Origin of the sequence: Janthinobacterium breve, from assembly GCF_051380895.1 — a bacterium.
In the GTDB taxonomy this organism is placed as follows: domain Bacteria; phylum Pseudomonadota; class Gammaproteobacteria; order Burkholderiales; family Burkholderiaceae_D; genus Janthinobacterium.
In genome coordinates this window covers 1-230,686 of the sequence record NZ_JBNYXY010000012.1, presented here as the reverse complement: position 1 = coordinate 230,686, position 230,686 = coordinate 1, and the positions used below count along the sequence as shown (strand labels likewise).

Genomic DNA, 230,686 nt, shown 5'->3' with positions numbered 1-230,686 from the left:
CCGAACGGACAGTGCCAGGAGGGCAGGGGCGTGACGCGCAGGCGCAGTTGCTCTCCCGTCAAGCCGTTCAGATTGAGCACGCCGCCGGGACCGCCTACTGCGGTCGTGCCCGTTTGGGCTGCCTCGTGCAGCATGCGCCGCAGTGCGCCATTGTCCGCTTCGCGCGGGCAATACAGGGGCGCGCCTTCGCGTAGCTGCAGCAGCCGCGTCGAAGCCGTCATGGCCAGCGCCCGCTCGTTGGCGTACAGCAATTGCGACGTGGCGTCGAGCAACAGCACCCCAAACGGCAGCAATTCCAGCACCTGGGTGGAACTCTGGGACAGCATTTCCAGCCGGCGCAGCTTGCGTTGCAGGGCAAAGGCCGTTTGCAGGTGGGGCATCAGGCTGCGGATCAGCGCCAGCTCGCCCGCCTCGTAGGCACCCGCCCGTTCGCGCCGCACCACGGTGACGTTGGTGGAGCGCTCGGCGCGCAATTCGACGATGGCCGCCGCCGTATAAAAGATGTTTTGCGGGCGCAGCCAGTCCGTCCAGTATTCGGTTTTCTTCAGGCAATGGTCGGGAAACAGCATGGAGCCGGTGACGACGGCGCCTTCACGGTGCAAGGTGGCGTCTTCCAGCCAGACATTGCGCGCGCCGTAATAGCTGGCAAAGCTGGCCATGGCATCCGATTCGAAGCCATAGGTGGCGGACAGGCCGCTGCCCGGCAGCTGGACGTCGACCGTGCGGTTGCTGAAATCATTGGCCCAGATCAAGCCCGCGTGCGACTTCAGCTGTTGTGCAAAGGCGGCGAGGAATTGCGACCAGGCGCCATGCCGCGTGGCCGCTTCGTAGATCAGGGTAATCAGCGCCTGGCTGGCGACGGCGAGCGATGGCGTCATTGGCGATCCTCATGGCGGCAAGCGGTGGACAAGACCCATCTTGGGGCGGCCTTCGCTGCGGCCGCCCGACTTCCTTAGTGCGATTCCAGCCAGCTTTTGCCGCCGGAGGTGCACGTGCCGAGGCTGGCGTACTGGCTCACATAGTTATAACCGCTGCCGCAGCCGCCTTCACCGGATTTGACGGGGCCGTAGCAAGCGCCTTCATAGCTGAGCTTACCATTGACCGATGTGCTTTTGATACAGAAATTGTAGTTGCTTGCCGTGCTGTTGTTGGGCAAGGTGGGGCCATTGTTTTGTCCGCAACCGAGCTCCTTGCTCACGGCGCGCGCGTAGTCGACCATTTTCTGGTACGTGCCGCTGTAGTAGGTATCCGCCTTGGCCTTGTCGCCCTGCTTGCAGGCGGCAACGAGGCTATCGTATCCCGAGTCCGCCTGGTTGTAGTTGCCCGATACCTGGATGCCGCAGGCGCTGGCCTGCTTGCGTTCCGCATCGCTGATCAGATTGCTGTACTGGCAGTTTGCCGAGGTGCCGCCGCTGGCGCTGTTGGAGCCGCTGCCCGAGCCACTGTCGTCGCTGCCTCCGCCACCGCAGGCGGACAGCATGAGGCAGCCGAGCAAAGTGACGGCAAAGGTGGTTGGATGTGCTTGCATGATTTCCCCTGTGGACTGTGACTTGCCACCATGTGTCTGGTGGTATCTTTTTTATTGCTACAAGGAATTGTATCGGGCATGTTTTTTGGAAACATCACCCATTTGGGGTATGCGCAGGCGGAGCGGAGTGGGGTAGGGAGGGGCGGCCGGCTGGCCGCCCCGGCAGGGATCAGGCGAAGTGGAACAGCAGCAGGGCGATGACGGCGGGCACTGTTTGCAGGTAGAGAATGCGCGTCATGACGGTCGCTGCGCCCCACACGCCGGCCACGGCGATGCACGCCAGGCCGAACACGGTAAACGCATGGGCGATGGCCGCGTCCGGGTGAAAAAAGCCCAGCGCCAGCGCGGCGACGAGAAAGCCGTTGTAGCAACCCTGGTTCGACATGGCGGGACGCACGATCTCCGCTTTTTCCTTGGACAGGCCAAACACCTTGCGTCCGCGTGTATCGAACAGCACGGTTTCCAGCAGCACGATGTAGACGTGCAGCAGCAGTATGAGGGCGGTAAGGATTTGGGCCAGAAGTAGCATCATTGTTCCCGAGAATGAGTAGATGCGGCAATTATGCTGCCAAGTGCCTGTTTTTTGGCAACTTTCGATTAGAGCGGCGGCACTAGCGATAGTGTGCTTGGGGCAAAACTTTTCACCCAATGGTATACTTTTCCTTTTGCTCCTGTGGGGACGACCCCGCTCGATGACGGGGCTGCATGGCGGGGACGACCCTGCCGCCTCGGGAGAAGTTATGGCGTGGATCATTCTGGTATTGGCGGGTTTGCTGGAAATTGGCTGGGCCATCGGCCTTAAATATAGCGCCGGTTTTACCCGCATGGTGCCGTCCGTACTGACGGCCATTTCCATGCTGGGCAGCGTGGTGATGCTGGGCTTGGCCCTGCGCACCTTGCCGCTGGGCACGGCGTACGCCATCTGGACCGGCATCGGCACCGTGGGGACGGCCATCTTCGGCATCATGGTGCTGGGTGAGCCGGCCAGCGCCGCGCGCATCGCCTGCATCGCATTGATCGTGTCCGGTATCCTGGGCTTGAAACTGCTCAGTCCACAATAAAGGATGCAAGCATGAGCCTCAGCATGACGTATTTCTACCTGGCCATCGCCATCATCGCCGAAGTCATCGCCACCAGCGCCTTGAAGGCGTCCGACGGCTTCAGCCGCTTGTGGCCCAGCGTCATTACCGTGGTGGGCTACAGCATCGCCTTCTGGTGCTTGTCCCTCACCTTGAAGGTCATTCCTACTGGTATCGTCTACGCGATCTGGTCGGGCGTGGGCATCGTGCTCATTTCCGCCGTCGGCTGGTTCTGGTTCAAGCAAAGCCTCGATACGCCGGCGCTGATCGGTCTGGGACTGATCATTGCAGGCGTGTTAGTGATCAATTTGTTTTCGAAGTCCGTCGGACATTGATCAAAAACTGCTGGCAACCCGTGCCAGGTAATACCACTCGGCATTCGCCGCCGCATTGACGTCCGGGAACAGGATGTAGGCGTCGAATTCGGCCGTCACGGGCGTGCCATCGGCGCGTACGCCAATCTGTTCACCTTGTTTGACCTTGTCAAAGCTGGACCAGGTCTTGATGAAGCGGTCGTCCGCGTGCAGCTTGTCGTGCACGACGACCATGTTCAGCGCTTCCATGTCGGCGTCCGCGATCGGCTCCGGTTGCGGTGCATCGATGAAGCCGAGGAATGCCAGCGTGTTCATAATGGCGCGGTAGGCGACATCCGGCGCGGCCGGGTCCGCATGCTGGCCGCATTCCAGGGTCAAGGCGTAGCCGCCCGTCGAGCGCATGTATTCGGTGGTGCCCACGCCATAGCGCAAGACCAGGCCTACCTGGTCGCTATTGCCCAGGCGGCGCTGCACGCCCTGGCCATAAGCATGCAGCCAGCCATCGACGAAGCGGCGCACGCCCAGGCGGCGCGCCAGTGCGCGTTCCTTGTCTTCATGTTGAAACGGTTGTAGCGGACCATCGTTGTTGCGCGGCCCCACCATGACGAAGGGCTGGCTGTCGGCATTGAACGAGTGCAAGTCCAGCAGCACGTCGTGCTGGCCCAACAGCGGGCACAGCCAGTTGGCGATGCGGTCTTCGAAATCCTGTGGATTGTCGTTCGGAAACAGATTGCGGTTCAGGTTGCGGTCGCCGCTGCGCACGCCCTTGGCGTAAGCCAGCGGATTGGTGATGGGCACGAAAGTGACGCTGCCGGCCACGATGGAGAGGGCGCCGCTGTCGAGTTCAGCCATCACGCGGTGGATGCCCTTGGTGCCGCAAGTTTCATTGCCGTGCACGGCGCCCGTGACGATCAGGCGTGGGCCGCTGCCCTGGCCCGTGTAGTTGATGGACTTGAAGTGGAGTGCGCTGCTCATGCTGGACATATCCTATGCTGTTGCGGGAAGGGAAAGCCGGGTCGGCATATTTTAGCGGGATTCGCCGTGGCCGCCTGTAAAAAGTTGGCCATGGCAGTGTGCGGCATGGCATGATCGGCGCCACCGTTGTTTTCCCTTGCCGATTCCATGTCTAGTACGCTCCTTCCTTCCCGCCTGTATGGCCTCGATACATTGCGCGCGCTGGCCATCGTGCTGGTGTTCATGAACCATTATTTGCTGTTCGTCAGCGATGGCGGGGCGTTTGGTTTCTGGGGGGAAATCGGCTGGACGGGCGTGGACCTGTTCTTTGCCCTCAGCGGTTACCTGATCGGCAACCAGATCTTTGCCTCCTTGCGCAGCGAGCACGGATTTTCCTTGCCCCGCTTCTATGCGCGGCGCTTCCTGCGCACCTTGCCCAGTTACTATGCCGTGCTGGCCCTGTATTATTTGTGGCCCACGTTTCGCGGCGATAGCGCGTTGCTGCCCCTGTGGAAATTCCTCACCTTTACGCAAAACATTAACTTGACACCGGGCACGGCGTTTTCCCATGCGTGGTCGCTATGCGTGGAAGAGCAGTTCTATGTGCTGCTGCCGGCCGTGGCCTTGCTTGTCGCCGCCTGCCGCAAGTCGCTGCTGTGGGCGTGGGTCGCCGTGGCCGCCAGCTTTCTCGTCGGCATGCTGGTGCGGGCCACTCTATGGGATGAATATGTGCAAGTGCCGCGCGGCGGCCTCGGCTATTACAAATACATTTATTACGCGTCCTGGTGCCGTTTCGACGAGCTGGTGGCGGGCGTGGCGCTCGCGCTGCTGAAAAACTACCATCCGGGCGCCTGGGTACGCCTCACCTCATACGGTAATCGCATCTTGCTGGCGGGAATCTTTGGCACGGCGCTGATGTTTTATGTGTTTCTCACCGATCACTATGGCTATAGCGTGACGGTGTTCGGCTATCCAGCCCTGGCGGCCAGTTTTACTTTATTGCTGATTGCCGCACTCAGTCCCGGCAGTGCGCTCTCTCAACTGCGCGTGCCGGGCGCGGCCAGCTTGGCGTTGTGGTCGTATGCGATTTACCTGTTGCACAAGCAGTTGTGCATTCTGCTGCGCCCCTTTTTGCAAGACTTTGGTTACGGGCCGGACGGTGCGCCGGCGATACTGCTCAGTATCGCTGTCAGCATCGCCACGGGCTGGCTCTTGTATAAAGTGGTGGAAACGCCGTTCATGCACTTGCGGGCGCGCTATGTGCCCGCCAATCATGCGTAACGGCTACATATCGATCATTGCATATCGATCACATCGAGCCCCCGTGGTGTGCCCACCAGCAATTCCAGAATGGCATGCACGCGCAGATTCGTGTCTTCATGTTCCGTGTTGAAGATCAAGGTGCGCAGGCCGGGCACGGCTTCCGTGATGTGGGGGCTGGCGTAGGCATGGATCAATAACAAGACCAGGTCCGTGGCGCCCGCGCCGGGCTGGCGCCGCAGCCGGTCGTGGATCACGTTCAGCAGCGCGCGCTGCATGCGCGGCGTGGGGTTGGTGATGTAGGCGAAGACGCTTGGCGTGTTGGCGATGGCCGCGCACAGGCGCCGCTCCATCTCGTCCGGCTTCACGTCGGAAGCGATATCGAAGTACGCGGCATTCCAGCGCGTGCGCGCATACGGGTGGCCGGGCGGGAAGGAATCTGCCGTTTCGAAACCGCAAACCCGGCTCAGGGTTTTCAGCCAGCTTATGATGGTGGAGTTCATGCCGCGATTCTAGCGGCATTCCGCGCGTGCCGGGCCTACTCTGTATAAAGGGGGCTGACGCCCGGAGAGTGATTAAAGTTTCCTGTAAAACAGCCCTTGTCATTCTGGGAAAGCCTCTCTATAATGCTGGTCTTCGGGGCGGTTAGTTCAGCTGGTTAGAATACTTGGTCGACATCCAAGGGGTCGGGGATTCGAATTCCTCACCGCCCACCAGAATTTGGCAGTAGATAGTTTTTTAGGCTGGCGCAAGCCGCAAGCGGTCATTTGAAATAAAATGATCAACAAAAGTTTTACGGGCGGTTAGTTCAGCTGGTTAGAATACTTGGTCGACATCCAAGGGGTCGGGGATTCGAATTCCTCACCGCCCACCAGAATGCAGTGATAGAGAAAGGTAAAACCGGTTATGACACCGCGAACTACTACCAAGCTTTGGGAGTGACGCTAGTCGAACGGGTTTCCTTTGTCTCAAGAAAGTGAAAAACGCGGCTAGTCCGCGTTTTTTTGCGTCTGCGTTTTCCTTTCAGTTATTTTACCCATCACATCGCAGTTTTACCTGGCGCCAGCGCCGATATGGAGATCAATATGCTTACAATCCGACTTCCCGATGGTTCCGCCCGTCAATTTGACGGCCCGGTCACCGTGGCCCAGGTTGCGGCCAATATTGGTACCGGCCTGGCCAAGGCGGCCCTGGCTGGCAAGGTCGATGGCAAGCTGGTCGACACCTCCTATCTGATCGAGCAAGACGCGGAACTGGCGATTGTCACGGACAAGGATGCCGATGGCCTGGAAGTGATCCGCCACTCGACGGCCCACTTGCTGGCGTATGCCGTCAAGGAACTGTTCCCGGACGCGCAAGTGACCATCGGTCCCGTGATCGACAACGGCTTTTACTATGACTTCGCCTACAAGCGCCCGTTCACGCCCGAAGATTTGACGGCGATCGAAAAGAAAATGGCGGAACTGGCCAAGAAGGATGAGCAAGTCACGCGCAAGGTTGTCGCGCGCGACGAAGCCATCGACTACTTCAAGGGCATCGGCGAAGCCTACAAGGCAGAGCTGATCGGCTCGATTCCGGCCGACCAGGAAGTGTCGTTGTATACCGAAGGCAAGTTCACGGACTTGTGCCGCGGCCCCCACGTGCCATCGACGGGCAAGCTGAAAGTCTTCAAGCTGATGAAGCTGGCCGGCGCCTACTGGCGCGGCGACTCGAAAAACGAGATGCTGCAGCGTATCTATGGCACGGCCTGGGCCAAGAAGGAAGACCAGGAACTGTACCTGCACAACCTGGAAGAGGCGGAAAAGCGCGATCACCGCAAACTGGGCAAGCAGCTCGATTTCTTCCATTTCCAGGAAGAAGCGCCAGGCCTGATCTTCTGGCATCCGAAAGGCTGGTCGATCTGGCAGCAGGTCGAGCAATACATGCGCAATGTGTACCAGGTCAACGGCTACCAGGAAGTCAAAGCGCCGCAAATTCTCGACCGTGGCCTGTGGGAAAAAACCGGTCACTGGGACAATTACCGTGAAAACATGTTCATCACGGAATCGGAAAACCGCGCCTATGCGCTGAAGCCGATGAATTGCCCTGGCCATATCCAGATTTTCAACAATGGCATGCGCAGCTACCGCGACTTGCCATTGCGCTACGGCGAATTTGGCCAATGCCACCGCAACGAGCCGTCGGGCGCCTTGCACGGCATGATGCGCGTGCGCGGCTTTACGCAGGATGATGGCCACATCTTCTGCCTGGAAGAACAGATCGCCGGCGAAGTGACGGCGTTCCACCAGCAGGCCATGGATGTCTACACGGCTTTTGGCTTTACGAATATCGACGTGAAGCTGGCCTTGCGCCCCGATAACCGCATCGGCACGGAAGAGTCGTGGGATTTCGCCGAGGAATCGCTGCGTTCGGCCCTGCGTGCCTGTGGCGTGGAATGGACGGAATTGCCGGGCGAGGGCGCGTTCTACGGTCCGAAGATCGAATATCACCTGAAAGACAGCCTGGGTCGAGCATGGCAAGTGGGCACCGTGCAGATCGACCCGTCGATGCCGGGCCGTTTGGGCGCCGAATATGTGGCCGTGGACAACACGCGCCAGGTGCCGATCATGCTGCACCGCGCGATCGTGGGTTCGCTGGAACGTTTCATCGGCATCCTGATCGAACACTATGCGGGCGCCATGCCGCTGTGGTTGGCACCAGTGCAAGTGTCGGTGTTGAATATTTCCGACGCTCAAGCCGACTATGTACAGGAAGTTACAACAAAACTGCGCAAAGCGGGGCTGCGCGTACAGGCTGATTTGCGTAACGAGAAGATTACCTATAAAATACGTGAACATTCCGTACAAAAATTGCCTTATATCTTGGTGATTGGCGACAAAGAGCGGGATGCGAATACAGTGGCCGTGCGGGCGCGGGGCAATATCGATCTGGGCGTCATGTCCGTCGATGCCCTGATTGAGCGACTCAAACATGAAGTCGACACCAAGGCCTGACGAGGAAACTCGCTGCACGACCGTCTTACAAGATTTTTAAAGGAAATTACAATAGCTACTGACAAGTCACATCGCATCAATGGCGAAATCACTGCCCCTGAAATGCGTTTAAGCGGGGTCGATAACGAGCCACTCGGTATCGTAAGTTTGGCTGAAGCCTTCCGCCTGGCGGAAGAGGCAAACGTCGACCTGGTGGAAATTGCGCCTACCGCGCAGCCACCGGTTTGCCGTTTGATGGACTACGGCAAATTTAAGTATTCGGAGCAAAAGAAAGCTCACGAAGCCAAATTGAAGCAAAAGATCATCCTCGTGAAGGAAGTCAAATTCCGTCCGGGGACTGATGATGGTGACTACAATATCAAGTTGCGTAATCTCATCAAGTTCCTCGATGATGGCGATAAAACCAAAATCACGCTGCGTTTCCGCGGTCGTGAGATGGCGCATCAGGATATTGGCTTCCGCATGCTGGAACGTCTGAAAGCCGATCTGGAGCCGTATGGCCAGGTCGAGCAGTTCCCGAAGATGGAAGGCCGCCAAATGATCATGGTTCTTTCGCCTAAGAAGAAGAAGTAAGCTACAATAGCGTTTTACTGTGGATCGACGTGGTTTGTGCCTGCATTGGTGCGACACACGATTCCAGGCAGAATTTGCGCGGCCCGCTCAGCAATGTCCGGGCCGCGCGAACTGTAGCGGACTCGCATCCGCTGCACAGCATGTGAAAGCAGGCATCTAAGCGCAGCGTCGTGTTGCCACCTGCAATCCTGTTATAAATGGAGCTGTCCGTAAAAGGACAGATTGCTATGCCTAAAATGAAGACCAAAAGCTCTGCGAAAAAACGTTTTCGCGTGCGTCCGGGTGGTACTGTTAAATGTGGTCATGCGTTCAAACGCCACATCTTGACCAAGAAAACCACCAAGCTGAAACGCGCTCTGCGCGGTACCACCAATGTCGCTGCGTCTGACGTGAAATCCGTCTACCGCATGATGCCGACTGCTTAATCTCACACTCAATTTAAGGAGTTACTATGCCTAGAGTAAAACGTGGGGTTACAGCTCGTGCCCGTCATAAAAAGATTCTTGTTCAAGCTAAAGGCTACCGTGGTCGCCGCAGCCGTGTATACCGTGTTGCCAAGCAAGCAGTTATGCGCGCTGGCCAATACGCTTACCGCGATCGCCGCAACAAGAAACGCGTTTTCCGCCGCCTGTGGATCGCCCGTATCAACGCCGCTTCCCGTGAGCATGGCGTAACGTACAGCGTATTCATGAACGGCTTGAAAAAAGCAAATATCGAACTGGACCGTAAAGTCCTGGCCGATATGGCTGTGATGGACAAGCCAGCATTCGCTGCGATTGTCAACGCAGTTAAAGCAAAAATCGCTGCGTAAGCATCGGTCATTGCACAACGTCATCCGTAGGGTGACGTCATAAAGAGCGGGGCAGGGGTTAACACCTTATGCCCCGTTTCCGTTTTTGATTGTTGGACTTTTGATAACTGAGTCCAGAATTGATGTCCAAAACAGGAAATGCCGCATGAACTCCCTAGAAGAACTCGTCGTCTCGGCCCAGGCTGACTTTATCGCCGCCGCAGACGCTGCCGCACTTGAAAACGCCAAAGCCCGCTACCTGGGCAAGACTGGCCAGATTACCGAAATGATGAAGGGCCTGGGCAAGCTGGACCCGGACGCGCGCAAGGCGCAAGGCGCCCTGATCAATGCCGTCAAAGTGCAGATCGAAGACGCGCTGACGGCGCGCCGTGATGCACTGGCCGATGCCCAGATGCAAGGTCGTCTGAACGCCGAAGCGATCGACGTGACCCTGCCAGGCCGTGGTCGCATGCCCGGCGGCATCCATCCCGTGATGCGCACGTGGGAGCGGGTCGAGGAAATCTTCCGCTCGATCGGCTTCGACGTGGCCGACGGTCCCGAAATCGAGAATGACTGGACCAATTTCACGGCGCTGAACAGCCCGGAAAATCATCCAGCCCGTTCCATGCAAGATACGTTCTACATTGATGGCAACGACACCGATGGCAAGCCCTTGCTGCTGCGCACGCATACGAGCCCCATGCAGGTGCGCTATGCGCGCACGCATACGCCGCCGATCAAAGTCATCGCGCCGGGCCGCACCTACCGCGTCGACAGCGACGCCACCCATTCGCCGATGTTCCACCAGGTCGAAGGCCTGTGGATCGCCGAAGACATCAGCTTTGCCGACTTGAAGGGCGTGTACCTGAACTTCGTCAAGGCCTTCTTCGAGACGGATGACTTGCAGGTGCGCTTCCGTCCTTCGTACTTCCCGTTCACGGAACCGTCGGCCGAGATCGACATCGCCTTTGGCTCGGGTCCTTTGAAGGGCCGCTGGCTGGAAGTGTCGGGCGCCGGCCAGGTGCATCCGACCGTGGTGAAGAACTTCGGCCTCGACCCCGAGAAATTCATCGGTTTTGCTTTCGGCTCCGGCTTGGAACGCTTGACGATGCTGCGCTATGGCATCAACGACCTGCGGCTGTTTTATGAAGGCGACTTGCGTTTCTTGAAGCAATTCAACTAAAGCGTTGTTCCGTTTGATTCATGGCGCTTGAGCGCCTGTGCGCTCGCGCTGTGAGCTTTTACCCTTTGAAGGCTTGATTATGCAATTTTCCGAAAAATGGCTCCGTACCATGGTCGATCCGAAGATGACTTCGGACGAACTGGCTCATCTGCTGACCATGTCCGGTCTCGAAGTCGAGGACGTCGATCCTGTCGCCCCTCCGTTCTCGAACGTGGTGGTAGGCCTGGTCCTGGAGATGGAAAAACATCCGAACGCGGACCGTCTGAATGTGTGCCAGGTCGACGTCGGCACGGGCACCATGCTCAACATCGTCTGCGGCGCGCCCAACGTGCGCCCGGGCTTGAAAGTCGTTTGCGCGATGGCGGGTGCCATGCTGCCTCCCGGCGCCGATGGCAAGCCGTTTGAAATCAAGGTGGGCCAGCTGCGCGGCGTCGAGTCGCAAGGCATGCTGTGCTCCGCGCGCGAATTGAAATTGTCGGAAGAAAACGCTGGCTTGATGGAATTGCCGGACGACGCACCGATCGGCCAGAATTTCCGCGACTACTATGCGCTGAACGACTTGAAATTCACCATCAAGTTGACGCCGAACAAGGCGGACTGTCTGTCCGTGCTGGGCGTGGCGCGTGAAGTGTCCGCTCTCACGGGCGTGCCCCTGAATGTGCCGCAGTTCCGCACCGTGCCTGTTTCCAGCGACGAAGTCCTGCCCGTGAAAATCAGCGCGCCGGACCTGTGCGGCCGTTTCACGGGCCGCGTCATCCGCGGCTTGAACGCCCGTGCCGCCACGCCGGACTGGATGAAGCAGCGCCTCGAGCGCAGCGGCCAGCGTCCGCTGTCGGCCCTGGTCGACATTTCCAACTATGTCATGCTGGAGCTGGGCCGTCCTAGCCACGTGTTTGACCTGGCGAAGATCCACGGCAGCCTCGACGTGCGTTGGGGCAAGGCGGGCGAATCCGTCAAGCTGCTCAATGGCAACACCGTTGCCGTCGACGAGTGGCTCGGCGTCATTGCCGATGACCAAGAAATTGAATCGCTGGCCGGCATCATGGGCGGCGACGCCAGTTCCGTGTCGGACGATACGGACAGCATCTACCTGGAAGCGGCATTCTGGTGGCCGAACGCGATTCAAGGGCGCGCGCGCCGTTTGAATTTCTCCACCGATGCGGCGCACCGCTTCGAGCGCGGCGTCGATTTTGCCACCACCGTCGAGCATATCGAGCGCATCACGGCCCTGATCGTGGAAATCTGCGGCACCCCGGACACCACCGTCGGCCCCGTCGACGACCACGTGGTGAACTTGCCGCAACGCCAGCCCGTGACGATGCGCACGGCGCGCGCGCAGAAAGTCATCGGCGTGCCGCTCAACGATGAGCTGATCGCCGATATCTTCACGCGCCTGGCCCTGCCATTCACCCTGGCGGACGGCGTGTTTTCCGTGACCTCGCCCAGCTACCGTTTCGACATCGAGATCGAGGAAGATCTGATCGAGGAAGTGGCGCGCGTGTACGGTTTTGAAAACATCCCGACCTTGCCGCCCGTGGCCGCGAACGTGATGCAGATTGCGCCAGAAAATACCCGCTCCCTGTTTGCGGTACGTCATGAATTGGCCGACCTGGGCTTCCAGGAAGTGGTTAACATGAGCTTTGTCGATACGGCATGGGAGCGCGATTTCTCGGGCAACACGCATCCGATCAAATTGCAGAATCCGATCGCCAGCCAGATGAGCGTGATGCGCTCCTCGCTGATCGGCAGCCTGATCGCCAATGTGCGCTACAACCTGAACCGCAAGACGAACCGCGTGCGCATCTTCGAAGTGGGCGCCATCTACCAGCGCGACGACGGCGTGGAAAACGGTCCCTTGTCGGTGGCCGGCTACGCGCAGCCAAAACGCGTGGCGGCCATGGCTTACGGCGCGGTGGCGGACGAGCAGTGGGGCCAGGCTACACGCACGGTCGACTTCTTTGACGTGAAGGCGGACCTGGAAGCGCTGTTTGCACCGCTGGTCTTGCGTTTCAGCAAGGCGGAGCACCCGGCCCTGCATCCGGGCCGCTCGGCAAACGTGGAACTCGATGGCAAGGTCATCGGTTTCATCGGCGAATTGCACCCGCGCTGGATGCAAAAGTATGACTTGCCGCTGGCACCCGTGCTGTTCGAAGTCGACGCCGCTGCCCTGACGCAAAGAGTCGTGCCCGTGTACCAGGAAATCTCGAAATTCCCTGGCGCCAGCCGCGATCTGGCCGTGGTCGTCAAGCAATCGGTGGCGGTGCAGGATCTGCTCGACAGTTTCCATGCTGCCGCCAAGGCAAGCCCTGCAGCGCACGTCGTGCAAGCCATTGTTTTATTTGATGAATATCGTGGAAAAGGGCTGGAAACGGATGAAAAAAGCCTTGCTTTCCGGATTAGCTTGCAAGATACTCAAAACACTCTGCAAGACGATGTCGTCGATGGTCTGATGGCTGTCCTGATCGATGCGGCCAAGCAGGGCCACGACGCGAAACTGCGTTCGTAATTACTGGACTGGCCGTCGCCTAGCGTGACGGCCTTTCCGTCGTCAACCGTAGACGAGCTTGCCATGTGGCAGGCTCGGGCGCACAGAAAAGGCAGGGCAGGAAAATTAATAACAGCGACGTTGATTCCGCCGTACTGCAATCCGCACTGGCCGCCGATCTGCATCGGGCCATGCTGGTTGCCAAAGTGCGCCAGGAAGCGGAAAAAGATTTACCCACCTTGACCAAGGCTGAGCTGGCTGAGCTGTTGTTCGAGCAAGTGGGCCTGAACAAGCGCGAAGCGAAAGATATGGTCGAGACCTTTTTCGACGAGATCCGCAATGCGCTCGAGCGGGGCGAGGCCGTCAAGTTGTCCGGTTTCGGCAATTTCCAGTTGCGCGACAAGCCACAACGGCCGGGCCGCAATCCGAAGACGGGCGAAGAGATCCCCATCACGGCGCGCCGTGTCGTGACCTTTCATGCGAGCCAGAAGCTGAAAAGCATGGTCGAAGAGACCAGTCCGCTGGCACGTGCTGCCTGAGTGAGTGGCGATGAACGAGCGCATCAGTAAAACCGAGTTGATCGTCTTGCCGCCCATTCCGGCGAAACGCTATTTCACGATCGGCGAGGTGAGCGAATTGTGCGGCGTCAAACCGCACGTACTGCGCTACTGGGAGCAGGAGTTTTCCCAGCTCAAGCCGGTCAAACGACGTGGCAACCGCCGTTATTATCAGCACCATGAAGTGCTGTTGATACGCCGCATCCGCGAATTGCTGTATGAACAAGGCTTTACCATCAGCGGCGCGCGCAATAAGCTCGATAGCCGTGGCGCATCGCATGCCATCGTGGATGAGTTGCCTGTGCTGCCGGCCGTGCCCGTCGTGCCGCAGGAAGCACCGCTGGATCGCGTGTGGATACGCAATGAATTAATTGCGATTTTAAACTTGCTAAAATAAGATTTGTACCAATATAGCTGGGGTTGTCCGATACCGCTTGACTATACTGCATGGCACAAGCCTTGGCGCTGCCGGTATCGTACGACACGCCATATTTTGAATATACTGTTAATGTTGCGTTTTTGTTAGTGACGCTAAGCCGGAGCAGCGTTCAGGTTCCGGTAGTCTTTCCCAGGCCAGGAAAATTTAAGGGGAAACAATGATACGCGTTGCCATTTGTGATGATCACCAAATAGTACGAGCTGGATTCAAACAGATTTTTTCGTCGTCAAGCGATTTCAGTGTGGTGGCGGAAGCCGGTACCGGGCGTGAAGCGCTCGATATCGCCCGCCGCGAAATTTGCGATGTGCTGTTGCTCGATATCGCCATGCCCGATCAGAGCGGCATCGATACCTTGCGCACGATCCGCCAGGGCCAGCCGGAATTGCCCGTGCTGATACTCAGCGGCTATCCCGCGCAGCAATACGCGCTGAACCTGTTCAAGATGGGCGCGAATGGCTATCTGAACAAGGAATGCGAAGCAGATGAGCTGATGACGGCCGTGCGCACAGTGTTCCAGGGGCGTCGTTACGTCAGTTCCACCGTGGGTGAATTACTGGCGCAGTCGTTCGACCGCGATACGAATGCCGCCCTGCATACGGAATTGTCGGACCGCGAATTCCAGGTCTTTCTGCGCCTGGCGCGTGGCGCCACTGTGTCCGATATCGGTGTGGCCTTGTCGCTGAGCATCAAGACTGTGAGTACTTACCGTACGCGCATCATGGAAAAAATGGGCTTGCAATCGAACAGCGACTTGACCTATTACGCAATGAAAAACAATTTGCTTGACTAGCCCAGCGGTGCGATCATGGAAACATGATCGCTCAGCCAGCTAGCCAGCACGACTTGTGCAGTGCAGCAGTCTGTAGCGAGGATTATAATTGGCCGGCGCCGGCGCTTTCTCCCGCGCCGAACCTTGCTAAGGATGCACATCAGGATGTATTTCACCGTTGAACCGGCCCCGAATCACCGCCTGCCCCTCTACAAGACGATACTGTGCGTGGCTTGCGCCTTGTTGCTTGTACTCAATGGGTTCAGTCTGTTTCATAATCTGCAATCGCTGAAGGGCACGAACGCCTTGCTCAGCCAGAGCGCCCGCGTGGCGGACCGCCTGCAGTATTTGAACGTGCTGGTGCTGGACGCGGAAAGCAGCTTGCGCGGCTATTTCATTTCCGGCTCGGAAACGTATCTGGGGCCGTCGAAGACCGCTTCCACCGAAATCGAAAACGAATTCAACGAGTTGCAGACCTTGCTCGCGGGCAGTCCTACGCAGCTGAAAAACCTGGGTCAATTAAAAAGCTTGATCCGTCGCAAGATGTTGATGCTGCAAGAGTCGATCGAGGTCTACAAGCAGGGCGGGCTGGCCGAAATCGTCAATATCTCGCGCGTGACCGATGACCGCGCCACCATGGATGAAATCCGCCTGCAGGTGGTGATCATGACGCGTGAACAGAATGAAGCGCTGTCGTCCGGCAGCGCCGCCTTTTATCATGAGTACCAGAAAGCCGTGCTGCTCGGCATTGGCATCAACGCCCTGGCCATCCTCGTGCTGATCATGTTTTACCAATTGGTGCGGCGCAGCTTCCAGAACCGCGCGGCCGTCGAGTATGCATTGCAAAATGCCAATGACACGCTGGAATCGACGGTCAGCAAGCGCACGGAGCAGTTATCCGTGCTGTCGCGCCATTTGATCAGCGTCAATGAAGTGGAGAAGGCGCGCCTGGCGCGTGAGCTGCACGATGAGCTGGGCGCCAATTTGACCTCGATCAGCATGGACTTGGGCGCCGTCACGCAGCAACTGGCGCACACGCAGCCGGAACTGGCGGCACAATTGCGCCGCGCCAAGGCCACCCTGTTGGAAACGGTGGAACTGAAGCGCCGCATCGTCGAGGATTTGCGCCCCAGCCTGCTGGACAACCTGGGTCTGTGCGCCGCCATCGAAAGCTATTGCGAGGATTTTGCTCGCATGAGCTCGGTGCGCTGCGAAACGGACGTGGCCATCAATATTGATAACCGCGAAGCCACCCTGACGATCGCCCTGTTCCGCATCGTGCAGGAATCGCTGACGAATATCCTCAAATATGCGCGCGCCGGCATGGTCAGCGTGACATTGAAACGCAATGAACACGGCCTGGTGCTGCGCGTGACCGATGACGGCATCGGCATCACGGAAGATGCCCTGCAAAAACCCATGTCGCACGGTTTGCTGGGCATGCGCGAACGGGCCCTGCTGCTGGGCGGCACCCTCACCGTGCGCCAGGGTCCGGAAGGCAAGGGCACGTGCGTGGAAGCCGTAATTCCGTTGCCGCTGACGCCTGAGCCGGAAGAGATCGACGAAGACGCCAGCGTTTGACTGTGCAGAGGTGAAAAAATGGCCGGGCATGCAGCCCGGCCATTTTTTTTGATCATGCTGCATGATCATGCAGCACCGTCGATCAGCAGCGTGATACGTCGCGCAGCAAACGGTCGTATTCCGTCTTGGCGACCTTGTAGCACTCGCCCGCATAGCATTCCAGGCCGGCGCGGTCCAGTACCGTGATGTTGCCGCGGCGATAGTGGATCAAGCCTTCATCCTGCAGCTTGCCGGCGGCGGCCGTGATGCTTTCGCGGCGCACGCCCAGCATGATGGAAATGAGCTCTTGCGTCACTTTGAGTTCGTTCGATGGCGAACGGTCCAGGCGGTCCAGCAGCCACCGGCACAGCTTTTGCTCGATCGAGCTGTGGCGACCGCCGACGGCGTTCTGCGCCATTTGCGCAAACAGGGCGTTGGTGTAGCGCATCAGCAACTGGGGCAGGGCGCCGCCCTGGTTGAATGCGTCGCGCAAGCTTTGCGTTTTGAGGCGGTAGCCGTAGCCGGCGCTTTGCACGACGGCCGTGCACATGGCGCGCTCGCCTGCCAGCAGCGAAGCACCGGCCACACCTTCATGGCCGACAACAGCGATTTCCGTGGTGGCGCCGTCTTCCATCACATACAGCAGGGAAATGATGGCGGTGGTAGGGAAATAGCTGTATTCCAGGTTATTGCCATAGGCATACAGTTCCTTGCCGAACGGCAGTTCCACCAATTCCAGGTCTTCGAACAGCGATTCGAGCGCGGCGCGCGGCAGGGCGGCCAGCAATTCATTCTGTTGGGCACTGCTGAGGCTAACCCGCGACGCAAGCTTGATTTCCCGTCCGGCCGCCGGCATGGCGCGCGGCAGCAACTGATTCTTCTGGACCGGGGTGATAAGTTGAGTATGGTTCATAGTATTCCTCACAGGCTTTTTACATCGGAGTGCGACTGCCGCGTTGCTGGTCAAAAAAAGTTGCCGTAGCCAAGGTGGTAAGGGCATTTTTGTCGACCGCGCGGTGCAGATCGCGATGTAGCTACTTTAAAAGCTTATGTAAGTGGCGAACATAAGATTAGCAGTCGCCACTTTGTAGTCTCTTTTGAGGCGGAATTGTAGTCCTTGTCCTACGTGCGCACTTTTGACTAGCTAGCCTTGCGCCGTTCTGCGCGATTTTGTGATATGACGCGCGGTTTATTGGCGCTCCACAGGCCGGCCGGCCGCACGCTGGGCAAGCCATCGCGCACGCTCGCGGCGCTCGCCTGGCGCGTGCCAGGCGTATCGTGTTCGCCCAGGCGGAAGCGGCTGACGGCTTGCGTCAGCGCCTCGCCTTCCTGGTGCAAGCGCTGCGAACCGGCGCGCGCTTCGTCGACCAGGCCCGCATTCTGGCGCGTCATGTCATCGATTTGCGCCAGCGCCTGGTTGATGCGGGCGATCTCGCCATTCTGCTCGGCGCCGGCGCTGCTGATGCGTCCGATCACCACGGCCACTTGCTGCACCGCATCGACGACTTGCCGCATGGTGCTGCCGGCGGCATTGACCAAGTCGCCACCGGCATCCACGGTGGCGACGGAATCGCCGATCAGGCGCTTGATTTCCAGCGCCGCCTCGTTCGAGCGCTGCGCCAGGCTGCGCACTTCGGACGCGACGACGGCAAAGCCCCGTCCTTGCTCGCCCGCGCGTGCCGCTTCCACGGCCGCGTTCAAGGCCAGGATATTCGTCTGGAAGGCGATGCCGTTGATGACGCCGATGATGTCGACGATCTTGTGCGAGCTGGCCTTGATCGAGGCCATGGTCTCGACCACAGCGCCCACCGTCTGGCCGCCGCGCAGGGCGACGTCGGCCGCCGTGGCCACCAGGGTGCGTCCCTGCCCTACATGGGCTTCATTGCGCCCCACGGTGGCCGTCAGCTCGCGCATCGAGTCGACGGTGGCGCCCAGCGCGTCCGCTTGCGTGGCCGTGTGGCCGGACAGGGCGGCGTTGCCATGGGCGATATCGGCGCCGGCGGCGGCGATGACGGCCGCGCCGCTGCGGATTTCCTGCACCAGGGTGGCCAGGCCGTGCGTCATGGCGCCGAAGTCGCGTACCAGGTCGCCGATTTCGTCGTGCGCCTGCGAGGTGATGCGCTGCGACAGGTCGCCCGCCGCTGCCGCGCCGACGGCCACGCGCAATTGCGTCACGTCGCGCGCAAACGCGGCATAGAAGCCCGCGCACAGGTAGGCGGCGGCCAGCAGCACCAGCAGCATGGCCGCCAGGATCAGGGCGCGGCGCGCCTCGTCGCGGGCGATGCGCTGCGCCAGCAGGCTGTCCAGGGCGGTGGCGGAGGCGATCGAGAGCGCGTGCAGGGCGTCGATGGCCTGCATGCCGGCCGCGTGGAATTGCGCGCCCGAGGTCTGGTCGTAGGAATTCGTCACTTCATTTTTGCTGCGTTCGAGGAAGGTCAGCGCGGCCGGCACGGCTTTCAGAGCAGGCTGCAGGCTGGCGCGCAAGGCCGGCTTGGCGGCGATGATTTCGTCGAAGCGGGCCGGCAGGCGTTCCAGTTCGTGGCGCGCGATCAGGGCGTTGGCGTTGACGAGCTGGTCTTCGTTCGCTTCGAACAGGCCCGTGTCGATGTAGGCGGCGCCGCGCCCGGCGATGTCGGACAGGCTCTCGGCCAGGTCGGGCAGGGTGGCCGTGAAGACGGCGCTCAGGTGGTTGGCGCCCGCGTCCGGGTCCAGGCTCAGGTGCGAACGGTCGGCCACCAGCTGGCCCAGTTTGGCCGCCTGGCGCAGCAGCGCCGTGTGCGCCGCGTAGCTGTCGCGCGCCGCGAGGCCCGCCTGGCGGCCCAGCAAGGCTTGCCACTGCTGCGTCAGCTCGGTCGCCTGGGGCAGGCCTGCGCCTGCCGGCAAGCGCCCCAGGGCCGCCAGCGCGGACGTGATGCGCGCATTCAGGGCCGTGTTGTCCATGCCCGCCTTGCCGCTCAGGCGCAAGTGCTCCAGGCCGCGCCGCTGCTGCAGCAGCCGCGTGCCTTCCTGCAGCTGGCGCACATAGGCCACGCCCCGCTGCGCATCCTGCGCCTGGGCCAGCGACTTGCCCAGCTCCGAGATCAGCAGGGTGGTCGCCAGCGCCAGCGGCAGTAGGAAGACCAGGCAGACAAGCATGAATTTGGGCAGCAGGCGCAAGCGCTGCATGAGTCGGATGGCGGGAGTGAGGAGGATTTTCATCGGGTTTCCAGGGTAGGGTGACAACATTTCTGCAGTGCAATGTTGCCTGCGGATTGTGACCCCTTGATGAAGTGGGCGATTTTGCTTTCCGCCAGAGTGAAGCAGTTCACACGGAAGGCCGATCCTTCTGTAAAATCGAGGGTTTTTTGCGAGGGCCATATTATGGTCACCAATATGGCCAACGAGAACGACATCACTACCCCCGATTCCACTGACAACGCGGACATCGCCGCAGCGTCAGCCAGCAGCAAGGCGCCTGCCGTGATCGCGCGCGAAGTGCAGCGCCGCCGCACCTTCGGCATCATTTCCCACCCGGATGCGGGTAAAACCACGCTGACGGAAAAACTGCTGCTGTTCTCGGGCGCGATCCAGATGGCCGGTACCGTCAAGGCCCGTAAATCGGGCCGCCACGCGACGTCGGACTGGATGGAGATCGAGAAGCAGCGCGGCATTTCCGTCGCGTCCTCGGTGATGCAGTTCGAGTTCCGCGACCACGTCGTCAACCTGCTCGACACCCCGGGCCACCAGGACTTCTCGGAAGATACCTATCGCGTGCTCACGGCCGTCGACTCGGCGCTGATGGTGATCGATGCGGCCAAGGGCGTGGAAGCGCAGACCATCAAGCTGCTGGCCGTGTGCCGCATGCGCAATACGCCCATCGTCACGTTCATGAACAAGATGGACCGCGAGACGCGCGATCCGCTGGACCTGCTCGACGAACTCGAATCGGTGCTGAAGATCCAGTGCGCGCCCGTCACCTGGCCTATCGGCATGGGCAAGAACTTCCGCGGCGTGTATCACCTGCTGAACGACGAGATCATGCTGTTCAAGGCCGGCGAAGAAAAAGCTGACGGCGCCTTCGAAATCATCAGGGGCATCGACAACCCGCGCCTGCAGGAGATGTTCCCGCTGGAGATGGACCAGTTGCGCATGGAAGTGGAACTGGTGCACGGCGCATCGAACCCGTTCAACCTGGAGGAATTCCTCTCCGGCGTGCAGACGCCCGTGTTCTTCGGTTCGGCCATCAACAACTTCGGCGTGCGCGAGATTCTCTCCGCGCTGGTCGACTGGGCGCCGGCCCCGCGCGAGCGCGACGCGACCGTGCGGTCGGTGGCGCCGTCCGAGCAGCCGTTCACCGGCTTCGTCTTCAAGATCCAGGCGAATATGGACCCGGCGCACCGCGACCGCATCGCCTTCTTGCGCGTGTGCTCGGGACGTTTCGAGCGCGGCATGAAGGTCAAGCACTTGCGCCTGGGGCGCGAGATCAAGGTGTCGAACGTGGTGACCTTCATGGCATCGTCGCGCGAACAGGTGGAAGAGGCGTACGCGGGCGACATCATCGGCTTGCCGAACCACGGCAACATGCAGATCGGCGACAGTTTTTCCGAAGGCGAGATGCTCACCTTTACGGGCATCCCGTACTTTGCGCCAGACTTCTTCCGCTCCGTGCGCATCCGTAATCCCTTGAAAATCAAGCAGTTGCACAAGGGCTTGCAACAGCTGGGCGAAGAGGGCGCGGTCCAGGTCTTCAAGCCGGTGCAGGGTGGCGAACTGGTACTGGGCGCCGTCGGCGTGCTGCAGTTCGAAGTGGTGGCCAGCCGTTTGCTTAACGAGTATGGCGTCGACGCCGTGTTCGAAGGCACCAGCATCAGCAGCGCGCGCTGGGTCAGCTGCGACGACAAGCGCGTCCTGCAGGATTTCGAGAACGCGCTGGGTCACAACGTGGCCTACGATGCGGCCGGCAACATGGCTTACCTGGCTACGTCGGGCGTGAACCTGCGTTTGACGGAAGAGCGCTGGCCGAAGCTGACGTTCCACGCGACGCGCGAACATTCGGCCAAGCTGGCTTGATGCATCTGCAGTAAGTTCGAGGGGCAGAACCAGCGGTTCTGCCTTTTTTATGCCGGCATGACGGTGCGCGTACTCCAGTCGCGCCGCTCCAGCAGCAATGCCGTCAGCTGCGCCGCCGTCATCGGGCGCGCAAAGAAGTAGCCCTGCACGTTGTCGCAGCCGGCCTTTCTTAAAAACTCCACCTGCTGCACCGTTTCCACGCCTTCGGCCACCACTTTCAGATGCAGGCTGTGCGCCATGGCGATGATGGCCGTGACGATGGCTTCGCCTTCGCCGGGCAGGTCGTGCACGAAGCTGCGGTCGATTTTCAATTGGTCGATGGGCAGGCGCTTCAGGTAGGACATCGAGGAATAGCCGGTGCCGAAATCGTCGATCGACAGGTGGATGCCCGTGTCCTGCAGGCGCCGCATCAGTTCCACGTTGGCGTGGATATTGTCCATCAATACCCCTTCCGTGATTTCCAGCTCCAGCAAGCCATGCGGCAGCTGCGTCTCGTGCAGGATGGCGCGGATATCGTCCATCAATCCCGGGTCGCGCGCCTGGCAGGCCGACAGGTTGACGGCCACGTGTTCGAGCGAATCGAGCAGGCCGGCCTTGCACCAGACGGCCGCCTGGCGGCAGGCGCTTTGCAGCACCCAGCGCCCCAGGTCGACGATGATGCCGCTTTCCTCGGCCACGGGAATGAATTCGCTGGGGTTGAGCTGCCCCATCTCGCGGCAATGCCAGCGTATCAGCGCTTCCACGCCGACGATGCGCCCGCTGCGCAAGTCGATCTGCGGCTGGTAGTGCAGATACAGTTCCTCGTTTTGCAGGGCGCGGCGCAGGTTCGCTTCCATGCGCAGGCGGCGCTGGGCGCGCAATTCCATTTCTGACTGGAATACGGCGTAGCGGTTCTTGCCCTGGTGCTTGGCGTGGTACATGGCAGTGTCGGCATTGCGCGTCAGGGTCGCCACGTCCTGCGCATCGAACGGATACAGGCTCACGCCGATGCTGGCGCTGACATACAGCTGGTGGCCTTCCAGCGCGAATGGCGTGGCCAGCACGGCAAGGATCTTGCGCGCCACGCTGGCCATTTCCGAGGCGTCGTCGGCCGGTTCGACGATGACGACGAATTCGTCGCCGCCGATGCGGCAGATGACGTCGGTGCCGCGCAGGATCGCCACCAGGCGCTCGGCAACAAGTTTCAGCAGCTGGTCGCCGCAGTGGTGGCCCAGCGTATCGTTGACCACCTTGAAGTTGTCCAGGTCCAGCAGCAGCAGTCCCACGCTGCTGTCCTGGCGGTCGGCGCGCGCCAGCGCGTAGGCCAGGGCGCCGTTGAATTCATGGCGGTTCGGCAGTTGCGTGACAGGGTCGACGTGAGCCAGGTAGTGCAAATGGCTTTCCGCATGCTGGGCGGCGGTGCGCGTGCGGCGCACCATCAGGACCGTCAGGCCGAATGCACACAGGCAGACCAGCAGGGTGAAGGCGGCAAATTGCGCCAGGCTGCCCAACAGCGGCGCCAGGCTGGCGCGCAGATACAGTGCACCGCCGCCGGGCAGGTTTTGGAGGAGGGCGGCGCTGCCGTCCAGGTAATCGATTTGCTGGCCGCTGCGCGGCGCCGTGGGCACGGCATCGCTGCCGCTGCGCGCGTAGCGGGCGAATGGCGTGCCATACGGACTGTAGAGCAGCGCTTGCCGGATATGCGGCGCGGCGGCGAGAGGAGCGAGGACCTGTTGCGCCGCAAGACGATCGTCCCGCCGCATGGCCTGGGCAGCGGCTGGCGCCAGCATGTCGGCCTGGATGCGCAAGTTGCGCTGGAAAGATGCCTGGAGGGAAAATAACTGGAAAAGGACCAGCAGCAGGCCGGCCGTGGCCAGCATGGCTGCTGCGGCCAGCAGGTTCAGCCTGGCTATCCGGTCACCGCGCAACTGCACCGAGGGCAGCATCAATGGCACCATCATGACGCATTCTCCTGCCGGCCCCGCTTGCCGCCGCCCCGTGTGATCCCGCCTCGCCCTGCCATACTTTACGTTCCAGTCTGATGAAAACCGAAGTGAGCCGGAACTCTCAACGTGTTGTTAAGGCCGACATCTTGTCATTTTGCAGCGTGAAAGTACAGCGCGCGCGGCAATTTAGTGGCCATGCCGCAGGCCGGTAGCTGCATGCAAGGCGACAAGTCAGACGGAAAAGGCGGGGCGTGTCTTTCTAATAATAATATAATCTGAATTTTAATCCTTTTTTTACCGGCGGGTTTTTTTCCCTAAAAACATGCTGACGGTAAACAAAATGTGATGAAGAATAACTAGATTGCCTCCAGCCGTCCCGGCGCGGATTAACTTCTTGTCCGTATGTGTCATTGCAAGTCATTGATTTTAATAAATTTTAATGAAGAATGCGAGAACGCTATGGCCTTGCTCCGCGAGTTCGTCCATAATCCCCAGATGATGGACGTTCTGATGCTGTTTGTTTTGTCTGCCGCGGCCAAGTAAACTGCCGCCAGCCAAACCGGACGTCGCCCTAATGATCAATAGTGAGGATATCTTGGAAAAAAAACCAAAAATTATTTTGTCGTCACAAGACCTGGAACGACTGGAAGCGTTGTTGTATGCCTTGGGAAATAACTTATCGCCGGACAAGGCCGCCTTGCTCGATGAACTGGGCCGTGCCGAAGTGCTCGAGCCGCAAGAAATACCGCCTACCGTCGTGACGATGAATTCCACCGTGCGCTTCACGGTGGAAAACAAGGAGGAATTCTGCCTGACGCTCGTGTATCCAAAGGATGTGGAAGGCCAGGCCGACCGCATTTCCGTGCTGGCGCCCGTCGGCAGCGCGCTGCTGGGCTTGTCTGTCTGTGACAGCATTGCCTGGCCCATGCCCGGCGGCGTGGTGAAGGTGAAGATCGAGGAAATCGTTTATCAGCCTGAACGGGCCGGCGAGTACCACCGTTAAGCTGTAATGGCGGACGGCGCCTGCCGTCCGCCTGCCTGGCCGTGTTTCCAATAATCAACTATTGCGTTGCACGCGCACCACCAGCCAGCCCGCCACGACGGTAAACGTGACGATGATGGCAACGATGATCCAGAAGCCCTGCGGGTGCTGGGCCAGCGGAATCCCCCCCACATTCATGCCCAGCATGCCGGCGATGATATTGATCGGCAAGGCCAGCACGGTGACGATGGTCAGCACGAACAGGCTGCGGCTGTTTTCCTCGTTGACCCTGGCGGCAATTTCTTCCTGCAGCAGCTTGATGCGTTCCTGCAAGGACGACATATCGCTGAGCACCACGGAAAATTCCTCCGTCGACTGGCGCAATTCCAGGCTGTCCAGCTCCGACACCCATGAAGGCGGCCGTTGCAGCAGGCGGAACAGGGCTGCCGGTTCCGGCGCCAGCAGGCGCTGCAGCCGCACCAGCACGCGCCGCATGGCGCCCAGGTCTTCACGCTTGGGCACCAGGCGCCCGGCCAGCAAGTGGTCTTCGATATCGTCGACCCGCGCCACGGCATCGCGCACGATGTTGACCAGCACGTCGGCCTGGTCGCGCAGCAGATGGATCAGCAGTTCCACCGACGAGCGGATCGGCTCGTGGTTCTTGATGACGGCCTGGCGCAAGCGCTCGATCGACTGCAGCGGCGCGCGGCGCGCCGTGATGACGAGGTCTTGCGCCACGCTGGCCCACATGGTGGAAATGTCGGACGCTTCGAACGAGGAATTGTGCACCACATCGTTGACCACGGCGATCAGGGTGTTTTCCGCCTGTTCGATGCGCGTCGAACGGGAACCCTGGTGCAGGGTTTCATAGAATTCGTCGGCCAGCTGCGTATGCGTCTTCAGCCATTTCTCGCTGGCCGCATGTGATAAATTGAAATGCAGCCAGACAAATTCCTGCGCCGGCCTGGCCGCGTCATCGGCCATCCATGCCAGTGCAGCCGTCGAGTCGAGCGCCAGCGGCTGCGCCTCGCGGCCAAACAGGAAGCCCCAGACCAGGCCCGAGGTATCCGAGCCGTAGGTAAAACCGGCAGTTTCCATCGCCATCGTGAATCTTTCTCGCGCAGTGTAATTGATCGTCGCGCGATTTTAATACACAGATATGTCCGGCAAATGACAAGGCCACCGCGATGGGTGGCCTTGTTGCGGATTACAGCCGCGTATTAGCTGCGGTTCGGGTTGTCCGGACGCCGGTCGTCGCGGTTCGGTACGCCATCGCCGTCGCGGTCGTGGCGGTTGCCATTGTCGCGGTCATAGCGGTTGGGGATGCCGTCGCGGTCGCGGTCGCCGTTCGGGCCACGCGGCGACCAGCGGCCTTGCTCCATCTGCCAGCGGCCATCGCGCTGGTTCCAGGCGGGTGGCGCATACACATAGCCGGGGCGTTCGGCGATCCATACGCCAGGGGTCCAGGCGTAGCGCTGGCTGCGCCATTCCCAATGACCGGGCGCCCACAGGTAGCCGTGGCGGGCGCGCGGGATGGCTTCGCGGTGCGGCGGTGGCGGGGCGATGCGGACTTCGTCATAGCGCACGGGCTGCACTTGCGCGGCAACCCAGCCGCCACGGTCCAGGCGCCAGCGGTTGTTCTCTTGTATCCAGGCGGCGCGGCGGTACTGGTTGCCACCGCGTTCGCGCAGCCATTCGCCGTTGTTCCAGACATGGCGCTGGCCGTCCCAGTTCCAGTAGCCCGGGGCCCAGACATAGCCGGCGCGCGGCGCCGGCGCGCTTTCAAAGCGTGGCGGAGGCGGGGCGTTGCCGACGACAATACTGACGCCGAGCTGATTCTGTGCCATCGCCTGCGCCGGCAAAAAGGCTGCGGTGCTGATGGCAAGCATGGCTGCTGCGTAGAGTGCGATGGGTTTCATGGTGTGCTCCATTTCGGTGATTGCGTGAAATGGACTATAGGCGCTTGCCGGCGGTTTTTCGCCTTTGATTCAACTTATTACAATTGACACAATGCTGTGTGTCCGTGTATCCGTGGCGGATACAAATGGCGGCCTGGCGCGGCAGTTAGCCGTGGTGCGCCAGGCGGCGTGGCGTCAGCATGGATGGCTCACAGGGTGCTGGCGGTGGCGTTGCCTAGCAAGGCTTGCCGTTCCTCGATCAGCGAGATTTTCTTTTGCTGTTCCGTCAGGCGCTTGGCGCTGACCATCACCACGGGGATGGCGCTCGCTTGCGCCACATCAGCTGCTTTGGCGGCTGATGGCTGCATGAAGCTGACATAGCTGGCGCCGCAGGCGATGGCGACGGCGACGGTGAAGATGGCTTCCATGTTTTTCAAGGCGTTTTTTGGCGTGTTCATGATGGTTCCTTTCGGGTGGCGGGTGGGTATGTCTGCACTGTAGCCAGGCGCGCGCCGCTGCGCCATGCAGATGCGACCAGCCGTGGTTTTGGCGGGATGGCCTGCAAAAAAACGGCGCTGAAATGCCCGCGCACTGTGCTGGCAGGCGACCGCTTGAATTGAGGCCTAATTAGCCCTGTATCCCTGCATATGAATGCAATTGCTCTATGGCATTATTTGACACTGCACAGTGTTGTGCGCCTGTTGTGAGCCGTGTGTGCACGCCCGGCGCGCGGCAGGTGCTGCGCCAGCCGTCCTGCTAGAATCGGCATGGCAGCCGTGTTGTGCACACTTGCGCACACAATCATTCTCATCAGGAGTCACACATGTTCCAATTGTTTGGTTTTGGCGGCGCCCGCTGCCCGCGCTGCGAGCACAAGAACGGCGCTGCCGCCGGCTATTGCGCGCAATGCGGCTTATCGCTGGGCGCCCCCGACAGCGATGCCGTGCTGCATGCCAATCAATGGCATCTTGCCGATGGGCAACTAGCCCTGTTCTTTGGCGTGCGCGAACTGTCCTCGCTGTTCGGCAGCGCGGCACGCCGCCTGCAGGTGCCCGCCGAGTCACGCGCCTGGATCGTGCAATCGGACGCTTTCACCCTGATACCGACCGGCGACTACGACAGCACCGCCTTCTTTGCGCGCCTGCCGGCGCTGTTGCCGGCGCGCCCGGCCGAAGTGCTGATCGCGCGCGCCGATGCCGTCAGCCTGGAATTCGACTTGCCCGGCCTGGCCAGCACGGAGCTGCTGAGCATTGCCGCATCCCTGCGCGTGGATATCGCGCTGGGCCAGCCCGATGCATTTGCGCGCCAGTTCATGCGCGCGCCGGGCGCCGTCACGCGCGCCCACCTGCACGCCTTGCTGCTGCCGTCCGTGCGCCAGATTGCGCTTGAATTCATCGGCAGCCGCGCGCTGCGCGAGATGGACGCGAATGCCGACTTGCGGCCAGAATTGAATGAACGCCTGCAATCGGCCCTGACGCAGCGCCTGGCGCCCAGCGGCTTGGCCGTGGCGCGCGTGGAAACCCTCAGCCTGCGGCACGACAAGCGCGAGGGCAACGGCGACGCAGCCATCGGCACCCTGTGGCTGGGCGGCTTGCCGGCGCAGGCATTGGAACAGCACAGTCTGGAACGCATGAAGCAGCTCGACCAGCTGTATGACGAGGAAGAATGGCAGCGCATCCGCCGCGACGAACTGGCGGCGCGCCATGCGCACCGGCGCGCCGAACTGCAGCAGGATGCAACGGTGGAAAAAGCGGAGCTGGGCCACCAGGAAGCGGAGCGCCTGCAAGCGCTGCGCGGGCGCCAGATCGACTTGTATGGCCGCATTCTGGAAGCGAAATCGCGGCGCCAGGCGCTCGACCATGGCGCCGCGCTGGCGCTGGGCGAGCTGGAACAGGAACTGGCGCAGAAGGGCGCGCAGCGCGCCGATGAAGCGGCCAACTGGGAACATGTACGCGCGCTGGCCGCCATCAAGATGCGCAGCGAGCTGGAATTGTCGCAGCTGCATGGGCGCGAGCAGATCCAGCTGGCGCAGCAGCGTTTTACCCATCAAGTCCACTTGCAGTCGATCGCGCAGCAGATTGAAAGCGCGCTGCTGATCGACGACGAGACGGGCCGGCGCACCCAGCTGGCGCGCCTGCGCCAGGCGGAAGCGGATGCCGCCCGGCGCGAGGCGCAGCTGGAGGCGGAGCAGCACCAGGCCGCCTGGCAGGGCCTGATGCTGGCGAATGCGGCGCGCAAGCGCGAGGCCGAGCGCGTGCAGGAGTGGGAAGACCAGATGCAGCTGGCGCGCCAGCGCGAATTGCTGCGCGCCGAGGCGCACAAGGATGACGCGGCACAGGTGCAGGCGGCGGAGATCGCGGAAAAAGTGGCGGCGCTGCGGCGCGGCGGCGCGCGCGAGGACGCCATCGCGCAGCAGGAAAAGCTGCTGCGCACCATCGAGGCCGACGGTGTGCACGCGCGCCAGCTGCAGCTGCAGTCGCAGCTGGCGCAGCTCGACGCGCTGGCCATCGAGGAACAGCGCCAGCAACTGCGCCAGCTGGAACAGGAAGCGCAATGGCAGCGCGACTTGCTGGCCATGGCGCAGCAGCGCGAAAGCGATTACGCGCGCTGGAAGGGCGAATACGAAGCCCTGCTGGCGCAGCAGGCGCATGCGGCCGAGCTGGCGCGCATCGACATCGACCGCATCGAGAAAATCGGCTCCCTGAGCGATACGGGCAAGGTGGCCATGGCCGCCGGACAGAATGCGGCCGCGCTGGCGCAAGTGCTGAAGGTGCAGCTGCAGGCGGGCATGAGTGCCGAGCAGATCCACGCGCTGGCGGCGTTGGCGGCGGCCGAAAACAGCGTCGCGCCGCTGGAGGCCATGCGCATGGCGCAGGACAGCGTGGCGCAGGAGCGCAGCTACCTGGAAGGCCAGGCGGAACGCGAACGTCGCCAGCAGCTGGACCTGATCAACCTGCAGAATGCGGCGCACAGCCATGGCCTGTCGGCGCAGGCGCAGCTGGGCGTAGCCGTGGCGCAGGCGCTGCAGCCAGGCGCGGTTTCTGCCGCTGGCGCGCCGGCCCGCTGCAAGAACGGCCATGCGCAGCGCGCGGGCCATCCGGAAGATAAATTCTGCGCCGCCTGCGGCGTCGCCTTGCAGCCTTGATGGAAGCGTTTCACCCCAGATGATGCAAAAAGCACGAGACAAACTGCGGGAACTGCGCGCGCTCCACGACGACGGGTTGCTCAGCGAGCAGGACTTTGAACGCCGCAAGAACGCCATCCTCGACGCCGAATACGCGCCGCCGGGCGTCGCCCCTGTGGCCGCGCCGCTGCCCGTGCGCCAGGGCACGGAACTGGGCTTCATGACGGGCCAGGAAATCGGCCCGCAAAACCGTCGCTACCGGCTCGAACGGCTGATCGGCACGGGCGGCATGGGGCAGGTGTGGCAAGCGACGGACCTGGCCACGCACGCGGAGCTGGGCAGTAGCGAAATGGTGGCGCTGAAGATTTTGCCGCCGCAGCTGACGCAGAGCGCCACGCACGCCAAGCTGCTGATCGAGGAAGCCACGCAAGCGAGGAAGCTCGCGCATGAAAACATCGTGCGCGTCTACGAATGGGCGCAGGACCCGGCCACGGCCAGCTATTTCATCATCATGGAATGCCTCGATGGCGAAGACCTCGAGCACTACCTGGGCCGCCAGGGCGCGCTGTCCCTGTCGACCGTGCAGGAATTGCTGCAGCCGGTGGCCGACGCCCTGTCGTATGCGTGGGAAAAGCACAAGCTAGTACACCGCGACATCAAGCCGGGCAATGTCTTCCTGACGGCGAAAGGCGACATCAAGCTGCTCGATTACGGTATCGCCTCGCGCGTGCGCAATGCGGACAGCAGCCTGGCGCTGGACATGCCGAACGCGGGCACCCACGGTTATCGGGCGCCCGAGGCAGGCGCCAACCAGCGCCAGCCCAGCCCGCGCCTGGACGTGTATGCGGTGGCGGTGATGATTTACCAGATGCTCGAAGGGCGCATGCCGTTTGACGATGCGCGCAGCGCCAGCCATCTGCCCTCGCCACCGCAGGCGCTCAATGCAGCGCAGTGGCAGGTGCTGCAGAACGGCTTTTCCTTGACGGCGGAACTGCGGCCGCAAGCGGTGCAAGCCTTGCTGGAAGGGCTGGAGCGCGCCGCCGGGCCGTCGCCCGAAGAATTGGCGGAACAGGCGCGCCAGCAGCAGGCGCGCGCGGCGCAGCAGGCGCAGCAACAACGGCAGGCGGCACTGGCCGCCGAACAGGCCCGCGAGGAAGAGATCAGGCGGGCCCGGATACGCCAGGAAGAACTGGACCAGCGGCGCAAGGCGGAAATCCAGGCGGCCGCGCTGGAAAAGCAGCGGCAGGACAAACTACGCCGCGAACAGGAGGCGCAGCGCCATTTCGAAGCGGAAGAGGCGCGCAAACTGCGCAAGGAGGCGCTGCGCGGCCAGTTGCGCGCGCGCCGCGAAGCCGATGCCGCCACGGCCTTGCAGGAGCATCAGGAATTGCAGCGCAAGGCCATCGTCGCCAAGGCGGAGGCGGCCTACCGCGCCGAGCAGGAACGGGCGCGCAGGGACGCGGCCAGCCGCGCCGCCGCCGCGTCGGTTCCTGCGCAGGCATCCGCGCCGGCGCCAGAAACGGAATCGGAACCCGAACATGTGCAACCGGTAGCCAATGCCGAAGGCATCTTGCGCGATGATTTTCTCGATGGCTCGGGGCAGGGGCCGGAACTGGTGCTCATTCCCAGTGGCCGCTTCCAGATGGGCGCGCACGAGACGGAACACAAGGCCGCCATCCAGGCCGGCTCGCAACAGGCCTGGCTGGAGCGCGAGACGCCGCAGCACTGGGTCGGCATCGAACGTCCGTTCGCGCTGGCTCGGCATCCCGTCAGCGTGGGTGAGTGGCGCGCTTTCGTGAGCGCGACGCAGTGGGCGGGCGGTTCCGAAACGGACTGGGACAATCCCGGTTTCGTGCAGAACGACCAGCACCCGGTGGTCGGCGTGAGCTGGAATGACGCGCAGCTGTACCTGGCGTGGCTGAGCGAGCGCACCGGCCGGCAGTACCGCCTGCCCAGCGAAGCGGAGTGGGAATACGCCTGCCGCGCCGGCACGCGTACTGCCTTCAACGTGGGCGACACGATCAGCACCGAACAAGCCAACTACGACGGCCTGTATGTCTACAACGGCGGCCCGCGCGGCGTGTACAGGGGCGGCACCAGCCCGCTGGGCAGCTTCGCGCCGAATCCCTGGGGCTTGTTCGACATGCATGGTAATGTGTGGGAATGGGTGCAGGACGTGGTGCACGACAACTACGAAGGCGCGCCCGTCGATGGCAGCGCATGGGAAGAGGGCAGCGACAGCAGCCGGCGCATCCTGCGCGGCGGCTCCTGGCTGTACCACCCGCGCTACCTGCGCTCGGCTCTGCGCAACGGTTTCTCCACCGTGCTGTCGAACGATATCGTCGGTTTCAGGGTGGCGCGCACGCTCGACTAATTCATTGTTGCATTAATCATATTGACGGATGCCTCATGAGGCGAGCGTGCATATCAACGTGGCCGATTTGTCGAAGTGGCCCGCCGTCATGCGCCCGCTGCTGGCCATGCCCAACCTCGATGCGTTTGCCGTCACCTATGGGGCATCCGGTCGATGCCGTGTTCCGTATCAAATAGCGTAGCGCCCGGGGAGCGGGCTGCGCAAAGCGGGCAAACGGTGTAAATTGTGGCTTTCCAAACGCACCAAGGAACGCCATGACCATCAAAGCCATCCGTGACCAGTCGCAAGCCATGCGCCACATCGTGCACGTGCGCGATCACATCATTTCCGCCGACGCCTCTGTGGAAGAGGGCGGCGGCGATGCCGGCCCGTCGCCGCACGACCTGTATGACGCGGCCCTGTCGGCCTGCAAGGCACTCACGGTGGTCTGGTACGCCAAACACAAGGGCATCCCCCTGGAACATGTGGAAGTGTCGACCGAGCGCGATGCCAGCGAAGAGCGCAAGGGCGTGTACCGCCTGGCCACCACCCTGCACCTGACCGGTGAACTGACGGATGCGCAGCGCCAGGAATTGCTGGCCGCGGCCGGAAAATGCCCGCTGCACAAGCTTATGACGGCCGTTACCACCGAAGTGACGACGGTGCTGGCATGAGCGCGGCCATCCTGAAAAGCCACGAAAAGGACCTCGGTGGCGGTTTTGTCGTGCGGCGTTTGCTGCCCTCGGCCGTCAAGCAGGCCGTCGGCCCTTTCATTTTCTTTGACCATTTCGGCCCCATCGACGTGGCGCCGGACGCCAACCACGACGTGCGCCCCCATCCGCATATCGGCCTGGCCACCGTCACTTACCTGTTCGAGGGCGCGATCGACCACCGCGACAGCATTGGCTCGTACCAGCGCATCGAACCGGGCGCCATCAACTGGATGACGGCCGGGCGCGGCATCGTGCATTCCGAGCGCACGCCGCACGACCTGGCCGGCCAGCCGCACCGCACGCACGGCTTGCAGCTGTGGGCCGCGCTGCCGAAGGCGCACGAAGAGGATGAGCCGAGTTTCACGCACACGCCGCAGGCCGACATTCCCGTCGTGTCGCTCGATGGCGCCGTGGTGAAAGTGTTGATCGGCACGGCCTTTGGGCAGACTTCGCCCGTGCGCAGCTATATGCAGACTTTGTACCTGGACGTGGCGCTGGAGGCGGAGCGCGAGTTGCGCCTGGAGGGCTTGCCGGCGGAAGCGGCGATCTATCCGATCAGCGGGGGCGTGCTGGTCGATGGCGTGGCGCTGGCGACGCACACCATGGCCTTGCTGGAGGAGGGTAAGGTGCCTATCGTCACGGCAGGCAGCAGCCCGGTGCAATTCGTCGTCATCGGCGGCGAGCCGCTGGACGGTCACCGTTTCCTGTTCTGGAATTTCGTCTCGTCGAGCAAGGAGCGCTTGTCGCAGGCGGCCGACGACTGGAGCGCCCAGCGCATGGGGCAGGTGCCGGGCGAGACGGAATTCATCCCGCTGCCGAAGGCACCTCTGCGCCCGGCAAGCTAGCCCCCTTGGAAGCGCGCCTGACCTGATCACATGCCACGCCGCCGGCGTCAATTGGCGTCAGGTACCCAGGCGCCAGCGCTCCTGCCACTGTTGCAGATTCGTCCAGGTCGTCTGGAGTGCGCCAGCGGACCAGTGCAGCAGGCCCTCAAACGCCAGCAGGGTGCGCCGCAGGTGGATGCCATCGAAAAACACGTGGTCGGCCACGACGGTGGCGGCCAGCCAGGCGGCGATGATGACGATGATGTCGTGGCGGCCGCTTTTCCACCAGCGCAGCGAGTGGCGGCGGAAAATCCACGGCACGCCCAGCGGATTGGGCCAGTCGGCCAGCAAATGCATAATGCCGCCCGCCGCAAAGCCGAACAGGGGCGGCGCCCACAGGTGGTGCGGCAATTGCAGGTAGGTGTAGACGAGCAGGGCGATCCAGGCCAGGCCCCAGTGGGTCCAGGTGCGGTGCGTGATCCACAGCCGGTGCGTGCGCGCCCACCAGGCCACTTCCAGCCAGTCCGGCGCCGTGCCACCCAGCGCCCCCATGACAAAGGCGAGCATGCTCAGCACTTGATAGGGGCCACCGGCGCCAGCGTGTGCGACCAGGGCTGCGGCGATCATGCCGGCAGCCCAACCGGTCGCATGATGCGCTTTGTTGGAAGCCATAGAAAATGTAAAACGCCATGCGGGCGCTGTGTGAAATGCAAGGGGTATTAACTGGATGAATATACAGTATGCAGGGGCGTGGAGGGGGGGCAATTTGCAGAATATTTGCCGATAATTTGTTAAATTTTGTGTCGCGATAGCCTTGCCAGCGAGCTCGGCAACTCATGCCGGGCGGTCAAGTGTATTGTGCAGCTGATAATGCAATTCGCGCAGGGCGCGCTATGCTGAAAGCAGTAGCTTGATTTGAGGAGGTGTCGCCATGAAAATCCCGCGCGAATTGCAGATTCCCGCCATCGTGTTTACGCTGGAAGCGGTGTTTATTTTTGGACTATCGATGATTTTTCTCGTACTGGTACCCCGCTAGTGCCTTGCGGATAACTGCAGACTTACAACAGTGTTACTACGCAGTTTGCATGGTGCTATCACACAGCGCTGCGCCTTCGGTGCGGATGATCCAGCATTCCGGATACGGTTCGCTGGCGAAGCGGTTGTGCCGCGCGAAGCCGCTGAGCTTGTCGAGCACGGTGAAGGGTGCCAGCGCTGTTTCCTTGCCGCTGGCGGTATCGAGGTGCCAGAAGCCGCCATTGCGGTGGAATAGTACGGGCAGGCAGCTGGCCTGCGGCGTGGCGAGGTGGCTTGCCGGCGTGGGCTGGGTCTCGGGCAGCAGCAGGTAAAAGCATTCGGCGCGGGCACCGTGGTCGATGCGGTGCAGGATCACGCCGTGCGCGAGCAGGGCCGTGACGCTGAGCACGACGATGCCCTTGATGCTGGCAGACAATTCGATGCGCATGCCCAGGCGCAGGGCCACGGGCTTGTGCTTGCCGGGCCACACGCCGTCGAGCAGCACGCCATAGCGCGACACGTCCTCGATTTCAAAGCCTTGCTGGCTGCGCCGGATGATGGCATGGCGGCCCGACAGGCGGCGCGTCAAGCCGTTGTTGTCCTGGCCATCGGGGCTGAAATGGCTGAGCAGCACGTCGGCTTCCGGGTCCACCAGTTCGAAGCGGCCCAGCATGCATTCTTCCAGCGCGAACAGGCGAATCTGGCGTTGTTCGCCCGCTTCCGGCGCCGCATTGACGAGGCAGGCCGCCTGGCTGGGGTGCGGATGGCAATGGCTGGTGGCGGGCAAGTCGACTTCGATCAACTCCTCGTCCCAGGCAATGGTGGTAAAACCCATGTCGATCTTGCCTTGCGGTGCAGATAAATCCACGTGGGCAATGCCGGCATTGCGCGCCGTCACGTCGAGGTTGCAGCCGTCGCCACCCGTCACGCGGGCGATCGACGCGTCGTCGGCCATCACGCGCACGTTTTTGTGCGTGCTGAGGAAGATCTGGTGGATTTCCGTCAGGGTGGCGTCGCGGCGCGGCACCAGGATGACGAAGGTGCATACCCATTTCTGCGCCACGGCGCCATCGAGATGGCTGTGCACTTCCACGTCGATCTGGTATTGCCCGTGTTCCTTGTTGCGCGAGGAAAACTCGACAAACACGGGCCGCCAGTCGCCGCGCGTGGTGCGCACGAAATCATGCTGCACATGGCCGCGGGGGATCAGGTCCGAGCGCAGGCGCAAGGTCAGCTGCGGCGCGCAGGCGGCGCTCATGCCGCGCAATTCCATTTTCAATGTCTGGCGCCCGCCTGCCGCGCGGGGATCGAAGCCGCTGATGTGCAGATGGGCTTGCACGGGCTGGTAGACAGCGAGAGCCGCTGGTGGCGCAACGGGGGCTGGCGTGAACGTCGGAGGTGCGGCGGAGAGTGGCACAGGGCTGCTCACGGCTTGAAAGACAGCGTCATGGGCCGGGGCGTGCGAAAGCGCCGTTGCCGATGGCTCGGAACGGGCGCTGCGCAGTGCGGTCAACAGGTCGTAGCTGCTGGGAGCAGTCATCGCTTGCGGGTGGTTGCCCGCGCAGACTGTATCCCCAGGCAAGACCCAGAACGTACAGTGCGGGTGCTCCGGGTTGCTGCATTTTTTCATGACATTCTGACTCGAATCGAGCGGGGACATTTTGCCCTCTGTTCTACATGAGAGCTTACGCGCTTTTGCGCTTGCTTGGCAACTTTCGCAGCGCCGGAATGCGCTCTTTTTGCCCAAATTCATGTCTCTGGTCACACCCCGCCCTACATGTCATGGAAACTATTGCTCAAAAACACATTTTATATCTTTCTGGATATGTTATTTTGATATTGCATGGAATTTCTTCCCATCGATGCGCGTGCGTGCCGGCTGGGCATTTTTAAGACCGCGATGTGAGCCTGGCGGCGTTTTGCATTATGCTGGCACAGCCGTTCCCTCCAACGCCGCCTGACTCAGAGAGATGATCATGCCTGTCCAACGCCCGCTTCAGCTTGCCATAGCTTATGGCGCCACCTTGTGTGTGTTTCTGGCCCTCGATGCCCTGTGGCTGGCGGTGCTGATGCAGGCCGTGTACGCCGCAGCGCTGGGGCCGCTGCTGGCGGAGTCGCCCCGCTGGGCGCCGGCCACGCTGTTTTATCTGTTATACGTGGCGGGGCTGCTGGTCTTTGCCATCCTGCCCGGACTGCGCGCGCGCCGCGGGCGCACGGCGGCAGCACTGGGGGCGCTGCTGGGGCTGCTTGCCTATGGCACCTATGATTTGAGTAACTATGCGACCTTGCGTGACTGGCCGCTGGGCTTGACGGTGATCGACATGGCCTGGGGCAGCGTGCTGTCAGCCGTGTCGGCGACGGCCGGTTATTTGGCAGCTAGCCGGCTGGGGCGCTGAACGCCGCGCCAAAGCGTAGCGCCAGCAAGGTAATGTTGTCGCTGTGCAAGCCCTTTGGCGGGTGGGAGAGAAAGTCGTCAAACAGGGCGCCGACAGCCTGTGCCGCGGTCTTGCCGGCACACAAGGCGGGCCAGCGGCCCGTGAGGGCCAGCGGATCCTCGCAGGCCCAGAAACCGTCGCTGGCCAGCACATAGTGGGCGCCGGGCCGCACGCGCAGCACGCGGCGGTCGCCCAGGTGCGCCAGAAAGGGCGGCAAGGTGGATGCATCGAGGCCGCGCAGGGGCTTGTCGAGTTGCAAGTTGTCACTGATGGCGTTGCCTAAAATAAATGCCTGCGAAATTTGCGGATGGTGCTCGCCATGCACGGCGGCGCGCCAGCGCGTTTCATCGAGCGCGCCGCGCATGGCGTACACGGTGGCTGGCACGTGGTCGACGGTCAGGATGCTGGCCGCGCCGTCGACCAGTTCATACAGGCGCGAATCGCCCACGTGATACAGCAGCGGCGCTTCGCCGGGTGGCACTTCCAGCAAGGTCAGGGTGGTGCCGGGCGGACGCGCTTGGGCTGGCGCATCCCTCGCGAAACTGTCCTGCAAGCGCGTGTGCAAGGCGTCGAGCCTGGCTGACAGGCTGGCCGTGTCGAGGCAGGCGGGCACGGCCAGCAAACCTTGCACGGCCGCTTCCGCCGCCTCGCGACCTTGGCCGTGGCCACCCATGCCATCGAGCACGGCGGCGCGCACGTGGCCGGGCGGCCAGCCCGGTACCTGGCAGTGGAACGGCGCCTGCCCCGACAGGCAGACAGCGTGGCCGCTGGCATCGATCAGCAGGAAGTTATCCTGGTTCTCGCGCCGCGTCACGGGGCCGGCGCCCACGCTGCTGCCGGCGGCGGCGTCGAGCCAGGGGCCGAAGTCTAGCGCGTCTTTAAGTAAATGCATCGGTTGGAGCGGTCCAGGCGGCCAGCAATGTTAATCATAGGACACAGCTTAGCCGAAATTGTGCGTCGGTGATACCTTGCTTTTCTTATAAAAAAACCTGCGGCAGCAGGCTGACGCAGGTTTTTCATGGTGCAAGGTGGTACTCAACGGCGATGGCCCCAGCCGTGGCCGCGGTCATGGTCACGGTAGTCTCGGTCATAGTAGTCGCGGCGGCCATGGTCGCGGTAGTAGCCGCGGCCCGGTTGCACGTAGACGACAGCCGGCGGACCGTAGTAGCGCGGTGGTGGCGCGTAATACACAGGCTGCGGCGCAGGCTGGTAGTAGACGGGCTGTGGCGCGGGCTGGTAATACGTTTCACGGTAGCCGCCGCGATAGCCGCCACGGTCATAATAGCGGTCATTCGTGCTGATGCTGTTGCCGACGGCCGCGCCAAGCACGCCACCGACGATCGCGCCGTTACGGCCGCCGGTGCTGTTGCCAATGGCCGCTCCGACAACGGCGCCTGCAACGGTATTGAAGTCGCGGTCACCGGCAACTGCGGCCGAAGACACAGCCACTGCCGCTACCATTACCGCACCCAGGAGTTTCTTGTTCAACATGGCATTTCCTTCCATTCCGGCGAGATCACGATGATCTGCATGAACTGGACTATATCTGCTGCTCCCTGCTTGTTCCACGTCTAATACAACTTATTACATTCCTGCCCCGATGGTAACAAGTCAGCGCAGGCGTGCCTGCCATTCGGGGCGTAGCAGGCTGTACATTTTGGCATCGCGCATCACGCCGTTGATAAAGAAGGCCTGGCGCATCAAGCCTTCCTGGGTAAAGCCGTTCTTTTGCGCGATGCGCTCGGAGCCTATGTTCAGCGGGTCCATCAGCAGTTCCAGCCGGTGATATGGATAGGCGCTGAACAGGTAGTCGATCACTAGGCGCGTCGCTTCGCTGATGTAGCCTTGTCCGTCCCGCCGCCGGTCGAACAGGCGGTAACCGATCTCGCGCGAGGCTGGCGTGCGGCTCTTGAAATGCGTGATCGTGCCGATGACGTGCTGGGCATGATCTTCGATGAGGAACAATTCGCTGTCCTCGGTGACAAAGCCCGATTGCAGGAAATCGCGCCGCATGGCCTCGGGTGACTTGAATTGCATCGAAAAAAACTCGCCGCGCGAGGGCAAGTCGTTGACGAAGGAAATATAGGCATTCAGGTCGGCGGCCTGCAAATGCCGGACGGTACAGAGTGTTCCCTTGAGCATGGCGGTTTCCGGTAGCGATCACGATCTTGATGGTAATCGACTCTTGGGGAAAGAGGCAATCGATGCCGTAAAAGTTGCTGCAATGACAGAATAAATACGCTATCGTAGAAAGCCGCGCCTTGCCCATGGCCACGGCGTACCCGCTTCGACCTTGTTGACTGGAACTGACATCACATGCATACCATCCTGACTGGCGCGCCAATGCGCCGTTCTTCTTTGCCCATCGCCATTGCCATCGCCCTTGGCTGCGCCGCCAGCGCCGGCGCCTTTGCTGCTGCGCCAGGCAATACGCCGCAAGCGCTGGCGCAGGTGCGCGACACGGCGCTGCAAAGCGACTGGGCGTATGCCCGCCTGGCCGACATGACGGATTTGATCGGCCCGCGCCTGTCCGGCTCCGCTGGCGCGGCGGCCGCCGTGCAGCAGGTGGCCGAGGCCATGCGCCAGCTGGGGGCCACCGTCACCTTGCAGCCCGTGAAAGTGCCGCACTGGGTGCGCGGCGTGGAAACCGCGGAAATCGTCGACTACGCGGGCCGTCCGCAGGGCGTGTCGCAGCGCGTGGTGCTCACCGCCCTGGGCGGCTCGGGCGCCACCCCGGCCGCCGGCCTGACGGCGCCCCTCATCATCGTCAAAAGCATGGAAGAACTCAAGGCGCGCGCGGCGCAAGTGAAGGGTGCCATCGTGCTGATCGACACGCCGTTCGACCAGGAGATGGCCGAGCGGGGATTGGCCGGCGTCACCTATGGCCAGGGTTCGCGCGCGCGCTTCCTGGGCCCCAAGGCGGCGGCCGACCTGGGCGCGGCTGCCGCGCTGGTGCGCTCGATCGGCGGCGCGAACTTCCGCATTCCGCACACGGGCGCCACGGGCCTCGATGACAACAAGCGCATTCCCGCCGCCGCCGTTACGGTGGAAGACGCCTTGCTGATCGGACGCCTGGCCGCGCGCGGCCCGATGAACATGCACCTGACGTTGACGCCGCAAAACCTGCCCGACGCGGACAGCTACAACGTGGTCGCCGACTGGCCGGGTACGGACAAGGCCGATGAAGTGGTGGTGGTCTCGGGCCACCTCGACTCCTGGGATCTGGCCACGGGTGCGCACGACGACGGCGCCGGCGTGGTGGCGGCCATGGGCGTGGTGGAAACCCTGCAAAAGCTCGACTACCGCCCGCGTCGCACCATCCGCGTGATCGCCTGGATGAACGAGGAAAACGGCGGGCGCGGCGGCCAGGCGTATTTCGACGCCCACAAGCAGGCGCTGGGCAAGCAATATGCGGCCATCGAAATGGACAGCGGCGCCGGGCGCCCGTTCGGCATCCTCGCCAGCGTGGGACCGAAGTCGGAAAAACTGTTCGCCCCGCTGCGCGCCGCCCTGCAGCCGATGGGCGCGCACGCGTTCACGCGTCGCGACGCGCTGGGTACGGGCGACTTGCACCGCCTGGAAACGGGCGGCGTGCCCAGTTTCGAGCCGTTGGTCGACAGCCATAGCTACTTCCACTACCACCACACGCCGGCCGACACCTTGGACAAGGTCGACCCGGAGAACCTGAAGCGCAACGTGGCGCTGATGTCGTCGCTGGCCTGGTTCCTGGCCAATATCGATGGCGAGATCGGGCGCGCGCCGGAGCAGGTGGAATAAGGAGGGCATGCCTTCTCACTGCGAGTAACCCTGCATAGTATCCGCCGCATCGTGGCGGATGCCCCACCACGGCAAGTAGGCATTGTTTTCGCCGCGCGCGCGGAACCACGGCTTGTCGTGGGCGATCGGGCGCACCGTGGCAGGCGGCGTGACCAGCACGCCCGTGACGCTGTCCGGATCGCTGGTGCCCGCCACCAGCACGCTCTTGCCGACGTGGTTTGCATGGGCGATGCCCAGGGCCACGTTGGTCAGCGCCGTGCCGGCACCCATTTCGCCCAGCAGCGCTGGCGTATTGAAGGTTTGTGGCAGGAAGTCGAAGTCCGGCACTTCCAGGGTCAGCGCCTGCGCCAGCTGGCCCAGTCGGTCGGAGGAGGTGGCCAGGGCCTTGCTGGCGTCGTGGATGACATAGCCAATATCGGTTTCCGTCTTGCCGCCATGGTGCGCCGCCTCGGCGAACGCCGCCTGCCAGGCTTGCACGGCGCGCGGCGGCTTGTCCTTGGCCAGTTCAAAGTCAGCCACATTTTTCGTGGCCGGATAGCCTATCCACGCCAGCGCCGCGCGCTCCGTCTTGTAATCGGGGCCGGCCAGCACCAGCAGCACCAGGTTTTCATTGATCTGCATGGTTTTCGGCCGGCTTGGCGCATCCCAGTTCATGACCCACACGGTTTGCTTCGGATGCGCTTCCAGGTAGGCCAGCGCGGCGTGCAGGGACGTGAAGCCCGCATTGTTGCCGCCCATGGTGATGCGCACGTCGGGCGGCGTGGCGCGGGTCCAGAGGGTGGGGAAGTGGGTGTTGCCGATGTTGAAGGTGTCGGTGATGGTTTGCTGCGTGAATTGGTGTACTTCTGCCAGATCGAATTTTCCTTCAGGCAGGGCATATTCAACGCGTATGCCTGCCAGTTCGCGCCAGTTCTGTTTTTTATCTTTGGGGTAGACGTGATAGAAGTAGGTAGGGCTGGAATAATAAATATCATGGAAATTGGTCATCAGTTCGCGCAGATATTTATGGTGATAGCCCTTGAACGTTTCCGTGCCATCGAGATCGTGAGCAATGGGGGCGACGGCCTGCAAGGTACTGAAGCCCCTGGGATCCGTCCTGACCATATCGTCATTCTTGTTGGGTTTGGCCAATCCCAACGTCCATAGCAGTTGCCACTCGGTCGGATAGTCGAGGCGCTGCAGTGGATTGAGCCACTGCAGGCCCACGACTTGTGCCCGGAAAGGAGCATGGGCCGTGATTTTCGGGAGATCGTCTTCTTTCTGGGCTGGCTTCACGGCGCAGGCCGTCAATAGCGCGTACAGGGTGACAGCGGCGAGCATGGGCAGCGCAAGGAACTGTTTCATGAGGTCTCCAGGTGAATGGACGTGCTGGTGGCCGGCATAGCCCGGCCAGATGGACCAAAGTGCCAGGAAAATGACGAAGAGAAATGTGGTGAGCGCCCAGGCCAATCGCTGGCGCGGCGTGGCGATGAACTTACGCACCGCCAGTCCTCAGCGCAAAGTTGGTGGAAGTGTCGGCAGGCATGGAATTCTGGCGTTCGTCGATGATGCCTTTTGGCTTTCTGACAGGGCTGTCTTTGTCATTTGCCCACGTAAATAAAGGGACATTTTTAAATGTTCCATTGTCGTAGTACTCAAAGAACTCCCCACACTCGAAAGATGCGCCTTTCAACAGTCTCCAATCCGCCGCAACCCTTAATTCGCGCAGCGCCTCCTGCTTGATCGTGCACACGCCCACCGCCACGTCATACGCCAGCGCCTTTTGCGCATGCTCGGGATTGGTCATGATGGTCGAGTGATCGGTGGCATGAGTGTCGATATTGGCGGCCAGGTAGGTCTGGATTTCGTTCTTGCGCCAGGCATTGAATTCCTTGGAAGCCTCCTCCGGCTTGTCCACCGCCGTCACAGGCTTGCCCTTTTCGACCCAGCCGTCACGCCTGGCCTGCATGCGCAGCATGCCGTTTTGTTCGTAGCGCAGCGCCGCCTCGGCTTGCGCATCGCCCTTGCCCTGAGGACGGTAAGGCGCGTACGCGTCATCGGCTTCGGCGGTGCGGTCCTTGTGCAGGGAGTCGGCCGGGGCATCGCAGTCTTCGTCAAATTGTTCGCTGGTGTCTGCAAAGCGTGTCGAGCGTGGCAGGAATGCCTCGGGCAGCTTGGGTGCCTTCATCGGCAGCCGCCAGGACTTGGGCGGCAGGGCGTTGATGCGCGTGCCGGCAGTCTTGGCGAGAATAATGACGATGGGCGCGAACAAAAAGGTCAGTATCTTGCGCCCGATGCCTTTGCTGGCCCGCATGCCCTTTGCGATCGAGTATTCGGCGACCAGCGAATGCGGGTGCCAGAAATCGATGCTGTCCGGTGTCAAGGGCTGGCCATTACGCTGCCAGATATCGTAGTCCTTTTCATTTTCTTGGCCGAAAAGGTGATTTTGCGCAAACACGCGCTGGGTGAAGACGCCTTCGCCGCCCGTATCGGCAATTTCCTGCGCCGACATGCCGCGCCAGCCTATGCCCTGCACGGGCGTGGCGGAAATCACCTGGTCGTGCGGATTGAAATACAGGGTGACCCTGCCATAGGTGGAACCATGCAAGCCGTAGTCTGCGCGGTCGAACGCGGCCGTATAGCTGTCCTTGCGTTCAGGCTTGTGATTGGCGCTGCACTCGTCGACAAAGGCCGCATCCTGCTGCATTGCCGAACGGTTGCGCAGGATGTTGAAAAACGCTTTCAAGGTTTGCGTGCGGGCTTCATACTTTTGCCGGCCCGTATTGCCATGCTCATCCTTCAAGTGGCCGCTGACCCAGTTTTCCGTGAAATTGCTATCGAGCAGGCTGTAGGGGGGATTGCACAGCACATAACAGTCGGCCACGGCGGAAGCGCCCAGCGTTTCGCCGAGAAAGGCGGCCGCCATGGCCACCATATTGCCCTGGCTATGGCAGACGATGGTGACGGGTGCGTCGTGCTGGCACGCCCTGATCGATTGCACGAGACGCGCCAGGCGCCACGCGGCAAACACGAAATACGGGCGCGGCGGGCAGGCATACACTTGCCGGTCATTCGTCGGGTTCATGTGCTGGATATGCATCCACAGGAACAGCTCCTCTGACAAGCCCTGGCCCCACAGGTCAGGCAGGGCGCTGCAGCCGTTGGCGAACGGTCCGCCGCCCCAGTAATTCTTTTCGTTGAGATAGATGCCGTCGCCAAATGCCTGCAATTCCTCGCCGTTGGCCTTGTAGCCCCAGCGAAAGCGGATCACGGGCGAATTGGCGTCGTCCGCTTGCAGGAAGGTGGTGGCATTGCGCTTGGGATTGAGGAAGCCGTCGTCCGTCAATTCGCGTGCGTAAGTGGCGGCCTTCATCTGCCCTGCGGCCGGGCCGGGGATGACCAGGTCCTCATCGCGGCGTTTCAGGCGGGCATTCAGGCCTTTGCACAGGCCTTGTTCGGCCTGCTCATACCATTCGCCGTCGGAATTGACGCCGTGCACAAAGATGATGATGCCGGGACGCGGCAATCGCGTGACGGCCTTGAGCAGCGCATGGCTGAACAAGGTCGTGCCTTCGGCTTCTGCCAGCAGCATGCAGTCGGCGCCTGGCGTGTAGTGGGGAACCATGTGGGCGCTCCGGCAACGTTAAACAGGAAAATCGGCGCCCAAGCGAACCCAGGCAATCTGCACTGTATGCGGATTGCCTGGGGCGGGACTTGCGTGGTGTCAAGAAAGGAGCTGCGATGGGCGGGGAGTGCCCGGGGGAATCAAATCGCGTTCAGCGGAATCTTCAGGTAGCGCACGCCGTTTTCTTCCGGTTCGGGCAGCTTGCCCGCGTTGATGTTGACCTGGATGGCGGGCAAGATCAATGTCGGCATGTCCAGGGTGGCGTCGCGGCCCGTGCGCATGGCCACGAATTGTTCTTCCGTGATGCCGTCGCGCAAATGGATGTTGCTGGCGCGCTGTTCGGCCACTGTCACTTCCCAGCGCGGCGCGCGCCCGTTGGGCGGGTAGTCGTGGCACATGAACAGCCGCGTTTGCGGCGGCAGCGCCAGCAGGCGTTGCACGGAGCGGTATAGCAGGGACGCGGAGCCGCCTGGAAAGTCGCAGCGGGCCGAGCCGACGTCCGGCATGAACAGGGTGTCGCCGACGAAGACGGCGTCGCCGATCTGGTAGGCCAGGTCGGCCGGCGTGTGGCCGGGCACGTGCAGGGCGCGCACCTCCAACTGGCCAATATGAAATACCTGGTCGGGCGCGAACAGCTGGTCGAACTGCGAGCCGTCGGCCTTGGCGTCATCCTGGTGGTAGACGGCGGCGAACGCTTGCTGCACCGTCTGGATGGCGGCGCCGATGGCCACGTCGCCGCCCAGCTGCTGCTGCAGGTAGGGCGCGGCGGACAGGTGGTCGGCATGCGCATGGGTTTCCAGCAGCCAGCGGCATTGCAAGCCATGTTCGCGCACGAAGGCGATCACCTTGTCGGCCGACGTGGTCGAGGTACGGCCCGCTTTGGGATCGTAGTCGAGCACGGAATCGATGATGGCGCAGTCCTGTCCATCCGCTGCGTAGACGACATAGGTGACGGTGGCGGTGGCAGGGTCGAAGAAAGCTTGGATTTGTGGAGTCATCGCGGTGGCAAAGTACGGACAGGGAAGGGCATTATATCGCCAGAGTGCGCTAAAAAAATGGTGAGAATTGACATTGAGCATGCGAAAAACAGATAAGCGGGCATGCGTGTACCCGTTGCAGTCGTGCGCACCTTGGCGCTTGCTGCGTGGTAACCTCATTCCTCCAAGGAGGAATTCATGAACGATATCATTGCACGCAGCGAACAGTACCGCGGTTATACGATTTCGGTGACCCCGCAGAAGGACAACGACGATTTATGGGATTTTACCTACCGCCTGCAGCGCGAGGGCGAGAGCGCGGCGCAAGCGATCACGCGCAGCCGCACCCTGGGCGGCTACGCGGCGCCCGAGACGGCTTGCACGGCCGGCCTGGAAGTGGCCAGGACGGAAGTGGATAATCTGCTGCGTCCTTGAGTCAGCGTAAATCGTTTAGCCCGAAAGTCAGCCTGACCGCACGCTGGCGCGTGAAACACGTCGCTAGCGGTCGCGCTTCATGCTACGATTTCTACTATTGAGTCAGTCACAAGGAGGCACCCCATGGAAAACAGTTCTAAAATTCACTATAAAGGCTGGGAAATCGTTCCTCTGGTCGTGCCCACCACCGATGGCAAATGGTCGGCCAGCTGCGACATCGAACGCGCCACCGCGGAAGGACTGGAAGTGTTCGAAGGCTCGACCATGCAGTTCGTGCGCGACGACGAGGATGGCGCCATTGCCGCTGCCTGCGAAGAAGCCGTGCGTCAGATCGACAACATCATCGCCAACCCGCTGGTACGGCTGGCCTGATTTTTGTTTTTGCAGTCTCATGGTGTTCCTGCAGCCGGCGCCCGCCGGCTGTTTTGCATTTGGCGCGCCGCAACGTCTGCGCCCAGCCTGCTAAATCCACAGCCTGTTGCAGGTTTCAATATGATGTTTCATATGAAATAATTGAAACATAATTGAAACATCGCTGACCTCAATCGTGACATCGCTGTTCCCTTGCGTGACACTGCGCGCCACGCCGATACCTGGCGGTTTCCCCCGTATTTCACTGTGTATTGGCGTACTTTCCGGGTATTCGCGCGGCCCTGGCACGGCACTTGCAATACTGAAGCTCATAGCAAGTCCATGAAACATTCGGGACGACCCGAATCCCATAAGGTGAACACATGACTCAATACTCCGCAGGTGCCGCATTCCGCAAGGCCGTCCAGGAAGAATCCCCGTTGCAAGTCGTCGGCGCCATCAACGCCAATCACGCCTTGCTGGCCAAGCGCGCCGGTTATAAAGCCATCTATTTGTCCGGCGGCGGTGTCGCGGCCGGCTCGCTGGGCTTGCCCGACCTGGGCATTTCCAGCCTGGATGACGTGCTGACCGATATCCGTCGCATCACCGACGTGTGCGACCTGCCGCTGCTGGTCGATGCCGACACGGGCTTCGGTTCGTCCGCTTTCAACGTGGCGCGCACCGTGAAATCGATGATCAAGTTCGGCGCTGCCGGCCTGCACATCGAAGACCAGGTAGGCGCCAAGCGCTGCGGCCACCGTCCGGGCAAGGAAATCGTGAGCAAGGAAGAAATGGTCGACCGCATCAAGGCGGCCGTCGATGCGCGCACGGACCCCAACTTTGTCATTATGGCGCGCACCGATGCGCTGGCCGTCGATGGCCTGGAAGCGGCACTGGAGCGCGCCGTGGCCTGCGTCGAGGCGGGCGCCGACATGATCTTCCCGGAAGCGATCACGGACCTGGACATGTACGCCACGTTCGCCAAGGCCGTCAATGTGCCTATCCTGGCCAACATCACGGAATTTGGTTCCACGCCGCTGTTCACGCTGGACGAACTGCGCAGCGCCCACGTGGGCCTGGCCCTGTATCCGCTGTCGGCCTTCCGCGCCATGAACAAGGCTGCCGACAACGTCTACCGCGCCCTGCGCCGCGACGGCACGCAAAAGAATGTCGTCGACACCATGCAGACGCGCATGGAGCTGTATGAATCGATCAATTACCACGACTTCGAGCAAAAGCTCGATGCGCTGTTCGCCGCGCAAAAGAAATAAGTAAAGAAGCAGGGGCCGCATGCCGGTCCCGCAGTAACGCACCCGAGACTATTCAATCTGGAGAACACAATGACCGCACCGCAAGTCGCTACTTTCAAGCCTAAAAAATCCGTCGCCCTGTCCGGCGTTACCGCCGGCAACACGGCGCTGTGCTCGGTCGGCAAGACCGGCAACGATTTGCACTACCGCGGCTACGACATCCTGGACGTGGCCGACAGCTGCGAATTCGAGGAAATCGCCTACCTGCTGGTGCACGGCAAGCTGCCCACAGCGGCCGAACTGAAAGGCTACAAGGCAAAGTTGAAGTCCCTGCGCGGCCTGCCGTCGGCTGTCAAGTCGGCCCTGGAAGCGCTGCCGGCCGCCGCCCACCCGATGGACGTGATGCGCACGGGCGTGTCCGTCCTGGGCTGCACCTTGCCGGAAAAAGACGACCATAACGCGCCTGGCGCGCGCGACATCGCCGACCGTCTGATGGCGTCGTTCGGCTCCATGCTGCTGTACTGGTACCACTACAGCCATAACGGCAAGCGCATCGAAGTGGAAACGGACGACGACTCGATCGGCGGCCACTTCCTGCACCTGCTGCACGGCGAAAAGCCGTCGGCGTCGTGGGAAAAAGCCATGCACACCTCGCTGATCCTGTACGCGGAACACGAATTCAACGCCTCGACTTTCACCAGCCGCGTCATCGCCGGCACGGGTTCCGACATCCATTCGGCCATCACGGGCGCCATCGGCGCGCTGCGTGGCCCGAAACACGGCGGCGCGAACGAAGTGGCGCTGGACATCCAGAAGCGTTACGACAATGCCGACGAAGCGGAAGCGGACATCCGCGAGCGCGTCGCCAACAAGGAAGTGGTGATCGGCTTCGGCCACCCCGTCTATACGATTTCCGACCCGCGCAATAAAGTCATCAAGGAAGTGGCCCGTTCGCTGTCGCAGGAAGCGGGTTCCACGAAAATGTTCGACATCGCTGAGCGCCTGGAATCGGTCATGTGGGAAATCAAGAACATGTTCCCTAACCTGGACTGGTTCTCGGCCGTGTCGTACCACATGATGGGCGTGCCGACGGCGATGTTTACGCCGCTGTTCGTCATTTCGCGCACCTCGGGCTGGGCCGCCCACATTATCGAGCAGCGCATCGACAACAAGATCATCCGTCCGAGCGCCAACTACGTCGGCCCGGAAGATCTGGAATTTGTGCCGATCAAGGACCGCAAATAATGAGCGCCGCAATGAGTACTCCCATGAATACCCTGCACCGCAAGCCCTTGCCGGGCACCCAGCTAGACTATTTCGACACGCGTGCCGCCGTCGATGCGATCCAGCCAGGCGCCTACGCCACCTTGCCCTACACCTCGCGCGTGCTGGCCGAAAACCTCGTGCGCCGCTGCGACCCTGCCACCTTGAATGCTTCCCTGAGCCAGTTCATCGAACGTCGCCGCGACCTCGATTTTCCATGGTTTCCCGCCCGCGTCGTCTGCCATGACATCCTGGGCCAGACGGCCCTGGTCGACCTGGCTGGCCTGCGCGACGCCATCGCTGCCCAGGGCGGCGACCCGGCCCTGGTCAACCCGGTGGTGCCGACGCAGCTGGTGGTCGACCACTCGCTGGCCGTTGAATGCGGCGGCTTCGACCCCGATGCTTTTGCCAAGAACCGCGCCATCGAAGACCGCCGTAACGAAGACCGTTTCGACTTCATCGACTGGACGAAAAAGGCGTTCAAGAACGTCGACGTGATCCCGCCAGGTAATGGCATCTTGCACCAGATTAATCTGGAGCGCATGTCGCCCGTGATTCAGGTACAAAATGGCGTGGCCTATCCTGATACCCTGGTGGGCACGGATTCGCACACGCCGATGGTCGACGCGCTGGGCGTGATCGCCATCGGCGTGGGCGGCCTGGAAGCGGAAAGCGTGATGCTGGGGCGCGCTTCATGGATGCGTTTGCCCGACATCATCGGCGTCAAGCTTACGGGCAAACCGCAGCCGGGCATCACGGCCACCGACACGGTGCTGGCGTTGACGGAATTTTTGCGCAAGCAGAAGGTCGTCTCGTCCTACCTTGAATTCTTTGGCGAGGGAGCATCGCACCTGACTCTGGGCGACCGCGCTACGATCTCGAATATGGCGCCGGAATTCGGCGCCACGGCCGCCATGTTCTACATCGATGCGCAAACCATCAAGTATCTGAAACTGACGGGCCGCGACGACGAACTGGTGAAGCTGGTGGAGCTGTATGCGAAGGAAACGGGCCTGTGGGCCGACAGCCTAGTCGACGCGCAATACGAGCGCGTGCTGACGTTTGACCTGTCGTCCGTGGTGCGCAATATCGCCGGGCCATCGAATCCGCACAACCGTGTGCCGACGTCGGAACTGGCCGCGCGGGGGATTTCCGGCGTGGTGGAAAACGAGCCGGGCAAGATGCCGGACGGCGCCGTCATCATCGCGGCCATCACCAGCTGCACGAATACGAACAACCCGCGCAACATGATCGCCGCAGGTTTGATCGCGCGCAATGCGAACCGCCTGGGCCTGACGCGCAAGCCGTGGGTCAAATCCTCGCTGGCGCCCGGCTCGAAAACCGTGGAACTGTATCTGCAGGAAGCGGGCTTGCTGCCGGAGCTCGAAACATTGGGCTTCGGCGTCGTGGCATTTGCCTGCACTTCGTGCAACGGCATGTCGGGCGCGCTCGATCCCGTCATCCAGGATGAAGTGGTGTCGCGCGACCTGTACGCCACGGCTGTCTTGTCGGGCAACCGCAACTTCGACGGCCGCATCCACCCCTACGCGAAACAGGCTTTCCTCGCCTCGCCGCCGCTGGTGGTGGCCTACGCGATTGCCGGCACCATCCGCTTCGACATCGAAAAGGACGTGCTGGGCATCGCCCCGGATGGCAAGCCTGTCCTGTTGAAGGATATTTGGCCATCCGACGAGGAAATCGACGCCATCGTCGCATCCAGTGTCAAGCCGGAGCAGTTCCGCAAGGTGTACATCCCCATGTTTGCCGCGCAGGCGGATGACGGCATCAAGGTCAGCCCCCTGTACGACTGGCGTCCGAATACCACATACATACGCCGTCCGCCGTACTGGGAAGGCGCGCTGGCCGGCGCACGCCCATTGAAAGGCATGCGTCCGCTGGCCGTCCTGGGCGATAACATCACCACCGACCATTTGTCGCCATCGAACGCCATCATGCTCGATAGCGCGGCCGGCGAATACCTGGCGAAAATGGGTTTACCCGAGGAAGACTTCAATTCCTACGCCACGCACCGGGGCGACCATTTGACGGCGCAGCGCGCCACGTTTGCCAATCCGACGCTGAAAAACGAGATGGTGATCGAAGATGGCAAGGTGAAGGCCGGTTCGCTGACGCGCATCGAGCCGGAAGGCACCATCTCGCGCATGTGGGAAGCCATCGAGGTGTACATGGAGCGCAAGCAGCCCTTGATCATCATCGCCGGCGCCGACTATGGCCAGGGTTCCTCGCGCGACTGGGCCGCCAAGGGCGTGCGCCTGGCCGGCGTGGAAGCCATTGTGGCCGAAGGCTTCGAGCGCATCCACCGCACCAACCTGGTGGGCATGGGCGTGCTGCCGCTGGAATTTTTGTCTGGCGTGAACCGCAAGACCCTGGGCCTCGATGGCAGCGAAACCTATGACGTCGTGGGCGAGCGCACGCCGCGCTCCACCCTGACCTTGCTGATCCACCGCAAGAACGGCGAAACGCTCGAAGTGCCCGTCATCTGCCGCCTCGACACGGCGGAAGAAGTGTCGATTTACGAGGCGGGCGGCGTTCTTCAACGCTTTGCGCAAGATTTCCTCGAGTCTTCCAAAGTCGCGTAATTCACGATTGATGCAACGTAAATCTGGGGTCAGACCCGCCGGGTCTGACCCTAGCTCTTTGCCTCCGGGTTTAATGACACAATCAACGCAGGAATTTCAATGACCCACATCCCCCAAATCAAAATCCCCGCCACCTACATGCGTGGCGGCACCAGCAAGGGCGTGTTCTTCCGCCTGCAGGATTTGCCCGCCAGAGCGCAAGTGCCGGGCGCGGCGCGCGACGCGCTGTTGCTGCGCGTGATCGGCAGCCCCGACCCGTACGGCAAGCAGATTGACGGCATGGGCGGCGCCACTTCGAGCACCAGCAAAACGGTGATCCTGGCAAAAAGCGCCAAGCCGGAGCATGACGTCGACTATCTGTTCGGCCAGGTTTCCATCGACAAGCCGTTTGTCGACTGGAGCGGCAACTGCGGCAACCTGTCCGCTGCCGTCGGCTCGTTCGCCATTGCCAGCGGCCTGGTGGACGCTGCGCGCGTGCCGCGCGACGGCGTGGCCACGGTGCGCATCTGGCAAGCCAATATCGGCAAGACCATCATCGCCCACGTCCCCGTGACGAACGGCGAAGTGCAGGAAACGGGCGACTTCGAGCTCGACGGCGTGACCTTCCCGGCCGCCGAAGTGAAACTGGAATTCCTCGATCCGGCCGCTGAGGAAGAGGGCGGCGGCGGAGCTATGTTTCCTACTGGAAACCTGGTCGATGACCTCGACGTACCCGGCATCGGCACATTGAAAGTCACGATGATCAATGCCGGCATCCCGACGATTTTTGTCGATGCGCACGCCATCGGCTACACGGGCACGGAACTGCAGGACGCCATCAATGGCGACCCGGCCGCGCTGGCCCGCTTCGAGACCATTCGCGCGCACGGCGCCCTGCGCATGGGCCTCATCACCCACCTGGACGAAGCGGCGAAGCGCCAGCATACGCCGAAAGTGGCCTTTGTCGCCAAGCCGGCCAGCTATGTCTCGTCCAGCGGCAAACAGGTGGAAGCGGGTGAGATCGACCTGCTGGTGCGCGCCATGTCCATGGGCAAGCTGCACCACGCCATGATGGGCACGGCGGCTGTTGCCATCGGCACGGCGGCAGCCATTCCCGGTACCCTGGTGAACCTGGCGTCGGGCGGCGGGCCACGCAATAACGTGCGCTTCGGCCATCCGTCCGGCACCCTGATGGTGGGCGCGGAAGCGGCGCTGCTCGATGGCCAATGGAGCGTCACCAAGGCCATCATGAGCCGCAGCGCGCGTGTACTGATGGAAGGGCTTGTGCGCATTCCCGGCGACGCGTTTTAGGACGCAATACGCAGGCAGATGGCAGGCAGATGACACGCAGACGGCACGCATAAAGCTGCGCCCAAGCCCGACACAGATTGCACGCATACCGGAGGAGACATGAATTTCGCAGCATTTTATCAACGCTCGATCGACACGCCAGACGTTTTTTGGCGCGAGGAAGCGGAAAAGATCGATTGGCATACGCCGTTTTCGCAAGTGCTTGATTATTCCCGTCCGCCGTTCGCCAAATGGTTCGTCGGCGGCACCACCAATTTGTGCCACAACGCCGTTGACCGCTGGGTGGACAGCCAGGGCGATGCGGCCGCGCTGATCGCCATTTCCACCGAAACCAATACCGAGCGCACCTACAGTTTTCGCGAGCTGCAGCGCGAAGTGGAGCGCTGCGCCGCCATCCTGCAGTCGCTGGGCGTGGTCAAGGGCGACTGCGTCCTGATCTACATGCCGATGATCGCCGAGGCGGCCTTTGCCATGCTCGCTTGTGCCCGCATCGGCGCCGTGCATTCCGTGGTGTTCGGCGGTTTTGCCGCCAACAGCCTGGCCAGCCGCATCGACGATGCGCAGCCCAAACTGGTGTTCTCCGCCGATGCCGGTTCGCGCAATGGCAAGGCGATCGCCTACAAGCCGCTGCTCGACGAAGCCATCCGCATCGCCGCGCACAAGCCGCAGCAGGTGCTGCTGGTCGATCGCCAGTTGGTGTCGATGGAACTGACGCCGGGCCGCGACGTCGATTACGCCACCCTGCGTGCGCAGCACCTGGACGCGCAGGTGCCCGTCACCTGGCTCGAATCGAACGAGCCGTCGTATGTGCTGTACACCTCGGGCACGACGGGCAAGCCGAAGGGCGTGCAGCGCGACGTGGGCGGCTATGCGGTGGCGCTGGCGTCGTCGATGCAGTACAACTTCTGCGGCAAGGCCGGTGAAACCTTCTTTGCCACCTCGGATATCGGCTGGGTGGTGGGCCATTCCTACATCGTGTATGGCCCGCTGATCGCCGGCATGGCCACCATCTTGTACGAGGGTTTGCCGATCTGTCCCGATGCGGGCATCTGGTGGAGCATCGTTGAAAAATACAAGGTCACGCGCATGTTTTCGGCGCCAACGGCGATCCGCGTGCTGCGCAAGCACCCGGTGGAACTGATGCGCAAGCACGACTTGTCTTCCCTGAAGGCGCTGTATCTGGCGGGTGAGCCGCTCGATGAAACCACCTCGCAATGGATCGCCGATGAACTCAAAGTGGACATCATCGACAACTACTGGCAGACGGAGACGGGCTGGCCGATCCTGTCGGTGGCGAAAGGCGTGTCAGACACGCCGACGCGCCTGGGCAGTCCGGGCCTGGCCATGTACGGCTACCAGGTCAAGCTGCTCAACGAAGCGACGGGAGAGGAGTGTGGCGCCAATGAGAAGGGCGTGCTGGTGCTGGAAGGTCCGCTGCCGCCGGGTTGCATGCAGACGGTGTATGGCGATGACGAGCGTTTCGTCGACACCTACTGGTCCACCTTCAGCGGCCGGCAAGTGTATTCCACCTTCGACTGGGGCGTGCGCGATGCGGACGGCTATTACTTCATCCTGGGCCGCACCGATGACGTGATCAACGTTGCCGGCCACCGCCTGGGCACGCGCGAAATCGAGGAAAGCATCTGCAGCCATCCGAACGTGTCGGAAGTGGCGGTGGTGGGCGTGGAAGACAAGCTCAAAGGCCAGGTGGCGATGGCTTTCGTGATCCTGAAGGACCCGCAAGGCTTCGACAGCGTCGAAGCGAAAGCGGCACTGGAACGCGAAGTGATGGCTGTGGTAGACCGCCAGCTGGGCGCCGTGGCGCGGCCCGCGCGCGTGCTGTTCGTGCCACAGCTGCCGAAGACGCGTTCGGGCAAGCTGCTGCGCCGCTCGATCCAGGCTATCTGCGAAGGCCGCAGCCCGGGCGACCTGACGTCGATGGACGATCCGGCATCGCTGCAGCAGATCCAGGCAGTATTGGCTTAAGTACCATGATGCAAGCGAAGTTTATCATTCGATAAATTTCGCTCTCAAATACGGTCGCTTTCCTTGCGTACGACCCTGCCCACGATCAGGCATTCATTGCCGCGGCACAGCTTGCGGTGGTATTTGCGCTGGTCCGGGTTGTCCGAGGTCAGCCACCATTCGCCGATGTCGCGCGCCATGCGCTTGACCACCGGCTCGCCTTCGTAATTGATGGCAAAGACAATGCCGTCGGCCGGCCGGTTGTCGGCCGTATTGATGATCACCACGTCGTCCTCGTACAGGGCCGGCTCCATGCTCTCGCCCTTGACCTTGATCGCCACCAGTTTTTCAGGGTGGTAGCCATTGCGCTCGACCCAGCTGCGCGGCACGCTGATGGTGCTGCCGTCGTGCGTTTCCGGTTCGATCGCAAAGCCCGTGATGCCGGCCGACAGGCGCAACTTGACCTTGCGGATCGGGTAGAAGCGCTCATCTTCGCCATCGACCACCACCACCGGCCGCACGTCACCCAGCGCGCGTGCCGCCAGCGCCGCCTGGTCGGGCGCCGCACCCTGGTCGAAGTACATGCTGTCCAGCTGCAGGTCCGCTTCCAGCTTGCGCGCGATTTTTTCACTGAAGGCGCGTCCCTCGCGGTACGTGGGCGAGAGGATTTGCGAGATGCGCGCCTCGCTCCAGCCGCTGACGTCGGAAATTTTCTTGCGCGTGTTGTCGTAGTGCTCGCGGATCAGGGCCAGCAGGCGGTCGCGTCTGTATTGATACATATTCATCTCCACATTAAACCTGAAATTTACCGTTTGATAAATTACCAAATGCTTGACTTTAACATTAGCGATTGATAAAGTCCACTCGTTGCCTGTCGCAAACGCACTACAGCGTCTGCCGGCGGGCAGCACCACGGGAGGTCAGGCAGATGTTGAACAGCAGTCAGTTGGTGGAAAGCAGGGCGGTGCCAGGGCAGGGGCGCCAGCTACAGGGGCGCAGCAAGAAGTCGCAGCTGCATATCGCCCGCATCGTGCAGTACATACACGAGCAGGGCCAGGCCAGCGCGGCACAATTGTCCGCCTTGCTGGGACTCGATGCGGGCACCATGAGCCGCTATTTGCGCCACATGTGCGGCATGGGACAGATCCACCTGGCGCAGCGCCACTGTACGGAACCGGGGCGCCAGCGGCCCGCCCTGTACGCGCTGGGCGAACAGGACGAGGAGGCCGACGGCTGGGCCGAACTGCCGCCGCAAGTGCGCCGCACGGCCAACTGGCCACGCGGTGCGGCGCGCCGCGATCCGCTGGTGGCGGCCCTGTTCGGACCGGCGCAAGAAAACTAAGACAAGAATCAACGAGGAGAAATTCATGGGGTTTGCAGAAAAATACATCGCATCGCTGTCGTCGCAGAACCTGCGCGACAATGCCGTCCACCACGACCTGGATGTCATCGCGGCGGCCGCGCTGGCCGGCGACATGGGCGCCTTGCTGTGCCGCGTCAAATACGCGGACGGTACCGTCAGCCGTCTGTTCGAGGGCAATGCGGGCAACCTGGCGCAGCTGCTGCGCGCCTGGACGGCGTCCGTGACGCAGAAGGGCCGCGCGCGGCGCTGGGTCAAGGCGCATACGGCCTGGGATGCGCAGGCAGCCAATACTTTGTACCGCCGCGTGGCCGAAGCCTCGCTCGCTCATTGGCTCGACAGCAAATGCAAGGTCTGCCACGGTACGGGCGTGGTCGCTGCCACGCAGGCTGGCGTGCCTGTCGCTTGCCAGGCTTGCCACGGCGGTGGAGAAGCGGCCATCAGCTGCTCCGGCGGCTTCGAGCTGGAACGCATCAAGGACATGGTCAGCGAGCTCGAAGGCATTTTCCAGTCGCACGGCGCCCGCGCCATGCGCCGCCTCGGTCACTAAAAAGTTTTTGCAATATGCCTGGCACGGAAAAAAACGCCCCTACAATAGAGTATCGATCACGCAGTAACAGAAACACCGGCAACACCGCAGTACAGCAGGATCACATGCTTCTCCACTCGTAATAGACGCGCTCAAGGCGCGACACCGATAGGGGAAATCAGCGCAGCGAACCGCCTTCATGGCCGCATTCGCCCATCGTCCGCCCGGTATGGCCCCGTGCCATCCGGACGCCAGCCCGCCGCCTCACCGTGCGCGGGCTTTTTATTTTCCTGATACTTGGCAGTTCCCCCTCAAGACCGCATATGCGGTCTTTTTTTTCATCCCACGAAAGGTATTACTTATGGCATCGACAGCAAACGGCATCGACAGCTTGATCGTTATCAGCAAACAAAGCGCGGAAGGCAGCAAGGCCGCCGCCGGCGGCGGCCAGATTTATCCCCGCGTCACGGCCACTTTCGACACGGAAGCGGACAAGTACGCCAGTGCCGAAATCGACGCCAGCCAGCAGCAGGGCGATACCCGCCTGGGCAACTTCCGTACCACGGGCGCCATCAAGGCCGAAGCGGCATGCGGCACGTATGCGCCGCTGATGGCGGCGCTGCTGCGCCGCGATTTCACGGCCGGCGGCGTCGCTGCCGCGCAAACCACCATCGCGGCGGCCGCCACGGGCCTGACGCGTAGCGCTGGTTCCTGGCTGGCCGACGGCTTCCGTGCCGGCAGCGTGGTGCGCATCACTGGCATGACGGCGCCGGCCGCCGCCAACAATGCGAAGAACTTCTTCGTTACCTCCGTCACGGCCATCAACCTGAATGGCCAGTTCATGGACGGCTCGGCGATGATCGTCAAGGCGGCCGGCGACTCGGTCGGCGTGGCGGCAGTGGGCAAGCGCAGTTTCACGCCGTTGACGGGTCATACCACCGACTGGTTCACGGCCGAAGTGCAGGACCCGAAGATCGGCGTGCACCGCAGCTTCGTCGACCAGCTGGTTAGCAAGATGGACATCGCCGTGCAGCCGAACGGCATCACCAGCCTGGACTTCACCCTGATGGGCAAGGCGGAAGGCCCTACCACCGCCGTGCCGTACTTCCCCGCGCCGCTGGCCGCGCCTGGTTCCGGCAAATTCTCGGGCGCCACGGCGATGCTGTCCGTGAACGGCATCCCGTCGCAGATCTGCACCGGCATGTCGGTCTCGCTCGACGGCCAGGTCAAGGTTGACCCGGTGATCGGCTCGAAGTACGCCACGGCCGCCTCGCGCGGCAAGGTGATGGGCTCGGGCCAGTTCACGGTGCTGCTGCAGGACGCCACCTACCTCGACTACTTCAAGTCCGAGACGGAAATCCCGCTGGCTTACGCCATGGCGTCGGGCACGGCGCCGGCAGCCGACGTGTTGGCGCTGGCCATGGGCCGCATCAAGATCACCTCGGCCAAGATCGACGACGGCGAGAAAAACAAGATCGTCACCTGCGCCTTCGACGTCCTGCGCTACAAGGGCACCGATGCGCAGCACGAAGCGACCACCTTGACCATCCAAGACAGCGCGCTGTAAGCGGCTGACATTTGCATTGGGGCCGGCCTTGATGGCGGCCTTTTTACCTTTTACCCCATTTGAATTCCTTCAGAAAGCAGCACACATGAACAACGCACAAAAAATCCAGGCAGGTTTCGACATCGGCAATATCCACGCGGCTGCCACTCCCGTCACCTTCGACGTGCCCGTCATTTTCGACGCGGACGGCGAAGCGGTGGCTGGTTTGACCATCGTCGGCAAGAACAGCGAGCAGTATCGCGTGGCCAACAACGCCGTGCGCGCAGAAGGCTACAAGAAATCGGCGCGCCGCAAGACGGCCATCGACGCCTCCACCGACGAAGGCGCGGAACTGCTGGTGCAAGCCATCGACGGCAACCAGAAGCGCCTGGCGCTGGCCGTAGTCACGGGCTGGTACGGCTTCACCAGCAACGGCGCACCCGTGCCGCTCAATCCGGCGCTGCTGGAAGCCGCCTTTGAAAAATACCCGACCTGGCAGGAAAAGGTCACCACGGCGCTGGAAAACGAGTCGAATTTTTTGAAGCTCTGACGGCCAGCCTGCTGCGCTACGCCGGGCACCAGTTCGAGCGCGGCGCGCGGGCGGCCGATGGTCATGCCAAGGGCGAGCATATCGATGCTGCCCGGCGCCATCCGCTGTACCGTGCGCCGCCCGAAGAGGCGACGCCGCCCATGCCGTTCGAGCTGGCCCACGTGTGGGAATGGTTTGCGCAATTGAACCGCAAGCGGCAGAACGGCATGGCCGTCAACCCCATCGCCAGCACGGAAATTCTCGCCTGGCAGGCGCGTCACGCCATCGCCATCGAGCCGTTCGAGCACCAGTTGCTGGACCAGCTCGACGCGCTGTTTTTGTCGCACCAGCATGCGGCGGGCTGACCCGCATTTTCCAACCCGGCCGCCATGCGCGGCTTTTTTTATGGGCCAACCATGCCAGAGATAACAGAGTTAAAAATTGCCGTGAATGCGGCAGAGATCAAGGCGGGAACGCAGGCAGTGAATGACCTGGCAGCCGCCAGTAAACAGACAGGCGAACAGGCCGAGGAAGCCAGTAGCAAGTTTCGCAATTTTGAACCACGGGTGCGCGCGCAGGCCGAAGCGGCACGCATGGCGACCGAGGTGAACATCGCCATGGGAAAAGGCGGTAGCGATGCCGCGGACGGCCTGCTCAAGGCGTTGGAAGCTGTCGATGGCTTTGCCAAGGCCTCGGCCAAGATCGGCGAAGGCGGCTTGAATGCCGACATCGGGAAGATCAAGGACGGCTTGGGAGAGATGGCCAATGCCACCGGCTTGACGGAACTGGCCATGAAGCGCCTGGGCGCGGGGCCGCTGTTGGCGCTGCAGATGGCGGCCGACGTGGCGGCGTTCGTGGCCGAGGCCTTCGTGCAGGGTCAGCTGGAATCGGACAAGTTTTCGCGTGCCCTGGAGCTGACCGGCAATGCCGCCGGCATCACGGAAGGCCAGTTCAACACCATGGTAGCGTCGGTTTCCGATGCCAGTCAAGGCGGCCTGGGCGATACCCGCGTGGTCTTGCAGACTTTGGTGGAAACGGGCCAGTTCACCAGTGAAGCGCTCAATTCCGTGGGCGCGGCTGCTGTCACCATGGCGCAAATGAATGGCCAATCGGCCGGTGCCGTGGCGGCCGACTTCGCGACGATGGCCGACGGCGTCACCAACTGGGTCGACACGCACGATAAAAACTACAACATCTTGACAGGCGCCCAGTACGCGCATATCGCCGCGCTGGAAAAGGAAGGCAAGACGCAGGAAGCCATGGTCGTGGCGAGCGACTTGATCAATGCAGGCCTGCAAAAACGCGCTGAAAAGCTCAGCATGATCGGTACCTTGCTGCAAGGTAGCAAAAATCTCTGGTCCAGCTTCATGGATGGCATGCGTTCCATCGGACGCGAAGAGACGCCGGAAGACGAAATTGAAAAAATAAAGAAACGCACGGCTGACGTGCGCCGCACGGGCCAGCTGGTTCCCGGTACGCATCCGGGGGCACGCCTGACGGGCGACCAGATGCAGCAGTTCGAGCAGGAGCAGGCCAAGGCCCTGGCTGTGGCAATGAACAAGCAGACGCAGCTCGAGGCAAAGGCGAAGGCCGATCAGGCGGAATCGAAACGCAATGCCGAGGGCAAGCAGGCGGTCAAGGAGCTGGACGAGTTGCAGAAGCGCTATGTCACCAGGGCGCAGCGCGAAACAGCGGAAATCAAACAGCTTGAGGAGACCCTGGCCAATGCCAGGGCCGCAGGTGTTCCCTTCTCTCCCGAAAAGGAGAAAGAGCTGCGGCAGAATATGCGAGCCTCGTTTGCGGCACCTTCCCGGACTGCCGCAGCTGCCAGGACTGCAGCACCTCCAGAGGCAGGTTCCGATCCCCGTGATGCCGTGCTGGCAGGTGAGTTGCAATCGATCCAAACCGCGTTGCGCATCAAGACCGAGGGTTATGACCAGCAGGCCAAGCTTGACGAAGCGCGCCGCAAGGGCGGTGCCTTGAGCGAGGATGAGTTTTTTGCGAGCCGCCGCGTGGCGATCCGCGCGCGCGGAGATGCAGAGGTGGCAGCCTACCAGCAACAGGCCGAGGTCTTGACAGGTTTTCAGGCGAAGACGGCGCAGGGCCGCCAGGAAAACGTCAACAAGATCGCCGAGGCGGGCGCGGCGCAGTTGCGCGTGCAGCAGCAGGTCAACGCCGATCTGGCGCAACTGGAGGAAACGGCGCGCCAGGAGAAGGAAGCGGCAGCGAAGAAACGCGAAGAGGAGGCCGCGGCAAAGGAGACCAAGAAGCGTGCCGACAACAAGGCGGCGGATGAAAAAACGTGGAAAGACACGGTCGATGGTGCCAAGGCCATGGGCGATGCGCTGGAAAAAGCGTTTGGCAAGGCAGGGGCGGCGGTAGGCAAGATGGGCGCGGCTTTTGCAGATTATCAGAAGGCCCAGCGTGACATTCAACGCACCCTGAGCGAAGGGCTCACGGACGCCAAGGACGACAAGCCCAAACAAGAAGCTGCGCATGCCAAAGCCCGCGAGGATGGCGCGCAGGCACAGATCAAGGGTTACCGGGACATGGCCGGCGCAGCCAAGGGCTTCTTCAAGGAAAACAGCACTGGTTATAAATTGATGGAAGGGGCCGAAAAAGCTTTCCGCGCGGTGGAAATAGCCGGCCAATTGCAAAAACTGGCCACCAGCCTGTTTGTATCGGGCTCGTCTGCCGCGGGCGTGGTCGTCGGGCAGGCGACAGAGACGGGTGCAGTGATGGCCGGCCAGACCGCGCAGAATGCGGCCAAGGTACCTGGCGTGTTCATGTCTTTCATGAGCTCCATGGGACCGTGGGGCTATGCGGCAGCGGCAGCGGCGATTGCCGCCGTGCTGGGCGGGGCCTTCAGCGGCGGCGGTGGCGGCGTCGACACGACGGCCAAGGATCGCCAGGCCGCTAACGGCACTGGCACTGTGCTCGGTGATTCATCCGCGAAATCGGAGTCGATCACCAAGAGCCTGGAAATCATGGAGAAAAACTCCGGCCTGGGCCTGGCGTATTCCTCGTCGATGGTGGTCTCGCTCAAGCAGATCGTCTCGGGCATCGGCGGCCTGGGCAGCTTGCTGGTGCGCTCGGACATCCTGACGTCCGCATTGGGAACCAAAGGCAGCTCCAGCGGCGGCTTCATCGGTAATGTCGTCAGCAGCATCTTTGGCGGCAAGACCACGGTGCAGGATGTGGGGATAGTCACTAACTCGTCGCGCCTGGGCGACCTTGATACTAAGCGCTTCGACGTGAATTCCTATGTCGATATCAAGAAGTCCGGCGGTTGGTTTTCCAGCGACAAGAAGTCCACGAATCTCACGGCCCTGGGACTGGAAACGAATGACCAGTTTACGAAAATCGTTCTCGGCCTGCGCACGAGCATCGTCTCTGCCGCCGACTTGCTGGGCATGGGCGGCGATGCCTTCACGGTGCGCTTGAATTCTTTCGTCGTCAGCCTGGGCAAGATCAGCCTGAAGGACCTGAAGGGCGAGGAAGTGCAAAAGGCCCTGGAAGCGGCTTTTTCCAAGCTGGGCGATGACATGGCGAAGTTCGGCGTGGGCGGCCTGGAAAAATATCAGGCCGTGGGCGAGGGCTACCTGGAAACCTTGGCGCGTGTGGCCAACAACTACATGCAGGTGTCGGATGTGCTGGCCGTGTTGGGCAAGTCGTTCAACACCTCCGGCCTTTCCGCGGTGGCGCTGAGCGAAAGCCTGATTAACGCGGCGGGCGACCTCGATACCCTGACCAGCGGCACCAGTTTCTTCGTGCAGAACTTCCTGAACGAAGCCGAGCAGATGGACCCTATCACCAAGTCGGTGCGCGGCGCCATGGCTGCGATGGGACAGTCCGGCGTGACGACGAGCGAGCAATTCAAGGCGCTGGTGCTGGCGCAGGACTTGAACACGGTCGCCGGCCAGAATATGTATGTCCAGCTGCTTGCCATCGCCGAGCCGTTCAAGAAGGCCGCCGACTATGCGGCCGACCTGGCTGCCGCCACGGGTGAACTGGCCGAAGTGAGCAAGACGGCCAGCGATATCGCCAGCGAACGCAGGGACCTGCAACAGCAGTTGAACGAACTGACGAAGACTGAAGCGCAGCTGCTGGCCGCCCAACGCGCCGGCATCGCCGACGGCAACCGGGGATTGTTCGACCAGATCCAGGCCGTCAAGGCGGTGACCAGCGCGAAGGATGCGCTGTCCAAGGCCTACGAGACGGAATCCGCAGCGGCCAAGTCGGCGCTGGAGAAGTCGAAATCGTGGGTGACGACCCTGAACGGACTCAATTCCAGCATGGCGCTCGGGGGCCAGTCGACGCTGACGCCGGAGCAGAAGTATGCGGAGGCACGCGCCCAGTTCGAGAAGACCCTGGCGGCCGCGAATGCGGGTGACACGACGGCGCAATCAGGGCTGTCTGCCGCCGAACAGGCGTTTTTGACGGCATCGCAAGTGGTCAACGCCTCCGATGCACGTTATGCGGCGGATTATGCCCGCGTGGTGGAAGCGAACAAGGAAGCGTTGAAATGGGCGGCCGCGCAAGTCGACGTGCAGCAGGCCAGCCTGAACGCGCTCAATGCCCAGGTATCGGGCTTGATCACGATTAATGACAGCGTGCTGACGGTGGCGCAGGCTATTGCCGGCCTGCGGGCCGCGATGGGCGGTGCTGTGGACCTGGGCGTGCAATTCAGCAATCCTCCCGTGGTCGCTGCACTGGCAGCGATGACAACCCCGGTCGCGGCGGCCGTGTTCGACCCCGTGCGCTACTCGTCGGCGGCGAACGTCGGTTCCGACGTACTGGTGGCCGAAATCCGCGGCCTGCGCGAAGACAACCAGGCCTTACGCGTGGAGCTGGAAGGCTTGCGCGCCGATCAGCGGGCGCAGACGGGCGCCACCATCCAGGCCACCTTTGAATCGAATGCCAACGCCGCCAGGACGGTGGTCGATGGCGTGGACAAATCGTCCCGGGCATCCGCCTGGGCCAATGCAGTGAAAGGAGAGTACGCATGACCGCTGCACAATTTCAGGAGTGGCTGCAAAGCCCGTCGGCCATCCGCATGGTGCTGATCGAGGCGCAAGTGAATGTGGCCGGCAGCGAAGTGACGCGATATATCGCTTCGCGGACCTACGTTACCGGGCCGGCTGAGGTGCCGGCCAATACCGCGTACCAGCCGCTGGCCAAGGGCGGTCTGGCCTTCACGGAACAGGTCAGCCTGTCCGGCGAGGCTGGGCTGTCGGGCGGCGATATCGAACTCGATAACGCCGATGGCGCGCTCGATGGCTGGCTGAATGATGTCTGGATGAACCGGCCGATCAAGGCCTGGGCCGGCGATCCTTCCTGGCCGCGTGCCGACTTCCAGCTGGTCTTCGACGGCATCATCGCCGACGTGGCCAGTGCGGGGCGCGAGTCGGTCAACCTGGTACTGCGAGACAAGCTGCAGCGCCTGAATACGCCGATCTCCGAGGCCAAGCTGGGGGGCAAGACGCCGAACAAGGACGCCATCCTGCCGATTCCCTTCGGCGAGTGCCACAACGTGGCGCCCTTGCTGACCAATCCGGCCACCCTGGAGTACGGTTTTTTCGGTGCGGTCGAATCGACGTTCGAGGTGCGCACCAACGGCAAGCCGATTGCCGTGGCCTTGAATGACCAGGCGGGACGCTTCAACCTGACCACCGATCCGTTTTCCACCACGATCACGGCCAGCGTGCAGGGCGACAAGGGCGGCGGCTATGCGCCGCGCATCGCGCCGCTGGTGCAGCGCATCGCCACTGCCTACGGCAAGGCGGCCGACCGTTTTACGCTGGCGGACCTGGACCTGGACAACCTGGCCGCCTTCGATGCAGCCCACCCGCAGCCGGTGGGTCTGTATGTTGCGGACCGCACGAACCAGGCGCAAGCCATCCAGCAACTGGCGGCCAGCGTGGGCGCCCAGGCGATCATGTCGCGCACCGGCCAGCTGCGCCTGGTACAGATCGCGCTGCCGGCCGCCGGCGTGCCGGTGGCGGTCGGTCCGGAACAGATGCGCGAACGCTCGCTGCGTCCCGCGCAGCGTCTGCCCGTGACTGCTGCCGTGAAGATCGGCTTCGACCGGAACTGGACGCTGCAGGCGGCCTTGACGACCAGCATTCCGCCCGCGCATGCCGACCTGTATGCCACCGAATGGCTGACGGAGACGGTCGTCGACGCGGCGGTGCGCACGCGTTATCGCCTGAGCGACGACCCGGTGCAGATCGATACGTGCCTGAAGACGCGCGCCGACGCCCGTGCGGAAGCGCAGCGGCGTCTGGCCCTGAACAAGGTGCCGCGCACCATTTATGAATTCGATGGAGAACCCGAGATGATGATGCTGGAACTGGGACAGCCCGTGCAACTGCGCGCTGAACGATTTGGCTTGCAGGATGGCGTGCCGGGCGTGGTGGTACTGCTGTCGCGCTTCTGGCTGACGGGCAGAGTGACGGTGGGGGTGCTCGTATGAGCGCGATTATGGGGGAACGCGACAAGTTGTTGCAGGCGACGGCGGAGCGCTTCAGCACCACGGCCGATGGCAAGGCGATCCTGATGTCTGCCAGTACGCCCGTCTTTCGCGTCAATAGTGCCGGCGACGGCGCGCCCGGCTCGATCGCCATTACCGCCAAGCCCATAAACGTGGTGGGCGATATCGTCTTTTCGGTATCCGCCGGTACGGAGCTGCGGATAACCGGTAACGTGGCCACGGTTGATTTTGCCAGCATGAGCACTGACACGGCGCTGGTGCAGGCCCGCATCCGGGAATTCGGCGTCGATTACCTCGCCAATTACATGGTCAGCAAGGTCTTCGACGGCGCCGCCGGCGAGACGGGGCTGGCGGGATTGAACACGGGCCAGGCCTTCGCCTACAAGCGCGCCGCCGCTGCGCCAGCTGATACGCCCGGCGACGTGATCTATGCTTTTTCCACGGCGACCATCACGACACCGGCTGGCAACGACCTGGCCAATGGCTGGTCGAAGAATATCCCGGCCGGCACGGCGCCGCTGTACGTGCGTGTGGCCGCCGCCAGCTCTCGCAATGCCACGGACAGTATCGCCGCCAATGAGTGGGCTGGGGCGGTGCAACTGGCCAAGGACGGTGCCGATGGTTTGAACGTGATTCCCGTACCCATCTATCAGCGTGGCGCGACCAATATTGCGCCGCCGCTGCCCACCGCCATCTGCACGTTTACGTTTGCCACGGGCACATTGGCGGGGCTGAACAACGGCTGGAAGACCCAGGTGCCGTCTGCGGGCGGCGCCTATCTTTTCATGTCCGGCGCGACGGCCGCTTCACGCGCAGCGACCGATGACATCGCCCCAGGCGAATGGGCGGCCGCTGCGCGCTTGGCCGCCGATGGTGCCACCGGCCAGCGCGGCACGGTGACGGTAACGGCGCCTGGTTACTCGGCCTGGTCGGATGCTTCGGCCGTATATGAGCTGGGCCGTGCCGGCTATGGTGCGCCGCTCAACCGCGACGTGGTGACCTTGTATGACGCCACGCATGCGGTGACGAAATATTTTGACAACGGGGGATGGCTGGTACTTGGCACGGTGTTGAATGGCAATCTGCTGGTCAACGGGTCGGTGGCCACCCAGGCGCTGGCGGCAGACTCTGTTACTGCTGAAAAGATTGATGCGCGCGGCTTGAGCATCAAGGATGCAGCTGGCAAGATTATCCTCAGCGCTGGCACGCCCCTGACGGCGGAGTATATGAATGCGGGGATAGGGGCGGGCAATCTGATCAGCAATTCCGGCCCCTATCCCGACACGATAGGCGGGTTTGGCCTGGAGTATTCCTACGCGCCGGAATTGTCCGTTGTTATTGCAAGCCCTCTGCTTTACAGGCCGACCGGCGCCGGTGGCGTATACATGCGGTGCCCCGGGACCGTTCCAGTGGGCGCCGTGGCTATTATGACCCCGAGGCAGGCTAGCGCATTCCGAAAATTTCCGGTGATTTCTGGCGTGCGCTATGAGTTCAGCATCTACATGACTACCCATCGCTGCAAGGGCGTGGCAAACATCGCCTTTTTCGACGGCTTGGGCGCTTATATAACTGAGATGCCTGGGAATGTTGTGGATAGCGTGTCGTCCACAGGCCCTCTGAGCGCATGGCCAAGATCTGTGGTATTTGCTGCGGCGCCGGCAGGGGCAGCTTACGCATCTGTGCGTGGTGTGCTTGTTGGCAAGGGAGAAGTCGATGCCTACCTTTTTACCTCATCATGGTATTTCGGCGTGGCGCTGGCCGCGCAGACGGTGCCATCGGCTTGGGCGGATGGCCCAGGGGCTGGTTTTGGCGACAATCTTTACGGCCAAATCACGCCGATCAATTCGCCGACTTACATCGCTAACGCCGCCATTTTAAACGCGCAGATTGGCGGCGACATTTATAGCAGTAATTGGAATGGCAGTACGACAGGATGGAATCTGGACCGGAATGGGAATTTCTATGCGAACAGTGGCACTTTTCGTGGCGAACTACTTGGTGCGTCTGGCACTTTTTCCGGGAAATTGACGGCAACGACAGTTATTGCCGGACGGGGGCAAAACGAAAATAATACAACGTTCATCGATTTTAACGCTACCGGTAGTATGCCGTTTATCTATGCTGGCTCGGGAGCCGTGCGGATTACGGCCGATGGAGAGGGTACTTTTGCCCGCAGACTCCTGTCACCACCGAATCTGGTGCGCCGTGGAAAGACGCCCATTTCTCCAGGGCTAGTTGGATGGATTGGTGAAGAATATCGCCCCTTTACCGTTTACATCGATACCGGGGAAGCATTCGAGGTTGCATGGCATGAGGCTCCGTCGGACACTTTTTTGGCCACCGCGACGATTTCAGACGGTAAATCGAGCCGGGACGGTGGCTGCAATGGTTATTGCGAAGCGTCTGTTGTTGTTGGTGATGGCCTCAGAAGTACTAGTGCCTCCCTCCTGCCTATCGATAATCGGATATACATTCGATTTACCTGGACCCCTGTCAGTGGCAATGGCTACATTATCCCAACTGAGATCACCTGGAAACTGGTGAAAATTTAATGAAAAATCTACGTATTCTCTACGACAACGCTGCCGACCGCGCAGTGTTGACGGCATCGAGCCAGGCCGGTGCGCTGGGACCGGCCAATCTGCAGCGAGAAGTAAAGTCCATGGTGCTGCGTTCAATTAGAACGTTGCAGACCATCACGGCGACGTGGCCGTCTCCGGAAATTGTCGGTGGCGTAACCCTGCCGTTTTGCAACCTGACCCCGGGGGCAACCATTCGCGTGCGTGGCTACGTCGAGCCTGGCGATACTGTGCCAGCCATCGATAGTGGCGTCATGCCGGCGTGCGAGTATGCGCGGCTGGGCATGTGGGACTGGGGCGCATTGCCGCTGGGCTTGAATGCCTACAGTTACGGCGGCGGTACGTATGCGCGGTGCTGGTTCCAGATGCGCAGCATCAGGAAGCTGGTGATCGACCTGGCCGACCCGGACAATCCTGCCGGCTATATCGAGGCCGCGCGGCTGGTCGCAGGGGCTTACTGGAGTCCCGAACAAAATGCTGCGTATGGCGCTGGTATCGCGACAGTTGATACCAGCAGCCAGTACCGCAACGGTGCTGGCGAACAAAAGGTGGAGCGCGGCGTGATGTACCGCAAGCTGTCGCTGGCGCTCGATCATATGACGCCGCTGGACCGGGCCGAGTTGTGGCGCATCGTGCGCGGCAACGGCCTGTCGCGCCCGCTTTTCGTCAGCCTGTATCCGGACAGCGATGATGTCGAGCTGGAACAGGCGCACCAGGTGTATGGGCGCCTGGCCAATCTGGCCGCCATCACCACACCATCTTTCCAGGCTTATGCCACCAACATTGAAATTGAGGAGCTGTAATGGGTGATTTTTTTTACTATGGTCAGAAGGATACGATTCAGCGCTTGAACGAGCTGGCTGGACGGGGCGCCGTGGTGGCGTCGTATGCGCCAGCTGTGGGGCTGTCGCCACTTGGCGGGTCGAATGGTTATATGAATCCGGCATGGATTGATCCGGCTATTCCGATCCGGTCAGATAAGCCGCTCGGTGCTGGAGGTACGGCCAAGTATGGGTATGATTACCTGCAGAACGGCGGAGGAGCGCGGTGCCTTCTTGTAGCGCAGATTCCTGTAGGTACCTACGCATCTTTGCGAATTAGTGGGGTACAGACATTCTTTTCCGGAGGCGTATGGCAGAGTACCGAAGTAAACATTGTTATTCATGGGCAGGACGGCCTGAAAGTTGAATGGCATGCCAACGGCCGGCGCTCCGAGCAAACTAGCTTTTTAGTTACTCTTCTGGGCGATGGCGCATACAACGTATATGCATATTTAGGGCCAGGGGCATACTGCCGCTGCTCGTTTGACCTGCTAGGAAGTGGTGCTACAACGTTCTCATCCCCTGCGGAAACTTCTGCTGTGACGGGAACCCTGGTATTTAACACTGCGGAAACGGTGGGAGCAGCCGGGTATGTGGCCCCACGTTGGTATGATTTTCCAAGTCCTGGCGCTGGTACACTATTTAACAAAGCCGTCGGGGCTGGTGACGGGGGTATTACGACATCATTCCTGTCCGCAGGAGCTTTAGTAAGTGAGCTATCCCCAGGGGTAGGTAAGGAGGTGCTAAGGCTTGGTGTTGGCGGTATAGGCGGTTTTGCTTATACTGGGTGCTTTGGGTTATTGGCCTCATCTGGTACTGGCTCGATGCAAAAAGAAGGGTATCGATTATCCGTAAAAGCGTACGACACAGGGTCTAATACATGGTCCGTTGATTTGCTTGGTATTAAAGGCAATGGCCAAGTCTACATGCCTCTGTTAAAAGCAGGCAGCAATGATGCTTCCCTATTACACCATAATATTTCCGGCCCTTCTGGTTCTGTTGAGAATGCGGAGATTGTTTACATAGGACGTGATGGTGCTGCACAGCCCAGTGTTGGAATCCGGGCGTCTAACGGTGCTGGCGGGTGGGGAACAATAGCCTCTGTGCTGTATGTTGGCTCGGCATCTACAGGGCGTAGCGTAAACTGTGTCGGGACAGTAAACACAAGCGGCAACGACTATGCCGAGTACATTTTCAAAAGCCCCGCATGTGGCGTCGTCGCCCCAGGGCAACTTGTAGGCATCACCGCTGACAATAAAGTCACTGACCAGTGGGCCGATGCCGTCATGTTTTCGATCAAATCGACCGCTCCCTCATTTGTCGGTGGCGATTCCTGGGCCAGCGATGTGGGATCGCGCCCATCGCCCCAGGCTGGAGCAGTGCCGACCCAGCCCGAGCACCGCGTAGATGTGGTCACACAGCGGCCAGTGCCCGGCGCTAATCCACCGGAATACGAGAACGTGGTCACCGAACCCGGCGACACCGATGACGAATGGGCGGAAAAGCAGGCCACCTACACCGCCGCGCTGGCCGCCCACAACATCGTCGTGCAGCAGGACGCCGAGGCCATGGCCACCTTCGACGCGGCGCTGGAAGTCGAGCGCCAGAAGGTTGACCGCATCGCCATCGCCGGCCGCGTGCCGGTCAACGTGCAGGGCGCACAGCCAGGCGATTACATCGTGCCGATGCAGGATGGTACTGGTATTCAGGGCATCTCCGTGCACGAGGACGACCTCACCATGAAGCAGTACATGCACGCTGTCGGCCGCGTGATCTCGATTGAGCCGGACGGCCGGGCTTATGTGATGGTCAAGGCCGTGTAGCAAAACAGTTGTCCAGCTTAAACCCGCTTCGGCGGGTTTTTTCATTTCCACCACCTGAAAGGCAATCATGGCCCTCGAAACCACCGCCGCCGGCGGCGCATTGATCAAACTGTTTGGCGTGCCCGTGCTGGCTGGCGCGGCCGCCACGTCGCTGGGCTTCATGTTCATGTGGCCCCAATCGACCAAGGAGGCATTTATCCGTTTTTGTTCCAGTATCATCATTTCCACCTTTCTCGGTCCCGTGCTGGTGGCCGCCGTGTTGTCCTGGTGGCCCAGCCTGTTTGACAGCGCGAAGACCGTGGCGGGCCTGTATGGCGGCGACCCGGCCACGGGTTTTTTATTCATCGCCGCGCCGCTGATGGTGGCGGCTGGTTTGCCCGCCTGGTGGGTACTGGGGGCTTGCGTGCGTTGGTTCGACAAGCGGCGCGGCAAGGATATCGGTGAACTGGCGGTTGACGCGGCGGCGACCGTCAAGGATGTGCGGGGCATGCTGTGACAGGCGCGCAATTGATGCAGATCATGCCCTTGGCCGGCCGTCGCGCTACGCTGTTCCTGACCCCCTTGAATGCGGCGATGGCCGAGTTCGGCATTGACACACCGCTGCGCCAGGCGTCGTTCCTGGCGCAGGTGGGCCACGAATCGGGACAGTTGCGCCATGTGCGCGAGCTGGCCAGCGGCGCTGCCTATGAAGGGCGCGCCGACCTGGGCAATGTGGTCGCGGGTGACGGCGTGCGCTTCAAGGGGCGTGGCTTGTTGCAGGTGACAGGGCGCGCGAATTATGCTGCGTGCGGCGTGGCGCTGGGCCTGGATTTGCTGGCAGCGCCGCAGTTGCTGGAACAGGCGGCTGCCGCTTGTCGCTCGGCGGGCTGGTTCTGGCAATCGCGCGGCTTGAACCGCCTGGCCGATGCGGGCGACCAGGAAAGGGTGACGCGCCGCATCAACGGCGGCGTGAACGGCCTAGCCGAGCGCCTGGCCCTGTACCAGGCGGCGCGCAAGGTGCTGGCATGAAGCCGCCGTTGAGCATCCTGGCCATGCTGCTGTTGCTGGGGGCTGCCGTGTTTTGTGCCCAGCGCTGGGGACGCGAGGCGGGCCGGGCCAGCTGCGCGGCACAAGTGCTGGAGGTGCAAGGCGTATTGCGGCGCCAGGACCAGGCGCTGAATGCGCTGGGCGAGGAGGGCGTACGACGGTCGGCGCGGGTCCTGCAGGCTCTGGCCACAGCGCAGGCTGGTCAGGCCGACGCACAAGCGGCAGCGGCGCGCATCCTGGCGTTGCAGCCCGAAGGCGATGCGTGCCGCGCGGCCGAGGCGCTGATCGCCCGTGAAACGGCCGGAAGCGCCGCTGGCGGTACGCCATGAGCGCGGCATTGACGAGTGCGTCCGCGTCGCTGCCGGTCTGGGTCTGCTTGCGGGCTTGGGCTTGCTTACTGAACTGTTCACTGGCCTGCCTGCTGGTTTGTCTGCTGGGGGGGTGCGCGGCAGGCGGACCAAGGCGGGAAGCCGCAGCGGAAAGGCTGCCCATTGCCGTGCCCTGTATCGCCGTTCTCCCTGCTGCGCCCCTCTTGCCAGCCGTGCCGCAGCACGGCATTTTTGCGCAAGTGCAAGCCTTGCTGGTGCGCGAGCAGTTGCGTACGGCCTATGTGCGGCAGCTGGAAGCGCTGATGGATGGCTGTGCCGGCAGCTAGCGCAGACCGGTGCTTAACAACGTTGGCGCCTGCTTGGCGGCCAGTGTGCAGTTGGCTTGCGGCTGGCGTGCGCCGCGCATGATCGCTGGACGCGAGCGCCTGGTGGCGTTTCGTCCTGCCCGGTCCTGATGCTGCCTGCCTTGCTGCCTTGCTGCCTTGCTGCCTTCTGGTGCGGCCGCGTGCTGGCGCGCCAGAAAACAGTGCAGCGCAGCGTGGCGGGCGCCCGATTTTTGACGAACGCGATGGTATTTCGACACAATTCCTGTATACAATCGTCGCTGGCACGAAGCGTGCATGGCTTGTGGGAGTCGTCCCATCCAAGGAGCTTCGCATGCTTGATCCGTCGCCGTTGTGTTCCTGTCGTCCCGTTTCTCTCTTGCTTTTCCCTTTCACCTGCGCCCATCCGGGCTGCGGTAACCCAGGAAATGGAGCGTAAATGGCCACTCCCCATCTGAAATCCATCCACCGCAGCGTTCCCGGCACGACGCCTGCAGCGCCATCGCCCGTCGATGAAATCCTGCCTGCCGGCAAGCTGTTCACCCTGGGCTTGCAGCATGTGCTAGTCATGTATGCGGGCGCCATCGCCGTGCCGCTGATCGTCGGGCGTGCCCTCAAGCTGCCGCCCGAGCAGGTGGCGGCACTGATCAGTGCCGACCTGTTCTGCTGCGGCCTGGTGACGCTGATCCAATCGCTGGGGATAGGCAAATACTTCGGCATCCGCTTGCCCGTGATGATGGGCGTGACCTTTGCCGCCGTCAGTCCCATGCTGGCCATGGCGAACAACCCGGCCCTGGGCATCACCGGCATCTTTGGCGCGGTGATCGGCGCCGGCGTCGTTTCCATGCTGATCGCGCCTTTCATCAGCCGCCTGCTGGGCCTGTTTCCGCCCGTGGTCACCGGCAGCATCATCGTAGTGATCGGCGTGTCGCTGATGCGCGTGGGCGTGAACTGGGCCATGGGCGGGCCGCCTGCCATGGCGCAAATTGCCGATCCCGCCTTCCTCAAGATGGCCGCTGCCGCCACGGCGGCCGGCTTGCCGGCGCCGTCCGGTCCTGTGCCCCTGATCGCCAACCCCGGCTATGGCGCGCTGGATAGCATGGGCATAGCCTTCTTCGTGCTGGCCGTCATCTTGCTGGTGGCCAAGTATGGCCGGGGTTTCCTGGCGAATATTGCGGTATTGACCGGCATTATCGCCGGCACGGCCCTGTCGTTTGCACTGGGCAAGGCCGATTTCGCCAAGGTGGCCAGCGCCAAGGCCTTTGCCATCGTCACACCGTTCCAGTTCGGCATGCCGACCTTCGACGTGGTTGCCATCGTGACCATGAGCCTGGTGATGATTGTCGTCATGATCGAATCGCTGGGCATGTTTTTGGCGCTGGGCGAAATGACGGACAAGCGCATCACGCAGGACGACATCAGTCGCGGCTTGCGCGTCGATGGCCTGGGCACGCTGATCGGCGGCATCTTCAATACCTTCCCGTACACCTCGTTCTCGCAAAACGTGGGCCTGGTGGGCGTGACGGGCGTGCGCAGCCGCTGGGTATGCGTAGCGGCCGGCCTCATCCTGCTGGTCATGGGGGTGATTCCAAAGATCGCGCAGACGGCCGAAGCCGTGCCGGCGTTCGTGCTGGGCGGAGCAGGGCTGGTGATGTTCGGCATGGTCGCCGCCACCGGCATCCGCATCCTGGCCGGCGTCGACTACAAGAGCAACCGCAACAACCTGTTCATCGTGGCCCTGTCAATCGGCTTCGGCATGCTGCCGCTGGTGGCCGAGCAATACGCGCAGCACATGCCCAAGGCCCTGTCGCCCCTGCTGCACAGCGGCATCCTGCTGGCCGCCATCGTCGCCGTGCTGCTCAACCTGTTCTTCAACGGATTGGCGTCGCACGAAAAGGCACAGGAGCAGGCGCGCGATAATAGTCATGGTAGCGAGTGAGGCGCCGCCCCGCGCCGTGAAAAATGGCGCGTGCTCATGTTGGGCAGTCAGGCGGTAGAATCCTCAGCACTACGTAATTGCGCCCCGCATCCTTGGCCTGGTATAGCGCGGCATCGGCCAGGCGCAGCAGGGCGTCGGGATCGGCGGCGCCCGGCGCCGACTGGACCGCGATGCCGACGCTGATCGTCACCTGTGCTGCATCCGTACTCGCATGGGGGATGTTCAGCTCTGCGATGGCGCGCCGTAGCGCTTCGCCGATCTGGCGCGCCTCGTCTGCGCCAGTGTTCGGCAGCACGATTGAAAACTCTTCGCCGCCGTAGCGCGCCGTCAGGTCGCCCGCGCGCCGCATGCCGGTCGCCAGCGCCTGCGCGACCCGGATCAGGCATGCATCTCCGGCCTGGTGGCCGTGACGGTCGTTAAATAGCTTGAAGTAGTCGACATCGAGCATGATGACGGCCAGCGGCTGGCCGACGCGCGTGGCACGTGCACATTCGGTGCGCAGCACGTCGTCGAAATGGCGCCGGTTCGCCAGGCCGGTCAGGCCGTCGGTGATGGACAAGGTTGCCAGTTTGCGGTTGGCGTCTTCCAGCTGTTCCGTGCGTTCGGCAACGCGTCGCTCCAGGCTGTCATGCAGCCTGGCGCTGGAGATCGAGATCATCGCCTGTACACCGAGCATGCGCAGGAACGCGACGCGCTCCTGAGTGAAAGAGGCTTCTGCAAGCCGGTTCTCGAAGTACAGGATGCCGTCGATCTGTCCGCCGTGCCGGATCGGCAGGCACATGACGGCACGCGGCCGCTGCAGCTGCACGTAGGGGTCGGCGGCAAAGCGCGAGACGCCCGTGATGCTGTCTTCGATCACCTCTGCGCCAGTGCGGATCACGTAGCGAAGCAGCGACAGCGGGAACTGCGGGTCGCTGACGGCGTTCAGGTCGAGCCGGCGCGCTTGCAGGACGGTGACGCCATCGCCATCGATATTGGCCTCCAGCTGGTAGCTGCCTTCGGACAGTAGCAGCAGGCGCGCTATCTGCCCGCCAGCGTTTTCGCACACGATGGAAATCAGGCGCGTCAGCACATTGCGCAAGCCGACTTCGTTCGACAGGATCTGTGCCGCTTTCAGCAGCGACACCAGGTCGAGCGCCGAACTGCCGTGCGTGTGGGGCCCCACATGCGACAGCGTGGCGCGGCCATCCATCCTTGACAGCAGCGCAGCGTGGCGCTCCCGCAGTTGTGTCACCTTGCCCTCTGCGCCCCACTGGCCGTAATGCGCGATGGCGTCCTGGATGAAGACGGCGGCCACACGCGCGTGTCCCAGCTCGGACCAGCATTCGCCGCACAGCTCATTGCCCAGCGCTTGCACGTTGACGTAGCCTGCCAGGCCGGCGGCGTCGATCGCCTGCCGGTAGTGGCGCGTGGCCAGCTGCAGGTCTTCCCGGTAGCGTGCCATCTCGGCCATCACCAGCAGATGTTTGGCGCCGCTATTGTCCGAGCCCTCACTGGCCCAGCCGGCAAGGCTCGCCTGCAGTGCGTCGATCACGACCAGCACATCGCCCGCATCGGGTCGCGCCGGGTCGCGCCGCAAGGCGCGGATCCGTATCAGCGCGGCGTAGAAGCTCGACTCGGCAACCTTGGCCTGGCCGCGCATGATCTGGGTGACGATGCCGAGCTGGCCGGCCAACTGCTCGGCGTCGGCGCCGTCGAACAGGTAGGCGTTACGGATTTTTCCTTGCAAATAGTAGGCGCGGTACAGCTTCGAGTCGCCATAGTGTTCGAGGAAACGCGCCTCGCTGAACGTCGTATCATCGTAGCTGTCGTGACGGGGCAGGAGACCCATCAGGCATTTGATTGGCTGGATTGCCGCGGCGACGCAGCAATCGGCCATCGCCTGCTGGCCGTTGGCGCGCATCAGCGCCAGGTCGTGCTCGATGTCGTGCATCAGGTGCGGCAGGTAGTCGCCGAGGATGATCCGGTCGGTGGCGCGCACGGCCGCCACCACGCCGACCTGCACAAAATCGGCGATTTCCAGTGCCCAGCCAAAGGCTTCTTCGTACAGGGCATCGGAGCTGCGCAGGGGCTGCGTCCAGTGGCTGATGAGGGCACCGAACATCAGGCCCGTGAGAGTGCGCGTCTGCAGATTGGCACGCCGCCTGGCCAGCGCCATCGCCATCGCGCCGAAGTCGTAGCCGCGCGCGACGTCGCCGCCGTACAGCGCAAGCATCATCGCGTAGCCGACATAGGCGACGGCGCTGAAATCGCTGTTCCCCCGTTGCATGGATAGCCGCGTCATCGATACCACCATCAGCGCGCTGAGATCCTGCTGGCCGGCGTAATAGCTGGCCATCCACAGGCCCTGCATCATCTGCATCGCGGCCACTGCGTCCGGCTCGCACATTTCGCCTGCCGCCAGCAACGTGTCGGGCGCCTGTGCGCCATGCAGGCGCCCGATGTCGGCGAGGATATCGTCAAAGCGCGCTTTCATGTGCGTGACATCGTGCGGAATGGCGAAGTTCAGCTGCGCCAGGCCTTCGCGCTGCACGGCGATGGCATCGAGCAGGCGGCCCTGCAATTGATACTGGTGGGCCTGGATGGCAATGCAGCGTACCTGCAGTAGCGGGTTCAAGGCGCGGGCGCGCACCAGCGGATAGATCGCCTCGGCGGCATCGAACTGGCCGCACAGGTAAGCCGCTTCGGCCGCGCCGAGCTGCAGGTCGAGCCAGAGGTCGGCGTGGACGCTCCACGCCTCTGCCGGCAACAGGCCGAGACCGATTCGCATGTGCTCCAGCGTGGCCTGGAACGCGGCAGAGCGTCGTGCCTTGACGCCGGCCTGGAGATTAAGCGTCGCCAACTGCGCGCGTTCGCCCGCATCGTCGAGCAGCGCACGGCCGGCGTTGAGCTGTTCGACGATTTCAAACAGTGTCCCGTCTTGCCGCTCCGGCGTCGCATGCCGCAGGAGCAGGCGGCCGATGCGAAGATGGTTGGCAGCGCGGGTACCAGCATCGGCGACCAGATAGGCTGCCTGCTGCACGCGGTCGTGCAGGAATCGATAATTGACACCGCTTTGGCCAGCGCGGGTGTCGCCATTGACGTATTTATAACGTTCGTCGAGCGGCTGGATCAGTCCTGCATGGAGGGCCGGCCACAAGGCTTGCTGCGTGTGCCGGGGTGCCCGGTCCACTGCCAGCGCAAGCGTGTCGAGCGTGAAGCGGTTGCCGCTGGAGGCGGCCAGTTGCAGCAGGTGCTGCGTTGCCGTGGGCAGGCGGCGGATTTTCTCCAGCAGTATCTCGACCACGTTGTCGGTATATTTGACCTGTTGTATCGCGGGCAGGTCCCAGTCCCAGCAATCGTCGACGGTCCGGTAGCGCAAATGGCCCGTCTCATTGAGCGAGGCCAGAAACTGGCTGAGGAAAAATGGATTGCCGGCCGTCTTGCGGTAGCAAATGCGGGTCAGGGGTGCGCAGTCAGGTGCCGCCACGCGCACGGTGGCCGACACCATTTGTGCAACCTGCGGCTCGCTCAGGGGGGGGAGTAACAGCGTGGACAGGCGCACCGCGCGCGCGCGCAGCTTGTCGCGCAGCGCGACGAGAGGATGGGTGGCGCCCACTTCGTTGTCGCGGTACGCACCGATGAACAGCAGGCAGCACTTGTCGCAGGAGAGCATGAGCAGTTCGATCATCCGCAGCGTGCCCGCATCGGCCCATTGCAGGTCGTCCAGGAACAGCACCAGCGGATGCCCGGCGCAGGCGAAGACCTCGACGAAGCGGGGGAAAAGCCGGTCCAGGCGGAGCTGGGCCTGTACTGGCGCGGACGCGGGCATCGCCTCGGTGGGGCCGACGATCAATGCCAGTTGGGGAATCAGTTCGACCAGCACGCCAATGCCACTGCCCAGGGCGTCGTGCAGTTTTCCAGACCATTGCCGCAGCGATTCTTCGGGCTGGCCCAGCAGCTGGCGCACCAGCCCCTGGAAAGCCTGGATCAGAGAGGCATAGGGCACGTCGCGCTGCAGCTGGTCAAACTTGCCAGACAGGAAACAGCCACGCCGGGCGATGATCGGTTTCTGCACCTCGTTGACGACCGCCGACTTGCCTATGCCCGAGTGGCCCGCTACCAGCAGCATTTCGCAGGTACCGGCCGCACTGCGCTCAAACGCCGCCAGCAGCACGGCGATGGCATCTTCGCGCCCATGCAGCGTTTGTGGCACAAGGAAGCGGCCGTTATGCTCGGACAGCTTGAGCGCCTGCTCTGGCTTGTCTGCGCGGCACGCTGCGAGGTCGCTGCGCAGGCCTTGCAAGCTCTGGTAGCGTTGATCGGCATTTTTTTCCAGCAGGCGCTGGATGATAGCCAGCAGCTGGCCAGGCAAGCCTGCGAGCGCCGGATGCGACCAGTCGGGACTGCGGGCAATGTGGCAATGCACGAGTTCCATCTCGTCGCTCGCCTCGAATGGCGCCTGGCCGGTCAGCAGTTCGTACAAGGTGGCGCCGAGCGCATAGAAATCGGCGCGCCAGTCGACCCGCCGATTCATGCGCCCGGTCTGTTCCGGCGCCATGTAGCGCAGCGTACCTTCCAGTGACTGGAGATTGACGATGCCATGGCTTTCGTATGGCAGTTCACAGGCAATGCCGAAATCGATCAGCTGCAGCAGACGCCGGTCGGCATTCCACACCAGATTGGATGGATTGATGTCCTTGTGGATCACGCCATGACGATGGACTTCCTCCAGCGCAGCGCACAGCTGCAGCGCGATGTCGAAAAAATCGTCCAGCGCCAACGCGGGTTGCGCCGGCGTGCTGCGCGCCGCCACCTGCGCGCGCAGAATCTGGTCGAGCGCCTGGCCGCCGCTATCTTCCTGGATCATCGTCCAGCTCCCGCCGTGCAGCTGCAGCGCAAGCGGATGCACCACGCCAGGATGGCGGCAGCGGCGCGCGATCGCATACTCGCGCTTGAATTGTGCCAGTTGCTGAAAGGAAGGGAACTGCTGATTGGGCTTCTTGACGATCAGTGCGGTGCCATCAGTAGCCCTGGCGCGATACACCCGCGAGCGGCCACCGCTGTGCAGCTGTTTGATGATCTCGTGGTCGAAAAGGGAGCTCATGGGCTGGACTAGCGGTACACAGACGGTTGCGGGAGCCTTGAGGCGCACATTTCGAAGTCTTACTTCATTGCAAGTATTATATCAGTAGGAAGTCGCGGCGAAGCTAGAGGAGCGACGGATGTTGTTGCAAAAATGTCAGCCGACAGGTGAGCCCGGATGCGGGAAACGAGCTCAATGACGGTGCCGATAGCGTGGCAATAACGATCATGACGGGACAGTATGTGTGCCATCGCCGAGGCAACTTGTGAAACCTGAAATATAGCGGCTGGAGATTTTTTGCGGAATAAAGACAGTTTTGCGGAACTGGAGAGCGTCAGAAGAGTAGTGAGTACTATCTCTGGAAGTGGCATGCGCGCTGGTGCCCGGAGCCGGAATCGAACCGGCACGCCCTTACAGGCGGGAGATTTTAAGTCTCCAGTGTCTACCAGTTTCACCATCCGGGCAGCGCGGCGAGATTCTAGCACAAGAGATAGCCGTTACACCATCTTCTGCAGGCGGACACTGCAAGGCATGGTGACAAGTGGACCGGCTCAGTCGGCGAAGGCGATCCTCAATATACTGTCGCCACAGAAAAAATCCAGTGCATATATGGACTGTGTCGACAGGAAGACAGGCTCTTCCAACGCCTTGCAGTCGGTGCTGTTGCGCAAGTGCCAGCGAGCCGGGCTGATGATGTGATTGCCTTTCCCAGCTTGCGTCATGGCGGGCAGGGCTATGCGATATTCGCCCTGCCCTGCAGCGATCAGCAAGGCGGGGCGGCCTTCTGCGTGTTTTGATATATCGCGTATGACGATGGGAAATTGTCGCGGCAGATAGCGGTGATCTCCCTGGAATGAGTACGCATTGAGTCGGCTTGTCGCGATTTGGCCGGTCTTGAAATCATGGTATTGCAGCTCGTGTACCGTGTTGACAAAGGCAGCGGACTGCCGCTCAGATTGAAATGCTCCGGTTACGGCGATTGCGATATCAAGTGCGGCGCGCGTGGGAGCGATCATATTCTGGTCGATATGGCGCGTACGCTGGTTGAAAAAGCTGAGTCTCAACAGGTGGTGCGCATCCCTGGCATACCAATGCAAGCCGGCAAAGTGGCCACCTGGCGCGGGATCGAGTAAAGGGCCGTTCAATGTGTCCGAAAAAAAGCAAAATTTGCTAATGTTCATGCGCTTGTCGCGCTGGAATTTCCCATCTTCGAGCATAGCCAGTTGCATCACGCCAGAACAAAAACTCGATGTGCATGGAGTTTGCTGTTCCGTAAACAACAACGGTATTTGCCCTGTATGAGTTTCCTCAAAATAAATTGGGAACAAGTGCAGTGTTGCATCCAGCGGCAGATGCGCGACGCGAAAGGTGTTGTCGAGATAATACAAATTGCGGCTGATGGGGCCTTTGACCGGCTTGGCGGGACGGGGCTGACCCAGCAGGTCGATGGGGCCGTACACCGGGCCCAACTGCTCGCCCTCGCTAGTCCACGCGGGTCGCATGACATTTCCCAGTCTCATCCAGCGAACTTGCATTGGCGTGGTAAAACGCTCATCCTGAATCTTTTGATAAGCTAGCAGGCGCATCTGCTCGTCAAGGATCAGCAAATGGGCGGTTTGCGGATCGGGTGGTGATTCGGCGGGGCTGGCAGGCCTGTCTTCGGCGAGCAGGAGGATGTATTCGCTTTTGCCGTCGAAGTTGATATCGAGCTTGTTGTGTTGTTGTACGTGGCAGTGCTCCAGCAAACCATTGATTGCAATACTGGTCGGTGCGGATAGCGCTAATTTTCCATTGTTCGATGTGGCCAGGGCAAGCCGGATTGCGCGCGGATTGGCTGGATCTGGCCCCATGGCCAGGTAGCTGTGTGGCCTGCGATCAAGGTCGGATTGCTCGACCCTGCGCAAGTGCATGCCTGCTTCCAGGCTGCCGCTGATCGGGTAGCTTGTGATGTGCTGCCCCCTCATCGTCTTGCTGACATACCGGTATAGCGTGGCGCCGATGTCGAATGCAGGCTGTGCGACGCCATTGATGCTGACTGTTACCGTGTAGGTGAGGTCGGACGGAATGGGAAGGCCGGTACGCGCCGGGTCGGGCAGTCGCAAGTGGATAGCGAAGCTTTTTTCCTGTTGTGCCGGCCAGTTGCCGTTGAAGGATACGCGGTCGATGGTGGCCGATGGTAGTACCGTATCGGCGCCGGAGGGCCGGATAGTGATCGCGAAGCGCGCGGCAGGGCTCGATTTCCAGACGTTTTTCAGTGCGAGCTCCAGCGCGACGGTCTTTGCGACGCCGTCCCATGCGATGGCCTTGACTTCTTTGTTCGCCGGCATTATCAAGGCCCGCGCGGGCAACGCCAAGGCGGCAGCGATATCCAGCTGGCCGGATCGCAGCGGCATGTCATGCTGATCCAGGCTGTCGACGGCATGGCCGCTGGTGTTGACGGGCCCTTCGATGAGTCGGGTTTCAGGCAGCACGGGCCGGGCGCCCAGTACCAAGCGGGGATAAATGTCTGCCGCTGGGATGCCTCGCGACAGCAAGAGGGCGGCGGCGTCGGCGACCATGGCTGCGGCCTGGGAAGTGCCCGACCTGTTGTCGTAGGCATATCCCGGTTGCCGGACCGATCTTCGGCCAACTGGTATCGGCCCCGGTATCTCGACACCTGGCGCTGCGATATCTACGCCAGGGCCAAAATTCGAAAAACTGGCGATGGCGCCATCGGGCCGGCTGGCGGCGACACAAATGACGCCGCTTAACTGGCAGGGAATGGGCAGCGTGGTCGATGCATCATTTCCCGACGCCGCGACGACCAGGACGCCACGTGCCTGCGCGTCGGCAATTGCCGCCGCGACCGGGTCGGTGGCGGCGGTGCGTGGCCAGCCGAAGGGTAGCAGTATTAGCTGTACCGGCCTGTCCGCAAGGCTGCGAATGGCTGCAGCCACGCGCTGAGACAATTCTTGCATGGTCACGACATCCACGCTCATCCGCTCCGACACGGTATCAATAAGATGAGGTTTGACTGGCGCATTGCTTGCGCGCTGCAATATCTGCATCGGGATGATGACAATGTCTTGCGAGACCGATGCGACAATGCCGGCCAGATGCGTGCCGCTGCCATCGGTATCGCTGTAGCCAGGACTATCACCGGACGCGGCCATGCGTGGTGTGCTTGTGTCAGTTCGGGCAAGCAGTCCGGCAAAGGCGGGATGCCTGGCATCGAGGCCTGTATCGAAGATTGCTACATTGACGACCTTGCGCGCCGTCGTCGTCGCCGACGTTGGCCCGGGCAGGCCGATATCCTGCCCGACGACAGCTTGAATGCGGTAGCTCTGCATCTGATCCAGATCCACCGGGATCAGGCCCCCCTTGTTATGCAACGCCCACGATGGCGGCGCGTCCGGGGCGGCTTGCACCGGCAGGGCCGCCATGCAAGCCATGCAAGCGGATGTCATCAAGCGCCATGTCAACATATAGCCTCCTGCAGGTCGGAGCCTCCATCTTCGCGCGTCATGCCAGCGTTTGATTGATATTTATCACACTAGGCGTTCATGGATAGCTGACCATGGATCAGCCGGCAGCGCTGCCGGCTGATCCATGGTCCATCCACCACCGGGAGGTTTCCATCATGCGTCCAACCCATCAGCAATACGGCATCGCTACAATGCTGCTGTTCTCGATATTGTCGGCCGGCTGCAACACGAAACCGAAGACAGTCGAGCCGGTCGTCATCACTCCGCCGAAAATCGGCTTCCAGTGCCTGCCAGTGCCCAGCACCTGGATGGCCGCCGGTAGTATCTTTTCTGTCGACCAGGCCGGCACGTCGTTCCAGATCGGCATGGTGGACACCATCAAACCCAGCGGTCCGCATCCGGCAGGATTCCCACAATATACGGCCAGCACGAGTTTCAATGTTGGCCTGTTAATGTCGACGTTGGCAACCCTGACCAAGTCCACCGGCTGGGATGCGCAAGTGAGCGCCAACGCCGCCAACAAGCTGTGGGTGAGCAGCAAGTACGAGGCGCCCACGCTGATGGTCGTCGAAGGACAGCCTGAAGCCGAGGCTATCAACTGGTTTTCCAATACCAAGCACTATCGTATTGAACCCGGCGTTCGATATTATCTGGTACGCGAGGCGCTGCGCGCCGACAATGCCGCTTACGAAATCAAGCGTGACGATCTCAGCAAGATTGGTGTCGAGGCATCGGTGCGCGATATGGTCAAAGGCAAACTGAGCTTCGGGGACAACCAGTCCAATACCGCCTATGTGTTGAGCGCCAAGTTTCCCGAGCCATTGAATGTCTGCGTCAAATCAAAAGAGTTACGCATCGCTTCATCCGGTGCCGGGGGTATCCAGCGCCTGGAGCTCGTCGACGTCGACCAGCCGATTCTAATCACTGGTGTGGACCACTGATGAACCTGTACGCGCGCTGCCTGCCGCTGGCGCTGGCTTGCGCGCTATGCGCATGCCGCTCGGTGGCGCCCGGGCCGTCCGACACGCACAGCATGCTGACGCGCATCGATGCCGTGGTGAGCAGGCTGGACGAGATCGAAGCTGCGCTCGGTGCTACTTTGCGCAAACGTACCGTTTTGCTGCGCGTGAACGCACTGGCCCAGCATGGCAAGCCGATACTGCCGTCGCAGTTGCTGGCACAAATGCCCGCGGTAGACCACAGCGTGCTGGGCGCGGCGTTCTTTGCCTTGCTCGACGACGTCGGTTCAGGCAATGAAATCGCCCGCAGCTACGGCTGCAGCCGGTGGAACGATGGCCCGGCGCAGAGCGTGGCGCGTGTATTTGGCGAGCGCCAGCGCGAGGCTGCCGCGTATCTGGATGCGGTTGTCCGTGTACAGATCACCGGCTGTGTGCCGACTGGCCTTGCCATCAATACGACTAGTGCTTCGCTGCCTTCCGATAGCAACTCCAAGGCACAGAAATCGACATTCGACAAGGCGGCTGACGCGGCAATGAACTTGCCTTTGCAGGTCACCGAGGGGGAAATGCACTTTGTCATGCTGGGCCAGGCTTTTCGCTTCGGCAATGTTGATGACGACAAGATCCCTCTGGCTGCTTACTTGCAACGGCAGGTACAGAGCAATGTGCAGGCAGTGCAACGATTGATCTTGCAGACGCGACCAGACGCGAGTCCGCTCACCGTTAAGTTCGACCGTAATTCCACCAGTGTCGCGGAATCGATGCAGCGCGACCCCAGAGGCTGGTTCAATGCCGAGGCGCAGGCCAATGCACGTACGCTGTACATTTCCCCGACTGTGCCACGTGCCGCATTGGTTTTTTGTGCAGTCAGCCGGCACTATCGGCTGAGCTTGAATGAAAACCTAAAAAAAAACGTGAGGCCGGAATTGCTCAAAAGGGCGTCAACGGCAGATGATGTCGCAGCGACGGTGGCGGCAGCGGAAAAATCCGCAGATAGGATGGCGCAATGCCTGGCCGATGAAATGTTCTTTTTGTTGGCGCATGAACTTTCCCATGGCATGCTGAAGATCGGTTCGGAGGCGATAGCCGATTGCTCGGCGCGTGCGCTCGGCGCTTCGGTGGGACGGGAAAATCTGGGCCTGTTTGCCAGCCTGATTTTTCCGGTAGCCAACAGTCAGGATTTTTATCGGCTATTGGGCTTGAGCGCGGCTGGGCGCGAAGCGCTGCTATGTCGCGAACGCTCGCTGCAACAAACAAAGGCCTTGTTGATGACGCCCTTTGCGACTTCATTTCCGGCCTGCCTGGCCATGAACGACCCCTGCCCGTGAACAGGGGGAAATGCCGGTCGGTTTGCATCGAACGGCATCTTCGCTGCCTGGTCTTCGCCAGCATTTACCCATCAAAACGTCGCCTTGAACTGCACCCCATACGTGCGCGGTTCGTTGATGATGCCCGTCAGATTGTCGAAGTCGATGGCGCCCAGTGACTGGATTTGGTTGGTGATGTTGCGGCCATACGCGGAGAGTTCGTATTTGTCCCATTTGTAGCCGACGCGCAAGCCGCCTTCGAGCAGTTCCTTGGCCTTGTATTCCTTTGCTTCATACAGGAAGAAGTTGTAGCTGGTGCGATAGGCCCAGTCCGTGTAGGCGTAGAACTCGCCGTTGGCGAGGGGAATGCTGTATTTCAGGGTGAAGTTGGTTTGCCATTCCGGCGCGCGCGGTAGCGGGTTGCCGTCGATATAGGCCGTGCCCTTGAACGGGCCGACGGGGTCGGTGACGGTGCAGCCGCTGGCCGGGTTGTTCAGTGCGTTGCCGCAGCTTTGCACGAACAGTTTCTTGTCCTGGATCTCCGTATGGTTGTAGCTGCCACCGAGGGTCATGCTGAGCGAATCGCTGAGGTTAGCCTGGAAATCGAGTTCCACGCCCCGGCCCGTGGCCTTGTCGGCGTTGATCAGCTGGTTCATGTTCACGGCGCCGCTGCCGGCTGTCAGTTGCTTGTCTTTGACACGGTACTGGAACACGGCCAGGCTGAGGCGCGCGCGCTTGTCGAACAGGTCTTGCTTGATGCCGGCTTCGACGGACAGCGCTTTCTCGGCGCCCGCAAACGAGGGGCGGTCGGCCAGGCCGTTCAGGCGGCCCTGCATCGATGGCGCGCGGTAGCCGGTGGCGATGCGCGCGTAAGCATTGGTTTCCGGCGTCAGCACGTAGGTGCCGCTCAGGTCCCAGCTGATGTTGTGCGAGGTGTCGTCCAGCTTGAACGGGCCGGCCGTGGTCGCTTCCACCCGCTTGGCCGAGAAATCTTTCTTGTCGCTCGTGTAGCGCAGGCCGGCGCGCAGTTTCAGGGCATCCGAGACCGTGTAGTTGAGCGAGCCGAAGGCCGCATACGACTTCGAGCTCTGGTTTTGCGTGGCGTAGGCGCTGTTTTGCGGATTGCCGGGCGCCAGGCTGTCAAAGCTGATGCTGTCGATCTGGATATCTTCCTTGAAGTAGAACAAGCCGCCTATCCATTGCAGCGGGCCCTTGGCGCTCGACTCGGCGCGAAATTCCTGCGAAATCTGCTTGTGCTTGGGGATCACGTCGGCCGTTTCCACGACGAAAGGGATGAAGCCGGGGCCCATTGGCGGGGCGTACACGGCGCCATAGCCGCCGTCGACGTCGGCGCGGCTGAAGAAATCGAGTTTTTCGTAGCCGGTAATCGAATGCAGGGTGACGCCGGGCAAGTCCCATTTCAGGCGCATGCTGCCACCCTTGGTCTTCAGGTGCTGGCGGTTGATGCCATCGGTAGGGTAGGAACCATAATCGAAATTGTCGACCAGGTCATTCGTGCCCTGTTTCAGGATGTTGGCGCGGAACAGTGTGGCCGTGCCATCGAGGTCGCGCGCGTGCACGTTGAACAGGGCGCTGAAGTCGCGCGTGGGCTTGACCAGCACCTGCAGGCGGGCGGCGCTGTCTTCATAGCCTTCGAAGTCGCGCGTGCCGGTGGGGCGCGGGTTGTGCACGCGGTCGTCGCGGCGCTGGGTCTGGCCGGAAAAGCGCAGGGCCACGGTGTCGCTGACGGGCACGTTGTAGGCGCCTTCCAGGTTCTTCATGCCATCCTTGCCGAAGCCGCCGCTCAGGTAGCCTTCCGTCTTGAAGACAGGCTTGGCGGAATCGAACTTGATTACGCCGGCCGGCGAGTTGCGCCCGAACAAGGTGCCTTGCGGGCCGCGCAGTACCTCGACCTGGTCCACGTCAAACACGGGAAAGCCTTTCAACATGGCGTTTTCCTGCACCACGTCATCCATCACCAGGCCCACGGGCTGCGAGGCATTCAGGTCGAAGTCGGTGTTGCCCAGGCCGCGAATGTAGAAGCGGGGAAAGGTGCGGCCGTAGTCCGACTCGACCGAGACGCTGGGCGAGCGGCTGTTGAGGAAGCGGATGTCGGCGCCGCCGGCCGTCAGGGTGTCGAGCTTGTCGCCTTTCAGGGTGGCGATGGACATGGGCACGTCCTTGATGTTTTCCGCGCGCCGCTGTGCCGTCACGATCACCGTTTCCAGCTGACCAGGGCCGGCCTGTGCTGCCGGGGCGGCAGGCGCGTCGGCGGCTGGCGCCGGGATGCCGTCCTGCGCCATCGCTTGCAGGGGAAAGGCGGCAGCGATTGCCAGGGCAATCAGGGTGTGGCGTATTGTGCTGGCATGCGGTGTCATCATGAAACGGCTCCTGTCGGTCAAGGTTATTCGTAAGGTCCAGGCTGGCGCTAGTCCGCTAGACGAAAAATCATGCTAGCACGGAAAGTTTTGGCATTCATGCCATTTCCCAGGCGAGACTATTCATATTTATTTCGACTGAATAAGTGAATAAAATCGTATTTGTCGTCAATATCTGACGGGCGCATAGTGGGGTGCCGACAGGCCTGCGCGAACCCAAAAGATGGCTGGGCCACCGATGGTTTTCCCTGCGACAGCGTCAACATGCCGGCGCCATGGCATGCCAGCGGCCGGTGCTCAGTGCGGAAAATACGACAGTTTCTCCTTTTTTTGAACTGTCACGTGATGTTGTTGTAGTGCCACATCATGGGATGGCAAGTTGTTTGCCAGCGGCTGCGGCGCGGCGCGTGCGCGGCCATTGATGTTGCCGCGTAACATCTCCAAGCAAGACTTCGCGTAGAATATAAATTATTGTAAATCGGAAACTTATATTTCTACCATGTCAATTTTATCCACAAGCGCGCCGGCCGTTGACGGCATCCAGCTTTCCGAACTGATCGCAGCCCTGAGCCAGGCCTTGGACATCACGGAGGGGCAGCCAGAAGGCCATTGCATCCGCTGCTGCTGGATAGGCATGCACCTAGGGCGTGAGCTGGGCATGCCGGATGAAGACTTGTGGAATCTGTATTACACCCTGCTGCTCAAGGATCTGGGCTGCAGCAGCAATGCGGCGCGCATTTGCGAGTTATACCTGACCGATGATTTGTCTTTCAAGCAAGGGTTCAAGACGGTGGGCGACAGCCTGCCGCAAGTGCTGAAATTCGTCCTCAAGCACACGGGCCTGAAGGCGGGCCTGGCCGAACGGTTCCGCGCCGTGATGACGATTCTGCGCGATGGGCCGCACATCGCGCAGGAGCTGATCGCCACGCGCTGCCAGCGCGGCGCCGACATCGCACGCCTGCTGCGCTTTCCGGAGTCCGTGGCACAGGGCATCTACAGCCTCGACGAACACTACAATGGACAGGGCAAGCCGGACAAGCTGGCAGACCAGGCGATTCCCCTGTTTTCGCGCATCGCTTTGCTGGCGCAGGTAATCGATGTGTTTCATACCGCCGATGGCGTGCGCGCCGCTCAGGCCGAGGTGCGCCAGCGCGCGGGCAGCTGGTTTGACCCGCAATTGGCGCTGGCGTTCGAACGGGTGGCGCAATCGGGCGCCTTCTGGTCGATGCTGCGCTCGCAGGACATTACGGCCGCCGTGGCGGCGCTGGAGCCGGCGAACCGTTCCGTGCCGGTAGACGAGGATTATCTCGACGATATCGCCGCCGCGTTCGGCCAGGTGGTCGATTCGAAAAGCCCGTACACGAGCGGGCACAGCGCCCGGGTGGCCTTGTACACGGACATGATCGCCGAAGCCTTGGGCGTGACGGCGGAGCGGCGCCGCTGGCTCAAGCGGGGCGCCTTGCTGCATGACGTGGGGAAGCTTGGCGTCAGCAATAGCGTGCTGGACAAGGCGGGAAAACTCGACGCGGAAGAGTGGCTGGCCGTGCAGCAGCATGCGCGCTACACGGAAACAATACTGTCGCGTATCAATGCCTTTGCCGAACTGGCTGTTGTTGCCGCCGCGCACCACGAACGGCTCGATGGCAACGGTTATCCGCGGGGCTTGACGGCCGACGATATCAGCCTGGAAACGCGCATCATCACCACGGCCGATATTTTCGACGCCATCACGGCCGACCGGCCTTACCGGGGGGCGATCCCCATCCCGAAAGCGCTCGAGATCATGGCCGAAACCGTGGGCACGGCCATCGACGCCCAGTGTTTTGCCGCTTTGAAAGCGGCGCTGGCGCGCTTGCCCGAACTCACGCAGCAGGGCTCCGAGCGCCTGGCGGCCTGAGCGCGGACTTCAGCGCCCTCAAATGGGAAACGCGCCCGCGCCCGATATATTCAGGCAGGCGACCTTGTCGCTGGCAAAATACTTGATTTGCCCCAGGCCGATCGCATAGCAGCCGTCGCTGAGCGGGGAAATGGGACCGGTGAGTTTTTCACCGCTGATCAAGGTCACCACCCAGGGCGTGGTGGCCGGTTTGCCCGCATGGGCCAGTGCGTGTTGTACCAAGTCTGACATGCTGCCTCCGATGGAAATCAAAACCCGATGATAGCAGTGCAGAACCGGTGCGCGCCTGTGCCGTGACGGCCTGGCGTGCGGCTTGCGCCAGGGCTGCCGCGGAAGGCAGGAATTATTGGTATTATTTATTTGCATATTGGCAATCAAATGATATAGTTGATAAGCAGCTCGGGCTGAAAAGCTTGCGAGAGGCGATGTTCATTGATCATTTCTGCCGTGCGGCGTTAGTTCGTCCGGCGCCGCGCGCAGTACTTTTGAAAGCCGCACATGTCCAGCCAGTACAACGACGCCCCGTCCCGCTTTTCCATGCCGCCACCGCCGGTCACCAATACGCCGCTGGAATTCATGCCCACGCACGACCTGTCCTTCTGGGACAGCGATGTCACGCCAGGCTGCACAGTGTCGCTCGATGCCGCCATGTCGTTCAAGGATGGTTATCCGTCCTTGCGCGTGGATTTGCCCGCAGGGTTGCCTGCAGGCACCGTCGTGCGAGTGGGCACGTCGGGCGCTGCAGGCAAAGGCCAGCCGCGCATACCCTTCGGCTGGGACTTGCGGGGCTTTTCCTTTGCTTTGCGCTCGACCAATGCCGCCATCATGCAGATTGGCGGCATGATTTACTTGGGCGATAGCGGATGGACCAATTACTGGTATGGCGCCCTGAATGCCTTGCATTACGGCGGCTCGGCCGGCGCGGATACGGTGATGTTCATCGACAATGAGTGGTGGGTGCCCAAGCTGGCCGTGCCGCTCGATAGCGAAGGCGTGCCGACGGCAGCGATCCTGTCGCGCGGCAAATTTACGGTGCAGTTGTCGGCGGCCACCACGCAGCCGGAAACGATCTGGCTGGGCATGTTTGCGGCATTGCCGAAGCGCAAATTGCCCACCGTGATCCTGTCGTTTGACGATGGCTTTGCCTCCTGGGATACGTATCTGATGGAGCGGCTGAAGTACTACGGGCTGCCCGCCTCGTTTGCCATCGTCACATCCTTGCTGGGACAGCCCGATTACATGTCTGCCGAACGCATGAAGGTGCGTTTCGACGACCCGTCGCGCCTGTTCGACTTCATCCTGCACCAGAGCGTGCACGACAACGTCGTGGTGCAGGGTTCCGCCAATTATGTGACCGCGTTGCAGGTGGGACGCGACCAGATGCGCACGGCCGGCATCAGCGGTGACGGGCCATCGCACCATGCCTGGGTCGAATCGCTGTGGACGAATACGGCCATCGACGCCATGCGCGCCGCCGGCTTCCTGTCGGCCCGTGCTGCCGGCTATACGCCGGAGAGCGGCTTTGACCAGGTGTTTTTTACCGGCAAGGACAAGGCCGCTTTCATCCTGAATACGGCTTCCGTGGGCCTGACGAACGATGTCACCTTTGCGCAAGTGCAAGCGGCCATCGAGGCGGCGGCGGGCGACGACAGCTTTGTGTTTGTCAACGGACACGATATCGTCAGGACGCCCGATTCGACGTACCAGACTTCGTATGCCGTCATCGATGAATTGCTGGCGTGGCTGGCGGGGCAGGTGGCTGCTGGCGCGTTGCAAGTGGTATCGCATAGCCGCTGGTTTGCCGATACGACAGGCAGGGTAACGGACCGGCGCTAGGCGTTCGAGGACGGTTGCGCCGGCGCCTCAGGCGTCGGCCAGCAGATTCTTTGGCAGCGCCACCGACACCAGCTTCCAGTGCCACAGGCCGTCGCGCGTCAGGGTCAGCTCGCCGATGTGGCTTTTGCTGTGGGCGCGCTGCACCACGACGCTGTCCCAGGAAGTGTAGCGCAGCTTGTAGTCGGGTTTGGCGTTGCGCTGGCGGCCGCTGATGTCGCTGACCTTGGAGATCGGCTTTTCATAGCGGTCATTGAGCTTCATCAAGGCGATGATACCTTCGGGCATCAGCATGGTATCGAGCAAGGGGGCGATGACGTCAGGGCTGATGTCGTCGGCGACTTCCGGCGCCGAGAACAGGGCATGCAGTTGCTGCCCCAGGCTGCCGCGCAGCTGGGGCAGGTCGATCTGCGCAGCCAGGGCCTGGCTATCCTGGTCCATGGTCGCCGCGCGAATCTTGTTCATGGTGAAATACGGGCTGCCATAGAGGGCGCCGGCCAGCGCGACCAGTGCCACTACAGCGAGAAGCATCATTCTTTTCATCGTGCAATCTCTCGGATGCCTGGCGATCCGGTGCGCCTGAAGTGTTGGCATTCTACATAATATTTCCCAAAATCAATATGGCGGTTTAAGTAAGTGTTGTTTTGGATCAAGTTTCGTCAGAGTAATTCTGGCGGCAAGCGAATATCCGTCAATTTCCAGTCCCAGATGCCATGCCGGCGCAGCAAAAACTGGCTGGCGGCGGGGCCTGCGCCGCTGCGCTGCAGCACCACTTCGTTCCACGAGCGATAAGCCATGCCGAAGTCGTGGCGCTTGCCATCGGCGCCCTGCTTGCCGTGCAGGATCAGCACCGTGATGCCGGGCGGCGAGACGATGGTGTCGAGCATTTCCTTGAAGTCGTCTTCATTGGCCGTTTCGCCGCCCGCCCGCAGCTGGCGCGCCACGCTGGCGCGCACGGCGGGCAAGTCGGCCTGCTGCGCCAGGTTTTCCAGGCGCACGGATTTCGCCGCGATGCTGATGCGGTACATGGCGATATAGGGGCTGACCCAGGTAAAGCCGATGGCGGCGACGCTAAAAATGATCGCGGTGGCGTACTTTCTTTTCATGGTCTCGGTAGTGTGGTGATCTATTGGGATGATCGGTGCCGCCGTGATTTTACCCGGCCATGGCGGGCAGATGGTGTAGCATTCGTGCCGGCGCGGACCATCGCGCCGCAATATTGAGGACAACCATGAATATCACTATCAATCAGGTGCTGCAGTCGTATATCGACCCGCTCACCGCCAGCGAATACGCTGCGCTCGAGCGCAGCCTGCTGGCCGAAGGCTGCCGCGACGCGCTGGTGCTGTGGAACGACGTGCTGATCGACGGGCATAACCGCTACGCCATCTGCCGCCAGCACGGCATCGAATTCAAGACCATCCAGAACACCAGTTTTACGTCGCTCGACGACGTCATGTTGTGGATGATCGACAATCACCTGGCGCGCCGCAGCGTATCGGACTTCCAGCGCGGCGTGCTGGCCCTGCGCAAGAAGGAAATCGTCGCCGCGCGCAGCCCGGCCCCGGTCAGTGCCCAGGATGCGCCGGACGGCGAAAACGCGCCAAAACCGGCCATGAGCACGCGCGAAGAGGTGGCCAAGGCGGCGCGATTGAGCAGCAACCAGATCAGCCAGATCGAAAAGATCCAGAAGGCGGCCTCGCCGGAATTGGTAGAAGCGGTCCGCTCGGGCACGATTTCCATCAATGCGGCAGCCACCGTGGCGTCCCTGCCGCCGGAAGAGCAGGTGGCGGCTGTCGCCGGCGGCAAGAAACTGCTGCGCCAGGCGGCCAAGGAAATCCGCGAACAGCGCGCCGCCACGCGCACGCCGCGCGAGCCGAAGGTGCATGTATCTCAGGACACGCCGGAGACGGGCAATGAGCCGTGGGCCGAGAACGCGGCCAGTGCGCCGTCCGAAGCGGAGCGCTTGCGCGGCGAGATCGCCAGCCTGAAACAGCGGGTGGCGCAACTGCAGGCGGAAAATGTGGAACTCAACCAGCGCATAGCGGCCTTGATCGACGCGCAGTAGGTTTTGTCAGGCGCCGTGAATGCATTTTTGGAGTTGACCATGCTACGTTGCAGTGCCTTGTTCGCCGCCATCGCCTGCGGTGCCGTCGCCGCTCTTCCTGTGCTGGCTGCGCCCGCCGTGTCTGTCACGGACATGGCGCGCTGGCAGGCGCAGGCCGCCCATGTCAGCATCGCGCGCGATACCTGGGGCATTCCCCACGTGACGGGCAAGAGCGATGCCGATGCCGTCTTTGGCTTGATGTATGCGCAGGCCGAGGATGATTTCCCCCGCGTGGAATTGAACTACATCAATGCCATGGAGCGCCTGGCGGAAGCGGAGGGCGAACGGGAACTGTACCGCGACCTGCGCATGAAGCTCTTCATCGATCCGCAGGAGCTGCAAGCGCAGTACCGCGCCAGCCCGCCGTGGTTGCGCAAGTTGATGGATGCCTTTGCCGATGGCCTCAATTTTTACCTGGCCACGCACCCGCAGGTCAAACCGCGGCTGATCACGCATTTCGAGCCGTGGATGGCCCTGAGTTTCAGCGAGGGCAGCATCGGCGGCGATATCGAGTCCGTCGACCTGGCGCAGCTCGAAGCGTTCTACGGCCAGCAAGCCAGGCCTGCCACCGTGGCGCTGGCCAGCCTGGAGACGGGTTTGGACCCCGAACCGAGCGGCTCGAACGGCTTTGCCATCGCGCCTGCCATCACGAAAAATGGCCACGCGCTGCTGATGATCAATCCGCACACGTCCTTTTACTTCCGTCCCGAAGTGCAGATGACCAGCGGCGAAGGCTTGAACGCGTATGGCGCCGTCACCTGGGGCCAGTTTTTCGTCTATCAGGGTTTCAACGAGCGCCTGGGCTGGATGCATACCTCGGGCGGCGGCGACGTCATCGACGAATACCTGGAAAGCATCGTCGACCGTGACGGCGCCTGGTTCTATCGCTATGATGGCGTGCTTCGGCCCTTGAAAGCCGTGCCGATTACTTTGCAGTACAAGCGGGCCGACGGCGCCATGGGAGCGAAAACCATCACCGTCTACTACAGCCACCACGGCCCCATTGTGCGCGCGCAGGATGGAAAATGGGTGGCCGTGCGCCTGATGCACTCGCCCTTGAAGGCGCTCATGCAGTCGTATATGCGCACCAAGGCGCGCGACTACGCGGCGTTTTATCAGACGATGGAACTGCGCACGAATTCGTCGAACAACACGGTATATGCGGATGCGGATGGCAATATCGCTTATTTTCACGGCAATTTCATCCCCGTGCGCGACCCGCGCTTCAACTGGAAACAGCCTGTCGATGGCAGCGACCCGGCCACGGAATGGAAAGGGCTGCATACGGTGGCGCAAACCATCACCCTGTTCAATCCGAAAAATGGCTGGATACAGAATACGAATAACTGGCCGTATTCGGCGGCCGGTGCCAACAGCCCGCGCCGGCAGGATTATCCCGCCTACATGTCCGTGTACGGCGAAAACGCGCGCGGCCTGCATGCCGTCAAGGTTTTCCAGAACAAGACAGGGTTGACGCTCGATAGCCTGATCGCCACGTCGTATGACAGCGAGTTGACGGCGTTCGAGTCCCTGCTGCCGCCGCTGTTCGCGGCATACGATGCGCTGCCGGTGGGCGACGTGCAACAGCTGGCGCTGGCTGACAAGATTGCGCTGCTGCGGGCCTGGGACTGGCGCTATTCGCTGACGTCGACTGCCACCTCGCTGGCCGTGTTCTGGGGCCAGAAACTGGCGGAACTGGCCGGTAAACAGGCGCGCGAGCAGGGCGTGCCCGTGGTCGATTTCATGGCGACAGACAAGGTCACGGCGGAACAACGGCTGGCGGCCCTGGCCAGCGCTGCGGCCAAGCTGCAGCGCGATTTCGGCAATTGGCGAACGCCATGGGGCGAGATCAACCGCTACCAGCGCCTGACAGGCGACGTGGTGCAGCCGTTTGACGATGCGCAGCCCAGCTTGCCCGTGCCTTACGCGTCTGGCAACTGGGGCGCGCTGGCCGCGTATGGGCATAGCAGCAAGAGCACCACGAAACGCATCTATGGCGAGCGTGGCAACAGTTTTGTGGCGGCCGTGGAATTCGGCCACCGCATCAGGGCGAAAAGCATCCTCGCGGGCGGCCAGAGCGGCGATCCCAAGTCGCCCCATTTCCAGGACCAGGCGGCGATGTATGCGCGGGGCGAGTTCAAGGACGTGCTGTTTTATCCCGAGGACGTGGCCAGGCACCTGGAGCGCAGGTACCGGCCGGGGGAGTGAGGCAGCCCCACAGCAGGAGCCGGGGTCGTACCCTCAGGGTACGACCCCAGTAGTTCTGCTCTTGGGGTGATTTGAAAGATCAGATCGCGTCGAGTGCCGTGCGCAAGTCATGGCGCAGGTCTTCGATGTCTTCGATGCCCACCGACAGCCGGATCAAGCCATCGCCGATGCCCAGTTTTTCCCGCTGTTCGGCGGGAATGCTGGCATGCGTCATCAGGGCCGGGTGCTCGATCAGGCTTTCCACGCCGCCCAGGCTTTCGGCCAGGGCAAACACCTCGCAGCGCTCGAGGAAACGCCGCGCGCCCGCCAGGTCCGTATCGAGGTCGATGGAGATGATGCCGCCAAAACCATCCATCTGGCGCTGCGCCAGCGCGTGCTGCGGGTGCGAGGCCAGGCCCGGATAAAACACCTTTTTTACTTCCTTCTGCTGCTCCAGCCACTGGGCCAGCGCCAGGGCGCTTTCGCAATGACGCTGCATGCGGATGGCCAGCGTCTTGACGCCGCGCAAGGCGAGGAAGCTGTCGAACGGCCCGGCAATCGCCCCCACCGAATTTTGCAAAAAACCCAGCTGCTCGCGCCATTCCGCCTGGCGCTCTTCTGCGCCCACGATGGCGATGCCGCCGATGATGTCCGAGTGGCCGTTCAAATACTTGGTGGTCGAGTGCACGACGATGTCGAAACCGTGTTCCAGGGGGCGCTGCACCAGCGGGCTGGCGAAGGTATTGTCCGCCACGGAGATGATGCCCCTTTCGCGGCAGATATCGGCAATCGCGCGCAAGTCCGCCAGTTTCAGCATGGGATTGGTGGGCGTCTCGACCCACACCATCTTCGTTTCCGGGCGCAGCGCGGCCAGCAGGTTTTCCGGATTCGTCAGGTCGACGTAGGTGAACTCATGGCCGGCCGAGCGGCGGCGCACGCGCTCGAACAGCCGGTAGGTGCCGCCGTACATGTCGTCGCCGGCGATGATATGGCTGCCCGCATCCAGCAATTCCAGCACGGACGCAATGGCGGCCAGGCCCGAGGCAAACGCGAATGCCGCGCTGCCGCCTTCCAGGTCGGCCACGCAGCGCTCCAGCGCCCAGCGCGTGGGGTTGTGCGAGCGGCCATAATCGAGGCCCTTGTGCACGCCGGGACTGTCCTGCACGAAGGTGGAGGTGGCGTAAATGGGCGGCATGATGGCGCCCGTCGACGGGTCGGGCGACTGGCCGGCGTGGATGACGCGGGTGGCGAGGTGGCTCTTGCGGGGAATTTGCTGGCTCAAGATAGTGTCCTGCGTAAGTGGTTGAGAAGGTCGAAGCGGGTGATCAGGCCATAAAAGGCGGTATCGTCGGCGACAACGGCCGTCAAGCCCCGGTCCAGGGTGGCGCGCAGGGCGGGCAAGCCGCTTGATGGCGCCAGCGTTTCGATCTGCGTCGTCATGGTGGCGCCCACCAGCGATGCGAAATGGGCGGCGTCGCTGGAGACGTGCAGCAGCAAGTCCGATTCGTCGAGGATGCCCACCAGCTGGCCGCCATCGATGACGGGCAGCTGCGCCAGGTCGCTGGCGCGCATGCGGTTGAAGGCGGTCAGCAGGGTGTCGCCCGGCGCCACGCTGACGACATCGCCCTCGTCGTAGCGGCGCCCGATCAGGTCGCGCAAGTCGCCCGAGAGCGCCCGCTGTAATAAACCCTGGTCGCGCATCCAGCCGTCGTTGTAGACTTTGGATAAATAGCGCGTCCCCGTGTCGCAGACGAAGGTGACGACGCGCTTCGGCGCCGTCTGTTCGCGGCAGTACTTGAGGGCGGCGGCCAGCAGGGTGCCGGTGGACGAACCACCGAGGATGCCTTCGGCGCGCAGCAGGGCGCGCGCAGAATCAAAACTTTCCTGGTCCGTGATGGTGTAGGCTTTAGTGACGCTGTCCATGTCGGCGATAGCCGGAATGAAATCTTCGCCTATGCCTTCCACGGCCCACGAGCCGCTCGTGTCGGACACCTTGCCCGTGTCGATGTATTCGGTAAGGATGGAGCCTTGCGGGTCGGCCAGCACGAATTCCAGCTTCGGCTGCACCTTGCGGAAGTAGCGCGTCAGGCCCGTCAGGGTGCCGGACGAACCGACGCCGACGACGATGGCGTCCACGTCATGCCCGCTTTGCTCCCAGATTTCGGGGGCCGTCGTCGTTTCGTGGGCCAGCGGATTGGCGGGATTGTTGAACTGGTCGGCAAAGAAGGCGCCCGGCAGCTCGCGCGCCAGGCGCGCCGCGTAATCCTGGTAATACTCGGGGTGGCCCTTGCCCACATCCGAGCGCGTGGTGTGCACTTCCGCGCCCAAGGCCTTGAGGTGCAGCACTTTTTCCGTCGACATCTTGTCGGGCACGACCAAAATCACGCGGTAGTCCTTGATGCGGCCCACCAGGGCCAGGCCGATGCCGGTATTGCCGGCCGTCGCCTCGATGATGGTGCCGCCCGGCTGCAGGCGGCCGTCGGCTTCGGCCGCTTCGATGATGGACAGGCCGATGCGGTCCTTGATGGAACCGCCGGGGTTTTGCGATTCCAGTTTCAGGAACAGTTGGCACAGGCCCGTATCGAGCCTGGTCACTTCGACCAGTGGGGTATTGCCGATCAGCGTGTATAGCGCTGGCGGCTGGGATGGGGATGGCATTCGATCATTCATGGTGGCTCCTGTCAGAGAAACAGCCGCTCCGGATTGTGTCCCGAGCCGCCTTCCGTGCCGCGCAGTGTAGGCGGCGGGACGCGTGCGGCGAACGAATGTTTGCATGCTTGCATATGCGCCCTGCGCATATCGGCTGCAGCGCGGCAACAGCGTGCGCGCTTCGAGTATGCACCGTTTTTCACCCGCTTGCCGCGCCAAAGGCGGGAGTATTAAGCTGCCGCAAGCTCACCATTGCGATTTATAATCACGCCTCGAAAAGGTACTAAACAGTATCCTGAAAAACCAGACGAACAGGGCAGGCGGCAGTGGCAAAACTTTATTTCCGGTATTCCGCGATGAACGCGGGCAAGTCGACGGCCTTGTTGCAGGTCGCGCACAACTATGAAGAGCAGGGCCAGCAGGTGCGCCTGTACACGGCGGCCATCGACAGCCGCTATGGCGTGGGCCGAGTCACCTCGCGCCTGGGCCCGCAGCGCCAGGTCGATATCTTCCATGCCGATACGAATTTCCTCAACGATATTCCCCAGGTGGCTTGCCTGTTGGTGGATGAAGCGCAATTTCTCAGCACGGCACAGGTGCAGCAGCTGCACCAGCTGGCGCAAGTGAAGGGCGTGCCCGTCATCTGTTACGGCTTGCGCACGGATTTCAAGGGCGAACCGTTCCCCGGCTCGGCCTATTTGCTGGCGCTGGCTGACGATATCGAGGAATTGAAAAATATCTGTACTTGCGGCAAGAAGGCCACGATGAACATCCGCGTGGACGAGCAGGGCCGCCGCATCAAGGAAGGCGAGCAGATCAGTATTGGCGGCAACGAGAGTTACCGCCAGGCGTGCGGGCGCTGTTTCTACGCCTGATTTACTCTGCGACGGGCACTCCCACGTCGGCGTCGTCCGACAGCGCCAGGTCGCCTCGTTCGAAGGCGGCCAGTATCTCATTGGCGCGCGCCACATCGTGCTCGCGCACCATGACGCGGGCGCCGCCGATGGCGGCCGCCAGCAGCATGTCGGCCTGCATGTGCTGGTCGTCCGTCAGCAGCACGTCGATGCCGGCCGCTGCCAGGCAGCCGCGGATGACGTGCGCATCCGTGGGTATCATCAGCCGGGCAATTAAAACATAGTCGTCGTGCATAGGGTCTCCTGGCGGTGTGGTCTGCGCCATCTTAGCACCCCTCCGCCGCTTATAGCTTGAACACCCCCACCACCTGGTTCAGCTCCTGCGCCTGCTCCTGCAAGGCGTCGGCGGCCGCAGCCGCTTCTTCCACCAGGGCCGCGTTCTGCTGGGTCACCTGGTCCATCTGGGCGATGGCCTGGTTGACTTGCTCGATGCCGCTGCGCTGCTCGTCGCTCGCCTGCGCGATCTCGGCCATGATGGTGCTCAGTTGCTGCACGCTCGATACCACGGTGTCCATGGTGGCGCTGGCCTGGCTCACTTGCGCATGGCCCAGGTCCACCGTGCTGGCGGACGCCTGGATCAAATCCTTGATGTCTTTCGCGGCGGCCGTCGAGCGCTGCGCCAGGGTGCGCACCTCGGTGGCGACGACGGCAAAGCCGCGCCCCTGTTCGCCGGCCCTGGCCGCTTCCACGGCCGCGTTCAAGGCCAGGATATTCGTCTGGAAGGCGATGCCGTCGATGACGCCGATGATGTCGGCGATCTTGCCCGACGAGCTGCGGATGGCGTCCATGGTACTGGCCACCTGCGCCACGGCCGCGCCACCTTCGGCGGCCAGGCCGGACGATGCGTGCGCCAGCCGGCTTGCCTGCTCCGCGTGATCGACGTTCTGCCGTACGGTCGAGCTCAGTTCTTCCATCGAGGCGGCCGTTTCTTCCAGTGAACTGGCTTGCTGTTCCGTGCGGCTCGACAAATCCAGGTTGCCGCTGGCAATTTCACCGGACGCCGTGGCGATTTGCCCGGCGCTGCCGCGCACGTTGCTGACTACTTGCGACAGATTGTCGCTGATGCGGTTCATGGCGCGCAGCAGGCGGCCGATTTCGTCGTGGCTGCTGGTATCGAGGTGCACCGTCAGGTCGCCTGCGGCGATTTGCGCGGCGGCCGTTTCGGCGGCGGCTAGCGGGCGCGACACGAGCGCGCGCACCAGCCAGTACAGCAGCAGGGCGAAGACGAGCAGGGCGATGAAGCCGGAAATGGCCAGCTGGTTGCGCAGCTGGCGCGCCTCCAAGGTGATCTCGTCCGTGAACGTGCCGCCCGCGATGATCCATTGCCAATCCTTGAATTGACGGTAATACAGCTGCTTTTCGCGCGCGCTGGCGCCCGTTTCGCCCGGTGCCGTCCACGTGTAGCGCATGGCGCCGTTTTTCTGCGCCAGCATCTCCTGAATGAACAGGCGGCCGTCGCTGGCCTTGAAGTCGAGCGCGCTCTTGCCTTCGCTGTTCGGGTGCAGCACCAGGTGGCCGTAATTGGCGCCAGGGGCCGTGTCGACGATATAGATATAGCCCGTCTGGCCGATCTTGACCTGGCGAATCTTCTCTTTCAGCATGGCCAGATTCTTGCTGATGTCGAGGCCGATGAACAGCACGCCCACCACCTTGCCGCCCGCATCGCGCACGGGGTCGTACTGGGTGATGTATTGCTTGCCAAACAAAGTGGCCATGCCGACGAAGCGCTGGCCCGCGCGTAGCGGCGCGTAGCTGGGGTGGTTGTGGTCGAGCTGTGTGCCGATGGCCCGTTCGCCATCCTGCTTTTTCAGCGAGGTGCTGATGCGCACGAATTCATCGCCGTTGGCGGCAAAAATGGTGGCGATCACGCCCGTTTGGGCCGTATAGCGGTCGACCATGGCCGTGTCGAGGTTGAGCACCTTGCCGCCATTGGCCAGAGCCGGCGTGGCCTTGCCTGCCACGGCTACCATGGCGCCCGTATCGACCGTGAACGGGCCGGGAAATTCAGCCGCGAACAGGCGGGCAAAGCTGGCCGCCTCGTTGACCATGGCCGAATGGAATACTTCCGTCGTCGTCATGACGCTATTGAGTTCGCTGGTGACGGCCGCTTCGGCGCGCTGTTCCAGGGCATTTGAGGTGCGGATGCTGATCAAGGTCGTCAGGCTGGCGAGGATCAGGCTGACCAGGGCAAACGTGAAGACGGTAATCTTGCCGCCGACGCTACAGTGGCGGGGGGAGAACGAAATTGTAGGCATAGTTTGAGTCTGGCAAATGAGTCTGGCAAAGGGTAATCAGCTCGGCCATTCCTGGTCATGACATGACACGCGGGGAGGGGATCTGGTGGGGAATGCGCTTGAAACGGGAGGTATGCCGGCTTGGGAACCGCGCACAGGCAAGCAAAATTTCAGGGCGCGATGATAACATGTCGCTTGCGTTTCGTTACTAAGTGTTTCCAGCAGGAATCATTTTTTCGCACAAAAACATCATCTGCATCAAGGATTGTAAAAACGGCCAATTGACTTTTTGGATTTCAATGACACATCTGGATATTCATCAATGACAGGCGATGCGATTTTTGTCACGAATGTTTCAGTTTGTAATGAATGAGACGCCGCCTTTAATCCGCGTTTAAGCTTCCAGGAAGAAACTGATATTCCATGGGAGACTGCCAGGCCGTATCCTGTAGAATAATATGCAGACCAGTCGTGTATTCCCCTTACTGTCTTGCTGGCTGGCGCATGCATAGCTGCGCCGCCTGGAATTGATTCAACTAATTTTCGGAGAAGCCGATGAAGAAGCAAATGATGCTGGTCACCCTGGTGCTTGCCCTGTCAGCCCACGCTGGCGCAGCCCAGACGGACAAGAGCGCCGCTCCTCCGCTACCCATGAAGCCGCTGGCCCAGCAAACGCAGGCCGCCTTGTGGGCATCGCGCGTATTGACGCGCGTCCATTACAAGGCCATGCCGCTCGACGACGCCATGTCGGAGAAAATCTTCGACCGTTACTTCAAGTCCCTGGACGCGGAAAAACTGTTTTTCGTGCAGGCCGACATCGACCGTTTCGCTCCGCTGCGCACCAAGTTGGACGACGCCATCATCAATGAAGACCTGACGGCGCCGTTTGCCATCTACAACCTGTACCAGCAGCGTTTTGACGAGCGCATGGCGTATGCGCGTGAATTGCTGAAAACCAAGTTCGACTTTGCCGCCGACGAGAGCTATCAGCTCGACCGTGAAAAGGCTGCCTGGCCGAAAAACGATGAGGAAGTGCGCGACCTGTGGCGCAAGCGCGTCAAGAATGACTGGCTGCGCCTGAAACTGGCGGGCAAGGAAGACAAAGCCATCCGCGAGACCCTGGACAAGCGCTATGAAGGCTACATGTCGCGTGCGCGCAAGCTTAACAGCGAAGACGTGTTCCAGATCTTCATGAACTCCTACGCCATGTCGATCGAACCGCACACCAATTACCTGGGCCCGCGCGCCTCGGATAACTTCGACATCGCCATGCGGCTGTCGCTCGAAGGCATCGGTGCCGTGCTGCAGACGCGCGATGAATACACGGTGGTGCGCGAAGTCGTGCCGGGTAGCCCGGCCGGCTTGTCGGGCAAGCTGAAAGTAGGCGACCGCATCGTCGGCGTGGGGCAGGGCGAAAGCGGCCCCATCACCGAAGTGCTGGGCATGCGCATCGACGATGTGGTGCAGTTGATCCGCGGCGCCAAGGATTCCGTGGTGCGCCTCGACATCCTGCCGGCCGACGCAGGCCCGGACGCCAAGCACGTGGTCTTGCCGCTGGTGCGCAAGAAAATCAGCATGGAAGAGCAGGCGGCGAAGAAATCGGTCATCGAAGTGCGTGACAACGGCGTCAAGCGGCGCATCGGCGTGATTTCCCTGCCGACGTTCTACCAGGATTTCGAAGCGCGCCGCCGTGGCGACAAAGACTTTAAAAGCGCCACGCGCGACGTCAGCCGTTTGCTGGCCGAGTTGAAGAAGGATAAGGTCGACAATGTGCTGATCGACTTGCGCAACAACGGCGGCGGTTCGCTGAACGAAGCCGTCGAACTGACGGGCCTGTTCATCGACAAGGGCCCTGTCGTGATGCAGCGCAATGCCGAAGGCAAGGTCGACGTGGAAAGCGATACGAATGCCGGCCTGGCCTGGGATGGCCCGATGGGCGTGCTGATCAATCGTGGCTCCGCGTCCGCTTCCGAAATTTTCGCCGCCGCCGTGCAGGACTACGGCCGTGGCGTCATCATCGGCGAAGGTAGTTTCGGCAAGGGCACGGTGCAGACCCTGTTCAACCTCGACCGTTTCGGCGGCAGCGAGAAAGCCCGTTTCGGCGAGCTGAAAATGACCATCGCGCAATTCTTCCGCATCAATGGCGGCACCACGCAGTTGCGCGGCGTGACCCCCGACATCAAGCTGCCAGCCATGTCGGACACGGAAAATTTCGGCGAGTCGAGCTATGACAATGCCCTGCCATGGGTGGCCATCAAGCCGGCGCAATACATGCCGACGGGCGACCTGAAGGACATCGTGCCGCTTCTGGACAAGAAACATGAAGCGCGCGTGGCCAAGGACAAGGATTTCCAGTACTTGCTCGATGACATAGCCCTCGTCGTCAAGCAGCGCAAGGAAAACCAGATTTCGCTCAATGAAACCGTGCGCCGCAAGGAGCGCGATGCCCAGGAAGCGCGCGCCAAGGCCCGTGAAAAACGCCTGATCGCGCAGATTTCGAATCCTGCCGACGACTTGGTGGTGATTCCGGACCCGAAAGACGTGCTGAAGGGCGCGAAAGCGGCCAACAAGACAGCCAAGCAGATTGCCGCCGTGAAGGGCGCCTTGCGCACGGACGACGGCTTGCAGGGCGACGAGCGGGCCCTGAGTGCCGAACTGGACGCCGAAACGGCCGCCAAGAGCGCCAAGGACGTGCTGCTGAACGAAGCGGCGCGCATCCTGGCCGACGAAGTGGCGCTGATCAAGGCCGATACCCGCATGGCGTCCAAGGTCTTGCCATATGGCGCGGATACCAAGGCGACGCCGGTGACGGCGGCGAAGTAAAAGTTGTTGTGACTTAAAAAAACCGGTTCCTGGCGGAACCGGTTTTTTTTCGTCCCGATCAGTTATCTGTTTGGCGTATTTCTATCATTCCAACAATCAATTGGATCAATATGCCGCGACGCAGCATAATGTACTTGTCTCCTCTATTCTCCTCCAAGAAAATAGATTCAGCCCGCTCCTTGTAGCGGGCTTTTTTTTGCCTCAGATTTTGTGCACGGGCAGTTGCACGTCGGGCTGGGCAGCCAGCAGGGCTGTGATCCAGCCGGCAAACGCCTGCAGCTTGGGCGTGGCCAGTCGGCCTTGCGGCGTCAGCAGCGAGATGGGCATGGGCGTCGGCGGGTGATCGGCCAGCACGGCGACCAGCGCGCCACTGTCGAGGTACTGGCGCACCTGGTACATGGCCGCCTGCGCCAGGCCCAGCCCTTGCAGCGCGCAGGCGACGCTGGCGTCGGCATCGTTGACGGCGATGGGGCCGGCCATCTGCACGCGCACGACTTCTCGCGTCACTTCATTATTTTGCAGGAAATCCCAGTCGAAGGCGCGTCCCGTGCGGCCCGAGTAATGCATGATGCCACTGTGCGTGGCCAGGTCGGCCAGGGTGTGCGGCGTGCCGTGCCGCGCCAGGTAGGCGGGCGAGGCGCACGTGGCGAAGCGCATCAGGCCGACCTGCTTGCCGATGAAGGCGGAATCTTGCAAGGTGCCCACGCGCAAGGCGCAATCGATGCCTTCCTGCGTCAGGTCGACCAGGCGGTCCGTCAGGCTCAGCTGTAGTTGCACGTCCGGCCAGGCGGCGTGGAATTGCGCGATATGGGGCATGATGAGACGCCGGCCTACCGTATTGGGCAGGTTGATGCGCAGCAAGCCGCGCGGTTTTTTCGCGTCGGGGCCACGGAAGGCCAGTTCCGCCATGTCGACGGCCTTCAGGATGTCGATGCAGTGGCGAAAGTACTCGGCGCCCTCCGGCGTCAGGGACAAACGGCGCGTGGTTCGCTGCAGCAATTGCGTGCCCAGGTAGGCTTCCAGCTTTTGCAGGGTGGCCGTCAGCGCGGCGCGCGGCAAGTTCAATGTTTCGGCCGCTTTGGAAAAACTGTTGGCCTCGACGATGCGCACGAAGGTCTGCATGGCCTTGATCTTGTCCATCGTGATTGTTCATCTTATGTGAAAAGTGTAGGGGGATTATGCCCTAATTATCTTTGCCCCGGTTTTGTCTAGAATGGCCACATCCCTACCGAACCGAGGAAACAACATGAACAAGGCCTCATCTTCTGCTTCCCACGACATTTCCCCTGCCATGGTGCTGTTGCTGGCCATCGCTTCCGGCCTGATCGTGGCCAACCTGTATTACGCGCAAACCCTGGTCGGGCCCATCAGCGCCTCGACGGGCCTGTCGGCCAAGGCGGCCGGGCTGATCGTCACCCTGACGCAAGTGGGCTATACCCTGGGCCTGCTGTTTGTCGTGCCGCTGGGCGACTTGCTGGAAAACCGCCGCCTGATCATCACTGCCTTGCTGGTGACGGCCACGGCGCTGGTGGCGGCGGCCCTCTCCACGGGCGCCGTGGTGTTCCTGGCCGCTGCGCTGGCCATCGGCCTCGGTTCCGTGGCGGCGCAAGTGATCGTGCCGTTTGCCGCACACCTGTCGCAGGAAGCGACGCGGGGGCAAACCGTGGGCAAGGTGGTCAGTGGCTTGTTGCTGGGTATCATGCTGGCCCGTCCCGTGGCCTCGCTGGTGGCCGCGCACGCGAGTTGGCACGTGGTGTTTGGCGGCGCCGCCGTGCTGATGGTACTGCTGGCGCTGGTGCTGCGCCGCGCCTTGCCCGTGCGCCAGCCCGTCTCGAACATGCGCTATCCGGCCCTGATGGCGTCCTTGTGGCACTTGCTGCTGGGCACGCCCGTGCTGCGCCGCCGCGCCGCCTATCACGCTGGCCTGTTTGGCGCTTTCAGCCTGTTCTGGACCGTCACGCCGCTGGTGCTGTCCAGCCCCGCGTTCGGCCTGTCGCAAACGGGCATCGCCATCTTTGCCCTGGTGGGCATGGCGGGCGCCGTTGCCTCGCCCATCGCCGGCCGCCTGGCCGATGCGGGCCACACTTTGCCGGCCACGGCCGCCGCGCTGGCGTTGGGCATCGTCGCCTTTGCCTTGCCCATGTTGGCGCCGGAATCGAAACATGTGGCGCTGGGCTTGCTGGTGGTCGCCTCCATCGTGCTCGACATGGGCGTGGCGGCGAATCTGGTGCTGGGCCAGCGCGCCATCTTCAGCCTGGGCGCGGAAGTGCGGGGCCGTTTGAACGGCCTGTATTTCGCCCTGTTCTTTGCCGGCGGCGCAGCCGGTTCGGCCATCGGCGCCTGGGTGTATGCCAGCTACGGCTGGCCAGCAACCTTGCTGACTGGCATGGCGTTTCCGGGCCTGGCACTGCTGGTGTGGTTGGCAGAATTTTTACCGCAGGCCACGCGCCGCACGGCTTGAAACCCTGATGGCGGCTCATTATCACTGACGGGAATTTCTATCATCATGAATATAAAGTGGCGTGATATGCCACGATGCCGCAAGATGCACTTGTCTCCTCTATCTCCTCCAAGGAAATAGATTCAGCCCGCTTCTATAGCGGGCTTTTTTTTGCTTTTTTTAAATTAAATCACCACCAGATCGAGCGCGCGCATGAAGTTGGCCGCCTGCGCATGTGTGATGACGGCGCCTTTCAGCAAGGCCGCTTCGCTCAGCTTGAAGCCGTCGATGTCGGCGCCGCGCAAGTCGGCGCCCTGGAATTTCGCCAGCTTGATCGTGGCATTGCGCAAGCTGCCCCCTTCGAAGACGGCGTCGCGGAAATCGCAGCCAGCCAGGTAAGCGTCGGAAAAATCCAGCTGTTTCAATATCGCCTTGCGGAAAGAAAAGCCGCGCAAGTCGGCGCCCACCAGCAGGCTGTCTTCGAAGGTGAGGCCCAGGTGGGCCACTTCCTCGAAAGACGCGCCCGTCAGCTTGCAGCCGCGGAACGTGACCGAGGCCAGCTTGGCGCGCCGCCATTTCGTGTTGTTCAGGTCGCAGCCTTCGAACGTGGCGTCGACGGCGTCGACGGATTCGAAATCGGCGCTGCCAGCGCGGCAGCGGCGCCAGGTGCTGCGCGCCAGCTTGCTGGCGAACAAGCTGGTTTCGGCAAAGGTGCAGCGCTCGAAGGTGCAGCCCTGCAAATCGAGGCGCGACAAGTCTTCGCCGTCGAACACGCAATCGATGAAGTGGTGCACAGGCAGGGCCAGTTGCTGCTCGATGCCGGCGCGGTCCAGGGTCATGCCGGTTACTGCTGTGTCGTGTGTTGCCATCCGTCTCATTCCTAAAGTAATGCAGGGGAGGGATGGCGCGGCGGAAAACTTGCACGAACCAGACCGCCTCCCCGGCTGGTGTAACAGCCAAAGGTCAGCGCCGTGGGTCCGCGTGGGCGGGAGCATGCTGGACGGTGCCAGGCACATACCGGGTTACCAACCGGTGCGCTCATTTTCGATCAGTGCGTATTGTAGCGCGTCCGAAATGGCCTTGCCAGTCCTTGCGGAGCCGGGTTAGTATCGTCACAGGCGTAGCTACTGCGCCAACGTCGCTCGGACGGATCCGGGCGCTTACGTATAGAGATAACCATGACCGACAGCCAAGCTCCGCGCAGCTTTTCGCGCATCAATCGCCTTCCCCCCTACGTTTTCAATATCACCGCCGAGCTCAAGATGGCCGCGCGCCGCCGTGGCGAGGACATCATCGACATGTCGATGGGCAATCCCGATGGCGCCACGCCGGCCCACATCGTGGACAAACTGGTCGAGACGGTGAAACGTCCCGACACGCACGGCTATTCTGCCTCGAAGGGCATTCCGCGTTTGCGCCGCGCCATTGCGCACTGGTACAAGAAGCGATACGAGGTCGACATCGACCCGGACAGCGAAGCCATCGTCACCATCGGCTCGAAAGAGGGCCTGGCCCATTTGATGCTGGCGACACTCGACCGTGGCGACACGGTGCTGGTGCCCAACCCCAGCTACCCGATCCACATCTGGGGCGCCGTGATCGCCGGCGCCGATATCCGCTCCGTGCGCATGGGACCGGGCGTGGATTTCTTTGCCGAACTGGAACGTGCCATCCGCGAAAGCTATCCGAAACCGAAGATGATGGTGCTGGGCTTCCCGTCCAACCCCACGGCGCAATGCGTGGAACTGGAGTTTTTCGAGCGTGTCGTTGCGCTGGCAAAGCAGCACAATATTTTGGTGGTGCATGATCTGGCGTATGCCGACATCACCTTCGATGGCTGGAAGGCGCCTTCGATCATGCAGGTGCCCGGGGCGCGCGACGTCGCCGTCGAGTTCTTCACCATGTCGAAAAGCTACAATATGGCGGGCTGGCGCATCGGCTTCATGGTGGGCAATGCGGAACTGGTGGCGGCCCTGGCGCGCATCAAGAGTTATCACGACTATGGCAGTTTTACGCCCGTGCAAGTGGCGGCCATCGCGGCGCTGGAAGGCGACCAAAGCTGCGTGACGGAAATCTGCGCCCAGTACCAGCGCCGCCGCGACGTGCTGGTGAAAGGCTTGCATGAAGCGGGCTGGATGGTGGAAAAACCGAAGGCATCGATGTATATCTGGGCGCATATCCCGGAAGCGTACCGCCACCTGGGTTCGCTGGAGTTTGCCAAGCTGCTGCTGCAAAAGGCCAAGGTGAGCGTCTCGCCCGGTATCGGTTTCGGCGAATACGGCGATGAATACGTGCGCTTCGCCCTGATCGAAAACGAGGCCAGGGTGCGGCAAGCCTTACGCGGCATCAAGAATATGTTGCGTTCTGGCGACGGAAAAGTGGAGGCGGCAGCGTAAAAAGTTGCCACATGGAATGATCTGTTACCCCTAATATCACTGCTGCGTATTTCTGACATCACGAATATAAAGTGGTTTTATATGCTGCGACGCGGCATCATGTACTTGTCTCCTCTATCTTCCTCCAAGGAAATAGATTCAGCCCGCTCTCGCAGCGGGCTTTTTTTTGCCTGTCGTTTTGGCCCGGGTTCCGGCCGGCATGCTCGGCGAACGAGGCGGTCGACTTCGCGCAGCACGGCCAGGTGGATGCGTTCGAGCATGAGTTCGCATGAATATTAATCATTGATATATGAAGTTTTACCATTATTTTTCATGAATGGAAGCCTCTATGATGTATTCACACTTCACGAGGAGGCATTACCACCATGACCGTCACCACACACAATTTGGGCTACCCGCGCATCGGCGCCAAACGCGAACTGAAGTTCGCCCTGGAAGATTACTGGAAGGGTCAAAGCAGCCAGGAAGCGCTGGAAGGCCATGGCGCCGAATTGCGCCAGCGCCACTGGCAAGACCAGAACGCGCTGGACCTGGCGCCCGTCGGTGACTTTTCCTTCTACGACCAGGTGCTGGACCTGAGCTTTACACTGGGCAATTTGCCGCAGCGCGTGCGTGGTCTGAGTGGCGCGGCACTCGATAACTATTTCCGCGTGGCCCGTGGCCGCTCGGCCAGCGACAGCGATTGCAGCTGCGTGCACGCCGGTGAAATGACGAAGTGGTTCGACACCAATTACCATTACATCGTGCCGGAATTTGCGGCCGGCACGCAATTCAAGCTCGACAGCAGCCGCTTGCTGCAGCAACTGGCGCAAGCGCGCCAGTTGAAAGTGAAAGCCAAGCCCGTGCTGATCGGCCCTGTCACCTACTTGTGGCTGGGCAAGGCCAAAGACGATTCCGACAAGCTGGCGCTGCTGCAAGGCTTGCTGCCCGTCTACGTGCAATTGCTGCAGGAATTGGCTGCCCAGGGCGTGGAGTGGGTGCAGATCGATGAACCGATACTCGTCACGGAACTCGACAGCGCCTGGCAGCAGGCGCTGGTCACGGCCTATGATGCCTTGAGCAAAGTCAATAACGTCAAACTGCTGCTGGCCACGTATTTCGGCAAGCTGCAAGGCAACCTGGAACTGGCGTGCAAATTGCCGGTCCAAGGCTTGCACCTGGACGCCATCAACGCCCGCGATGAAGTAGGGCAAGTGATCGCCCAATTGCCTGTGACCAGCGTGCTGTCCCTGGGCGTGGTGAATGGCCGCAATATCTGGAAGACGGACTTGAACGACGTGCTGGCATGGCTGGAACCCGTGCACCGCAGCTTGCAGTCGCGCCTGTGGATCGCCCCGTCGTGTTCCTTGCAGCACGTGCCCGTCGACCTGAACAGTGAGCAAAAGCTCGATGCCGATATCCGCTCCTGGCTAGCCTTTGCCCGTCAAAAACTCGATGAAGTGCATACCATCGCCGGCGCACTGAACCAGGGCCGCGCCTCCGTGCAGGCGGCGCTGGATGCCAATCATGTCGCCGTTGAGGCGCGCCGCCAGTCGAGCCGCGTGCACAATGCGGAGGTGAAAGCGGCCGTGGCGCGCATCGATGCGACTTTGGGCCAGCGGGCCAGCGGCTATGCCGTGCGTGCCGCCAAGCAAGCTGCATTGCTGCAACTGCCGCTGTATCCGACGACGACCATCGGCTCCTTCCCGCAGACGGAGGAAATCCGCCAGGCGCGCAGCCAGTATCGCAGCGGCCAGCTGGACGAAGCCAGCTACAAAAAGCTGATGCAGGCGGAAATCGCCCATTGCGTCAAGGAACAGGAAACCCTGGGCCTGGACGTGCTCGTGCACGGCGAAGCGGAACGCAATGACATGGTGGAATACTTTGGCGAACAGCTCGACGGCTACGCCTTCAGCCAGTTCGGCTGGGTGCAATCGTACGGTTCGCGCTGCGTCAAACCACCGATCCTGTTCGGCGACATCAGCCGCCCCCGCGCCATGACGGTGGAGTGGAGCACCTACGCCCAGTCGCTGACGGACAAGCCGATGAAAGGCATGCTGACGGGCCCCGTCACCATCTTGAACTGGTCTTTCGTGCGCGACGACCAGCCCCGCTCCGTATCGTGCTACCAGCTGGCGCTGGCCATCCGCGCCGAAGTGCAGGACCTGGAACGGGCTGGCATCCGCGTGATCCAGATCGACGAGGCGGCACTGCGTGAAGGCTTGCCACTGCGCAAGTCGCAATGGGCCGAATACCTGCGCTGGGCTGTGGAATCGTTCCGCATCACGGCCAATGGCGTGGCGGACGAAACGCAAATCCACACGCATATGTGCTATTCGGAATTCAACGACATCATCGCGCAGATCGCTGACATGGATGCGGACGTCATCACGATCGAAACCTCGCGTTCCGACATGGAATTGCTGGACGCCTTTGATGACTTCAACTATCCGAACGAAATCGGCCCTGGCGTCTACGACATCCACTCGCCCAACATTCCAAGCCAGGAACAAATGGTGAAACTGATGCGCAAGGCGGCCGAGCGCATCCCCGCGCAGCGCCTGTGGGTCAACCCCGATTGCGGCCTGAAGACGCGCGGCTGGAAAGAGGTCATTCCCGCGCTGGCCAACATGGTGGCGGCAGCAAAAACCTTGCGCGGCGACAACGCGGCCTGAGGATGGCCGGGGGAGCGGGTAGATATAGGGAATAGCTATTTCTATCATCACAACATGCAATTGGATAATGATGCTGCGATGCGGCATCATTCAGCTGTCTCCTCTACTTCCTCCAAGGAAATAGATTCAGCCCGCTTCCGTAGCGGGCTTTTTTTTGGCCGTTACCCCTTATCGCGCCAGCTTTCACAGCTTCATCGCTGAATCTCCCCTTGTTTAACCATACACATAAAGGAGGCAAGCTGACGCAGCCTTTATTTCGTGCCCTCGGCATGTTGGCGCTGATGGCGCTCGGCGCCAGCTCGGAGGAGCGGCACCCGTTTGAGCGCCATTTGGCCCTGCTGCGTCCGGTCACGCTCGCAGCGCTGCCCGATATGGTATAGCCGGCCGGTACGTTGCTGTGCCCCTTGGCGCAGTATCAGAGTGAGCTGCGCGACCCGGCGCCTGCTGCGGAGTCACGCGCGCAGTAGGAAGCCATCGAAAGTACATCATTTATTGAACGGTCTGAACGAGATATTGATAAAGCATATTTCTATCATCACAACATGCAATTGGATTGTTATGCTGCAATGCGGCATCATTGCACCTGTCTCCTCTACTTCCTCACAGGAATTAGATTCAGCTCGCTCCCGTAGCGGGCTTTTTTTTGCCCATTTTTGACCGCAAACGTGCGCACGCTTGCTTGTCATCATCGCCATCGTGTTGCTTTTGTGCATGCTAAACTGGGCCTTCTCCAGATCAAGGTTGTTCGATGCTTCAATTATTTCGCCACACGCTGGAGTCCACGCCCATCCTCGCCCTGTTTCTTGTCATCGGCGCCGGTTATGCGCTGGGACGCATCAGCGTGTTCGGCTTTTCGCTGGGCGTAGGCGGCGTGTTGTTCGCGGGGCTGGCGCTGGGCGCATTCGCTCCCGGGGCCGTGCCGCCGCCGATGGTCGGCTCCATCGGTCTGCTGTTGTTTCTGTATGGCATAGGCGTGCAGTATGGCGTGCAGTTTTTCGCAGGCTTGCGCGGCGCGGGGCAGAAACACAACCTGATCGCCTTTGCCGCCGTCATGGGCGGCTTGGCCGTTTCCGTCTGGGGCGGACAATGGATCGATATTTCCCTGCGCATGGCCAGCGGCGTGTTTGCCGGCGCCATGACCAGCACGGCGGCCCTGCAGGCGGCGCTGGAAGCGTCGCACGGCAATGGCGATGCGGCCGTCGGCTATGCCGTCGCGTATCCGTTCGGCGTCGTCGGTCCCATGCTGGGCCTGTACCTGGCCGGGCGCATATTAAAACCCGTGCTGACGCCGCCGCCGGCGCCCATCGTCGTATCCGAAATTACCATCGACGAAGCCAAATTGGCGGGCGCTGCCCTTTCCGAACTGGCCGATGGCCCGCTGGCGGGCGTGCAAGTGATTGGCGTGCGGCAGGGTCACCAGAACCGCTTGCCCGATCCGGGCCTGGTGCTGGGCGTGGGCGACGCCTTGATGGTGTCGGGCACGGTGGCGGGCGTGGAAGCGGCGCGCACGGCGCTGGGCCACCTGGACCCGGGCCGCCTGATGAAGGATCGCAGTGCGTTCGACGGCACGGAAGTGTTCGTGTCGGATGCGGAAATCGTCGGCGTGCCCCTGGGTGAGCTGAACCTGGCGAAAGACTTTCCCCTGCAAATCGCCTTCATACGCCGCGGCGACGCCATGATTTTGCCCCATCCGTTCCTGACCCTGGAATTTGGTGACCGCGTGATGGCCATTGCGCCGGCGAAACATGCGTCCGATGTGCGCAAGCTGTTCGGCAATTCCATCACGGCCACGGCCGAGTTCAGCTATGTCTCGCTGGGCATGGGCATGGTGCTGGGCGTGCTGCTGGGCCTGGTGCCGATCCCGTTGCCGTGGATAGGCTCGTTCAGCCTGGGCCTGGCGGGCGGCCCGCTGGTGATGGCGCTGATACTGGGGCGACTGGGCCGCGTGGGCAAGATCAGCTGGCGCTTGCCCCTGTCGGCCAACCTGGTCATGCGCAACTATGGCTTGACGATTTTCCTCGCCTCCGTCGGCATGGCGTCCGGCTTGCCTTTCGTGCAGCAGGTGGGCGCCGATGGCTTGCCCATGCTGGCGCTGGGTGCCGTGACGGTGCTGGTGGTGGTGGCGCTCGTGGTGATTTTGGGCAAAGTCTTCCTGCGCCTGCCGTTTCCTGAATTGCTGGGCATTGCGGCCGGCGCCACGGGCAACCCGGCCGTACTGGTATTCGCCAACCGCCTGGCCAAGTCGGATCGCCCGAACCTGGGCTACGCCATGATTTTTCCCAGCATGACCATCGTCAAGATCGTCGCCGTGCAGGTGCTGCTGCATTTGTATGGCTGATTGCGGCGAGGATCATTTCATGACAGACGCCGTGTGAGGTCGTCCAGCAACCATCGCCCGGCAGGCCCGAGCGTGAGGCCACGCTGATGCGCTGCATAAATCGTCAGCCCCTCGCGGGGCGTTGGATCGTGCTCGATTTGCAGCGCAACCAGGCTCCCGGCGGCAATGAGTGGCAATACGAGATGGTCGGGCATGCGGCACCAACCGAAACCGCCGAGCAGGAAATCCAGGCGCCGGCCGAGATCGACGAAGCGCCAAAGTTTCCCGCTTGCAAGCCCGAAGTTCCCGCTACCAGGATTGACGGGGTCTGACAGCACCAGCTGGGCATGCGGCTCCAGATCGGTCTGCGTCGCCGGACGTCCTAACGCAGCAAGTGGATGCCCTGGCGCCACCACAGCCTGCATGCCGACACGCAGCAGCGGATAGGCGGCAATGTCGTCTGGAATGGACGGCAGCAGCAAGCAGATCCCGATGGCGGCCCGGTCATTTCTCAGGCGCCGCAGCGAACCGCCCAGGCCTTCCGTTGAAAAGCTGACGGGCAGATTGGGAAACGTCAGGCTCAGTGCAGACAGGCTTTCGATCAAGGGTGCCGTCGGCACGAGAGGATCGATCGCAATGACCAGCTCCGGTTCCAGGCCCGAGCGCGTACCCATTGCCACGCCCTCGAAGCGGGCAGCGCTTGCCAAGACCAATCGCGCCTGCTCAACGAGAACCCTGCCAGTCTCGGTCAGGCGCGGGCGGTGGCCACTGCGGTCAAACAGCAGCACGCCTTGCACATCCTCCAGCGTCGCTATGGCCTGGCTGATGGCCGATTGCACGCGACCAAGTTGTCGACCGGCGGCAGAAAAACTGCCCGTATCGGCGATCGTTACCAGTACCCGCAACTGATCGAGCGTCAGACTTCCAATCAAAATAGCTTCTCCATGGCGCACTCCATCACAATTATCGATGGATTTCATCATATTTTAATCTCTATCGGGAATAAAGTTGCGGCGATATATTGTGGGCACATAAGCAGCCTGATCGACAAGCCTGCTTCAGGCGTTTCCCTCAGTACACTTTTTAAGGATGATGGTATGACTAAGCTATTGGTAATCGAGACCAGCCCTCGTGGCAAACACTCCGTGTCGCGCAACATGACGCGTCGTTTTGTGCTGGACTGGCGTGCTGCGCACCCGGAGGGTGTAGTGACCGAACGCGACCTCATGGAGGCCGGACTGCAGTTTGTCAACGCTGCCTGGTTGCAAGCCTACTTCACCCCTGCGCAGCAGCATACTCCCGAGATGGCGAACGAGTTACGGCTCTCGGACGAACTCGTTGCGGAACTGCTGGCCGCCGATCACATTGTCATTGCAACGCCCGTCTATAACTATAATGTTCCGGCAGTGCTCAAGGCATGGATCGACCATGTCGTTCGCAAGGGATTGACGCTGGGCTTCGATGGACGCGGCCTGGTGACTGGCAAGAAGGCAAGCGTATTGATCGCATCGGGTGGCGTGTATACCGAGGGATCGCCGATCCAGCATCGCGACATCGCCACCCAGTATCTGCGCCTGGTACTTGGCGTGATCGGTATCAGCGACGTAACCTTCGTTGCCGGTGGCGGGGCCAAGGCGGTCGATCTAGGCGAGGAAAGCATGGAACGCTTTGTGGAGAAACACGGCGCGGATATCGGACGCGCTGCGAGCGTTTGATGATCGACGCTCGCGGCGCCAGCGGCCTGCGACTGCGGCCGGCCAATCCCGGCCAATTCCAGTCAGCGCCAGCCTTTGTAAAAGGGCTGGTGCTACTCTCATTCTGTTGTACAATCCTTGAGAACGGTCGTGCTTTTTTGTGCGCTGAGCTTCCTTGCGTGCAGTCATCACGGCAACCGATAAGAACAAGGAGACAGACATGGACCTGCATTACACGGCCGAGGAGACGGCGTTCCGCGACACGGTGCGCGCCTTCCTCGACACCCATTTGCCGGCGGACTTGCAGCGCAAGGTGCGCCAGCATCTGCGCCTGAAGCGTGATGATTATGTGCGCTGGCACAAGATTGTCGCGCAGCAAGGCTGGGCCGCGCCGGCCTGGCCCATCGAACATGGCGGCACGGGCTGGACGTCCGTGCAGCGCCACATCTGGGAAGACGAGTGCGCGCGCGCCGCCACGCCACCGATTTTGCCGTTTGGCATCAACATGGTGGCGCCCGTCATCATGGCCTTCGCCAACGCCGAACAAAAAGCCTATTACTTGCCGCGCATCCTGAACTGCGACGACTGGTGGTGCCAGGGTTATTCGGAGCCGGGCGCCGGTTCCGACCTCGCTTCCCTGAAAACCACGGCCCAGCGCGACGGCGACCATTACATCGTGAATGGCCAGAAAACCTGGACCACGCTGGGCCAGCACGCGGACATGATTTTTTGCCTGGTGCGCACGGATAGCACGGTGCGCAAGCAGGAAGGCATCAGTTTCTTGCTGATCGACATGAAAACGCCGGGCATCACCGTGCGTCCCATTATCATGCTCGATGAAGAACACGAAGTGAATGAAGTCTTCTTTGACAACGTACGCGTGCCCGTCAGCAACTTGGTGGGCCAGGAAAACAAGGGCTGGACTTACGCCAAATATCTGCTGGGCCACGAGCGCACGGGCATCGCCGCCGTGGGACGTTCGAAGCGTGAATTGACTTTCCTCAAGCAACTGGCCATGCAGCAAGCCAAGCGCGGCGCACCGCTGCTGCACGATCCCGCCTTTGCGGCCAAGGTGGCCCACCTGGAAATCGAACTGATGGCGCTGGAAATGACGGTCTTGCGCGTCATCAGTGAAGAAGGCAAGGGGCCGGGACCGCAGGCCTCGATGCTGAAGGTGCGCGGCTCGGAACTGCAGCAGCAACTGACGGAATTGATGGTGGAAGCCATCGGCCCGCAAGCCTTGCCCTTCGACCCTGACTTCCTCGACGGCAGCGCGCCGCACAGCAGTGGCGGCGACGACCTGGCCGCGCCGCTGGCCGCGTATTACTTCAATTACCGCAAGACATCGATCTATGGCGGCTCGAATGAAATCCAGAAAAACATCATCACGCAGATGATCCTGGGCCTGTAAGCCAGAAGGAGACGACATGGACTTTCATTTTAATCAGGAACAGCAGCAATTTGCCGACGCGCTCAGGCGCTGGGTCGACAAGGATTACCGCTTCGAAACGCGGCAGAAAATCATCCACTCGGTCGCGGGCACGTCCGACGCGGCCTGGGCAACCCTGGCCGAACTGGGCATGACGGCCTTGCCGCTGCCGGCCGGCGCGGGCGGCTTCGACGGCACGGCCGTGGACATGCTGCTGGTGATGCAGGAACTGGGACGTGGTCTGGTGGTCGAACCGTATCTGGCCACCGTGCTGGGCGCGCGCTTCCTCACCCTGGCGGGCGGGCACGATAGCGTGCTGGAACAGGTCGCCGGCGGCAGCCTGAAGCTCGCGTGCGCGCTGGGCGAACGGCAGTCGCGCCACGACATGCACGATATCGCCACTACGGCCACGGCCAGCGGCGACGGTTTCGTGCTCGACGGCGAGAAAACCGTCGTCATCCACGGCGCGCAGGCGGGCGCGCTGATCGTCTCGGCGCGCAGCAACGGCAGCCAGGATGACACGGATGGCATTTCTTTATTTCTGGTGCCCGCCGACGCGCCGGGCGTGCGCGTGCGCGACTACCGCACCATCGATGGCCAGCGCGCCGCCACCGTAACCCTCGTGCAAGTGGTGCTGGGGCATGACGCCCTGGTGGGCCAGGCGGGGCAGGGCTGGCCCGTGCTCGATGCAGCGCTCGACTATGGCGCCGCCTTGCTGTGCGCGGAAGCCGTGGGCGCCATGGACGCCATCTTTGCCGCCACCCTGGAATACCTGAAGACGCGTCAGCAGTTTGGCGCGCCGATCGGCAAGTTCCAGGCCTTGCAGCACCGCATGGCCGACATGTTCATACACCTGGAGCAGGCGCGCGCGATGGCCATGCTGGCCGCCGCCAAGGTCGATAGCGCCGATGTGGTGGAGCGCCGCCGCACGGTGTCCGCCGCCAAGGCGCGCGTTGGGCTGGCCGCCACCTTTGTCGGCCAGCAAGCCGTGCAATTGCATGGCGGCATGGGCGTCACCGATGAATTGCCTGCCGCCCACCATTTCAAGCGCTTGAGCATGATCGCCCTCACCTTGGGCGACGTGGAGCACCATATCGAGCGCTTTATCGCCCAGCCGGGCTTTTTGCCGACGGAGATCGCATGACCGCATTGACCGGAATCAAACCCAAGCACTGGTATTTCGAAGATTTCACGCAAGGACTGGAAATCGACCTGGGCCAGCGTCACGTGACGGAAAAAGAAATCATCGCCTTCGCCACGGATTTCGACCCGCAGCCGTTTCACGTCGACCATGCGGCTGCCGAAAAGACCATCTTCAAGGGCGTCATCGCCAGCGGCTGGCACACCTGCGGCATGATGATGCGCCTGGTGGTGGACAATCTGCTCAAGCATTCGTCCAGCATGGGCTCGCCCGGCCTGGACAGTATCCGCTGGCTCAAACCCGTGCGCGCGGGCGACACCTTGCAGCTGACCTATCAGGTCAAGGAAGTGCGGCCATCCACGTCGAAACCGGACCGCGGCATCGTCATTTCCGTGTGGAGCGTGCGCAACCAGCATGGCGAAGTGGTGACGACGGTGGAGGGCATGGGCATGTTCGGCCGCCGCCCGGTGGAACAAGGGGAGCCGTCTCGTGCGTGATATCGCCGGCATCGCCGGTTTTCAAGCGCTGGCGGGACAGCACGTGGCCATCTCCGACTGGCTGAGCATCACCCAGCAGCGCATCGACACCTTTGCCGACGCCACGGACGACCATCAGTGGATCCATGTGGACGCCGAGCGCTGCGCGCGCGAGTCGCCGTACGGCTGCACCGTGGCGCACGGTTTCCTGACCTTATCGTTGCTGCCGGCCATGCTGGCGGGCGCCTTGCACATGGCCGGCATCCGCATGGCCATCAACTACGGCTTGAACAAGGTGCGCTTTCCCGCGCCCGTGCCCGTCGGCAGCCGATTGCGCGCGCGGCTCGACATTCTTTCCGTGGAGGACGTGCCGGAAGGGGCGCAAGTGAACTGGGCCGTCACCATGGAGCGCGAGGGCGATGCGAAACCCGTGTGCGTGGCGGAGTTCTTGATGCGGTGTTATCCGTAAAAAATCAATCTCACGGCCCCTCCGACGCGCAATACCTGTCCCGTCCCGTCTGCTTGGCGCGGTACAGCAGGGCGTCGGCGGCGCGGATCAGGGCGCTGGGGTCCATGCCTTCGGTGGGCATGACGCTGGCCATGCCGAGGCTGACGGTGACGTGCGGGCCGACGCTCGATTTGGCGTGCGCGATGTGCAGGGCGCGCACTTCATCGAGGATGCGCTGGGCCACCACTTCGGCGCCGTCGCGCGTTTCCTGCGGCAGCAGGATGATGAATTCCTCGCCGCCGTAGCGCGCCAGCAGGTCGGGCGGGCGCACGGCGCAGCGGCGCAGGGCGGCGCTCACTTGCTGCAGGCACAGGTCGCCCGCCTGGTGGCCATAGGTATCGTTGTAATCCTTGAAGTGGTCGATGTCGGCCATGATGAGGGCCATCGGCACGCCGTCGCGCGCGCAGCGTCGCCATTCGCTGTCCATCGTGTCGTTGAAGCTGCGCCGGTTGGCCACGCCCGTCAGCGAGTCCGTCAGCGACAGTTCGCGCATGGCGTCGGCTTGCCGCTTGATGGTCAGCTGGCTGCGCACGCGGGCGCGCACGACGGCCGCGTTGAACGGCTTCGTGATGAAATCGACGGCGCCCGCTTCCAGCGCCCGCGTCTCGTCTTCGGGCTGGTTCAGGGCCGTGACGAAGATGACGGGAATGGCACTCAGGATGGCCGATTCGCGCAGCGCATTGCACACGGCATAGCCATCCATGCCGGGCATGACGGCGTCGAGCAGGATCAGGTCGGGCAGTTGATTATGCGCAATTTCCAGCGCTTTCTCGCCGCTCAGGGCGAACAGCACCTCGTGTTCCTCGCGCAGCAGCTGGTGCAGGATCTGGATGTTTTCCATGGCGTCATCGACGATGAGGATGCGCCCGTTCATGGCAAGGTTGGTCCAGCTCACTTGTTTTCCTCTCGTTTCAGCTGATCGAGCACGAGTATTTCCGCTTCGGAAAAATGCAATGTCTCGATCGCGTTTGCCATCGCCAGGGCCGCTTCCCGGTCTGACTGTTGGATGGCGGGGTGCAGGGCGTGGAATTGCGCCAGCGCCTTCAGGTTATTGTTGCGGATCAAGACGAGCAGTTCGGCCAGGCCGGCGCGCAGGTCGAGCGGTGCGCTGCCGGGCGTGGCCTGCGCCGGCTGCCCGCGCCGCAAGGGCGAGGGCAGGGCCCGTGCCGCGTCGATGACTTCGGCCATCGCCAGTTCCAGTTGTCCCAGCAAGGCTGCGATAGCGTGCGCGCGGCCCTCTTTCAGGGCCTTTTCAGCATCGCCAGCCAGGCTGGCGACGTGGGCGGCGCCCAGGTTAGCCGCCACGCCGCAGACGCGGTGCAGCAGCTGCGCCGCCTGCTGCGTCTGGCCCGCGGCCAACAGGCGGCGTGTTTCCTCGACGGCGTCGCCTTGCGAATTTTCAAAGCGTTTGAGCAGGGCCAGGAAGGCGCCGTAATCGCCGCCGAAGCGGTGCAGCGCCGCAGCCAGGTCGATGCCGGGCACCGTGGCCGGCACCTGCGGCATGGGCGCGACGGTATGGCCGGCCCGCACGGCGCTGTCGCCGTCGCTCTGGGGCGCCGGCACCAGCCGGGTCAGGGTCTGGATCATCTCGTCGACATCGATGGGCTTGGCCACGTGCGCATTCATGCCGCTGGCGATGGCGCGCAGGCGGTCTTCGTCCATGGCATTGGCCGTCATGGCGATGATGGGCAGGTCCGGCAAGCCCAGCGCGCGGATGGCCAGGGTGGCGTCGTAGCCATTCATGACGGGCATCTGCAAATCCATCAGCACCACGTCCCAGGCGTCCGGCGTGCCGGTGAGCAAGTCGACGGCCAGCCGGCCGTTGGCGGCCACGGCCACGCGCGCGCCCGAGTGCAGCAAAATGTATTGCGCCACTTCCTGGTTGATTTCATTGTCTTCCACCAGCAGCACGCGCATGCCTTCCAGCAAGCCCGACAGGGGCGTGGAAACGGGCGGCGCGGAAGGGACGCTGCGGCCTTCGCGTACGGCCGTCACGGCCGCCAGCAGGCGCGCCGGCGTGGCCGGTTTCGAGACGATGCCGGCCAGCATCAGGCTGTCGGCAAGGCGTTCGAGGTTTTCGCTGTCCTGGTCGGCCACCAGCATGATCACGGGCGGCAGCGTCAGGCATGCATCGGCGCGTGCCTCGGTGAGCATGGAAATGCCATCCATGCCGGGCATGGCCGCGTCGAGCAGCACAAGATCTGCCGGCGGCAAGCCGTCCAGGCCGTTGGCGTGGCGGCGCAGCAGCGCCAGGCCGGCCGCGCCGCTGTCGGCGCTGCGGCTGTGCCAGCCCTGCGCCGCGCACCAGTCTTCCAGCATGGCGCGCACGCTGGCGTTGTCGTCGATGATCAGCAGCGACAGGGCCTTGGGCGCACTCTTGCCGGTCGGCTCGGGCGGCGGCGCCACCTTGTCGAAGCGGCAGCTGAAGCGGAAGTCGGAACCCTGGCCCAGCGCGCTTGTCACGCTGAGTTTGCCCCCCATCAATTCCACCATGCGCCGGCAGATGGCCAGTCCCAGCCCCGTGCCGCCGTATTTGCGGCTGGTGCCGCTGTCACCCTGGGAAAACGCGTCGAAGATGTGTTCCTGCTCGGCCGCGCCGATGCCGATGCCCGTGTCGCGCACGGAAAACTCGAGCGTTGCGCCGGTCGCATCCTCGGCCACCTTGGTGATGGCCAGCACCACTTCGCCATGCGAGGTGAATTTGACGGCGTTGCCCACCAGGTTGGTGAGGATCTGCTCCACGCGCAAGGCATCGCCGATTAGTTCGTCCGGCACCCCGGGGTCGAGCACGAATACGGGCTCCACGCCCCGCGCCCAGGCGCTGCTGGCCAGCAACACGCCGACGCTGCCCAGCATGCGTTCGAGCCGGAAGCGGCGCTGTTCCAGCACCATCTGTCCCGCCTCGATCTTCGAGAAATCGAGCACGTCATTGACGATATTGAGCAGCGACTGCGTGGCCATCTGGATCTTGCCCACATAGCTGCGTTCGCGCCGCTCCAGCGGCGACTCCTCCAGCAGGCGCGCCAGGCCGATGATGGCGTTCATCGGCGTGCGGATTTCATGGCTCATGTTGGCGACGAATTCGCTCTTCGCCGTGCTGGCCGCCTCGGCCTTGTCGCGCGCGCGCACCATTTGCTCGTTCAGTTCGTGCAGGCGCAATTCCGTGCGCTTGAGTTCAGACACGTCCGAGGCCAGCACGAAGAAGCCGCGCACGCCGCCGCTGTCGTCGACATCGGGGATGTAGTTGGTCCACGTGTGGCACACCTGGCCGGCGGGATCGAGCAGGTCGCGCTCGAAGCTTTGCGGCCGGCCCGCCAGCACGCCATCGACATGGGGCGCATACACGTCGAACAGTTCCTGCCCCAGCAATTCGCGCATGTGGATGCCGGCCAGCTCGGCGCTGCTGCGGCCAAACCATTCATTATAGAAATTATTTGCAAAGCGGCAACGCAAGTCGGCGTCCCAGTACGACACCATGCCAGGCAGGTTGTCGGTGACGGTGCGGATGAAGCGCTCACTTTGCTCCAGGCGCCAGGTGGTGGCGTGCAGCACCTCGGTGGCGCGCTTGCGCTCCGTGATATCGATCGATACCCCCAGCACGTGGCTGGCGCGCCCCGCATCGTCGCGCAAGACCACCTTGCGCGTGGTGAAGTGGCGCGTGGTGCCGTCGGCCGTGTTGATCGCTTCCTGTTCGATTTCCACCATCTGCCCCGTGGCCAGCAGTTTGCGGTCGGCGCTGACGAAGGCGGCCGCCTGCTGCGGCGGGAAGAAGTCGTGGTCCGTCTTGCCCAGCAATTGCTCGCGTGAGCGTCCCAGCGTCAGTTCCGCGTGGCGATTGACCATTTCAAAGCTCAGCTTGTCGGCGCGCTTGACGAAGACCATGGCCGGGATGTTTTCGATGATGGTGCCGAACAGATGTTTCGAGTGGCGAAATTCCGCTTCGCTGCGCTTGCGCTCGCTGACGTCCAGCCACAGGCCCGATACGCCCAGCAACTGCTGTTCCGGGCCGAAAATTGGGTGATACGAGACGATCCAGTGGCTCAGCTGTTCGCGCTGCTGCCCGCTGTGGCCTTTCAACTCCATGTCGACGATGGGGGTGCCCGTCTCGATCACCTGGCGCACGCAGCGCTCCACCTCCGCGCGCACGGCGTCGTCGAACAGCATGGCGCCCACGGGACGGTCCAGATGCTGCGTCACGCTGGCCCCGTGGATGGCGGCCAGGTAGTGGTTGATCATGACGATGCGCAAATCCAGGCCCACGAACAGCATGCCGATGGGCGCCGTCGCGTACACGGTTTCCAGCAGGCGCGTGGATTTTTCCAGGGCCAGCGTGCGTTCGGCCACCAGGCTTTCGAGCTGCGTGCGGTGGCGCCGCAGATCATGTTCCAGCGCGCCCAGGGCGCTGGCCATGTCGGCCGACTCGCGGTCCGTGTGCTTGTTCAAAAGCAAGGGTTTACCCTGCGCCAGTGCGTGGATCTGCAATGTCAGTTCCTGCAAGGTGCGGGCCAGACGGCCACCCACGCGCCAGGCCAGGGCAAAGCCGGCGCCCAGCAGCAGGGCCAGGATGACCGAGCCCGTGACTACCGAGCCCAGCAGGGCTTCGGCCACCGTGCTGGTACGCATGGTGACGGCCACTGTCCAGCTGCTGTCGGGCGCGCGGCGAAAGCCCGTATACACATCCAGGCCTTCCAGGGTGGCATGGCGCAGCACGCCTTCGCGCGCCTGGCGTATCTGTTCCAGCAGGGGGGCCGCGCTGCGCTGGCCCACATAGCGCTGTGGCGCCAGGGTGCGCGCCACGTTGATGCCGTCGGCATTGATGATGGCCGCGCCCAGATAGGCCGGCAGGTGCAGCTCGCGCAGCAGCACGGGCAGGTAGTCGGGCGGGTACAGCGCCGTCAATACATGGGCGCCCCCCTTGTCGCGAGGCAAGGGCAGGTTCAGGGCCAGCCGTGGCACGTCGTCCGGCGCCATGAGCAGGCTGGTCAGCCGCGGCTTGCCGTAGGCGCGCGCGCGTTCCATGCTGGCGGCCCATTTTTGCGGCAAGGGGGGCGGCGCCTGGCTGGCGGGCAGGGCCGTATTGATCAACTGGCGTCCCTTGGCGTCGGAGACGATGAAGGCACTGACGGCCAGGCCCGGCTGCAACAGGCTGTCGGCCAGGATGCGCAGGGCGCCGATGTCGTCCGTTTGCAGGGCAGGCGAGGCAGCGAGGATGCGCGCGGCCATCTGCGCGCCGCTCAGGTCGCGTTCGACGGTGGCGGCGACTGCCCGTGCAGCCTGCGCCGTTTCGCTGACGACATGGTCGCGTTCGCGCGTGTAGCTTTGCGCCACGAGCAGGAGAAACACCAGCGCCGTCGGAATGACCCACGCGAGCACCAGCCATGAAATTCGTGAGCGTATCGAAGGCAAATCTTGCACCCGGAAAGCTCCCAGAATGGATGAGTCGACAGGCAGGCTCACGCTGGCGCTGGCTGACCTTGAATGAAAAGATGCTAGACGAAATTGGTCGCTCTGACAAGCCTAGTTTCTGGAATGGAAAAAAGCTTGCGCAAGGAATACAAATGCAGCGCCGCGCTGCGCCGATGGCAGGCGGGCGAAGTGCGCATCCCGCCGTGGCGGCGGGATGGCAAAGGAAGCTTACGGGACGACGGTCAGCACATCGACATCGATTTCCGGGCTTTCCATGAAGTCTCCTCCACTTCGCCACGGATTTCCACCTGGGTCCTGGCGTCGATCTTGCGGTTCATGAAGACCTTGTCATCGATGTCCACGCGGATTTCCGCCGTGCCGTCGGAAAAGGTGTATTTCTCCTTGCCCACTTTGCGCAGCAAATGGCAGCGCAGCACGACGGCCTGGTCGTCGACGGGATTTTTCAGGATGGCAGCCACGCTGCTGGGGGCGGTCGGGCCGGCCGTCGGCCCCACGTATTGGGCTTGCGCGCTGCCGGCCAGCAAGGCGCTGGCGGCGGCCAGGGAGACGACGAGTGCGCGGTGCAGTGACATGGTATTCCTTTGATAGTGACTGGCGGCTCAGAAAAAGACGGCGGTGCGGGGGATGACAGCACCGGCATTGCCATATGGCATGTTCGCCCGCACGCTGCCCGTGCTGGCCACGCCATCGTCGAGTTTGCTGTCGATCTGTTCGGCGTAGCTCTCGGGCAAGTTGTCGAAACGGATGCCATTGCCGGCGCGGCCGCCCACTTCATCGTTGTACAGGTAGACGGCGCCGCCCTGGGCGCTGGTCATGAATTGCGAGGTGCCATTGTAGGAACCCGTGATGAAGCCGCCCAGCGCCAGGTGTTGCGGCGCCAGGGTGAATTCGCGCGGCTGGCCGTCGCCGATCTGGCCGTCGCCATTGCCGTTGCCGGCCGAGTTGGGCACGTGGGTGGTGCCCTGGATATCGTCGCCGGGCAGGGCGCGGAACTTGTCCTGGTAGGCGTTGACGGCGGCCGTCAGCGCATTCGATTGCTGGATGATGTTTTTCACCTTGGCGCTGTCGATCAAGCCTTGCCCCTTAAGCACACCACCGAGCAGCAGGCCGATGATGACCAGGACGATGGCGATTTCTACGAGCGTAAAGCCGTGCTGGCGACGTGGGGGCATGGGGGATTTCCTTGGAAAAAAGTGCTGGGGCCTGGTATGGCAGTTTACTGCAAATGTTATCGGGTGCACATGGGATTTCGGGCGGCAGGTCATGGCGCCACCTTTGCTTTCTTTTCGGAAAGTTCGTCGAGCCGGTGCGCCAGGAAAGCCAGCTCGTGCGGGTCGGTGATCTGGCCGCTGGCGATCAGGCCGCCGATCAACAGGCGGGCGCTGTCGAGCTGGTCCATGTCTTCCAGGATGAACGCTTCCATCTCGCGCACCCAGGCTGGCACCTGCGATCCCGTCGCCAACTGGCGTAACGCGCGCGCATACGACAGGGCCAGCGGCAGGTCGTGCAGCTGGTGCTTGGCCACCAGCACGGCCTGCGCCATGGCGGGCCAGCGACGGTCCGGGTCGGCGGCAAAGCTGGCGGCGACAAACGCCAGCATGCGCCGCGCGCGCTGCGGATCGGCCACCCCCGCGTACACCCCGCTGGCGGCCACCAGCGCATACTGGCTGCGCGGATCGAGCGTTTGCGCCGTGTCCAGCCAGCCTGCCAGGCGCTCATAGTCGAGTTGGCGCCACGGCAGGCTGACGCCGGGCTGGTCCTCGAACGATTGCAGGTACAGCAGCATGGCCTTCGACATCGCCAGCGGCTCGCCCAGGCTGGCCAGGCGCGCCACGGCCGCTGGCGGCGGCGCAGGCAGCGGCTGCGCCTGGGCGGGAGCGTGCTGCTGCGCCAGGCGCCAGCCCAGCTGCAGCAGCAGGCAGACGGCCAGCAGCCAGCACAGGGGGCGCGGCACGCTCGACCAGGGGCGTTGGGAGCTGGTCATCAGATGTTGCGGCGGTAAAAGTCGCACAGCGCGCAACTGGCCAGCAAGCCGACATAGATGGCTGTCTGCGCCGCCACGCGGCCCAGGGCTTGCCAGTCGCCCGTCGCGTACAGCAGCCAGTCCGTGCGCGTGAAGGCGTCGAGGCGGGGCAAGAGCAGGGCCAGCATGTCGATGGCGCCGGCCGTGGCCCGCTGCACCAGGGAGTCGCCCGCGTGGGGACCGTGCGCCAGCAGTTGCAGGCTGCCCAGCATGCGCGCCAGCACATAGAAGCCGCCCGTGGCGGCCAGCGCGGGCAGGGCCTGCTGCATGCTGGCCGCGCACAGCAGGCTGAAGGCGGCGACGATCCACAGTTCTCCCAGCAGCGACAGCGCCCACAGCGCGCTGTGCGCGGGCGCGGCGAACAGCGTCATCAACAGGCCGAACAGCAAGGCGGGCACGGCCGCCAGCGCCCCGTAGCCCAGCAGTTTGCCCAGCAGGTAGGCCGCGCGCGGCATGGGCAGGGCCAGCAGCAATTCGAGGCCCCGCTCGGCCGCTTCGCGCGCCATGCTGGTGATGATGAACGTGGCCAGCAGGAAGACGCTGGCCAGGCGCAAGGTGGCCGCCAGCAGCGCCGTCTGCACGGCGCCGCTTTCCGTCAGCGCCAGTTGCTGCAGGAAGCCGGCCAGGGCGGCGCCGGCGCAGGCGGCCAGCACGAATAGCCACAGCAGGCGGCTGCGCAGCGCTTCGAGCAGCGTGTAGCGGGCGATGGTGAGGGCGGGCCGGAGCATTGACATGGGCATAGTCATCAGCGGGGCAGCCTTTGCGCCACCACCATGCGGTTGAACAGGATGTTCGGCGACAGCCAGGCGACGAGGTCGTCGAACTCGCCGCCGGGCTGCTGCGGACCGCTGGCGGCGCGGCTGATGAAGGTGGTGGCGTTCGATGCATTGTTGCGCTCGTCGACATTGTTGCCGAAAGGCACAGCCTGGCGTTGGCCCTGCACGCTCGTGGCGCCAAAGCCGTTCTTGCCGTGCGACATGATCATGGCGGGGATATCGTTCAGCGCCGTCGCCTGCAGCAGCGCGCCGCCATTGCGCGTGACGATGCTGATGTCGCGCGGCGTGGACAGGCTGAAGAGCTGGCCGCTGTCGCTGAAGGCCGGCGTTACGCTGTAGCGGAACAGATTGTTCCAGCTGTCGCCCTGGCGCAGCCCCAGCGTGGCCCATGGCAGGAAACCGGCGCGTTTTTCACCATTGCAGCGGACGCCGCGCCGGTCTTCCAGGCCATTGCCGGCGGAGATGGCGGGACACGGCAGGTAGCCATAGCGCAGCGCGTAGCCTGTCAGCGCCTCCTTCGCCTCGTCCAGCGCCTTTTGCGTCTCGGCCACCTTGCGCTGTTCCAGTTGCACCGTCAATGGCGTGACCAGGCCGCCTATCATCAGGCCGACGATGACGAGCACGATGGCGATTTCGATCAGGGAAAAGCCGCGCTGGCGGCGGTACGGCAGAGGGTGGGCGTTCATGGCAGGTTGCGCGCGGCGCGCATGCGTTGGTACAGGGTGGGCAAGGTAATCCAGCTCAGCATGTCGTCAAAGGCGCCGCCGGACAGCGCGGCATTGTCGCTGGCGGGGCGGGCGATGAAGCTGCGGCTGGCGCTGTCGTTGGCCGCTTCATCGAGATTGCCGCGCGCCGTATTGACCTGCCGCACGCCGCTGGCGGCCGTGCCGTAATGATCCTTGCCTTGCGAGAACAGCACGACAGGCAGGCACTGGGCGCTGACGTCGCATTGTTCCTGGCCCGCCACGAAGGCGAGTTCGCCGCGCGCGTTGCGATCAAGCACGACGCGGTTGGCGATGGCGGCAGACGAGACGATGGGCGCGCGCGCCATTTCCGGCGTGACGCTGTAGCGCAACAGCTTGCCCCAGGCATCAACGCCCGGCACGCCCAGCGCCACCCACGGCAAAAAGCCGCTGCACTCGGCGTCGTCGGCGCAGTCGGCGGCCCGTTCGCGCCCGTCGAGGGCGGAAGCGGCCGGACGGGGCAGGCGGCCTTGCGTGGCGGCAAAGCCCAGCAAGGCTTCGCGCGCCTGCGCCAGGGTGGCCAGGGTGCGCTGCTGACGTTCGGTCTCGCCCGTATTGCGCCCGAAGGCGCTGATCAACAGGCTGGCCGCGCCCAGGCCCAGCACGGCCAGCAGCAACAGCAGGGCGGCGCCGCGCTGGCGATGATGGCGCGGCGTCATGGCTGCGCCTCCTGCGCCTCGGTGACCGTGCCGCTGGCCGGGTCGTAGCGCTGACCGGGCTTGAGCAGCACCACCTGGCCGTTCGACAGGCGCAGGGTCAATGTGCTGGGCTTGCCACGGGCAAGGCGGTTGTGCGGCTCGTTCTGCGCTTCCTGGTTCAGCCAGACGGTGGAGCGGCCGCTGCTGCGCAGCACCACGCCATTCAATTCTACGGGCGGTGCGGGTGGTGGCGGTGGCGGTGGAGGCGCCAGGGCGGGATCGGCTGCCGGCGGCCCGTAGCGCTGCGCATCGATCTGGGCGCGTTGCTGGGGCGACAGGAACAATCGTCCCAGCTGCGGTGACTGTGTCTGTCCTTGGGCCGCGGGCGTGCTGCCAGCCAGCAGTGCGTACAGGACGAGGGTGCGCAGGACGAGGGTGCACTTCATGGCTGCCCCAGTTCAGGCACGGCCATGCTGCCCAGGGTCAGCCATAGCAGCTCGCATTCGGCGCCCAGGGTGGGCGCCGTGGCGCCCGCGGCGATTGCGTTGCCTGTACCGGCCCCGGCCGTTGCTTGGCGCTTGAGCGTGCAATCCTGCACGGCAAAATAGCCGGCCTGGCGCAAATCGTCCAACAGGTTCAGCAAATCCATCTCGTGCAGCAAATCCATCTGCAGGCGCATGCGGCTGCCGCGCAGATGATATTGCCCCATCACCATCGGCAATGGCACTTGCAGTCCTTGCTGCGGGCTGATGTCATAGCTGATCGGCAATAATTTACGCTGTTCCTGGCTGCGGCGGATGGCGTCGATCCAGGCCAGGCGGTTTTCCTCGCCGATCAGGCCGCGCTGGCGCAGGGCCAGGAATTGCGGTTCGTAGGCGCGGATTTCCTGCTTCTCCGCCTCCGCGTGGTTGAACAGGGTGCTGGCCGCTGTGCGCGTGCGGCGCGCGATGTCCAGCTGCTGCGCTTCGCGTGCGCGATAGGCGGCGCTCAGGCTGAGCAGCACCAGGCTGGCCAGCAGGGTCAGCACAAAGCACAGCAGGGCGTTGCGCACCAGCTGCAGTTCGCCCAGCCAGGCGGGCAGGGTGCGCGCGGGCGTGCCGGCCCGCTGCATGCCGGGCAAGGGTGCTTGCTTGAGGGGGCCGCTCATGGCTGCCACGCGAGCAAGAGGGTAAAGCGGGCCTGGCTATCCGGTGACGCAGCGGCGCTCTTGCCGGACAGGGCCACGCTGGGGCGCAAGTCCAGCGGCGTTTCCGTTATCGTCACCTGCAAGCCCGGCTGGCGCGCCAGGGTTTGCGCAAAAGCCGTGATGGCGGCCAGGGCGGCGCGGTAGTCATTGTTTGGCATGGCCACGTCCGCTTCCAGGCGCAGCGCTTGCGGCGGTGCAACGGGAATGCCGGCCAGGGCGCTGCTGCCCTGCAAGCTGGCGCCCGGCTGCTGCGCTGGCTGGCCCGCATGCCAGTGCAGCTGGCTGAGCGCAACCTGCGGCGCCTGGTCGAGCGCGGCGCTCAGCATGCCCAGCAGGCGGCCCGGCTCCGGCGCCTGGCTGGCGATCATCTGGCCCAGAGTCACGGCCACTTTCATGTTCTGCGTCTTGGCCGGCGCCGGCGGCTGCGCCGACATGACGATGCGGTAGCGCTCCTGGTAGGACGCCGTTTCCTGGGCCAGGCGCTGCGTGCTGGCGCCGTCGGTTATGCCGCCGAGCATGTTAATCGCGCACCACAGCGCGGCCGACCCACCGATCAGCGCGCTGGCGCCATACAGCGTGTTGCGCGCGCGCTGGAAGTGGTAATAGCGGGCCAGCGCACCGGGCGGATAGTGACTGGCGGGCGGATGCTTGCCCAGCAAGGTCAGCAGCAATTCGTCGGCCAGCGCCGGCGTCTGGCGCAAGCCCACCCGTTCGCCGGCCAGTTTCAGGTCGATGAAGTGGTAAGCCACTTCTACGCCGTTGTCGCACAGCAATTCCAGCTTGGCAATTTGCGTGGCCGGCGCCAGGATGACGGTATTCAAGACGTCGCCGCGCGCCAGCATGCGCGTGCTGGTGAGAAATTGCCGTGTCTTTTCCGTTTCCAGGGCGATATTCACGGCCACGCCGTCGAGCGCGATGGCCAGGGTCTGGCGCGAAAAGCGCAGCTGGCCTTTTTCGTAATAACTTTGCCGCAAGCCGCCCGATTGTTGCGTCACCAGCAGCAAGTGTTCGTGCGCGATCGCCAGCTTTTTCACCAGGGCAATACTCAGCAGGCTGGTCGAATAGATGCCGGCCACAGGCACGCGCAAGTGCTCGAGCGCTTCCGTCCACGGCTGCAGCAAGGTGGGATTGGTCAGCGCAAAGAACAGCACCTGGTCGTCGTGGCGGCCAGTGTCTTCGCGGCCCAGCAGGGTGCTGCCCCGGTAAGGCGTGTCGCGGTGCAATTGCTGCTTGCGCCGCTCCAGCAAGGCGCGCCCCGCCTTGCCGCGCACGTGGGGCAGCAGCTGGCGCTGGAAATCTTCCTCGATCAGGTCCGTCAGCAGGTAGGCGGGCACGGCCAGCCGCTGTGCCTGCGTATCTTCCAGCCACGCGGCGAAGTCGTCCAGCCCGGCCGCGCTGGCGGGGAAGGTTTGGCCCTGGCCCAGCACGCCGTGGTCCCAGTCGTAGGCGCACAGGGCGTCGCTGGTAATGTAGAGTAATTGTTTGCGGAACACGGCGGCCTCAGGTCTTGAGTGTGCTGATGGTGTCGTAAATCGGTCCCAGCACCGACAGCATGATCCAACCCAGCAGCAAGCCCAGGATGACCGTCATGGCCGGCTCGATCATGGCCTGCACTTTTTCGATCAATTCCTTCACTTCGCGGTTGTAAAAGTAACTGACATTGCGCAAGGCCGTGTCCAGCGAACCCGTCGTCTCGCCCACCTTCAGCATGCGGATCACCAGCGGCGGGAAGATACCCGTGTGCTGGAAGGCGGCGGTGACGCCGTAGCCCTCGCTGATCAGCTGCGCGGCGCGGCGCAGGCCGGCCGCCACCACCTGGTTGCCGGCAATGCCTTCGGACAGGCGGATGCATTCGAGGATCGTGATGCCGGAGGCATACATCAAGGCAAAAAACGTGGCGAAGCGGGCCAGGATGATCTTGTGCAGCACGGGGCCGACCAGCCACAGCCGCAGTTTCAGGCCATCCCAGGCGTAGCGTGCCGCGCTGCTGCGGCGCACGAGCGCGCGCAGGCCGAAAAACAGCAGCACGGGCAAGGCCAGCAGCAGATACCAGTAAGCGATGAAGACATTCGATACAAAAATAAGCACGCGCGTATGCAGCGGCAGCTCGCCGCCCATGTTGCGTATGAAGGCCGTCAGCTGGGGCACGAGATAAATCATCAGGAAAAACGTCACGGCCGCCACCACCAAGGCCACGATGACGGGGTACATGACGATCTTGCGCGTCTGCGAGGCCAGCTCGTCTTGCCACTTCAAGCTTTCCGACAGGTTCTTGAACACCTCGGCGATCCTGCCGCTTTGTTCTCCCGCAAGGATCAGGCTGGTGAACGTGGCGTCGAAGATGTCGCCATGCTGGGCCAACGCACCCGACAGGGGCAGGCCGCCCTCGATGCTTTCAATGAGATCCGTGACGACTTCGCGCAGGCGCGGGTGGTCCGTGCTTTCGCGCAAGTCGTTCAAGCCTTCCAGGATGGGCACGCCGGCGCCCGTCAATTGTTCCATGTGGAAACAGAAATTGATGAGGTCGCGGCGGTGGATGATGCGTTTGCCCAGCAGCACCAGGTACTGGCCCGTTATCCTGCAATCGATCAAGTCGAGCTGCATGCGGTGCAAACGCGCTTCCAGGTCCGGCACGTTGGCCGCCTCCATGCTGCCGGGAATCAGGCCGCCGGCCGCATCCATGGCGCGGTAGACATATTGCGCCATCAGGCCAGCCTTTCCGTCAGGTCGACCACGCGGCCCACTTCTTCCAGGGTCGTCACGCCTTCCATCACGCGGCGCATGCCGTCGTCGACGATGCCCTTGAAGCCGGCTGCGCGCGCCGCGTTCTTCAATTCGCGGCTACTGGCGCGGCGCGCCGTCAATTCATCGAGTTCGGCCGTCATCTTGAGGATTTCCATGATGGCCAGCCGGCCCTTGTAGCCCTGGTGCGCGCAGCGCTCGCAGCCGACGGCGCGGCAGATGGACACGGGCGCATCGTCCTTTGCCAGGCCCAGCAGGCGGCGCTCGACGTCGTCGGCGATGACCGTTTCCTTGCAATGCGGACACAAACGGCGCACCAGGCGCTGCGCCACGATGCCGATGATGTTGCCAGCCATGATGTCGGGCAGGATGCCGATGTCGAGCAGGCGCGCCACGGAACCGATGGCCGAGCTCGTATGCAGGGTGGAATACACCTGGTGGCCCGTCATTGCGGCGGCAAAGGCCATTTCCGCCGTTTCGCGGTCGCGGATCTCGCCCACCAGGATGATGTCAGGGTCTTGCCGCATCATCGAGCGGATGCCGTCGGCAAAGCCCAGCTTGACGGATTCGTTGACGGAGGTCTGGCGTATCATGTTCATCGGATACTCGACCGGGTCCTCCAGCGTCATGATATTGACGCTTTCCGTATTGATATGGTTGAGTATCGAATACAGGGTGGTGGTCTTGCCGCTGCCCGTCGGGCCCGTCACCAGGATCACGCCGTCCGGGCGCGCGATCATGAGTTTCAACAAGTTCAGTTCCGCCTCGGCCAGGCCCAGGGCGTCCAGCGGCACGATGCCTTTTTGCCGGTCCAGCACGCGCAGCACGACGTTTTCGCCATGCGTGGTGGGCTGGGCCGAGGCGCGGAAGTCGATTTGCCGCCCGGAAAACTTGATGCTGATGCGCCCATCCTGGGGCGCGCGCGCCTCGGCGATATTCATGTTCGACATCACCTTCAGGCGCACGGCCATGGCCGGCCAGTACGATTTGTGCAGGCTGCGGATTTGCCGCAGGATGCCGTCGATGCGGTAGCGGATGCGCAGGAACGACTGTTCCGGCTCGAAATGGATGTCCGAGGCGCCATTCTGCACGGCATCGGCCAGCAGCGCGTCGATCAGGCGCACCATGGGCTGGCTGTACTCGTCCGACGCCGAAGCCATGCTTTGATAGCTGACTTCACCCGTCTCGATTTCGTGCAGGATGCCGTCGATCGACAGTTCGAAGCCATAGTACTGGTCGATGGCGCGCGAAATGTCCGATTCGTTGACCAGCACGGTGGAAATCGTGATGCCCTTGACCAGCATGGCGCTGATCTGGTCGAGCGCCACGATGTTGCTGGTGTCGGCCATGGCCAGGATCAGGTTGTCGGCTTGCCGTTCATACACGATGGGAAACACGCGGTAGCGCTTGGCCACGTCTTTCGGGATCAGTTTCAAGGCGATGGCGTCGACCACCAGGCTGGCCAGGTCCGCGCTGACCTGTTTCAGGTTTTCGCTGAGCGCCTCGCGCACGGTCGCTTCCGTGACGAAGCCCAAGGTGATGAGCAGCTTGCCCAGCGGTTCGCTGCTGCGCCGCTGCTCGATCAGGGCGATGCGCAACTGGTCTTCGCTGATCACGCCTTTCTGGATCAGCAATTTGCCCAGCGGAAGTTTTGCCTGTTCTGCCATGTCGCTTATTCTTGACGGGGTGTGATGGTGGCCGGCTCGGCCAGTTCGCGCAGGCGCGTTTGCACCACGGCCTGGTCGAACGCGGCGGGTGTGGTTTGCGCCAGGGTCAATGCGCGCTGGTAATACGTGGCGGCCAGCCGGGGCTGGTTCAGCCGGTCCAGGCCCACGGCCAGGTTGAAGGCATAGTCGGGATTGGCGGGCGCGGCGCCGTAGGCGCGGAAAAATTGCTGCTGCGCTTCGTTCCAGCGGCGCTGCTTGGCGTACACATTGCCCAGCGCAAACAGCACGGGGGCGCTGTCGGGGCTGCGGGCCAGGATGGCTTTCAGCTTTGCTTCACTGAGCACCACGTCGCCCTGGCGCAGGCCGATCAGACCGGCCAGCGCCTCGCCATCGTCGGGATTGATTTCCAACAAACGTACGTACAAGGCTGCCGCTTGCGCGCCCTGGTTTTCGCGCAGGGCCACGGCCGCCAGCCCCAGCAGCGCGTCGCGGTTGTTGGCATCCTGCCGCAGCACTGTTTCATATTGCTGACGAGCAAGACCCAGCTGGCCCCCGTTGAAGGCCTGGTAGGCTTGCTGCACGCCGGGGTTGATTTGCGGCGCGGCAACGCTGCGCTGCACCTGGATCTGGTTATTCTCGGGCGCGGCCACGGGCGGCAGGCTGGGCTGGGCGGGCGGCGCCATGTGCGCCAGTTGCGCCGCCACGGCGGCCTGGGCCGCCGCCTGTATCATCGCCTGCTGGTCCGCCGCACCCGCTGGCTGGCGCGCGTCGCGCGGGTAGTCCGGCGGCAAGGTGGCGGGGGCGGGCGAGGCATCGGGTTGCGCGGCTCCCGTTGCCGGCACTACCACGATGGGAGCGGCAACACCGGCCGTGCCTGCGGCATCCGTCAGCGGCATGGGCACGCCGGGCAGGTTGGCGCCCGCGCCGGGGCTGGTGCTGGCGCGCCAGTACCAATACGCCATGGAACCGGCCACCAGCAGCAGGATCGCCAGCAGGACGGCCAGGCGCACGGTGGCCGGGTCGACGCTGATGGGCCCCCTGGGGCCTTTCGGCGGCGTATTGCTGCGGCTGGCGCGTGGCCGGGCGGGTGGCGGTTCGGGGCGAGGGGACTGCTGCGCACCCGGCTGCGGGTCTGGCTGTGAACCTGGCTGGGCGCCACTGGGCGCCGGCGGCGCGGGCGCGTCCGGCAGCGGTTCCAGGCGCAAGGTGCTGGCCGGCTGCACGGGCGGCGCGGCAGCTGGCGTGGCAGGCGCGGGACGGGGCGGCAGGGCGTCGGCCGGTGCCAGTTCCAGCACCTGGTCGTAGGCCTCGGACGGCTTTTCCAGCTCCTCGTCGGAAAGGCTGTTCTGTTTGGCGCGCTCGGCCTTCTTGAGCGCCTGCATCAGCAAACTCATGGGAAGTCTCCCTGCAGGCGTGCCTGCGGCTGGGCGGTCGCCGCCGGCGGGCCATCCGTGTACGGCTGGCTGTTGAGCGGCGCCTGGCCTGGCAGCAGGTAGCGGTAGTCGCGGTAATCGCCGTCGATGCTGGCATCCTTGACCACCACGGGGCGCATGAAGATCACCAGCTCCGTCTTGCTGCTCGCTTCATTGCGATAGGTAAATAAATTGCCCACCAAAGGCAGGCTGGACAGGCCCGGCACACCATCCCTGGCATTGTCGATGGAATCCTGCATCAGGCCGCCCATCACGGCGATCTGGCCATTGCTCACTTTCATGATCGACTCCAACTCGCGCGCCTGGATTACGGGCACGCGGCTTTGCACATTCGCCGTGGCCAGGGCAGGATTCGGGTCTTGCACGTAGCCAACGATGCGCGTGATGGTGGGGCGCACGTTCAAGGTCACTTCATCGCTGTCGGAAATCTGCGGCGTGACGCTCATGACGAAGCCCACGGGCACCGTTTCCAGTTTCGATTCATACGTGGCCGGCGTGGTGATGGTGCCCGTCGAGCTGATCACGGCGGGCGTCACCTTGATGGTAAAGAAGACATTGTTGTCCACCACCTTCAGCATGGCCGTCTGATTGTTGAGCACGCTGATCTTCGGGCTGGACAGTACTTTCACCTTGCCGAACGATTCGAGCAGCTGGATGGTGGTGGCAAAACTGTCTTTCGCATAATTGAGCAGGAAGATGCCCGGCGTGATATTGGGCGTGACGCCGCTGGGCAGGACCGTCGTGCCCACTTGGCCCTGCCGCAACTGCAGGCTGCCCGTCAGGCGCGACCAGTTGATGCCTTGCTGGTATTCATTGCTCAGGCGCACTTCGATGATGGTCGCTTCGATCAGCACTTGCCGCTTTGCGCTGTGCACTACCGCATCGAGGAATTCGGCGATCTTTTCGTGCTGGCGCCCCGTGGCCCGCACGGCGATCAGCCCGCCCTCCACGTTGACGACCACCGACGAGGGGCTGCCCTTGTTGGCCAGTTTTAATAGCGGCATGCCGTTCGCGTCCAGCGGCTGGCCAGGGTTCGCGTTCTGGCCGGCCACCTGCTGGCCCGGCGCATACAGGCCGCTATTCTGTCCGCCATTCTGCATTGGGGGCTGGGCGCCGAACTGGCCCGCTGCGCCCGATGCGGGGACATTGCCGGGCTGGTTTTGCGGCTGGCCTTGCTGCCCTTGCTGGCCGGGCACGCTCGTCAATTGCTGGTTCAGCTGCGCCAGTGGGTCCACCTGCACGTCGTTGAGCGTGGTCTCGCGCAGCAGGTCGCGGATATTCTTTTCCAGGCTGTACCAGAAATTATTTTCCGAACGATTCACTACCAGGGTGGTCGAATTGTTATTGCCATTGCCGCCGCTGCCTTGCGTGTTGCCGACAGGGTTGCTGCTGTTGCCACCGCCACCGCCCGCCGTGGAAATTTGCGTGGCGATATTCACGCTGCTGTTGGTGCTGCGCGCCATGTTGACGTAATCGACCTTGTAATTGCGCCACACGGGCGCGTCGGGCAGCACCGTCAGGTTCTTGCCGTCGATTTCGTAGCGCATGTCGACTTGCCTGCCTATGCGCGACAGCAGTTGCGGCAGGGTCTGGTTCAGCGCATTCAGGGTGACGCTGCCCTCGATCTGCGGGTGGATGTCGATATTCATGCCCGCGTCGCGCGCCAGCGCAAACAGCAGCGATTGCACGGGCACTTTGTGCACGGTGACGCTGTAGGTTTCCACTTTGGGCGCGGGCAGGGGCGCGGCCAGCGCGCTGCTTTGTTGCACCGGTTCGGGAATGGCGCCAGCGGGGCGGGGCGGGGCATTGATGTGGCCAGGCGACAGCGGCGTTTGACGCGCGGCGCAGCCGGCCAGCATGGCGCTGCAGGCGAGGGCGACCCAAGAGGCCAGCACAGGAATAGGGTGTTGAATCATGAAAAGTTCGCCCTTGGAGTCGTGTTGTGCTTTTATAATTTTAACCAGCATGATCGCCTAAAAGCAATCGGCTGTGCAGGCCTGGGAAGCAATATGCAGAAATAAAGTCAAGGTGCGCCACGTCCCGCTTGTGCCGGGCGCGCGGCTTTCATTTCCTTGCGGATACTCTCCATGTTGCTCAGCAATATATTCTGCGGCGATGCGGGGGCTATCCTGGCCCAAACGGCTTCGGCGCTGGCCCGGTCGGCATAGCTGCCGTAGACGATGGCCAGGCGCGCGGCGGCGCTGGCGGGCGCCTGCGGTGGTGCCGCTTGCCGCGTGCCGGACGGCTTGCCTGGCGACGTAGCGGCTGGCGTACTAGCTACGCTGCCAGGCAGGCGAAAGACGTGGATATCGCGCAGGCCGATGACTTGCTGCGCCTGCTGCAAAAAGGTTTCTGCCGCGGCCGTCTCGCTGGCAGGCAGGCTGGCGATCTGCAGCACCAGTTGCTGCGGCCCTTGTTGTGCCAACCAGTCGCGCGATTCGGCCAGCTTGCTGTCGAGCAACGTTGACGGTGCCGCCGCCCGGGCCTCGGCATGCGGGTTAGTGCTGGACGGGTGGCTGGACGGCGGCGCCATCCCCGCCGCTGTCTGGCCCTGGCTGCTTGCCAGCCATTGCCACAGCAGCGCAGCGGCCAGTACCAGCATCAGTGCGCTCAAGGCGCCCGCCAGCAGCTTGCCCGCGTGCCATGGCGCGCGGTAAAAAGGGCTGTCGGCGATGGCCAGGCGCATATGGCGCGCGCTCACTTGCTGCGCATCGTCCGCAAATGCTGCCAGCAAGGCTTTGTCGGCCAGGATGTTGATCCTGCGCACGATGCCCTGCGCAGCGCGCGCCAGCAGGCGCAGCGCGGCAGGGGTGAAAACGAGCGGCGCCGTGCGGCCGGCGGCGGCCAGGCGGCACGCCAGATAATCGTTCAACAACGCCTGCGGCAGGCACGGCACGGTAACACTGTGGGTGATGCGTTCCTTTAACTGGCGGAACTGGGGCAAGTCCAGGGTATGCTGCAATTCCGGCTGGCCAAACAGGACGATTTGCAGCAGCTTGTGGCTGGCCGTTTCCAGGTTCGTCAGCAGGCGCAGCGCTTCCAGGGTGGCGCCCGGCATGGCTTGCGCCTCTTCGGCCAGCAGCACCACCTGGCGCCCGGCTGCATGCCGGGCGATCAGCTCGCTGTGCAGGGCGCGCAGCACGGCATCGGCGCGGCAGCCGTCCAGTTCCAGGCCCAGTTCGGCGGCGATGGCGTGCAAGACTTCATCCGGCTCCAGGCGGGGATTGAGCAGGTACACCACGTCGACGTGGGGCGGCAGGCGTTCGGCCAGCATGCGGCACAGCATGGTCTTGCCGCTGCCCACTTCGCCCGTCAGCTTGATGATACCTTCGCCTTGCGTGACGGCATACAGCAGCGCGGCCAGCAGTTCGCCCCGTGTGTTGCCGGGATAGAAGAAGGCCGGGTCCGGGGTGATGCCGAAGGGCGCCGTGCGCAAGCCGAAATGGCGCAGATACATGCCGTGCGGGGACGGTGCGTAAGGCCGCCCGGACGGCGCCTGGAGCGTGGCGTGCGTGTCGGCGTTCATGCCGCGATGCAATTGAGGAAAGCCTGTTCCAGGCTGGCTCCCGCCACACCGCCATGGCGCGCGCGGCATTCGGCGGGTGTGCCCGCAAACACGATGCGGCCCCCATGCAGGATGGCCATGCGGTCGCACAGCTCTTCCACGTCGGCCAGCGCATGCGAAGTGAGCAGGGCGCCGCGACCCTGCGCGCGCGCTTGCCACAGCACTTGCTTGAACTGCGCGCGCGCCTTCGGGTCGAGTCCGCTCATCGGCTCGTCCAGCACCAGTTGCGGCTTGCCCGACAGCAAGCAGGCGGCCAGCCCCAGTTTCTGCATCATGCCTTTCGAATAGTCGCGCGCGGGGCGCCGCAAGGCGTCCGGCGCCAGGTCCAGCGCGCCCAAGGCTTGCCGCAGCGCTTGCGCATCGGGACGCACATTGTGCAGGCGCGACAGATAGCGCAGGAAGTCGTCGCCCGTCAGGTAGTAGGGCGCCTGGAAACGTTCCGGCAGGAAGGACAAGGGCTGGCGCGCCGCGCCGTGCCGGTGCGGCTGGCCGAAAATGGCGATGTCGCCCCGCTCGGGCGTGCAGAAGTCCAGCAGGCATTTCAGCAGGGAGGTTTTTCCCGCGCCATTCACACCGACCAGACCGAACAGTTCCCCCGCGCGTACCTGCAGGTCGACGCCGCACAGCACGGCGCTGCCCGCCAGTTGCAGATGCACGTTGTGAAATTCGATGGCGCAGGCGTTCATAGGGGTAATGGTCGGCAGGCAAGACGGCGTACGATCGCCATTATTGTCATGGGCGCAGGTGGGCGGCAAGTGTTTCCTTGCGGAGTGTTGAAATGCGCGAAAATCAAGCCACGGAATGTATTTTCTTTAAGAAACAACATGTTCTGGAATAAAATAGCTCCGCGCGCCGCTGGCGTGCAGCATCTGTTGAATCTGTCGAGGAGCAAGCATGGCAAGGCCAGAGAAAGTCAGGCTCGGTGAAATTTTGGTGCAGCAGGAGTTGCTGACGGAACAGCAGTTGGGCCTGGCCTTGACGGAGCAAAAGCGTTCGGGCCGCAAGCTGGGCCGCGTCTTTGTCGAACATGGCTATGTGACGGAAGAGCAGATTTCCGGTGCCCTGGCGCGCCAGCTGGACATTCCCTACATCAACCTGAAGTTCTACAACATTAATCCCGAGCTGGTGCGCCTGCTGCCGGAAACCCAGGCGCGTCGTTTTCGCGCGCTGGTGCTGGAAGACCGGCGCGAGGGTTTGCTGATCGGCATGTCCGATCCAACTGACCTGTTTGCCTACGATGAAATCTCGCGCCTGGTCAAGCGCCACATCGAATTGGCCGTGGTCAACGAAACGGAAGTGCTGCAGGCGATCGACCGCATCTACCGCCGCACGGAAGATATTTCCACCCTGACGCGCGAGCTGGAGCAAGACCTGGGCGACGTTTCCGTCGACTTCGGCGCGCTGGCCGCCAATCCGGGCCTGGAAGAGGCGCCCATCGTCAAGCTGCTGCAATCGGTGTTCGAGGACGCCACCCAGGTGCGCGCTTCGGATATCCATATTGAACCGCAGGAAGGCCGGCTGCAGATCCGCTTCCGCATCGACGGCGTGCTGCACCTGCAGACGGAAGCGGACAGCAAGATCGCCAGTTCGCTGGCGTTGCGCCTGAAGCTGATGTCGGACCTCGATATTTCCGAGAAACGCTTGCCGCAGGATGGCCGCTTCGCCATCCGCGTGAAAAACCAGCGCATCGACGTGCGTATTTCCACCATGCCGACGCAGTATGGCGAATCGGTGGTGATGCGGCTGCTGAACCAGGGCGGCACGACCTTGCGCCTGGACGCCATCGGCATGCCGCCCAAGCTGGTGGAACGCTTCCGCGCCATCGTCAATCGCCCGAACGGCCTGGTGCTGGTGACGGGGCCGACCGGCAGCGGCAAGACGACGACCCTGTACTGCGCCTTGTCCGAACTCAATTCCGTGGAGAAAAAGCTCATCACGGTGGAAGACCCCGTCGAATACCGCTTGCCTGGTATTAACCAGGTGCAAGTGAATGACAAGATCGAGCTCAATTTTGCCCGCGTGCTGCGCTCGGCCCTGCGGCAAGATCCCGATATCGTGCTCGTCGGCGAGATGCGCGACCAGGAAACGGCGCAAATCGGCTTGCGCGCCGCCATGACGGGTCACTTGGTGCTGTCGACCCTGCACACGAACGACGCCATCAGCACGCCGCTGCGCCTGATGGACATGGGCGTGCCCCGCTACATGGTGGGCAGCTCGCTGCAAGCCGTACTGGCGCAGCGCCTGGTGCGCGTGATTTGCGAAAGCTGCAGCATGCCCTACGTGCCCACGCCCAACGAATACGAATGGCTGCGCCTGGAACTGGGCGAGCTGGTCGAGCGCAACCAGTATTTCCACGGCAAGGGCTGCTCGCATTGCAACGGCATGGGTTACCGGGGCCGCACGGGCGTGTACGAATTGCTTGAAATCACGCGCGCCGTGGCCGACGCCGCCAACCATGCCGATCCTTCCCACTTCATGAAGGTGGCGATGGCGCAGATGGCGGGCGAAACCCTGCGCCGCCACGCCGTGCAGCTGGTGGTCCAGGGCCGCACGACGGTGATGGAAGCGATGCGTATCAGCAACCAGAGCGAGGATTGAGGTGCCATTTTTTGCTTACAAGGCGCGCAATGCCAGCGGCGAGCTGCTGACCGGCGTGATGGAAGGCGCCGACAGCGGCGCCGTGGCCGACCAGTTGTTTTCCAATGGCGCGACGCCGGTGGAAATCCTGGCAAGCAAAAAAGCCGCCACCACCGGCGCCGATATCGGCTGGTGGCAAAGGCTGACGGAAAAAAAAGTCAGTTCGATGGATGTGCAGTTGTTCAGCCGCCAGCTGTACACCCTGCTCAAGGCGGGCGTGCCCATCATGCGCGGCCTGGCCGGCTTGCAGGAGTCCGCCATCAGCCCGTCCTTCGGCCGCGTGATCAAGGATCTGCGCGAATCGCTGGACGCGGGCCGCGAACTGTCGGCCGCCATGGCGCGCCATCCCGGCGTGTTTACGCAGTTTTACCTTTCGATGGTGCGCGTGGGCGAAATGACGGGGCGCCTCGATGAAGTCTTCCTGCGATTGTTTGACCACCTGGAGTTCGATCGCGACATGCGCGCGCGCGTGAAGACGGCCACGCGCTACCCCAGTTTCGTGATTGTGGCCATGCTCATCGCCATGGTCATCGTTAATATGTTCGTGATTCCCCAATTCGTGAAGGTGTTCGCCAGCTTCAACGCCGAATTGCCTTTGATGACGCGCATCCTGATCGGCACGTCGGCCTTCATGGTCAATTACTGGCCGGTACTGCTGGCAGTGACGATTGCCGGGATCGCCGCTTTCCGGGCCTGGTTGCGTACCGTGCCTGGCCGCTATACGTGGGATCGCTACAAATTGAAATTTCCTATCGCCGGCAAGATCATCCTGAAAGGCACGATGGCGCGTTTCGCGCGCAGTTTCGCCTTGTCCAGCACCAGCGGCGTGCCCATCGTGCAAGCGCTGACGGTGGTGTCTCAGACGGTGGACAACGCATATTTGTGCGCGCGGGTGGAACAGATGCGCGACGGCGTCGAGCGCGGCGACAGCATCCTGCGCACTTCGGTGGCGGCGGGCGTCTTCACGCCGGTGGTGCTGCAAATGATCGCCGTCGGTGAAGAGTCCGGTTCACTCGATGAGCTGATGAATGAAATCGCCCAGATGTACGAGCGGGAAGTGGATTACGAATTGAAGACCCTGTCCTCGCAAATCGAACCCATCCTGATCGCCTTCCTTGGCGTCATGGTGCTGGTGCTGGCGCTGGGCATTTTCCTGCCGGTGTGGGACCTGGGCAAAGTGGCCCTGCATAAATGACGCCGCGCCTTTCGTCAAAAAACAACATCGTGGTCGGAAAGGCAGGGCAGCGGGGCTTTACTTTGTTTGAACTGGCCGTTGCCGTGTCCGTCATCGCCGTGCTGGCGGTGTTGTTGCTGAGCCGGTTGGCGGCGCTCCAGCAAGAAGCGGAGCGGGTTGCGGTCCAGCAAACGGTCGTGGCGCTGCGCGCTGGCCTGCGCATGAAAGTGCTGGAGCTGTATGCGTCCGACCGGCAAAATCAGTTGCCGGCGCTGGCCGGGCAGAATCCCATCGATTGGCTGGCGGAAAAGCCGGACAATTATTTGGGTGAGTATGTGACGCCGGTCATGGAAAAACTTCCCCAAAGTCATTGGTTTTTTGATCGAAGTAATGCAGAATTAATATATATATTAAATCGAGGCAACACTTTTGCTGGATACCGTTCCGAGTTGCTTCAATTCAAGGTAAGCTTGCAGCAAGCGTCCGCTACTCGGGCCAAGCCCTCAACCCCGGCTGATGCGCCGGAGGTGGCCCTGATACAGGTGGGCGAGGCGGGCGGGCTGAAATAGTTGTTTTATTCTGCCGGCAAATTTTGCCAGCATTGTTTTTTTGATTTTTTGGAGATCAGCATGAAACTGCAGTCAATTCGTCGTTTTCAACAAGGTGCCCAAGCGGGCTTTACGCTGATCGAGTTAATCGTCGTCATCGTCATCCTGGGCATACTGGCGGCCACAGCGATTCCCCGCTTTATCAATATGTCGGCTGACGCCCGCCTGGCGAAAATCAACGGCGCCCGCGCCTCGGTGCAGGCTGGTGCAGCCCTGGCCCATGCGCAATGGCTGGTCAATGGTGCGGTTGCCACGGCTCCCTCGGTGCTAATGGATGGCCTTGCTGTCACTCTGGCGAACGGCTATCCTACCGCTGACGCCGCCGGCATCCTCGCGGCGGCTGGCATCGGGGCACCGGATTTTAGCGTGACGGGCACGGGGCCGTTAACCATTGCCGCTGACGCCACTCATACCACCTGCTCGTTCACCTATGCGGCGGCGGCAGCCAATGGCGCGCCGGTGGTGGGTACCACACCTACCACTGCCTCTCCAAATTGTTAAGGAAGTAGTTTCCGCCTGCTGCAGCCATTCGCGCCGCAGGCGACCCGCCTGGTTCGCCAGGCGTTTTTATTCTTCCGGGCATGTTTCAGCCGGCATGCCGCTCATTGCCACAGGTGTCCACGATGCTGTCTCCAGCAGGTTTGATGTTTGCCGGACCGGCCAGCCGTGGGCGCCAGCAGCGCGGCTTCACCCTGGTCGAGCTGATCGCCGTGCTGGTGGTGGGCGGCCTGCTGGCGGCCGTCGCCATGCCGCGCTTCTTCCAGCAAGACAGTTTTGATGCGCGCAGTTTTGCCGATCAAAACGTGAGCATGCTGCGCTATGCGCAAAAACTGGCGATTGCGCAAAACCGTCCCGTCTTCGTGCTGCTCAACGGAACCCGCATCGCCCTGTGCTTTAGTGCGGCCTGTGACGCGGCTGGGAGCGAAGCGATGCGCGTCTTGCCGCCAGCCGGTGGCAACAGCGGCCGCAAGGCCACCCTGGCCGCCTGTGCGAATGCCACGGCGTGGCTGTGCGAGGGTGCGCCCAACAAGATCAGCTACAGCGTGCCGCTGGACGCGGCCGCTTTTTACTTCAATGCCCTGGGCCGTCCTTACAAGGCCAGTGACACCGAACCTGTATCCAGTTTTCCCGCGCGCGTCAGCATCGGCATCAGCGGCGGCGGCATCCCGCGCAACATCGTGGTCGAAGGGGAGACCGGCTATGTCCATTACTAGGGACACCGCCATGGCGGCGCGCGGGCCGGGGCAGCGGGGCGTGACCTTGATCGAGCTTGTCATCTTCATCGTGGTGGTCAGCATCGCCGTAGTTGGTCTGCTGCAAATCTTCACCCGCACCACGGCCAGCAGCGCCGATCCGCAATTGCGCAAGCAGGCGCTGGCCATCGCGGAAGCCATGCTCGATGAGATCGAAGGGGCACGGTTTACGTTTTGCGATCCGATTAACGATCCGGCAGCCGATACTGCGCTGAATGCCGGGCCGTTCGACAGTGCCACCAATCCCACCGGCTGCAACACGCCGCAAAATGTCAGCGCGACGGTGCCCGCCACGGGCCGGCCTTATTACAATGTCAGCGACTATGTGCGCTCCTTCAATGTGCCCGTGAACTATACCGCCGACGCGGCCGGGAACGGCTTTCCTGCTGGCTATGCGGTGAGCGTGGCCATCAACCCCGACGCGGGGCTGGGACCGGCCGGCGTCGGCTTGCTTTCCACTGCCGCGCCTGTCAGCATGAATGTCTTGCGCATCACGGTCACTGTGACTTACGGCACGAATCAACAGATCGTGCTGGCCGGCTACCGCGCCCGCTACGCAGGCAATGCCGTGCCATGATGACTTTTTCACGCTCCCGGCAGCGCGGTTTCACCTTGATCGAACTGATCGTGGTGATCGTCATCACGGCCATCGTCGCTGGCATGGTGACGGTGTTCATCCGTGCCCCCGTGCAAAGCTACCTGGATGTGAGCGCCCGCGCCGAACTGGCGGACGCGGCCGATACGGCATCGCGGCGCATCACGCGCGACGTGCGCCTGGCGTTGCCCAACAGCGTGCGCGTGACGCCCGATGGCAAGTATCTGGAACTGCTGCTGACCAAGACGGGCGGGCGCTATCTGTCGGAAGACGACGATCTCAGCGTGACGCCGGGCAATGTGCTGGCCTTTGATCCCCTCACGCCGGTGAGCAAGCCGAACATCTTCACCATCGTGGGCGCCGCGCCGTCCGGCTTGCAAACCATCGTTCCCGGCGACTTTATCGTCGTCAATAATCTGGGCGATCAGCCTCCCGTAAATGCCTATAATTGCAGCGGGCAGTGCAACCGCGCCCAGGTCGCTTCCATCAGTGGCAACGATGTCACGCTGGTGAGCAACCCCTTTGTCGTGCAAACACCTGCCATGCCTTCCCTCAGTTATCGTTTTCAAGTGGTCAGCATGCCGGTCACTTATTTTTGCGCGCCGAATGCGAGCGGCACGGGCACGCTGACGCGCTATGCCGGCTATGCGATCCAGGCGGCCCAGCCGGTGAGCGCCGCCGCCGTGCCGCTGAGCGGCGCACCGTCAGCGGCGCTGATGGCCATGCAGGTCGCCGACTGTGACTTTTCCTTCGATACGCTGCCCAATGTGCAGCGCGGCCTGGTCAGCATCAGCCTGACCCTGGGCGCGCCCGGCGGCAACGCGGGCCAGATCACGCTGGTGCAACAGGCACAGGTCAATAATTCGCCATGAAAAACTCCATTTTCCCCATGCCGCGCGGGAGGCCCGCATGCCGCCCGGCGCGCGGCTTCAGCATCGTTACTGCCATTTTTCTGCTGGTGGTGCTGTCCGCGCTGGGCGTGGCGCTGCTCTCCATCTCTACCATGCAGCATGCCGAGTCGGCGCTGGACGTGCAGGGCGCGCGTGCCTATCAGGCGGCCCGTGCCGGCATGGAGTGGGGCGTGTACCGGCAGCGCGTCGACGGCAGTTGCCTCGCCGGCAGCAATTTTGCCATGCCCGCGAACGGCGCACTGAACGGTTTTAGCGTGACCGTGCGCTGCACGCAGGCGGCGGGCGCATTGGCCCGTTCCCAGGTGATTGCCACCGCCTGCAACCAGCCTGTGGGCGGCGTCTGCTCCACCGCCAACGCCAGCAACAATCCCGATTATGTCCAGCGTGTCGTGCAGGCGGAGTTTTAAGCACGGCTAACTAAAGGAGCAACATGCAGGCAGTCACCGCGTTATGGATACCTGCATTGGCCCGCCTGGCCATGCTGGCCGTGTTATGTTGTGCGCCGGCCCAGGCGGCAACCTACGCCAACACCAGTTTCGCCTACAGCTGGATCGACGCCAGCAGTCATGCCAAGCTCGGCTATAACACTTCGCCCTACAAATTCAACGGTTCCACAGGCTGCGGCACCACGCCGCCCATCCTTGACGACACGCTCAGTGATGCCTTGCCCATCGGCTTCAGCTTCATGTATTCGGGCGTTGCCTTCACCACTTTGCGCGTGATGACGAACGGCCGGGTGCAATTCAATAACAATGTCACCTGCGGCTACGGTAGCCCGGTACAGACGCTGCCCTATCCGGACAGCAGCTTGAATTACACCATGCGCATCTATGGCAACGATCTCGATCCCACGTCGAAACTGGAACTGCCCAGCTACAACACGGCCTGCGCCAGCCGCCTCACTTGCTACGTCAGCTATGCCACCATCGGCACGGCGCCATATCGCAGCTTCGTGGTGACCTGGAATAATGTGCCGGAATGGACCACGGGCACAAGTACCACTGGCTCTTACAGCCTGCAATTGATCTTGCAGGAAAACGGCGAATTCGTTTACCAGTACGGCACGGCAGTCGCGGGACCTTCCGCCAAGTTGGGGCAGATCGGCTGGCAAGCGGACAGCAACGATTACGACACGCCCCAAACAGGCTTCCCTGTCACGAATTCGGCGATCAAGTTTTACATTCCCCGCCCCGTGGTCGAGTACCGCATGGAGCAGCCCAGCTGGAACAATACGCCCGGGCAGGTGTCCGATACCAGCGGCAACGGGCGCGACGGCACGGTGCTGGGCGGCGCGCAGACGATCGCTGCCGGCCGCGTCTGCCGCGCCGCCAGTTTCCCCCTCAATACCAGCACCGCCGCCATCGATGCGATCGACAGCGGGCTGTCGGTGCCCGGCACGATGGGCGGTGCCGGCACCATCACATTCTGGTACAAGGCCAACACGGCCTGGTCCGGCAGCGGGGCGCGCGATGCGCAGCTGCTCGACGCCACGCAAATAAACAACGAATGGTTTTTTCTCGTGCGGCGCAGCACGGGCGCCCTGCGCTTCGTCGTCACGGACAGCCTGGGCAACGTGCGCGTGGTGGAAACGGCTGCCAATAGCGTGCCCGCCGGCACCTGGAAGCATATTGCAGTGAGCTGGAGCTTCAATGCGCTGGCGGCTGCCAATAGCGACCGCCTGCGCATCTACGTCGATGGCGTGCTGCAAAAGGAGTCGGCGTTTACCACGGCGGCGGTGGTGTCGCCGCGCATCGGCAGCCTGTATATCGGCGATAACCGCAGTGGTGCGACGGGGCAGAACGGCAGCGGCAATTCCACCGACGGCGCCATCGATGAATTGCGTGCCTATAACTATGAAGGCGGTCTGGCGCTGGTGCAGCGCGACCAGAACCTGAGCCAGGCCGGTTGCCTGAACCATTATGCGGTGACGAATGCGGGCACGGGCCTGACTTGCCAGCAAAGCACGGTCACTATTACGGCGCATGACGTCAACCATAACAATATCGTGATGCCGAACAACACCACGCAAATCCAGTTGAGCACATCGAACGGCATAGGCGACTGGGCCTTGATCGCCGGCTATGGCGTGCTCGACAATGGCGCCGTGAACGATGGCGTGGCGACCTATCTGTTCAACGGCGAATACCAGGCCGTGTTTGGCCTGAGCAGTGGTACGGCCGCCACCGTCAGCGTGAACGTGACGGATGGGCAGTTCACGGAGCAGGAAGATCAGTCCCTGGTGATCAAGGCATGTGCGGTGGCGCGTTTCAATGCCTGCGAAGCAACGTCGCCCCGCTGCGCGCCCAGCACCAGCAGCATCACTTATGCCCGCCTGAATACCAAACTGGCCGACACGGCCTTCAAGCTGGACCTGGTGAAGCTGAAGACGGATGCCAGCCTGGAAACGACCTTCAATGGCGCGGCCACGGTGGATTTGCTGGTCAATACCGCCACCGGCGTGGCGCTGGGCGCGAATAACTGTCCGGTCAGCCAGACGGCCGTGATTCCGCTGGGCCTGGTGGCGTTCACGGGCGGCTATTCGAGCGCGAACGTGAGCATCCTGTCCAACGCCATCAGCGCCGTGGCGCCCAGGTACAGCGCCTACCGTGATGTGCGCGTGCGCGTGACTTGCACCGCGGCCGTGTGCGGCACGGCCAATGTGGGATGCTCGACCGACAGTTTCGCCGTGCGGCCACAGCAATTTACGCTCAGCTCGAACATGAGCAACAGCGCCCTGAGCGGCACGCCCAGCCTGGCGGCGGGCGCCCAGTTCACGCTGGGCGCAGCGGCCGTTGCCGGCTACGACGGCACGCCGCTGGTCGACAACTCCGCTGCTGGACAAAAAATCGTCGGCTTCGTCAGCGCCAGCGACTATAGCGACCGCCTGGGTTCAGCCTCTAACGCCAGTCCGTTTCCGCTTGGACAGGCGCTGCTGGCCAGCGGCCAGGCCAGCAGCGGTGGCGTGACTTACAGCGACGTGGGCACCTTCCGTATGCAGCCGGAAGCAGTGGTCGACAATGCCTACACCAGCGTCGACCAGCCTGGCGATTGTGTGATCGGCAGCAGCAGCAATACGGCCGTGAATGGCAAGTTTGGCTGCAATATCGCTAACCAGACGCAGAGCCCGGCACCTGTCTTCGGCCGTTTTTTCCCTGACCACTACGCGCTCACGGGCGCGCTGACGGCGGCCTGCGGCGGCTTTACCTACATGAGTCAGCGCGAACTGGGCGTCGTGCTGGGCGCGACTGCCTTGAGCAAGGGCAATCAGATCCTGGGGCGTTACGGCAGCGCCTATCCCGCACTGGCCGGCGTCGCCGTGGGTGCCCGCGATGGCAGCAGTACGACGCTGGCCGCCAGCCGCCTGTCGCCCGCCTTGCCCGCCTTTGCCTGGAGCCAGGGCCGCAGCGGCCGCAGCTATGCTACCGACAGTGCCGGCTATGCGGTGGGCAGCACGCAAGTGACATTGGCTGGCAGCGGCGGCCTGTCGGCGGGCGAGTTGATCAAGTTTAGCGGGGACAATGCCGTGTATATAGTGCAGGCTGGCGTCGCCGGTGCCGGCACGCTGACACTGGCGTCTCCCGGCTTGCTGCAGGCTATCCCGCCCGCTGCGACGGGCGTGGCGGTGCTGTACGGTTTTAACCGGCTGTCCAGCGGCCAGGACGGGCCATACGACAATTTTTCCCTGGTGGTGGCCATTAGCGACGCCGACGGTGCGCTCATTTCCAGCGTCAATGGACTGGCCGTCACCCCTGCGGCCAGCGTGGCGGTCGGCAATACCAAGTTGCGCCACGGCCGCATGCAGATTGCCAATATGTATGGTTCGGAACGACGCGCGCTGCTGGTGCCGCTGGCCGCGCAATATTGGAACGGCACGGTGTTTGTCAGCAATGCGCTGGATAGCAACTGCACGGCCTTGTTGCGCAAGAATTTCCTGTTGACCAGTTATGTCAATCTGACGGATACCCAGTTGCCCGCCGCTACCACGCTGCCGCCAGACAGCGGCCTGCTGCAACAAGGCAGCGGCAGCGTGCTGCTGGCCAAACCTGCCGCGCCGGTGACGAAAAAAGGCACGTTGATGCTGCAGTCGCTGATTCCCTACCTGCCCGGGCAGGCGCGTGAAACCATCGGCGCGTTCAAGAGCGAGCCGCTGCTTTTTATCCGCGAGGTGTTTTGAGGGGTGGATTTTTCGAGCCGTGTGACTTTCGTGGTGTTTTCTTGAAAATGCATTGTCAATATTTCATTTTTTAGACTGTTTTCCTATACGATGAATTAAAATTGATTTAATGCATTATTCGCGCGGCAACGTTGCCGAAGCAATTCTATTTTCGGGATCGGTCGCATGGGTTTATTCGTAAAAGCAAAAAAACAGGATGGCTGGCTGGCGACATCGTTTGCCGGTGACGGCATGTGTGCCGCCGTCGTTTTGCGGCGCGCGGGCGAGCGGCCGCTGGTGCAGTCGGCGGCGTTTTATGCCGGCCGCAAACCCGTGCCGGCCGCCACCCTGGAAAAGCTGAACAAGGATATGCAGGCCCAGTTTTACCGTTGCAGTACCCTGCTCGGCGCCGGCGAATACCAGTTGCTGACACTCGATGCGCCGAATGTGCCGCCCGAGGAACTGAAAACCGCTGTCGGCTGGCGCTTGAAGGATATGCTTGATTTCCCGCTGGCCGAGGCCACCATCGACGTGCTCGAGATCCCGGCCGATAAAAATGCGCCCGGGCGCGGCCTGTCCCTGTTCGCCGTTGCCGCGCGCAACGCCCCTTTGGCCCAGCGCCAGGCGCTGTACACCGAGTGCAAGATAGCGCTGACTGCGGTCGACATACCGGAAATGGCGCAGCGCAATGTGGCGGCGCTGATGGAGCCGGAAGGACGGGGCCTGGCCATGCTGTCTTTCGACGGCGAGGGTGGCTTGCTGACGGTGACGTTTGACGCCGAACTGTATCTGGCGCGCCGCATCGACGTCACGCAAGCCCAGCTGGCCGATGTCGACGATGCCCGGCGGCAGCAGTATTACGACAGAATCACCTTGGAATTGCAGCGCTCGTTTGACCATTTTGACCGTCAGTTTCATTTTATTAGCGTCTCCAAGCTGGTGCTGGCACCGACCGGCAGCGAGGGCTTGCATGGCTACCTGGCGGACAATCTGTACATGCCTGTGGAAATGCTGGACCTGGCGCTGCTGTTCGATTTTTCCCGCGTGCCCGACTTGCAAGCTGCCGCCAGCCAGGCGCGCTTTTTCCTGTCCCTGGGTGCGGCCCTGCGGCAAGAGGGGGGACTAGCGTGAGCCAGCAAATCAATCTGTTCAACCCCGCCTTTGAAAAGCGGAAGCAGGTACTGACGGCGGCGGGCATGGCACAGGCACTGGGGCTGATCCTGCTGGCCAGTGGCGCCCTGGCCTGGTACGGCGCGCACCAGGTGGCCGTGCTGGAACGCGCGGCGGCCGACAGCAAGCTCATGCTGGCCGCGCGCGAGGCGCGGCGGGCGGATGTGCTGACGCGTTTCCCCACGCCGCAGAAGGATCCTCTTATCGCGCGCGCGCTGGGCCAGGCTGAAGCCGACCGCGCCGCCTTGTTCGAGGCCCAGACTATCTTGCAAGGTGGCGAACTGGGCAATACGCACGGTTATGCCGATTATTTCCGTGCCTTTGCGCATGCCAGGATCAATGGTTTGTGGCTGACGGGGGCGAGCATCGTCGGTGCCGGCAAGGAGATCGGCCTGCAGGGGCGCACCGTGCAGCCGGATCTGGTGCCGCAGTACATCAGCGCCCTGTCCAGGGAGTCTGTGCTGCAAGGGAAATCGTTTGCGCGCCTGGATATGGCTGCGGCGCAAATGCCTGCCGCAGCACCGGTACTGCCGGCGCCGCCGCCGGGTGTGCTGGCCGTCGCCGTGGCTGCGCCATCGCTGCGATTTATCGAATTCAGTTTGCAATCGTCGGCGGCGCCTGCCGGCGGCGCGGCAGGAGCGGTGAAAGAATGAAACAACAATGGCAAAAAATTGCCTCGAAAATCGATGCGCTCAGCGTGCGCGAGCGTGCCATGATTTTTGGCGCCGCTGCCGCGCTGCTGATTTTTAGCGTTTTTTATCTGTTTCTCGACCCTCAGATGACCCGGCGCAAAGCGCTGGCCGACACGATTGTCCAGCAACAGCAGGCCGCCGCCGTCATCGATGGCGACGTGGCGCAAAAGATGGCGGCGCATGCCGGTGATCCGGATCAGCAAGACCGGATCCGGCTGGAGCGCATCAAGCAGGAAACCCAGCAGATGCGGCAAGCCTTGCAGTCCTCGCAAAATGGCCTGGTGGCGCCCGAGCGCATCGTGCCCATGCTGCAGCAATTGCTGAAACAGCAGGCCAACTTGCGCCTGGTGTCGCTGGCCACCTTGCCATCCGGCGCCATGGGGCAGGGCGGCCATGTCGCCACCAAGGCGGCGGCGTCCGCACCTGCCGCCGCGCCTGCCGGGCAGCCGCCAGCGGACTCCGAGTCGGCGAAGGCGCCGGCCGTGCTATACCGTCATGGTGTGGAAATCGTATTGCGGGGGAATTATCTGGATATGGTGAATTATATGGATGCCGTGGAGGCCATGCCGGCGCATGTGTTTTGGGGCAAGGTCAACATGAAGGTTGAGCAGTATCCGAATGCCACGCTGAGCCTGACGTTGTACACGCTCAGCCTGGACGAGAAATGGATCGCGTTGTGATGCGCGCCAGTTGCCGTGCGGCCCTTGTGGGCGCTCTGCTGGCGCTGGCGCCGGGAGCGTTTGCCCAGGCGCTGGCCGATCCCACGCGGCCGGCCGATGCGGCGCCCGTCCAGGGAAGTGCGGCGTCTGCCAGCAGGGCGGGGCCGCAGCTGCAATCGGTGTTGATTTCCAATCGGCCTGGCGGGCGGCGTCTGGCCGTGATCGATGGCCGCAGCGTGCGCGCGGGCGACAAGGTGGGCGGCGCAGTCGTCGTCAGCATAGGCGAGGCAAGCGTGGTGCTGCGGCGCGGCAAGACCTTGGAAACGCTGCGGCTGTATCCGAAGACGGTCGATGCGAATGATGCAATGCATGTACGAAGGAAACAGGTTCATGTCACCCAATAAATACAAGGCGGGAATGCGGAAGATACTTGAAATAAGCAAGCGGGCAAGTGTCCTGGGACTTGCTGCGGGTTTGTGCGCCTGCAACGTCGCGCCTGTGAAGCGCGACACCTACAATGCGATCAAGGAGCAGGTGGCAGGCGCAGTGGCCACCACCAGCCCGGCGGCGCAGTCGGCAGCGGTGGAAAACGCGCTGCTGCCGTCGGCGTCCGCGCTGGCCGCGCAGTTGCCCAAGGCGCGCGGCGTGCTGGACGAACGATTCAATGTCGCGTTCAACAATGTTCCGGCACGCCAGTTCTTTCACTCGCTCGTCAACGGCACGCGCTACAACATGCTCGTGCATCCGGATGTGCAGGGCAGCATTTCCGCCAACTTGAAAGATGTGACCCTGTTCGAGGCGCTCGACGCCGTGCGCGAGATGTATGGCTATGATTACAAGGTCGATGGCACGCGCATTTCGATTCGGCCCCTCACCATGCAAACCCGCATGTTCCAGGTCAATTACCTGACGGGCAACCGCAAGGGTACGTCGAATTTGCGCGTGTCCTCGACGTCGGTGTCGACTGCAGGCACCAGCAACAGCGGCCAGAGCGGGGGCACCAACGGCCAGCAGTCGCAGCAGAACCAGCCGCAGCAGCCCGGCAGCCAGGTGCAGCAGGATAGTTCCAACCTGAGCACCACGTCGGACAGCAATTTCTGGGCAGAATTGAAAGAATCGCTGGGCGCCATCATCGGCGGCACGGGCGATGGCCGCAAGGTGGTGATCAGCCCGCAGTCGGGCGTCGTCGTCGTGCGCGGCATGCCCGAGGAATTGCGCGCCGTCGACCTGTACCTGAAGGCGACGCAGCTGTCGGTGGATCGCCAGGTGATCCTGGAAGCCAAGATTCTCGAAGTGGAATTGAACGACAATTTCCAGACCGGCATCAACTGGGCCTCGTTTGCCTCCATCAAGAGCGGTCACACGAACCGCATCTCGACGGGCTTCATCCAGCCGGGCGGCACCCTGGCGCCGCTGCCGTTCAACGGCGGCCAGCCGCCGAACATGACGAATGGCAACGGTCTGACGGCCAGCAGCGGTTTTGGCCTCAGTTCGGCGGCCACGGCGGCCGGCTCGATGTTCGGCCTGGCCTTCCAGACCGCCAACTTTGCCGCCATGATTACCTTCCTGGAATCGCAAGGCGCCGTGCACGTGCTGTCGAGCCCGCGCATCGCCACCATGAACAACCAGAAGGCCGTGCTGAAGATAGGCACGGACGAATTCTTCGTCACCGGCGTGAGTACCACCGTGACGTCGACCGGCACCACGGGCGGCACCACCTCCAGCCCGAACGTCACCCTGCAGCCATTCTTTTCCGGCGTGGTGCTCGACGTGACGCCGCAGATCGATGACCAGGGCAATATCATCCTGCACGTGCATCCGTCCGTCAGCCAGGTCACCACCGTCAGCAAGGAAATCGACCTGGGCAGTGCCGGTTCGCTGAAATTGCCGCTGGCCGCTTCCAGCACCTCGGAAATGGACAGCATGGTGCGCAGCCAGGATGGACGCATCGTCGCCATCGGTGGCCTGATGCGCCAGGCTACCACCTCGGACCGCTCGCAAGTGCCGGGCGCGGGCGATATTCCCGTGCTGGGCGCGCTGTTCCGCAACACGGGGCAAGTGATCCAGAAGCGCGAGCTGGTGGTGCTGATCAAGCCCACCATCGTCGAGGGCGCCAACAGCTGGAACGAGGATTTGCTCGATTCGGGCAAGCGCATCGAGGCGCTCGACCCGCGCCGTCCTTCGGAGCGGCGCTAAATGTACCAGGCCCATTTCGGCTTGCGCGAGGCGCCGTTCGGCCTCACGCCCGATACCAGTTTCTTCTTCAACGGCCCGCAGTCGCAAAAGGCGCTCAATACCTTGCTGGTGGCGGCGCGCAATGGCGAGGGCTTCATCAAGATCACTGGCGAAGTGGGCACTGGCAAGACTTTTCTTTGCCGCAAGTTCATGCAATCGCTGGGGCCGGACTTCGTCACGGCCTACATCCCGAATCCGAACTTGCCGCCCCGTTCGCTGATCCTGGCCCTGGCCGATGAACTCGATGTGTTGCTGGAGAAAGATGCTGACCAGCATCAGCTGCTCAAGTCGCTCAACTTGCGCTTGCTCAACCTGGCGGCGCAGGGCAAGCGCGTGCTGCTGTGCCTGGATGAAGCGCAGGCGATTCCCGTCGACAGCCTGGAAGCGCTGCGCCTGCTGACGAACCTGGAAACGGAAAAGCGCAAGCTGTTGCAAATCGTGCTGTTCGGCCAGCCCGAGCTGGACGTCAAGCTGGCGCTGCCGGAAATTCGCCAGCTGGCGCAGCGCATCACCTTTCACTATCACCTGGGACCTTTGTCGCGCGATGACGTGGATTTTTATGTGGCGCACCGCCTGCGCGTGGCCGGTTTCGACGGCGCGCGCCTATTCAGTCGTGGCGGCGTGAGCAAGCTGTACAAGGCTTCCGGCGGCATCCCGCGCCTGATCAACATCATGGCGCACAAGGCGCTGATGGTGGCGTACGGCGAAGGGCGGCAGCAGGTCAGCGGGCGCCACGTGGCGCTGGCCGCCAGCGATACCCTGGCCAGCAAGCCGCGCTTTTGGCGATGGCCGTGGCTGGCCGGCGCCGGCGTGCTGGCCGCCGCCTGCGGCGTGAGCTGGACTTTATTGAACCGATGACGAAGATGAGCCTGTAGATGAGCCTGATTAACAAGATGTTGCAAGACCTCGATGCGCGCGGCACCCCCGATGGGCGCGGCGACGCGGCCGGCATCCGCTCCGTGCCCGAACGCGAGCGGGGCGTTTCGCGCGCGCTGGTCTTCGGCGGCGCGGCCGGCCTGACGGCGGCGGCCATCGCCCTGGGCTGGGTGTACTGGAAGCGCCCGCCCGTGCCACCCGTGCTGGTCAGCGTGGCCACCACGCCGGTGGCAGCGTCCTTACTTGCCCCGGTATCGGCGCCTGTCCCCGTTGCGCCCGTACCTGCGCCGGTGGTAGCCGTCCCGGTGGCGCCCGTCGTGGCGGCGAAATCCGAGCCCGTGTTCCAGGCCGAGGAGACTGTCGCGCCAGCCAAGGCGCTGCGCCGCATCACGGAAAAAGCCGCCAGGCCCGCCGCCGCGCCCATGCTGAAGACGGCCGCACCCGCCGCCAGCGAGCGCATCCTTGATGGAAAACAAGTCACGCCCCAGCAGCGCGTGGAGAATGAATACCGGCGCGCGCTGGCCCAGTTGCAAGATGGCCGCGTCTCCGACGCCATGCTGGCCTTGCAGCAGACCCTGCAGCTCGACCCGCGCCACCAGGGCGCGCGCGAAACCCTGGTGCGCCTGTTGCTCGAAGCGCAGCGCCCCGACGAGGCAGCTCGCCAGTTGCAGCTGAGCCTGGCGCTGGACCCGAAACAGCCGGCGCAGGCGATGATGCTGGCCCGTTTGCAGCTGGACAAGACTAACGGCGGCCCGGCTGCCCTCGATACCCTCATGCGCAGCTTGCCGTACGCCACCGATAACGGTGAATACCGCGCCTTCCTGGCCGGCGTGCTGCAGCGCGAGCAGCGCTATGGCGAAGCGGCCGAGCACTACCAGCTGGCGCTGCAGACGGCGCCCGACAACAGCGTCTGGTGGATGGGTCTGGGGATAGCATTACAAGCCGACAACCACCCGGCCCAGGCGCGCCAGGCGTTCGAGCGGGCCAAGGGCTTGCAAACCCTGTCGCCCCCGCTGCAGGCGTTTGTCGAGCGCAAGCTGGTGCAGTTGACGACGGCGAGCGCCAAATAAGCGCTGGCCCGGCGCACCACTTTCACCTCCGCCGCAAGCGACATCGCAGGCGCGGGGATGGACTTGTACTACATGGACTGAAGCGGAAGATCCCGCAAACAAGATGACCACTGCCTGGAAATTCCCTGATGCCCCCAATACTGCCTGCTTCACGACCACCGAGGTATTGAACGGTGCCCCCGTCGTGCATGTGTCCCATGATTACGAAGGGGATTGGCAATTTCACGGCGCGCCAGACGCAACGGCATCTGGCTCTGCCAAGGTCGTCAGTCTGGCATACATGATAGGCAGCAATGATTTGCTGGCGCACCTGCATGACTTGCCCTATGGCTGGAGCGCGCAATGGAATGCCGGCGCGGGAAACTGGGAGCGTTTCAAGGACCATCCTTTTCCCTCGTTTGCCGAGCAAGGCTATTACCTGGAAGACGCCATCTGGCTTTCCCGGTATTTGACAGATATCCAGCCTCCGTCCGCGGAAGTGCGCGAGCAACTGGCCATCGGTTCGTACGTGAAACTGGTTTTTCGCTTCGCCGCCGAAGACGCTGCGCGCGCGGATGGCCAGTGTGAAAGAATGTGGGTACTAGTGACCGGCATCGATGAAGAGGAAGGCTGGTACACCGGCACCATCGAGAACGCTCCGCAGCATCCGGCGGCCAGATATGGCGACCTTGTCGCGTTTCATCCCCTGCATGTGGCAGACCTTGCTCCTCAACAGACATGAAAGAAGCCCATTTGAAACCTCTTGGCCTGCTCATTGCGTTCTGCTGTTTGTGCAACAGCGCATTGGCCGCACCCGCCAGCGTGCCTGCCAGCTACGTTCTTGACAATACGGAAGTGCGCGACATCCGTGCACAAGTCCTGAAACGGGACTATCAGCTGTATGTCGCCTTGCCCGATTCCTATCGGCAGGGAAACAAGCGCTATCCGGTGCTGTTCGTCGTGGACGCCAATTATTCGTTCGCCATCGTGCGCAATATCGCGCAGCGCCTGAACAAGCATGCGGGGATGGAAGAAGTGGTGGTGGTGGGGCTGTCATATGCGAATGGCGATGGCGGGGTGTACAGCCGCCGCCGCGACTACACGCCCACCACGCCGCGCAAGCATGACTACCGCTCGGACATGCCGGGGCGGCAGCCCGCGTTCGGCGAAGCGAAGGCGTATGGTCAGTTCGTCTCGGACGAAGTATTTCCCTTCATCGCACAGCATTACCGCGTCAACATGCAGCGCAAGGTGTTTATCGGCCACTCCTACGGCAGCCTGCTGGGCCTGCAATTCCTGCTCACCGAACCGCGCACCTTCGAGCATTACATCCTCGGCAGTCCGTCGCTGTGGTACGACGCCGGTGTCATGTTCGACCGCGAACAGGCGTATGCCGCCAGCCACAAGGATTTGCCGGCGTCCGTGTTCTTCGGCATCGGCGGCCTGGAAAAGCTGGCGTCAGGCAAGAAGCGTTCGCGTTCGGAGGAAGAGGCCGACATGCTGGCCGACGTGCGCGAGTTCGACGGGAAGTTGAAATCGCGCAAGTTCCCCGGCTTGAAAACCCGCCTGCGCGTCTTCGAGGATGAAGATCACGCGAGCGTGTTTCCTTTTGTGCTGACGCATGGACTGCGGGCGTATTTGACGTCCGCAAAATGAATGGCGCTCAGGGGCGCATCAATGCCGCGATGTCGGACGGCGCCATCAACTCAGCTTTCCGTGGCGAATGGCAGGCGTGCGGGCGTGCAGGGGGAGGCTGTGTAAAATTTGCGGAGCGTTCAGATTTCTTCATTGATACTGGATCGCGCCCAGGGCGAGCAGCTGGAATGGCTGGCGGTACCCGCCAGACAGTGCCAGCTTCGTCATGCACTCTCCGACCGCCGGAAGCGGTCATCGATAAGGTCAGGTGACATGCGTACATTGAATGAATTATTGGATAGTGAAGACCCGGCGTTTCCGCTGATCAGGCAATGGGCCAGCGAGGCCGACATACCGGTGGAATTGCTGCCTCCCTCGGCCGGCAGGGAAGATGTTCTGCTGAGCCTGCAGGTCACCACGCGTTCCCCCCTCGGCGCGATAGCCTATGAAACCGGGGGCATCCTGGTGGATGACGGCTGGCTCCGGATATTGGGGTCTGGCCATTGCAAGCTGGGCCGGAACATTGCTACGTGGAACGAAGGAAAGGCCGAGGGTTTCCTGTTGGTGGCCGATGACGTGCTCGGCGGCTTTTTTGCCATCAATGGCGGCGCACTCGGAGCCGACCAGGGCAATATGTATTACCTTGCCCCCGAGACACTGGAGTGGGAAGGGCTGGAGATCGGCTTCACGACGTTTGTCGAATGGTCCTTTACAAGCCAGTTGCGGCAGTTTTACGGCCGGCAGCCTGGCGATGCGGATGGCTTTGAGGAATTGCCCTTGTCCAGCGAGCTATGCCTGAATTTTTATCCATTTCTGTGGACGCAAGAAGGTTCCCTCAAGACCAGTTCGCGGCGCGCCATTCCGGTGGCAGATCAGTGGGCGCTCAATCTTGATCTGAAACAGAAGTTGCTGGATGCTTCTGTGAGCGCGAGCTGAGGCATGGCTTGCTGAGCATCCCGACGCGGCAATGGCAAGCGCGCAATCGATCCGGCGAAATTGCGTTTCAATCCCTCAATCATGCGGTTTGTCGCAATGGCAGGTGTCAGAAAATGGCAATGGGATAGCATACAGTGGGTATCCTCGTGATGAGCTTGCCCGCAAGCGAGTGTCCGATACTGGCGGTGCCGCAGTCATCAACGGATGCTTCTCAATGACCTCGACCAGGATGAATACGCATGAAATTGACGCTTCCACATGTTCTTTCCACCTGCCTGCTCGGCGCTGTCGGCGCGATCGCTAGCGCGAACGCGGCTTCCGGCGATGCCGAACTGGTGGCGTTGGTGCAGCGCCATGCGCAGGCGCAGAATAACTTTGATCAAGTTGCCTTGAAAGCCACCACGGCCGAGAATTATGTGGAAATATCGCCGGTCGGCGAGGTGGACGGGCGTGAAAAAATGCTCTCCTTCTATGCGCCCGAGCAGAAGCGGCCGAGTCCCCAACTCCAGGTCGACGAACCAGTGGTGCGTCTCTTCGGCGATACGGCGCTCATCTCGGCACGGCTGTCCTACCGTGTCAGTCAGGAAGCGGCTGCCCGCACCTTCGCCATGCGCGCCAGGTATGTCGCTCGGCTTGTCGACAAGCAATGGCTACTGGTCAGCGCACAGTACACTGGCATCCGTCCGCCGAAACCGTGAATTGACACTTTTCCGGCTGGTTGGGGCTGGCGCCCGGCGTTGCTCAGGCAGGCTACAGCCGCGCCTCATCGCCCCACACATGCCGCATGCTGAAATGCAAGCCGGCATCGTCTTCATGCAGCGATGAAACAATGGCAAAGCGGCTGTCGGCAGTGTCGCGCGGGGCGAGCTGCATCAGCTCGGCGGCGGCCAGCGGCGCGCCCAGCGCGTCGCTGAGCGGATGCACGTGGGCGGCGCCCCGTTGCGTGACGACGCCCAGTTCGCCGCTGCGCAGGCGCACCAGGGTGCCGGGTGGGTATTTGCCCAGCAGCTTGACGAACTGTTCTCCCAGCAGCGGGTCGATGGGCACGCCCTGGTCGAGGAAAATGTGCTGCAATGCCTGGTCGGGCACGATGGAACGGCGGTAGTTGCGCGCCGAGACGCGGGCGCAATAGCGGTCGGCCAGGCCGATCAGCTTGGCGTTTTGCAGGATTTCATCGGCCGTGCGGCCCTGAGGGTAGCCGCTGCCGTCGTCGTTTTCATGGTGCAAGAGCACGCAACTGAGCCATTCCTCGTCGTCGACGCCGGCACAGCGCAGCAGTTCCGTGCTCTCCTGCGGATGCTGGCGCACGATGCGCATTTCGTCGTCATTCAGGGGGCCGCGCCGGTCCTGGAAACTGTCGTGGTGGCGCAGCATGCCCACATTCATCGTCAGCGCGGCCGCACCGATCAGCAATAGCTCATCGTTGGGCTTGTGCATGCTGCGGCCCACGAGCATGGCCAGCAAGGCTGTTTCGATGCAGTGGCGCACGGCATAGCTCCCGGCGATCTGGTTCAGCAGGATGCTGGCAAGGGCGATGTCGGCATCGTGTTCAAGTGCGCGCAGCAGCTCGCGGGCGATGTCGCGCACGTCGCGCTCGGCATTGCTTTCGCTGCGCAAGTCCAGCAGCAAGCGCTGCAGGCGCTGCGCCGCCTCGTTCAGCAGGCGCAAGACGGACGGCTGCTCGGGCGTGCCCACGTACAGGCCCAGCTGCATTAGCCGCCCCAGCTGCGCGCCGTCCGTGATGATCTGCCCCTTGCGCAGTTGCGGGCCGGCACTATGGTCAGCCAGAAACAAATCCCAGGGCAGGGGTTCGCCGGGAACCAGGTCGGCCGGGCCGATGCGACGCTGTACCATGCTGTCATCCTTTGCGCCGCCGTGGCGGAGCCGTGCTCAGTGCTCGATTATATGCTGCGCAGGCGCTCCAGCGCCAGGCGCAAGGTCTCGTCTTTCTTGGCAAAGCAGAAGCGCACGATGCCTGATTCCTTGCCCTGCGCGTAAAACGCGGACACGGGAATGGCGGCCACCTTGATCTCGGTCGTCAGCCATTCGGCGAACTGGGCTTCGGTCTCTTGCGAAATGGCATCGTAGCGCACGCACTGGAAATACGTGCCGTCGGCCGGCAGCAGGGTAAAGCGGCTGCCCGCCAGGCCGTCGCGGAACAAATCGCGCTTGCGCTGGTAAAACGCGGGCAAGTCCAGGTAGGGCTGCGGGTCCGCCATGTAGCCGGCGATGCCGTGCTGCATCGGTGTGTTGACGGTAAACACGTTGTACTGGTGCACCTTGCGAAACTCCGCCGTCAGGGCTGCTGGCGCTGCCACATAGCCCACTTTCCAGCCCGTCACATGATATGTCTTGCCGAAGCTGGAGACGATAAAGCTGCGCGCCGCCAGTTCCTGGTGGCGGGCGAGCGACTCATGGCGCACGCCGTCGTAGACCATGTGTTCGTACACTTCGTCGGACAGTATCAAAATTTGCGTGCCGCGCACGATGTCGGCCAGCGTCGCTACGTCGGCGGGGCGCAAAATCGTGCCCGTCGGATTGTGCGGCGTGTTGATGATGATCAAGCGCGTCTTGTTGCTGACGGCAGCGGCCAGCTTGTCCCACGGCACGCTGTAACCGGACTCTCCCACTTGCATGGCCACCAGCACGGGCACGCCGCCGGCCAGAGCGATGGCGGGTAAATAGCTGTCGTAGGCCGGTTCGATGACGATGACTTCGTCGCCCGGGTGCACGCAGCACAGGATGGCGGTGGTGAGGGCCTGCGTGGCGCCCGCCGTGACGGTGATTTCCGTGTCCGCATCGTAGGTGTGGCCGTACAGGCTGGCGATCTTCGCGGCAATCGCGCCGCGCAAAGGCGCGGCGCCCGTCATCATCGGATACTGGTTGTGGCCGGCGCGCATGGCGTCGCTGACCAGTTCGACCAGGGCCAAGTCGCAATCGAAGTCGGGAAAGCCCTGCCCCAGGTTGACTGCGCCATGCTGGGCCGCCAGGCTGGACATGCGGGTAAACACGGTGGTGCCCACTAGAGGCAAACGGGTGGTCAGGGTGGGAGTCAGATGGGGCAGGGACGGGCTGTTCATGAACGGTAGGGTCGCGGTGCGGAAAGTGGAATCGTGTCCCATTCTAGCGCAGCGCGCCCCGTTGCGTGCGGGGCTTTGGCAGCTCAGCCTGGCAAGGCCCAGCCTTCCGGCAGCAGGATCTTGAACATGCCGGCCTTGGCCGTCTTGCGTGCCAGTTTCAGCAGCGCCTTGTCTTTGGTGATGAGGATGTCGGCGTTGGCGTCGCGCGCCAGTTCGAGGAATTTCTGGTCATCTTTGTCTGTGCAGACGGGCAGGCGCACGCCGGACACGGGCGGCGCTACGACGCTGATGTGGGCGTCGAAGCGGGCGGCGGCGATAGCGCGGCTGGCTTCGTCGAGCGGCAGATGTTTGTAATGCAATACGATCAAATATTCCGCTCGGCAATCTTCGCGCGTGATGGCGTGCACGGCGCCGCTTTCCATGGCCGCCAGCAGGGGCGCCCAGCGCGGATCGTTGAAGACGAACAGGTCGAGGCAAACGTTGGTGTCGAGGACGAGTTTTTGTGGAGCAGGTATCATGTCGGCAATTCTATTCTGTAGTGATAATTTATGTTGATCGTGCTTTCGCCCGCCAAGAGTCTCGACCTGGAGACGCCGCCAACAACCTCGTTGCACAGCACCCCCGATTTTCTCGACCATTCCGCCCAGCTGATAGAGCGCATGCGCCAGTTCTCGCCTGCCGAAGTGGGCAGCCTGATGGGCATTTCCGACGCCTTGTCGGCCCTGAATGTGGCCCGCTACGCCTCCTGGACGCCCAAGCTGGCCGAAGCGCGCCAGGCCATCATGGCCTTCAATGGCGACGTGTATGCCGGTTTCGAGGCGCGCAGCCTGCAGCCGGCCCAGCTCGACTATGCCCAGTCGCGCGTGCGCATCCTGTCGGGCCTGTACGGCTTGCTGCGCCCGCTGGACCTGATCCACCCGCACCGCCTGGAAATGGGCACGCGCCTGTCGACTACGCGCGGCAAGGATTTGTACGCGTTCTGGGGCGACACCATCACCAATGGCCTGAACCGTACCGCGCAAGAGCAGGGCGCGAAAGTGCTGGTCAATCTTGCTTCCGAAGAGTATTTCAAATCCGTCAAGCCGCGCCAGCTGGACGTGCCCGTCATCGCGCCCGTGTTCGAGGACTGGAAGAACGGCAAGTACAAAATCATTTCGTTCTACGCCAAGCGCGCGCGCGGCATGCTGGCCCGCTATGCGGCCGTCAACGCCATCCGCGAGCCGGAACAGCTGAAACAGTTCGACGTCGATGGTTACGCGTATGTGCCGGAAGCGTCGAATGACACGAGCTGGGTGTTCCGGCGCAAAGTAGCTGAATAAGTAAAAAAACCGGGCTAGCCCGGTTTTTTATTGCAGCTTACTGCCAGAACTTCCACCACTTGCGTTCCTTGTTCACCCCTTCCCGGCTGAGGAATGCCGTGTTCGGGTAGTTCTTGGTCAGCACGCGCAAGGTGTCGTCGCGCAGGTCGGTCAAGCCCAACTTGTCATACGAGCGGTACATGATGAACAGTGCTTCTTCGATGGCGGGCGAAGCGGCAAAGTCACTGACCGTCGTTTGCGCGCGGTTGGCGGCGGCCAGGTAGGCGCCGCGGCGGTAGTAATAACGCGCCACGTGTACTTCGTATTTCGCCATGGCATCGACCAAATAGTTCATGCGGGCCAGCGAATCGGGCGCGTACTTGCTATTTGGAAACTTGTCGACCAGTTGCTTGAAGGCCGCAAACGCTTCGCGCGTGGCTTTCGGATCGCGCTCGGTCGGGTCTTGCTCGTACAGGAAGTTCAGGAAGCTGATCTGGTCGTTAAAGCTGATCAGGCCACGCAAGTAGTACATATAGTCTACATTGGCGTGGTTCGGATGCAACTTGATGAAGCGTTCGACAGCAGCCAGTGCCTGCGCCTGGTCTCCCGCCTTATAATACGCGTAAGCGATCTCCATCTGCGCTTGCAGAGCATAGTTGCCGAAAGGATAGTTAGCCTCCAGCTTCTGGAACAGGCCGATTGCAGCTTCATAGTGCTGCCCGGCCATTTCTTCACGCGCCTCCGAGTATAATTTCGTAACGGACCAGTTTTTGGTCTCGTCCACTTTTTCAGGCAACAAGCTGCAAGCGGACATGCCGAGCAGAACGACTGAAGCGACTACCAACGATAATTTTTTTTGCATGACGTTTTGCAAGAAGGTTTTAACCAAGATTTTACAATAGGCTGATTATAGCCGATGGGAATGCTGTGATATTAACTCCGAAGCCTAATTTGGCTGACTCCGCGTTTGACTCCCTTTCTGACCATGGCACCGAAGATGCGTTTGACGGCGATTTTGCCGCCGACGACGCCTTCGAGATCATGGCCCCGATTACATTGGAACTGACGCCGGACGCCTGCGGCCACCGCCTCGATAAAGTCATTTCCAAGCTGGTGCCGGAATACTCGCGCAGCCGCTTGCAATTGTGGCTGGAAGCCGGTTTCGTGACCGTCGATGGAAAAGTTGCCAAACGCAACATGACCGCCTATGGCGACGAGAAGATCGTCATTCTGCCGCAAAGCGCGCCGGAAGACGAGGCTTTTAAGCCGGAAGCGATGGAATTGAACATCGTGCACGAAGATGAGCATATCATCGTGATCAACAAACCGGCCGGACTGGTCGTGCATCCTGGCCCCGGCAACTGGTCGGGCACACTGCTCAACGGCCTGCTGCACCACTGTCCGCAACTGGCTGGCGTGCCGCGCGCCGGCATCGTGCACCGCCTGGACAAGGATACCAGCGGCCTGATGGTGGTCGGCAAGACCCTGGCCTCGCAAACGGATCTGGTGCGCCAGTTGCAGGCGCGCACCGTCAAGCGCGAATATTTTGCGCTGGTGTGGGGCACGCCGAAAATGGCGGGCACCATCGACGCTTCCATCGCGCGCCACCCGCGCGACCGGGTCAAGATGGCAGTGTCCGAGAATTTCACCGCCAAGCCGGCCATCACGCACTATGAATTGATCGGCAGCGGCGAACTCGATCGCCGTCCCGTGAGCCTGATGCAATGCCGCCTGGAAACGGGCCGCACGCACCAGATTCGCGTGCACATGCAGCACCTGGGGTTTGCGCTGGTCGGTGACTCCGTGTATGGCAAACAGCACCTGGTGTCCGTCTTCTCGCGCCAGGCGCTGCAGGCGCGCCGCCTGGGCCTCGTGCATCCGGGCACCCTGGAAGCGTGCGAATGGATCGTGCCGCTGGCCGATGATTTCGCTGAACTGATCGCCACAGCAGGCATTCCCGAGCCGGAACAGGTCTGATGACGGCACCGTTGCCTTGCCTTATACCCGATTGGCCCGGCCTGCCCGCCAACGTGGGCGCGCTGGCGACCGTGCGCGCGGGCGGCGTCAGCCAAGGACCTTACGGTGACGGGCAGGGCGGCGGTGGCTTGAACCTGGGCACGCACGTAGGCGACGAGCCCGCGCACGTGGCCGCCAACCGCGCGCGGCTGGCGGGCATCTTGCCGTCCGAACCCGCCTGGCTGTCGCAGGTGCATGGCGTGGCCGTGGCGGACGCGGCCAGCCTGCACGGTGGCGTGCCCGATGCCGACGCCAGCGTCGCCACCCAGGTGGGTGCCGTGTGCGTGGTGATGACGGCCGATTGCCTGCCGGTGCTGTTCAGCTCACACGATGGCCGGGTCGTCGCTGCGGCCCATGCGGGCTGGCGCGGCCTGGCCAACGGCGTCTTGCGGCGCACGGTGGAAAACATGCGGGCGCAGGGCGCGACGGATATCCTCGCTTGGCTGGGGCCGGCCATTGGCCCGCAGCAATTCGAAGTGGGACAGGACGTGCTGCAAGCGTTTCGCGACGGCGCACGCGATGCTGCCGAGCGGCAAGTGCTGAGCGGGGCGTTCGCCGCCATCGCTGGCAAGCCGGGCAAGTACCTGGCCGACATTTATGCCCTGGCGCGCACCATGCTGCTGCGCGATGGCGTGGCGCAAGTGGCGGGCGGGGATTACTGCACCGTCAGCGATGCGACGCAGTTTTACTCGTATCGGCGCGATGGCGTCACGGGAAGACAGGCCAGCTTGATCTGGCGCAAATAATCTGCACGGCAGACACTTATGTGTCTGCCGTTTTTGTTTTATCGTCTGCTGAGGCAAGGGTGCGCGCCTGCATTTCAGCGATGCGCGCCGCCTTGCGTTTGCGTCGCCGCGAGCCCGTCAGATAGAATAGGATGGACAGCGGGATGACGCAGTACAGCACGAAGGTCATCACTCCGGCAACGATGGACGGTTCCGTCAGCGCCATGAGGCCGACGACATAGATCCAGGCAACAGCGGTCATGAGCATCATGAGTAGTGGCAGTCAGTAAAAGTTTGCATGAAGTGATCCAAAAGCATTTATTTTTCGACTACGTTTCGGCGCCTAACAAAACCGTAGCGAGCGGAAGGGAGAGGTGGCTAAGAAGCGCAACCGTACTCTGGTACGGTGAGCATCGCAGGCCGCCTATACCGACGCGCAGTAGGTTTTGTTCGGCGTCCCTCAATCTTGAATGGACTTACATATATCTATGAACATGCCTGATCCTCAAATGATGACCAAGGAATGGATGGCGCAGATCAGCAATCCTGAGCAGTGGAAAACGTGGTTCAACATGGTACCGCAGCCCCAGGGTAATCCGATTGCCGGCATTTTGCAGGATGCGGGCGCCAGCATCAAGCCGGAAGCGATCGAGCAACTGAAAGATGCCTATGTGGCCAAGCTGACGGGCTTGTGGGCCGACTTTATGGCCGGCAAGGCGCCAGAGCTGAAAGACCGCCGCTTCGCCGCGCCCGCCTGGCACGCCAGCCCCCTGTCTGCCTTCAATGCGGCGGCCTACCTACTGAACGCGGAGTTTCTCAACGCCATGGCCGATGCCGTGGAAGCGACGCCGCACCAGAAGCAAAAGATTGCGTTTGCCGTGCAGCAAATCGTCGACGCCATGTCGCCCGCCAACTTTCTCGCCACCAACCCCGACGCCCAGCAAACCCTGATCGAGACCAAGGGCGAAAGCCTGGCCAAGGGCTTGAGCAACATGCTGGCCGATATGGGCAAGGGCCGCATCTCGCAGTCCGACGAATCGGCCTTCGAAGTGGGCCGCAACGTGGCCACCACGCCGGGCACGGTGGTGTTTGAAAACGCCTTGTTCCAGCTGATCCAGTACACGCCGACGACGGCCACGGTACACCAGCGGCCGCTGCTGATGGTGCCGCCGTGCATCAATAAATTCTATATCCTTGACTTGCAGCCAGAAAACTCGCTCGTGCGCTATGCGGTGGAGCAGGGTAATACCGTATTCCTCATGTCCTGGCGCAATCCTGACATGAGCATGCAGCACCTGACGTGGGACGATTACGTCGAGCACGGCGTGATCGAAGCCATCCAGGTGACGCAGGACATCTCCGGCCAGGACAAGCTCAATATGTTCGGCTTTTGCGTGGGCGGCACCATCGTCTCGACGGCGCTGGCCGTGCTCAAGGCGCGGGGCGAGAATCCGGCCGCCAGCCTGACCCTGCTGACCACCTTCCTCGATTTCTGCGACACGGGCGCGCTCGACGTCTTCATTGACGAGCAGCAAGTGGCGCTGCGCGAGCAGAGCCTGGCCAAGGGAGGCCTGATGTCGGGCCGCGACCTGGGCAGTACCTTTTCGAGCCTGCGGCCGAACGACCTGGTGTGGAACTACGTGCAGTCGAATTACCTGAAAGGCAAGGAGCCGCCCGCGTTCGACTTGCTGTACTGGAATGGCGATGGTACCGGCTTGCCGGGCCCCATGTTCTGCTGGTATCTGCGCAACACTTACCTGGAAAACAGCCTGAAAGTGCCGGGCAAGCTGACGGTGGCGGGCGAACAGGTTGACCTCAGCAGCATCGATGCGCCCGCTTTCATCTACGGTTCGCGCGAAGACCATATCGTGCCCTGGGGCGCGGCCTACGCCAGCACGACCCTGCTGAACCCGAAAAAGCCGAAAGCCAACCGTTTCATCCTGGGCGCCTCGGGCCATATCGCCGGCGTGATCAACCCGGCGTCGAAGAAAAAACGCAGTTACTGGAGCAACGACCAGCCTCGTACGGCGAAAACCAAGCCCTTGAGCTCCGAGCAATGGATGGAAGGCGCGACCGAGCACGTGGGCAGCTGGTGGCCCGAATGGGCGGCCTTCCTGGCCGAACACGGCGGCGCGCAAGTGAAGGCGCCGGGTAAGCCGGGCAACAAGCGTCACGCGGCAATCGAGCCGGCGCCGGGGCGGTATGTTAAAGTCAGGGCAGATTAAGTCACAAAGCGTTTTTGCCTGACAAGGTCGGCGTAATCATCGGTCTTGTCAGGAATCTACTTTTAGTTGCGTTGCAATAAATGCGGGAATCTACTACCCTGATGTGCAATGGAGCCGTTTTCCACTCTATAATGGAAAAAGTAGGCAGGTGCGAAAGCGGACCCACGTTCGCTTTTTTTTCGGATTAACTCAGTATGCGCTGCGGCGCAATAAGTGGAACTTGTGATGAGTAGTGCAAAAAAAAGTATAGACCGCCTGATTAAAAAATATCCCAACCGCCGTCTGTATGACACGCAAACCAGTTCCTACATCACCTTGACGGACGTCAAGCAGTTGGTGTTGGACAATGAAGTGTTTACCGTCGTCGATGCCAAATCCAGTGAAGATTTGACGCGCAGTATCTTGCTGCAAATCATTTTGGAAGAGGAGGCGAACGGCGCGCCCATGTTCTCGAGCAGCGTGTTGTCGCAGATCATCCGCTACTATGGCCACGCCATGCAGGGCATGATGGGGTCCTACCTGGAAAAGAACGTGCAAGCGTTCACCGATATCCAGCACAAATTCACGGGCACGTCGGCCGGCAGTTTCGAAGGCAAGCCATTCAGCCCGGAAATGTGGACCCAGTTCATGAATGTCCAGGGCCCGATGATGCAAGGCATGATGAACAACTACATCGACCAGAGCAAGAGCCTGTTCGTGCAGATGCAGGAGCAGATGCAGAGCCAGAGCAAGAATCTGTTCGGCACGTTCCCGTTTGTTCCGCCTGTGCCGCCGACGGACAAGAAGTAAATACCACACGCTCACGGGCCATTTCGCGCCCGGGAGTTGTAATGGCGTCATCAAAACAGCATAGTTCTGCCAGCAAGGGGCGGCTCGGGGTACAATAGCCGATTCGCCTTACCATTTTACTCGCTGCCAACTATGTCTGAAATTCACCGTATTCCCGTTCCTTCCGCCAAGCCAGAGGCCATGCTGGCCATGCCAGGTGCGGCGCCGAAAGTGGGCTTTGTCTCGCTCGGCTGCCCGAAAGCGCTGGTCGACTCCGAACAAATCCTGACCCAACTGCGCGCCGAAGGTTACGAAACGGCGAAATCCTACGCTGGCGCCGATCTGGTGATCGTCAATACCTGCGGTTTTATCGATGCTGCCGTGCAAGAGTCGCTCGACGCCATCGGCGAAGCGCTGGCTGAAAACGGTAAAGTGATCGTTACCGGTTGCCTGGGTGCCAAGAAAGATGCTGCCGGCGACGACATCATCATGAAGGTGCACCCGAAAGTGCTGGCTGTCACCGGTCCGCACGCGCTGGCCGAAGTGATGGATTCCGTCCATTTTCACCTGCCGAAACCGCACGCGCCGTTTCTCGACCTGGTGCCGCCGCAAGGCGTCAAGCTGACGCCGAAGCACTATGCCTACCTGAAAATCTCCGAAGGCTGCAACCACCGTTGCAGTTTTTGCATCATCCCGTCGATGCGCGGCGACCTGGTCTCGCGTCCGATCGGCGAACTGATGATCGAAGCGGAAAACCTGTTCAAGGCCGGCGTCAAGGAGTTGCTGGTCATTTCGCAAGACACTTCTGCGTATGGCGTGGACGTGAAATTCCGTTCCGGCTTCTGGAATGGCCGTCCCGTGAAAACACACATGACGCAGCTGACGGAAGCGCTGGGCGAACTGGCCAAGTCCTACGGCGCCTGGGTGCGCTTGCACTACGTGTATCCGTACCCACACGTGGACCAGATCATCCCGATGATGAGCGGCGGCCACATCCTGCCCTACCTCGACATTCCGATGCAGCATGCGCATCCTGACGTGCTGAAACGCATGAAGCGCCCGGCCAGCGGCGAGAAAAACCTGGACCGCATCCAGGCCTGGCGTGCCATCAACCCGGACCTGACGATCCGCTCGACCTTCATCGCCGGTTTCCCAGGCGAAACGGAAGCGGAATTCGAGTACTTGCTCGATTTCCTCAAGGAAGCGCAGATCGACCGCCTGGGCTGCTTCGCCTATTCGCCCGTCGAAGGCGCGACCGCCAACGAAATCGCCAACCCGGTGCCGGAAGAGCTGCGCGAAGAGCGCCGCGGCCGCGTGATGCTGTTGCAGGAAGAAATCTCGAAAAAACGCTTGCAAGCCAAGATCGGCAAGACTGTGCGCGTGCTCATCGATGAAGTCACCCGCTCCGGCGGCGTGGGCCGCTCGTCCGCCGACGCACCGGAAATCGACGGCGTCGTGTACGTCAAGCCGCCATTCGAACCGCACCGCAAGCTGGCAGTCGGTCAATTCGTCGACGTGACCATCACCTCAGCCGATGCGCACGACCTGTGGGGCGCTGCGGAATAAAAATTTTCCGCAGGTGTAACACTCTGTCATACGTACGGCGGGCAAGGGCATAAGCCCTTACAATCAAGGCGGACCAGCAATTGCTGATCCGCCTTTTTTTGTCGATGACGCCATGACCACACCAAAATCTCCGCAAACCGCGCTGATCCACAGCGACTACCAGGCGCCGCAAGGCTTTGCCGCCTTTCCCAACGCCATCCATCACGCATCGACCGTGCTGTTCAAGGACGTGGCGGCCATGCGCTCGGGCGACTGGAAAGAAAAGAACGCCTACACCTACGGCTTGCACGGCACGCCCACCACGTTCACGCTGGAAGCGCGGCTGGCCGAAATCGAAGGGGGCAAGTACTGCCTGCTGGCGCCGTCGGGGCTGGCGGCCATCGCCATGGCGGACTTTGCCCTGCTGAAGACGGGCGATGATGTCTTGCTGCCGGAAAATATCTACAACCCGAACCGCGAACTGGGACGCTGGCTGGCGCAGGATTTCGGCATCACCGCCCGCTATTACGATCCGCTGATCGGCGCCGGCATCGCAGGCTTGATCCAGGAGAATACCAAGCTCATCTGGACGGAAGCGCCGGGTTCCGTGACCATGGAAGTGCCGGACTTGCCCGCCATCTGCGCGGCAGCCCATGCGCGCGGCGTGCTGGTGGCTTTGGACAACACCTGGTCGGCTGGCCTGGCCCTGCGCGGCTTTGACCTGGGCGTGGACATCATCATGCAGGCGCTGACGAAATACCAGTCGGGTGGCTCGGATGTGCTGATGGGCGCGCTCATTACGCGAGAGCGGGCGCTGCACGAGCGCCTGGCGCAGGCGCACATGCGTCTGGGCATGGGCGTGGGGGCGGACGATGCCTATTTGGTGCTGCGCGGCTTGCCCACCATGAAGCTGCGCTTCGACGCCCACGATGCTGGCGCCCGTGCGGTGGCCAGCTGGCTCAAGGCCAGAGGCGAGATTGCCACGGTGCTGCATCCGGCTTTTGCCGATTGCCCGGGCCACGCCATCTGGCAGCGCGATTTCACGGGCGCGGGCGGCCTGTTTTCCGTGCTGTTCGATGCCCGCTACACAGAGCAGCAGACGGACCGTTTCGTCGATGCCTTGCAGTTGTTCAAGATTGGTTACAGCTGGGGCGGCGCGAACAGCCTGGTGATGCCCTACCGCATCGCCGCCATGCGCAAGGGCTGGCAGTTGCCGGGCCAGCTGGTGCGCCTGAATGTGGGACTGGAAGATCCGCAGGACTTGATCGCCGATATCGAACGGGCGCTCGCGGCGATGTAGGCAGCGGCAAGTCGTTGGCTTGCCGCGAAGCCCCCTTTACATGGGCACGGGGGTATTGTTGTTCAGGTCGAGGAAGCCGCGCAGCAAGCGGTAGGCTTTCCACAGCCAGGCCACGCCCCACACGACGAGCGCCAGCGGAATGCCGATCAGCGTGATCCACAGGATGGCGCCGACGACGATCCAGGCCACATACCACCAGAAGGAACGGATCATCCAGCTGTGATGGCTGTACACGAAGGTCCCGGCCGCCTCGTCCCGCTTCACATAATTGATGATGAGCGGAATGAAGGAAAACGCACCCAGCGAAAACACAAAGCTGGCGCCATGTATCAGGTACAACCACCAGGCCAGGTTTTTGGTCTGCTGGAGTCGGGTATCGAGAATAATATCTTGTGACATGCAGGCTCCCGCTTGATTGTTTGCTCAAGTTTTTATTGTAACAAGCTATTTGCGCGGGAGCGCAGTCCATGGAAAAAGGCGAAAGACATTGTTGAAAGCATATCCACATCCCACCTGGGCCGCGCGCGCCAGAACATGGCTGCGTCGTAGCTTTCCCTTGCCGGCCTTGCTGCTGTGCGCCACGCTGGCCCATGCCGCCGGCCCTACGCTGGAGGCGGAGTTTGCTTCCGGCTTGAAGGAGGAGGGCCTGGCGGGCGCCGTCTGGAGCGAAGTCTTGCCAGATGGAACAGTCAAAGTCGGCGCATCCGGCTTGCGCGATGCCGCCAAGCACATGCCCATGCAGGCGGACACGCGCGTACAAGTGGGTTCCGTGGGCAAGGTGGCGCTGGCGCTGGGCGTCTTGCGCCTGATCAGCGAAGACCGGCTCACGCTCGACACGCCCTTGCAGCAGGTGCTGCCGGAACTGGCGCTGAAAAACCCGTGGCAAGCCAGCGATCCTGTGCGCATCCGCCACCTGCTGGCGCATACGTCCGGCCTCGATAATGTGCGCTTCTGGCAGGCGTTCAGCCTGAACCCGGCGCCGGACACTCCACTGGCCGCCGCTTTCGATGGCGGCCGCAATCTGCTGCGCGTGCGGGCGCGGCCCGGCAGTCGTTACGCGTATTCGAACATGGGCTATGGCTTGCTGGGCATGGTGATCGAGAAGGTCACGGGCCAGCCGTACGAGCGCTACCTCGATGCGCAGCTGCTGCAGCCGCTGGGCATGGCGGACAGCACGTTTGCTTTCGTCACGCAGACGGGCGCGCACGCGGACCCGCACCTGGCCATGGGCCACTTCGAGCATGGCGTGGCGCAGCCGGCCGTGCCCCAGTATTTGCGTCCGGCTGCGCAATTTACCACCACGGCGGCCGACATGGGCAAGCTGGCGCAATTCCTGATGGGCGATGGCAAGCTGCAGGACAAGCGCTTCATCGATTTGGCGCTGATGGGCGCCTTGTCCGAGCCGGCCGGCACGGATGCGGCGCAGGCGGGCCTGGAAACGGGCCACGGCCTGGCCCTGGCTGCGCGCGACCGCCACAATGTGGTGGGCGCCTGCCACCCCGGCACGGCCGTGGGTTTTCGCGCCATGCTGTGCATCTATCCGGAGCAGGACAGCGCCTTCTTCGTGGCCTTCAACACGGATGCGGAGCAGGCCGACTATGAACGCTTCAACCGCCTGCTGCTGCGCGACCTGGAGCTGCCGTTGCGCGCGCCGGCCCCGCATGGCACGCCCGCGCCCACGGTGGAAAACTGGCAGGGCGTGTACGTGCCGTCGCCCAGTCCCATGGCCAGCATGGCCTGGGTCGATGCCGTCTTCGGCTTTACGCGCCTGAAATGGGATGGCGAGTCGCTGTTCCTGATCCCGTTCCAGGGCGAGCCGAAGGAACTGGAACCGGTGGGTGGCTTGCTATTCCGCGCCAGCGACCGCAGCACGCCATCGCATGTGCTGATGCAAGAGGATGGCAAGCATATCCTCAGCGACGGCTTGCGCAGCTATGAGCGGGTGTCGATGCTGCGCATGCTGGTATTGTGGGGCAGCCTGGCGCTGGGCGTGGCTGGCTTGCTATATGTGCTGCTGGTGGGCGTCTGGCGCGCCGCGCTGCGCAGCCTGGGGCGGGGCGACCATCTGTTCGCGCCCCTGCTGTCGCTGTTGTCGCTGCTCCTGCCCATGCCGCTGTTCTATTTCCAGTCTTACCTTCGCCTGGGTGATGTCACCGTGGCAAGCGTGCTGCTGGCTACGCTCACGGGTGCGCTGCCGCTGGCCGTGGCGTTTGGCCTGGCGCGCTGCTGGCGCAGCCGCGGCACGGCAGCCGAGGCAGGCTCGTGGGCGAAATGGGATTGGGTCGCCTTGCTGGCGGCGCTGCAACTGCTGCTGGTGCTGGCCTGGTGGGGGCTGCTGCCGCTGCGGCTATGGCAGCTGTAGCAGCTGTGGCGGGCCGTCAGCGCCAGACTTGCAGCAGCCGGCGCCACCAGCGTTGCACCGGCCTGGCCTGGCTGCCATGTTCGGCGCGCCCGGCCTGCTTGGCGCGATAGCTCGCCGCTGCCATCTGCAGGCCGATGCGGTCCATCGCCGCCATCGCGCCGGCTTCCTGCGGCGACAAGCCATGCAGCAAGGCTTGAGTACGGGGATCGAGCAGGAAGGCGTCACGCAGGGCGTCGTCCGTGTAGAGCCTTGCCAAATAGGTTTCGAGTGCTGCGGAACTCATGCGCACCGCCCCGCGCGCAAGGCAGCGCGCGCCAGCTCCAGCTGGCCCAGCACATGGTCGAACGACGGGTAATTGCCGTCGCGCTCGACGATCACCGTCAAGGGCTGGGGCGCATGGCGCGCCAGCAAGGTCAATAAAGCGAAGACGGCGGGCGGCACGTCGTGCAGATGGTCGTCCAGCAAGCGCTGGCCGCCGCCCGGCGCAGCTATCCAGTGGCCACCGCTCAGGTGCACGGCGCCGACCCTGGACAGGGGCAGGCGCAGCAGCAGTTGCTCCGGCTCTTCGCCAAAATTGACGGCATTCGCATACAGATTGTGCAAATCCAGCAGCAGCGGCACTTGCGCGCCGTCAAGGATACGCGCCAGCCACTCGGCTTCGTCCAAGGTGCTGGCCGGCGGGTCGACCAGAGTGGCGATGTTTTCCATCAGCGGCGCGCTGCCGACGATGCGGGTGGCCAGCGCGATATTGGCCACCGCGCCGGCGGCGCTGTGCAGCGTGCGCGGCGGCGCCGCCAGGTGTCCGATTTCGACGCCGCCGGCGCGCACGAAACTCAGGTGCTCGGACCACGAATCCGCCTGCACCTCTTTCATCAGGCGCGCCATCGCATGTAGCCGGCGCGGGTCGGCGGGAATGCTTGATGCCAGCCCCATGCCCACGCCGTGCAGGCTGACGGGCACCTGGCGCGCCAGGCTGCTCAAGGCGGCGATGCCGGCGCGCGAGGCGCGGTAGTAATCGTCGGCGATCACTTCCAGCACGTCGATGTGGGCCAGGTTGGACAAGATGCCGGAAGCCAGTTCGCCGCGCCAACCCAGGCCGACGCGGTCGCGTGCGGCCTCCGTGCTAACTGCCACAGCCGCCGCCACCGCCGCAACCGCCACAGCCGCTGCCGCACGAAGAGCCGCCGCCGTCGCCGCCCGGGGAGGAGCCGCCCGAGTCGCCCGTGCCGCCGGACGACGCGTCGCTGCCCGTGCTTTGCCGGGGTACCGGGTACAGCTCGGCGACATACGCGTACACCGACGGCGGCAGGGCGCCGATGCCGAAGATGGCCGCCAGCAGTGCCATGTCGCCGCTGCTGCTGCCCGCCTGCAGGCGCGATGCGCGCATGTTCAGCCGGCCAAACAGCATGCGCAGATCGGTCAGCAGCCGCTGCGCGCTCCAGCTGGTCGACTGGGTGCGCAAGCCGCGCAGCATGAGCAGGAATATTGCCAGCAGCAGCGCCAGGAACAGCAGGTTGTAGTGCTGGCGGCTGATGGCGATGATGGCCTTGACGGCGGCCACCGTCAGCAGCAGGTAGTGCGCGACCCAGGTGATGCGTTCGCGTCGGCGCAGCAGCGGCGGGCCGACCAGCAATTCCTGCTGCGTCAAGGTGTCCAGGTAGGCGCGGCACGATGGCAGCATGTCGGCCTGCACGGCCAGTTCCTTGCTGTGGCCCTGGCGGCCCAGGTACAGCCGCAGCACGTCGCGTTCGATGTCATGGCTGGCGAAGCGCAGGCTGTCGCCGCTGGCCGTTTCCAGCAGCGGGCCATCGGCGCGCAGCAAGCCGCGGTCGACCAGCACGATGGCAGCAATTTTCACGGCTTCGGGCGCGCCGCCGCGCAATAAGGCGATGCGGTAGGGATCATCGGCCAGCGACAGCTGGGCGTGCGGATTACGCAATTCCTGGCGGATCAGCAGCTCGCGCACGCTGTAATACACAAACACGCCGAAGATCAGGTAGGCCAGCAGGAACCACGGCCCGCTCCAGTCAAATGGATTGTAGCCGTTCACCGCATCGACTCTGCGTGTTCGCGCAAGCGCTCGGTAATCGTCATCAGGCCCGTAAATGCGGGCAGGGCCTGCCCTGGCGCCAGGCGCGCCGTTTCGCGCGCTGCCGACATGGCTTGCAGGGCCGCGTGCAGGGCCGGGTCGCCCAGCTGGACGACAAACGCTTCGAATGCCTGCTTGCCGGATAGCGCAGACTTGCCCTCCAGCTGCGCCAGCGACGCCGCGGCCGAGCGCAGGGGGCCGGCTGCGGCTGCGATGGCGCCGGCCAGCTGTTCTTCGTTCAGGCTGAGGAGTAGATACCGTTCGCGCATGCGCACCTGCTGGTTCAGCAGCACTTGCCGCAGCCGGCGCAGCACGGCGTCGCGGCTGGTGTGCAGGCTGGCGAAAGGATCGACGCCCAGCAGGACTCGATGGCGCGCAATGATATCGGCAAACTTGACGGCGAAGGCGTCGGCGGCTTGCGGCAACTCGCTTTCGAGCAGGAACATCACCTGCAAATCGATGGCGGCGTGCGCCAGGCGCAAGGGCCCGCGCAGTGCATCGGCCGCCTGCGGCGTAAAGTGCTTGAGCAGCAACAGCAGGTTGACGTCGGACGTGGCGCGCAACTGGCCATCGGCTGCCGAGCCAAACAGCACGGCGGCGGCAAGGTCATCACCAAAGGCCCTCTGCGCGGCGGTGACAAACAAGTCCAGGTGGCGTTGTATTTCTTCTGGCAGCGATGGCGGCATGCGGTGTTCTTTCACGATGAGCAAGCTTGGTATTCACAAGTTTGCAATATAGCAAAAATTTGCCACCGTGCGCGCGCCGCCATACGCCAAGTCAGGTCAATACGTTCAGCAAGCCATCGAGGCCCACAAAGTTCAGCGCCACATCGGCCTGCGAACGCACCACGGGTTTGGCGCGGAAGGCAACTGACAGGCCGGCGATGCCCATCATTTTCAAGTCGTTGGCGCCGTCGCCCATGACGATGGCTTGCGATGGCGTAATGCCCAGCTCCGCGCACACGCGCTCCACCGTGCGCTGCTTTTCCTCGGCGTCGACGATGCCGCCGATGACTTTGCCCGTCAGCTTGCCGTCGACGATTTCCAGTTCGTTCGCGTGCGTGTAATCGAGACCCAGACGCTGTTTCAGGCGTTCCGTAAAGAAAGTAAAACCGCCCGAGACCAGCAGGGTTTTCAGGCCGGCCTTCTGCACGGCCGCCAGCATGGTTTGCGCGCCCGGCGACAGTTTCAGGCGCTCGTCGTAGACGCGCTGCAGGGCCGACGCATCGAGGCCTTCGAGCAGGGCCACGCGCTGCTTCAGGCTGGCGGCAAAATCGAGTTCGCCGCGCATGGCCGCTTCCGTGATGGCCGCCACCTGCGGTTTCAAACCCTGCATGTCGGCGATTTCATCGATGCACTCGATGGTGATCAGGGTCGAATCCATGTCCATCGCCACCAGCTTGAATTCACTGAGTTCGCGCTGTCCCATCATGTAGGTGGCGTCCAGCTGCGCTGCCTGCGCCGCCACTTCGATGGTGGGGCGCAGCGCGGGCGAATAGGCGATCTTTTCGCAGCGCACGGCGTTCGGTCCCAAGCGCGTGATGGACGTCGGCGCGGCCAGGGCGGCGATGCGCTCCAGCCTGGCCATGTCGCCGTCGAGACCCTGCAGGATCAGATTCATGGTGATGGAAGTCGTGTTGGTCATGGAGCAGTCCTACTTAAAGTTATCTGAGTTTACACCGTCAATTGCTTGATGGTGGTCTTGATCTGCGTCACGCGAGCGGCCAGGTCAGGCATGGCGGCCGTGATTTTCAGCTTGTCCTGGCCATGCAGCTTGATATGGCGGTTCTTCTGGATCAAGTCGATGATGCGCATCGGGTCGATGGGGGGCTTGGCCATGAATTGCAAGGTGGCCGCCTCGCCATGCACGTCGATCTTGACGATGCCCACGGTTTTCGCCGCGATGCGCAGGCGGTGCGTCTCGATCAGCGCTTTCACGGGATCGGGTAGCTTGCCGAAGCGGTCGATCAGCTCTTCCTGGATATCGTCGATCTTCTCCTGCGTGGCGCAGTTGGCCAGGCGCTTGTAGATTGACAGGCGCTCGTGCACGTCGCCGCAGAAGTCGGCCGGCAGCAGGGCCGGCACGTGCAGGTTGATCTCCGTCGTCGACGCCAGCGGCGCGGCTAGGTCCGGCTCCTTGCCGGCCTTCAGCGAGCGCACGGCTTCGTTGAGCATGTCCGAATACAGCTGGAAGCCGATTTCCGTCATCTCGCCCGACTGGCTCTCGCCCAGCACCTCGCCGGCGCCGCGGATTTCCAGGTCGTGCATGGCCAGGTAAAAGCCGCTGCCCAGTTCTTCCATCTGCTGGATGGCGTCCAGGCGGCGCTGCGCCAGTTTTGTAAGCCCCTGCACGTCGTGCACCAGCAGGTAGGCGTAGGCCTGGTGATGCGAGCGCCCGACCCGGCCGCGCAGCTGGTGCAGCTGCGCCAGGCCGAACTTGTCGGCACGGTGCATGATGATGGTGTTCGCCGTCGGCACGTCGATGCCCGTTTCAATGATTGTCGTGCACAGCAAAATATTGAACCGCTGGGCGACGAAGTCGCGCATGACCTTTTCCAGGTCGCGCTCGTGCATCTGGCCATGCGCCACGGCGATGCGGGCCTCCGGCAGCAGCTCCGTCAGCATGGCCAGGCGGTTCTGGATGGTTTCCACCTCATTGTGCAGGAAGTAGATCTGGCCGCCGCGTTTCAGTTCGCGCAAACAGGCTTCGCGGATGATGGCTTCGCCCTCGCTGCGCACGAACGTCTTGATGGCCAGGCGCTTTTGCGGCGCCGTGGCGATGATGGAAAAGTCGCGCAAGCCTTCCAGCGCCATGCCCAGGGTACGGGGAATCGGCGTGGCTGTCAGGGTCAGTACGTCCACTTCCGCGCGCAAGGCCTTCAAGGCTTCCTTCTGGCGCACGCCGAACCTGTGTTCCTCGTCGATGATGACCAAGCCCAAACGGGTAAACTTCACGTCATCGGACAGCAGCTTGTGCGTGCCTATGACGATATCGATGGTGCCGTCGGCCATGCCCTTGAACGCTTGCGTGATTTCCTTGCCGGTGCGGAAGCGCGACAGCTCGGCGATGCGCACGGGCCAGTCGGCGAAGCGGTCGGCGAAGGTTTGCGCATGCTGCTCGGCCAGCAGGGTGGTGGGCGCCAGGATGGCCACCTGCTTGCCGCCCATGACGGCGATGAAGGCGGCGCGCAGCGCCACTTCCGTCTTGCCGAAGCCGACGTCGCCGCATACCAGGCGGTCCATCGGTTTACCCGAGGTCATGTCCTTGATGACGTTGCGGATGGCCTCGGCCTGGTCCGGCGTCTCGTCGAAGCCGAAGCTGTCGGCGAAGCGCTGGTAGTCGTGCGCGGAGAATTCGAAGGAATGGCCCTGGCGCAGGGCGCGGCGCGCATACAGGTTGAGCAGCTCGGCGGCCGTGTCGCGCACCTGTTCGGCCGCGCGCTTTTTCGCCTTTTCCCACTGGCCCGAGCCGAGCGAGTGCAGCGGCGCGTCTTCCGGCGAGGCGCCCGAATAGCGGGAGATCACATGCAGCTGCGATACGGGCACGTACAGCTTGGTATCCTTGGCGTATTCCAGGTGCAAAAACTCTGTCTCGCCTTCGCCCAGGTCCATGCTGGTCAGGCCCATGTAGCGCCCGATGCCGTGGTTGATGTGCACGACAGGGTCGCCGATTTTGAGCTCCGACAGGTCGCGCACCATCGACTCGACCTGCGTCACGCCTTCCTGTTTTTTTGTTCCGACCCGGCGGCCGGAACCGGCATACAGCTCCGTCTCGGTAATGAACGCCAGGTTGCCGTCGGCCGTGTACAGCTCGAAGCCCGCATGCAGCGGCGCTACGCCCAGCATCAGCTTGGCGCTTGATTGCAGGAAGCCGTCGCAGCCTTCCACAGGCGTCAGGTGCAAATCGTATTCGGTGAAGTACTGCTGCAAGGTTTCGCGGCGGCCGTTCGATTCGGCGCAGATCATCACGCGGCGGCCCGCTTGCAGCAGATAGCTGCGCAGCTTGGCCAGCGGATCGTCGGCACGGCGGTTGACGGCGATGTTCGGCACGGGCGCCGACAGTTCGGACGCCAGCGCATCGTTCGATTTCGTGATGGCCAGGCGCGGGTAGGGCTTGGCCAGACCGAAGAACTGCTCGTCGGACAGGAATAGCGATTCGGGCGGCAGAATCGGCCGCTCGCGGTCCGCCTTCAAAAAGCGGTAGCGCGACTGGGTATCGGTCCAGAAGCGACCGATGGCCGCGTCGATCTCGCCCACCAGGGCCAGCGAAGCGTCCGGCGGCAGGTAATCGAACAGGGTGGCCGTCTGTTCGAAGAACAGGGGCAGATAGTATTCGATGCCGGCCGAGGCGATGCCGCTGCTGATGTCCTTGTAGACGACGGAGCGCGAAGGGTCGCCCTCGAACTGTTCGCGCCAGCGGTTGCGGAAGGTGGTGCGCGCCGCTTCGTCCATGGGGAATTCGCGCCCCGGCAGCAAGCGCACTTCGTGCACGGGGTACAGCGAGCGCTGGGTGTCGGCGTCAAACGTGCGGATGGTCTCGATGGTGTCGCCGAACAGGTCCAGGCGGTAGGGCAGGGCCGAACCCATGGGAAACAGGTCGAGCAGGCCGCCGCGCACCGAGTATTCGCCCGGCGACATCACTTGCGAGACATGGCTATAGCCGGCCAGGGTCAGCTGCGACTTCAATCGCGCTTCGTCGAGCTTTTCGCCCTTCTTGAAGAAGAAGGTATAGGCGGCCAGGAAGGAGGGCGGCGCCAGGCGCACCAGCGCCGTGGTGGCCGGCACGATCAGCACGTCGCACTGGCGCGTCTGGATTTCGTGCAGGGTGGCCAGGCGCTCGGAGACCAGGTCCTGGTGCGGCGAAAAGGCGTCGTAGGGCAGCGTTTCCCAGTCCGGCAGCAAATGGCAGCGCAGTTCCGTGCCGCCAAACCACGGTATTTCATCGAGCAGGCGCTGGCCGTCGCTGGCCTGCGCCACCACCACGGCCAGCATCTGGCCCCGCGCTTTCAATTCCAGCGCGGCCAGCGCCAGGGCATAGGCGTCGGATGAACCATACAGGGCGGGCAGCGCATAACGGTTGCCGGGCTTGGGGAGGGCTTTTTTTAAGTCTAAGGACATGCAGGCGATGACACTAGTGGCAGAGGCAGTTGAGTGGGACAGCTGTGGTGCGCGCCGCGCCGCCAGTGACGGCGCTGACAGGCGAGATTATAGACCATTGCCCTTATCTCCGCGCTTGAGAAAACCGTCGCGAGCGGCAGCGATTTGTGGTCATGAAGCGCAGCCGTACGTTAGTACGGTGAGCATCGCAGGCCGCAAAGCGCGACGCGCAGCAGGTTTTATCCCGCGCGCGCATTCGCTATGCCGAAGGGGACGTGGACCATGGGGATGGTGCCGCCCGCCGATTTCAGGTGGCTCAGCTGGTCGTCGAAGAAGATATGCGGCTTGAACACGGCCAGCACCCGCGATTTGTCCATGCCGCCCAGGAAAAACGTCTCGTCGGCCGCCACGCCCCAGCTTTTCAGGGTCGTCACGACCCGTTCGTGGGAGGGAGCGTTGCGCGCTGTGATGATGGCGATGCGCAGGATCTTCTTGTAGCCGGGGTCGCGCCGTTGCGCCTTTTCTTCCAGGCGCTGCATGGTAGCCAGCTTCTGGAACAGGTCGGCCAGCGGCCCGGGGCGGTGCGGCGTGCCCACGTTCAGGGTTTCATGGGCGTGGAATTCATCGACGTCATTGTTGCGCTTGAACACGGTTTCCGCTTCGTCGTCGGCGATCACGCCGTCGAAATCGAAGGCCACGCGCAGTTCTTCGTCGTTCTCGTCGTCTTCCGTGCGCGACGGCAGCACCAGGCCGGCCGGATAGTTGCAGGCCAGCGCGCTGCGCACGTCATCTTCATTCGCGCTGAGGAAGAGCGAGGCGTTGAAGGCGGGCAGGTAGGGGTAGGGCGACTTGCCCGTCATGAAGGCGGCGCGCGAAATATCCAGGCCGTAGTGGGCGATTGAGTGCATCACGCGCAAGCCCGTTTCCGGCGAATTGCGCGAAAACAGCACCACTTCCACGGGCGACTGGCGCGGATAGTGCTTGTTGATGTTCAGGAAGCGGCGGATGAAGGGGAAGGCCACGCCGCGTGGCAAGACCGTGTCGATATGCGTTTCCTGGTACTTGCGGTATTCCTCGGGGCCGTTGTCGAGGTAGACCTGGTGTGATTCGGCCAGGTCGAACAGGGCGCTGGAAGCGACCCCGATCACCAGTTTGTGTTCGATTGGATAAGCCATGCTGTGCCTGAGGTGTGCGTATTGACCATCTTATACGACTATTAACTGCGCAGCCAGTAGTGGCGCCCGGCCATTTATTGCACCAAAGCAGGGCGACAGGCCATTTTTTCTGTCCGCTGTGCAATACGCGCCACAGTAAAGAAATAAATCTTGTTTTGTATCAAGTATGTATCAGTCAGAAACATATTTTTACTCTATGCTTCCAATTATAAAATCTCGCCAATTGTAACGAAGCGTACGCCCCATCCCCGCCACCTTTATACAAATGTCAGCTGTTTTACTCGAACATGCCAGCCCGAACCTCGCCAGCAGTCGTCGTGACTTTATAAAGGACCTAGCCATGTTTAAGAATTTACTGATCAAATGGAAGTTGGCGACCCTCGTCGCCGTGATGATGGCGGCCTTGCTGGTGGTGGGCATTTGCGGTTACACGGGCATCGCCACCGTGGGCAACGCCGTCAATGAAATCGGCGTGGTGCGCCTGCCGTCGATCCAGGGCTTGATGATGATCAGCGAAGGCCAGACGGCCGTTGCCGCCGCCACCCTGACGGCCGCCATCTATGAAAATAATTACCAGGCGCAAGACAAGTTCGCGGAAGCGCTGCAGCTGCGCACCAAGGCCTGGAGCAATATCGAGGCCGGTCGCAGGCTGTACGAGCCGCTGCCGCAAACGCCGGAGGAAGCCGTGCTGTGGAAGCGCTTCCAGGACGAATGGGCCGCCTGGAAGGGCGATGACGACAAGGTGCGTGCCATCCTGCGCCAGCTGGCCGACAACCGCGACGAGCCGCGGCAGAAAGAGTTGTTCGTGGCGTTCTACAAGCAGTATCTGGATTCGCGCAGCGTGTTCGGCAAGGCAGAAGCCACGCTCAATGAGATCATCAAGCTCAATAACGGCGTGGCCGACGCCGGCGTCAAGGACGGCAGCGCGGCCGTGATCCGCTCGGAAAGCCTGATGCTGATCCTGGGCGTGCTGGCTGCGGCGCTGGGCATCGCTTGCGCCGCCTACATCACGCGCGCCATCACGCAGCCGATCAACCTGGCCGTGAAAGTGGCGCAAACGGTGGCTTCGGGTGACCTGACCAGCCAGATCGAGGTGCACACGACGGAAGAAACGGGCCATCTGCTGCAGGCGCTGAAAGACATGAATTCCAGCCTGGTCAACATCGTCGGCCAAGTGCGCAGCGGTACGGAGACCATCGCCACGGCGTCGTCGGAAATTGCCAGCGGCAACCTGGACCTGTCCTCGCGCACCGAAGAACAGGCCAGCTCGCTGGAAGAGACGGCGTCGTCGATGGAAGAACTGACGTCCACCGTGCGGCAAAATGCCGACAATGCCCAGCAGGCCAATCAGCTGGCGCTGAGCGCTTCTGGCGTGGCCGTCAAAGGCGGGGCCGTAGTGGGCAAGGTGGTCGAGACCATGGACGCCATCAACGATTCCTCGCGCAAGATCGTCGATATCATTTCCGTCATCGACGGCATCGCTTTCCAGACGAATATCCTGGCCCTGAATGCCGCCGTGGAAGCGGCGCGCGCGGGCGAGCAGGGGCGCGGCTTTGCCGTGGTGGCCACCGAGGTGCGCAACCTGGCGCAACGCTCGGCGGCGGCGGCCAAGGAAATCAAGACCCTCATCGGCGACTCCGTGGTGGCGGTCGACGCGGGCAGCAAGCTGGTGGCCGAGGCAGGCAACACGATGGCCGAAATCGTCGCCAGCGTGCAGCGCGTGACGGACATCATGGCGGAAATCAGCCTGGCGACGCAGGAGCAAAGTTCGGGTATCGACCAGATCAACCAGGCCATCGGCCAGATGGACCAGGTGACGCAGCAAAACGCGGCCCTGGTGGAAGAGGCGGCCGCTGCGGCCGAATCGCTGCAGGAGCAATCGGGCCAGCTGGCCGAAGTGGTCAGCGTCTTCAAGCTCGATGGCGCACTGGCGGCTGCCGCGCGCGCGAAGGCAGCCGCGCCGCGCGCGGTGCTGGCCAGCGCGGCGCCGAAGAGTCCGCTGCCGCGTCCCACCGCAGGCCGCCCGGCCTTGCGCGCCGTGCCGTCCCAGCGCCAGAGCGCGCCGCGCGACGACGAGTGGGAAGTGTTCTGACGGATTGACGGCGCCAGCATGCGCTACCGGACGGCCGCCTTGTGCGGCCGTTTTTACATGCGTCCACAGACGCGCACTGCGGTTACTACTTACTAAAAAAACAGCGTTATGCAAATAGCTGTTTTGCCATCTAAGCAAATCTTTTCAAAACTTAACGCGACATTGCTTGTGAGATAACTCACACTGCCTGCCGTACCACCGTTGTTCCCGCCTCGGCCACATCCCGGCTGACCCATTCGCCTGTTACGTCCGGCCATTCGTGGCAGGCGGCAGCCATTGCCGTCAGCCTTGCATGCGAGTCCGGCGCAAGACCGATGCACCACACTGAAGGATGCGAATAAATGGCAAATATGAAAATCGGCACGCGCCTGCGCTGCTCCTTTGCATTGTTGACCTTGCTGCTGCTGGCGACTGCCGTGCTGGGCATGCTGCGCCTGTCGAGCCTGGAACTGCGCATGCGCGACGTGATCGATGACAAATATCCGAAAACCGTGCTGGCCAACGACATCATCAAGAATGTCAACATCATCGCGCGCTCCTCGCGCAACCTGTTGCTGATGAGCGAGCCGCAGCAGCTGGCGCAGGAACGCGCCACCATCGCCAGGGCGGGCGACGCCACGGAAAAGGGACTGGCGCAGCTGGAAAAAGTGGTGCAGTCGCCGCAGGGCCGCAAGCTGATGGTGGCCGTGACGCAGGCGCGCGCCGCCTTCAACGGCGGGCGCGACAAGGTACTGGCCCTGCTGGAAGAGGGCACGCGCGACGAAGCGACCAGTTTGCTGCTCGGCGCGGTGCGCGGCGAGCAGCTGCGCTACCTGGCGGCGCTGGAAACGCTCATCACGCACCAGCATGACTTGATGGAGGAGGCGGGCGCCCAGGTGGACGCGGAATATGCCACGGCGCGCAACATGATGCTGGCGCTGAGCGTGCTGGCCGTGCTCTTTTCGCTCGTTACCGCCTGGCTGGTCACGCGCAGCATCGTCAATCCGCTGCACCACGCGCTGGCCGTGGCGCAGACCGTGGCCGCCGGCGACCTGACATCGACCTTCGGCCGCCACGGCGGCGATGAAACGGGCAAGCTGCTCGACGCGCTGTGCATCATGAACGGCAACCTGTTCGACGTGGTGCAGCAGGTGCGCAGCGGCACCGACACCATCGCTACGGCTTCGTCGCAGATCGCCGCTGGCAATCTCGACCTGTCGTCGCGCACCGAGGAGCAGGCCAGCGCGCTCGAACAGACCGCATCGGCGATGGAAGAACTCAGCTCCACCGTGCAGCAGAATGCGGACAATGCGCGCCATGCCAGCGTGCTGGCCATCGAGGCGGCGAACATCGCGGGCGCAGGCGGACAGGCCGTGGGGCAGGTGATCCATACCATGGACGCCATCAGCGCTTCCTCGGCGCAGATTGCCGACATCATCGGCGTGATCGACATGCTGGCCTTCCAGACCAATATCCTGGCCCTGAATGCCGCCGTGGAAGCGGCGCGCGCGGGCGAGCAGGGGCGCGGCTTTGCCGTCGTGGCGACGGAAGTGCGCAACCTGGCGCAGCGCAGCGCGGCGGCGGCGCGCGATATCCGCGCCCTGATCGCCAATTCCACCCGACAGGTTGACGCGGGCGCAGCCCTGGTCGCGCAGGCCGGCGCCACCATGCAGGAAGTGGTGGCGGCCGTGGGCCGGGTCAGCCAGATGGTGGCCGACATCACGGCCGCCAGCGCCGAGCAAAGCACGGGTATCGGCCAGGTCAGCCAGGCGGTGGTGCAGATGGACGAGGTGACGCAGCAGAACGCCGCCCTGGTGGAAGAAGCGGCGGCCGCATCGCAATCGCTGGAAGGCGAGGCGGCGAACCTGCTGCAGGTGGTCAGCGTATTTCGCCTGCATCAAGGGCCGGCGCACACTTTGCCACGCCGCAGCGCGCCGGCCGTGCCGCGCCTGCTGGCCTAGTGGCGCGCCTGGCAAGGTTCTGGCATGGCCCGCGGGCGCGGGCGCTGCTGTGCGCTGCACTGGCCGCCGGCCTGCCGCTGGGCATCTGGCTGGACGGCGCGCAGCTGCGGCATGTGGCGCTGACGGCGCTGGCGCTGGGCTGCGCCTTGCTGTGGAGGGTGCGACGGCGCCAGGCGCGCGATGGGCAAGGCGGCAAGCCCCTGGCATCGGCGCGCAGCCGGGAGTTGCAGGCGCGCCTGGACAGCGCCATCGTCAACGGCGAATTCTGCTTCCACTACCAGGGCAAGTTCGATACGGCGCAACTGCGCCTGGTTGGCCTGGAAGCGCTGCTGCGCTGGGACCATCCGCACCACGGCCTGATTTACCCGAACGCATTCATCGGCCTGGCCGAGCAGACGGACGCCATCGTCGCGCTGGGCAACTGGGGCATCGACGCCGCCTGCCGCCAACTGGCGCAATGGCGCGCGGCGGGCCTGCCATTGGCGCCTGTCGCGGTGAATGTCTCGGCGCGCCAGCTGTGCCAGCCGCACTTGCCGGACTTCGTGCTGCGCTGCCTGCAGCAGCACGCCATTCCTCCCGGCCTGCTGGAGCTGGAAGTGACGGAAAGCTGCTGCATCGACGACATGGCGCAGGCGACGCAGGTGCTGTGCCGGCTGCGCGCGCTGGGCCTGGCCATTTCGCTCGACGATTATGGCACCGGCCATTCAGGACTCAGCCATGTCAGGATGCTGCCGATTCACACCATCAAGATCGACCGCTCCTTCATCCGCGACGTGGGCGGCGGCAGCGCAGGCAGTGATACGGTGATCGTCGCCTCGACCATCGCGCTGGCGCGCGGCCTGGGTTTGCAGGTGCTGGCCGAGGGCGTGGAAAACGGCGAACAGCTGGCGCAGCTTCGGCGCCTGGGCTGCCCCCAGGTCCAGGGCTTTTACCTGCACCGGCCAGCGCCCGCGGCCGACGTGGCCGCGCTGCTGGCCGCTGGCGCGCCGGCCGGCCTTGTACGGCATGGCGTGGATGCTCAGTAAAATAGGGCCACTGCAAGCCGCATGCTTTAACACTTTCTTCCCCACGCAAGAATGATAAACAGTCCCGTCCCGGCCTATGTCTTCGGCCCGTTTCGCCTTTTGCCGCTAGAACGCCTGCTGTTCGAGGGCGAGCGCGCGCTGCGCCTGGGCAGCAGGGCCATGGACTTGCTGCTGGCCTTGCTGGAACGCGCCGGCGACATCGTCGACAAGCGTGAATTGGTGGCCATCGTCTGGCCCCATGCCGTGGTGGACGACGCGACCTTGCGCGTGCATCTGGCGGCGCTGCGCAAGGCGCTCGGCGATGGCCGCGATGGCCAGCGCTACATCACGACCATTCCCGGGCGCGGCTACGGCTTCCTGGCGCCGCTGGCGCTCACGGGCCGGCTGGCGCCCGGTGCGGCTGGCGCCGAGCCACGGCATAACCTGCCCGTCATGCTGACGCGCATGCTGGGCCGCGCCGAGGCGCTGCAAACGATGGCCAACCAGCTGCTGCAATTGCGCCTGCTGTGCATTGCCGGTCCGGGCGGCATCGGCAAGACCACGCTGGCCGTTGTTCTGTCCACGCGCGTGCTGCGCCGCTATGCCGACGGCGTGTGTTTCGTCGACCTGTCACCGCTGGATGAGGGCCGCCTGGTGCCGCTGGCGCTGGCCACGGCGCTGGGAGTGGCGGTGCCGGCTGGCGAGGCCATGCCGGTCCTGCTGGCCTATTTGCGCCCGCGCCACATGCTGATCGTGCTCGATAACTGCGAACACGTGATCGGCGCTGCCGCCACGCTGGCCGATGCCTTGCTCAAGGGCGCGCCGCTGCTGCATGTGCTGGCCACCAGCCGCGAGCCGTTGCGCATCACCAGCGAGCAGTTGCTGCGCCTGCCCGCGCTGGAATTGCCGCCCGCCGATGCCGTGCCCGATGCGGCGGCGGCCCGGCATTTCTCCGCGGTGCAGCTGTTTTGCGAACGCTGCGCGGCTGTCGACGATGCTTTCGTGCTGGCCGACGCCGATGTTCCGGTGGTGGTGGACATCTGCCGGCGCCTCGATGGCATCCCGCTGGCGCTGGAGCTGGCGGCCGGGCGCATCGGCCATTTCGGCTTGCACGAATTGCGCCGCCAGCTCGATGACCGCTTTCGCCTGCTCACGCGCGGCGCGCGCAACATGCCCTTGCGCCACCAGACCCTGCGCGCCACCCTGGACTGGAGCTACGGCTTGCTCGATGCGCAAGAACGCCAGGTGCTGCAGGCGCTGAGCGTGTTCAAGAGCCGCTTCCGCCTGGAGTCGGCCAGCGCCGTGGCGGGATGCGACGTGTTCGACACGCTGGCCGACCTGGCCGCCAAGTCCTTGGTCAGCATCGAGTTTTGCTGCCAGCATGTGTATTACCGGCTGCTCGACACCACGCGCGCCTACGCTGCGGCGCTGCTGTCGGCCAGCGGGGGTGCCGGTGCCGTGCTGCTGCGCCATGCGCGCCATTGCCTTGGCCTGGCGGGACGCATTGCCGCCGACTGGGAAAGCATGCCGCCGGCGCAATGGAGCGCGCGCTACGGCCGCCATGTCGATGACCTACGCGCCGCCATCGACTGGGCCTTCGGCGAGGAGGGCGACGTAGCGCTGGGCGTGGCCCTGACCCTGGCCGCGCAAACCCTGTTCTATCAGCTGTCGCTGATGGATGAATACCGCGTGCGCGTCGAGCGGGCGCTCAAGCGCATGGCCACGCATGCGGTGGAGGACCCCGACAGCGAGATGCAGCTGCACGCCTCGCTGGCGCACCTGCTGCTGCATACGCAGGGCGTCACCGGCACCATGTTGCGTTCGTTCCAGCGCGGCTATGCGCTGGCCATGCGCACGGACGATGTCAGCCGCCGCTTTGATGCGATTTGCGGCATGTGGATCTGCAGCCTGAAGATGGCCGATTTTCAGGGCGCTGACAATTACGTGGCGCAGCTTGCCGTCCTGTGCGCAGCGCGCGACGACACGACGATGCGCCTGGTGCTGGCGCGCATGCGCTCGGCAGGCGAGTATCTGCGCGGGCGGTACGCGCAGTCGGCGGCGCTGGCGCGCATGGTGCTGGCGCACCGCGAGGGCGCCGGACAGCTTGGCTTCAACAATGCCTTGCTGGCCGATCACCAGGTTAGCCTGCGTGGCACGCTGGCGCGCTGCCTGTGGATGCAGGGCCGTCCCGACGACGCCCTGGCGCTGGCGCGCGAGGCGGTGACGGCGGGCTTCGAGCACAATGGCGTCACGCTGTGCGTGGCGCTGGCCATCAATGCCATCCCCGTCGCCCTGTGGTGCGGGCAGCAGGGACAGGCGCATGCCTGGACTTGCCTGCTGTGCGAGCATGCGGCCCGCTACGGCTTGCTGTACTGGAGCGCCTGGGGCGCCGCCTACCAGCGCCTGCTCGATGCGGGCGAGGCGATGACGGAGTTTCCCTGGCCCTCGGTGCGCAGCTGGCCGATACAGATCGATTTGATGGCCACCTTGCACGACGCCGCCGCCGATAGCCAGGCGCTGCGGCGCGCACGCACAGGGCAGGCGCCGTGGAGCGCGCCGGAAGTGCTGCGTCGCGATGCGCATCACCGCTGGCGGGCGCTGGCGCAAGGCGATGCGGCCGGCCTGGAAGCGGTACGCATGCAGCTGGAAGAGGCGCTGCAGCTGGCCAGGGGCCAGCAGGCGCCGGGCTGGGAGCTGCGCTGCGCCACCAGCCTGGCGGCCGTGATGCAGGCGCAAGGCCGCGGCGCCGCCGCGCATGCCTTGCTGGCCCCTGTCCATGCGCGATACCTGCAGGGGCGCGAGACGATGGACGTGATGGCGGCGGCGGCTTTGCTGGCGCAGCTGTCCTGATGCCTATTCGTAGGCGCCCAGCCGGCGCTGTTCGTCCGGCGTGAAACTGGCGTCGCGCAGCTGCTGCAGTGCTGCCGCATCCTGCGCGCCGCCGGCCAGGCCGACCTGCTGCGCCTTGAGCGCTTGATAGGCGATGATGCGCTGCTGCCACTGCGATTCCTCGCGGTCCAGTTCCGCCAGGCGCGCTGCCGCCGCCGGCGTGAACGTGCTGGCGCGCAGGCGGTAGACTTCATTCTCGCCGGCGCCCTGTGCCCGCAGGGTTTTGACGGAGGCGTCCAGCTGCGCCACCTGCAGCGGCGCATCGCGCGCGGCGCGCTGGGCCGGCGACAGCCGTTGATCCAGCGCCGCCAGCTGCGCCTGGCGCTGCGCTTCGTCCAAAGTGGCATCGCCGAGTATCGCCATGCGCGCCACGGCATCGTCGTCATACGCGTCGCTGGCGCCGAACAGGCCAGCGCTCTCCTCGGGCGTAAAATAATTGCCGCGCAGCGCGCGCATCGTTTGCAGGCGCGCGCGCGCGGCCAGGGCCGCATCGGCTTGCGCCGGCAAGGCCTGTTCCGCGCCGGCCAGCGCCTGCTTGTAGGCCAGATACGCGCCCAGCAGGCGTTTCGCTTCGCGGGCGGGGACGGGCGCCAGGCGCCGGTCCAGTTCCGCCTCGATCTGGCTGCGGATGGCGGCCAGCGGCTTTTCACCGAGGCCCGCCAGGTAGTAGTCGAACAGATGGCCCAGTTCCGCGTCGACCACCAGCTTGTCGCCGGCGGCCACCGTCACGTTGCCGTCTGGCCGCGTGCCTTGCATCGAGCGCACGAACGCGAACAGGTCCGGTTCCGCCTTTTCCTGCGGCGGGGCGGGTGGCTCGCCCGGGCGCAGCACCAGGTACAGGGCCAGGGCTGCCAAGCTAGCGCCGATGATCCATTTCGCGTGCATGCGCTTCTCCTTACAGTCCCAGGCCTTGCAGGCGGTTGGCTTGCTGGCGGAAGACGGTGACGGGGTTCGTCTCGAACAGGTTGACGATGCCGACGAACTGGTTGACTTCATCGAGGTGGTTCATGGCGTAGTCGTCGCGGATCACCTTGCCCAGGTGGCTGGAGCAGCTGCTGACCAGGCCATCGTTCTTGACGCCGCCGAAGGCCAGACTGATGGCCGCCAGGGCGGGGTCGCCTACGTCGAGCACATTCGTGTACGGTTGCGCGCCGCTCCACGAAAAATAGTACACGCCTTGCACCTGGTAGGCGCCTTCGCCGCAGGCGGTGGTCGGGATGCCTTGCGGGTGGCGGCTGTTGAAGGCCAGCGAGCCGGCCGTGGACAGGGAGGTCAGCGAGGCGCCCGCGTTTTGCGGCAGTCCCTTGTTGCCCGACAAAATGCCGATCAGGGAGGCGAGCGCGTTGCCCAGCGCGCCGCTGGTGTTGGGAATGGCGCCGCTGAGGATATCGGCCACCCTGGAACCCTTGTTGACGCCAGCCACGCTGGTGACGGACGCCACCAGGTCGGGCCGCACGGAGGCGACATAGCGGGCCGTGGGGCCGCCGTGGCTGTGGCCGATCAAGTTGACCTTGGTCGCGCCCGTGGCGGCGAGGATTTGTCGTACCTGCGACAGCAATTGTTCGCCGCGCACTTCGGTGCTGTTGGCAGCCGACACGGTGGTCACATACACTTGCGCGCCGCCGCTGCGCAGGGCGGCGGGCACGCCATAGAAATATTCGACGGGACCGAGCTTGTCGAAGCCGAACAGGCCGTGCACCAGCACGATCGGGTACTTTGTTTGCGTGTAGCCGGCGGCGCTGGCGCTACCGGGCAGGATGGCGAGGGAAAGCAGAAGGGTGGATAGCAGTTGCCAAAAGCGAGTCTTCATTTTGTCTCCGTTATGTATTAATACTCGATTAATAGTGGAAATGTCGATGCTGTAGCTATTAGCCGTGCGCTCCTGCACATTCTATCGATGCATTAAACATAGCGAGCGCTCGGTTTTTTGAATGTAGCACTACTGGATGTAAATTGCAGTGAATTGCAATGATGCAGCGCAATAACTGTGGGAATTTGGCGTTGCTTATGCACCCATTGCATAGTTGAAAAGTAAAATAGTTGTTTTCCTGAGCTATAATCGGCCCGGCATCAGCCGTCCCGCCGTCTTGCAATGCCGTGTCCAGGCATTGCATGGATATCGCTCCTACCACGTTACTTGGGAATGCACTTGTCGACCCATTTTAATTTTGAACAGTTTCAGCAGATGACGCCTTTAAATGGCGAAAACATCTGGGAATATATTCTTGACCGCCACGCGGAGCGCATCGGCGTCAAACGCCGCAAGCCGGCGCTGGAAAATCTTGAACGCATCTTCGTCGCCACCTTCCGCCTGGCCAATGACGTGGGCTTCCGCGCCATGAGCTTGCGCGACCTGTGCCGCGAGACGGGGCTGTCGATGGGCGGCCTGTATGGCTACATCACCAGCAAGGACCAACTGGCCGAAATGATCGAGGACGTGGTGCGCCACGCCACGCAAGCCTTGCCGCTGCTGTTTGCCGACGTGAAGTCGCCGCTGGACCGCCTGGAAGCGATGATACGTTCGTCGATCTACCTGTCCGAAGTGCTGCAGCCGTGGTTTTATTTTGTCTTCATGGATTCGCGCGTGCTGCAGGTGGAGCAGCGCAGCATGGCGAAGAATTCGGAACTGTATGTGCAGACGCTGATCGCTGCCACCATCGAGGAAATCGAGCCGAAGCCGCAGGGCGATCCCACCTTGCTGGCCGCGCACTGCCTGGCCCTGTTCCAGGACTGGTACGTGAAGCGCTGGAAGTACCGCGCGGCGAAGGTCCATGTTGACGATTTCGCTGACAGCACCGTGCAGACGGTGCGCGGATATCTGAGCATGGTCAAGGCGCCGTAAAAAACGCCGCCGTAAAAAAAGCCAGGATCGCTCCTGGCTTTTTCACTAGTTGGTTTCCACCGGTACCGTCTCCGGCACGGCCGCCGGATCCGTCGGCGTTTCCACGTCCATGTCGAGCGTCTTGACGCCATTCATGTCGATGAATTCATCGTACAGCCACTCGCCATCGACCTGGCTCAGGCCTGCCGGCACGGCGCGCGTCACTTGCGGGCGCGTGGAAAGCGCGGTGCGCATGTAGTCGATCCAGATCGGCATGGCCAGGGTCGAGCCGAATTCGCGTCCGCCCAGCGATTTCGGTTCGTCATAGCCCATCCACGCCACCGCCACGATGCCGCCGCCGTAGCCGGCGAACCAGCCGTCGACGGCGTCGCTGGTGGTGCCCGTCTTGCCGGCGATGTCGCTGCGTCCCAGTTTTTTCGTCGCCGCCGCGCCGGTGCCCGTGCGAGCCACCTCGCGCAGCATGCTGTCCATCACGAAGGCGTTGCGCGGGTCCAGCGCCAGGGTCTTGTCGTCGTTCGGCGCGGGCGGCTTGGTTTGCATCAGCACCGTGCCCTTGGCGTCGACGATGCGGTCGATCAGGTAGGGCTCCACCTGGTGGCCGCCATTGGCGAACAGGGCGTAGGCGCCCGCCATCTGCACGGGCGTGACGGAACCCGTACCCAGCGCCATGGTCAGGTTGCTGGGCTGGCGCGCAGGGTCGAAGCCGAATTTTTCCAGGAAGTCGTGCGTGTACGACACGCCCAGCGCGCGCAGGATGCGCACCGAGGCCACGTTCTTCGACTGCGCCAGCGCATAGCGCATGGTGATCGGGCCATCGAACTTGAAGTCGTCATTCTGCGGTGCCCATACCTTGCCGCCCGCCTGCATTTCCAGCGGCACGTCGTTGATCAGGGTAGCTGGCGAAAAGCCTTTTTCCAGCGCCGCCGAATACACGAAGGGCTTCATGGCCGAACCGGGTTGGCGCCAGGCCTGCGTGACGTGGTTGAACTTTTGCAGGTTGTAGTCGAAGCCGCCCACCATGGCGTGGTAGGCACCCGTGTCGGCATCGAGCGAAACGAAGGCGGCGGCCACCAGCGGCACTTGCGTGATGGCCCAGTTGCCCTTGCCATCCTTGGTGATGCGGATCACGGCGCCCGGGCGCAGCTTGATGCCGGCGCTCGCCTTGGCGGACAGCGCAGGGGCGGCAAAGCGCAAGCCTTCGCCCGTGATGGCCTTGGCGTCGCCATCGCCCGTGTCGGCCACCACCTTCCCGCTGGCGACGTCAAGGACGACGGCGGCGATCAAGCCGTCGCTGTCCGAGCGTTTTTGCAGTGCAGCATCGATGGCGTCGTCGCGCTGCTCGGGATCGGGCGGCATGTCGATGAAGGTTTCCGGGCCGCGGTAGCCGTGGCGCTGGTCGTAGGCGATGACGTTGCGGCGCGTCGAGGCGTAGGCCGCGTCCTGGTCCGCTTTCAGGATCGTCGTGTAGACGCTGATGCCCTTGGTGTAGCTGTCTTCCTTGTACTGGGCGTAGACTGCCTGGCGCGCCAGTTCGGCCACGTATTCGGCGTGCGTGTCGAAACCCTGCTTGCCGCGGGTATTGAAATGCAGCGGTTGCGCCAGCGCCTGCTGGTACTGGCCTTCGCTGATGTAATCGAGTTCGCGCATGCGTTTCAATACCAGCTGCTGGCGCGCGTGCGCCTTTTTCGGATTGCTGATCGGGTTGTGGCGCGAGGGGTTTTGCGGCAAACCGGCCAGCATGGCCATTTCCGCGATCGACAGTTCCGACAAAGGCTTGCCGAAGTAGGTCTGCGCCGCGCTGCCGAAGCCGAACGAGCGCTGGCCCAGGTACATCTGGTTCATGTACAGCTCGAGAATCTGCTCTTTTGACAGGGCCGCCTCGATTTTCAGGGCCAGCATGATTTCATTGAGCTTGCGCGAAGCGACTTTTTCGCGCGTCAGGAAGAAATTGCGCGCCACCTGCATGGTGATGGTCGAGCCTCCGCCGTGGCCGAAGCCGTGGCGCAGGTTCGACAGCACGGCGCCGCCGGCGCGCACGAAGTCGATGCCGTGGTGCTCGTAGAAGCGGCTGTCCTCGATGGCCAGCAGGGCTTTTTTCATCATTTCCGGCACTTGCGCTATCGGCACGAAGTCGCGGTGCTCTTCGCCGAATTCGCCGATCAGTACATTGTCGGCCGTGTACACGCGTAGCGGTATCTTTGGCTGGTAATCCGTGATGACGTCCAGCTCGGGCAGGCGCGGGCGCACGTACAGGAACAGGTAGGCGGCCAGCAGCACGGCTGCGGCCAGCGCGGCGCAGCCGGCGAGGATGAAGCCGCGCACGGTGGCGCGGCGGGAAGGCCAGGGGAATCCGGTTCGTTTGGCAGTCAAGGCAGTCTCACGTAAGCGTGCAAGGCACGGTGGCAGCGATTATAGACCAATGCGCCAGCGCTTCCTGTGCGGACGGGGCGCCGGATGCAGGAGCAAAAAACCTTTTCATCGAAACGCGGCTGTGCGATAGTCTCGGCTTCAAGAAAATAGCCCGGGCGTCAATCCGGGCTGTTTATTTTTAAAAATTAAGGAAATATCCATGGCAAAAGATGCAACACCGAGCGTCGTGAAGCCCTACATCCCGGCCGATGCGAAGCTGCCCGAGATGACCTTCCGCGCGCTGTTCATGGGCGTCATCCTGGGGATGGTCTTTGGCGCCTCCTCGCTGTACCTGGTGCTGAAAGTGGGCCTGACCGTCAGCGCCTCGATTCCCGTCGCCGTGATCGCCATCACCCTGTTTGGCCTGGCCAAGAAGGTGGGCGGCAAGGATTCGTCGATCCTGGAAAACAGCATCACGCAAACGGCCGGCTCGGCCGGCGAATCGCTGGCCTTCGGCCTGGGCGTGACCATGCCCGCCATCCTGATCCTGGGCTTCGACCTGGAAATCTCGCGCGTCATGCTGGTCGGTATCCTCGGCGGCCTGCTGGGCATCCTGATGATGATTCCCATGCGCCGCACCATGATTGTCGATCAGCACAAGGAACTCAAATTCCCCGAAGGCACGGCTTGCGCCGAAGTGCTGAAGGCGGCCGCCACGGAAGAATCGCGCATCGCCGCCGGCGAAAGCATCGAGAAGGATTCGGCTGCCGCGCTGGACGCCAAGCGCCGCGCCAAGATCATCTTCGGCGGCTTCGCCGTCGGCTTGCTGTATAAAGTGTTCAATATCTCGTTCAAGGGCTGGAAGGATACGCCGGGCGTGGAATTTGCAGCGCCGCTGAAGGGCGGCTCCATCGGCGCCGAGATTTCCCCTGAATTGCTGGGCGTGGGCTACATCATCGGCCCGCGCATCGCCGCCACCATGGCGGCCGGCGGCGTGCTGTCGTACCTGCTGCTGATCCCGATGATCAAGTTCTTCGGCGACAGCCTGACCACCGTGCTCTCGCCGGGCACCAAGTTGATCAGCGAAATGGGCGCCGACGACGTGCGCAGCGCCTATGTGCTGTACATCGGCGCGGGCGCCGTGGCCGCCGGCGGCCTGATTTCGCTGGTGCGCGCCATGCCCATGATCTGGCGCAGCCTGTCGGCTGGCCTGAAGGGCATCGGCAAGGGCGTCAAGAGCGATTCCACCCTGCGCACCGACCAGGATATCCCCCTGAAATGGGTCATCATCGGCTGCCTGTCCATCATCGCCGTGATCACCTTTGCCACGCCGCTGCACATGAATTTCCTCGGTGCGCTGCTCATTCTCGTCTTCGGCTTCCTGTTCGCCACCGTGTCGTCGCGCCTGACGGGCGAAATCGGCTCCTCGTCGAATCCGATCTCCGGCATGGCCGTGGCCACCTTGCTGTTTACCTGCCTGATCTTTCTCATCATGGGCTGGACGGGCGGGCGTTACTATGTGACTGCCTTGTCGGTGGGCGCCATCGTGTGCATCGCCGCCAGCAATGCCGGCACCACTTCGCAGGATCTGAAAACGGGCTACCTGGTGGGCGCCACGCCGCGCCTGCAGCAGTACGCGATCCTGGCCGGCGCCTTGTCGTCGGCCCTGATCCTCGGTCCGATCCTGCTGAAACTGAACGAAGCGAGCACCGTCTACGTGCCGGCCGCGCAAGTGGCGCCTGGCTTGACGGTCGATGCGTCCAAGCTGACGGTGACGGGCGAGCTGCATGGCCCGCAAGCCGACACCGACCACAATACGTATAAAGTCTGGCAAAAGACGGACACCGTGGGCGGCCCGGCCGGCAAATATTTTGTCAAGGACGATGGACAACTGGCTTACCTGGTCGATCCGGGCATCAATGGCCATTACAGCAAGCGTCCGGACGGTTCGGAAGTGAAAAAATACGATGCGCCGAAAGCCGTGCTGATGTCCTACATCATCAAGGGCATCCTCGACCAGCAACTGCCGTGGACCCTGGTGCTGTTCGGCGTGATGATCGCCGTGGTGCTGGAAATGGCCGGCATCCCGTCGCTGGCGTTTTCCGTGGGCGTGTACCTGCCGCTGTCGTCAACCCTGCCGATCTTCGTCGGCGGCCTGGTGCGCTGGCTGGCGGACCGCCGCAACAACAAGCTGGAACACAACGCAAAACTGAACGAGGAAGAGCGCCAGCTGGCGGGCGACCGCAGTTCGGGCGTGCTGCTGGCGTCCGGCTACATCGCCGGCGGCGCGCTGGCTGGCATCATCATTGCGATTACGGCCGGCGTGCTGACGCACTTCGACCAGATGATGGCCGACTGGGCCGAGCACGGCAACCCGTTCTACGCGGGCCTGCACTCGGATGCGCTGTCCCTGCTGCCGTATGCGGCCATCATCGTGCTGCTGTATATCGTGGCGCGTGAGAAGAAAGCGGATCGCCCGCAGGCTTGATGTTTTACGCATGCCAATGAGAACCGCCCGGTGTCATGACTATCCGGGCGGTTTTTTTATGTGTGCCCGATGGGCCGCGCCGCCAGCTGCGCCGCGCTGGCGTAGATCGTCACGTGCTCACTGGCCAGCCGGTGCAGGTGCTCATAAAACGCCTGCGCCGGAATGGCCCACGACGCCGCATCGCCAACCTGGCCGTTGACGCGCAGGCCGGCGGCGTCAAATTCCCGGTGAAAGTACTCGCGCAGGTCGCCACGGCCGGGATGGTCGATGCGGCGCTGTGCGACTGCCGGATCGAAAGGGCGCACGGGCACTTCCCAGCGCCGGCCGGCGTGGTCCAGGCAGGCCAGCAGCTTTGTATCGTCTTCCCACACGGGCACGGGAAAGGCGTCGCCCATGGCGTCTTCCAGCGCGTGATAGAACGTCACCGGCCCCATGGAGATGCCGAGACCCAGCACCTTCGCGTGCTCGCAGCCGATAAACCGCTGCCAGGGCGAGTCCATGCCGAAGATCGAGGGCGCGTGGTGGTGCGCCTCGGTGAGATCGGCGGCATGGCGGCCCCACGCGGACACGGAATGGGTGGGGTGGATGCTGCGCCGGACACCGGCGCTGGCGAGGAACGCTTCGGGCAGGCGGCCCATGTGCGTGCCATGTCGGCGTGGGTCGAACACATAGTCTGGCATGGCGCAGGTGGCGCGCACCGTGCCGCCGGGCAGATAGTAGGTGGGGAGCAGCAGGGTGCCTTGCGGGCCGACGGCGTCCTGCAGGGCGCCGATCACGGCCAGCGCACCGCCTTCCACGTAGCCCAGGCTTTTCAGCGAAGAATGGATGAACAGCGTCTCTCCCTGCGCGATGCCGAGTCGCGCCAGGCCGGCTGCCAGGGCGGCGCGCGTCACGTGGGGCGCGTTGTGGCGCACGTGCCGGGCGCTGGCGGCGCGGCGCCACGCTTCCAGCGCGGCCCTGGCGGTGCGTTTGGCACGTTCAAGCATCGCCGGCTTTCCGATCCAAATGCGGTTCCAGCGCCAGTTCCAGCAGGTTCGCATCGATGCAGAATTTGGCGGCCCAGTTCAGGTAAGCCCAGGTGCCGTAGTCGCCATCGATGGGAAACGAACCCTTGACGCCGCCGCGCGCGTACGCGGGGCCGTCGATGCTGACCGAGCGCCGCACGTAATGGTTCAGGCGGCGCCCTGCATCGAGGTAGTGGCGCTCGCCCGTGAGCTGGTACAGCAGGAACAGGCAATGCGCGTTTTGCGCGGAACCCGTGAGGCAGGCGTAGCTGGCCCCCGGCTGGAAGTCCGGGCCGAGGCGGCCCGCCAGGTAGCCATCGGCCGCCACGGCGTTGGCGATGCTCGTGCCGGTGCGCACGGCGGCGTGTAGCAGGTCGGCACGTGCCGAAAAGCGCTGCGCTTCGAGCAGGCCGCGCAAGGCGTAGCCGATGGTATGGGTCAGGGGCAGGAGCGGGTTGTCGAGGCAGTTCGAGGCGAACCAGCCGTTGGGACGCTGTTTGCTCAGCGCCCAATCGACCTGGCGCAGGCCGGCCGCGCCATAGCCGTAGCCCGGCGCCGCGCGCTCCGCTTCGAACAGGCCCCACGCTACATGCGTTTCGTAGGCCTTGTCGCCGGCGCTGGCGAACGGCGTCGGATGCCGGCGCCAGCAGCCGTCGGCATCCTGGCTGTCGCGCAGCCAGCTTGCCGCGCGGTGCATGGCATCCTGGTAGGCCGCGCCGTACGCTTGCGCGCCGGCGGCCAGACCAAGCAGGATCTGGCCCGTGTTGAAGGTGACGGGCACGCGCGGCGTCGAATCGATCTTCCCGCCCTGGAAGCCGCCTTGCGCGAACTGGATGGCTACGCACCAGTCGAGCATGCGGCGCGCGCGTCCGTGCAGCGCATCATCTGCCGTGCGCTGCGCCAGGGCGATCATGGTGGGGATGATGTAGCCGGTGGTCTCCGGGTAGGAGCTCGACCAGCCGGTCAGCAGGCTGTAGTCGCGCGCGACGCCGCCGTCGTTTGAACGGGAATGGTCTTGCGCCGCGCATAGCCAGGTCGTGCAGGCCTTGACGACGGCTTGCGGTCCGGGGTCGACGGCGGGCAGGCCGCGCCGGTCCGAAAGCCGCTCCATGCGCGCCGCCGCCGGCATGCCCGCTTGCGGCGCCAGTGTGTTCCTGATCTTCGTGAGCAAGGTGTGCATGGCAGTAATGGACAGTAATGGCGTGGTGGTGGGTTCAGGTTACTGTAGCGCTGGCAGCCGGCAGGGCCATTGACTTGCCGCAAGGATTAGCCGCCACATCGCTGCTGCCAGAATTGACGCAAATTGACGCATAATGGCTACTTCACCATCGTTGACGAGGCCCGCCATGAACAGCGTCACGCTTGAATACACCGTCGTCACCAATCCCGACTCCTTTGTCGGCTTCAAGTATTACGTCAAGGCAGGGCAGGCATTCGATGCCGATGATTTTGCCTATTCCTACAAGCTGAACCGGTCCGACCTGGACCCGGACAGCGTGCTGGCCACCCGCGAGGCGGCGGCGAATTTGCAGCCGGGCGAGTGGCTGAGAGTGTCGCATTCGATTGCGGCGTAGCGGTCCCACTACGTGTTTCTTCTTTCACTTTACCGGCCCGCCAGAGGTCTTTGCGTGTGAATCTTTCAGCATTTCCTGATATTTCTATTGTTCCAACCTCGGCTGAACACGCCGAAGCCCTTGCTGAACTGGTAGGACACAACCGTGACCACCTACACGCTTTCCTTCCCGCGGTGGTGCAACTGGCGTGCGTCGACGATGCCAGGGCCTATCTGGAAGCCGCTGCCGCGCGCGCCGCCAGCGGTGAAGTACTGGAATGGCATGTTTTTTCCGGCACGGCTTTATGCGGCAGCATCCGCCTGAAAGACATACAACAGGCTGACCGAAATGCGAGGATCGGCTATTACGTGGGACGCCAGTTCCAGGGCCGAGGCATCGCCAGCGCAGCGGTACGCGCCGTCCTAGTGCATGCGTTTGGCGCGCTGCAATTGCACCGCATCGAATTGCAGTGCGCGGCAGGCAATCATGCCAGCATGGGGCTGGCCGGGCGGCTGGGATTTACGCGCGAAGGCGTGTTGCGGCAGGCGGAATGGTTAAATGGTGCGTTTGTCGACCTGCATGTGTATGGCTTGCTGCAGCCGGATTTCGTGCCGGAAGGCGCCGCCTTGCCTATGTGATGGCCTGGTCTGGCATGAACCAGGCCCGCAGTTCCGCCTCGGCGCGCTGCGCCGCTGCCTGTGTCAAGGTCAGCACGATGATTTTTTCCCGCGCCGGGCGGTGCCCATCGTCGTCGGCCAGCTCGATGGCTTGCTCGAAGCTCGTGTAGTCGTGGCCGAATTCACACGGGCATTGCTGCACGATGCGCGCAGCCTTGCCAGCGTTCCGGTCCGCCAGGTTGACGATCGGATTGCCGTCATGAAACGGCTGGCCGTTGGCAAACGCGGTGCGCAGATACGGCGCGCACAGGCCATCGAGGAAGGCCAGGCGTGCCTGCCAGTAGACTTCTACCGCCGCATACACTGCCTGGTCCTCAAGAAAATCGGCAAACAGGAAGTCGTTCATCATGGTTTCCTCGGCTAGATGCCGAACACTTTCAAGATCGCATCGGTGAACCCCTCGAACCAGCTGCCCACCTTGCCCGGCTGCTTGCCGTGGTGCGGGGTTTCCTCGTACAGGTAGACGCCGTTGTCGCCGTCGAAGCGGTCGTTGAGCAGGGCTTGCTGGCCGCGCAGGTAGGGGATGAAGGTTTCGCTGCGCATCGTCGAGTACAGCACGTCAGTAGTAAAGCCCAGGGTGGCGGACTGGCTGATGGAGCGGCCCTGGCCCGCCCGCTCCAGGCGTACGCCACGGCAGCCGCGCACGATCAGGGTGACGGGGCCGCGAAAGACGATGAAGCGCAGCTGCAGGGTGAGCCAGGCATGCAGGCTGCCCAGGCGCCAGTGGCTGGACATCGCCAGCGACTGGCCCGTGTCGCAGATCAATCCCACCAGGCCCCGTGGCTGGAACACCAGCGCGCTGCCGGCCGGCAGGTGCAGGACGGCGATTTCCAGTAACGGGTCGTCGCTGGCGGAGATCGTCACGGATGCTGGTACGTCGCTGCGCAGGCGCGTCAGCGCCACCATGCCGGCGGCCAGGCTGGTAATTGGAAAGCGCCAGTCCAGCAGCCATTGCGTGCGCTTGCGCGTGCTGACGGGGGACGATTGCAGGTATTCGGGATGGATCAGCATCTGCTGCCCAGGGTTTAGCTGTAATGCCTGCGACACGGCGGAGATGCGCGATTCGCCATGTGGCGGAAGGGGAAGGGAGCTGCCCGCCATCTGCAGTTCGCGCGCAATCGACAGCGGCGGCAAACGGGACGCGATGGGCGCCAGCACGAAGTAAAAGAAGGCCTTGATGGCGACGGGCAGCAGGATGGCCGACAGCACCAGCAGGGCAGCCGTGGGCGCCACGTCCATGACGGGAGCGCGCCAGCGGGCGATCCAGTTGCGCGCCAGCTGCGTTTCGCCGGCCGCGATGGCCTTTTGTACGGGCGCCAGCGCGCCGGCCAGTGCCGCGTTGTCGATGGCGAATGGCGCGGGAAGGGCCGCATCGCTGGTGCGCGCGCGTTGCGTTGCCCATGCCCGATACGCTTGCAGGTTGATCTCGCGCAAGCGCTGGCCCTCGGCTTCGAGGCGCGACAACTGCGCGTAAGCGTCGCTGCCGGGCAGGCGGGCCGCCAGCGGGTGCTGGGCTTCCAGTTGCCGGCGCTGGCGCTGGTTGTGCTGCAGCGCGGCATACGCGCTGACGTGTTCTGCGTGCAGGCGCGCCAGCGTGTGCCGCGCATCTTCGCCGCTGATCGCCGCGTGCAGGGCGCTCAGATAACGGGCTTCCTGCGCCAGCACTTCGATTTCCACGTGGCGCGCCGCTTCGTCTTGCGCATGCAAGGCCAGCGTATCGGCATCGGGCAGGGGAAGGGTGAACAGCGACGGTTGCTGCCGCGCGCGTAGCTGGCGCAGGTGCGCCTGTACTTGCTGCAGGCGGGTGGCGATGGCGGTTTGCGAAGCGTGCTGCAGGGCGTTGACGCGGACCGTGGCGGCATCGGCCAGGCTGGCGCCATGGTTGCCGGCGTTGCTGGAAGCCTGGCGCAGGGTGGCCACGGCTTCGTTGCCGGCGCTGTAGGCGCGCCATTCGGCCAGCAGCAAGCGTCCGGCCAGCAGGATGACGATGAACAGCGCGAACTGCAGCGCGTGGCGCAGCAGGAAGCGCAGCAGGGACGTCAGCAGCTGGTGCAAGGAGGTGTTGTCTTAGGTGGCCGCGCTATCGGCGTCGGCGCAGCATTTTTTGTATTTTTTGCCGCTGCCGCAGTGGCACGGGTCATTGCGGCCCGTCTTCGGCACGTCGCGCAGCACGGTGGCGCCGGGCTGGTTTTGAACCTGGCTTTTCAGGTGGCGCTGGCGCGCCCAGGCCGCGTTGATGGCGATGACTGCGGGAATCACGCCATCCATGGCCGTTTCGGCCGCATCGTCGTCGAGCTCGCTGGCAGCGGCCAGGTGCTGGAACGGCGCCAGATATTGCGGGTGGCTGACGGCCAGGGCCGCCCACTGGGGCTTGTCCAGGCTGGTGCCAAGCAGGAAGCCTGCACACCAGGCGGGCACGCTCCATTCGGGGCCGCATACGTAGATGGGCTCGAAGCTGTCCGGGTCCTTCGCCAGCCATTCGACCATGTAGGCGTGGTGGCGCTGCGCCAGGGAGGCGGCACGTTCCTTGTCCGCGTCCTGTGCTGGCGCGGCGCTGCCTGCCGTCTTGTCCCATACCCAGGGCAACCATTGTTCAGGCGTGATCTGTTTCGGGCTCAGGGCGACGGCCGTGAGGAAACCTTCCAGCATGGACACGTCCATGGCGGCACCGGCCAGGGCGGGCGCGGCCAGCAGGGTGTCGAGTTCGGCGTATTCGTCGTCGGAGAGGGGCGTGGTGGTGGAGATGCTGGACATGGGATTCTTTATCGGGGTTGGTCGGGTGGCCGCTGGCCATGGCGGTATTGTACCGCCAGGCCAGGGCGAAACGGCTGTCGGAATGAAAAACGGCGACCCGCAGGCCGCCGTTTTGAGCGAGCACAGGACGCTTACTTCACGCCGTGCATCAGTTTGTTGATCAACGGTGCGATCAGGAACAGTACGACACCGGCGCCCAGCAGGGACCAGAAGCCGAAAGTATAACCGGACAGGGCCGACTGCACCGACATGCCGCTGGTACCGCTGACGTGGCTGGCGAAGATGCCCGACAGGTTGTTGCCGATACCGGTCGACAGGAACCAGCCGCCCATGCCCAGGCCGACCAGGCGCACTGGCGCCAGCTTGGTGACCATCGACAGGCCGATAGGTGACAGGCACAGCTCGCCGATCGATTGCAGCACATACACGGTGGCCAGGGTCCAGAACGGGATCTTGTTATCGGCGCCAACCAGGCTCGACAGAGCGAAGATCAGCAAGCCGAAGGCCACCGCATTGCCCAGCAAGCCCAGGCCGAATTTGCGCGGGATCGAAGGATTGACGTTGTGGCGCGCCAGGAAGACCCAGATGGCGGCGATGATAGGCGCGAAAACGATGATGGCGACCGAATTGACGGTCTGGAAGTAGGCGGTCGGGAAGATCCAGAAGCCCAGGTCGCGGTTGACGATCTTGTCAGCCAGGAAGGTAAACGAGCTGCCTGCCTGTTCGAAGAACATCCAGAACAGGATGTTGAAGACGAAGATCAGCAGCATGGCGATGACGCGGTCGCGCGCAACTTTACCGTTGCGTATGCCTTCGATCATCAGCATCACGGCCAGGCCGATGAACAGCGCGGTCAGGACGATTTGCAGCTTTTCAGCGCCGACGGTCAGCAGGAAGTACACGAGCGGGATCACGCACAGGGAGCCAACGGCTACCCAGAGGACGCGCATCGGGTTGCCGGCGCCGGCTTCCGGAGCGCCGATGCCTTTCAGGGCGCGGCGGCCGATGGCGAACCATACCAGGCTGATCAGCATGCCGAAACCGGAGGCCATGAAGACCATCTTGTACGACGGCATGGCGCTGGTGCCGAAGATCGACTCGGCCAGCCACTGGGTGAAGACAGGGGCAACCATGGCGCCCATGTTGATACCCATGTAGAAGATCGTGAAGCCACTGTCGCGGCGCGGATCGGCTGTCGTGTACAGCTTGCCGACCATGGTCGAGATGTTCGGCTTGAACATGCCGTTACCGACGATCATGGTGGCCAGGCCCAGGTTGAAGATGTCCTGGTTCGGTACCGAGATGCAGAACAGGCCTGCAGCCATGAAGACGGCGCCCAGCAGGATCGAGCGCTGGTAACCGATGACCCGGTCGGCGATGTAGCCGCCGAACAGGGCGCCGGCGTACACCAGCGCGAGGAAGGAACCGTAGGTCAGGTTGGCCGCTGCCTGTCCTGAACCGTCGCCACCGTGGAACTGGGCAACGATGTACAGTACCAGCGCCCAGCGAACTCCGTAGAACGCGAAGCGTTCCCAGAATTCAGTCATGAACAACATCCACAATGGGCTTGGATGGCCCATAATCTGCTTGAACTCGGGAATAACGGCTTCCTTGTTGGGCGTAGTCGCACCGCTCATGCGGTTCCTCCTGAAAAATTATTATAGTCAATCGATACAACAAACTTATGGAAGCCTGCGGGCGGCGGGGACTCTCATGAAGAACCTCACGCACGGGAATTCCAATAGGCAGGCATTCTAATCTACAAATTGCGCTGAGCGAAGGTTTCCATTCGCATTAGCAAGAATGACTGTTTCATATTAATCAAACCGGTTTGCAGGCAAGGGCGGCTCGGGCGATTTTGCGGCGCCACAGCACAACCTGCCCGACTTGTCGTATATTAAGGCTGCAAGACCTTCGAGCATCGATTTTTAAAGGGATTTTTCGCATTATGGAACACGACGTTATCGATACTCTGGTTTCACCGGAAGGCCGCCTGGACGTGCTCTCCAAGACTGAAGTCAACAAACTGCTCGACACTAGCCAGGGCGGCCTGTACAACACCTTCCGCCGCTGCGCGCTGGCGGTACTCAATTGCGGCAGCACCATCGACGATGGCCGCGCCTTGCTGGAGCGCTACCAATCGTTTGAAATCTCCATCATCCAGCGCGAGCGCGGCATCAAGCTCGACATCAAGGGCGCGCCAGCCATCGCCTTTGTCGATGGCAAGATGATCAAGGGCATCCACGAACACCTGTTTGCCGTGCTGCGCGACATCATCTTTGTCAGCGATGAAGTCACGGGCAACCCGAAATTCGACTTGCAGAGCACGGAAGGCGTGACGGACGCCGTCTTCCACATCCTGCGCAACGCCAACGTGCTGCAAACCCAGCTCAACCCGAACCTCGTTGTGTGCTGGGGCGGCCACTCGATCAACCGCGCCGAATACAATTATTCGAAAGAAGTAGGCTACCAGCTGGGCTTGCGCGGCCTCGACATCTGCACCGGCTGCGGCCCCGGCGCCATGAAGGGCCCCATGAAGGGCGCCACCATCGGCCACGCCAAGCAGCGTTTGCACAGTGGCCGGTATCTGGGCATCACCGAGCCTGGCATCATCGCGGCCGAATCGCCGAACCCCATCGTCAATGACCTCGTCATCATGCCGGACATTGAAAAACGCCTGGAAGCGTTCGTGCGCGCGGGCCATGGCATCGTCGTGTTCCCCGGCGGCGCCGGCACGGCCGAAGAGATTTTGTACATCCTCGGCATCCTGCTGCACCCGGACAATGCCGAAATCCCGTTCCCGTTGATCTTCACGGGACCGGAGACCTCGCGCGAGTACTTCGTGCAGATCAACCAGTTCATCAGCGACACCCTGGGCCCGGAAGCGCAGCAGCGCTATAAAATCATCATCGACGACCCGGAACTGGTGGCGCGTGAAATGCTCGAAGGCATACGCCAGGTGCGCGAATTCCGCAAGGCCCACAGCGATGCGTATTACTTCAACTGGCTGCTGAAGATCGACCACGAGTTCCAGAAGCCGTTCCAGCCCACGCATGAAAACATGCGCAACCTGAGCCTGCACAAGAACCAGCCCACGCACTTGCTGGCAGCCCAGCTGCGCCGCGCGTTCTCGGGCGTGGTGGCGGGCAACGTCAAGGATGACGGCATCCGCTCGATCGAAGAGCACGGCAACTTTGAAATCCATGGCGACAAGGACATCATGGGCCCCATGGATGCGCTGCTGGCCTCGTTCGTGGCGCAGCACCGCATGAAGCTGGCGGGTACGGCGTACGTGCCTTGCTATACCGTGATCCAGTAAATAGTCTTGACACCATCGCGCCGCCCCCCCCTGCGTTTGCCGGGGGGGGGGGGGCGGCGCCTTTCACATTTGCCCCAGCGTGTGCTTTCGCCGCCACAGCCAATCAAATCGCTTGCGTCATCGATTCCTGGGTGCTATCTTTGGAACCGGTTCCAAAATAAAAATATGCATATCAACAGGTAGTGGAGATCAATCTTGGATTCAGTACGCGGCAGCAAAAAAACCGTCTCCGGCCAGCCGGCCCGGCCCGTGACCATCGCCCAGGTGGCGCGCGAGGCGGGCGTGTCGAAGACCAGCGTGTCGCGCTTTCTCGGCGGCGAACTGGACGCTTTGTCCGAGAACATCCGCCAGCAGATCGAAAGCACCATCGCGCGCCTCGGCTACCAGCCGAACCAGATGGCGCGTGGCCTCAAGCGCGGACGCACGCGCCTGATCGGCATGGTCGTGGCGGACATGCTCAATCCCTATACGGTGGCCGTGTTGCAAGGCGTGGAAGCGGCCTGCCAGCAGCATGGCTACACCTTGATCTTGTGCAATACCGGCAATGACGAACTGCGCGAACGGCAGTCGCTTGCCGCGCTGCGCTCGTACAGCGTGGAAGGGCTGATCGTCAACACGCAGGGGCGCAACATCCAATCGTCCGACTTGCAGCAGGCGGACATGCCCATCGTGCTGGTCGACCGGCGCATCGAGGGCGTCGATTTTGACCTGGTGGGCCTGGACAATGTGCAAGCTGGCCGGCTGGCCACCGCGCATCTGATCGAGCAGGGTTTCGACGCCATCGCCTTCGTCGCGCCGCCATTGACGGGTGTCAGTTCGCGGCTGATGCGCGCCGACGGTTTTCAGGCCGTGATTGCCGAGCATCCCGGCTGCGTGGGCGAAGTGCTGGCGGTGGACCTGGACGACCGTCCCTCCATCGACGCGCAGGTACGGCAATGCCTGGCGCAGTGGCGCGGCCGCCGCGTGGCGCTGCTGGCCTCGAACGGCATGGTGGCGCTGGAACTGGCGCTGATGCTGCAGCGCCTCGATTTGCGCATGCCGCAAGACGTGGGCCTGCTGGGCTTTGACGAATTACCTTGGTCGCCGCTGGCGGGCCTGAGCACGATCGAGCAGCAGACTTACGAGATCGGCTTTTCGGCGATGACGTGCATGCTGTCGCGCCTGCAGGGCGAGCAATGCCCGCCGCGCGAGGTGCTGTTGCCGGGTAAGTTGATTGTGCGCAATTCCACCCAGGGAGGAATTGCGGGCAAAGGCGGCGATTGACGGGGAAGAGGGCGTTGCCCTTTTTTTTGGGCAAGGTATGGAACCGGTTTCATGGATGGTGTTCACGCTGGAAAGGGGCATGGGTAGTCAGGCAGGGCAATGGCAGGAGTTTGGCATGAGGTTGAAATTAAGTTGAAACGACACGGCAAGAGACGATCTGAATCGTCCATTTGACAATATTCCCGGAAGCGCCTCGACGAGGCCGGTACCGGGATCACAGGAGACTGAAGCATGAAGATGACGACACTGTTTTACGCGAAGTTCGTGGCCTGCGCGCTCGCAGCAACGTGCGCCCTGGGCGTAGCCGCCGACGCCGGCGCCCAGACGCTGGGCGACTTGATCAAAAAAGGCAAACTGACCATCGGCGTGGTCAGCGGCACGCCGCCGTTTGGCAGCATCGACGCCAAGGGCGCGCCCGTCGGCTATGACGTCGATGTCGCTAACCTGATCGGCAAATACATGAACCTGCCCGTGGAAGTGGTGCCCCTGACGGCGCCCTCGCGCGTGCCGTCGCTGGAATCGGGCAAGGTCGATTTCCTCGTGGCGACCCTGGCGCCCACGCCGGAACGGGCCAAGACGCTGATGTTCACCATGCCTTACAGCGCGTTCGAACTGGCGATCGTCGCACCGGTCGGCGGCAAATTCAAGGCCCTGGCCGACCTGAAGGGCAAGAAGGTGGGCGTGACGCGCGGCACCACGAATGACACGGCGCTGAGCCGCATGGCGCCGGTCGGCACCAGCATCGTGCGTTTCGAGGATGACGCCACCGTCACGCAGGCCTTGCTCAGCAAGCAGGTCGATGCCGTCTCTATCCCCAGCACGATGGCGCTCGATATCATCAAGACGCGCGGCGCGGGCAAGATCGAGGTCAGGTTCGCCTATTCGCTGCAACCGAATTCGATGGCGGTGCGCCGCGGCGACTTCGAGCTGCACCAGTGGCTCAATAACTTCATCTACTACGTCAAGCTGAACGGCGAACTCGACGCCATCGCGCGCAAGTGGAGCGGCGCGCCGCTGCCGCCATTGCCGACCTTCTGATACCGCGACCCGCACAGGGAGAGTGCCTGTCCGCACGGCGCGCCACCATGGTGGCGCCGCCGGGGATGCGCACGTAGATAAGGAGTTGAGTATGCCGTATGAATTTCATTTCGAACTCGTCATGCAATCGCTGGACCGCCTGTTGTGGGGCGCGGCGCTGACGATACGCCTGAGCGCCCTGGCTATGGTGCTGGGACTGGCGGTGGGCGTGTGCGCCGCCGTCATCCTGAAGAACGGCCCCGGCTATGCCCGCGTGGCGGTGCGCGCGTATGTCGAGGTAATCCGCAGCACGCCGTTCCTGGTGCAGTTGTTCATCATTTACTTTGGCTTGCCGTCGCTGGGCCTGCAGCTCGACGCCAACGGCGCCGCGCTCGTCGCCATGACGGTCAACCTGGGCGCCTATGCGGCGGAAATCGTGCGCGCCGGCATAGGCGCCGTCCATCCGTCGCAGCTGGAGGCGGCGCAGGCGCTGGGCATGACGCGCTGGCAGGTGATGCGCCACGTCGTGCTGCTGCCGGCGCTTGAAAAAGTGTATCCGGCGCTGGCCAGCCAGTTCACGCTGATGATGCTCGCATCGAGCGTGGTGTCGGCCATTTCCGCCGAAGAGCTGACTGCCGCCGCCCACCTGCTCGACGCGGTAACCTTCCGCAGCTTCGAGATCTACATCGTCGTGATGGTGCTGTACATCCTGCTGGCCCTGCTGTTCCGCTTCGGCTTCTGGGTATTGGGCCAGATCGTCTTCAAACGCCGCCGCCGTATGGGCGCGGTACGCATGGGAGCATGACATGATCAGTGACTTTTCCTGGGATAACCTGCAATTCCTGCTCGAGGCCACGCGCTGGACCATCGGCCTGTCGCTGATCGTCTTCATCACGGGCGGCATCGCCGGCTTCGCGGTGGCGCTGCTGCGCACGGCGCGCAGCCCGTTCCTGCGTTTTGTCAGCGCCCTGTACATCCAGCTGGTCCAGGGCACGCCCGTGCTGATCGTGCTGTTTCTGACCTATTACGGCCTGGCCCTGTTCGGCTACAAGCTGTCGCCGATCATCGCGGCCGGCGCGGCGATGACGATCTTTGCCAGCGCCTACCTGGGCGAGATCTGGCGCGGCTGCATCGAAGGCGTGCAGCGGCAGCAGTGGGAAGCATCGGCCGCGCTGGCGCTGAACCGCTACCAGCAGCTGCGCTATGTCATCCTGCCGCAGGCACTGCGCCATTCGCTGCCGCCGACGGTGGGCTTCATGGTGCAGATCATCAAGAACACCTCGATCACCTCGATCATCGGCGTGGTGGAACTGACGCGGGCAGGGCAACTGGTCAGCAACGCGACCTTCCTGCCTTTCATCGTCTTCCCCGTCGTCGCCCTGATCTACTTTGCGATGTGCTACCCGCTGTCGCGCTACAGCCATTCACTGGAAAGGAAATTCCATGCCCATCGTTGACATTGACAATATCAGCAAGAGCTTCGGCGCCAATCACGTGCTCAAGGGCGTTTCGTTCGCCGTCGAGCGGGGCCAGGTCATCGCCGTGATCGGCCGCAGCGGTTCCGGCAAGAGCACTATGCTGCGCTGTATCAACGGCCTGGAAACCATCGACAGCGGCAGCATCGTCGTGGCCGGCCATACGCTGACGGCGCGCCAGGAGCACCTGCTCGACTTGCGCAAGGATGTCGGCATGGTCTTCCAGAGCTACAACCTGTTCCCCCACCTGACCGTGGAAGAAAACGTCATGCTGGCGCCGCGCATTGCCAAGAAGGTGCCCGATGCCCAGGGCCGCGCCACGGCGCTGCGCGTGCTCAAGCAGGTGGGTCTGGATCACAAGCGCGAAGCTTATCCCGAGCAGCTGTCGGGCGGCCAGCAGCAGCGCGTGGCGATCGCCCGTTCGCTGGCGATGGAACCGCAGGTGATGCTGTTCGACGAAGTGACGTCGGCGCTCGACCCGGAACTGACGCAGGAAGTGCTGAAGGTGATGGAAGAGCTGGCGCAGGCGGGCATGACGATGCTGCTGGTGACGCACGAGATGGAGTTCGCGCGGCGCATGGCCCACGTCACCGTTTTCATGCATGAGGGGAAGGTGTGGGAGAGCGGGCCGTCGGAAGCCTTCTTCAGCAACCCGCAAACGCCCGAGGCGCGCCAGTTCGTCGGCGCGGGAGCAATCAAATGAGCCCCGTCCTGGTGGCGGCGTCGGCCTATGGCGCAAGCAGGGTAAGGCAGCTGGGGCAAAGCCATTTCATCGACGTGGTGGCCGACGCGGGTGGCGCCGGCATCGAGATTCGCCGCGAACTGTTTACTTCCGATCTGCCGGACCTGGTGCGCATGGGCGCGGCGGTGGCCGTGCGCGGCCTGTACTCGGTGTATTCCACGCCCATCGAATTGTGGGGCGCGGACGGGCTGCTGCAGCAAGAACTGCTGCAGCAGATGCTGGACGAGGCGGCGCGCCTGGGGGCGCGCTACCTGAAGGTGTCGCTGGGGCACTACCCGGCCGCGCCGGAGCTCCAAGCCTTGAACGCCCGGCTGGCGGCGGCGCCGGTGGCGCTGCTGGTGGAAAACGACCAGACGGCCCATGGCGGCAAGCTGGCGACCATGGCGCGCTTCCTGGCGGCGGCGCACGAAATCGGGCTGCCGGTGGGGCTGACGTTCGACATCGGCAACTGGCGCTGGGTGGGCGAAGACGCGCATCAGGCGGCGCGCCTGCTGGCGCCATATGTGCGCTATGTGCATTGCAAGGCCGTCATGGAGGACGCGGGCCGCCTGTCCGCCTGCGCCGTCTCCGAGGCCGATCCGGCCTGGCGCGCCGTCTTCGCGCACTTCGCGCCGGGCGTGCAGCGGGCCATCGAATTCCCACTGGAGGGCGCCGACCTGGTGGCTGAAACGGGCCGCTACATTCAGATGCTGGAGGTCGCATGATGGAACATGAACTGAATCAAGGGGCGCATGCGCTCGACGTCGTCACCTATGGCGAGGCGATGGCGATGTTCGTTGCTGAGGAAACGGGAGACCTGGCGGCCGTGGCGCATTTCACGCGCCGCCTGGCCGGCGCCGAGACGAATGTCGCCATCGGCTTGGCGCGCCTGGGCTTGCGCGTTGGCTGGCTGAGCCGGGTGGGCGACGATTCCTTCGGCCGCTTCATCCGCGCCAGCGTGCAGGCCGAAGGCGTCGACTGCAGCCGCGTCGTCACCGTCGCCGGCCAGTCCAGCGCCTTCCTGCTCAAGGAGAAGGCCGAGAACGGCGCCGATCCGCTGGTCGAATACTTCCGCAAGGGTTCCGCCGCCAGCCGGCTGGCGCCGGAGCATTTCGACCCCGCTTATTTCCTGTCCGCGCGCCACTTGCACGCCACCGGCGTGGCTGCTGCGCTGTCCGCCACCAGCCTGGCATTCGCCGGCCAGGCGCTGGACTTCATGCGCGAGCATGGCCGGACCGTGTCGTTCGATCCGAACCTGCGGCCCTCGCTGTGGCCCTCGCAAGCTGTCATGGTCGAACAGATCAACCGCCTCGCTGCCAGGGCGGACTGGGTGCTGCCCGGTCTGGGGGAGGGGAAAATCCTCACCGGTCACGACCTGCCGCACGACGTGGCCGGCTTTTATCTGCAGCGGGGCGCGCGGCTGGTGGTCATCAAGCTGGGCGCCGAGGGCGCTTATTACCGCACGGCCGGTGGCGACAGCGGCATGGTGCCGGGCGAGCGCGTGTCCAACGTGGTCGATACGGTGGGCGCCGGCGACGGCTTCGCGGCCGGCCTCGTCAGCGCCTTGCTGGAAGGCCTGCCGCTGGCGCAGGCGGTAAGGCGCGGCAACCGCGTCGGCGCCTTCGCCATCCAGGTGGCCGGCGACATGGAAGGCTTGCCGACCCGCGCCCAGCTTGATGCGCTGGTCCAATCTTGAACCGAACAGGGGAAACACATGAAAAAAAATGTCGTTGTCTATAAAAAGCTGGCCGAACCGCTGCTGGCGCGCCTGCGCGCCGAATGCGAGGTGACGTATTTCGAGGCCATCGATGCGGGCAACCGCGCCGCGTTCGCCGCCGCCATCCGCGGCGCGCATGGCTTGCTGGGCGCCAGCGTGCGTCTGGACCGCGAACTGCTGGACCCGGCCTTTGACCTGCGCATTATTTCCACTATATCGGTGGGCGTCGACCAGTTCGACGTCGATTACCTGCGCGAACGGGGCATCCTGCTGGCCAATACGCCGGACGTGTTGACGGAAACGACAGCCGACACGATCTTCGCGCTGATCCTGGCCAGCGCGCGGCGCGTCGTCGAACTGGCCGAATTCGTCAAGGCGGGAAGCTGGACGCGCAGCGTGGGCGAAAGTCAGTATGGCGTCAACGTGCATGGCAAAACCATCGGCATGCTGGGCATGGGCCGCATCGGCCGCGCCGTCGCCCGCCGCGCGGCACTCGGTTTCGGCATGCAGGTGCTGTACGTGAACGGCGAAGCAGTGCCCGAGGTGGAAACGGCGCTGGGTGCGCGCCAGGTGGCGTTCGACGACTTGCTGGCCGGCTCCGATTTCGTCTGCGTGGTGCTGCCGCTGACGGCGCAGACGGAACGCATGATGGGCCGGCGCGAGTTCGCGCTGATGCGGCCCGGCGCCATCTTCATCAACGGTTCGCGCGGGCGCATCGTCGACGAGGCGGCGCTGATCGAGGCGCTGCAACAGGGCACCATCCACGGTGCCGGTCTCGACGTGTTCGAGCACGAACCGCTGGCGCCGGATAACCCGCTGCCGGGCATGGCCAATGTGGTGGCGCTGCCGCACGTCGGCTCGGCCACGCATGAAACGCGCTTTGCCATGGCGCAGCAGGCGGTGGACAACCTGCTGGCAGGCCTGCGCGGCGAGCGTCCGCGCCATCTGGTGCGCTAAGCGCAGTATCCACAGACAGGGAAAGAGATGAAGAAGAAGGTAGTAGGGGCAATGATCATTGGCGCCGGCAGCGGCCTGTGTAGCGCGCAGTCGAACGTGAGCATGTACGGCATCGCGGACCTGGGCGTGGTGTCCGAGAGCGGCGGCGCCGGCGGCAGGGTGCTCAAGCTGACGAGCGGCATCGCCAACGGTTCGCGGCTGGGTTTCAAGGGCAGCGAAGACCTGGGCGGCGGCATGACGGCGCTGTTGACGATGGATGCGGGCATCCTGGCCGACACGGGCGCTTCGGCCCAGGGCGGCCTGCTGTTCGGGCGCCAGGCGTTCGTTGGCCTGAGCGGCGCGGCGGGTACGCTGCGGCTGGGCCGCCAGTACACCTTCATCGATTCCAGCCTGGGCGTGCTGGATCCGTTTTACCTGGGTTTTGCGGGCAGGATGAGCAATGTCTTCACGGCCGGCTACATCAGCCGGGTTGACAACAGCATCACCTACAGCTCGCCCGTGCGCGACGGCCTTTCCGGCGAACTGGCGTACGGTTTCGGCGAAGTGCCCGGCGACGCGGCGGCCAGGCGCTATACGGGCGCAGCGGCCACCTATGCCAGCGGGCCGCTGTATCTGCGCATGGCGCACCAGGACGCCAACACCATATCAAACGCGCTGGTGGCGGGGACGGCGCGCAACACGGTGCTGGGCGCCACCTGGGACTTCGGCGTGGTCAAGGCGCATGCCGCCGTCGCCGTCAGCAAGAGCACGGCGGGCGCAGTCACCACGGTCGACAGCGCGGACCTGATGCTGGGTGCCACCCTGCCGGTGGGCCCGCACCGCGTGTTGTTCTCGTACGTGCGGCGCGACGACCGGCGCGCCGCCAACGGCGACGCTTCCCAGATCGGCATTGGCTACACCTACGCGCTGTCGAAGCGCAGCACGCTGTACGCGGCCTATGCGCATATCGACAACCGCAACGGCGCCGCTTATGTGGTGGGTAACGCCACGGATAACGGCAGCGGCAACCAGGCCTGGAACCTTGGCCTGCGCCACACTTTTTAACTGGAGAATGGAATGAAGAAGATCGGATGGATACTGGTTGGCGCCAGCACCGTGGCGCGCGAATGGATGGTCGATGCGATCCGCCAGCAGGGCGACGCGGAAGTGCTGGCCGTGGTCAGCCGCGACGCCGCGCGCGGCGCCGCGTTTGCCGCGCAGTTCGGCATAGCCGCCAGCTATACAGACCTGGATACGGCGCTGGCGCATCCGGGTGCGGATGCCGTGTACATCAGCACCACCAACGAATGGCATATGGCGCAGACCTTGCAGGCGGCGCGCGCCGGCAAGCACGTGCTGTGCGAAAAGCCCCTGGCGCTGAACCTGGAGGACGCCCGCCGCATGGTCGATGGCTGCGCCGAAGCAGGCGTGGTGCTGGGGATTAACCATCACCTGCGCAACGCCGCCAGCCATGGCAAGGTGCGCGAGCTGATACGCGCCCGCGAGATCGGTCAGCCCCTGTATTGCCGCGTGCTGCACGCGAACAACCTGCCGCAGCACCTGCGCGGCTGGCGCCTGGACGCGCCGGAGTCGGGCGGCGTCACGCTCGACATGTTCGTGCACGATGTCGACACCTTGCGCTTCCTGCTCGACTCGGAACCGCGCCATGTGACGGCCTGCGCCACCAGCGGCGGCATGACGGTGGCCGGGTTGGAGGAGGGCCTGATGGCCGTCATCGAGTTCGACAACGGCACCCTGGTACAGGTGCACGACGCGTTCAACGCACCTTATTCGCTGTCCGGCGTGGAAATCATCGGCAGCAAGGGCACCATCTTCGCCACCGGCGTCATGACGCAGCGCCCCGTCGGCACCATTTGCCTGACCCGCGACGGCGGCAGCGTCGACATCCCCGTCGAGCATGAAAACCTGTACGTACGCTCGGTGTGCGCCTTCCAGCGCGCCATGCGCGGCGAAGGGCAGCCTGCCGCCACTGGCGACGACGGCATGCGCGCGCTGGCCACGGCGCTGGCGGCGCAGCAGGCCAGCCGCAGCCACCAGCGCGTGACCCTGGCCGATTGACGGCCGGCCGCAAAAGTAAAAAAGCCGCCTGATCTTGCGATCAAGCGGCTTTTTATCGGCTTGCGTCCGTGATTAGTCTTCGCGGCGCAAATGCGGGAACAGCAAGACGTCGCGGATGTTCGGCGAATCCGTGATGATCATCATCAGGCGGTCGATGCCGATGCCGCAGCCGCCGGCTGGCGGCATGCCGTATTCCAGCGCGCGGATGTAGTCGGCGTCGTAGAACATCGCCTCTTCATCGCCGGCGTCCTTGGCAGCGACTTGCGCCAGGAAGCGGGCCGACTGGTCTTCCGCGTCGTTCAACTCGGAGAAGCCGTTGGCGATCTCGCGGCCCACCATGAACAACTCGAAGCGTTCGGTGATGCCGGCCACCGTGTCGGAAGCGCGCGCCAGTGGCGACACTTCGACAGGGTAGTCGATGATGTAGGTCGGTTCCCACAGCTGCGCTTCAGCCGTCTCTTCGAACAGCGCCAGTTGCAGCGCGCCCAGGCCGGCCGTGGCGAAGGGCTTGACGCCGAATTTCTTCAGCTCTTCCTTGATGAATTCCGCATCGCCCAACTGCTCGGCGGTGTAGCCCGGAGCATACTTGTTGATCGCTTCGACGATGGTCAGGCGGTGGAACGGTTTTGCCAGGTCCAGCTCGCGGCCGCCGTAGGTCAGGGTGGCGGTGCCGTGCGCGTCGATGGCGGCCTGGCGGATGACGGCTTCCGTGAAATCCATCAGCCATTTGTAGTCGGTGTAGGCCGCGTAGAATTCCATCATCGTGAATTCAGGATTGTGACGGATCGACACGCCTTCGTTGCGGAAGTTGCGGTTGATTTCGAACACGCGGTCGAAGCCGCCCACCACCAGGCGCTTCAGGTACAGCTCGGGCGCGATGCGCAGGAACATTTGCATGTCCAGCGCATTGTGATGCGTGATGAACGGCTTTGCCGCAGCGCCGCCCGGAATCGTGTGCAGCATCGGCGTTTCCACTTCCATGAACTCGTTCTTTTCCATGAAGCGGCGGATCGACGAGATGGCGGCGGTACGCGCCTTGAAGGTGCGGCGCGTCTCTTCGTTCATGATCAGGTCGACGTAGCGCTGGCGGTACTTCGTTTCCTGGTCGGCCAGGCCGTGGAATTTGTCCGGCAGCGGGCGCAGCGACTTGGTGATCAAACGCAGTTGCGTGACCTTGATGGTCAGTTCGTCTGTCTTGGTCTTGAACAGCGTGCCTTGCACGCCCAGGATATCGCCCAGGTCATAGTGGTGCAGGGCGGCCATGGCCGCTTCGCCGGTCAGGTCGAGCGTGGCGTAGATCTGGATGCGGCCGTCGGCCTTCGGGCCGGAAGCGTCTTGCAGGGTGGCGAAAGCGGCTTTCTTGCCAGCTTCGCGCTTGAGCATCATGCGGCCGGCCAGCACCACGTGTACGGGGTTTTCTTCCAGCTCTTCGCGCGTTTTGCTGCCGTATTGCGCGTGCAGGTCGGCTGCCTTGTGCTCGGGGCGGAAATCGTTCGGAAAGGCGATGCCTTGTTCGCGCAATGCGGCCAGCTTGACGCGGCGCTCGGCGATGATCTTGTTTTCATCGGGGGCGGCGGCTTGTTCTTGGATATCCGTAGTCATGGTGTTCTTCGTTGGTGATGATTGATGATGTGGTGCCAGCGCTGGCGCCGCGCAGGCAAACAGTGCGTCGACGTCGAGTGCGGAGAAATCCGGCACGATGGCAATCACGTTGTCGAATGCGGCAAACGCTTCGGCCGGCAGGGTGGTGGTGAGCACCACGACGCGCATGCCGGCACGGCGCGCCGCTTCCACGCCCAGGGGCGCGTCTTCAAAGACGATGCAGTCTTGCGGCAGCGCGCCGGCCAGCTGCGCGCCTTTCAGGAAAACGTCCGGATGCGGCTTGCCCCGTTCCACGTCGGCGGCGCCGACGATGGCGTCGAAGCGATGCCGCAGGTCCAGGCCGTCGAGCGTGAACGCGATGTTCTCGTCCGGCGCGGCCGTACCCACCACCAGTCCCACGCCGTTCTGGCGCGCGCTGGCGATCAACTGGCCGAAACCGGCCACCGTGGCCAGGTGCGGGCCATACAGTTCGCGGTAGACGACTTCCTTTTCAGCCAGCAGCGTGACATGGTCGGCATCCTCGCCCAGGTACTTGGCGATGATTTCGCGGCCTTGCCGTCCTGCCGTGTCACGGAAAAAGGCGTCCGCATCCAGCACATGGCCCTGGCGTTCAAAGAACGCCAGCCACGATGTCGTGTGGAAGGCCATGTTGTCGACGATCGTGCCATCCATGTCGAACAGGAAGGCACGCCGGGCTGGAACGGATGCATTCATCCTTACACGCCTTGCTTGAGCGAGGCGGAGATGAATTCGTCGATGTCGCCATCGAGCACGCCCTTGGTATTGCCCGTCTCGAAGCCGGTGCGCAAGTCCTTGATGCGGGACTGGTCCAGCACGTAGGAGCGGATCTGGTGACCCCAGCCCACGTCCGTTTTCGAGTCTTCCAGCTTTTGCTGCTCGCTCATGCGCTTGCGCAGCTCATGTTCGTACAGCTTGGCTTTCAGCATTTCCATCGCTTCGGCGCGGTTGCGGTGCTGCGAACGGTCGTTCTGACACTGCACCACGATGCCGGTCGGCGCATGGGTCATGCGGACGGCGGAGTCGGTTTTATTGATGTGCTGACCACCGGCGCCCGACGCGCGGTAGGTATCGACGCGGATATCGGCCGGGTTGACGTCGATCTCGATCGAATCGTCGACTTCCGGATACACGAACAGCGATGTAAACGAGGTGTGGCGGCCGTTGGCCGAGTCGAATGGCGACTTGCGCACCAGGCGGTGCACGCCCGTTTCCGTGCGCAGGAAGCCGTAGGCGTGATCGCCCTCGACCTTCAAGGTGGCCGTCTTGATGCCGGCAACCTCGCCGTCGGACTGCTCCAATATTTCGACCTTGAAGCCCTTGCGTTCGCAATAGCGCAGGTACTGGCGCAGCAGCATCGAGGCCCAGTCCTGGGCTTCAGTACCGCCGGCGCCGGCCTGGATATCGATGAAGCAGTTGTTCGGGTCCATCGGATTGTTGAACATCCGGCGGAACTCCATGCTTTCGATGACCTTGCGGATTTCCTGCACGTCCTGCTCGATCGCTTCCAGCGTCTCGTCGTCGCCTTCTTCACGGGCCATGTCGAACAGGTCGCGGGTGTCGCGCAGGTCGGCATCGGCCTTGGTCAGCGTGAAGACGATGGCTTCCAGCGCCTTCTTCTCTTTACCGAGGTCCTGGGCGCGCTTGGGATCGTTCCAGACGGTCGGATCTTCCAGTTCTTCGTTGACTTGCTCTAGTTTCTCCGACTTGACAGTGAAGTCAAAGATACCTCCGAAGTTCGGCTTCGCGGACCGTCAGGTCGTTCAGCAGGGCGGAGATGATATTGATGCGTTCGGCTTCCATAATGTTCTGGTCTTCTATGGTGAAATCAAACCTTGAATTATACGCGAGCGCGGCGGGTTTTCGCTGCCGCTGCGGCGCAATTGCTGCTGCACAGGGCAATAAAATGACTATTTTGCTGTATTTGCGACAATATTTTTGCCTTGATGAGCGCTGCCGTGCTGCGTATGATGCGGGCGATATTGTCTTTCCACAGGAACACTCATGTGCCAACCCCTGCGCCAACTCCCCCGTCTCGCCCTGTTACCGCTGCTGCTGGCCGGCTGCGGCGCCTTGCCGCCCGCCGCCATCGGGCCTGCCCGGGCGCCTGTCGCCGCGTCGGCCGGTAGCAGCGCCACCCTGGCCCTGCTGGAGACGACGGACTTGCACGCGAATGTGCTCAGTTATGATTACTACAAGCTGCAGGCGGAACCGTCGATCGGCCTGGAACGCACGGCGGCGCTGATTGCCCAGGCGCGTGCCGAATTTCCGAACAACCTATTGCTCGACAACGGCGACACCATCCAGGGCACGGCGCTGGCCGACTACCAGGCCCTCGTCAAACCGCTGGCCTGCGACCAGACCCTTGCTATCTACAAGGCCATGAATTTGCTGAAGGTGGACGGCGGCGGCATCGGCAACCATGAGTTCAACTATGGCCTGGCGTTCTTGAGCCAGGTGACGGGCAACCAGTTCGATGTCGACAGCGTCGATGCGGCCAAGCCGCGCTGCGCCGGCCCCGCGTTTCCGCAAGTGCTGGCCAACGTCTACAGCGTCAAGACGGGCAAGCCCCTGTTTGCGCCATACCACATCATCGCCAAGCAAATCACGGCGACCGGCCCCGATGGCAAGGCCGTGACCAGTACCGTGAAGGTGGGCATCATCAGTTTTGCCCCGCCCACCATCATGGCCTGGGACAAGCGCTGGCTGGAAGGGCGCGTGTATACGCAGGGCGTGCGCGAGACGGCGGAAAAATTCATCCCCGAGATGCGCGCCAGGGGCGCCGAGCTGGTGGTGGCCATTTCGCACGGCGGCTTAGATAGCAGCCCATACTCGCCCACCATGGAAAACGGCAATTACTACCTGTCGCAAGTGCCGGGCGTGGACGCCATGCTGATCGGCCATTCGCACCAGCTGTTCCCGAACGCCAGCAGCACGGTGCCGCAGTTTAATTTGCCCGGCGTCGACAAGGTCAAGGGGCTGGTCAACGGCGTGCCTACCGTGATGGCCAATTTGTGGGGCAAGCACCTGGGCGTGATCGGTTTGCGCTTGCGCCACGACGGCAAGCAGTGGACCGTCGACAAGAGCGCCACAACGGTGGAAGCGCGCGGCATCCAGAACGTGGACAAAAGTTATGTCGCGCCCGATGCGGCCATCGCCACACTGGTGGCCGAGGAGCACGCGGCGACGATTGCCTACGTGCAGACGCCCGTGGGCGCCACGGACTTCCGCATGTCGACGTATTTTGCCGACGTGGGCGATGTCAGCGCCATCGAAGTGGTAAACCAGGCGCAATCTGGCTACCTGGCCGCGTATGTCAAAGCGAACTTGCCGCAGTACGCGCACTTGCCCGTGCTGTCGATGTCGTCGCCATTCAAGAGCGGCTCGGCCGGCGTGTCCGACTACACGGACGTCAAGGCGGGCAATGTGGCGCTGAATAACGCGGCCGACCTGTACCTGTACCCGAACGCGCTGTATGGCGTGAAGATGAATGGCGCGGAACTGAAAGCCTGGCTGGAGCAGTCGGCGCAGCGTTTCAATACCATCGATGTCAACAAGGCGGAGCCGCAGGAACTGGTCAACTCGGCCCATCCGAGCTACAACTTTGACGCCATCACCAGCGCCGACGTGCGCTACCAGATCGACGTCACGCAGCAGCCGGGCCGGCGCATCAAGGGTCTCACCTACCAGGGCAAGCCAATGGCCGCGACGCAGGAATTTCTGATTGCGACAAATAACTACCGCGCCAGCGGCGGCGGCAATTTCCCTGGCCTCGACGGCAGTAAGACGGTGGTGGCCTCGCCCGACAATAACCGTGAACTGCTGATCGCCTACGTCACGCAAGAGAAAAACCTGACGCGCGCGAAAAACGGCTCGGCGCGCAGCTGGCGCTTCGCCAAAGTGGCCACCAAAGGCCCGGTGGTGTTCCACTCGGCGCCGAATGTGATCGACCTGGCGCAAGCGGCCGGCATCGACAACGTCACGCAACTGAAGGCCGACGATGGTGCGGGCAAGGGCTTTGCGCTGTACCAGCTTGACCTGTCCAAATGAAGCTGGTGGTGTGGTTGTTGGCGGCGGTACTTGTCTCCCCCTTTGCGTCGCCCCTGGCGTCGTCGGTACCTGACCTCACGGCCCAGGCCAAGGCCTTGATGCGCGCCGGGACAGCGTCCCAGCCGCAGGCGCGCGCGCTGTTCGAACAGGCGGCGGGGCAGGGCAGCGGTCCCGCAGCGTACTATCTGGGCCTGATGCTGAAAAATGGCATGGGCGGGCCGCAGGACAGCGCCGCCGCGCTGCGCTGGCTGGAGCTGGCGGCCTGGCGCAACGTGGCGCCGGCCATGTTCATCGTGGCGAACCTGCTGCTGGACAGTGACGTGGAAAAGGCGCGCTATTGGCTCGACGCCGCCTGCGATCTTGGCTACCCTGAAGCGCTGCAGCAGAAATCCGTGGCCCTGGCCGAAGGGCAGATGGGCTACGCGCACAACGAGGAGCAGGGCCACCTGTACCTGATGATGGCCACGCATGCGATGGGACACCGCCCGCCGGAACCTTAGGTCTTCTCGTCCTTCTTTGACTTGGCCCGCAAGCTGGCTGCCGCCTCGCCGATGGCGAGCGGGTCGCGCGACAGGATGGCCGCGCCCAAGTCGACCAGCCTGGCCGCCGCGGCTATGGCGGCCTTCACGTCGGCGATGCGCTTGAGCTGCAGCTTGCCCTTGGCGATGGCGCCCTCGATATCGCCGCGCGCCTGTTCCGCGCCTGCTGCGGTCAGGTAAATGCCATACGCGCGAAACAGGGCCACCATCTGGTCCAGGTGATTTTCATATTGCTCCAGCAGCGCGCGCTCGTCCGGCGTCAGCGCTTCCCGTTCGCGGATGCGCAATTCCAGCACCAGGCTTGATGCCTGCGCCAGGCTGTCGGCGATGGCGTAGCTTTGGTCTTTCGTCAGTTCGGTCAGTGGGGCCATGGGATACTCCAGTGTGCGCGCCGCTTACCAGCGGGCGGGACCATAGAAAACAGCCTGTTTTTGCAGCGTGGCGACGTCGCGTGCAAACTGCGCCAGCTGCCGCTCCAGTTCGGGCGCCTGCGGGCGGTCGAGATTGGTCCGCAGCGCGGCCACGCTGGCTTGCAGCGCGTCGACGGCGGCGACATACGCGGCGACGATCTTTTCCCTTTCCTGCAATTGCCGCCCTTCCAGGTGCAATCGCGTGCGGATGTAGTTGGCGGCCAGCGGTTCGCGCGGCGCGGCGTTATCGACGGCGCCGCGCAGATGGGCCAGGTCGCGCAATTCATCCTGCAAGCCTGCGCGGTAGCTGCGCTGGGCATACTCCTTGAGCGCATTGCTGACGATATCGACGGCTTCCTGCTCGTCGAGCAATTCGCGCAAGGCTGATTGTTGGACGCGCTGGGTGGCCAGGCGGCTCAGGTGTTCGCTCAATTTGACGACCTTGGCCAGCTTGTCCGCATCGAGCAGGGGCGCGCCGGCGTCCGGCTGTGCCAGGCCGCCCAGCGAATCGCCGAGTCCGCCGAACTCTTCTTGGTAGACGGGAAGCTTGTCATCGGCCAGCGCCGCCAGGGTGTGGGCATAGCGCAGCAGGACGTCGTTCAGGCTGGCGACCGACGCGCTGGCCTGCGCGATGGCGGCGCAATCGGCGCGCGCCGCCTGTTCGCTGGCTTGCGCATCGAAACGCTCGGCCAGGATTAAACGCTTGCGCATGGCCTTGCCCATGCAGCTGTGGACGCCGCCCGCCAGCATGGGTTCGAAGTTGACCGACATTTTTTGTGTCTGTTCGGCAAAGGTGCGCACGGGCGCCAGGTCGGTGGCGCAGCCGCCCAGCAGCAGGCTGGCGGTGGCGCAAAGAAGCAGGGCGGAAACGGATGAGTTCTGCGGGCGCTGCATATGGCCTCCATGCGGTAGCAGTGGCTGATCGGGCCTGCGCGCACGCGCTGGCATGGCCGACTTTAGCATGCTGGACAGTGCCAATATTGCGCCAGATCAATGGCTTGGTGAATCGCCGAGCTCGCCTGCTTGCCTGTGGTGTTTTTCCGCGGATTGTTGCGCGATGGCGCAGGTGCGCCAATTTGCCCCATATTTTCCTTACAAAAGACTGACATGGGGCAGGCAATTCGGTCTTTTCTGCATGTTGCGATGCGTCATATGTAGTTGTTGCTGGTGCATGTTTACTCACCTACAATGATTTATCGATGGGGCGGTTATCCAGCGTACGACTATAAAAATAAGTGGCATTAAAAACGTTGTATCAGAGGAGATGACAATGAATTTGAAACAGAAATTGCTCGTGGCAAGTTTGGTTTTGGGTTTCTCGCAAGCGGCAGTCGCAGCCGACCCCATCAAGATCGGCGTGTCCGGTCCGTTCACGGGCGGTTCCGCGCCGATGGGCGTGTCGATGCGCGACGGCGTCAAGCTGGCGGTCGCTGAAATCAATGCCAAGGGTGGCGTACTGGGCCGTTCGCTGTTGCTGATCGAGCGCGATGACGAAGCGAAGAACGAACGCGGCGTGCAGATCGCCCAGGAGCTGATCAACAAGGAAAAGGTCGCCGCCACCGTCGGCTACATCAACACGGGCGTGGCCCTGGCTTCGCAGCGCTTCTACCAGGAAGCGAAAATTCCCGTCATGAACAATGTGGCGACGGGCTCCATCGTCACCAAGCAATTCGCCGACCAGCCGGAAAACTACATCTTCCGCAACGCGGCCAATGACACCATCCAGTCCGGCATGATCGTGCACGAGGCCATCGAGAACCGCAAGTTCAAGAAAGTGGCGATCCTGGCCGATTCCACCAACTATGGCCAGCTTGGCCGGGAAGACCTGGAAAAGGCGCTGGACAAGAAGGGCATCAAGCCCGTTGTCGTTGAAAAATACAACATCAAGGACGTCGACATGACGGCCCAGTTGCTGAAAGCCAAGCAGGCGGGGGCGGAAGTGGTGCTGACCTACGGCATCGGCCCGGAATTGGCGCAGATCGCCAACGGCATGGAAAAACTGGGCTGGAAAGTACCGCTGATCGGCAGCTGGACCCTGGCCATGGGTAACTTCATCGACAACGCGGGCAAGAACGGCAATGGCACGCGCATGCCGCAAACCTTCATCCAGGATGCCAGCACGCCGAAGCGCAAGGCCTTCATCGATGCCTATGTGGCCGCCTACAAGCCATCGGGCGGACGCATGCCATCGGCCGTCTCAGCCGCGCAAGGCTACGATTCCATCTACCTGCTGGCTGCCGCCATCACGCAGGCCGGCGGCACGGATGGTCCGAAAGTGCGCGCCGCGCTGGAAAACCTGACGGACAAAGTGGAGGGCGCCGTGACCACCTATAACAAGCCGTTCAGCAAAACCAACCATGAAGCGATCACGGCCGAGCTGACCGTGTTTGGCGAAGTCAAGGACGGCAAGGTCGTCCTTGCCAAATAAGTCCGGCTAATTCCAAGTATCTAGCCGCGAAATGGCCAGCCTTGAGGAATCAGGACTGGCCATTTTTTCATCTTTCGTCTTCCGGGGAATACCATGGAAATCTTCCTGCAGCTCGTCTTCAGCGGCATCGCGCTTGGCATGATCTATGCCGTCATCGCCTTCGGCTATCAGCTGACCTTTGCCACTTCAGGCACCCTCAATTTCGGCCAGGGCGAATCCTTGATGCTGGGCGCGCTGGTGGGCCTCTCGCTGGTGGGCACCATCCATGGCGGCCCGTACATGAGCTATTTGCTGATGGTCCCCATCGTCATCGCCTTCGGCGCCTTGCAGGGCGTGTTCGTCGAATGGATAGGCGTGCGGCCCGCCATCAAGATCAAGTCCGAATTCGGCTGGATCATGTCGACCATCGCGCTGGCCATCATTTTTAAAAACGTGGCGGAAAATATATGGGGCAAGGATGACCTGATGTTTCCGTCGCCGCTGTCGGCGGTGCCGTTTCAGGTGTTTGGCGCCAATGTGCAGCAGATGCAGGTGGCGGTGATCGTCGGCGCGCTGGCCATCATGCTGGCCGTCGAAGTGTTCAACCGCAAATCGATCTACGGCAAGGCCGTCGTGGCGACAGCCAACGATCGCGACGCGGCCGGTTTGATGGGCATCAATACGGGCATGGTGATCACCTTTTCCTACGCGCTGTCGTCGGCCACGGCCGCCTTTGCGGGCGTGCTAGTGGCGCCGCTGACCCTGACGGGGGCCACCATGGGCGCCTCGCTGGGCCTGAAAGCGTTTGCCGTGGCGATCATTGGCGGCCTGACGTCGGGCGTGGGCGCCATCGTCGGCGGCCTGATCCTGGGCATCGCGGAAACGACCACCGGCTATTACATTTCCACCGGTTACAAGGAAGTGCCTGGCCTGCTGCTCCTGCTGCTGGTGCTGGCCGTCAAGCCATCCGGCCTGTTCGGCAAAGCCGCGATCAAGAAAGTCTGAGGATCACATGAACAAGAAAATCACCATGCTGGCGCTGAGCGCGGCAGGCCTGGCCGCGCTCGCGTTGTTCCCCATCGTCATTCCGAACCCCTACTACATCCACCTGGCCGAGACCATTCTGATCTATGCCATCCTGCTGTTCGGCCTCGACATCGTCGTCGGCTATACGGGGCAGGTATCGCTGGGTCACGCGGGCCTGTTCGGCATCGGCTCGTACGCCACGGGCGTGCTGGTGTTCAAGCTGGGCTTGCCGTTCTGGCTGGCCATCCCCGCCAGTATCGTGGGCGCGGCCGCCTTTGGCGCCATCCTGGCCTTGCCGGCCCTGCGCGTGACCGGCCCTTACCTGGCCATGGTGACCCTGGCCTTCGGCACCATCATACAAATCCTGATCAATGAAATGAGCTTCCTGACGGAAGGGCCGATGGGCATCAAGATCCACAAGCCCGTCTTGTTCGGCCACAAATTGAGCGAAGTGGAGTACTACTACATGGTCGCCGCGCTGATGGTGGTCTCGCTGGTGGTCGTGCACCGCATTTTAAAGTCGAACCTGGGGCGGGCGTTTGAAGCATTGCGCGACAGTCCCATCGCCTCGGACTGCATGGGCGTGTCCGTCTATCGCTATAAAGTGTATGCGTTTGTCATCAGCGCCGGTTTCGCGGGCCTGGCCGGCAGCCTGTATGCGTATTCGGAAGAATACATCTCGCCCAATACCTACAACTTCGAGCTGACGATCTTGTTCCTGCTGGCCGTCATCATGGGCGGACGCAAGACGCGCTCGGGCGCCTTGATCGGCGCCTTGATCGTCGTCATGCTGCCCAGTTTGCTGGCCGACATCGAGTTGTTCCGCAAGATCGCCGTCAGCGCCGCCGTGCTGGGCGTGATCGGCTCCGCCTTCATGCTGGCGAAAAAACGCTCCACCGTGCGCGGCGTGCTCGTGCCCCTGGTCGCCACCATCGGCCTGGCTGCGTTTTCCTTTAAACTGGAGAACATGATCGACTGGCGCCTGACCATCTTCGGCCTGATGACTTTATTTGTCGTGTACTACCTGCAGGACGGCATCGTCGGTTTCCTGATGAGCTTTATCGGCAAGGGCCGGGGCCATGTGCAGGCCGTCGCTTCGCATGGCGTGGCGCCTTTTGACCACGCCCAGGGCGGCCAGCGCGGTGAAACGCTGCTGCGCGTGGACCAGGCCCTGATGCAGTTCGGCGGCCTGAAAGCGCTGAACCAGGTGGACCTGAACGTCACGCAAGGCTCCGTGCATGGCTTGATCGGGCCGAATGGCTCGGGCAAGAGCACGATGATGAACGTGCTGACGGGGATCTACAAGCCGACGGCGGGCAAGGTGGAATTCGCCGGCGCGGTGATCTCCGGCCGCACGCCGTCCGAAATCGCCCTGGGTGGCGTGGCGCGCACCTTCCAGAACGTGCAGCTGTTCGGCGAGATGACGGCGACCGAGAACGTGCTGGTAGGCTTGCACAACACCTTTAAATCGAATGTACTGGACGTGATGCTGCATACGCCCCGCTACAAGCGCGAAGAGACGGCGGCGCGCGAGCGGGCCGCCAGCATCCTCGAGTTCGTCGGCCTGGCCGACCTGGCCAACGAAGAGGCGCGCAATCTGCCGTATGGCAAACAGCGGCTGCTGGAAATCGGCCGCGCACTGGGCCTCAACCCCCGTTTGCTGCTGCTCGACGAACCGGCGGCGGGCCTGACGGCGCCCGACATCAAGGAACTGATGGCCATCATCCGCAAGATCCGCGAACACGGCATCACCATCATCCTGATCGAGCACCACATGGATGTGGTGATGGCCCTGTCGGACGTGGTGACGGTGCTGGACTTCGGCCAGAAGATCGCCGAAGGCGTGCCGAGTGCCGTGCAGAGCGATCCGAAAGTGATCGAAGCCTACCTGGGCGGCAGCGCCGAAACCCTGGCGCCAGCGGCGCACTGAGAGGAAGACCATGCTGACCATTCAAAATCTGCACGCCGCCTACGGCAAAGTCGAAGTCTTGCACGGCATTTCGCTCGACGTCCCGAAGGGCAAGCTGGTGACCCTGATCGGCTCGAACGGCGCCGGCAAGACCACCACCATGCGCGCCATTTCCGGCATGCTGAAACCGAAATCGGGCACCGTCACACTGGGCGGCAAGGATGTCACAGGGCTCGATTCGCACCGCATCGCGCGTGCCGGCCTGGCCCATTCGCCGGAAGGGCGGCGCGTGTTCGCCTCAATGTCGGTGACGGACAACCTGCTGCTGGGCGCTTTCCCCCGCTTTACGCGCGCACGCCCGAAAGGCGACATCAAGGGCGACCTGGACAAGGCCCTGGAGCTGTTCCCCCGCCTGAAGGAGCGGCGCGACCAGCTGGCCGGCACGCTCTCGGGCGGCGAGCAGCAGATGCTGGCCATGGCCCGCGCCGTGATGCTGAACCCGGAAGTGATCCTGCTGGACGAGCCGTCGATGGGCCTGGCGCCCATCCTGGTGGAGGAAGTCTTCCGCATCATCACGCGCCTGAAGGCCGAAGGCGTGACTATGCTGCTGGTGGAGCAATTCGCCGCCGCCGCCCTGAACGTGGCCGATTACGGCTACGTGCTGGAAAACGGCAGCATTTCAGTGCACGGCCCGGCCGAGAGTTTAAAGAACGATCCGAAGGTGATCGCCGCGTATCTGGGGGGAGGGCATTGAGAGGACGTTTGACGCGCATCTCCAGCTCACTGCACTGACGATTGTGTCAGTGCAGTAGATTAATTGGTAGTGTCAAATCATGGCTTGACGTATTTGCTTCGATCACCGCAGCGGCACGCTCGCGCCGGTCCGCTGCTGCAGTTGCTGCCAACGCAGGCAATTATTATATAGGACGACATCCGGCCGCGCCACCGCTGCGGCCGCGCGCACCGGACCTGCCTGAGTTCAAACCCGGCGATACCGTCGCCTTCACCGACAAGTACCTGGCGTACGCGTCGGCACCATTATCGGCATGAACACCACAAGCTGCTGCCTGCTGTGCGATGGCGGGCAATGGCGTGTGGCGCCGTCACTGCTGTGGGAAATCATCGATTTAAAACGTAGCGCTTATTGGCAAATCGACCAGAAACTGCTTGATCGACGCGCCGTTTGAGCATTTTGCGCGCCAAACTCGCCAGGAAAGCGAATCGATGAGCACTTTCCTAATATAAAAAATAAAGATGGTCAAGTTTTAGAACGGAACTGTTACAGTATAGGAACTATTAAATTAATATATGGCAACTTTGCCTCCCACCGCTGATTCTGTGATCGAGAGGATTTTTTTGCGCGCCAAACTCCTGCCCCTGCCCCTGACCTTGCTGCTGTTGATCCAGAACGCGTACGCTGTCGATCCTCCCAGCGCCGGCAGCCAGCTGCAGCAGATTCCGGTCGCGCCCCAGCTACCCAAGGCGGCACCGGCCATCCGCGTGCAACAGGGCAATGTGCCGGCCACCACGCTGGGCGATACCACCCGCATCACGGTGCAGCGCCTGCAGGTGACGGCGCCGCCCGTGTTTCCTGAAAGCGAATTGATCGCCAGCACGGGTTTCGTGCCGGGCAGCGAGCTGACCCTGGGCGAGCTGCGCGCC

191 protein-coding genes, 3 tRNA genes and 2 pseudogenes (1 of these 196 cut by a window edge) are annotated in these 230,686 nt (G+C 62.8%); 117 read left to right on the top strand and 79 right to left on the bottom strand.

Annotation, left to right across the window (positions count from 1 at the left end; genetic code table 11):
• The 3 genes from ACQ4W0_RS24475 to ACQ4W0_RS24465 all read right to left on the bottom strand — a co-directional run.
• On the bottom strand, positions 1-878 hold the 5' portion of the coding sequence (locus ACQ4W0_RS24475) for a helix-turn-helix transcriptional regulator (protein ID WP_436579116.1). Its footprint begins 295 nt before the window's first position; 878 of the gene's 1,173 nt are visible here — the first part of the coding sequence; its start codon is at positions 876-878; the stop codon falls past the left edge of the window.
• Positions 879-952: 74 nt separating this feature from the next.
• A complete protein-coding gene (locus tag ACQ4W0_RS24470) occupies positions 953-1,528 on the bottom strand; it encodes a hypothetical protein (RefSeq protein WP_436579115.1) in 576 nt (191 codons plus the stop codon).
• 169 nt (positions 1,529-1,697) lie between these two features.
• A complete protein-coding gene (locus tag ACQ4W0_RS24465; RefSeq protein ID WP_436579114.1) occupies positions 1,698-2,060 on the bottom strand; it encodes a DUF1304 domain-containing protein in 363 nt (120 codons plus the stop codon).
• Between the two features lie 208 nt (positions 2,061-2,268).
• On the opposite strand from ACQ4W0_RS24465, the gene sugE reads away from it, so the two are divergent.
• Both sugE and ACQ4W0_RS24455 read left to right on the top strand, forming a co-directional pair.
• Positions 2,269-2,589: a quaternary ammonium compound efflux SMR transporter SugE gene (sugE, locus tag ACQ4W0_RS24460; RefSeq protein ID WP_436579113.1), complete on the top strand. Its 321-nt coding sequence runs from the start codon at positions 2,269-2,271 to the stop codon at positions 2,587-2,589.
• Positions 2,590-2,612: 23 nt separating this feature from the next.
• Positions 2,613-2,942, top strand: coding sequence for an SMR family transporter (locus ACQ4W0_RS24455; protein WP_150131135.1), 330 nt, complete (start codon positions 2,613-2,615; stop codon positions 2,940-2,942).
• Here the strand turns inward: ACQ4W0_RS24455 and ACQ4W0_RS24450 are convergent, their stop codons facing one another.
• Positions 2,943-3,905 (bottom strand): M14 family metallopeptidase, encoded by a 963-nt coding sequence (locus ACQ4W0_RS24450; RefSeq protein WP_436579112.1) that lies wholly within the window; start codon positions 3,903-3,905, stop codon positions 2,943-2,945.
• Positions 3,906-4,043: 138 nt separating this feature from the next.
• Here ACQ4W0_RS24450 and ACQ4W0_RS24445 point away from each other — a divergent pair, with 138 nt between their 5' ends.
• Positions 4,044-5,156, top strand: a complete 1,113-nt coding sequence (locus ACQ4W0_RS24445; RefSeq protein WP_436579111.1) for an acyltransferase family protein — start codon at positions 4,044-4,046, stop codon at positions 5,154-5,156.
• A 14-nt stretch (positions 5,157-5,170) separates the two neighbouring features.
• Here the strand turns inward: ACQ4W0_RS24445 and ACQ4W0_RS24440 are convergent, their stop codons facing one another.
• A complete protein-coding gene (locus ACQ4W0_RS24440; RefSeq protein WP_436579110.1) occupies positions 5,171-5,638 on the bottom strand; it encodes a hypothetical protein in 468 nt (155 codons plus the stop codon).
• A gap of 136 nt (positions 5,639-5,774) precedes the next feature.
• Here ACQ4W0_RS24440 and ACQ4W0_RS24435 point away from each other — a divergent pair.
• The 12 genes from ACQ4W0_RS24435 (at position 5,775) to ACQ4W0_RS24380 (ending at position 16,505) form a co-directional block, all read left to right on the top strand.
• Positions 5,775-5,851, top strand: a tRNA-Val gene (locus tag ACQ4W0_RS24435).
• Positions 5,852-5,932: 81 nt separating this feature from the next.
• Positions 5,933-6,009 (top strand) — tRNA-Val (locus ACQ4W0_RS24430).
• Between the two features lie 211 nt (positions 6,010-6,220).
• The gene (gene thrS, locus ACQ4W0_RS24425; RefSeq protein WP_436579109.1) at positions 6,221-8,128 is read left to right on the top strand and encodes a threonine--tRNA ligase; all 1,908 of its coding nucleotides are present in this window, start codon (positions 6,221-6,223) and stop codon (positions 8,126-8,128) included.
• A gap of 12 nt (positions 8,129-8,140) precedes the next feature.
• Positions 8,141-8,701, top strand: a complete 561-nt coding sequence (infC, locus tag ACQ4W0_RS24420) for a translation initiation factor IF-3 (RefSeq protein WP_416054767.1) — start codon at positions 8,141-8,143, stop codon at positions 8,699-8,701.
• 227 nt (positions 8,702-8,928) lie between these two features.
• Positions 8,929-9,126, top strand: coding sequence for a 50S ribosomal protein L35 (rpmI, locus tag ACQ4W0_RS24415; protein ID WP_010399216.1), 198 nt, complete (start codon positions 8,929-8,931; stop codon positions 9,124-9,126).
• 26 nt (positions 9,127-9,152) lie between these two features.
• A complete protein-coding gene (gene rplT, locus ACQ4W0_RS24410) occupies positions 9,153-9,512 on the top strand; it encodes a 50S ribosomal protein L20 (protein WP_010399214.1) in 360 nt (119 codons plus the stop codon).
• A 145-nt stretch (positions 9,513-9,657) separates the two neighbouring features.
• Entirely contained in the window at positions 9,658-10,674 is a 1,017-nt protein-coding gene (gene pheS / locus ACQ4W0_RS24405) for a phenylalanine--tRNA ligase subunit alpha (RefSeq protein ID WP_034751917.1), read from the top strand.
• A gap of 79 nt (positions 10,675-10,753) precedes the next feature.
• On the top strand, positions 10,754-13,180 hold the full coding sequence (pheT, locus tag ACQ4W0_RS24400) for a phenylalanine--tRNA ligase subunit beta (protein WP_436579108.1): 2,427 nt from the start codon (positions 10,754-10,756) through the stop codon (positions 13,178-13,180).
• Between the two features lie 170 nt (positions 13,181-13,350).
• Complete coding sequence (locus ACQ4W0_RS24395; RefSeq protein WP_010399205.1) at positions 13,351-13,698, top strand: integration host factor subunit alpha; 348 nt, start codon at positions 13,351-13,353, stop codon at positions 13,696-13,698.
• A gap of 10 nt (positions 13,699-13,708) precedes the next feature.
• The gene (locus ACQ4W0_RS24390; protein WP_436579107.1) at positions 13,709-14,113 is read left to right on the top strand and encodes a MerR family transcriptional regulator; all 405 of its coding nucleotides are present in this window, start codon (positions 13,709-13,711) and stop codon (positions 14,111-14,113) included.
• A gap of 199 nt (positions 14,114-14,312) precedes the next feature.
• A complete protein-coding gene (locus tag ACQ4W0_RS24385) occupies positions 14,313-14,945 on the top strand; it encodes a response regulator (RefSeq protein ID WP_034783185.1) in 633 nt (210 codons plus the stop codon).
• Positions 14,946-15,089: 144 nt separating this feature from the next.
• The gene (locus tag ACQ4W0_RS24380; protein WP_436579106.1) at positions 15,090-16,505 is read left to right on the top strand and encodes a sensor histidine kinase; all 1,416 of its coding nucleotides are present in this window, start codon (positions 15,090-15,092) and stop codon (positions 16,503-16,505) included.
• A gap of 82 nt (positions 16,506-16,587) precedes the next feature.
• Here the strand turns inward: ACQ4W0_RS24380 and ACQ4W0_RS24375 are convergent, their stop codons facing one another.
• The gene (locus ACQ4W0_RS24375) at positions 16,588-17,397 is read right to left on the bottom strand and encodes a Crp/Fnr family transcriptional regulator (protein ID WP_436579105.1); all 810 of its coding nucleotides are present in this window, start codon (positions 17,395-17,397) and stop codon (positions 16,588-16,590) included.
• 227 nt (positions 17,398-17,624) lie between these two features.
• The gene (locus tag ACQ4W0_RS24370; RefSeq protein WP_436579104.1) at positions 17,625-19,682 is read right to left on the bottom strand and encodes a methyl-accepting chemotaxis protein; all 2,058 of its coding nucleotides are present in this window, start codon (positions 19,680-19,682) and stop codon (positions 17,625-17,627) included.
• Between the two features lie 174 nt (positions 19,683-19,856).
• Here ACQ4W0_RS24370 and ACQ4W0_RS24365 point away from each other — a divergent pair, with 174 nt between their 5' ends.
• Positions 19,857-21,533, top strand: a complete 1,677-nt coding sequence (locus ACQ4W0_RS24365; RefSeq protein WP_436579178.1) for a peptide chain release factor 3 — start codon at positions 19,857-19,859, stop codon at positions 21,531-21,533.
• A 47-nt stretch (positions 21,534-21,580) separates the two neighbouring features.
• On the opposite strand, the gene ACQ4W0_RS24360 is transcribed toward ACQ4W0_RS24365, so the two are convergent.
• Entirely contained in the window at positions 21,581-23,473 is a 1,893-nt protein-coding gene (locus ACQ4W0_RS24360) for a putative bifunctional diguanylate cyclase/phosphodiesterase (RefSeq protein ID WP_436579103.1), read from the bottom strand.
• A gap of 580 nt (positions 23,474-24,053) precedes the next feature.
• Here ACQ4W0_RS24360 and rnk point away from each other — a divergent pair.
• Positions 24,054-24,461: a nucleoside diphosphate kinase regulator gene (rnk, locus tag ACQ4W0_RS24355; RefSeq protein WP_436579102.1), complete on the top strand. Its 408-nt coding sequence runs from the start codon at positions 24,054-24,056 to the stop codon at positions 24,459-24,461.
• A 54-nt stretch (positions 24,462-24,515) separates the two neighbouring features.
• On the opposite strand, the gene ACQ4W0_RS24350 is transcribed toward rnk, so the two are convergent.
• The 3 genes from ACQ4W0_RS24350 to ACQ4W0_RS24340 form a co-directional block, all read right to left on the bottom strand.
• Positions 24,516-25,544 (bottom strand): transporter, encoded by a 1,029-nt coding sequence (locus tag ACQ4W0_RS24350; RefSeq protein WP_436579101.1) that lies wholly within the window; start codon positions 25,542-25,544, stop codon positions 24,516-24,518.
• Between the two features lie 116 nt (positions 25,545-25,660).
• A complete protein-coding gene (locus ACQ4W0_RS24345) occupies positions 25,661-26,359 on the bottom strand; it encodes a YXWGXW repeat-containing protein (RefSeq protein WP_436579100.1) in 699 nt (232 codons plus the stop codon).
• Positions 26,360-26,547: 188 nt separating this feature from the next.
• Positions 26,548-26,796, bottom strand: coding sequence for a hypothetical protein (locus ACQ4W0_RS24340; RefSeq protein ID WP_436579099.1), 249 nt, complete (start codon positions 26,794-26,796; stop codon positions 26,548-26,550).
• Between the two features lie 365 nt (positions 26,797-27,161).
• On the opposite strand from ACQ4W0_RS24340, the gene ACQ4W0_RS24335 reads away from it, so the two are divergent.
• From ACQ4W0_RS24335 to ACQ4W0_RS24320, 4 genes are all read left to right on the top strand, one after another.
• A complete protein-coding gene (locus ACQ4W0_RS24335) occupies positions 27,162-29,483 on the top strand; it encodes a coiled-coil domain-containing protein (RefSeq protein ID WP_436579098.1) in 2,322 nt (773 codons plus the stop codon).
• Positions 29,484-29,502: 19 nt separating this feature from the next.
• Positions 29,503-31,836: an SUMF1/EgtB/PvdO family nonheme iron enzyme gene (locus ACQ4W0_RS24330; RefSeq protein WP_436579097.1), complete on the top strand. Its 2,334-nt coding sequence runs from the start codon at positions 29,503-29,505 to the stop codon at positions 31,834-31,836.
• 254 nt (positions 31,837-32,090) lie between these two features.
• On the top strand, positions 32,091-32,489 hold the full coding sequence (locus ACQ4W0_RS24325; protein ID WP_436579096.1) for an OsmC family protein: 399 nt from the start codon (positions 32,091-32,093) through the stop codon (positions 32,487-32,489).
• Positions 32,486-33,373, top strand: a complete 888-nt coding sequence (locus tag ACQ4W0_RS24320; RefSeq protein ID WP_436579095.1) for a pirin family protein — start codon at positions 32,486-32,488, stop codon at positions 33,371-33,373. Before ACQ4W0_RS24325 ends, ACQ4W0_RS24320 begins: the two co-directional genes overlap by 4 nt.
• 57 nt (positions 33,374-33,430) lie before the next feature.
• On the opposite strand, the gene ACQ4W0_RS24315 is transcribed toward ACQ4W0_RS24320, so the two are convergent.
• Both ACQ4W0_RS24315 and ACQ4W0_RS24310 read right to left on the bottom strand, forming a co-directional pair.
• Positions 33,431-34,024 (bottom strand): metal-dependent hydrolase, encoded by a 594-nt coding sequence (locus ACQ4W0_RS24315; protein ID WP_436579094.1) that lies wholly within the window; start codon positions 34,022-34,024, stop codon positions 33,431-33,433.
• 400 nt (positions 34,025-34,424) lie between these two features.
• On the bottom strand, positions 34,425-35,996 hold the full coding sequence (locus ACQ4W0_RS24310) for an FHA domain-containing protein (RefSeq protein ID WP_436579093.1): 1,572 nt from the start codon (positions 35,994-35,996) through the stop codon (positions 34,425-34,427).
• Positions 35,997-36,342: 346 nt separating this feature from the next.
• On the opposite strand from ACQ4W0_RS24310, the gene ACQ4W0_RS24305 reads away from it, so the two are divergent.
• Complete coding sequence (locus ACQ4W0_RS24305; RefSeq protein ID WP_436579092.1) at positions 36,343-36,762, top strand: DUF2177 family protein; 420 nt, start codon at positions 36,343-36,345, stop codon at positions 36,760-36,762.
• On the opposite strand, the gene ACQ4W0_RS24300 is transcribed toward ACQ4W0_RS24305, so the two are convergent.
• The 3 genes from ACQ4W0_RS24300 to ACQ4W0_RS24290 form a co-directional block, all read right to left on the bottom strand.
• On the bottom strand, positions 36,743-37,693 hold the full coding sequence (locus ACQ4W0_RS24300; protein ID WP_436579091.1) for a PP2C family protein-serine/threonine phosphatase: 951 nt from the start codon (positions 37,691-37,693) through the stop codon (positions 36,743-36,745). The two genes, ACQ4W0_RS24305 and ACQ4W0_RS24300, sit on opposite strands and share 20 nt — an antisense overlap.
• Positions 37,694-37,836: 143 nt before the next feature.
• Positions 37,837-38,292 (bottom strand): glycine zipper 2TM domain-containing protein, encoded by a 456-nt coding sequence (locus ACQ4W0_RS24295; RefSeq protein ID WP_436579090.1) that lies wholly within the window; start codon positions 38,290-38,292, stop codon positions 37,837-37,839.
• Positions 38,293-38,412: 120 nt separating this feature from the next.
• A complete protein-coding gene (locus ACQ4W0_RS24290; RefSeq protein ID WP_436579089.1) occupies positions 38,413-38,943 on the bottom strand; it encodes a GNAT family N-acetyltransferase in 531 nt (176 codons plus the stop codon).
• A gap of 201 nt (positions 38,944-39,144) precedes the next feature.
• On the opposite strand from ACQ4W0_RS24290, the gene ACQ4W0_RS24285 reads away from it, so the two are divergent.
• Positions 39,145-40,578 carry a M20/M25/M40 family metallo-hydrolase gene (locus ACQ4W0_RS24285; RefSeq protein ID WP_436579088.1) on the top strand — a complete coding sequence of 478 codons (1,434 nt, stop codon included), beginning with the start codon at positions 39,145-39,147 and terminating at the stop codon, positions 40,576-40,578.
• 15 nt (positions 40,579-40,593) lie between these two features.
• Here the strand turns inward: ACQ4W0_RS24285 and ACQ4W0_RS24280 are convergent, their stop codons facing one another.
• The 3 genes from ACQ4W0_RS24280 to ACQ4W0_RS24270 all read right to left on the bottom strand — a co-directional run bounded on the left by ACQ4W0_RS24280 (position 40,594) and on the right by ACQ4W0_RS24270 (position 45,180).
• Entirely contained in the window at positions 40,594-41,922 is a 1,329-nt protein-coding gene (locus ACQ4W0_RS24280; RefSeq protein ID WP_436579087.1) for a virulence factor, read from the bottom strand.
• A gap of 130 nt (positions 41,923-42,052) precedes the next feature.
• Positions 42,053-44,182, bottom strand: a complete 2,130-nt coding sequence (locus tag ACQ4W0_RS24275) for a T6SS effector phospholipase Tle3 domain-containing protein (RefSeq protein WP_436579086.1) — start codon at positions 44,180-44,182, stop codon at positions 42,053-42,055.
• 140 nt (positions 44,183-44,322) lie between these two features.
• A complete protein-coding gene (locus tag ACQ4W0_RS24270; protein ID WP_436579085.1) occupies positions 44,323-45,180 on the bottom strand; it encodes an MBL fold metallo-hydrolase in 858 nt (285 codons plus the stop codon).
• Positions 45,181-45,357: 177 nt separating this feature from the next.
• Here ACQ4W0_RS24270 and ACQ4W0_RS24265 point away from each other — a divergent pair, with 177 nt between their 5' ends.
• Positions 45,358-45,594 carry a hypothetical protein gene (locus ACQ4W0_RS24265; protein ID WP_436579084.1) on the top strand — a complete coding sequence of 79 codons (237 nt, stop codon included), beginning with the start codon at positions 45,358-45,360 and terminating at the stop codon, positions 45,592-45,594.
• A gap of 123 nt (positions 45,595-45,717) precedes the next feature.
• Positions 45,718-45,966: a hypothetical protein gene (locus ACQ4W0_RS24260; protein ID WP_436579083.1), complete on the top strand. Its 249-nt coding sequence runs from the start codon at positions 45,718-45,720 to the stop codon at positions 45,964-45,966.
• Positions 45,967-46,056: 90 nt separating this feature from the next.
• On the opposite strand, the gene ACQ4W0_RS24255 is transcribed toward ACQ4W0_RS24260, so the two are convergent.
• Positions 46,057-46,278, bottom strand: coding sequence for a hypothetical protein (locus ACQ4W0_RS24255; protein ID WP_436579082.1), 222 nt, complete (start codon positions 46,276-46,278; stop codon positions 46,057-46,059).
• 50 nt (positions 46,279-46,328) lie between these two features.
• Between ACQ4W0_RS24255 and prpB the strand changes: the two genes are divergently transcribed.
• The 5 genes from prpB to ACQ4W0_RS24230 all read left to right on the top strand — a co-directional run bounded on the left by prpB (position 46,329) and on the right by ACQ4W0_RS24230 (position 54,334).
• Positions 46,329-47,216, top strand: a complete 888-nt coding sequence (gene prpB, locus ACQ4W0_RS24250) for a methylisocitrate lyase (protein ID WP_096236075.1) — start codon at positions 46,329-46,331, stop codon at positions 47,214-47,216.
• Between the two features lie 69 nt (positions 47,217-47,285).
• Positions 47,286-48,440 carry a bifunctional 2-methylcitrate synthase/citrate synthase gene (gene prpC, locus ACQ4W0_RS24245; RefSeq protein ID WP_071076692.1) on the top strand — a complete coding sequence of 385 codons (1,155 nt, stop codon included), beginning with the start codon at positions 47,286-47,288 and terminating at the stop codon, positions 48,438-48,440.
• Positions 48,441-48,463: 23 nt separating this feature from the next.
• A complete protein-coding gene (gene acnD, locus ACQ4W0_RS24240) occupies positions 48,464-51,058 on the top strand; it encodes a Fe/S-dependent 2-methylisocitrate dehydratase AcnD (RefSeq protein WP_436579081.1) in 2,595 nt (864 codons plus the stop codon).
• 99 nt (positions 51,059-51,157) lie between these two features.
• Positions 51,158-52,348, top strand: a complete 1,191-nt coding sequence (prpF, locus tag ACQ4W0_RS24235) for a 2-methylaconitate cis-trans isomerase PrpF (RefSeq protein ID WP_436579080.1) — start codon at positions 51,158-51,160, stop codon at positions 52,346-52,348.
• 99 nt (positions 52,349-52,447) lie between these two features.
• Positions 52,448-54,334, top strand: a complete 1,887-nt coding sequence (locus ACQ4W0_RS24230; RefSeq protein WP_436579079.1) for a propionate--CoA ligase — start codon at positions 52,448-52,450, stop codon at positions 54,332-54,334.
• Positions 54,335-54,378: 44 nt separating this feature from the next.
• On the opposite strand, the gene ACQ4W0_RS24225 is transcribed toward ACQ4W0_RS24230, so the two are convergent.
• Positions 54,379-55,092, bottom strand: a complete 714-nt coding sequence (locus ACQ4W0_RS24225; protein ID WP_426070253.1) for a S24 family peptidase — start codon at positions 55,090-55,092, stop codon at positions 54,379-54,381.
• Positions 55,093-55,241: 149 nt separating this feature from the next.
• Between ACQ4W0_RS24225 and ACQ4W0_RS24220 the strand changes: the two genes are divergently transcribed.
• The 15 genes from ACQ4W0_RS24220 to ACQ4W0_RS24150 all read left to right on the top strand — a co-directional run bounded on the left by ACQ4W0_RS24220 (position 55,242) and on the right by ACQ4W0_RS24150 (position 73,610).
• A complete protein-coding gene (locus tag ACQ4W0_RS24220) occupies positions 55,242-55,655 on the top strand; it encodes a FeoC-like transcriptional regulator (protein WP_436579078.1) in 414 nt (137 codons plus the stop codon).
• A 25-nt stretch (positions 55,656-55,680) separates the two neighbouring features.
• Positions 55,681-56,223 (top strand): hypothetical protein, encoded by a 543-nt coding sequence (locus ACQ4W0_RS24215; protein ID WP_436579077.1) that lies wholly within the window; start codon positions 55,681-55,683, stop codon positions 56,221-56,223.
• Between the two features lie 340 nt (positions 56,224-56,563).
• Entirely contained in the window at positions 56,564-57,769 is a 1,206-nt protein-coding gene (locus ACQ4W0_RS24210) for a phage tail tube protein (protein ID WP_436579076.1), read from the top strand.
• An 85-nt stretch (positions 57,770-57,854) separates the two neighbouring features.
• Complete coding sequence (locus ACQ4W0_RS24205) at positions 57,855-58,298, top strand: hypothetical protein (protein WP_436579075.1); 444 nt, start codon at positions 57,855-57,857, stop codon at positions 58,296-58,298.
• The gene (locus ACQ4W0_RS24200) at positions 58,232-58,642 is read left to right on the top strand and encodes a phage tail assembly chaperone (protein WP_436579177.1); all 411 of its coding nucleotides are present in this window, start codon (positions 58,232-58,234) and stop codon (positions 58,640-58,642) included. The genes ACQ4W0_RS24205 and ACQ4W0_RS24200 overlap by 67 nt, the downstream gene beginning before the upstream one ends.
• Positions 58,643-58,693: 51 nt before the next feature.
• Positions 58,694-63,286, top strand: coding sequence for a phage tail length tape measure family protein (locus ACQ4W0_RS24195; RefSeq protein ID WP_436579074.1), 4,593 nt, complete (start codon positions 58,694-58,696; stop codon positions 63,284-63,286).
• Complete coding sequence (locus ACQ4W0_RS24190; RefSeq protein WP_436579073.1) at positions 63,283-64,752, top strand: hypothetical protein; 1,470 nt, start codon at positions 63,283-63,285, stop codon at positions 64,750-64,752. Before ACQ4W0_RS24195 ends, ACQ4W0_RS24190 begins: the two co-directional genes overlap by 4 nt.
• On the top strand, positions 64,749-67,322 hold the full coding sequence (locus ACQ4W0_RS24185) for a phage tail tip fiber protein (RefSeq protein ID WP_436579072.1): 2,574 nt from the start codon (positions 64,749-64,751) through the stop codon (positions 67,320-67,322). Before ACQ4W0_RS24190 ends, ACQ4W0_RS24185 begins: the two co-directional genes overlap by 4 nt.
• Complete coding sequence (locus tag ACQ4W0_RS24180) at positions 67,322-68,152, top strand: hypothetical protein (RefSeq protein WP_436579071.1); 831 nt, start codon at positions 67,322-67,324, stop codon at positions 68,150-68,152. Before ACQ4W0_RS24185 ends, ACQ4W0_RS24180 begins: the two co-directional genes overlap by 1 nt.
• Positions 68,152-69,993, top strand: a complete 1,842-nt coding sequence (locus ACQ4W0_RS24175; RefSeq protein ID WP_436579070.1) for a hypothetical protein — start codon at positions 68,152-68,154, stop codon at positions 69,991-69,993. Before ACQ4W0_RS24180 ends, ACQ4W0_RS24175 begins: the two co-directional genes overlap by 1 nt.
• A 67-nt stretch (positions 69,994-70,060) precedes the next feature.
• Entirely contained in the window at positions 70,061-70,489 is a 429-nt protein-coding gene (locus ACQ4W0_RS24170; protein WP_436579069.1) for a hypothetical protein, read from the top strand.
• A 14-nt stretch (positions 70,490-70,503) separates the two neighbouring features.
• Positions 70,504-71,001, top strand: a complete 498-nt coding sequence (locus ACQ4W0_RS24165) for a glycoside hydrolase family 19 protein (protein WP_436579068.1) — start codon at positions 70,504-70,506, stop codon at positions 70,999-71,001.
• Entirely contained in the window at positions 70,998-71,348 is a 351-nt protein-coding gene (locus tag ACQ4W0_RS24160; protein WP_436579067.1) for a hypothetical protein, read from the top strand. Before ACQ4W0_RS24165 ends, ACQ4W0_RS24160 begins: the two co-directional genes overlap by 4 nt.
• A 167-nt stretch (positions 71,349-71,515) precedes the next feature.
• Positions 71,516-71,674, top strand: a complete 159-nt coding sequence (locus ACQ4W0_RS24155) for a hypothetical protein (RefSeq protein ID WP_436579066.1) — start codon at positions 71,516-71,518, stop codon at positions 71,672-71,674.
• Positions 71,675-72,110: 436 nt separating this feature from the next.
• Entirely contained in the window at positions 72,111-73,610 is a 1,500-nt protein-coding gene (locus ACQ4W0_RS24150; RefSeq protein ID WP_436579065.1) for a nucleobase:cation symporter-2 family protein, read from the top strand.
• A 34-nt stretch (positions 73,611-73,644) separates the two neighbouring features.
• Here the strand turns inward: ACQ4W0_RS24150 and ACQ4W0_RS24145 are convergent, their stop codons facing one another.
• From ACQ4W0_RS24145 to ACQ4W0_RS24135, 3 genes are all read right to left on the bottom strand, one after another.
• Positions 73,645-78,696: a diguanylate cyclase domain-containing protein gene (locus ACQ4W0_RS24145; protein WP_436579064.1), complete on the bottom strand. Its 5,052-nt coding sequence runs from the start codon at positions 78,694-78,696 to the stop codon at positions 73,645-73,647.
• Positions 78,697-79,052: 356 nt separating this feature from the next.
• A tRNA-Leu gene (locus tag ACQ4W0_RS24140) sits at positions 79,053-79,139 on the bottom strand.
• A gap of 87 nt (positions 79,140-79,226) precedes the next feature.
• The gene (locus ACQ4W0_RS24135; RefSeq protein WP_436579063.1) at positions 79,227-82,139 is read right to left on the bottom strand and encodes a S8 family peptidase; all 2,913 of its coding nucleotides are present in this window, start codon (positions 82,137-82,139) and stop codon (positions 79,227-79,229) included.
• Positions 82,140-82,231: 92 nt separating this feature from the next.
• Here ACQ4W0_RS24135 and ACQ4W0_RS24130 point away from each other — a divergent pair, with 92 nt between their 5' ends.
• Positions 82,232-83,080: a hypothetical protein gene (locus tag ACQ4W0_RS24130; protein ID WP_436579062.1), complete on the top strand. Its 849-nt coding sequence runs from the start codon at positions 82,232-82,234 to the stop codon at positions 83,078-83,080.
• Positions 83,080-84,426: a hypothetical protein gene (locus ACQ4W0_RS24125; RefSeq protein ID WP_436579061.1), complete on the top strand. Its 1,347-nt coding sequence runs from the start codon at positions 83,080-83,082 to the stop codon at positions 84,424-84,426. Before ACQ4W0_RS24130 ends, ACQ4W0_RS24125 begins: the two co-directional genes overlap by 1 nt.
• A 71-nt stretch (positions 84,427-84,497) precedes the next feature.
• Here the strand turns inward: ACQ4W0_RS24125 and ACQ4W0_RS24120 are convergent, their stop codons facing one another.
• A complete protein-coding gene (locus ACQ4W0_RS24120) occupies positions 84,498-86,783 on the bottom strand; it encodes a TonB-dependent receptor (protein ID WP_436579176.1) in 2,286 nt (761 codons plus the stop codon).
• Between the two features lie 499 nt (positions 86,784-87,282).
• On the opposite strand from ACQ4W0_RS24120, the gene ACQ4W0_RS24115 reads away from it, so the two are divergent.
• Positions 87,283-88,680: an HD-GYP domain-containing protein gene (locus ACQ4W0_RS24115; protein ID WP_436579060.1), complete on the top strand. Its 1,398-nt coding sequence runs from the start codon at positions 87,283-87,285 to the stop codon at positions 88,678-88,680.
• An 18-nt stretch (positions 88,681-88,698) separates the two neighbouring features.
• Here the strand turns inward: ACQ4W0_RS24115 and ACQ4W0_RS24110 are convergent, their stop codons facing one another.
• Entirely contained in the window at positions 88,699-88,911 is a 213-nt protein-coding gene (locus ACQ4W0_RS24110) for a hypothetical protein (RefSeq protein ID WP_436579059.1), read from the bottom strand.
• 267 nt (positions 88,912-89,178) lie between these two features.
• Between ACQ4W0_RS24110 and ACQ4W0_RS24105 the strand changes: the two genes are divergently transcribed.
• A complete protein-coding gene (locus ACQ4W0_RS24105) occupies positions 89,179-90,516 on the top strand; it encodes a polysaccharide deacetylase family protein (protein WP_436579058.1) in 1,338 nt (445 codons plus the stop codon).
• A gap of 27 nt (positions 90,517-90,543) precedes the next feature.
• Here ACQ4W0_RS24105 and ACQ4W0_RS24100 read toward each other — a convergent pair whose 3' ends face one another.
• Together ACQ4W0_RS24100 and ACQ4W0_RS24095 are read right to left on the bottom strand one after the other, a co-directional pair.
• On the bottom strand, positions 90,544-91,047 hold the full coding sequence (locus ACQ4W0_RS24100) for a DUF2939 domain-containing protein (protein ID WP_436579057.1): 504 nt from the start codon (positions 91,045-91,047) through the stop codon (positions 90,544-90,546).
• 125 nt (positions 91,048-91,172) lie between these two features.
• On the bottom strand, positions 91,173-91,619 hold the full coding sequence (locus tag ACQ4W0_RS24095; protein WP_436579056.1) for a DUF2939 domain-containing protein: 447 nt from the start codon (positions 91,617-91,619) through the stop codon (positions 91,173-91,175).
• Positions 91,620-91,744: 125 nt separating this feature from the next.
• Between ACQ4W0_RS24095 and ACQ4W0_RS24090 the strand changes: the two genes are divergently transcribed.
• A complete protein-coding gene (locus tag ACQ4W0_RS24090; RefSeq protein WP_436579055.1) occupies positions 91,745-92,581 on the top strand; it encodes a hypothetical protein in 837 nt (278 codons plus the stop codon).
• 39 nt (positions 92,582-92,620) lie between these two features.
• Positions 92,621-94,828, top strand: coding sequence for a penicillin acylase family protein (locus ACQ4W0_RS24085; RefSeq protein WP_436579054.1), 2,208 nt, complete (start codon positions 92,621-92,623; stop codon positions 94,826-94,828).
• Between the two features lie 79 nt (positions 94,829-94,907).
• On the opposite strand, the gene ACQ4W0_RS24080 is transcribed toward ACQ4W0_RS24085, so the two are convergent.
• Positions 94,908-96,089, bottom strand: a complete 1,182-nt coding sequence (locus tag ACQ4W0_RS24080) for a trans-sulfuration enzyme family protein (protein WP_436579053.1) — start codon at positions 96,087-96,089, stop codon at positions 94,908-94,910.
• A complete protein-coding gene (locus ACQ4W0_RS24075) occupies positions 96,086-97,477 on the bottom strand; it encodes a pyridoxal-phosphate dependent enzyme (RefSeq protein WP_436579052.1) in 1,392 nt (463 codons plus the stop codon). The genes ACQ4W0_RS24080 and ACQ4W0_RS24075 overlap by 4 nt, the downstream gene beginning before the upstream one ends.
• A gap of 305 nt (positions 97,478-97,782) precedes the next feature.
• On the opposite strand from ACQ4W0_RS24075, the gene ACQ4W0_RS24070 reads away from it, so the two are divergent.
• Positions 97,783-98,331, top strand: a complete 549-nt coding sequence (locus ACQ4W0_RS24070) for a thymidine kinase (RefSeq protein ID WP_076571172.1) — start codon at positions 97,783-97,785, stop codon at positions 98,329-98,331.
• A 1-nt stretch (position 98,332) separates the two neighbouring features.
• Here ACQ4W0_RS24070 and ACQ4W0_RS24065 read toward each other — a convergent pair whose 3' ends face one another.
• Together ACQ4W0_RS24065 and ACQ4W0_RS24060 are read right to left on the bottom strand one after the other, a co-directional pair.
• The gene (locus ACQ4W0_RS24065) at positions 98,333-98,605 is read right to left on the bottom strand and encodes a putative signal transducing protein (RefSeq protein ID WP_436579051.1); all 273 of its coding nucleotides are present in this window, start codon (positions 98,603-98,605) and stop codon (positions 98,333-98,335) included.
• A 49-nt stretch (positions 98,606-98,654) separates the two neighbouring features.
• The gene (locus tag ACQ4W0_RS24060; RefSeq protein ID WP_436579050.1) at positions 98,655-100,625 is read right to left on the bottom strand and encodes a methyl-accepting chemotaxis protein; all 1,971 of its coding nucleotides are present in this window, start codon (positions 100,623-100,625) and stop codon (positions 98,655-98,657) included.
• Positions 100,626-101,159: 534 nt separating this feature from the next.
• On the opposite strand from ACQ4W0_RS24060, the gene ACQ4W0_RS24055 reads away from it, so the two are divergent.
• Positions 101,160-103,427 (top strand): carboxy terminal-processing peptidase, encoded by a 2,268-nt coding sequence (locus ACQ4W0_RS24055; RefSeq protein ID WP_436579049.1) that lies wholly within the window; start codon positions 101,160-101,162, stop codon positions 103,425-103,427.
• A 201-nt stretch (positions 103,428-103,628) separates the two neighbouring features.
• Here ACQ4W0_RS24055 and ACQ4W0_RS24050 read toward each other — a convergent pair whose 3' ends face one another.
• A complete protein-coding gene (locus tag ACQ4W0_RS24050; RefSeq protein WP_436579048.1) occupies positions 103,629-104,567 on the bottom strand; it encodes a LysR family transcriptional regulator in 939 nt (312 codons plus the stop codon).
• Positions 104,568-104,673: 106 nt separating this feature from the next.
• On the opposite strand from ACQ4W0_RS24050, the gene ACQ4W0_RS24045 reads away from it, so the two are divergent.
• A complete protein-coding gene (locus tag ACQ4W0_RS24045; protein WP_436579047.1) occupies positions 104,674-105,888 on the top strand; it encodes an MFS transporter in 1,215 nt (404 codons plus the stop codon).
• Positions 105,889-106,052: 164 nt separating this feature from the next.
• Here ACQ4W0_RS24045 and ACQ4W0_RS24040 read toward each other — a convergent pair whose 3' ends face one another.
• The gene (locus ACQ4W0_RS24040; protein WP_436579046.1) at positions 106,053-106,736 is read right to left on the bottom strand and encodes a pentapeptide repeat-containing protein; all 684 of its coding nucleotides are present in this window, start codon (positions 106,734-106,736) and stop codon (positions 106,053-106,055) included.
• Positions 106,737-107,045: 309 nt separating this feature from the next.
• Here ACQ4W0_RS24040 and alaC point away from each other — a divergent pair, with 309 nt between their 5' ends.
• The 4 genes from alaC (at position 107,046) to ACQ4W0_RS24020 (ending at position 113,255) form a co-directional block, all read left to right on the top strand.
• Positions 107,046-108,263 carry an alanine transaminase gene (gene alaC / locus ACQ4W0_RS24035; RefSeq protein WP_436579045.1) on the top strand — a complete coding sequence of 406 codons (1,218 nt, stop codon included), beginning with the start codon at positions 107,046-107,048 and terminating at the stop codon, positions 108,261-108,263.
• A 365-nt stretch (positions 108,264-108,628) separates the two neighbouring features.
• Positions 108,629-110,917: a 5-methyltetrahydropteroyltriglutamate--homocysteine S-methyltransferase gene (gene metE, locus ACQ4W0_RS24030; protein WP_436579044.1), complete on the top strand. Its 2,289-nt coding sequence runs from the start codon at positions 108,629-108,631 to the stop codon at positions 110,915-110,917.
• A gap of 209 nt (positions 110,918-111,126) precedes the next feature.
• The gene (locus ACQ4W0_RS24025; protein ID WP_436579043.1) at positions 111,127-111,297 is read left to right on the top strand and encodes a hypothetical protein; all 171 of its coding nucleotides are present in this window, start codon (positions 111,127-111,129) and stop codon (positions 111,295-111,297) included.
• 368 nt (positions 111,298-111,665) lie between these two features.
• A complete protein-coding gene (locus ACQ4W0_RS24020; RefSeq protein ID WP_436579042.1) occupies positions 111,666-113,255 on the top strand; it encodes an aspartate:alanine exchanger family transporter in 1,590 nt (529 codons plus the stop codon).
• A 17-nt stretch (positions 113,256-113,272) separates the two neighbouring features.
• Here ACQ4W0_RS24020 and ACQ4W0_RS24015 read toward each other — a convergent pair whose 3' ends face one another.
• A complete protein-coding gene (locus tag ACQ4W0_RS24015; RefSeq protein WP_436579041.1) occupies positions 113,273-114,217 on the bottom strand; it encodes a LysR family transcriptional regulator in 945 nt (314 codons plus the stop codon).
• Positions 114,218-114,331: 114 nt separating this feature from the next.
• Between ACQ4W0_RS24015 and ACQ4W0_RS24010 the strand changes: the two genes are divergently transcribed.
• The 5 genes from ACQ4W0_RS24010 to ACQ4W0_RS23990 all read left to right on the top strand — a co-directional run bounded on the left by ACQ4W0_RS24010 (position 114,332) and on the right by ACQ4W0_RS23990 (position 118,443).
• Positions 114,332-114,949 (top strand): FMN-dependent NADH-azoreductase, encoded by a 618-nt coding sequence (locus tag ACQ4W0_RS24010; RefSeq protein WP_436579040.1) that lies wholly within the window; start codon positions 114,332-114,334, stop codon positions 114,947-114,949.
• A 199-nt stretch (positions 114,950-115,148) separates the two neighbouring features.
• Positions 115,149-116,339 (top strand): acyl-CoA dehydrogenase family protein, encoded by a 1,191-nt coding sequence (locus tag ACQ4W0_RS24005; protein ID WP_436579039.1) that lies wholly within the window; start codon positions 115,149-115,151, stop codon positions 116,337-116,339.
• 16 nt (positions 116,340-116,355) lie between these two features.
• Positions 116,356-117,501 carry an acyl-CoA dehydrogenase family protein gene (locus tag ACQ4W0_RS24000; protein WP_436579038.1) on the top strand — a complete coding sequence of 382 codons (1,146 nt, stop codon included), beginning with the start codon at positions 116,356-116,358 and terminating at the stop codon, positions 117,499-117,501.
• Positions 117,498-117,995: a MaoC family dehydratase gene (locus ACQ4W0_RS23995; protein WP_436579037.1), complete on the top strand. Its 498-nt coding sequence runs from the start codon at positions 117,498-117,500 to the stop codon at positions 117,993-117,995. Before ACQ4W0_RS24000 ends, ACQ4W0_RS23995 begins: the two co-directional genes overlap by 4 nt.
• Positions 117,988-118,443 carry a MaoC family dehydratase gene (locus tag ACQ4W0_RS23990; protein WP_436579036.1) on the top strand — a complete coding sequence of 152 codons (456 nt, stop codon included), beginning with the start codon at positions 117,988-117,990 and terminating at the stop codon, positions 118,441-118,443. The genes ACQ4W0_RS23995 and ACQ4W0_RS23990 overlap by 8 nt, the downstream gene beginning before the upstream one ends.
• Positions 118,444-118,453: 10 nt before the next feature.
• Here ACQ4W0_RS23990 and ACQ4W0_RS23985 read toward each other — a convergent pair whose 3' ends face one another.
• The 17 genes from ACQ4W0_RS23985 to ACQ4W0_RS23905 form a co-directional block, all read right to left on the bottom strand.
• The gene (locus tag ACQ4W0_RS23985; protein ID WP_436579035.1) at positions 118,454-119,377 is read right to left on the bottom strand and encodes a diguanylate cyclase domain-containing protein; all 924 of its coding nucleotides are present in this window, start codon (positions 119,375-119,377) and stop codon (positions 118,454-118,456) included.
• Positions 119,374-123,855 carry a PAS domain-containing protein gene (locus ACQ4W0_RS23980; protein ID WP_436579034.1) on the bottom strand — a complete coding sequence of 1,494 codons (4,482 nt, stop codon included), beginning with the start codon at positions 123,853-123,855 and terminating at the stop codon, positions 119,374-119,376. Before ACQ4W0_RS23980 ends, ACQ4W0_RS23985 begins: the two co-directional genes overlap by 4 nt.
• Positions 123,856-124,130: 275 nt before the next feature.
• Entirely contained in the window at positions 124,131-124,481 is a 351-nt protein-coding gene (locus tag ACQ4W0_RS23975) for a YgiW/YdeI family stress tolerance OB fold protein (RefSeq protein WP_436579033.1), read from the bottom strand.
• 27 nt (positions 124,482-124,508) lie between these two features.
• Positions 124,509-125,081 carry a prepilin-type N-terminal cleavage/methylation domain-containing protein gene (locus ACQ4W0_RS23970; RefSeq protein ID WP_436579032.1) on the bottom strand — a complete coding sequence of 191 codons (573 nt, stop codon included), beginning with the start codon at positions 125,079-125,081 and terminating at the stop codon, positions 124,509-124,511.
• An 89-nt stretch (positions 125,082-125,170) separates the two neighbouring features.
• Positions 125,171-125,893, bottom strand: a complete 723-nt coding sequence (locus ACQ4W0_RS23965) for a hypothetical protein (RefSeq protein ID WP_436579031.1) — start codon at positions 125,891-125,893, stop codon at positions 125,171-125,173.
• Positions 125,893-126,666: an ABC transporter permease subunit gene (locus ACQ4W0_RS23960; RefSeq protein ID WP_436579030.1), complete on the bottom strand. Its 774-nt coding sequence runs from the start codon at positions 126,664-126,666 to the stop codon at positions 125,893-125,895. The genes ACQ4W0_RS23965 and ACQ4W0_RS23960 overlap by 1 nt, the downstream gene beginning before the upstream one ends.
• An 11-nt stretch (positions 126,667-126,677) precedes the next feature.
• On the bottom strand, positions 126,678-127,394 hold the full coding sequence (locus ACQ4W0_RS23955) for a type II secretion system protein (RefSeq protein WP_436579029.1): 717 nt from the start codon (positions 127,392-127,394) through the stop codon (positions 126,678-126,680).
• The gene (locus ACQ4W0_RS23950) at positions 127,391-128,110 is read right to left on the bottom strand and encodes a hypothetical protein (protein ID WP_436579028.1); all 720 of its coding nucleotides are present in this window, start codon (positions 128,108-128,110) and stop codon (positions 127,391-127,393) included. Before ACQ4W0_RS23950 ends, ACQ4W0_RS23955 begins: the two co-directional genes overlap by 4 nt.
• Positions 128,107-128,535 carry a hypothetical protein gene (locus ACQ4W0_RS23945; RefSeq protein ID WP_436579027.1) on the bottom strand — a complete coding sequence of 143 codons (429 nt, stop codon included), beginning with the start codon at positions 128,533-128,535 and terminating at the stop codon, positions 128,107-128,109. The genes ACQ4W0_RS23950 and ACQ4W0_RS23945 overlap by 4 nt, the downstream gene beginning before the upstream one ends.
• Positions 128,532-129,236, bottom strand: coding sequence for a hypothetical protein (locus ACQ4W0_RS23940; RefSeq protein ID WP_436579026.1), 705 nt, complete (start codon positions 129,234-129,236; stop codon positions 128,532-128,534). The genes ACQ4W0_RS23945 and ACQ4W0_RS23940 overlap by 4 nt, the downstream gene beginning before the upstream one ends.
• On the bottom strand, positions 129,233-130,768 hold the full coding sequence (locus ACQ4W0_RS23935) for a hypothetical protein (RefSeq protein ID WP_436579025.1): 1,536 nt from the start codon (positions 130,766-130,768) through the stop codon (positions 129,233-129,235). Before ACQ4W0_RS23935 ends, ACQ4W0_RS23940 begins: the two co-directional genes overlap by 4 nt.
• A gap of 7 nt (positions 130,769-130,775) precedes the next feature.
• Positions 130,776-131,981, bottom strand: a complete 1,206-nt coding sequence (locus tag ACQ4W0_RS23930; RefSeq protein WP_436579024.1) for a type II secretion system F family protein — start codon at positions 131,979-131,981, stop codon at positions 130,776-130,778.
• On the bottom strand, positions 131,981-133,684 hold the full coding sequence (locus ACQ4W0_RS23925) for a GspE/PulE family protein (RefSeq protein ID WP_436579023.1): 1,704 nt from the start codon (positions 133,682-133,684) through the stop codon (positions 131,981-131,983). Before ACQ4W0_RS23925 ends, ACQ4W0_RS23930 begins: the two co-directional genes overlap by 1 nt.
• 5 nt (positions 133,685-133,689) lie before the next feature.
• Positions 133,690-135,078, bottom strand: coding sequence for a tetratricopeptide repeat protein (locus ACQ4W0_RS23920; RefSeq protein WP_436579022.1), 1,389 nt, complete (start codon positions 135,076-135,078; stop codon positions 133,690-133,692).
• Positions 135,075-137,033 carry a type II secretion system protein GspD gene (locus ACQ4W0_RS23915; RefSeq protein ID WP_436579021.1) on the bottom strand — a complete coding sequence of 653 codons (1,959 nt, stop codon included), beginning with the start codon at positions 137,031-137,033 and terminating at the stop codon, positions 135,075-135,077. The genes ACQ4W0_RS23920 and ACQ4W0_RS23915 overlap by 4 nt, the downstream gene beginning before the upstream one ends.
• Positions 137,034-137,140: 107 nt before the next feature.
• Complete coding sequence (locus tag ACQ4W0_RS23910; protein WP_436579020.1) at positions 137,141-138,643, bottom strand: ExeA family protein; 1,503 nt, start codon at positions 138,641-138,643, stop codon at positions 137,141-137,143.
• Positions 138,640-139,437, bottom strand: a complete 798-nt coding sequence (locus ACQ4W0_RS23905) for an ABC transporter ATP-binding protein (protein ID WP_436579019.1) — start codon at positions 139,435-139,437, stop codon at positions 138,640-138,642. The genes ACQ4W0_RS23910 and ACQ4W0_RS23905 overlap by 4 nt, the downstream gene beginning before the upstream one ends.
• Before the next feature lie 139 nt (positions 139,438-139,576).
• Here ACQ4W0_RS23905 and ACQ4W0_RS23900 point away from each other — a divergent pair, with 139 nt between their 5' ends.
• The 20 genes from ACQ4W0_RS23900 (at position 139,577) to ACQ4W0_RS23805 (ending at position 159,963) form a co-directional block, all read left to right on the top strand.
• Positions 139,577-141,280, top strand: a complete 1,704-nt coding sequence (locus tag ACQ4W0_RS23900) for a GspE/PulE family protein (RefSeq protein WP_436579018.1) — start codon at positions 139,577-139,579, stop codon at positions 141,278-141,280.
• Between the two features lies 1 nt (position 141,281).
• Positions 141,282-142,514, top strand: coding sequence for a type II secretion system F family protein (locus ACQ4W0_RS23895; RefSeq protein WP_436579017.1), 1,233 nt, complete (start codon positions 141,282-141,284; stop codon positions 142,512-142,514).
• A complete protein-coding gene (locus ACQ4W0_RS23890) occupies positions 142,511-143,062 on the top strand; it encodes a type II secretion system protein (RefSeq protein ID WP_436579016.1) in 552 nt (183 codons plus the stop codon). Before ACQ4W0_RS23895 ends, ACQ4W0_RS23890 begins: the two co-directional genes overlap by 4 nt.
• A gap of 60 nt (positions 143,063-143,122) precedes the next feature.
• On the top strand, positions 143,123-143,602 hold the full coding sequence (locus ACQ4W0_RS23885) for a type IV pilin protein (RefSeq protein ID WP_436579015.1): 480 nt from the start codon (positions 143,123-143,125) through the stop codon (positions 143,600-143,602).
• Between the two features lie 122 nt (positions 143,603-143,724).
• Positions 143,725-144,315 carry a pilus assembly FimT family protein gene (locus ACQ4W0_RS23880; RefSeq protein ID WP_436579014.1) on the top strand — a complete coding sequence of 197 codons (591 nt, stop codon included), beginning with the start codon at positions 143,725-143,727 and terminating at the stop codon, positions 144,313-144,315.
• Entirely contained in the window at positions 144,302-144,931 is a 630-nt protein-coding gene (locus tag ACQ4W0_RS23875) for a prepilin-type N-terminal cleavage/methylation domain-containing protein (RefSeq protein ID WP_436579013.1), read from the top strand. Before ACQ4W0_RS23880 ends, ACQ4W0_RS23875 begins: the two co-directional genes overlap by 14 nt.
• Positions 144,928-145,821 (top strand): prepilin-type N-terminal cleavage/methylation domain-containing protein, encoded by an 894-nt coding sequence (locus ACQ4W0_RS23870; protein ID WP_436579012.1) that lies wholly within the window; start codon positions 144,928-144,930, stop codon positions 145,819-145,821. The genes ACQ4W0_RS23875 and ACQ4W0_RS23870 overlap by 4 nt, the downstream gene beginning before the upstream one ends.
• A complete protein-coding gene (locus tag ACQ4W0_RS23865; protein ID WP_436579011.1) occupies positions 145,818-146,267 on the top strand; it encodes an agglutinin biogenesis protein MshP in 450 nt (149 codons plus the stop codon). Before ACQ4W0_RS23870 ends, ACQ4W0_RS23865 begins: the two co-directional genes overlap by 4 nt.
• A gap of 23 nt (positions 146,268-146,290) precedes the next feature.
• Complete coding sequence (locus ACQ4W0_RS23860; RefSeq protein ID WP_436579010.1) at positions 146,291-150,034, top strand: LamG-like jellyroll fold domain-containing protein; 3,744 nt, start codon at positions 146,291-146,293, stop codon at positions 150,032-150,034.
• 165 nt (positions 150,035-150,199) lie between these two features.
• Positions 150,200-151,144 carry an agglutinin biogenesis protein MshI gene (locus ACQ4W0_RS23855; RefSeq protein WP_436579009.1) on the top strand — a complete coding sequence of 315 codons (945 nt, stop codon included), beginning with the start codon at positions 150,200-150,202 and terminating at the stop codon, positions 151,142-151,144.
• The gene (locus tag ACQ4W0_RS23850) at positions 151,141-151,836 is read left to right on the top strand and encodes an MSHA biogenesis protein MshA (protein ID WP_436579008.1); all 696 of its coding nucleotides are present in this window, start codon (positions 151,141-151,143) and stop codon (positions 151,834-151,836) included. The genes ACQ4W0_RS23855 and ACQ4W0_RS23850 overlap by 4 nt, the downstream gene beginning before the upstream one ends.
• A complete protein-coding gene (locus ACQ4W0_RS23845; RefSeq protein ID WP_436579007.1) occupies positions 151,833-152,555 on the top strand; it encodes a type II secretion system protein M in 723 nt (240 codons plus the stop codon). Before ACQ4W0_RS23850 ends, ACQ4W0_RS23845 begins: the two co-directional genes overlap by 4 nt.
• Positions 152,540-152,938, top strand: a complete 399-nt coding sequence (locus ACQ4W0_RS23840) for an MSHA biogenesis protein MshK (RefSeq protein ID WP_436579006.1) — start codon at positions 152,540-152,542, stop codon at positions 152,936-152,938. The genes ACQ4W0_RS23845 and ACQ4W0_RS23840 overlap by 16 nt, the downstream gene beginning before the upstream one ends.
• Before the next feature lie 13 nt (positions 152,939-152,951).
• Positions 152,952-154,730 (top strand): pilus (MSHA type) biogenesis protein MshL, encoded by a 1,779-nt coding sequence (mshL, locus tag ACQ4W0_RS23835; RefSeq protein WP_436579175.1) that lies wholly within the window; start codon positions 152,952-152,954, stop codon positions 154,728-154,730.
• Positions 154,731-155,627 (top strand): ExeA family protein, encoded by an 897-nt coding sequence (locus ACQ4W0_RS23830; RefSeq protein ID WP_436579005.1) that lies wholly within the window; start codon positions 154,731-154,733, stop codon positions 155,625-155,627.
• Positions 155,628-155,644: 17 nt separating this feature from the next.
• Positions 155,645-156,715: a tetratricopeptide repeat protein gene (locus tag ACQ4W0_RS23825; RefSeq protein WP_436579004.1), complete on the top strand. Its 1,071-nt coding sequence runs from the start codon at positions 155,645-155,647 to the stop codon at positions 156,713-156,715.
• Positions 156,716-156,818: 103 nt separating this feature from the next.
• Positions 156,819-157,436: a hypothetical protein gene (locus ACQ4W0_RS23820; RefSeq protein WP_436579003.1), complete on the top strand. Its 618-nt coding sequence runs from the start codon at positions 156,819-156,821 to the stop codon at positions 157,434-157,436.
• 11 nt (positions 157,437-157,447) lie between these two features.
• Positions 157,448-158,350 (top strand): alpha/beta hydrolase, encoded by a 903-nt coding sequence (locus tag ACQ4W0_RS23815; RefSeq protein WP_436579002.1) that lies wholly within the window; start codon positions 157,448-157,450, stop codon positions 158,348-158,350.
• A gap of 252 nt (positions 158,351-158,602) precedes the next feature.
• Complete coding sequence (locus ACQ4W0_RS23810; RefSeq protein WP_436579001.1) at positions 158,603-159,265, top strand: DUF2625 family protein; 663 nt, start codon at positions 158,603-158,605, stop codon at positions 159,263-159,265.
• Positions 159,266-159,504: 239 nt separating this feature from the next.
• Positions 159,505-159,963, top strand: coding sequence for a nuclear transport factor 2 family protein (locus tag ACQ4W0_RS23805; protein WP_436579000.1), 459 nt, complete (start codon positions 159,505-159,507; stop codon positions 159,961-159,963).
• Positions 159,964-160,015: 52 nt separating this feature from the next.
• On the opposite strand, the gene ACQ4W0_RS23800 is transcribed toward ACQ4W0_RS23805, so the two are convergent.
• The 3 genes from ACQ4W0_RS23800 to ACQ4W0_RS23790 all read right to left on the bottom strand — a co-directional run bounded on the left by ACQ4W0_RS23800 (position 160,016) and on the right by ACQ4W0_RS23790 (position 162,863).
• Positions 160,016-161,119: an HD-GYP domain-containing protein gene (locus ACQ4W0_RS23800; RefSeq protein WP_436578999.1), complete on the bottom strand. Its 1,104-nt coding sequence runs from the start codon at positions 161,117-161,119 to the stop codon at positions 160,016-160,018.
• Between the two features lie 47 nt (positions 161,120-161,166).
• Complete coding sequence (locus ACQ4W0_RS23795; RefSeq protein ID WP_436578998.1) at positions 161,167-162,345, bottom strand: pyridoxal phosphate-dependent aminotransferase; 1,179 nt, start codon at positions 162,343-162,345, stop codon at positions 161,167-161,169.
• An 83-nt stretch (positions 162,346-162,428) separates the two neighbouring features.
• Positions 162,429-162,863, bottom strand: coding sequence for a putative toxin-antitoxin system toxin component, PIN family (locus ACQ4W0_RS23790; protein ID WP_436578997.1), 435 nt, complete (start codon positions 162,861-162,863; stop codon positions 162,429-162,431).
• Positions 162,864-162,893: 30 nt separating this feature from the next.
• On the opposite strand from ACQ4W0_RS23790, the gene yaaA reads away from it, so the two are divergent.
• Complete coding sequence (yaaA, locus tag ACQ4W0_RS23785; RefSeq protein ID WP_436578996.1) at positions 162,894-163,664, top strand: peroxide stress protein YaaA; 771 nt, start codon at positions 162,894-162,896, stop codon at positions 163,662-163,664.
• A gap of 37 nt (positions 163,665-163,701) precedes the next feature.
• Here the strand turns inward: yaaA and ACQ4W0_RS23780 are convergent, their stop codons facing one another.
• Positions 163,702-164,505 (bottom strand): outer membrane protein assembly factor BamD, encoded by an 804-nt coding sequence (locus ACQ4W0_RS23780; RefSeq protein ID WP_436578995.1) that lies wholly within the window; start codon positions 164,503-164,505, stop codon positions 163,702-163,704.
• A gap of 89 nt (positions 164,506-164,594) precedes the next feature.
• On the opposite strand from ACQ4W0_RS23780, the gene ACQ4W0_RS23775 reads away from it, so the two are divergent.
• Positions 164,595-165,620 (top strand): RluA family pseudouridine synthase, encoded by a 1,026-nt coding sequence (locus tag ACQ4W0_RS23775; protein ID WP_436578994.1) that lies wholly within the window; start codon positions 164,595-164,597, stop codon positions 165,618-165,620.
• A complete protein-coding gene (gene pgeF / locus ACQ4W0_RS23770; protein ID WP_436578993.1) occupies positions 165,620-166,405 on the top strand; it encodes a peptidoglycan editing factor PgeF in 786 nt (261 codons plus the stop codon). Before ACQ4W0_RS23775 ends, pgeF begins: the two co-directional genes overlap by 1 nt.
• Before the next feature lie 16 nt (positions 166,406-166,421).
• Here the strand turns inward: pgeF and ACQ4W0_RS23765 are convergent, their stop codons facing one another.
• Positions 166,422-166,655, bottom strand: a complete 234-nt coding sequence (locus ACQ4W0_RS23765) for a hypothetical protein (protein WP_436578992.1) — start codon at positions 166,653-166,655, stop codon at positions 166,422-166,424.
• Positions 166,656-166,893: 238 nt separating this feature from the next.
• Here ACQ4W0_RS23765 and phaC point away from each other — a divergent pair, with 238 nt between their 5' ends.
• The 4 genes from phaC to ACQ4W0_RS23745 all read left to right on the top strand — a co-directional run bounded on the left by phaC (position 166,894) and on the right by ACQ4W0_RS23745 (position 172,222).
• Positions 166,894-168,609, top strand: a complete 1,716-nt coding sequence (phaC, locus tag ACQ4W0_RS23760; RefSeq protein WP_436578991.1) for a class I poly(R)-hydroxyalkanoic acid synthase — start codon at positions 166,894-166,896, stop codon at positions 168,607-168,609.
• Positions 168,610-168,834: 225 nt separating this feature from the next.
• Positions 168,835-169,398, top strand: coding sequence for a polyhydroxyalkanoate synthesis repressor PhaR (phaR, locus tag ACQ4W0_RS23755; protein ID WP_071076767.1), 564 nt, complete (start codon positions 168,835-168,837; stop codon positions 169,396-169,398).
• A 189-nt stretch (positions 169,399-169,587) separates the two neighbouring features.
• Positions 169,588-170,943 (top strand): 30S ribosomal protein S12 methylthiotransferase RimO, encoded by a 1,356-nt coding sequence (rimO, locus tag ACQ4W0_RS23750; RefSeq protein ID WP_436579174.1) that lies wholly within the window; start codon positions 169,588-169,590, stop codon positions 170,941-170,943.
• A 112-nt stretch (positions 170,944-171,055) separates the two neighbouring features.
• Entirely contained in the window at positions 171,056-172,222 is a 1,167-nt protein-coding gene (locus ACQ4W0_RS23745; protein ID WP_436578990.1) for a cystathionine beta-lyase, read from the top strand.
• Between the two features lie 36 nt (positions 172,223-172,258).
• On the opposite strand, the gene ACQ4W0_RS23740 is transcribed toward ACQ4W0_RS23745, so the two are convergent.
• Entirely contained in the window at positions 172,259-172,621 is a 363-nt protein-coding gene (locus tag ACQ4W0_RS23740; protein WP_436578989.1) for a DUF4870 family protein, read from the bottom strand.
• 91 nt (positions 172,622-172,712) lie between these two features.
• Here ACQ4W0_RS23740 and ACQ4W0_RS23735 point away from each other — a divergent pair, with 91 nt between their 5' ends.
• Positions 172,713-174,584, top strand: a complete 1,872-nt coding sequence (locus tag ACQ4W0_RS23735; RefSeq protein WP_436578988.1) for a serine hydrolase domain-containing protein — start codon at positions 172,713-172,715, stop codon at positions 174,582-174,584.
• Between the two features lie 16 nt (positions 174,585-174,600).
• Here the strand turns inward: ACQ4W0_RS23735 and ACQ4W0_RS23730 are convergent, their stop codons facing one another.
• The 7 genes from ACQ4W0_RS23730 to ACQ4W0_RS23700 form a co-directional block, all read right to left on the bottom strand.
• Complete coding sequence (locus ACQ4W0_RS23730) at positions 174,601-174,867, bottom strand: hypothetical protein (protein WP_436578987.1); 267 nt, start codon at positions 174,865-174,867, stop codon at positions 174,601-174,603.
• Positions 174,864-175,718 carry an MbnB/TglH/ChrH family RiPP precursor modification enzyme gene (locus tag ACQ4W0_RS23725; RefSeq protein ID WP_436578986.1) on the bottom strand — a complete coding sequence of 285 codons (855 nt, stop codon included), beginning with the start codon at positions 175,716-175,718 and terminating at the stop codon, positions 174,864-174,866. Before ACQ4W0_RS23725 ends, ACQ4W0_RS23730 begins: the two co-directional genes overlap by 4 nt.
• Positions 175,708-176,634 (bottom strand): TIGR04222 domain-containing membrane protein, encoded by a 927-nt coding sequence (locus ACQ4W0_RS23720; RefSeq protein WP_436578985.1) that lies wholly within the window; start codon positions 176,632-176,634, stop codon positions 175,708-175,710. Before ACQ4W0_RS23720 ends, ACQ4W0_RS23725 begins: the two co-directional genes overlap by 11 nt.
• Entirely contained in the window at positions 176,631-177,359 is a 729-nt protein-coding gene (locus tag ACQ4W0_RS23715) for a hypothetical protein (protein WP_436578984.1), read from the bottom strand. The genes ACQ4W0_RS23720 and ACQ4W0_RS23715 overlap by 4 nt, the downstream gene beginning before the upstream one ends.
• A 91-nt stretch (positions 177,360-177,450) precedes the next feature.
• A complete protein-coding gene (gene serB / locus ACQ4W0_RS23710; protein WP_436579173.1) occupies positions 177,451-178,293 on the bottom strand; it encodes a phosphoserine phosphatase SerB in 843 nt (280 codons plus the stop codon).
• A 53-nt stretch (positions 178,294-178,346) separates the two neighbouring features.
• Positions 178,347-181,790, bottom strand: a complete 3,444-nt coding sequence (mfd, locus tag ACQ4W0_RS23705) for a transcription-repair coupling factor (RefSeq protein ID WP_436578983.1) — start codon at positions 181,788-181,790, stop codon at positions 178,347-178,349.
• A 218-nt stretch (positions 181,791-182,008) separates the two neighbouring features.
• Positions 182,009-182,944 carry a 5'-nucleotidase gene (locus ACQ4W0_RS23700; RefSeq protein ID WP_436578982.1) on the bottom strand — a complete coding sequence of 312 codons (936 nt, stop codon included), beginning with the start codon at positions 182,942-182,944 and terminating at the stop codon, positions 182,009-182,011.
• Positions 182,945-183,284: 340 nt separating this feature from the next.
• On the opposite strand from ACQ4W0_RS23700, the gene ACQ4W0_RS23695 reads away from it, so the two are divergent.
• The 4 genes from ACQ4W0_RS23695 to ACQ4W0_RS23680 all read left to right on the top strand — a co-directional run bounded on the left by ACQ4W0_RS23695 (position 183,285) and on the right by ACQ4W0_RS23680 (position 190,830).
• Positions 183,285-185,036, top strand: coding sequence for a methyl-accepting chemotaxis protein (locus ACQ4W0_RS23695; RefSeq protein WP_436578981.1), 1,752 nt, complete (start codon positions 183,285-183,287; stop codon positions 185,034-185,036).
• Positions 185,037-185,377: 341 nt separating this feature from the next.
• Positions 185,378-186,976, top strand: coding sequence for a methyl-accepting chemotaxis protein (locus ACQ4W0_RS23690; protein WP_436578980.1), 1,599 nt, complete (start codon positions 185,378-185,380; stop codon positions 186,974-186,976).
• The gene (locus tag ACQ4W0_RS23685) at positions 186,976-188,001 is read left to right on the top strand and encodes a putative bifunctional diguanylate cyclase/phosphodiesterase (protein WP_436578979.1); all 1,026 of its coding nucleotides are present in this window, start codon (positions 186,976-186,978) and stop codon (positions 187,999-188,001) included. The genes ACQ4W0_RS23690 and ACQ4W0_RS23685 overlap by 1 nt, the downstream gene beginning before the upstream one ends.
• A 51-nt stretch (positions 188,002-188,052) precedes the next feature.
• Positions 188,053-190,830 carry an ATP-binding protein gene (locus tag ACQ4W0_RS23680; protein ID WP_436578978.1) on the top strand — a complete coding sequence of 926 codons (2,778 nt, stop codon included), beginning with the start codon at positions 188,053-188,055 and terminating at the stop codon, positions 190,828-190,830.
• Between the two features lie 3 nt (positions 190,831-190,833).
• On the opposite strand, the gene ACQ4W0_RS23675 is transcribed toward ACQ4W0_RS23680, so the two are convergent.
• Positions 190,834-191,754: a lipase secretion chaperone gene (locus tag ACQ4W0_RS23675; protein WP_436578977.1), complete on the bottom strand. Its 921-nt coding sequence runs from the start codon at positions 191,752-191,754 to the stop codon at positions 190,834-190,836.
• 10 nt (positions 191,755-191,764) lie between these two features.
• Entirely contained in the window at positions 191,765-192,679 is a 915-nt protein-coding gene (locus tag ACQ4W0_RS23670; RefSeq protein ID WP_436578976.1) for a lipase family alpha/beta hydrolase, read from the bottom strand.
• 375 nt (positions 192,680-193,054) lie between these two features.
• Here ACQ4W0_RS23670 and ACQ4W0_RS23665 point away from each other — a divergent pair, with 375 nt between their 5' ends.
• Positions 193,055-193,711 (top strand): TetR/AcrR family transcriptional regulator, encoded by a 657-nt coding sequence (locus ACQ4W0_RS23665; RefSeq protein ID WP_436578975.1) that lies wholly within the window; start codon positions 193,055-193,057, stop codon positions 193,709-193,711.
• A gap of 45 nt (positions 193,712-193,756) precedes the next feature.
• On the opposite strand, the gene ACQ4W0_RS23660 is transcribed toward ACQ4W0_RS23665, so the two are convergent.
• Complete coding sequence (locus ACQ4W0_RS23660) at positions 193,757-196,081, bottom strand: penicillin-binding protein 1A (protein ID WP_436578974.1); 2,325 nt, start codon at positions 196,079-196,081, stop codon at positions 193,757-193,759.
• Between the two features lie 199 nt (positions 196,082-196,280).
• Here ACQ4W0_RS23660 and ACQ4W0_RS23655 point away from each other — a divergent pair, with 199 nt between their 5' ends.
• Positions 196,281-198,548, top strand: a complete 2,268-nt coding sequence (locus ACQ4W0_RS23655) for an OPT family oligopeptide transporter (RefSeq protein WP_436578973.1) — start codon at positions 196,281-196,283, stop codon at positions 198,546-198,548.
• Positions 198,549-198,604: 56 nt separating this feature from the next.
• Here the strand turns inward: ACQ4W0_RS23655 and ACQ4W0_RS23650 are convergent, their stop codons facing one another.
• Entirely contained in the window at positions 198,605-199,534 is a 930-nt protein-coding gene (locus ACQ4W0_RS23650; RefSeq protein ID WP_436578972.1) for an AAC(3) family N-acetyltransferase, read from the bottom strand.
• Positions 199,527-200,732, bottom strand: a complete 1,206-nt coding sequence (locus ACQ4W0_RS23645) for a prenyltransferase/squalene oxidase repeat-containing protein (RefSeq protein ID WP_436578971.1) — start codon at positions 200,730-200,732, stop codon at positions 199,527-199,529. Before ACQ4W0_RS23645 ends, ACQ4W0_RS23650 begins: the two co-directional genes overlap by 8 nt.
• A 166-nt stretch (positions 200,733-200,898) precedes the next feature.
• Here ACQ4W0_RS23645 and ACQ4W0_RS23640 point away from each other — a divergent pair, with 166 nt between their 5' ends.
• Both ACQ4W0_RS23640 and ACQ4W0_RS23635 read left to right on the top strand, forming a co-directional pair.
• On the top strand, positions 200,899-201,126 hold the full coding sequence (locus ACQ4W0_RS23640) for a hypothetical protein (RefSeq protein WP_436578970.1): 228 nt from the start codon (positions 200,899-200,901) through the stop codon (positions 201,124-201,126).
• Positions 201,093-201,743: a GNAT family N-acetyltransferase gene (locus ACQ4W0_RS23635; protein WP_436578969.1), complete on the top strand. Its 651-nt coding sequence runs from the start codon at positions 201,093-201,095 to the stop codon at positions 201,741-201,743. Before ACQ4W0_RS23640 ends, ACQ4W0_RS23635 begins: the two co-directional genes overlap by 34 nt.
• Here the strand turns inward: ACQ4W0_RS23635 and ACQ4W0_RS23630 are convergent.
• The 4 genes from ACQ4W0_RS23630 to ACQ4W0_RS23615 all read right to left on the bottom strand — a co-directional run bounded on the left by ACQ4W0_RS23630 (position 201,736) and on the right by ACQ4W0_RS23615 (position 206,173).
• On the bottom strand, positions 201,736-202,131 hold the full coding sequence (locus ACQ4W0_RS23630; RefSeq protein ID WP_436578968.1) for a hypothetical protein: 396 nt from the start codon (positions 202,129-202,131) through the stop codon (positions 201,736-201,738). The two genes, ACQ4W0_RS23635 and ACQ4W0_RS23630, sit on opposite strands and share 8 nt — an antisense overlap.
• 11 nt (positions 202,132-202,142) lie before the next feature.
• The gene (locus ACQ4W0_RS23625) at positions 202,143-203,837 is read right to left on the bottom strand and encodes a hypothetical protein (protein WP_436578967.1); all 1,695 of its coding nucleotides are present in this window, start codon (positions 203,835-203,837) and stop codon (positions 202,143-202,145) included.
• A 12-nt stretch (positions 203,838-203,849) separates the two neighbouring features.
• Positions 203,850-204,536 (bottom strand): UPF0149 family protein, encoded by a 687-nt coding sequence (locus ACQ4W0_RS23620; RefSeq protein WP_436578966.1) that lies wholly within the window; start codon positions 204,534-204,536, stop codon positions 203,850-203,852.
• Positions 204,537-204,667: 131 nt separating this feature from the next.
• Entirely contained in the window at positions 204,668-206,173 is a 1,506-nt protein-coding gene (locus ACQ4W0_RS23615) for a peptide MFS transporter (protein ID WP_436578965.1), read from the bottom strand.
• 311 nt (positions 206,174-206,484) lie between these two features.
• Between ACQ4W0_RS23615 and ppnN the strand changes: the two genes are divergently transcribed.
• The 11 genes from ppnN (at position 206,485) to ACQ4W0_RS23560 (ending at position 217,063) form a co-directional block, all read left to right on the top strand.
• Positions 206,485-207,855, top strand: a complete 1,371-nt coding sequence (gene ppnN / locus ACQ4W0_RS23610) for a nucleotide 5'-monophosphate nucleosidase PpnN (protein ID WP_436578964.1) — start codon at positions 206,485-206,487, stop codon at positions 207,853-207,855.
• A gap of 195 nt (positions 207,856-208,050) precedes the next feature.
• Entirely contained in the window at positions 208,051-209,118 is a 1,068-nt protein-coding gene (locus ACQ4W0_RS23605; protein ID WP_436578963.1) for a LacI family DNA-binding transcriptional regulator, read from the top strand.
• Between the two features lie 231 nt (positions 209,119-209,349).
• Positions 209,350-210,156 (top strand): transporter substrate-binding domain-containing protein, encoded by an 807-nt coding sequence (locus ACQ4W0_RS23600; RefSeq protein ID WP_436578962.1) that lies wholly within the window; start codon positions 209,350-209,352, stop codon positions 210,154-210,156.
• Positions 210,157-210,247: 91 nt separating this feature from the next.
• Positions 210,248-210,940 (top strand): amino acid ABC transporter permease, encoded by a 693-nt coding sequence (locus ACQ4W0_RS23595; protein WP_436578961.1) that lies wholly within the window; start codon positions 210,248-210,250, stop codon positions 210,938-210,940.
• A gap of 1 nt (position 210,941) precedes the next feature.
• Positions 210,942-211,592, top strand: a complete 651-nt coding sequence (locus tag ACQ4W0_RS23590) for an amino acid ABC transporter permease (RefSeq protein ID WP_436578960.1) — start codon at positions 210,942-210,944, stop codon at positions 211,590-211,592.
• Complete coding sequence (locus tag ACQ4W0_RS23585; RefSeq protein WP_436578959.1) at positions 211,579-212,313, top strand: amino acid ABC transporter ATP-binding protein; 735 nt, start codon at positions 211,579-211,581, stop codon at positions 212,311-212,313. The genes ACQ4W0_RS23590 and ACQ4W0_RS23585 overlap by 14 nt, the downstream gene beginning before the upstream one ends.
• Positions 212,310-213,056, top strand: a complete 747-nt coding sequence (locus tag ACQ4W0_RS23580) for a sugar phosphate isomerase/epimerase family protein (protein ID WP_436578958.1) — start codon at positions 212,310-212,312, stop codon at positions 213,054-213,056. Before ACQ4W0_RS23585 ends, ACQ4W0_RS23580 begins: the two co-directional genes overlap by 4 nt.
• A complete protein-coding gene (locus ACQ4W0_RS23575; protein ID WP_436578957.1) occupies positions 213,053-214,027 on the top strand; it encodes a sugar kinase in 975 nt (324 codons plus the stop codon). The genes ACQ4W0_RS23580 and ACQ4W0_RS23575 overlap by 4 nt, the downstream gene beginning before the upstream one ends.
• 18 nt (positions 214,028-214,045) lie before the next feature.
• A complete protein-coding gene (locus tag ACQ4W0_RS23570; RefSeq protein WP_436578956.1) occupies positions 214,046-215,005 on the top strand; it encodes a 2-hydroxyacid dehydrogenase in 960 nt (319 codons plus the stop codon).
• Positions 215,006-215,032: 27 nt separating this feature from the next.
• Positions 215,033-216,049 (top strand): porin, encoded by a 1,017-nt coding sequence (locus ACQ4W0_RS23565; protein WP_436578955.1) that lies wholly within the window; start codon positions 215,033-215,035, stop codon positions 216,047-216,049.
• 12 nt (positions 216,050-216,061) lie between these two features.
• Entirely contained in the window at positions 216,062-217,063 is a 1,002-nt protein-coding gene (locus tag ACQ4W0_RS23560) for a Gfo/Idh/MocA family protein (protein ID WP_436578954.1), read from the top strand.
• 72 nt (positions 217,064-217,135) lie between these two features.
• On the opposite strand, the gene lysS is transcribed toward ACQ4W0_RS23560, so the two are convergent.
• From lysS to prfB, 3 genes and pseudogenes are all read right to left on the bottom strand, one after another.
• The gene (gene lysS / locus ACQ4W0_RS23555; protein WP_436579172.1) at positions 217,136-218,665 is read right to left on the bottom strand and encodes a lysine--tRNA ligase; all 1,530 of its coding nucleotides are present in this window, start codon (positions 218,663-218,665) and stop codon (positions 217,136-217,138) included.
• Between the two features lie 165 nt (positions 218,666-218,830).
• Positions 218,831-219,379: pseudogene (locus ACQ4W0_RS23550) on the bottom strand (HAD family hydrolase); the annotation flags it as partial.
• Between the two features lie 2 nt (positions 219,380-219,381).
• A protein-coding gene (prfB, locus tag ACQ4W0_RS23545; protein WP_152284547.1) for a peptide chain release factor 2 occupies positions 219,382-220,486 on the bottom strand; the annotation gives its coding sequence in 2 pieces (ribosomal slippage) (positions 219,382-220,404 and positions 220,406-220,486; 1,104 coding nt in all).
• Between the two features lie 201 nt (positions 220,487-220,687).
• Between prfB and ACQ4W0_RS23540 the strand changes: the two genes are divergently transcribed.
• Together ACQ4W0_RS23540 and ACQ4W0_RS23535 are read left to right on the top strand one after the other, a co-directional pair.
• On the top strand, positions 220,688-222,733 hold the full coding sequence (locus ACQ4W0_RS23540; protein ID WP_436578953.1) for a bifunctional 2',3'-cyclic-nucleotide 2'-phosphodiesterase/3'-nucleotidase: 2,046 nt from the start codon (positions 220,688-220,690) through the stop codon (positions 222,731-222,733).
• Between the two features lie 5 nt (positions 222,734-222,738).
• Entirely contained in the window at positions 222,739-223,233 is a 495-nt protein-coding gene (locus tag ACQ4W0_RS23535) for a tetratricopeptide repeat protein (protein WP_436578952.1), read from the top strand.
• On the opposite strand, the gene ACQ4W0_RS23530 is transcribed toward ACQ4W0_RS23535, so the two are convergent.
• Both ACQ4W0_RS23530 and ACQ4W0_RS23525 read right to left on the bottom strand, forming a co-directional pair.
• Positions 223,230-223,643 carry a hypothetical protein gene (locus tag ACQ4W0_RS23530; RefSeq protein WP_436578951.1) on the bottom strand — a complete coding sequence of 138 codons (414 nt, stop codon included), beginning with the start codon at positions 223,641-223,643 and terminating at the stop codon, positions 223,230-223,232. The two genes, ACQ4W0_RS23535 and ACQ4W0_RS23530, sit on opposite strands and share 4 nt — an antisense overlap.
• A 24-nt stretch (positions 223,644-223,667) precedes the next feature.
• Positions 223,668-224,576, bottom strand: a complete 909-nt coding sequence (locus ACQ4W0_RS23525; protein WP_436578950.1) for a hypothetical protein — start codon at positions 224,574-224,576, stop codon at positions 223,668-223,670.
• A gap of 376 nt (positions 224,577-224,952) precedes the next feature.
• Between ACQ4W0_RS23525 and ACQ4W0_RS23520 the strand changes: the two genes are divergently transcribed.
• The 5 genes and pseudogenes from ACQ4W0_RS23520 to ACQ4W0_RS23500 form a co-directional block, all read left to right on the top strand.
• Complete coding sequence (locus tag ACQ4W0_RS23520; RefSeq protein WP_436578949.1) at positions 224,953-226,110, top strand: ABC transporter substrate-binding protein; 1,158 nt, start codon at positions 224,953-224,955, stop codon at positions 226,108-226,110.
• Between the two features lie 93 nt (positions 226,111-226,203).
• Positions 226,204-227,094, top strand: coding sequence for a branched-chain amino acid ABC transporter permease (locus ACQ4W0_RS23515; protein WP_436578948.1), 891 nt, complete (start codon positions 226,204-226,206; stop codon positions 227,092-227,094).
• 7 nt (positions 227,095-227,101) lie between these two features.
• Complete coding sequence (locus tag ACQ4W0_RS23510; protein WP_436578947.1) at positions 227,102-229,045, top strand: branched-chain amino acid ABC transporter ATP-binding protein/permease; 1,944 nt, start codon at positions 227,102-227,104, stop codon at positions 229,043-229,045.
• Between the two features lie 10 nt (positions 229,046-229,055).
• Entirely contained in the window at positions 229,056-229,778 is a 723-nt protein-coding gene (locus tag ACQ4W0_RS23505) for an ABC transporter ATP-binding protein (RefSeq protein WP_436578946.1), read from the top strand.
• Between the two features lie 602 nt (positions 229,779-230,380).
• Positions 230,381-230,686, top strand: a pseudogene (locus ACQ4W0_RS23500) (ShlB/FhaC/HecB family hemolysin secretion/activation protein); the annotation flags it as partial.

What these genes read in the sequence shown, in the direction of transcription:
- ACQ4W0_RS24375 (WP_436579105.1), bottom strand. Translation starts at nt 17,397, where the DNA reads ATGAACCATACTCAACTTATCACCCCGGTCCAGAAGAATCAGTTGCTG.
- ACQ4W0_RS24065 (WP_436579051.1), bottom strand. Translation starts at nt 98,605, where the DNA reads ATGCACGACGACTATGTTTTAATTGCCCGGCTGATGATACCCACGGAT.
- ACQ4W0_RS24335 (WP_436579098.1), top strand. Translation starts at nt 27,162, where the DNA reads ATGTTCCAATTGTTTGGTTTTGGCGGCGCCCGCTGCCCGCGCTGCGAG.
- ACQ4W0_RS23765 (WP_436578992.1), bottom strand. Translation starts at nt 166,655, where the DNA reads ATGATGCTCATGACCGCTGTTGCCTGGATCTATGTCGTCGGCCTCATG.
- ACQ4W0_RS23945 (WP_436579027.1), bottom strand. Translation starts at nt 128,535, where the DNA reads ATGAAGTGCACCCTCGTCCTGCGCACCCTCGTCCTGTACGCACTGCTG.
- ACQ4W0_RS24090 (WP_436579055.1), top strand. Translation starts at nt 91,745, where the DNA reads ATGAATATCACTATCAATCAGGTGCTGCAGTCGTATATCGACCCGCTC.
- ACQ4W0_RS23740 (WP_436578989.1), bottom strand. Translation starts at nt 172,621, where the DNA reads ATGTCACAAGATATTATTCTCGATACCCGACTCCAGCAGACCAAAAAC.
- ACQ4W0_RS23670 (WP_436578976.1), bottom strand. Translation starts at nt 192,679, where the DNA reads ATGAAGACTCGCTTTTGGCAACTGCTATCCACCCTTCTGCTTTCCCTC.
- ACQ4W0_RS23940 (WP_436579026.1), bottom strand. Translation starts at nt 129,236, where the DNA reads ATGAGCGGCCCCCTCAAGCAAGCACCCTTGCCCGGCATGCAGCGGGCC.
- ACQ4W0_RS24450 (WP_436579112.1), bottom strand. Translation starts at nt 3,905, where the DNA reads ATGTCCAGCATGAGCAGCGCACTCCACTTCAAGTCCATCAACTACACG.
- ACQ4W0_RS24340 (WP_436579099.1), bottom strand. Translation starts at nt 26,796, where the DNA reads ATGAACACGCCAAAAAACGCCTTGAAAAACATGGAAGCCATCTTCACC.
- ACQ4W0_RS24350 (WP_436579101.1), bottom strand. Translation starts at nt 25,544, where the DNA reads ATGGCGATGGAAACTGCCGGTTTTACCTACGGCTCGGATACCTCGGGC.
- ACQ4W0_RS24145 (WP_436579064.1), bottom strand. Translation starts at nt 78,696, where the DNA reads ATGAGCTCCCTTTTCGACCACGAGATCATCAAACAGCTGCACAGCGGT.
- ACQ4W0_RS23870 (WP_436579012.1), top strand. Translation starts at nt 144,928, where the DNA reads ATGATGACTTTTTCACGCTCCCGGCAGCGCGGTTTCACCTTGATCGAA.
- ACQ4W0_RS24045 (WP_436579047.1), top strand. Translation starts at nt 104,674, where the DNA reads ATGAACAAGGCCTCATCTTCTGCTTCCCACGACATTTCCCCTGCCATG.
- ACQ4W0_RS24390 (WP_436579107.1), top strand. Translation starts at nt 13,709, where the DNA reads ATGAACGAGCGCATCAGTAAAACCGAGTTGATCGTCTTGCCGCCCATT.
- ACQ4W0_RS23875 (WP_436579013.1), top strand. Translation starts at nt 144,302, where the DNA reads ATGTCCATTACTAGGGACACCGCCATGGCGGCGCGCGGGCCGGGGCAG.
- ACQ4W0_RS24280 (WP_436579087.1), bottom strand. Translation starts at nt 41,922, where the DNA reads ATGAAACAGTTCCTTGCGCTGCCCATGCTCGCCGCTGTCACCCTGTAC.
- ACQ4W0_RS24365 (WP_436579178.1), top strand. Translation starts at nt 19,857, where the DNA reads ATGGCCAACGAGAACGACATCACTACCCCCGATTCCACTGACAACGCG.
- ACQ4W0_RS23890 (WP_436579016.1), top strand. Translation starts at nt 142,511, where the DNA reads ATGACGCCGCGCCTTTCGTCAAAAAACAACATCGTGGTCGGAAAGGCA.
- ACQ4W0_RS24205 (WP_436579075.1), top strand. Translation starts at nt 57,855, where the DNA reads ATGAACAACGCACAAAAAATCCAGGCAGGTTTCGACATCGGCAATATC.
- ACQ4W0_RS24100 (WP_436579057.1), bottom strand. Translation starts at nt 91,047, where the DNA reads ATGATGCTTCTCGCTGTAGTGGCACTGGTCGCGCTGGCCGGCGCCCTC.
- ACQ4W0_RS23910 (WP_436579020.1), bottom strand. Translation starts at nt 138,643, where the DNA reads ATGAACGCCGACACGCACGCCACGCTCCAGGCGCCGTCCGGGCGGCCT.
- ACQ4W0_RS24165 (WP_436579068.1), top strand. Translation starts at nt 70,504, where the DNA reads ATGCAGATCATGCCCTTGGCCGGCCGTCGCGCTACGCTGTTCCTGACC.
- ACQ4W0_RS23745 (WP_436578990.1), top strand. Translation starts at nt 171,056, where the DNA reads ATGACCACACCAAAATCTCCGCAAACCGCGCTGATCCACAGCGACTAC.
- ACQ4W0_RS23805 (WP_436579000.1), top strand. Translation starts at nt 159,505, where the DNA reads ATGAAATTGACGCTTCCACATGTTCTTTCCACCTGCCTGCTCGGCGCT.
- ACQ4W0_RS24275 (WP_436579086.1), bottom strand. Translation starts at nt 44,182, where the DNA reads ATGGTTCCCCACTACACGCCAGGCGCCGACTGCATGCTGCTGGCAGAA.
- ACQ4W0_RS24325 (WP_436579096.1), top strand. Translation starts at nt 32,091, where the DNA reads ATGACCATCAAAGCCATCCGTGACCAGTCGCAAGCCATGCGCCACATC.
- ACQ4W0_RS23540 (WP_436578953.1), top strand. Translation starts at nt 220,688, where the DNA reads ATGTGCCAACCCCTGCGCCAACTCCCCCGTCTCGCCCTGTTACCGCTG.
- ACQ4W0_RS24360 (WP_436579103.1), bottom strand. Translation starts at nt 23,473, where the DNA reads ATGATGGTGCCATTGATGCTGCCCTCGGTGCAGTTGCGCGGTGACCGG.
- ACQ4W0_RS23885 (WP_436579015.1), top strand. Translation starts at nt 143,123, where the DNA reads ATGAAACTGCAGTCAATTCGTCGTTTTCAACAAGGTGCCCAAGCGGGC.
- ACQ4W0_RS23955 (WP_436579029.1), bottom strand. Translation starts at nt 127,394, where the DNA reads ATGAACGCCCACCCTCTGCCGTACCGCCGCCAGCGCGGCTTTTCCCTG.
- ACQ4W0_RS23915 (WP_436579021.1), bottom strand. Translation starts at nt 137,033, where the DNA reads ATGATTCAACACCCTATTCCTGTGCTGGCCTCTTGGGTCGCCCTCGCC.
- metE (WP_436579044.1), top strand. Translation starts at nt 108,629, where the DNA reads ATGACCGTCACCACACACAATTTGGGCTACCCGCGCATCGGCGCCAAA.
- ACQ4W0_RS24175 (WP_436579070.1), top strand. Translation starts at nt 68,152, where the DNA reads ATGGGTGATTTTTTTTACTATGGTCAGAAGGATACGATTCAGCGCTTG.
- ACQ4W0_RS24195 (WP_436579074.1), top strand. Translation starts at nt 58,694, where the DNA reads ATGCCAGAGATAACAGAGTTAAAAATTGCCGTGAATGCGGCAGAGATC.
- ACQ4W0_RS24005 (WP_436579039.1), top strand. Translation starts at nt 115,149, where the DNA reads ATGGACCTGCATTACACGGCCGAGGAGACGGCGTTCCGCGACACGGTG.
- lysS (WP_436579172.1), bottom strand. Translation starts at nt 218,665, where the DNA reads ATGACTACGGATATCCAAGAACAAGCCGCCGCCCCCGATGAAAACAAG.
- ACQ4W0_RS23865 (WP_436579011.1), top strand. Translation starts at nt 145,818, where the DNA reads ATGAAAAACTCCATTTTCCCCATGCCGCGCGGGAGGCCCGCATGCCGC.
- ACQ4W0_RS24105 (WP_436579058.1), top strand. Translation starts at nt 89,179, where the DNA reads ATGTCCAGCCAGTACAACGACGCCCCGTCCCGCTTTTCCATGCCGCCA.
- ACQ4W0_RS23920 (WP_436579022.1), bottom strand. Translation starts at nt 135,078, where the DNA reads ATGAGTTTGCTGATGCAGGCGCTCAAGAAGGCCGAGCGCGCCAAACAG.
- ACQ4W0_RS23810 (WP_436579001.1), top strand. Translation starts at nt 158,603, where the DNA reads ATGCGTACATTGAATGAATTATTGGATAGTGAAGACCCGGCGTTTCCG.
- ACQ4W0_RS23655 (WP_436578973.1), top strand. Translation starts at nt 196,281, where the DNA reads ATGGCAAAAGATGCAACACCGAGCGTCGTGAAGCCCTACATCCCGGCC.
- ACQ4W0_RS23620 (WP_436578966.1), bottom strand. Translation starts at nt 204,536, where the DNA reads ATGTCCAGCATCTCCACCACCACGCCCCTCTCCGACGACGAATACGCC.
- ACQ4W0_RS24370 (WP_436579104.1), bottom strand. Translation starts at nt 19,682, where the DNA reads ATGAAAATCCTCCTCACTCCCGCCATCCGACTCATGCAGCGCTTGCGC.
- ACQ4W0_RS24470 (WP_436579115.1), bottom strand. Translation starts at nt 1,528, where the DNA reads ATGCAAGCACATCCAACCACCTTTGCCGTCACTTTGCTCGGCTGCCTC.
- ACQ4W0_RS23690 (WP_436578980.1), top strand. Translation starts at nt 185,378, where the DNA reads ATGGCAAATATGAAAATCGGCACGCGCCTGCGCTGCTCCTTTGCATTG.
- ACQ4W0_RS23700 (WP_436578982.1), bottom strand. Translation starts at nt 182,944, where the DNA reads ATGGCTTATCCAATCGAACACAAACTGGTGATCGGGGTCGCTTCCAGC.
- ACQ4W0_RS23560 (WP_436578954.1), top strand. Translation starts at nt 216,062, where the DNA reads ATGAAGAAGATCGGATGGATACTGGTTGGCGCCAGCACCGTGGCGCGC.
- ACQ4W0_RS24050 (WP_436579048.1), bottom strand. Translation starts at nt 104,567, where the DNA reads ATGGACAAGATCAAGGCCATGCAGACCTTCGTGCGCATCGTCGAGGCC.
- pheS (WP_034751917.1), top strand. Translation starts at nt 9,658, where the DNA reads ATGAACTCCCTAGAAGAACTCGTCGTCTCGGCCCAGGCTGACTTTATC.
- ACQ4W0_RS24230 (WP_436579079.1), top strand. Translation starts at nt 52,448, where the DNA reads ATGAATTTCGCAGCATTTTATCAACGCTCGATCGACACGCCAGACGTT.
- ACQ4W0_RS23790 (WP_436578997.1), bottom strand. Translation starts at nt 162,863, where the DNA reads ATGATACCTGCTCCACAAAAACTCGTCCTCGACACCAACGTTTGCCTC.
- ACQ4W0_RS24465 (WP_436579114.1), bottom strand. Translation starts at nt 2,060, where the DNA reads ATGATGCTACTTCTGGCCCAAATCCTTACCGCCCTCATACTGCTGCTG.
- ACQ4W0_RS23695 (WP_436578981.1), top strand. Translation starts at nt 183,285, where the DNA reads ATGTTTAAGAATTTACTGATCAAATGGAAGTTGGCGACCCTCGTCGCC.
- ACQ4W0_RS23840 (WP_436579006.1), top strand. Translation starts at nt 152,540, where the DNA reads ATGGATCGCGTTGTGATGCGCGCCAGTTGCCGTGCGGCCCTTGTGGGC.
- ACQ4W0_RS24385 (WP_034783185.1), top strand. Translation starts at nt 14,313, where the DNA reads ATGATACGCGTTGCCATTTGTGATGATCACCAAATAGTACGAGCTGGA.
- ACQ4W0_RS23675 (WP_436578977.1), bottom strand. Translation starts at nt 191,754, where the DNA reads ATGCACGCGAAATGGATCATCGGCGCTAGCTTGGCAGCCCTGGCCCTG.
- ACQ4W0_RS23595 (WP_436578961.1), top strand. Translation starts at nt 210,248, where the DNA reads ATGCCGTATGAATTTCATTTCGAACTCGTCATGCAATCGCTGGACCGC.
- ACQ4W0_RS24265 (WP_436579084.1), top strand. Translation starts at nt 45,358, where the DNA reads ATGAACGATATCATTGCACGCAGCGAACAGTACCGCGGTTATACGATT.
- ACQ4W0_RS23830 (WP_436579005.1), top strand. Translation starts at nt 154,731, where the DNA reads ATGTACCAGGCCCATTTCGGCTTGCGCGAGGCGCCGTTCGGCCTCACG.
- ACQ4W0_RS23505 (WP_436578946.1), top strand. Translation starts at nt 229,056, where the DNA reads ATGCTGACCATTCAAAATCTGCACGCCGCCTACGGCAAAGTCGAAGTC.
- ACQ4W0_RS24210 (WP_436579076.1), top strand. Translation starts at nt 56,564, where the DNA reads ATGGCATCGACAGCAAACGGCATCGACAGCTTGATCGTTATCAGCAAA.
- ACQ4W0_RS23650 (WP_436578972.1), bottom strand. Translation starts at nt 199,534, where the DNA reads ATGCTTGAACGTGCCAAACGCACCGCCAGGGCCGCGCTGGAAGCGTGG.
- ACQ4W0_RS23680 (WP_436578978.1), top strand. Translation starts at nt 188,053, where the DNA reads ATGATAAACAGTCCCGTCCCGGCCTATGTCTTCGGCCCGTTTCGCCTT.
- ACQ4W0_RS24395 (WP_010399205.1), top strand. Translation starts at nt 13,351, where the DNA reads ATGCTGGTTGCCAAAGTGCGCCAGGAAGCGGAAAAAGATTTACCCACC.
- ACQ4W0_RS24330 (WP_436579097.1), top strand. Translation starts at nt 29,503, where the DNA reads ATGATGCAAAAAGCACGAGACAAACTGCGGGAACTGCGCGCGCTCCAC.
- ACQ4W0_RS23900 (WP_436579018.1), top strand. Translation starts at nt 139,577, where the DNA reads ATGGCAAGGCCAGAGAAAGTCAGGCTCGGTGAAATTTTGGTGCAGCAG.
- ACQ4W0_RS23520 (WP_436578949.1), top strand. Translation starts at nt 224,953, where the DNA reads ATGAATTTGAAACAGAAATTGCTCGTGGCAAGTTTGGTTTTGGGTTTC.
- ACQ4W0_RS24130 (WP_436579062.1), top strand. Translation starts at nt 82,232, where the DNA reads ATGGATCAGCCGGCAGCGCTGCCGGCTGATCCATGGTCCATCCACCAC.
- ACQ4W0_RS23860 (WP_436579010.1), top strand. Translation starts at nt 146,291, where the DNA reads ATGCAGGCAGTCACCGCGTTATGGATACCTGCATTGGCCCGCCTGGCC.
- ACQ4W0_RS23600 (WP_436578962.1), top strand. Translation starts at nt 209,350, where the DNA reads ATGAAGATGACGACACTGTTTTACGCGAAGTTCGTGGCCTGCGCGCTC.
- ACQ4W0_RS23780 (WP_436578995.1), bottom strand. Translation starts at nt 164,505, where the DNA reads ATGCAAAAAAAATTATCGTTGGTAGTCGCTTCAGTCGTTCTGCTCGGC.
- ACQ4W0_RS23975 (WP_436579033.1), bottom strand. Translation starts at nt 124,481, where the DNA reads ATGTCACTGCACCGCGCACTCGTCGTCTCCCTGGCCGCCGCCAGCGCC.
- ACQ4W0_RS23930 (WP_436579024.1), bottom strand. Translation starts at nt 131,981, where the DNA reads ATGGCGCAATATGTCTACCGCGCCATGGATGCGGCCGGCGGCCTGATT.
- ACQ4W0_RS23570 (WP_436578956.1), top strand. Translation starts at nt 214,046, where the DNA reads ATGAAAAAAAATGTCGTTGTCTATAAAAAGCTGGCCGAACCGCTGCTG.
- yaaA (WP_436578996.1), top strand. Translation starts at nt 162,894, where the DNA reads ATGTTGATCGTGCTTTCGCCCGCCAAGAGTCTCGACCTGGAGACGCCG.
- ACQ4W0_RS24440 (WP_436579110.1), bottom strand. Translation starts at nt 5,638, where the DNA reads ATGAACTCCACCATCATAAGCTGGCTGAAAACCCTGAGCCGGGTTTGC.
- ACQ4W0_RS23510 (WP_436578947.1), top strand. Translation starts at nt 227,102, where the DNA reads ATGAACAAGAAAATCACCATGCTGGCGCTGAGCGCGGCAGGCCTGGCC.
- ACQ4W0_RS24075 (WP_436579052.1), bottom strand. Translation starts at nt 97,477, where the DNA reads ATGAATGATCGAATGCCATCCCCATCCCAGCCGCCAGCGCTATACACG.
- phaR (WP_071076767.1), top strand. Translation starts at nt 168,835, where the DNA reads ATGAGTAGTGCAAAAAAAAGTATAGACCGCCTGATTAAAAAATATCCC.
- ACQ4W0_RS24310 (WP_436579093.1), bottom strand. Translation starts at nt 35,996, where the DNA reads ATGAAAAAATGCAGCAACCCGGAGCACCCGCACTGTACGTTCTGGGTC.
- ACQ4W0_RS23715 (WP_436578984.1), bottom strand. Translation starts at nt 177,359, where the DNA reads ATGCCGCCATCGCTGCCAGAAGAAATACAACGCCACCTGGACTTGTTT.
- ACQ4W0_RS24305 (WP_436579092.1), top strand. Translation starts at nt 36,343, where the DNA reads ATGCCTGTCCAACGCCCGCTTCAGCTTGCCATAGCTTATGGCGCCACC.
- ACQ4W0_RS23590 (WP_436578960.1), top strand. Translation starts at nt 210,942, where the DNA reads ATGATCAGTGACTTTTCCTGGGATAACCTGCAATTCCTGCTCGAGGCC.
- ACQ4W0_RS23585 (WP_436578959.1), top strand. Translation starts at nt 211,579, where the DNA reads ATGCCCATCGTTGACATTGACAATATCAGCAAGAGCTTCGGCGCCAAT.
- ACQ4W0_RS24285 (WP_436579088.1), top strand. Translation starts at nt 39,145, where the DNA reads ATGCGCCGTTCTTCTTTGCCCATCGCCATTGCCATCGCCCTTGGCTGC.
- ACQ4W0_RS23525 (WP_436578950.1), bottom strand. Translation starts at nt 224,576, where the DNA reads ATGCAGCGCCCGCAGAACTCATCCGTTTCCGCCCTGCTTCTTTGCGCC.
- pheT (WP_436579108.1), top strand. Translation starts at nt 10,754, where the DNA reads ATGCAATTTTCCGAAAAATGGCTCCGTACCATGGTCGATCCGAAGATG.
- ACQ4W0_RS24190 (WP_436579073.1), top strand. Translation starts at nt 63,283, where the DNA reads ATGACCGCTGCACAATTTCAGGAGTGGCTGCAAAGCCCGTCGGCCATC.
- rplT (WP_010399214.1), top strand. Translation starts at nt 9,153, where the DNA reads ATGCCTAGAGTAAAACGTGGGGTTACAGCTCGTGCCCGTCATAAAAAG.
- ACQ4W0_RS24255 (WP_436579082.1), bottom strand. Translation starts at nt 46,278, where the DNA reads ATGAGCTTCAGTATTGCAAGTGCCGTGCCAGGGCCGCGCGAATACCCG.
- ACQ4W0_RS23825 (WP_436579004.1), top strand. Translation starts at nt 155,645, where the DNA reads ATGAGCCTGATTAACAAGATGTTGCAAGACCTCGATGCGCGCGGCACC.
- ACQ4W0_RS24345 (WP_436579100.1), bottom strand. Translation starts at nt 26,359, where the DNA reads ATGAAACCCATCGCACTCTACGCAGCAGCCATGCTTGCCATCAGCACC.
- ACQ4W0_RS24120 (WP_436579176.1), bottom strand. Translation starts at nt 86,783, where the DNA reads ATGACACCGCATGCCAGCACAATACGCCACACCCTGATTGCCCTGGCA.
- ACQ4W0_RS23995 (WP_436579037.1), top strand. Translation starts at nt 117,498, where the DNA reads ATGACCGCATTGACCGGAATCAAACCCAAGCACTGGTATTTCGAAGAT.
- ACQ4W0_RS24125 (WP_436579061.1), top strand. Translation starts at nt 83,080, where the DNA reads ATGAACCTGTACGCGCGCTGCCTGCCGCTGGCGCTGGCTTGCGCGCTA.
- ACQ4W0_RS23960 (WP_436579030.1), bottom strand. Translation starts at nt 126,666, where the DNA reads ATGTCAATGCTCCGGCCCGCCCTCACCATCGCCCGCTACACGCTGCTC.
- acnD (WP_436579081.1), top strand. Translation starts at nt 48,464, where the DNA reads ATGAATACCCTGCACCGCAAGCCCTTGCCGGGCACCCAGCTAGACTAT.
- phaC (WP_436578991.1), top strand. Translation starts at nt 166,894, where the DNA reads ATGATGACCAAGGAATGGATGGCGCAGATCAGCAATCCTGAGCAGTGG.
- ACQ4W0_RS24020 (WP_436579042.1), top strand. Translation starts at nt 111,666, where the DNA reads ATGCTTCAATTATTTCGCCACACGCTGGAGTCCACGCCCATCCTCGCC.
- ACQ4W0_RS23855 (WP_436579009.1), top strand. Translation starts at nt 150,200, where the DNA reads ATGGGTTTATTCGTAAAAGCAAAAAAACAGGATGGCTGGCTGGCGACA.
- ACQ4W0_RS24040 (WP_436579046.1), bottom strand. Translation starts at nt 106,736, where the DNA reads ATGGCAACACACGACACAGCAGTAACCGGCATGACCCTGGACCGCGCC.
- ACQ4W0_RS24180 (WP_436579071.1), top strand. Translation starts at nt 67,322, where the DNA reads ATGAAAAATCTACGTATTCTCTACGACAACGCTGCCGACCGCGCAGTG.
- ACQ4W0_RS24315 (WP_436579094.1), bottom strand. Translation starts at nt 34,024, where the DNA reads ATGGCTTCCAACAAAGCGCATCATGCGACCGGTTGGGCTGCCGGCATG.
- ACQ4W0_RS23970 (WP_436579032.1), bottom strand. Translation starts at nt 125,081, where the DNA reads ATGCCCCCACGTCGCCAGCACGGCTTTACGCTCGTAGAAATCGCCATC.
- ACQ4W0_RS23515 (WP_436578948.1), top strand. Translation starts at nt 226,204, where the DNA reads ATGGAAATCTTCCTGCAGCTCGTCTTCAGCGGCATCGCGCTTGGCATG.
- mfd (WP_436578983.1), bottom strand. Translation starts at nt 181,790, where the DNA reads ATGTCCTTAGACTTAAAAAAAGCCCTCCCCAAGCCCGGCAACCGTTAT.
- ACQ4W0_RS24270 (WP_436579085.1), bottom strand. Translation starts at nt 45,180, where the DNA reads ATGACTCCACAAATCCAAGCTTTCTTCGACCCTGCCACCGCCACCGTC.
- ACQ4W0_RS23645 (WP_436578971.1), bottom strand. Translation starts at nt 200,732, where the DNA reads ATGCACACCTTGCTCACGAAGATCAGGAACACACTGGCGCCGCAAGCG.
- alaC (WP_436579045.1), top strand. Translation starts at nt 107,046, where the DNA reads ATGACCGACAGCCAAGCTCCGCGCAGCTTTTCGCGCATCAATCGCCTT.
- ACQ4W0_RS23580 (WP_436578958.1), top strand. Translation starts at nt 212,310, where the DNA reads ATGAGCCCCGTCCTGGTGGCGGCGTCGGCCTATGGCGCAAGCAGGGTA.
- thrS (WP_436579109.1), top strand. Translation starts at nt 6,221, where the DNA reads ATGCTTACAATCCGACTTCCCGATGGTTCCGCCCGTCAATTTGACGGC.
- ACQ4W0_RS23950 (WP_436579028.1), bottom strand. Translation starts at nt 128,110, where the DNA reads ATGACGCCGCGCCATCATCGCCAGCGCGGCGCCGCCCTGCTGTTGCTG.
- prpB (WP_096236075.1), top strand. Translation starts at nt 46,329, where the DNA reads ATGACTCAATACTCCGCAGGTGCCGCATTCCGCAAGGCCGTCCAGGAA.
- ACQ4W0_RS24150 (WP_436579065.1), top strand. Translation starts at nt 72,111, where the DNA reads ATGGCCACTCCCCATCTGAAATCCATCCACCGCAGCGTTCCCGGCACG.
- ACQ4W0_RS24015 (WP_436579041.1), bottom strand. Translation starts at nt 114,217, where the DNA reads ATGATGAAATCCATCGATAATTGTGATGGAGTGCGCCATGGAGAAGCT.
- ACQ4W0_RS24215 (WP_436579077.1), top strand. Translation starts at nt 55,681, where the DNA reads ATGGGGTTTGCAGAAAAATACATCGCATCGCTGTCGTCGCAGAACCTG.
- prpC (WP_071076692.1), top strand. Translation starts at nt 47,286, where the DNA reads ATGACCGCACCGCAAGTCGCTACTTTCAAGCCTAAAAAATCCGTCGCC.
- ACQ4W0_RS24095 (WP_436579056.1), bottom strand. Translation starts at nt 91,619, where the DNA reads ATGAAAAGAAAGTACGCCACCGCGATCATTTTTAGCGTCGCCGCCATC.
- mshL (WP_436579175.1), top strand. Translation starts at nt 152,952, where the DNA reads ATGCGGAAGATACTTGAAATAAGCAAGCGGGCAAGTGTCCTGGGACTT.
- ACQ4W0_RS23575 (WP_436578957.1), top strand. Translation starts at nt 213,053, where the DNA reads ATGATGGAACATGAACTGAATCAAGGGGCGCATGCGCTCGACGTCGTC.
- ACQ4W0_RS24455 (WP_150131135.1), top strand. Translation starts at nt 2,613, where the DNA reads ATGACGTATTTCTACCTGGCCATCGCCATCATCGCCGAAGTCATCGCC.
- ACQ4W0_RS24010 (WP_436579040.1), top strand. Translation starts at nt 114,332, where the DNA reads ATGACTAAGCTATTGGTAATCGAGACCAGCCCTCGTGGCAAACACTCC.
- ACQ4W0_RS23845 (WP_436579007.1), top strand. Translation starts at nt 151,833, where the DNA reads ATGAAACAACAATGGCAAAAAATTGCCTCGAAAATCGATGCGCTCAGC.
- ACQ4W0_RS23640 (WP_436578970.1), top strand. Translation starts at nt 200,899, where the DNA reads ATGAACAGCGTCACGCTTGAATACACCGTCGTCACCAATCCCGACTCC.
- prpF (WP_436579080.1), top strand. Translation starts at nt 51,158, where the DNA reads ATGACCCACATCCCCCAAATCAAAATCCCCGCCACCTACATGCGTGGC.
- rimO (WP_436579174.1), top strand. Translation starts at nt 169,588, where the DNA reads ATGCCAGGTGCGGCGCCGAAAGTGGGCTTTGTCTCGCTCGGCTGCCCG.
- pgeF (WP_436578993.1), top strand. Translation starts at nt 165,620, where the DNA reads ATGACGGCACCGTTGCCTTGCCTTATACCCGATTGGCCCGGCCTGCCC.
- ACQ4W0_RS24445 (WP_436579111.1), top strand. Translation starts at nt 4,044, where the DNA reads ATGTCTAGTACGCTCCTTCCTTCCCGCCTGTATGGCCTCGATACATTG.
- ACQ4W0_RS23800 (WP_436578999.1), bottom strand. Translation starts at nt 161,119, where the DNA reads ATGGTACAGCGTCGCATCGGCCCGGCCGACCTGGTTCCCGGCGAACCC.
- ACQ4W0_RS24290 (WP_436579089.1), bottom strand. Translation starts at nt 38,943, where the DNA reads ATGCTCAAGGGAACACTCTGTACCGTCCGGCATTTGCAGGCCGCCGAC.
- ACQ4W0_RS24300 (WP_436579091.1), bottom strand. Translation starts at nt 37,693, where the DNA reads ATGCATTTACTTAAAGACGCGCTAGACTTCGGCCCCTGGCTCGACGCC.
- ACQ4W0_RS24110 (WP_436579059.1), bottom strand. Translation starts at nt 88,911, where the DNA reads ATGTCAGACTTGGTACAACACGCACTGGCCCATGCGGGCAAACCGGCC.
- rpmI (WP_010399216.1), top strand. Translation starts at nt 8,929, where the DNA reads ATGCCTAAAATGAAGACCAAAAGCTCTGCGAAAAAACGTTTTCGCGTG.
- ACQ4W0_RS24000 (WP_436579038.1), top strand. Translation starts at nt 116,356, where the DNA reads ATGGACTTTCATTTTAATCAGGAACAGCAGCAATTTGCCGACGCGCTC.
- ACQ4W0_RS24260 (WP_436579083.1), top strand. Translation starts at nt 45,718, where the DNA reads ATGGAAAACAGTTCTAAAATTCACTATAAAGGCTGGGAAATCGTTCCT.
- ACQ4W0_RS23530 (WP_436578951.1), bottom strand. Translation starts at nt 223,643, where the DNA reads ATGGCCCCACTGACCGAACTGACGAAAGACCAAAGCTACGCCATCGCC.
- ACQ4W0_RS24295 (WP_436579090.1), bottom strand. Translation starts at nt 38,292, where the DNA reads ATGTTGAACAAGAAACTCCTGGGTGCGGTAATGGTAGCGGCAGTGGCT.
- ACQ4W0_RS23665 (WP_436578975.1), top strand. Translation starts at nt 193,055, where the DNA reads ATGACGCCTTTAAATGGCGAAAACATCTGGGAATATATTCTTGACCGC.
- ACQ4W0_RS23965 (WP_436579031.1), bottom strand. Translation starts at nt 125,893, where the DNA reads ATGACCAGCTCCCAACGCCCCTGGTCGAGCGTGCCGCGCCCCCTGTGC.
- sugE (WP_436579113.1), top strand. Translation starts at nt 2,269, where the DNA reads ATGGCGTGGATCATTCTGGTATTGGCGGGTTTGCTGGAAATTGGCTGG.
- ACQ4W0_RS24380 (WP_436579106.1), top strand. Translation starts at nt 15,090, where the DNA reads ATGTATTTCACCGTTGAACCGGCCCCGAATCACCGCCTGCCCCTCTAC.
- ACQ4W0_RS24185 (WP_436579072.1), top strand. Translation starts at nt 64,749, where the DNA reads ATGAGCGCGATTATGGGGGAACGCGACAAGTTGTTGCAGGCGACGGCG.
- serB (WP_436579173.1), bottom strand. Translation starts at nt 178,293, where the DNA reads ATGAATCTGATCCTGCAGGGTCTCGACGGCGACATGGCCAGGCTGGAG.
- ACQ4W0_RS24115 (WP_436579060.1), top strand. Translation starts at nt 87,283, where the DNA reads ATGTCAATTTTATCCACAAGCGCGCCGGCCGTTGACGGCATCCAGCTT.
- ACQ4W0_RS24320 (WP_436579095.1), top strand. Translation starts at nt 32,486, where the DNA reads ATGAGCGCGGCCATCCTGAAAAGCCACGAAAAGGACCTCGGTGGCGGT.
- ACQ4W0_RS23730 (WP_436578987.1), bottom strand. Translation starts at nt 174,867, where the DNA reads ATGAGTTCCGCAGCACTCGAAACCTATTTGGCAAGGCTCTACACGGAC.
- ACQ4W0_RS23795 (WP_436578998.1), bottom strand. Translation starts at nt 162,345, where the DNA reads ATGAACAGCCCGTCCCTGCCCCATCTGACTCCCACCCTGACCACCCGT.
- ACQ4W0_RS24170 (WP_436579069.1), top strand. Translation starts at nt 70,061, where the DNA reads ATGGCCCTCGAAACCACCGCCGCCGGCGGCGCATTGATCAAACTGTTT.
- ACQ4W0_RS23880 (WP_436579014.1), top strand. Translation starts at nt 143,725, where the DNA reads ATGCTGTCTCCAGCAGGTTTGATGTTTGCCGGACCGGCCAGCCGTGGG.
- ppnN (WP_436578964.1), top strand. Translation starts at nt 206,485, where the DNA reads ATGGAACACGACGTTATCGATACTCTGGTTTCACCGGAAGGCCGCCTG.
- ACQ4W0_RS23925 (WP_436579023.1), bottom strand. Translation starts at nt 133,684, where the DNA reads ATGGCAGAACAGGCAAAACTTCCGCTGGGCAAATTGCTGATCCAGAAA.
- ACQ4W0_RS24060 (WP_436579050.1), bottom strand. Translation starts at nt 100,625, where the DNA reads ATGCCTACAATTTCGTTCTCCCCCCGCCACTGTAGCGTCGGCGGCAAG.
- ACQ4W0_RS23615 (WP_436578965.1), bottom strand. Translation starts at nt 206,173, where the DNA reads ATGAGCGGTGCGACTACGCCCAACAAGGAAGCCGTTATTCCCGAGTTC.
- ACQ4W0_RS24220 (WP_436579078.1), top strand. Translation starts at nt 55,242, where the DNA reads ATGTTGAACAGCAGTCAGTTGGTGGAAAGCAGGGCGGTGCCAGGGCAG.
- ACQ4W0_RS24135 (WP_436579063.1), bottom strand. Translation starts at nt 82,139, where the DNA reads ATGTTGACATGGCGCTTGATGACATCCGCTTGCATGGCTTGCATGGCG.
- ACQ4W0_RS24225 (WP_426070253.1), bottom strand. Translation starts at nt 55,092, where the DNA reads ATGTATCAATACAGACGCGACCGCCTGCTGGCCCTGATCCGCGAGCAC.
- ACQ4W0_RS24055 (WP_436579049.1), top strand. Translation starts at nt 101,160, where the DNA reads ATGAAGAAGCAAATGATGCTGGTCACCCTGGTGCTTGCCCTGTCAGCC.
- ACQ4W0_RS23630 (WP_436578968.1), bottom strand. Translation starts at nt 202,131, where the DNA reads ATGATGAACGACTTCCTGTTTGCCGATTTTCTTGAGGACCAGGCAGTG.
- ACQ4W0_RS23565 (WP_436578955.1), top strand. Translation starts at nt 215,033, where the DNA reads ATGAAGAAGAAGGTAGTAGGGGCAATGATCATTGGCGCCGGCAGCGGC.
- ACQ4W0_RS24085 (WP_436579054.1), top strand. Translation starts at nt 92,621, where the DNA reads ATGCTACGTTGCAGTGCCTTGTTCGCCGCCATCGCCTGCGGTGCCGTC.
- ACQ4W0_RS24160 (WP_436579067.1), top strand. Translation starts at nt 70,998, where the DNA reads ATGAAGCCGCCGTTGAGCATCCTGGCCATGCTGCTGTTGCTGGGGGCT.
- ACQ4W0_RS23820 (WP_436579003.1), top strand. Translation starts at nt 156,819, where the DNA reads ATGACCACTGCCTGGAAATTCCCTGATGCCCCCAATACTGCCTGCTTC.